The organism is Rhizobium johnstonii 3841 (assembly GCF_000009265.1).
GTDB lineage: Bacteria > Pseudomonadota > Alphaproteobacteria > Rhizobiales > Rhizobiaceae > Rhizobium > Rhizobium acaciae.
Genome location: NC_008384.1, coordinates 1 through 230,686, shown reverse-complemented (window position 1 = coordinate 230,686; position 230,686 = coordinate 1). Strand labels below are relative to the sequence as shown.

General features: G+C 60.5%; 215 protein-coding genes and 6 pseudogenes (1 of these 221 cut by a window edge). 120 read left to right on the top strand and 101 right to left on the bottom strand.

Annotated elements, in window-relative coordinates; genetic code table 11:
* Both RL_RS30865 and RL_RS30860 read left to right on the top strand, forming a co-directional pair.
* Positions 1-624 carry the 3' portion of a hypothetical protein gene (locus tag RL_RS30865; RefSeq protein ID WP_027689955.1) on the top strand. 192 nt of this gene lie to the left of the window's left edge, so 624 of the gene's 816 nt are visible here — the last part of the coding sequence; its start codon lies beyond the left edge, outside the window; its stop codon occupies positions 622-624.
* A gap of 223 nt (positions 625-847) precedes the next feature.
* Entirely contained in the window at positions 848-1,390 is a 543-nt protein-coding gene (locus RL_RS30860) for a hypothetical protein (RefSeq protein ID WP_041936891.1), read from the top strand.
* A 6-nt stretch (positions 1,391-1,396) separates the two neighbouring features.
* Here the strand turns inward: RL_RS30860 and hutH (RL_RS30855) are convergent, their stop codons facing one another.
* The 5 genes from hutH (RL_RS30855) to RL_RS30835 form a co-directional block, all read right to left on the bottom strand.
* Complete coding sequence (hutH, locus tag RL_RS30855; protein WP_011654965.1) at positions 1,397-2,884, bottom strand: HAL/PAL/TAL family ammonia-lyase; 1,488 nt, start codon at positions 2,882-2,884, stop codon at positions 1,397-1,399.
* Positions 2,881-3,657: an ABC transporter ATP-binding protein gene (locus tag RL_RS30850; protein WP_003548676.1), complete on the bottom strand. Its 777-nt coding sequence runs from the start codon at positions 3,655-3,657 to the stop codon at positions 2,881-2,883. Before RL_RS30850 ends, hutH (RL_RS30855) begins: the two co-directional genes overlap by 4 nt.
* Before the next feature lie 28 nt (positions 3,658-3,685).
* Positions 3,686-4,390, bottom strand: a complete 705-nt coding sequence (locus tag RL_RS30845) for an ABC transporter permease (RefSeq protein WP_011654964.1) — start codon at positions 4,388-4,390, stop codon at positions 3,686-3,688.
* A gap of 10 nt (positions 4,391-4,400) precedes the next feature.
* Complete coding sequence (locus RL_RS30840; RefSeq protein ID WP_011654963.1) at positions 4,401-5,126, bottom strand: ABC transporter permease; 726 nt, start codon at positions 5,124-5,126, stop codon at positions 4,401-4,403.
* Between the two features lie 218 nt (positions 5,127-5,344).
* Positions 5,345-6,187 carry a transporter substrate-binding domain-containing protein gene (locus RL_RS30835; protein ID WP_011654962.1) on the bottom strand — a complete coding sequence of 281 codons (843 nt, stop codon included), beginning with the start codon at positions 6,185-6,187 and terminating at the stop codon, positions 5,345-5,347.
* 196 nt (positions 6,188-6,383) lie between these two features.
* On the opposite strand from RL_RS30835, the gene hutC (RL_RS30830) reads away from it, so the two are divergent.
* Both hutC (RL_RS30830) and RL_RS30825 read left to right on the top strand, forming a co-directional pair.
* Entirely contained in the window at positions 6,384-7,139 is a 756-nt protein-coding gene (gene hutC / locus RL_RS30830; protein WP_011654961.1) for a histidine utilization repressor, read from the top strand.
* A 312-nt stretch (positions 7,140-7,451) separates the two neighbouring features.
* Complete coding sequence (locus RL_RS30825) at positions 7,452-8,528, top strand: nucleotidyltransferase family protein (RefSeq protein WP_011654960.1); 1,077 nt, start codon at positions 7,452-7,454, stop codon at positions 8,526-8,528.
* Between the two features lie 277 nt (positions 8,529-8,805).
* On the opposite strand, the gene hutC (RL_RS30820) is transcribed toward RL_RS30825, so the two are convergent.
* The gene (hutC, locus tag RL_RS30820; RefSeq protein WP_011654959.1) at positions 8,806-9,525 is read right to left on the bottom strand and encodes a histidine utilization repressor; all 720 of its coding nucleotides are present in this window, start codon (positions 9,523-9,525) and stop codon (positions 8,806-8,808) included.
* 121 nt (positions 9,526-9,646) lie between these two features.
* Positions 9,647-10,993: a formimidoylglutamate deiminase gene (locus RL_RS30815; protein WP_011654958.1), complete on the bottom strand. Its 1,347-nt coding sequence runs from the start codon at positions 10,991-10,993 to the stop codon at positions 9,647-9,649.
* Between the two features lie 122 nt (positions 10,994-11,115).
* On the opposite strand from RL_RS30815, the gene hutI reads away from it, so the two are divergent.
* From hutI to RL_RS30785, 6 genes are all read left to right on the top strand, one after another.
* Positions 11,116-12,378, top strand: coding sequence for an imidazolonepropionase (gene hutI / locus RL_RS30810; protein ID WP_011654957.1), 1,263 nt, complete (start codon positions 11,116-11,118; stop codon positions 12,376-12,378).
* A complete protein-coding gene (gene hutH / locus RL_RS30805; protein ID WP_011654956.1) occupies positions 12,375-13,910 on the top strand; it encodes a histidine ammonia-lyase in 1,536 nt (511 codons plus the stop codon). Before hutI ends, hutH (RL_RS30805) begins: the two co-directional genes overlap by 4 nt.
* Position 13,911: 1 nt before the next feature.
* Positions 13,912-14,733: an N-formylglutamate deformylase gene (hutG, locus tag RL_RS30800; RefSeq protein WP_011654955.1), complete on the top strand. Its 822-nt coding sequence runs from the start codon at positions 13,912-13,914 to the stop codon at positions 14,731-14,733.
* Positions 14,734-14,757: 24 nt separating this feature from the next.
* A complete protein-coding gene (hutU, locus tag RL_RS30795; RefSeq protein WP_003548647.1) occupies positions 14,758-16,431 on the top strand; it encodes a urocanate hydratase in 1,674 nt (557 codons plus the stop codon).
* Positions 16,432-16,436: 5 nt separating this feature from the next.
* On the top strand, positions 16,437-17,012 hold the full coding sequence (locus tag RL_RS30790) for a HutD/Ves family protein (RefSeq protein WP_011654954.1): 576 nt from the start codon (positions 16,437-16,439) through the stop codon (positions 17,010-17,012).
* Between the two features lie 175 nt (positions 17,013-17,187).
* On the top strand, positions 17,188-17,817 hold the full coding sequence (locus RL_RS30785) for a J domain-containing protein (protein WP_026160345.1): 630 nt from the start codon (positions 17,188-17,190) through the stop codon (positions 17,815-17,817).
* A gap of 20 nt (positions 17,818-17,837) precedes the next feature.
* Here RL_RS30785 and RL_RS30780 read toward each other — a convergent pair whose 3' ends face one another.
* From RL_RS30780 to RL_RS39490, 5 genes and pseudogenes are all read right to left on the bottom strand, one after another.
* Positions 17,838-18,539: a DUF899 family protein gene (locus RL_RS30780; protein WP_011654952.1), complete on the bottom strand. Its 702-nt coding sequence runs from the start codon at positions 18,537-18,539 to the stop codon at positions 17,838-17,840.
* A 130-nt stretch (positions 18,540-18,669) separates the two neighbouring features.
* On the bottom strand, positions 18,670-18,867 hold the full coding sequence (locus RL_RS40895) for a hypothetical protein (protein ID WP_041936890.1): 198 nt from the start codon (positions 18,865-18,867) through the stop codon (positions 18,670-18,672).
* Positions 18,868-18,941: 74 nt separating this feature from the next.
* On the bottom strand, positions 18,942-19,616 hold the full coding sequence (locus tag RL_RS30770) for an RES family NAD+ phosphorylase (protein ID WP_011654951.1): 675 nt from the start codon (positions 19,614-19,616) through the stop codon (positions 18,942-18,944).
* Positions 19,616-20,326 carry a hypothetical protein gene (locus RL_RS30765; protein WP_041936889.1) on the bottom strand — a complete coding sequence of 237 codons (711 nt, stop codon included), beginning with the start codon at positions 20,324-20,326 and terminating at the stop codon, positions 19,616-19,618. The genes RL_RS30770 and RL_RS30765 overlap by 1 nt, the downstream gene beginning before the upstream one ends.
* 304 nt (positions 20,327-20,630) lie before the next feature.
* Positions 20,631-20,747: pseudogene (locus RL_RS39490) on the bottom strand (ATP-dependent DNA ligase); the annotation flags it as partial.
* A gap of 133 nt (positions 20,748-20,880) precedes the next feature.
* On the opposite strand from RL_RS39490, the gene RL_RS30755 reads away from it, so the two are divergent.
* The 4 genes from RL_RS30755 to RL_RS30740 are packed head-to-tail and all read left to right on the top strand — an operon-like array spanning position 20,881 to position 22,092.
* Entirely contained in the window at positions 20,881-21,294 is a 414-nt protein-coding gene (locus RL_RS30755) for a hypothetical protein (protein ID WP_011654949.1), read from the top strand.
* Complete coding sequence (locus RL_RS30750) at positions 21,294-21,512, top strand: hypothetical protein (protein ID WP_041936887.1); 219 nt, start codon at positions 21,294-21,296, stop codon at positions 21,510-21,512. The genes RL_RS30755 and RL_RS30750 overlap by 1 nt, the downstream gene beginning before the upstream one ends.
* A gap of 14 nt (positions 21,513-21,526) precedes the next feature.
* Positions 21,527-21,841 (top strand): hypothetical protein, encoded by a 315-nt coding sequence (locus RL_RS30745; protein ID WP_011654948.1) that lies wholly within the window; start codon positions 21,527-21,529, stop codon positions 21,839-21,841.
* Between the two features lie 23 nt (positions 21,842-21,864).
* Positions 21,865-22,092 (top strand): hypothetical protein, encoded by a 228-nt coding sequence (locus RL_RS30740; protein ID WP_041936964.1) that lies wholly within the window; start codon positions 21,865-21,867, stop codon positions 22,090-22,092.
* Between the two features lie 274 nt (positions 22,093-22,366).
* On the opposite strand, the gene RL_RS30735 is transcribed toward RL_RS30740, so the two are convergent.
* Positions 22,367-22,627: a DUF982 domain-containing protein gene (locus RL_RS30735; protein WP_003548612.1), complete on the bottom strand. Its 261-nt coding sequence runs from the start codon at positions 22,625-22,627 to the stop codon at positions 22,367-22,369.
* Positions 22,628-23,262: 635 nt separating this feature from the next.
* Between RL_RS30735 and RL_RS39950 the strand changes: the two genes are divergently transcribed.
* From RL_RS39950 to RL_RS30715, 3 genes are all read left to right on the top strand, one after another.
* Positions 23,263-23,475, top strand: a complete 213-nt coding sequence (locus tag RL_RS39950; RefSeq protein ID WP_156925179.1) for a hypothetical protein — start codon at positions 23,263-23,265, stop codon at positions 23,473-23,475.
* 339 nt (positions 23,476-23,814) lie between these two features.
* Positions 23,815-24,153, top strand: a complete 339-nt coding sequence (locus RL_RS30720; protein WP_011654946.1) for a helix-turn-helix transcriptional regulator — start codon at positions 23,815-23,817, stop codon at positions 24,151-24,153.
* A complete protein-coding gene (locus tag RL_RS30715) occupies positions 24,143-25,423 on the top strand; it encodes a type II toxin-antitoxin system HipA family toxin (RefSeq protein WP_041936884.1) in 1,281 nt (426 codons plus the stop codon). The genes RL_RS30720 and RL_RS30715 overlap by 11 nt, the downstream gene beginning before the upstream one ends.
* Positions 25,424-25,493: 70 nt before the next feature.
* On the opposite strand, the gene RL_RS30710 is transcribed toward RL_RS30715, so the two are convergent.
* Positions 25,494-26,243 carry a sulfite exporter TauE/SafE family protein gene (locus RL_RS30710; RefSeq protein WP_041936883.1) on the bottom strand — a complete coding sequence of 250 codons (750 nt, stop codon included), beginning with the start codon at positions 26,241-26,243 and terminating at the stop codon, positions 25,494-25,496.
* A gap of 148 nt (positions 26,244-26,391) precedes the next feature.
* Positions 26,392-26,706 (bottom strand): EamA family transporter, encoded by a 315-nt coding sequence (locus RL_RS30705; RefSeq protein ID WP_011654943.1) that lies wholly within the window; start codon positions 26,704-26,706, stop codon positions 26,392-26,394.
* 1,189 nt (positions 26,707-27,895) lie between these two features.
* Between RL_RS30705 and RL_RS30695 the strand changes: the two genes are divergently transcribed.
* The 3 genes from RL_RS30695 (at position 27,896) to RL_RS30685 (ending at position 31,753) form a co-directional block, all read left to right on the top strand.
* Positions 27,896-29,122: a DUF3422 domain-containing protein gene (locus RL_RS30695; protein ID WP_011654939.1), complete on the top strand. Its 1,227-nt coding sequence runs from the start codon at positions 27,896-27,898 to the stop codon at positions 29,120-29,122.
* A 227-nt stretch (positions 29,123-29,349) separates the two neighbouring features.
* Positions 29,350-30,774: an adenylate/guanylate cyclase domain-containing protein gene (locus RL_RS30690; RefSeq protein WP_041936882.1), complete on the top strand. Its 1,425-nt coding sequence runs from the start codon at positions 29,350-29,352 to the stop codon at positions 30,772-30,774.
* An 85-nt stretch (positions 30,775-30,859) separates the two neighbouring features.
* A complete protein-coding gene (locus RL_RS30685; RefSeq protein WP_011654937.1) occupies positions 30,860-31,753 on the top strand; it encodes a LysR family transcriptional regulator in 894 nt (297 codons plus the stop codon).
* A gap of 14 nt (positions 31,754-31,767) precedes the next feature.
* Here the strand turns inward: RL_RS30685 and RL_RS30680 are convergent, their stop codons facing one another.
* From RL_RS30680 to RL_RS30650, 8 genes are all read right to left on the bottom strand, one after another.
* Entirely contained in the window at positions 31,768-32,469 is a 702-nt protein-coding gene (locus tag RL_RS30680; protein WP_041936881.1) for a DUF4405 domain-containing protein, read from the bottom strand.
* A gap of 26 nt (positions 32,470-32,495) precedes the next feature.
* Positions 32,496-32,969: a cytochrome P460 family protein gene (locus RL_RS30675; protein WP_011654935.1), complete on the bottom strand. Its 474-nt coding sequence runs from the start codon at positions 32,967-32,969 to the stop codon at positions 32,496-32,498.
* A 223-nt stretch (positions 32,970-33,192) separates the two neighbouring features.
* Positions 33,193-33,303: a hypothetical protein gene (locus RL_RS38580; RefSeq protein ID WP_233939089.1), complete on the bottom strand. Its 111-nt coding sequence runs from the start codon at positions 33,301-33,303 to the stop codon at positions 33,193-33,195.
* 328 nt (positions 33,304-33,631) lie between these two features.
* Positions 33,632-34,624: a Bug family tripartite tricarboxylate transporter substrate binding protein gene (locus RL_RS30670; RefSeq protein ID WP_011654933.1), complete on the bottom strand. Its 993-nt coding sequence runs from the start codon at positions 34,622-34,624 to the stop codon at positions 33,632-33,634.
* A gap of 84 nt (positions 34,625-34,708) precedes the next feature.
* A complete protein-coding gene (locus tag RL_RS30665) occupies positions 34,709-36,124 on the bottom strand; it encodes an MmgE/PrpD family protein (RefSeq protein ID WP_011654932.1) in 1,416 nt (471 codons plus the stop codon).
* Between the two features lie 36 nt (positions 36,125-36,160).
* Positions 36,161-37,063 carry an SMP-30/gluconolactonase/LRE family protein gene (locus RL_RS30660; RefSeq protein WP_011654931.1) on the bottom strand — a complete coding sequence of 301 codons (903 nt, stop codon included), beginning with the start codon at positions 37,061-37,063 and terminating at the stop codon, positions 36,161-36,163.
* Positions 37,064-37,095: 32 nt separating this feature from the next.
* On the bottom strand, positions 37,096-37,851 hold the full coding sequence (locus tag RL_RS30655) for an SDR family NAD(P)-dependent oxidoreductase (protein WP_011654930.1): 756 nt from the start codon (positions 37,849-37,851) through the stop codon (positions 37,096-37,098).
* A gap of 176 nt (positions 37,852-38,027) precedes the next feature.
* Entirely contained in the window at positions 38,028-38,804 is a 777-nt protein-coding gene (locus RL_RS30650) for an IclR family transcriptional regulator (RefSeq protein WP_041936962.1), read from the bottom strand.
* Between the two features lie 359 nt (positions 38,805-39,163).
* On the opposite strand from RL_RS30650, the gene RL_RS30645 reads away from it, so the two are divergent.
* From RL_RS30645 to RL_RS30625, 5 genes are all read left to right on the top strand, one after another.
* Positions 39,164-40,144 carry a Bug family tripartite tricarboxylate transporter substrate binding protein gene (locus tag RL_RS30645; protein ID WP_011654928.1) on the top strand — a complete coding sequence of 327 codons (981 nt, stop codon included), beginning with the start codon at positions 39,164-39,166 and terminating at the stop codon, positions 40,142-40,144.
* A 141-nt stretch (positions 40,145-40,285) separates the two neighbouring features.
* Positions 40,286-41,767 carry an aldehyde dehydrogenase gene (locus RL_RS30640; protein WP_011654927.1) on the top strand — a complete coding sequence of 494 codons (1,482 nt, stop codon included), beginning with the start codon at positions 40,286-40,288 and terminating at the stop codon, positions 41,765-41,767.
* A 66-nt stretch (positions 41,768-41,833) separates the two neighbouring features.
* Complete coding sequence (locus tag RL_RS30635) at positions 41,834-42,595, top strand: SDR family NAD(P)-dependent oxidoreductase (protein ID WP_011654926.1); 762 nt, start codon at positions 41,834-41,836, stop codon at positions 42,593-42,595.
* Positions 42,596-42,618: 23 nt separating this feature from the next.
* Positions 42,619-43,107: a tripartite tricarboxylate transporter TctB family protein gene (locus RL_RS30630; protein ID WP_011654925.1), complete on the top strand. Its 489-nt coding sequence runs from the start codon at positions 42,619-42,621 to the stop codon at positions 43,105-43,107.
* A gap of 11 nt (positions 43,108-43,118) precedes the next feature.
* Positions 43,119-44,612, top strand: coding sequence for a tripartite tricarboxylate transporter permease (locus RL_RS30625; RefSeq protein WP_011654924.1), 1,494 nt, complete (start codon positions 43,119-43,121; stop codon positions 44,610-44,612).
* A 58-nt stretch (positions 44,613-44,670) separates the two neighbouring features.
* Here RL_RS30625 and RL_RS30620 read toward each other — a convergent pair whose 3' ends face one another.
* Both RL_RS30620 and RL_RS30615 read right to left on the bottom strand, forming a co-directional pair.
* Positions 44,671-45,378, bottom strand: coding sequence for a RibD family protein (locus RL_RS30620; RefSeq protein WP_011654923.1), 708 nt, complete (start codon positions 45,376-45,378; stop codon positions 44,671-44,673).
* Between the two features lie 274 nt (positions 45,379-45,652).
* Positions 45,653-46,678 (bottom strand): zinc-dependent alcohol dehydrogenase family protein, encoded by a 1,026-nt coding sequence (locus tag RL_RS30615; protein ID WP_011654922.1) that lies wholly within the window; start codon positions 46,676-46,678, stop codon positions 45,653-45,655.
* A 472-nt stretch (positions 46,679-47,150) separates the two neighbouring features.
* On the opposite strand from RL_RS30615, the gene RL_RS30610 reads away from it, so the two are divergent.
* From RL_RS30610 to RL_RS30595, 4 genes are all read left to right on the top strand, one after another.
* The gene (locus RL_RS30610; RefSeq protein ID WP_011654921.1) at positions 47,151-48,173 is read left to right on the top strand and encodes a sugar ABC transporter substrate-binding protein; all 1,023 of its coding nucleotides are present in this window, start codon (positions 47,151-47,153) and stop codon (positions 48,171-48,173) included.
* A 52-nt stretch (positions 48,174-48,225) separates the two neighbouring features.
* Positions 48,226-49,728 carry a sugar ABC transporter ATP-binding protein gene (locus tag RL_RS30605; RefSeq protein WP_049778474.1) on the top strand — a complete coding sequence of 501 codons (1,503 nt, stop codon included), beginning with the start codon at positions 48,226-48,228 and terminating at the stop codon, positions 49,726-49,728.
* 30 nt (positions 49,729-49,758) lie between these two features.
* Complete coding sequence (locus RL_RS30600) at positions 49,759-50,976, top strand: ABC transporter permease (RefSeq protein ID WP_011654919.1); 1,218 nt, start codon at positions 49,759-49,761, stop codon at positions 50,974-50,976.
* Positions 50,977-51,043: 67 nt separating this feature from the next.
* Positions 51,044-51,829: a glucose 1-dehydrogenase gene (locus tag RL_RS30595; RefSeq protein ID WP_011654918.1), complete on the top strand. Its 786-nt coding sequence runs from the start codon at positions 51,044-51,046 to the stop codon at positions 51,827-51,829.
* Between the two features lie 19 nt (positions 51,830-51,848).
* Here the strand turns inward: RL_RS30595 and RL_RS30590 are convergent, their stop codons facing one another.
* The gene (locus tag RL_RS30590) at positions 51,849-53,234 is read right to left on the bottom strand and encodes an MmgE/PrpD family protein (RefSeq protein ID WP_011654917.1); all 1,386 of its coding nucleotides are present in this window, start codon (positions 53,232-53,234) and stop codon (positions 51,849-51,851) included.
* Positions 53,235-53,430: 196 nt separating this feature from the next.
* Between RL_RS30590 and RL_RS30585 the strand changes: the two genes are divergently transcribed.
* The 5 genes from RL_RS30585 to RL_RS30565 all read left to right on the top strand — a co-directional run bounded on the left by RL_RS30585 (position 53,431) and on the right by RL_RS30565 (position 58,578).
* A complete protein-coding gene (locus tag RL_RS30585; RefSeq protein ID WP_041936961.1) occupies positions 53,431-54,174 on the top strand; it encodes an SDR family oxidoreductase in 744 nt (247 codons plus the stop codon).
* A gap of 25 nt (positions 54,175-54,199) precedes the next feature.
* Complete coding sequence (locus RL_RS30580) at positions 54,200-55,024, top strand: SMP-30/gluconolactonase/LRE family protein (protein WP_011654915.1); 825 nt, start codon at positions 54,200-54,202, stop codon at positions 55,022-55,024.
* Between the two features lie 106 nt (positions 55,025-55,130).
* Positions 55,131-56,069: an NAD(P)-dependent oxidoreductase gene (locus tag RL_RS30575; RefSeq protein WP_011654914.1), complete on the top strand. Its 939-nt coding sequence runs from the start codon at positions 55,131-55,133 to the stop codon at positions 56,067-56,069.
* A gap of 29 nt (positions 56,070-56,098) precedes the next feature.
* Positions 56,099-57,583, top strand: a complete 1,485-nt coding sequence (locus RL_RS30570) for an NAD-dependent succinate-semialdehyde dehydrogenase (RefSeq protein ID WP_233938955.1) — start codon at positions 56,099-56,101, stop codon at positions 57,581-57,583.
* 56 nt (positions 57,584-57,639) lie between these two features.
* The gene (locus RL_RS30565) at positions 57,640-58,578 is read left to right on the top strand and encodes a LysR family transcriptional regulator (RefSeq protein ID WP_011654912.1); all 939 of its coding nucleotides are present in this window, start codon (positions 57,640-57,642) and stop codon (positions 58,576-58,578) included.
* Positions 58,579-58,707: 129 nt separating this feature from the next.
* On the opposite strand, the gene RL_RS30560 is transcribed toward RL_RS30565, so the two are convergent.
* Together RL_RS30560 and RL_RS30555 are read right to left on the bottom strand one after the other, a co-directional pair.
* Positions 58,708-59,163, bottom strand: a complete 456-nt coding sequence (locus RL_RS30560) for a cyclophilin-like fold protein (RefSeq protein WP_011654911.1) — start codon at positions 59,161-59,163, stop codon at positions 58,708-58,710.
* Positions 59,160-60,362, bottom strand: coding sequence for an MFS transporter (locus RL_RS30555; RefSeq protein ID WP_011654910.1), 1,203 nt, complete (start codon positions 60,360-60,362; stop codon positions 59,160-59,162). The genes RL_RS30560 and RL_RS30555 overlap by 4 nt, the downstream gene beginning before the upstream one ends.
* A 242-nt stretch (positions 60,363-60,604) precedes the next feature.
* Between RL_RS30555 and RL_RS40890 the strand changes: the two are divergent.
* Positions 60,605-60,694, top strand: a pseudogene (locus tag RL_RS40890) (LysR family transcriptional regulator); the annotation flags it as partial.
* A gap of 74 nt (positions 60,695-60,768) precedes the next feature.
* Here the strand turns inward: RL_RS40890 and RL_RS30550 are convergent.
* Positions 60,769-61,608 carry a hypothetical protein gene (locus RL_RS30550; RefSeq protein WP_011654909.1) on the bottom strand — a complete coding sequence of 280 codons (840 nt, stop codon included), beginning with the start codon at positions 61,606-61,608 and terminating at the stop codon, positions 60,769-60,771.
* Positions 61,609-61,843: 235 nt separating this feature from the next.
* Here RL_RS30550 and RL_RS30545 point away from each other — a divergent pair, with 235 nt between their 5' ends.
* From RL_RS30545 to RL_RS30505, 9 genes are all read left to right on the top strand, one after another.
* Positions 61,844-62,632, top strand: coding sequence for an HpcH/HpaI aldolase family protein (locus tag RL_RS30545; protein WP_032997390.1), 789 nt, complete (start codon positions 61,844-61,846; stop codon positions 62,630-62,632).
* A 105-nt stretch (positions 62,633-62,737) separates the two neighbouring features.
* Entirely contained in the window at positions 62,738-63,562 is an 825-nt protein-coding gene (locus RL_RS30540) for an SDR family NAD(P)-dependent oxidoreductase (protein ID WP_033184593.1), read from the top strand.
* A gap of 25 nt (positions 63,563-63,587) precedes the next feature.
* Positions 63,588-65,039 (top strand): aldehyde dehydrogenase family protein, encoded by a 1,452-nt coding sequence (locus RL_RS30535; RefSeq protein ID WP_041936878.1) that lies wholly within the window; start codon positions 63,588-63,590, stop codon positions 65,037-65,039.
* A complete protein-coding gene (locus tag RL_RS30530; protein WP_011654905.1) occupies positions 65,036-66,127 on the top strand; it encodes a tartrate dehydrogenase in 1,092 nt (363 codons plus the stop codon). Before RL_RS30535 ends, RL_RS30530 begins: the two co-directional genes overlap by 4 nt.
* 25 nt (positions 66,128-66,152) lie before the next feature.
* Entirely contained in the window at positions 66,153-67,052 is a 900-nt protein-coding gene (gene ltnD / locus RL_RS30525) for an L-threonate dehydrogenase (protein WP_011654904.1), read from the top strand.
* Positions 67,053-67,076: 24 nt separating this feature from the next.
* Entirely contained in the window at positions 67,077-68,345 is a 1,269-nt protein-coding gene (gene otnK / locus RL_RS30520; protein WP_011654903.1) for a 3-oxo-tetronate kinase, read from the top strand.
* Complete coding sequence (locus RL_RS30515; protein WP_011654902.1) at positions 68,342-68,992, top strand: aldolase; 651 nt, start codon at positions 68,342-68,344, stop codon at positions 68,990-68,992. The genes otnK and RL_RS30515 overlap by 4 nt, the downstream gene beginning before the upstream one ends.
* Positions 68,989-69,750: a hydroxypyruvate isomerase family protein gene (locus RL_RS30510; RefSeq protein WP_041936877.1), complete on the top strand. Its 762-nt coding sequence runs from the start codon at positions 68,989-68,991 to the stop codon at positions 69,748-69,750. Before RL_RS30515 ends, RL_RS30510 begins: the two co-directional genes overlap by 4 nt.
* A gap of 26 nt (positions 69,751-69,776) precedes the next feature.
* Positions 69,777-70,691 (top strand): NAD(P)-dependent oxidoreductase, encoded by a 915-nt coding sequence (locus RL_RS30505; RefSeq protein WP_011654900.1) that lies wholly within the window; start codon positions 69,777-69,779, stop codon positions 70,689-70,691.
* A gap of 301 nt (positions 70,692-70,992) precedes the next feature.
* On the opposite strand, the gene RL_RS30500 is transcribed toward RL_RS30505, so the two are convergent.
* Complete coding sequence (locus tag RL_RS30500) at positions 70,993-72,165, bottom strand: MFS transporter (RefSeq protein ID WP_011654899.1); 1,173 nt, start codon at positions 72,163-72,165, stop codon at positions 70,993-70,995.
* Positions 72,166-72,223: 58 nt separating this feature from the next.
* The gene (gene irrA, locus RL_RS30495) at positions 72,224-72,640 is read right to left on the bottom strand and encodes an iron response transcriptional regulator IrrA (RefSeq protein ID WP_026238542.1); all 417 of its coding nucleotides are present in this window, start codon (positions 72,638-72,640) and stop codon (positions 72,224-72,226) included.
* A 374-nt stretch (positions 72,641-73,014) separates the two neighbouring features.
* Here irrA and RL_RS30490 point away from each other — a divergent pair, with 374 nt between their 5' ends.
* The 4 genes and pseudogenes from RL_RS30490 (at position 73,015) to RL_RS30465 (ending at position 77,535) form a co-directional block, all read left to right on the top strand.
* Positions 73,015-74,103: an alpha/beta hydrolase gene (locus tag RL_RS30490; RefSeq protein WP_011654897.1), complete on the top strand. Its 1,089-nt coding sequence runs from the start codon at positions 73,015-73,017 to the stop codon at positions 74,101-74,103.
* A 989-nt stretch (positions 74,104-75,092) separates the two neighbouring features.
* Positions 75,093-76,282 (top strand): IS3-like element ISRle4 family transposase gene (locus RL_RS30475; protein WP_122330883.1). Its coding sequence is split into 2 segments (ribosomal slippage): positions 75,093-75,342 and positions 75,342-76,282, totalling 1,191 coding nucleotides; the frame shifts between segments, so codons are not numbered across the junction.
* Between the two features lie 90 nt (positions 76,283-76,372).
* Entirely contained in the window at positions 76,373-76,975 is a 603-nt protein-coding gene (locus tag RL_RS30470) for a hypothetical protein (protein WP_041936959.1), read from the top strand.
* 244 nt (positions 76,976-77,219) lie between these two features.
* A pseudogene (locus RL_RS30465) lies at positions 77,220-77,535 on the top strand (BrnA antitoxin family protein).
* A 127-nt stretch (positions 77,536-77,662) separates the two neighbouring features.
* Here the strand turns inward: RL_RS30465 and RL_RS30460 are convergent.
* The 13 genes and pseudogenes from RL_RS30460 to RL_RS30405 all read right to left on the bottom strand — a co-directional run.
* Positions 77,663-77,875, bottom strand: a pseudogene (locus RL_RS30460) (LysR family transcriptional regulator); the annotation flags it as partial.
* A gap of 166 nt (positions 77,876-78,041) precedes the next feature.
* Positions 78,042-79,127, bottom strand: coding sequence for a Gfo/Idh/MocA family protein (locus RL_RS30455; RefSeq protein WP_041936875.1), 1,086 nt, complete (start codon positions 79,125-79,127; stop codon positions 78,042-78,044).
* A 97-nt stretch (positions 79,128-79,224) separates the two neighbouring features.
* Positions 79,225-79,662, bottom strand: coding sequence for a DsrE family protein (locus RL_RS30450; protein WP_041936874.1), 438 nt, complete (start codon positions 79,660-79,662; stop codon positions 79,225-79,227).
* A 123-nt stretch (positions 79,663-79,785) separates the two neighbouring features.
* Positions 79,786-80,751, bottom strand: a complete 966-nt coding sequence (locus tag RL_RS30445; RefSeq protein WP_011654891.1) for an MBL fold metallo-hydrolase — start codon at positions 80,749-80,751, stop codon at positions 79,786-79,788.
* Positions 80,752-80,849: 98 nt separating this feature from the next.
* A complete protein-coding gene (locus RL_RS30440) occupies positions 80,850-81,674 on the bottom strand; it encodes an alpha/beta fold hydrolase (RefSeq protein WP_041936958.1) in 825 nt (274 codons plus the stop codon).
* A 251-nt stretch (positions 81,675-81,925) separates the two neighbouring features.
* On the bottom strand, positions 81,926-82,225 hold the full coding sequence (locus RL_RS30435) for a tautomerase family protein (protein WP_011654889.1): 300 nt from the start codon (positions 82,223-82,225) through the stop codon (positions 81,926-81,928).
* 33 nt (positions 82,226-82,258) lie between these two features.
* Complete coding sequence (locus RL_RS30430; protein ID WP_011654888.1) at positions 82,259-83,263, bottom strand: zinc-dependent alcohol dehydrogenase family protein; 1,005 nt, start codon at positions 83,261-83,263, stop codon at positions 82,259-82,261.
* A gap of 127 nt (positions 83,264-83,390) precedes the next feature.
* On the bottom strand, positions 83,391-86,258 hold the full coding sequence (locus RL_RS30425; protein WP_011654887.1) for an ATP-binding protein: 2,868 nt from the start codon (positions 86,256-86,258) through the stop codon (positions 83,391-83,393).
* Positions 86,259-86,479: 221 nt separating this feature from the next.
* Complete coding sequence (locus RL_RS30420; protein WP_011654886.1) at positions 86,480-87,448, bottom strand: SDR family NAD(P)-dependent oxidoreductase; 969 nt, start codon at positions 87,446-87,448, stop codon at positions 86,480-86,482.
* 565 nt (positions 87,449-88,013) lie between these two features.
* The gene (locus tag RL_RS41065; RefSeq protein ID WP_018485444.1) at positions 88,014-88,142 is read right to left on the bottom strand and encodes a hypothetical protein; all 129 of its coding nucleotides are present in this window, start codon (positions 88,140-88,142) and stop codon (positions 88,014-88,016) included.
* A gap of 2 nt (positions 88,143-88,144) precedes the next feature.
* Positions 88,145-88,306, bottom strand: coding sequence for a helix-turn-helix domain-containing protein (locus RL_RS38570; protein WP_244432410.1), 162 nt, complete (start codon positions 88,304-88,306; stop codon positions 88,145-88,147).
* A 43-nt stretch (positions 88,307-88,349) separates the two neighbouring features.
* The gene (locus RL_RS39785; protein WP_018485445.1) at positions 88,350-88,565 is read right to left on the bottom strand and encodes a hypothetical protein; all 216 of its coding nucleotides are present in this window, start codon (positions 88,563-88,565) and stop codon (positions 88,350-88,352) included.
* A 481-nt stretch (positions 88,566-89,046) separates the two neighbouring features.
* Complete coding sequence (locus tag RL_RS30405; protein ID WP_122330922.1) at positions 89,047-89,325, bottom strand: hypothetical protein; 279 nt, start codon at positions 89,323-89,325, stop codon at positions 89,047-89,049.
* A 1,096-nt stretch (positions 89,326-90,421) separates the two neighbouring features.
* On the opposite strand from RL_RS30405, the gene RL_RS30400 reads away from it, so the two are divergent.
* From RL_RS30400 to RL_RS30345, 11 genes are all read left to right on the top strand, one after another.
* Positions 90,422-91,396 (top strand): CobW family GTP-binding protein, encoded by a 975-nt coding sequence (locus RL_RS30400; RefSeq protein ID WP_041936872.1) that lies wholly within the window; start codon positions 90,422-90,424, stop codon positions 91,394-91,396.
* 33 nt (positions 91,397-91,429) lie between these two features.
* Entirely contained in the window at positions 91,430-91,930 is a 501-nt protein-coding gene (locus tag RL_RS30395) for a DUF1097 domain-containing protein (protein WP_011654880.1), read from the top strand.
* A gap of 29 nt (positions 91,931-91,959) precedes the next feature.
* On the top strand, positions 91,960-92,700 hold the full coding sequence (nthB, locus tag RL_RS30390; RefSeq protein ID WP_011654879.1) for a nitrile hydratase subunit beta: 741 nt from the start codon (positions 91,960-91,962) through the stop codon (positions 92,698-92,700).
* Between the two features lie 28 nt (positions 92,701-92,728).
* Complete coding sequence (gene nthA / locus RL_RS30385; protein ID WP_011654878.1) at positions 92,729-93,346, top strand: nitrile hydratase subunit alpha; 618 nt, start codon at positions 92,729-92,731, stop codon at positions 93,344-93,346.
* Positions 93,347-93,356: 10 nt separating this feature from the next.
* Positions 93,357-93,683 (top strand): nitrile hydratase accessory protein, encoded by a 327-nt coding sequence (locus RL_RS30380; protein WP_011654877.1) that lies wholly within the window; start codon positions 93,357-93,359, stop codon positions 93,681-93,683.
* Positions 93,684-93,740: 57 nt separating this feature from the next.
* Positions 93,741-93,929: a CbtB domain-containing protein gene (locus tag RL_RS30375; protein WP_041936871.1), complete on the top strand. Its 189-nt coding sequence runs from the start codon at positions 93,741-93,743 to the stop codon at positions 93,927-93,929.
* Positions 93,930-93,940: 11 nt separating this feature from the next.
* Complete coding sequence (locus RL_RS30370; RefSeq protein ID WP_011654875.1) at positions 93,941-94,666, top strand: CbtA family protein; 726 nt, start codon at positions 93,941-93,943, stop codon at positions 94,664-94,666.
* 316 nt (positions 94,667-94,982) lie between these two features.
* The gene (locus RL_RS30360; protein WP_041936870.1) at positions 94,983-96,053 is read left to right on the top strand and encodes a GlxA family transcriptional regulator; all 1,071 of its coding nucleotides are present in this window, start codon (positions 94,983-94,985) and stop codon (positions 96,051-96,053) included.
* 177 nt (positions 96,054-96,230) lie between these two features.
* A complete protein-coding gene (locus RL_RS30355; protein ID WP_011654872.1) occupies positions 96,231-96,431 on the top strand; it encodes a hypothetical protein in 201 nt (66 codons plus the stop codon).
* A 20-nt stretch (positions 96,432-96,451) separates the two neighbouring features.
* Positions 96,452-96,742: a CopG family transcriptional regulator gene (locus RL_RS30350; protein ID WP_041936957.1), complete on the top strand. Its 291-nt coding sequence runs from the start codon at positions 96,452-96,454 to the stop codon at positions 96,740-96,742.
* Positions 96,743-97,048, top strand: coding sequence for a hypothetical protein (locus tag RL_RS30345; RefSeq protein ID WP_011654870.1), 306 nt, complete (start codon positions 96,743-96,745; stop codon positions 97,046-97,048).
* A gap of 10 nt (positions 97,049-97,058) precedes the next feature.
* Here RL_RS30345 and ligD read toward each other — a convergent pair whose 3' ends face one another.
* The 6 genes from ligD to RL_RS30315 all read right to left on the bottom strand — a co-directional run bounded on the left by ligD (position 97,059) and on the right by RL_RS30315 (position 104,160).
* The gene (ligD, locus tag RL_RS30340; RefSeq protein WP_011654869.1) at positions 97,059-98,099 is read right to left on the bottom strand and encodes a non-homologous end-joining DNA ligase; all 1,041 of its coding nucleotides are present in this window, start codon (positions 98,097-98,099) and stop codon (positions 97,059-97,061) included.
* A 1,683-nt stretch (positions 98,100-99,782) separates the two neighbouring features.
* Positions 99,783-100,259 carry a hypothetical protein gene (locus tag RL_RS30335; protein WP_011654866.1) on the bottom strand — a complete coding sequence of 159 codons (477 nt, stop codon included), beginning with the start codon at positions 100,257-100,259 and terminating at the stop codon, positions 99,783-99,785.
* Between the two features lie 160 nt (positions 100,260-100,419).
* Entirely contained in the window at positions 100,420-102,126 is a 1,707-nt protein-coding gene (locus tag RL_RS30330) for an adenylate/guanylate cyclase domain-containing protein (protein ID WP_041936869.1), read from the bottom strand.
* 40 nt (positions 102,127-102,166) lie between these two features.
* The gene (locus tag RL_RS30325) at positions 102,167-103,165 is read right to left on the bottom strand and encodes an ABC transporter substrate-binding protein (RefSeq protein ID WP_041936868.1); all 999 of its coding nucleotides are present in this window, start codon (positions 103,163-103,165) and stop codon (positions 102,167-102,169) included.
* A gap of 427 nt (positions 103,166-103,592) precedes the next feature.
* Positions 103,593-103,829 (bottom strand): hypothetical protein, encoded by a 237-nt coding sequence (locus tag RL_RS30320; protein WP_011654862.1) that lies wholly within the window; start codon positions 103,827-103,829, stop codon positions 103,593-103,595.
* Positions 103,830-103,977: 148 nt separating this feature from the next.
* Entirely contained in the window at positions 103,978-104,160 is a 183-nt protein-coding gene (locus RL_RS30315; protein WP_011654861.1) for a DUF3606 domain-containing protein, read from the bottom strand.
* A gap of 71 nt (positions 104,161-104,231) precedes the next feature.
* On the opposite strand from RL_RS30315, the gene RL_RS39780 reads away from it, so the two are divergent.
* The 4 genes and pseudogenes from RL_RS39780 to RL_RS30300 all read left to right on the top strand — a co-directional run bounded on the left by RL_RS39780 (position 104,232) and on the right by RL_RS30300 (position 106,492).
* Positions 104,232-104,435 (top strand): hypothetical protein, encoded by a 204-nt coding sequence (locus RL_RS39780; RefSeq protein WP_129557819.1) that lies wholly within the window; start codon positions 104,232-104,234, stop codon positions 104,433-104,435.
* A 61-nt stretch (positions 104,436-104,496) separates the two neighbouring features.
* The gene (locus RL_RS30310; protein WP_011654860.1) at positions 104,497-105,405 is read left to right on the top strand and encodes a Ku protein; all 909 of its coding nucleotides are present in this window, start codon (positions 104,497-104,499) and stop codon (positions 105,403-105,405) included.
* A gap of 11 nt (positions 105,406-105,416) precedes the next feature.
* Complete coding sequence (locus tag RL_RS30305; RefSeq protein WP_011654859.1) at positions 105,417-106,229, top strand: Ku protein; 813 nt, start codon at positions 105,417-105,419, stop codon at positions 106,227-106,229.
* A gap of 4 nt (positions 106,230-106,233) precedes the next feature.
* Positions 106,234-106,492, top strand: a pseudogene (locus tag RL_RS30300) (hypothetical protein).
* A gap of 738 nt (positions 106,493-107,230) precedes the next feature.
* On the opposite strand, the gene RL_RS30295 reads toward RL_RS30300, so the two are convergent.
* Positions 107,231-108,121, bottom strand: a complete 891-nt coding sequence (locus tag RL_RS30295) for a LysR family transcriptional regulator (RefSeq protein ID WP_011654857.1) — start codon at positions 108,119-108,121, stop codon at positions 107,231-107,233.
* A 318-nt stretch (positions 108,122-108,439) separates the two neighbouring features.
* Between RL_RS30295 and RL_RS30290 the strand changes: the two genes are divergently transcribed.
* From RL_RS30290 to RL_RS30280, 4 genes and pseudogenes are all read left to right on the top strand, one after another.
* Positions 108,440-108,736: an Arc family DNA-binding protein gene (locus RL_RS30290; protein ID WP_348645720.1), complete on the top strand. Its 297-nt coding sequence runs from the start codon at positions 108,440-108,442 to the stop codon at positions 108,734-108,736.
* A gap of 209 nt (positions 108,737-108,945) precedes the next feature.
* Positions 108,946-109,149, top strand: a pseudogene (locus tag RL_RS41200) (DUF6538 domain-containing protein); the annotation flags it as partial.
* Positions 109,150-109,188: 39 nt separating this feature from the next.
* Positions 109,189-109,410, top strand: a complete 222-nt coding sequence (locus RL_RS40365) for a hypothetical protein (RefSeq protein ID WP_193784112.1) — start codon at positions 109,189-109,191, stop codon at positions 109,408-109,410.
* A gap of 246 nt (positions 109,411-109,656) precedes the next feature.
* Positions 109,657-110,436 (top strand): HNH endonuclease, encoded by a 780-nt coding sequence (locus RL_RS30280; protein WP_011654854.1) that lies wholly within the window; start codon positions 109,657-109,659, stop codon positions 110,434-110,436.
* A 24-nt stretch (positions 110,437-110,460) separates the two neighbouring features.
* Here the strand turns inward: RL_RS30280 and RL_RS30275 are convergent, their stop codons facing one another.
* The 6 genes from RL_RS30275 to RL_RS30250 all read right to left on the bottom strand — a co-directional run bounded on the left by RL_RS30275 (position 110,461) and on the right by RL_RS30250 (position 119,743).
* Positions 110,461-113,655 carry a type I restriction endonuclease subunit R gene (locus RL_RS30275; RefSeq protein ID WP_011654853.1) on the bottom strand — a complete coding sequence of 1,065 codons (3,195 nt, stop codon included), beginning with the start codon at positions 113,653-113,655 and terminating at the stop codon, positions 110,461-110,463.
* A gap of 38 nt (positions 113,656-113,693) precedes the next feature.
* Entirely contained in the window at positions 113,694-114,959 is a 1,266-nt protein-coding gene (locus RL_RS30270) for an FRG domain-containing protein (RefSeq protein WP_011654852.1), read from the bottom strand.
* Positions 114,959-116,296 carry a restriction endonuclease subunit S gene (locus tag RL_RS38535; RefSeq protein ID WP_011654851.1) on the bottom strand — a complete coding sequence of 446 codons (1,338 nt, stop codon included), beginning with the start codon at positions 116,294-116,296 and terminating at the stop codon, positions 114,959-114,961. The genes RL_RS30270 and RL_RS38535 overlap by 1 nt, the downstream gene beginning before the upstream one ends.
* Positions 116,289-117,848 (bottom strand): type I restriction-modification system subunit M, encoded by a 1,560-nt coding sequence (locus RL_RS30260; RefSeq protein WP_011654850.1) that lies wholly within the window; start codon positions 117,846-117,848, stop codon positions 116,289-116,291. Before RL_RS30260 ends, RL_RS38535 begins: the two co-directional genes overlap by 8 nt.
* A gap of 167 nt (positions 117,849-118,015) precedes the next feature.
* On the bottom strand, positions 118,016-119,089 hold the full coding sequence (locus RL_RS30255; protein ID WP_011654849.1) for a DUF4917 family protein: 1,074 nt from the start codon (positions 119,087-119,089) through the stop codon (positions 118,016-118,018).
* An 84-nt stretch (positions 119,090-119,173) separates the two neighbouring features.
* Positions 119,174-119,743 (bottom strand): hypothetical protein, encoded by a 570-nt coding sequence (locus RL_RS30250; RefSeq protein ID WP_128402489.1) that lies wholly within the window; start codon positions 119,741-119,743, stop codon positions 119,174-119,176.
* A 124-nt stretch (positions 119,744-119,867) separates the two neighbouring features.
* On the opposite strand from RL_RS30250, the gene RL_RS30245 reads away from it, so the two are divergent.
* Positions 119,868-121,733 (top strand): DUF262 domain-containing protein, encoded by a 1,866-nt coding sequence (locus RL_RS30245; protein ID WP_011654848.1) that lies wholly within the window; start codon positions 119,868-119,870, stop codon positions 121,731-121,733.
* 153 nt (positions 121,734-121,886) lie between these two features.
* The gene (locus tag RL_RS30240) at positions 121,887-122,507 is read left to right on the top strand and encodes a hypothetical protein (protein WP_011654847.1); all 621 of its coding nucleotides are present in this window, start codon (positions 121,887-121,889) and stop codon (positions 122,505-122,507) included.
* A 192-nt stretch (positions 122,508-122,699) separates the two neighbouring features.
* Here RL_RS30240 and RL_RS30235 read toward each other — a convergent pair whose 3' ends face one another.
* Together RL_RS30235 and RL_RS30230 are read right to left on the bottom strand one after the other, a co-directional pair.
* Positions 122,700-122,981, bottom strand: a complete 282-nt coding sequence (locus RL_RS30235; RefSeq protein ID WP_041936864.1) for a hypothetical protein — start codon at positions 122,979-122,981, stop codon at positions 122,700-122,702.
* Positions 122,982-123,804: 823 nt separating this feature from the next.
* Positions 123,805-123,987, bottom strand: a complete 183-nt coding sequence (locus RL_RS30230; RefSeq protein ID WP_041936863.1) for a hypothetical protein — start codon at positions 123,985-123,987, stop codon at positions 123,805-123,807.
* Positions 123,988-124,057: 70 nt separating this feature from the next.
* Between RL_RS30230 and RL_RS30225 the strand changes: the two genes are divergently transcribed.
* Entirely contained in the window at positions 124,058-124,699 is a 642-nt protein-coding gene (locus RL_RS30225; RefSeq protein ID WP_011654846.1) for an alpha/beta hydrolase family protein, read from the top strand.
* Between the two features lie 39 nt (positions 124,700-124,738).
* On the opposite strand, the gene RL_RS30220 is transcribed toward RL_RS30225, so the two are convergent.
* Genes RL_RS30220 through pcaQ form a run of 3 tightly spaced genes read right to left on the bottom strand, consistent with a single transcriptional unit; the run spans position 124,739 to position 126,906 of the window.
* The gene (locus tag RL_RS30220) at positions 124,739-125,410 is read right to left on the bottom strand and encodes an RES family NAD+ phosphorylase (protein ID WP_011654845.1); all 672 of its coding nucleotides are present in this window, start codon (positions 125,408-125,410) and stop codon (positions 124,739-124,741) included.
* The gene (locus RL_RS30215) at positions 125,407-125,928 is read right to left on the bottom strand and encodes an MbcA/ParS/Xre antitoxin family protein (RefSeq protein ID WP_041936862.1); all 522 of its coding nucleotides are present in this window, start codon (positions 125,926-125,928) and stop codon (positions 125,407-125,409) included. Before RL_RS30215 ends, RL_RS30220 begins: the two co-directional genes overlap by 4 nt.
* 57 nt (positions 125,929-125,985) lie before the next feature.
* Positions 125,986-126,906, bottom strand: a complete 921-nt coding sequence (pcaQ, locus tag RL_RS30210; protein ID WP_011654843.1) for a pca operon transcription factor PcaQ — start codon at positions 126,904-126,906, stop codon at positions 125,986-125,988.
* Positions 126,907-127,001: 95 nt separating this feature from the next.
* Between pcaQ and pcaD the strand changes: the two genes are divergently transcribed.
* The 6 genes from pcaD to RL_RS30180 all read left to right on the top strand — a co-directional run bounded on the left by pcaD (position 127,002) and on the right by RL_RS30180 (position 131,645).
* Positions 127,002-127,811, top strand: coding sequence for a 3-oxoadipate enol-lactonase (gene pcaD, locus RL_RS30205; protein ID WP_011654842.1), 810 nt, complete (start codon positions 127,002-127,004; stop codon positions 127,809-127,811).
* Entirely contained in the window at positions 127,808-128,212 is a 405-nt protein-coding gene (gene pcaC, locus RL_RS30200) for a 4-carboxymuconolactone decarboxylase (protein WP_011654841.1), read from the top strand. The genes pcaD and pcaC overlap by 4 nt, the downstream gene beginning before the upstream one ends.
* 9 nt (positions 128,213-128,221) lie before the next feature.
* The gene (pcaH, locus tag RL_RS30195; RefSeq protein ID WP_011654840.1) at positions 128,222-128,971 is read left to right on the top strand and encodes a protocatechuate 3,4-dioxygenase subunit beta; all 750 of its coding nucleotides are present in this window, start codon (positions 128,222-128,224) and stop codon (positions 128,969-128,971) included.
* A 2-nt stretch (positions 128,972-128,973) separates the two neighbouring features.
* On the top strand, positions 128,974-129,585 hold the full coding sequence (gene pcaG, locus RL_RS30190) for a protocatechuate 3,4-dioxygenase subunit alpha (RefSeq protein ID WP_011654839.1): 612 nt from the start codon (positions 128,974-128,976) through the stop codon (positions 129,583-129,585).
* A gap of 177 nt (positions 129,586-129,762) precedes the next feature.
* On the top strand, positions 129,763-130,809 hold the full coding sequence (locus RL_RS30185) for a 3-carboxy-cis,cis-muconate cycloisomerase (protein WP_011654838.1): 1,047 nt from the start codon (positions 129,763-129,765) through the stop codon (positions 130,807-130,809).
* Between the two features lie 68 nt (positions 130,810-130,877).
* Positions 130,878-131,645, top strand: coding sequence for an SDR family oxidoreductase (locus RL_RS30180; protein ID WP_041936953.1), 768 nt, complete (start codon positions 130,878-130,880; stop codon positions 131,643-131,645).
* A 72-nt stretch (positions 131,646-131,717) separates the two neighbouring features.
* Here the strand turns inward: RL_RS30180 and RL_RS30175 are convergent, their stop codons facing one another.
* On the bottom strand, positions 131,718-132,761 hold the full coding sequence (locus tag RL_RS30175) for a saccharopine dehydrogenase family protein (protein WP_041936861.1): 1,044 nt from the start codon (positions 132,759-132,761) through the stop codon (positions 131,718-131,720).
* Between the two features lie 100 nt (positions 132,762-132,861).
* Here RL_RS30175 and RL_RS30170 point away from each other — a divergent pair, with 100 nt between their 5' ends.
* Positions 132,862-133,458: a TetR/AcrR family transcriptional regulator gene (locus RL_RS30170; protein ID WP_011654835.1), complete on the top strand. Its 597-nt coding sequence runs from the start codon at positions 132,862-132,864 to the stop codon at positions 133,456-133,458.
* Positions 133,459-133,563: 105 nt separating this feature from the next.
* Here RL_RS30170 and RL_RS30165 read toward each other — a convergent pair whose 3' ends face one another.
* The 7 genes from RL_RS30165 to RL_RS30135 all read right to left on the bottom strand — a co-directional run bounded on the left by RL_RS30165 (position 133,564) and on the right by RL_RS30135 (position 139,186).
* Positions 133,564-134,394, bottom strand: a complete 831-nt coding sequence (locus RL_RS30165; protein WP_011654834.1) for a shikimate dehydrogenase family protein — start codon at positions 134,392-134,394, stop codon at positions 133,564-133,566.
* Between the two features lie 4 nt (positions 134,395-134,398).
* Positions 134,399-135,466, bottom strand: coding sequence for a Gfo/Idh/MocA family protein (locus tag RL_RS30160; RefSeq protein WP_011654833.1), 1,068 nt, complete (start codon positions 135,464-135,466; stop codon positions 134,399-134,401).
* 44 nt (positions 135,467-135,510) lie between these two features.
* Positions 135,511-136,275: an amino acid ABC transporter ATP-binding protein gene (locus RL_RS30155; RefSeq protein ID WP_011654832.1), complete on the bottom strand. Its 765-nt coding sequence runs from the start codon at positions 136,273-136,275 to the stop codon at positions 135,511-135,513.
* A gap of 53 nt (positions 136,276-136,328) precedes the next feature.
* On the bottom strand, positions 136,329-136,970 hold the full coding sequence (locus RL_RS30150) for an amino acid ABC transporter permease (protein ID WP_011654831.1): 642 nt from the start codon (positions 136,968-136,970) through the stop codon (positions 136,329-136,331).
* Positions 136,971-136,980: 10 nt separating this feature from the next.
* Positions 136,981-137,649: an amino acid ABC transporter permease gene (locus RL_RS30145; RefSeq protein WP_011654830.1), complete on the bottom strand. Its 669-nt coding sequence runs from the start codon at positions 137,647-137,649 to the stop codon at positions 136,981-136,983.
* Between the two features lie 31 nt (positions 137,650-137,680).
* Positions 137,681-138,124: a type II 3-dehydroquinate dehydratase gene (locus RL_RS30140; protein WP_011654829.1), complete on the bottom strand. Its 444-nt coding sequence runs from the start codon at positions 138,122-138,124 to the stop codon at positions 137,681-137,683.
* 231 nt (positions 138,125-138,355) lie between these two features.
* A complete protein-coding gene (locus tag RL_RS30135) occupies positions 138,356-139,186 on the bottom strand; it encodes a transporter substrate-binding domain-containing protein (RefSeq protein ID WP_011654828.1) in 831 nt (276 codons plus the stop codon).
* A 248-nt stretch (positions 139,187-139,434) separates the two neighbouring features.
* On the opposite strand from RL_RS30135, the gene RL_RS30130 reads away from it, so the two are divergent.
* Positions 139,435-141,330, top strand: a complete 1,896-nt coding sequence (locus RL_RS30130) for a bifunctional sugar phosphate isomerase/epimerase/4-hydroxyphenylpyruvate dioxygenase family protein (RefSeq protein WP_011654827.1) — start codon at positions 139,435-139,437, stop codon at positions 141,328-141,330.
* Positions 141,331-141,439: 109 nt separating this feature from the next.
* On the opposite strand, the gene RL_RS30125 is transcribed toward RL_RS30130, so the two are convergent.
* Positions 141,440-142,114, bottom strand: coding sequence for a GntR family transcriptional regulator (locus RL_RS30125; RefSeq protein WP_011654826.1), 675 nt, complete (start codon positions 142,112-142,114; stop codon positions 141,440-141,442).
* 73 nt (positions 142,115-142,187) lie between these two features.
* The gene (locus tag RL_RS30120) at positions 142,188-142,856 is read right to left on the bottom strand and encodes a GntR family transcriptional regulator (protein ID WP_011654825.1); all 669 of its coding nucleotides are present in this window, start codon (positions 142,854-142,856) and stop codon (positions 142,188-142,190) included.
* 500 nt (positions 142,857-143,356) lie between these two features.
* On the opposite strand from RL_RS30120, the gene RL_RS30115 reads away from it, so the two are divergent.
* The 3 genes from RL_RS30115 (at position 143,357) to RL_RS30105 (ending at position 145,609) form a co-directional block, all read left to right on the top strand.
* Entirely contained in the window at positions 143,357-144,187 is an 831-nt protein-coding gene (locus tag RL_RS30115) for an MBL fold metallo-hydrolase (protein ID WP_011654824.1), read from the top strand.
* A 154-nt stretch (positions 144,188-144,341) separates the two neighbouring features.
* Positions 144,342-144,716 (top strand): GFA family protein, encoded by a 375-nt coding sequence (locus RL_RS30110; protein ID WP_011654823.1) that lies wholly within the window; start codon positions 144,342-144,344, stop codon positions 144,714-144,716.
* A gap of 23 nt (positions 144,717-144,739) precedes the next feature.
* Complete coding sequence (locus RL_RS30105) at positions 144,740-145,609, top strand: alpha/beta fold hydrolase (RefSeq protein WP_041936952.1); 870 nt, start codon at positions 144,740-144,742, stop codon at positions 145,607-145,609.
* A gap of 11 nt (positions 145,610-145,620) precedes the next feature.
* Here RL_RS30105 and RL_RS30100 read toward each other — a convergent pair whose 3' ends face one another.
* Together RL_RS30100 and RL_RS30095 are read right to left on the bottom strand one after the other, a co-directional pair.
* Positions 145,621-146,373, bottom strand: coding sequence for a polysaccharide deacetylase family protein (locus tag RL_RS30100; protein ID WP_011654821.1), 753 nt, complete (start codon positions 146,371-146,373; stop codon positions 145,621-145,623).
* On the bottom strand, positions 146,373-147,461 hold the full coding sequence (locus RL_RS30095) for a glycosyltransferase family 4 protein (protein ID WP_011654820.1): 1,089 nt from the start codon (positions 147,459-147,461) through the stop codon (positions 146,373-146,375). The genes RL_RS30100 and RL_RS30095 overlap by 1 nt, the downstream gene beginning before the upstream one ends.
* A 179-nt stretch (positions 147,462-147,640) precedes the next feature.
* Between RL_RS30095 and RL_RS30090 the strand changes: the two genes are divergently transcribed.
* The 4 genes from RL_RS30090 to RL_RS30075 all read left to right on the top strand — a co-directional run bounded on the left by RL_RS30090 (position 147,641) and on the right by RL_RS30075 (position 151,801).
* Positions 147,641-149,359 carry an adenylate/guanylate cyclase domain-containing protein gene (locus RL_RS30090; protein ID WP_011654819.1) on the top strand — a complete coding sequence of 573 codons (1,719 nt, stop codon included), beginning with the start codon at positions 147,641-147,643 and terminating at the stop codon, positions 149,357-149,359.
* Entirely contained in the window at positions 149,359-150,237 is an 879-nt protein-coding gene (locus RL_RS30085; protein WP_011654818.1) for an FkbM family methyltransferase, read from the top strand. Before RL_RS30090 ends, RL_RS30085 begins: the two co-directional genes overlap by 1 nt.
* A gap of 458 nt (positions 150,238-150,695) precedes the next feature.
* Positions 150,696-151,109: an MbcA/ParS/Xre antitoxin family protein gene (locus RL_RS30080; RefSeq protein WP_011654817.1), complete on the top strand. Its 414-nt coding sequence runs from the start codon at positions 150,696-150,698 to the stop codon at positions 151,107-151,109.
* Positions 151,103-151,801 carry an RES family NAD+ phosphorylase gene (locus RL_RS30075; RefSeq protein ID WP_011654816.1) on the top strand — a complete coding sequence of 233 codons (699 nt, stop codon included), beginning with the start codon at positions 151,103-151,105 and terminating at the stop codon, positions 151,799-151,801. Before RL_RS30080 ends, RL_RS30075 begins: the two co-directional genes overlap by 7 nt.
* 53 nt (positions 151,802-151,854) lie before the next feature.
* On the opposite strand, the gene RL_RS30070 is transcribed toward RL_RS30075, so the two are convergent.
* Positions 151,855-152,760 carry an NAD(P)/FAD-dependent oxidoreductase gene (locus RL_RS30070; RefSeq protein WP_011654815.1) on the bottom strand — a complete coding sequence of 302 codons (906 nt, stop codon included), beginning with the start codon at positions 152,758-152,760 and terminating at the stop codon, positions 151,855-151,857.
* 131 nt (positions 152,761-152,891) lie between these two features.
* On the opposite strand from RL_RS30070, the gene RL_RS30065 reads away from it, so the two are divergent.
* Both RL_RS30065 and RL_RS30060 read left to right on the top strand, forming a co-directional pair.
* The gene (locus tag RL_RS30065; RefSeq protein ID WP_011654814.1) at positions 152,892-153,347 is read left to right on the top strand and encodes an Rrf2 family transcriptional regulator; all 456 of its coding nucleotides are present in this window, start codon (positions 152,892-152,894) and stop codon (positions 153,345-153,347) included.
* A 345-nt stretch (positions 153,348-153,692) separates the two neighbouring features.
* Complete coding sequence (locus RL_RS30060; RefSeq protein WP_011654813.1) at positions 153,693-155,483, top strand: ABC transporter ATP-binding protein; 1,791 nt, start codon at positions 153,693-153,695, stop codon at positions 155,481-155,483.
* 68 nt (positions 155,484-155,551) lie between these two features.
* On the opposite strand, the gene RL_RS30055 is transcribed toward RL_RS30060, so the two are convergent.
* Complete coding sequence (locus RL_RS30055) at positions 155,552-156,031, bottom strand: class I SAM-dependent methyltransferase (RefSeq protein WP_011654812.1); 480 nt, start codon at positions 156,029-156,031, stop codon at positions 155,552-155,554.
* A 173-nt stretch (positions 156,032-156,204) separates the two neighbouring features.
* Here RL_RS30055 and RL_RS30050 point away from each other — a divergent pair, with 173 nt between their 5' ends.
* A complete protein-coding gene (locus tag RL_RS30050; protein WP_041936860.1) occupies positions 156,205-157,431 on the top strand; it encodes a DUF3095 domain-containing protein in 1,227 nt (408 codons plus the stop codon).
* Positions 157,432-157,502: 71 nt separating this feature from the next.
* Here the strand turns inward: RL_RS30050 and RL_RS40885 are convergent, their stop codons facing one another.
* The gene (locus RL_RS40885; RefSeq protein ID WP_326913089.1) at positions 157,503-157,670 is read right to left on the bottom strand and encodes a tudor domain-containing protein; all 168 of its coding nucleotides are present in this window, start codon (positions 157,668-157,670) and stop codon (positions 157,503-157,505) included.
* A gap of 376 nt (positions 157,671-158,046) precedes the next feature.
* Positions 158,047-159,384, bottom strand: coding sequence for a nucleotide sugar dehydrogenase (locus RL_RS30040; RefSeq protein WP_011654809.1), 1,338 nt, complete (start codon positions 159,382-159,384; stop codon positions 158,047-158,049).
* Positions 159,385-159,840: 456 nt separating this feature from the next.
* Between RL_RS30040 and RL_RS30035 the strand changes: the two genes are divergently transcribed.
* From RL_RS30035 to RL_RS29990, 10 genes are all read left to right on the top strand, one after another.
* Positions 159,841-161,184 (top strand): adenylate/guanylate cyclase domain-containing protein, encoded by a 1,344-nt coding sequence (locus RL_RS30035; protein WP_041936859.1) that lies wholly within the window; start codon positions 159,841-159,843, stop codon positions 161,182-161,184.
* Between the two features lie 154 nt (positions 161,185-161,338).
* The gene (locus RL_RS30030; RefSeq protein WP_011654807.1) at positions 161,339-163,228 is read left to right on the top strand and encodes an ABC transporter ATP-binding protein; all 1,890 of its coding nucleotides are present in this window, start codon (positions 161,339-161,341) and stop codon (positions 163,226-163,228) included.
* Positions 163,228-165,135, top strand: coding sequence for an ABC transporter substrate-binding protein (locus RL_RS30025; protein ID WP_011654806.1), 1,908 nt, complete (start codon positions 163,228-163,230; stop codon positions 165,133-165,135). Before RL_RS30030 ends, RL_RS30025 begins: the two co-directional genes overlap by 1 nt.
* A gap of 3 nt (positions 165,136-165,138) precedes the next feature.
* Positions 165,139-166,137 (top strand): ABC transporter permease, encoded by a 999-nt coding sequence (locus RL_RS30020; RefSeq protein ID WP_003548391.1) that lies wholly within the window; start codon positions 165,139-165,141, stop codon positions 166,135-166,137.
* On the top strand, positions 166,137-167,309 hold the full coding sequence (locus tag RL_RS30015; protein WP_011654805.1) for an ABC transporter permease: 1,173 nt from the start codon (positions 166,137-166,139) through the stop codon (positions 167,307-167,309). Before RL_RS30020 ends, RL_RS30015 begins: the two co-directional genes overlap by 1 nt.
* Before the next feature lie 96 nt (positions 167,310-167,405).
* Complete coding sequence (locus RL_RS30010) at positions 167,406-168,614, top strand: glycosyltransferase family protein (RefSeq protein WP_011654804.1); 1,209 nt, start codon at positions 167,406-167,408, stop codon at positions 168,612-168,614.
* 9 nt (positions 168,615-168,623) lie between these two features.
* Positions 168,624-169,871 (top strand): glycosyltransferase, encoded by a 1,248-nt coding sequence (locus RL_RS30005; protein ID WP_011654803.1) that lies wholly within the window; start codon positions 168,624-168,626, stop codon positions 169,869-169,871.
* On the top strand, positions 169,853-171,013 hold the full coding sequence (locus RL_RS30000) for a glycosyltransferase family protein (RefSeq protein WP_173364460.1): 1,161 nt from the start codon (positions 169,853-169,855) through the stop codon (positions 171,011-171,013). The genes RL_RS30005 and RL_RS30000 overlap by 19 nt, the downstream gene beginning before the upstream one ends.
* 182 nt (positions 171,014-171,195) lie before the next feature.
* Positions 171,196-173,910 (top strand): ABC transporter transmembrane domain-containing protein, encoded by a 2,715-nt coding sequence (locus tag RL_RS29995; protein ID WP_011654801.1) that lies wholly within the window; start codon positions 171,196-171,198, stop codon positions 173,908-173,910.
* Between the two features lie 102 nt (positions 173,911-174,012).
* Positions 174,013-174,480 (top strand): cyclic nucleotide-binding domain-containing protein, encoded by a 468-nt coding sequence (locus tag RL_RS29990; RefSeq protein ID WP_003548379.1) that lies wholly within the window; start codon positions 174,013-174,015, stop codon positions 174,478-174,480.
* Positions 174,481-174,488: 8 nt separating this feature from the next.
* Here the strand turns inward: RL_RS29990 and RL_RS29985 are convergent, their stop codons facing one another.
* The 3 genes from RL_RS29985 to RL_RS29975 all read right to left on the bottom strand — a co-directional run bounded on the left by RL_RS29985 (position 174,489) and on the right by RL_RS29975 (position 176,723).
* Positions 174,489-174,779, bottom strand: coding sequence for a type II toxin-antitoxin system RelE/ParE family toxin (locus RL_RS29985; protein ID WP_011654800.1), 291 nt, complete (start codon positions 174,777-174,779; stop codon positions 174,489-174,491).
* Positions 174,776-175,240 carry a hypothetical protein gene (locus tag RL_RS29980; protein WP_003548376.1) on the bottom strand — a complete coding sequence of 155 codons (465 nt, stop codon included), beginning with the start codon at positions 175,238-175,240 and terminating at the stop codon, positions 174,776-174,778. The genes RL_RS29985 and RL_RS29980 overlap by 4 nt, the downstream gene beginning before the upstream one ends.
* Before the next feature lie 151 nt (positions 175,241-175,391).
* Positions 175,392-176,723: an MFS transporter gene (locus RL_RS29975; protein WP_011654799.1), complete on the bottom strand. Its 1,332-nt coding sequence runs from the start codon at positions 176,721-176,723 to the stop codon at positions 175,392-175,394.
* A 379-nt stretch (positions 176,724-177,102) separates the two neighbouring features.
* Here RL_RS29975 and cyoA point away from each other — a divergent pair, with 379 nt between their 5' ends.
* Genes cyoA through RL_RS29950 form a run of 5 tightly spaced genes read left to right on the top strand, consistent with a single transcriptional unit; the run spans position 177,103 to position 182,145 of the window.
* Positions 177,103-178,287, top strand: a complete 1,185-nt coding sequence (cyoA, locus tag RL_RS29970) for a ubiquinol oxidase subunit II (RefSeq protein WP_011654798.1) — start codon at positions 177,103-177,105, stop codon at positions 178,285-178,287.
* 42 nt (positions 178,288-178,329) lie between these two features.
* Complete coding sequence (gene cyoB, locus RL_RS29965) at positions 178,330-180,333, top strand: cytochrome o ubiquinol oxidase subunit I (RefSeq protein ID WP_003548372.1); 2,004 nt, start codon at positions 178,330-178,332, stop codon at positions 180,331-180,333.
* Between the two features lie 5 nt (positions 180,334-180,338).
* Positions 180,339-180,959 carry a cytochrome o ubiquinol oxidase subunit III gene (gene cyoC / locus RL_RS29960; protein WP_003548370.1) on the top strand — a complete coding sequence of 207 codons (621 nt, stop codon included), beginning with the start codon at positions 180,339-180,341 and terminating at the stop codon, positions 180,957-180,959.
* Positions 180,956-181,357 (top strand): cytochrome o ubiquinol oxidase subunit IV, encoded by a 402-nt coding sequence (gene cyoD, locus RL_RS29955; protein ID WP_003548367.1) that lies wholly within the window; start codon positions 180,956-180,958, stop codon positions 181,355-181,357. The genes cyoC and cyoD overlap by 4 nt, the downstream gene beginning before the upstream one ends.
* Positions 181,354-182,145, top strand: a complete 792-nt coding sequence (locus RL_RS29950) for an SURF1 family protein (protein ID WP_011654796.1) — start codon at positions 181,354-181,356, stop codon at positions 182,143-182,145. The genes cyoD and RL_RS29950 overlap by 4 nt, the downstream gene beginning before the upstream one ends.
* A gap of 6 nt (positions 182,146-182,151) precedes the next feature.
* Here RL_RS29950 and RL_RS29945 read toward each other — a convergent pair whose 3' ends face one another.
* The 3 genes from RL_RS29945 to RL_RS29935 form a co-directional block, all read right to left on the bottom strand.
* A complete protein-coding gene (locus RL_RS29945) occupies positions 182,152-184,080 on the bottom strand; it encodes a hybrid sensor histidine kinase/response regulator (protein WP_011654795.1) in 1,929 nt (642 codons plus the stop codon).
* Positions 184,081-184,148: 68 nt separating this feature from the next.
* Positions 184,149-185,555, bottom strand: a complete 1,407-nt coding sequence (locus RL_RS29940; protein WP_011654794.1) for an FAD/NAD(P)-binding protein — start codon at positions 185,553-185,555, stop codon at positions 184,149-184,151.
* 350 nt (positions 185,556-185,905) lie between these two features.
* On the bottom strand, positions 185,906-186,523 hold the full coding sequence (locus RL_RS29935; RefSeq protein ID WP_011654793.1) for a flavodoxin family protein: 618 nt from the start codon (positions 186,521-186,523) through the stop codon (positions 185,906-185,908).
* A gap of 123 nt (positions 186,524-186,646) precedes the next feature.
* Here RL_RS29935 and RL_RS29930 point away from each other — a divergent pair, with 123 nt between their 5' ends.
* From RL_RS29930 to RL_RS29900, 7 genes are all read left to right on the top strand, one after another.
* Positions 186,647-188,608, top strand: coding sequence for an ABC transporter ATP-binding protein (locus RL_RS29930; RefSeq protein WP_011654792.1), 1,962 nt, complete (start codon positions 186,647-186,649; stop codon positions 188,606-188,608).
* Between the two features lie 92 nt (positions 188,609-188,700).
* Entirely contained in the window at positions 188,701-190,599 is a 1,899-nt protein-coding gene (locus RL_RS29925; RefSeq protein WP_003548354.1) for an ABC transporter ATP-binding protein, read from the top strand.
* A 169-nt stretch (positions 190,600-190,768) separates the two neighbouring features.
* Positions 190,769-191,065 carry a hypothetical protein gene (locus tag RL_RS29920; protein ID WP_003548352.1) on the top strand — a complete coding sequence of 99 codons (297 nt, stop codon included), beginning with the start codon at positions 190,769-190,771 and terminating at the stop codon, positions 191,063-191,065.
* A 214-nt stretch (positions 191,066-191,279) separates the two neighbouring features.
* Complete coding sequence (locus RL_RS29915; protein WP_041936857.1) at positions 191,280-192,320, top strand: LacI family DNA-binding transcriptional regulator; 1,041 nt, start codon at positions 191,280-191,282, stop codon at positions 192,318-192,320.
* A gap of 131 nt (positions 192,321-192,451) precedes the next feature.
* Positions 192,452-193,501 (top strand): LacI family DNA-binding transcriptional regulator, encoded by a 1,050-nt coding sequence (locus tag RL_RS29910; RefSeq protein ID WP_011654789.1) that lies wholly within the window; start codon positions 192,452-192,454, stop codon positions 193,499-193,501.
* Between the two features lie 270 nt (positions 193,502-193,771).
* Positions 193,772-194,098: a ferredoxin gene (fdxA, locus tag RL_RS29905; RefSeq protein ID WP_011654788.1), complete on the top strand. Its 327-nt coding sequence runs from the start codon at positions 193,772-193,774 to the stop codon at positions 194,096-194,098.
* Between the two features lie 35 nt (positions 194,099-194,133).
* On the top strand, positions 194,134-195,024 hold the full coding sequence (locus RL_RS29900; RefSeq protein WP_041936950.1) for a dihydrodipicolinate synthase family protein: 891 nt from the start codon (positions 194,134-194,136) through the stop codon (positions 195,022-195,024).
* A 117-nt stretch (positions 195,025-195,141) separates the two neighbouring features.
* On the opposite strand, the gene RL_RS29895 is transcribed toward RL_RS29900, so the two are convergent.
* The 10 genes from RL_RS29895 to RL_RS29850 form a co-directional block, all read right to left on the bottom strand.
* On the bottom strand, positions 195,142-196,530 hold the full coding sequence (locus tag RL_RS29895) for an amidohydrolase family protein (RefSeq protein ID WP_011654786.1): 1,389 nt from the start codon (positions 196,528-196,530) through the stop codon (positions 195,142-195,144).
* Positions 196,531-196,534: 4 nt separating this feature from the next.
* Positions 196,535-197,458, bottom strand: a complete 924-nt coding sequence (locus RL_RS29890) for a LysR family transcriptional regulator (protein ID WP_003548341.1) — start codon at positions 197,456-197,458, stop codon at positions 196,535-196,537.
* Between the two features lie 35 nt (positions 197,459-197,493).
* Entirely contained in the window at positions 197,494-198,270 is a 777-nt protein-coding gene (locus RL_RS29885; protein ID WP_003548339.1) for an enoyl-CoA hydratase-related protein, read from the bottom strand.
* Entirely contained in the window at positions 198,267-199,424 is a 1,158-nt protein-coding gene (locus tag RL_RS29880) for a CaiB/BaiF CoA transferase family protein (RefSeq protein WP_003548337.1), read from the bottom strand. Before RL_RS29880 ends, RL_RS29885 begins: the two co-directional genes overlap by 4 nt.
* Complete coding sequence (locus RL_RS29875) at positions 199,421-200,779, bottom strand: FAD-dependent oxidoreductase (RefSeq protein WP_003548335.1); 1,359 nt, start codon at positions 200,777-200,779, stop codon at positions 199,421-199,423. Before RL_RS29875 ends, RL_RS29880 begins: the two co-directional genes overlap by 4 nt.
* A gap of 26 nt (positions 200,780-200,805) precedes the next feature.
* On the bottom strand, positions 200,806-201,642 hold the full coding sequence (locus RL_RS29870) for an ABC transporter permease (protein ID WP_041936856.1): 837 nt from the start codon (positions 201,640-201,642) through the stop codon (positions 200,806-200,808).
* Complete coding sequence (locus tag RL_RS29865) at positions 201,639-202,451, bottom strand: ABC transporter ATP-binding protein (RefSeq protein ID WP_011654783.1); 813 nt, start codon at positions 202,449-202,451, stop codon at positions 201,639-201,641. Before RL_RS29865 ends, RL_RS29870 begins: the two co-directional genes overlap by 4 nt.
* Positions 202,452-202,457: 6 nt before the next feature.
* Positions 202,458-203,492: an ABC transporter substrate-binding protein gene (locus RL_RS29860; protein WP_011654782.1), complete on the bottom strand. Its 1,035-nt coding sequence runs from the start codon at positions 203,490-203,492 to the stop codon at positions 202,458-202,460.
* Positions 203,493-203,919: 427 nt separating this feature from the next.
* A complete protein-coding gene (locus RL_RS29855; RefSeq protein ID WP_011654781.1) occupies positions 203,920-205,212 on the bottom strand; it encodes an MFS transporter in 1,293 nt (430 codons plus the stop codon).
* Between the two features lie 135 nt (positions 205,213-205,347).
* Complete coding sequence (locus RL_RS29850) at positions 205,348-206,547, bottom strand: multidrug effflux MFS transporter (RefSeq protein WP_011654780.1); 1,200 nt, start codon at positions 206,545-206,547, stop codon at positions 205,348-205,350.
* A 172-nt stretch (positions 206,548-206,719) separates the two neighbouring features.
* Between RL_RS29850 and RL_RS29845 the strand changes: the two genes are divergently transcribed.
* Positions 206,720-207,460, top strand: a complete 741-nt coding sequence (locus RL_RS29845; RefSeq protein WP_011654779.1) for a TetR/AcrR family transcriptional regulator — start codon at positions 206,720-206,722, stop codon at positions 207,458-207,460.
* Between the two features lie 14 nt (positions 207,461-207,474).
* Here RL_RS29845 and RL_RS29840 read toward each other — a convergent pair whose 3' ends face one another.
* The gene (locus RL_RS29840; protein WP_026265589.1) at positions 207,475-207,915 is read right to left on the bottom strand and encodes a response regulator; all 441 of its coding nucleotides are present in this window, start codon (positions 207,913-207,915) and stop codon (positions 207,475-207,477) included.
* Between the two features lie 282 nt (positions 207,916-208,197).
* Between RL_RS29840 and RL_RS29835 the strand changes: the two genes are divergently transcribed.
* Positions 208,198-208,737 (top strand): L,D-transpeptidase family protein, encoded by a 540-nt coding sequence (locus RL_RS29835; RefSeq protein WP_041936949.1) that lies wholly within the window; start codon positions 208,198-208,200, stop codon positions 208,735-208,737.
* Positions 208,738-208,803: 66 nt separating this feature from the next.
* Here the strand turns inward: RL_RS29835 and msrA are convergent, their stop codons facing one another.
* Positions 208,804-209,508: a peptide-methionine (S)-S-oxide reductase MsrA gene (msrA, locus tag RL_RS29830; RefSeq protein ID WP_041936855.1), complete on the bottom strand. Its 705-nt coding sequence runs from the start codon at positions 209,506-209,508 to the stop codon at positions 208,804-208,806.
* Between the two features lie 198 nt (positions 209,509-209,706).
* On the opposite strand from msrA, the gene RL_RS29825 reads away from it, so the two are divergent.
* The 5 genes from RL_RS29825 to cueR all read left to right on the top strand — a co-directional run bounded on the left by RL_RS29825 (position 209,707) and on the right by cueR (position 223,030).
* Positions 209,707-215,175, top strand: coding sequence for an alpha-2-macroglobulin family protein (locus tag RL_RS29825; RefSeq protein ID WP_011654775.1), 5,469 nt, complete (start codon positions 209,707-209,709; stop codon positions 215,173-215,175).
* A complete protein-coding gene (gene pbpC / locus RL_RS29820) occupies positions 215,172-217,250 on the top strand; it encodes a penicillin-binding protein 1C (RefSeq protein ID WP_011654774.1) in 2,079 nt (692 codons plus the stop codon). The genes RL_RS29825 and pbpC overlap by 4 nt, the downstream gene beginning before the upstream one ends.
* A 138-nt stretch (positions 217,251-217,388) precedes the next feature.
* Positions 217,389-219,998 (top strand): malto-oligosyltrehalose synthase, encoded by a 2,610-nt coding sequence (gene treY, locus RL_RS29815; RefSeq protein ID WP_011654773.1) that lies wholly within the window; start codon positions 217,389-217,391, stop codon positions 219,996-219,998.
* Positions 219,999-220,105: 107 nt separating this feature from the next.
* Positions 220,106-222,631, top strand: a complete 2,526-nt coding sequence (locus tag RL_RS29810; protein ID WP_011654772.1) for a heavy metal translocating P-type ATPase — start codon at positions 220,106-220,108, stop codon at positions 222,629-222,631.
* Between the two features lie 9 nt (positions 222,632-222,640).
* On the top strand, positions 222,641-223,030 hold the full coding sequence (gene cueR / locus RL_RS29805; protein ID WP_011654771.1) for a Cu(I)-responsive transcriptional regulator: 390 nt from the start codon (positions 222,641-222,643) through the stop codon (positions 223,028-223,030).
* Positions 223,031-223,073: 43 nt separating this feature from the next.
* Here the strand turns inward: cueR and RL_RS29800 are convergent, their stop codons facing one another.
* On the bottom strand, positions 223,074-223,382 hold the full coding sequence (locus tag RL_RS29800) for a hypothetical protein (RefSeq protein WP_011654770.1): 309 nt from the start codon (positions 223,380-223,382) through the stop codon (positions 223,074-223,076).
* A 176-nt stretch (positions 223,383-223,558) separates the two neighbouring features.
* Here RL_RS29800 and RL_RS29795 point away from each other — a divergent pair, with 176 nt between their 5' ends.
* The 3 genes from RL_RS29795 to RL_RS29785 are packed head-to-tail and all read left to right on the top strand — an operon-like array spanning position 223,559 to position 225,583.
* Positions 223,559-224,098 (top strand): sigma-70 family RNA polymerase sigma factor, encoded by a 540-nt coding sequence (locus tag RL_RS29795; RefSeq protein WP_003548300.1) that lies wholly within the window; start codon positions 223,559-223,561, stop codon positions 224,096-224,098.
* Positions 224,085-224,852: an anti-sigma factor family protein gene (locus RL_RS29790; protein ID WP_011654769.1), complete on the top strand. Its 768-nt coding sequence runs from the start codon at positions 224,085-224,087 to the stop codon at positions 224,850-224,852. Before RL_RS29795 ends, RL_RS29790 begins: the two co-directional genes overlap by 14 nt.
* Before the next feature lie 20 nt (positions 224,853-224,872).
* Entirely contained in the window at positions 224,873-225,583 is a 711-nt protein-coding gene (locus RL_RS29785) for a Bax inhibitor-1/YccA family protein (RefSeq protein ID WP_011654768.1), read from the top strand.
* A 222-nt stretch (positions 225,584-225,805) separates the two neighbouring features.
* Here the strand turns inward: RL_RS29785 and RL_RS29780 are convergent, their stop codons facing one another.
* The 4 genes from RL_RS29780 to repA all read right to left on the bottom strand — a co-directional run bounded on the left by RL_RS29780 (position 225,806) and on the right by repA (position 230,677).
* Positions 225,806-226,939 carry an RHE_PE00001 family protein gene (locus RL_RS29780; protein WP_011654767.1) on the bottom strand — a complete coding sequence of 378 codons (1,134 nt, stop codon included), beginning with the start codon at positions 226,937-226,939 and terminating at the stop codon, positions 225,806-225,808.
* Positions 226,940-227,119: 180 nt separating this feature from the next.
* Positions 227,120-228,334: a plasmid replication protein RepC gene (gene repC, locus RL_RS29775; RefSeq protein WP_011654766.1), complete on the bottom strand. Its 1,215-nt coding sequence runs from the start codon at positions 228,332-228,334 to the stop codon at positions 227,120-227,122.
* Between the two features lie 154 nt (positions 228,335-228,488).
* Positions 228,489-229,484 (bottom strand): plasmid partitioning protein RepB, encoded by a 996-nt coding sequence (repB, locus tag RL_RS29770; RefSeq protein ID WP_011654765.1) that lies wholly within the window; start codon positions 229,482-229,484, stop codon positions 228,489-228,491.
* Positions 229,481-230,677, bottom strand: a complete 1,197-nt coding sequence (gene repA / locus RL_RS29765; protein ID WP_028741930.1) for a plasmid partitioning protein RepA — start codon at positions 230,675-230,677, stop codon at positions 229,481-229,483. The genes repB and repA overlap by 4 nt, the downstream gene beginning before the upstream one ends.
* Positions 230,678-230,686 lie beyond the last annotated feature (9 nt).

Sequence of the window (230,686 nt, the reverse complement as noted above, 5' to 3'; positions counted from 1 at the left end):
AAGGCGACGCTGAACATTCAACCGGTCATTCCCTTCAAGATAAACGAGGACTGGAACGTCATCTCGCGCACCATCCTGCCAGTCACATGGCAGAACGACATTGCCGGACCGTCGGGAACGCAGTTCGGTCTGGGCGACACCACGCAAAGCTTCTTCTTCTCGCCGTCCAAGCCGACCGAGAGCGGCATCGTCTGGGGCGTCGGCCCCGTGTTCCTGCTGCCGACGGCGACGGACGAGCTCCTCGGAAGCGGCAAGTGGGGTGCGGGTCCGACAGCGGTCGTCCTTAAGCAGGACGGCCCCTGGACTTACGGCTTTCTCGGCAACCACATCTGGTCCTTCGCTGGTCAAAGCGACCGGGAGGATGTGAGTTCGACGTTCCTCCAGCCGTTCCTCTCCTACACGACCAAGGACGCCTGGACGTTCTCGCTGAATACGGAGTCGACATATAACTGGGAAACGAACGACTGGTCGGTTCCGATCAACTTCGCAGTCGCCAAGCTGATCACCATCGATAAGCAGCCAATCAGCCTGACGGCGGGCATACGATATTGGGCGGCGGCTCCAGACAATGGCCCGGAAGGACTCGGCTTCCGCGTCGCGGTAACGTTCCTCTTTCCGAAGTGAACTGCAGCCGACGGCACGCTCCGCCAAAACGTCTTCGGGGCTCGGATCTCCCAATCTTCGTAGAATATGGGCTTGCCTGGCAGCCATCGCGAAACTTGCTCCAGCAGTTCAAACTGCTACAGCGTCCTTTGCGTGCCTGAAAAGACGCGCAGCGCCGTAGTAGCAAAAGCTCAACCTTCTTTTGCTATTGCTGGAGCCGATTGCGTTGGAGACGATTTCGGCGATGAAAATTCCGACAGTGATGGTTCTGATGGCGGCCCTCCTGCAGCCGGTCTCAGCCTTCGGCGAGACCGAATGGATAGGCGGCGCGAGACAATGGTCGGTCGGCATTGCCAACGAGAGCCCGCATCCCTATTGCCGCCTGCTGTGGGACAGCGAGATCGGCAAGACCATGGAATTCCGCCAGAGCGCGACCGAGACGTTCTGGCTGGTCGCAAAGAACACATGGGACATTCCGGCCGGCACCAAGACCGAGGTGACGCTGACCGATCGTACGGTGACGAAAGTCATCGCTGCCGATTTCTTCGACAAGAACACGCTTCGCCTCTGGGGTCCGGCCAGCAAGGGGAGCGCCGGGCTGAAGAAGATCATCAAGAATTCCTTTGCCGGAATGCCTGACGTGCAGATCACCTTTGCCGGCGACGAAGGCGACTGGACGCTGCCGCTCTCGCGGGTGGAGCAGCTCTACCCGACCTTCGTTCAGTGCCTCAAACGTCTCGAGGCAGGCGAAAAGCCAAAGCAGAATTCCGAAACCCAGCCGTTCTGAGGCCGATCATAGCGGCGGCGCAGTCTCGCGGATCAGGCTGCAGACAGCCTCGATATCGCCGTTGAGCGGCCGTTCGTCGCCATAATGGGAAACCTGTTCCCGCACTGCCTTATAGACCAGCTCCGTGCCTGCCGCCCGCGGCGCCGTCGCCACCAGGAAATCATGCGCCTGGGCAGCAGCCATCAATTCGATCGCCAGGATATATTCGGCATTGTCGATGACGGCGAGCAACTTGCCGGCCGCAGCCGTCGGATGCGCGAGAAAATCTTCCTGCAGGCCGGAGGTCAGACCGCCGTCCATGGCCGCTGGTGCGGCAAGGCGGCGGTTCTCGTTGCTGAGTGCGGCGGCGGTATATTGGGCGATCATGAATCCGGAATGGCTGCCGGCGTCGCTGGCCAGAAAGGGCGGCAGACCGCTCACCAGCGGATTGACCAGCCGGTCCATGCGCCGTTCGCTGATTGCGCCGATCTGTGCGAGCGCAATCGCCAGACTATCGGCCGCCTGCCCGAGCGCCGGGGCAACCGCATGGGCCTCGGAAGAGACGATCGGCTGTTCCAGCGTGCCTGAGACAGCAGGATTGTCGGTCACCGAGGCAAGCTCCTGATCGACGGCGCGGGCGGAATTGTCGAAGACATCGCGGGCGGCGCCATGCGCATGCGGCACCGAACGAAGGCTGAGCGCATCCTGCGTGCGCCGGCCGAAGGCGGCTGCGACAAGGCCGCTGCCCTGAAGCCGCGCGCGTAGCGTCGCTCCGACTTTCTCAATTCCAGCCGATGGGCGCAGCGCCAGCACGGCCGCGTCGAAGGCGGCGATCTGGCAGCCCGCCGCTTCCAGCGTCAGGGCTGCGATCGCATCGGCCCAGTCGAGCAGCCGCTCGGCGCGTGACAGTGCCACTGCGGTCAGGCCGGTGGCGCAGGCGGTGCCGTTGACAAGGCTCAAGCCCTCCTTGGCGCCGAGCACCAGCGGTTCGAGCCCGATCGCAGCAAGCGCCTCGCGGCCGCTCATGCGCCGGCCGGCCAGGTGAGCGCTGCCTTCGCCGATCAGAACAAGCGCAATATGGGCATTGTGGACGAGATAACCGGCAGAGCCCTTGGACGGCACGTCGGGAATGCAATCATGTTCCAGCAGGGCCGCAAGATGCTCGACGATCTCGCGCCGCACGCCGGAATGGCCATGGGCGAAATTGGCGATCCCGGCGGCGATGATGGCGCGCACTTCGCGGGCAGCCAGCAATGGCCCGACGCCGCAGGCATGGCTGAGCACGATGCTGCGCGACAACAGGCTCTGCGAGGCCCGATCGACCACCGTATCCGCCAGTGCCCCGACGCCGGTATTGACGCCATAGGCGCGCACCCCCGTCTCGACGATGCGCGCAACGATGCGGCTTGCCTGCTCGACGCGCCCCCAGGCGGCGGGCGACAGCGCCAGCGTTTCCCCTACCCCGACGCGCGCGACATCGCGCCAGGTGAGCCCCGCATCGATGGTGATCGTCATTGACCGCTTCCGAAATGGCCGATGAACTGGCGGAAAGCCGGTGTCGCGCCGCCGGTAAACATTTCGTCCGGCTTGCCGCTACTTTCGATTAGCCCTTCGCGCATGAAGACGACGCGGTTCGAGACGTTGCGGGCAAAGCTCATCTCATGGGTGACGACGAGCATGGTCATGCCTTCCTCGGCAAGCGCGCGCATGACGCGCAGCACCTCGCCGACAAGCTCCGGATCGAGCGCCGAGGTCGGCTCGTCGAACAGCATCACCTTCGGCTTCATCGCCAGCGCGCGGGCAATCGCCGCACGCTGCTGCTGGCCGCCGGAAAGATGGGCCGGATAGGCGTGGCGCTTATCGGCGATGCCGACCTTTTCAAGCAGCGCTTCGGCCTCGGCGATGCAGTCGGCGCGCGGCCGCTTCAGCACATGGATCGGGCCCTCGATGACGTTCTGCAGGATCGTCATGTGGGACCAGAGATTGAAGGACTGGAACACCATGCCGAGCTCGGAGCGGATATGGTCCACCTGCTTCTGGCTGGCCGGCTTGCTTCGCCCGCCCTTGTGCACCATGCGGACCTCCTCGCCGTCGACCCAGATCTCGCCGTCGCTGGCGGTTTCGAGCATATTGATGCAGCGCAGAAAGGTCGACTTGCCGGAGCCGGAGGCGCCGAGCAGCGAAATCACGTCGCCGTCTTCCGCATCGAGGGAAATGCCGCGCAAGACCTCGTGCGTACCGAAGCTCTTGCGGATATTGCGGACCGATAGTCGGGTTACGCCTGGCATGGGTGCTCCAATCGGGTCAAAAAGCCGCTCACGCCTTCAGCGCCTGCGGGGCCGCGCGGCGGTGTCGGGACAGCGAATATTCCAGCAGAGCCATGCCCTGCAGGATGATGAAGTTGAGGACGAGATAGATGATCGCCGCGCAGAGAAAGACTTCCATCGTTCGGTAGGTCTGCGAGATCAGCCGCTGGGCGACGCCGGTCACTTCCCAGACGGTGACGAGGCTTGCGAGCGCCGTCGACTTCATCATCAGCACGATCTCGGTGGAATAGGCCGGCAGCGCGTGGCGGAAGGCGATCGGCGCCAGAATACGGCGGACCAGCAGGAAGCCGGACATGCCGATCGAGCGCGCCGCTTCGATCTCCTTCGGCGAGACGGCGCGAATGCCGCCACGGAAGATCTCCGCCGTGTAGCCGGCGGTGCAAAGCGCCAGCGACAGCACGGCGCAGACCATCGGCTCGCGCAGGAACGGCCAGAGGAAGGAATAGCGGATGAAGCCGAACTGGCCGAGGCCGTAGAATACCAGGAACATCTGGATCAGCAGCGGCGAGCCGCGGAAGATGAAGATGTAACCCTTGGCGAAGCTCGTAAGCACCGGATTGCCGCTGGTCCGCATCCAGACGATGACGAGCGCCAGCAGGCCACCTGTGATGATCGACAGCGAAAACAGGATGAGCGTCGTCGGTACGGCCTTGAGCAGGGTGACCAGGGTCGAGGCGATGAAGGTAAAATCCATTGTCGCCTCCTTACGCCTGGCCCATGGCGGATGCCGGCATGCTGCGGTTGGCGCGGCGCTCCGCGCCGTTGAAGACGCGGTCCGAAAGGCTGGTCAGGAGTAGATATAGGCAGCCGCCGGCGATGAAGAACAGGAAATATTGCCGGGTCGAGCCTGCCGCCACCTGGCTGGTTCGCATCAGCTCGGCAAGCCCGGTGACGGAGATCAGCGCAGAATCCTTGAGACTGAGCTGCCACACGTTACCGAGGCCGGGAATGGCGAGGCGAAACACCTGCGGCATGATGATGCGGCGAAGGCGCATGCCGCGATGCATGCCGATCGCCGAGGCGGCTTCGAGCTCGCCCTTGGAGATGGCAAGGAAGGCGCCGCGGAACACCTCCGCCTGATAGGAGCCGGAGATGATGCCGACGGCAAGCGCGCCTGCGATAAAGGAGGGCAAGCCGAGGAAACCCTCGTAACCCATTGCCTTGCCGATCGCGGTGACGGCCGAGGAGCCGCCGAAATAGATGAGATAGATGATCAGCAGTTCGGGCACGCCACGAAACACGGTCGTATAGACGTTGCCGAGCGTGACGAGGATAATATTTCCGGAGAGTTTCGCCGCCGCGACGATCGCGCCAAGCACCGCGCCGATCGCCAGCGCTGTGGCCGTGACGGCCAGCGTCATCAAGGTGGCGGCAATGAGCAGCGCGCCCCATCCGGTCGAGCCGAAGCCGAGCAGTTCCAAGCTTGCCATATCGTCCGTTCCCCGTCCGTGGCAGTGTTTTGCGGATTGACACCAGAGCATGATGCCGAAAAGTGTCAGCGGTTTTCGGACGACATCATGCTCTAACTCTCTTATTGAGAACAGGATTCAGATTTTAGGCCGACCCGGCCTAAAATCATCCTGTTCGAGCATGCTGTCTCCGGCGATAAAGCCGGAGACAGGTGTATGCGGCCGAAAGGCCGAAACGCTTACTGCAGCGGGCTGACGTCCATCTTGAACCACTTCATCGACAGGGTCTTGACCGTGCCGTCGGCGAGTGCGGATTTGATCGCCTCGTTGAACTTGTCGCGCAGGTCGGTATCGGCCTTGCGCAGGCCGAGACCTTCACCCTCGCCCCAGATCGAGCCGGCGATCTCTGGGCCGGTGAAGGCGAGCGTGTCGTTGGCGGCCTTGAACGCGTTGGCGAAATAGACGGCGTCATCGAAGCCGAGGTCGATACGGCCGTTCTGCAGGTCGAGGTCGCGATCGGCGCCGGTCTTGTATTCGCGGATCTCGGCAATGTCGCCGAAATTGTCATAGACGAACTTGGCGTAGACGGTGGCCGCCTGGATGCCGATCGTCTTGCCCTTGAAGACTTCCTTCAGCGCGTCGATCTCCTTCACGCCGGTCTGGCCGGGCGTCATCTTGATCGTGGCGCCGGTGCCGGCGGCGTTCGCCATCGGGCTGTCCTTGGCGGCGGCGAAGGCGGCGGGCGTGGCGGCATAGGGAATGGTGAAGTCGATGATCTTCTTGCGCTCTTCGGTAATCGACAGCGCATCCATGATAACGTCGAACTTGCCGGCGTTGAGCGCCGGGATCATGCCGTCCCAGTCGGAGGCAACCAGCGTGCACTCGATCTTGGCGCGTTCGCACAGCACCTTGGCGAGTTCCGGCTCGAAGCCGCCGAGCGTGCCGTCGGCATTGGTGAGGTTCCAGGGCGCATAGGCGCCTTCGAGAGTAATCGTCGCCTTCGTCCAGTCCTTGGAAAAGGCAGGCGCGGCGAAAGCGGAAAAAGCCGCCACGCCACAAAGCAGGATTGCGCTGAATTTCATTTGTGAATTCTCCTCTGGAGTTGAAACAGACCTTGCAGCACCACGGCCGATCTTCGCCGGCTTGCCCTTTCATGTCCTATTTTTCTCAAAGGATCGATTGGGAGGTTGTATATGGTACCATATGAGATATTTTGTGATATGCAAGAGGGAAAGTCGAATTATGTGGCGAATTCCATTCGTGCAAAAGGAATAGGCAATGAAGCGTCCCGGCGAGATGAAGCGCGAACTGGCGGAAAATGACAGCACGCCGCTCTATGCCGGCGTCAAGCAGGTGATCCTCGACCGCATCCAGAGCGGCGAGTGGCCGCCGAAATACCGGGTGCCCTCGGAAAACGAGCTGGTCGTCGAACTCGGCGTCAGCAAGATGACTGCCAACCGGGCGCTGCGCGAACTTGCCAACGAGGGCGAACTCATCCGCATCCAGGGCGTCGGCTCCTTCGTTGCCGAGCGCAAGGGGTATTCGGCACTGTTCGAAGTCCGCAACATCGCCGAGGAAATCGCCGAACGCGGCCATGTCCATGAAGCCGCTGTCGTCGTTCTCGCCCAGGAAACCGCCTCTCCCGAGGTTGCCGACGCGCTCGAATTGCCGATTGGTGCCGCGGTTTTCCACTCGCTGATCGTCCACAGCGAAAACGGCGTTCCCGTGCAGATCGAGGACCGCTTCGTCCATCCGGAAGCCGCCCCGGAATATCTTGCCCAGGATTTTTCGACGCTGACGCCCAACGCCTATCTGACGGCCGCAGCGCCGCTCAGCGGCTCCGAGCATGTCGTCGAGGCGGCGATGCCGCAGGCCTGGGAATGCAAGCTCTTGACCATCATGAAGACCGAACCGTGCCTGACGATCCGCCGGCGCACATGGTCGGCAAAACAGGTGGTCTCAACCGCCCGTCTCGTCTATCCCGGCCACCGCTACCGGCTGGAAGCGCGCAGCGGCAAGATGTTCGAGGAATGAAAACACCCGCTATGTTGTATATGGGACTTCGTAGGCTACGCCATCGCCAGGAGTGAGGTTGTGATCAGCAGAGGCTCGCATTGCTCGGCTGAGGAAACCGCCCATAGCATCAGGCGGCCCGTTATAAGGTTTTGGCAGAGACTTATAACTTGACTACAGGAACGGGAGTTATAAGGTCTTGGCAGAGACTTATAACAGCCTGCGAAAATGAGCGGAGGCGACTTTTTTAAAAAGAGGCAAGAACACATGGACAAGGCGTGGGCCGAGTCTGTCGCCGAGAGAACCGCCGCACGCCAGAAGGAAGAAACGCCAATGCTGAAAGAGATCGACATCAGCTATCGGACGATGTTCGCGGAACTAACGCAGCGGACGCTCGATGCGCAATTTGCGGCAGACTTCCCCATGGAGGGCTGGTTCGTAACCGTCACAGTGAAGGACCGCGATTACTGGTATTTCGATCTCCCTACTCCCGAGGGAAAGGACAAGCGAAGCTATGTCGGTCCCCACACCGACGAGGCAATCACGGCGCGGGTGAAGACTCACAAGGAGATCAAGGACAACATGCGTGAGCGAAGGCGGATGGTTAGTACTCTGCGCCGTGCTGGCCTTCCGGGTCCCGATCCCTTCGCGGGCGACGTGACGAAGGCGCTTGCTGACGCCGGTTTGTTCCGTCTCCGTGCAGTCCTGATCGGGTCGGTGGCTTTCAGCACCTATGCGGGGATGCTAGGGGTCCGACTGCCATCGTCGGCAATGCAGACCGGCGATGCGGATTTCGCGCAGGACTTCGCGATTTCAGCCGGGGTCGAAGACAGTTTGCCGCCCGTGCTAGAGGTCCTGCGGTCGATCGATCCCGAGTTTCGACCGGTACCGCACCAGGCGGACAAAGCGAAGGTGGTGGCATTCCAAAATGCCAAGGGCTATCGGGTGGAGTTCCTTACGGGAAACCGGGGATCGGACGAATACACGGGCAAGCCGTCTCCTATGCCCGCCCTTGGTGGCGCGTCGGCGGAAAACCTGCGGTTCCTGGATTACCTGATCTATGAACCTGTCCGCACGGTGCTTCTCTTCCGCGAAGGCGTAAACGTCCTCGTTCCCGCTCCCGAGAGATATGCTGTCCACAAGCTCATCGTGTCCTCAAGAAGGGGCACAGACACTCTAGGCCGCGTAAAGGCGGACAAAGACTTGACGCAGGCCTCGTTGCTCTTCCAAGCCCTCGTGGAGACGCGCCACGACAGCGAGCTGGCGGATGCTTGGGAGGAAGCATGGGATCGCGGGGATGCCTGGAAAGAGGGCATCGTCAACGGCCTATCGAGACTGCCCAAGAACGGGGTGAAAGCCCTCGAAAAGGTTCTCGGCCCCGAGGCGGTGGAAGACCTGGTGAAAAGGTAATCGGAAAGATGGCCGTAGAAAACAGTCCATATGACCCCGGACCTTGCCAGCGTTGCGGCAAGCCGTCGGAAGTCGCCTAAAAGGTCGGCCAGCAAGCTGTGAAGGGCGAGGTCAAGTATCTGCCGGATCGGCGGCCATGCCTCGCCTGCTGCGATCGCATGGCGGACGATGACGCGGCCCTCATGCCCAGCAGTTCCGTCAGCCAGCCATGGGCGGGATTTCGACAGATCCAGCAGGTTCGTCACCGGGGCACCAGCCGGTTGGATCGGGCTCTTTATTACGATGCCGGCGTGAAACGCGCCACCAGCGCGTGACGATCGCCCGGATAGGTGAAGCGCACATGCGTCACCGGGCCGGCATTGCTCCAGGTGCGGCGTTCGACCACGAGGCAGGCGATATTCCGCGCTATATCGAGAGCCGCCGCCAGCTCGGCACCCGCTGAGACGGCATGGATCCGGTGTTCGGCCGTACTCCACGGCACCTGGTTCAGCAGCCAGGGGCCTGGCGCCATCGTCAGGAAATCGGCATCGGCTGCTTCAGGAACCGTCGCAAGACTGATCAGCCGCTCCTCCAGACAAAATGGCCGCGCGCCGGCATTGTGGATGCAGACGACCTCGACGACCGAGGAGGCCACCGGCAGTTCCAGACGGCGGCTGTCGTCCGCCTTGGCCTTGCGGCTCACCTTCTTCAAAACCGCATAGGAATAGGGCAGGTTGAGCGACTGCACCTCGGCCTTGATGTCGTGGATTTCGAGAATGGCCGATTGCGCCTGCGGCTGGGTGACGAAGCTGCCGGACTTCTTGCGGCGCTCGATAAGGCCGGCCTTGGCAAGCTGGGTCAGCACCTTGTTCACCGTCATGCGCGAGCAGTCATACTGCGTGGCGAGATCGACCTCGAAGGGAATGCGGTGCCCCGGCGGCCAATCGCCCGAGACGATACGGCCCTCGATGTCGCCGAGGATGCGCTGATGCAGGGTGGGATCCCTGCTTTGGTTCATCGCCACGTTCCGATTGGTCTCCCACTATCTCTTTGTTTTTACGCAATTCCGGACGAAAAACCACTACACGTTTTTGCTGGAACTGCTCTAATTCGAATGTCCGGACAGGAAAAGCTCTTTTTCAGGCGGTCAGCAATTCGCCCATGACAGCGAGGAATCGCCGGTCGATCGCGTCGCGCCTGAGATGGCGTCCGCCCTCCACCTGCTTGCGGCCGCGCGCCCAGACGCAATCGACGGAAATGCCGCCGGCAAACAACCAGTGATCGAGGATCTGGTCGCCTGCGAGATAAGGAACGGCCGTCGTATCGAGCGAAACGATATCGGCGTGATGGCCCTCGACAAGACCCGCCGGAGCTTTCAATGCGGCACCGCCGCCGGCAAGCGCATGTGTGAACAGCGAAAGCGCCGTCGAACCGCCGGGTGCTGCGACGACGTTGCGGGCGCGAAGCGCCAGGCGCTGCGAATATTCGAGCTGGCGCAGTTCCTCCGGCACGGAGATCAGCACGTTGGAATCCGAACCGATGCCGTAACGCCCGCCCTCTTCGAGAAAGAGCGGTGCGGCAAAGGCGCCGTCGCCGAGATTGGCTTCGGTGATCGGGCAGAGGCCGGCGACAGCGCCGCTTTTCGCCATCCGCCGCGTTTCGTCCTCGGTCATGTGCGTCGCATGGATCAGGCACCAGCGCTCATCCACGGGCGCATGATCGAGCAGCCATTCTACCGGCCGCGCGCCGGACCAGGCGATGCAGTCCTCGACCTCCTTCACCTGCTCGGCGACATGGATATGGATGGGACCGTCGCCGGCCATCGGCACCAGCCTTGTGAGCTCGTCCGGCGTTGCGGCGCGCAGGCTGTGCGGCGCCAGCCCGAGCTCGGCGCCGTCGAGCCGGCCGGTCACCGCCCGGCATCCCTCCATCAGCCTTTCGAAGCTTTCGAGCGAATTGATGAAGCGCCGCTGGCCGTCGATGGGGGCGGCACCGCCGAAGCCAGAATGGGCATAGAAGACCGGCAGCAGCGTCAGGCCGATACCGGCCTCTTCGCTTGCCGCACCGATGCGTTCGGCAAGCTCGGCGATATTGGCGTAAGCGCTGCCATCCCTGTCGTGGTGGAGATAGTGGAACTCGCCGACACGGGAAAAACCGGCCTCCAGCATCTCTGTATAGAGCTTGGCGGCGACCGCCTCGACATGCTCCGGCGTCATCGCCAGGGCAAACTTGTACATGACAGTGCGCCAGCTCCAGAAGCTGTCATTGGCCGGGCCGCGCACTTCGGCAAGGCCGGCCATCGCCCGCTGGAAGGCATGGCTGTGCAGGTTCGCCATGGCGGGAACGAGGAGAGCGTGGCGTTCATCGCCGGGCTCGGGAGCAGTGCCGATTTCGACCCGCGCGATGCGCCCGGCCTTAAGCGTCAGCCGCACGTCCTTCTGCCAGCCCTGCGGCGTCAGCGCCGTGCCTGCGTGAAGCGTGGTCATGACCTTCCCTCTCCTCTTGCCGTGCCGCCGATCTTTCTTTTCCAGAAAAGCGCACAAAATTTCTCTTGTCACCTGTCGATTATGTATATACATGTTTTGGCATAAGGAAAGGCGCAAAGCTGATGACCGGGAACATTTTTTCAGAGGAAGTCTCGCCCGCAGAAGCCCGCCCAGTGCTGTGGCGCAATGCGCGGCTGGCCACGCTGGCGCCTGGCAAGGAAGGGCTCGGCATCGTCGAAAAAGGCGCCGTGCTGATCGAAAACGGCCGCATCGCCTTTGCCGGCGCCGAAAGCGAGCTGCCGGCATCGGCCATCGAACATTCCGACATCGTCGATCTCGAAGGCCGCTGGGTAACGCCCGGTCTCGTCGACTGCCACACCCATATCGTTCACGGCGGCAACCGCGCCCGCGAGTTCGAAATGCGCCTTGCAGGCGCGACCTATGAGGAGGTCGCCCGCGCCGGCGGCGGCATCGTCTCCTCGGTGAAGGCGACCAATGCGCTGTCGGTCGAGGAGCTTGTCGCCCAGGCCCTGCCGCGGCTCGACACGCTGCTTGCCGAAGGCGTCACCACGATCGAGATCAAGTCCGGTTACGGGCTGAACCGGACCGGTGAAGTGAAGATGCTGCAGAGCGCCCGCCTGCTCGGCCATGTGCGCCCGGTCCGCGTCGCCACCAGCTATCTCGGCGCCCATGCGACGCCTGTGGAATATAAGGGTCGCAACGGCGATTATCTCGATGATGTCGTCCTGCCCGGTCTCGACGACATGCATGGCCTCGGTCTTGCCGATGCCGTCGACGGCTTCTGCGAGGGCATCGCTTTTTCCACGGCCGAGATCGCCCGCGTCTTCGACAAGGCCAAAACACTCGGCCTGCCGGTCAAGCTGCATGCCGAGCAGCTCTCCAATCTCGGCGGCGCCAAGCTCGCCGCGTCCTATGGCGCACTTTCGGCCGATCATCTCGAATATCTCGACGAAGATGGCGTTGCGGCGATGGCCGCAGCCGGCACCGTCGCCGTGCTGCTGCCCGGCGCCTTCTACGCCATCCATGAAAAGCAGAAGCCGCCGGTGGAGGCGCTGCGGCGGGCAGGCGTGCCGATCGCGATCGCCACCGATTGCAATCCCGGCACCTCGCCGCTCACCTCGATGTTGCTCACCATGAACATGTCGGCCACGCTTTTCGGCCTCACCGTCGAGGAATGCATCGCCGGCGCCACCCGCGAAGGCGCCCGCGCGCTCGGCCTGCTCGACAAGACGGGAACGCTCGAACCCGGCAAATCCGCCGATCTCGCCGTCTGGAATATCGAAAGCCTCGCCGAGCTCGTCTACCGCATCGGCTTCAACCCGCTTCACGCACGCGTCTTCAAGGGCGAAAGGAATGGCCGATGACCATCACGCTCCACCCGGGCTCCGTCTCGCTCAAGGATCTGGAAATCATCTACTGGACCGGTGTGCCGGCAAGGCTCGATCCGGCCTTCGATGCGGGGATCGCCAAGGCCGCTGCCCGCATCGCCGAGATCGCCGCCGGCAATGCGCCGGTCTATGGCATCAATACCGGCTTCGGCAAACTCGCCTCGATCAAGATCGACAGCGCCGATGTGACCACTTTGCAGCGCAATCTCATCCTGTCGCATTGCTGCGGCGTCGGCGCGCCGCTGCCTGAGAATATCGTGCGGCTGATCATGGCGCTGAAGCTGGTCTCGCTCGGACGCGGCGCCTCCGGCGTGCGGCTGGAGTTGGTGCGGCTGATCGAAGCCATGCTGGAAAAGGGCGTCATTCCGCTGATCCCGGAAAAGGGCTCGGTCGGCGCCTCCGGCGATCTGGCGCCCCTCGCCCATATGGCGGCGGTGATGATGGGCGAGGCCGAAGCCTTCTTCGCCGGCGAACGCCTCTCGGGCGCGCGAGCCCTCGAAAGGGCCGGCCTCAAACCGGTGGTGCTCGCCGCCAAAGAGGGTCTCGCTCTCATCAACGGCACCCAGACCTCGACGGCGCTGGCGCTCGCCGGCCTCTTTCGCGCCCATCGCGCCGCGCAGGCGGCGCTGATCACCGGCGCCATGTCCACCGATGCCGCCATGGGCTCTTCGGCGCCCTTCCATCCGGATATTCACACATTGCGTGGCCATAAGGGCCAGATCGACACGGCGGCGGCACTTCGCGCCCTGCTCGAAAACTCCATCATTCGCCAGAGCCACATTGAGGGCGACGAGCGTGTGCAGGATCCCTATTGCATCCGCTGCCAGCCGCAGGTCGACGGCGCCTGCCTCGATCTGCTGCGCTCGGTCGCCCGCACCCTCGAAATCGAAGCCAACGCGGTCACCGACAATCCGCTGGTGCTGTCGGACAATTCCGTCGTCTCCGGCGGCAATTTCCACGCCGAACCCGTCGCGTTTGCCGCCGACCAGATCGCGCTCGCCGTCTGCGAGATCGGCGCGATCTCGCAGCGCCGCATCGCGCTGCTTGTCGATCCGACCCTCTCCTACGGCCTGCCGGCCTTCCTCGCCAAGAAGCCGGGCTTGAATTCCGGCCTGATGATCGCCGAGGTCACGTCTGCGGCGCTGATGTCGGAGAACAAGCAGATGGCGCACCCCGCCTCGGTCGATTCGACGCCGACATCGGCCAACCAGGAAGACCATGTCTCCATGGCCTGCCATGGTGCCCGCCGCCTGCTCGGCATGACCGAGAACCTGTTCGGCATCATCGGCATCGAGGCGCTGACCGCCGCCCAAGGCGTCGAACTGCGCGCGCCGCTGTCGACGAGCCCGGAGCTTGGCAAGGCGATCGCCACTATCCGCACCAAGGTCCCGAGCCTCGACGTCGACCGCTACATGGCAAACGACCTCGCCGCCGCCGCGGAACTGGTGGCGACGGGCACGCTGAACGCCTCGGTTTCATCTGGCATATTGCCGGTATTGGAGGGTTGAGATGATGGTGACTGAAAAAGTCTCCTCCCAATGCGAAATTCGCCGAGGCACCTCCCCCATCATCCTCGGCTTTCCCCATACCGGCACCGAGGTGCCGCCCGAGATCGCCGACCGGCTCAACGACAATGGCAGGATGCTGGCCGACACCGACTGGCACATTCACCAGCTCTATGATGGCCTGCTCGACAATGTCACCACCGTGCGCGCCACCTTCCACCGCTACGTGATCGACGCCAACCGCGATCCGGCCGGCGTCAGCCTCTACCCCGGCCAGAACACCACCGGCCTCGTTCCCCAGACGGATTTCGACGGCAAGGCGATCTGGAAGGAAGGCGCCGCACCCAATGACGCCGACATCGCGGCGCGGCTGCGCGACTTTCATGCTCCCTATCATGCCGCACTTGCCGCCGAGATCGAGCGCGTGAGAGCAATCCACGGCGTCGCGATCCTCTACGACTGCCACTCGATCCGCTCCCACATTCCCTTCCTGTTCGAAGGCAAGCTGCCGGATTTCAATATCGGCACCGATATGGGCAAGACCTGCGACAGCGCCATCGAGCAGGCGACGCTCACCGTCGTCGAAGCCGCCAAGGGTTACGACGGCGTGCTCAACGGCCGCTTCAAGGGCGGCTGGACGACACGCCACTATGGTCGCCCCGAAACTGGTGTGCACGCGATCCAGATGGAGCTCGCGCAATCGACGCATCTCCAGACCGAGGCGGCGCCCTTTGCCTACGACGCCGCCAAGGCGGACAGACTTCGCGTTCATCTCAAGAACATTCTGGTGCGCATCGAACAGATTGCGCCAGGCCTGAAACGATAACGATCTCTCGACAGGGGAACCGCCATGAACAATCCACGCCACAATATCCGCGAAGTCCGCGCGCCCCGCGGCAACGACCTCAATGCCAAGAGCTGGATGACCGAAGCGCCGCTGCGCATGCTGATGAACAATCTCGACCCCGATGTCGCCGAAAATCCGAACGAGCTCGTCGTTTATGGCGGCATCGGCCGCGCCGCCCGCACCTGGGAGGATTTCGACCGCATCGTCGCGACGCTGAAGACGCTGACGGAAGAAGAAACGCTGGTGGTGCAATCCGGCAAGCCGGTCGGCGTGTTCCGCACTCACAAGGATGCGCCGCGGGTGCTGATCGCCAATTCCAACCTCGTGCCGCATTGGGCGACCTGGGATCATTTCAACGAGCTGGATAAGAAGGGCCTTGCCATGTACGGCCAGATGACGGCCGGCTCGTGGATCTATATCGGCACCCAGGGCATCGTGCAGGGCACCTACGAGACCTTCGTCGAGGCCGGCCGCCAGCACTACGGCGGCAATCTCAAGGGCAAATGGATCCTGACCGGCGGGCTCGGCGGCATGGGCGGCGCCCAGCCGCTCGCCGCCGTCATGGCCGGCGCCTGCTGCCTTGCCGTCGAATGCAATCCCGACTCGATCGATTTCCGCCTGCGTACCCGCTATGTCGACGCCAAGGCCGAGACGCTCGACGAAGCACTTGAGATGATCGACCGCTGGACCAAGGCCGGCGAGGCGAAATCCGTCGGCCTGCTCGGTAATGCCGCCGAAATCCTGCCGGAGATGGTCCGCCGCGGCATCCGCCCCGATATCGTCACCGACCAGACCTCGGCCCACGACCCGATCAACGGCTACCTGCCGAAGGGCTGGACGATGGGTGAGTGGAAGGCAAAGCGCGAAAGCGATCCGAAGGCTGTGGAAAAAGCCGCACGCGCCTCGATGCGCGAGCATGTCGAGGCGATGATCGCCTTCTGGAACGCCGGCGTGCCGACCCTCGATTATGGCAACAATATCCGCCAGGTCGCCAAGGACGAAGGCCTCGAAAACGCCTTCGCCTTTCCGGGCTTCGTGCCGGCCTATATCCGCCCGCTGTTTTGCCGCGGCATCGGCCCCTTCCGCTGGGCGGCCCTTTCCGGCGATCCGGAGGATATCTACAAGACCGATGCCAAGGTGAAGGAGCTGTTGCCTGACAACAAGCATCTGCATCATTGGCTCGACATGGCCAGGGAGCGCATCGCCTTCCAGGGCCTGCCGGCACGCATCTGCTGGGTGGGATTGGGCGACCGTCACAAGCTCGGCCTCGCCTTCAACGAAATGGTGAGAACAGGCGAACTCTCCGCCCCGATCGTCATCGGGCGCGACCATCTGGACTCCGGCTCCGTCGCCTCGCCGAACCGCGAGACCGAAGCGATGAAGGACGGCTCCGACGCCGTATCCGACTGGCCGCTGCTCAACGCCCTGCTCAACACGGCGTCGGGTGCGACCTGGGTGTCGCTGCATCACGGCGGCGGCGTCGGCATGGGCTTCTCGCAGCATTCCGGCATGGTCATTTGCGCCGATGGCACGGACGATGCCGCAAGACGCCTCGAGCGCGTGCTCTGGAACGACCCGGCGACCGGCGTCATGCGCCACGCCGATGCCGGCTACGAGATCGCCATCGACTGCGCCAAGGAAAAGGGCCTGCGCCTGCCCGGCATTCTCGGGAACTGAACCCGGTGAGGATCCTGCGCGCCGGCGATCACAAACGCATGCCCTGGAAAAACGGCAAGGGAGAGACGGTGGAGATCGCCGTCTTTCCACCGGACGCTTCGATCAACGACTTCGACTGGCGCATCAGCATGGCGACGGTCGCAGAAGACGGCCCGTTTTCGATCTTCCCCGGTATCGACCGCACGCTGGCGATCCTTGATGGCAACGGCATGGTGCTCGATGTGGAAGGCAGTTCGCCCGTGCTGCTGACAACGGCAAGCGATCCGCTGGCCTTCCCGGCGGATATCCCTGTCGCCGCCAGGCTCGAGGACGGAGCGATCACCGATCTCAACGTCATGACGCGCCGTGACGGGCTCGCCCATACGCTGATCCGCATCGACGTCGATGGCAGCAAGACCGTGCCGCTTTCGCCCGCGACATGCCTGTTGCTTTGCCATCGCGGCGCACTCTCATTCCGGCGGGACGGCGAGACCGGCGCGCTTGCGGCCGGCGATGCGCTGCTGGTCGAGGCCACGACTGCTACCGCGCTGGAAATCGATGGCGAAGCCAGATGTTATCTCGCTTCGATCACCACAGGCTGATCTTCGAACAACGAATTGAAAACATTAAGCAATCGAGGATTTGGCGAAGAATGTGCATAAACCATCGCCATCTCGGGCCATGGACGTCATTCCTCGTTTCGGTCTAAACTTTGCCCTTCTGATGCAGAAGAAGACCTAGACTGCCCGCGACGTGCCGGGGAGCAAGGGAGCAGGCGTGACGGATCCATACGATATTCTCGGCGTTGAACGCGATGCGGACGAGGCGCAACTGAAGGCCGCCTATCGGCGCCTGGCGAAGGTTGCCCACCCTGATTCAGGTGGTGATTCGGAAGCCTTTGCCAATCTGCAGAAAGCCTATGGGCTGCTTCTCGATCCGGTCCGGCGCAAGGTCTACGACGATACCGGCTATGACGTCGAATTCGCCGATGCGGCCGAATTGCAGGCGCTCGTGATGATCGAGAAACTCGTCACCGACGCGGTGCTCGACGAACGCGCACCCGGAAGTTTCGATCCCGTCGCCGTCATGCAGGACAGCCTTTCCGAAGAACTGCGAAAGGCACGTTTCAGCAAGAGCGAGTTGGAGCGCCACGCCTCGCGAATCGGCCTGCATCTGGAGCGGCTCGAAAAACAATCCGGCCGCGACGTGCTTGCCCACATGTTCCGCGCCCGCATCGAAGCGATCTCCAAGGCGGTCTCGGAAACCGAGGCGAAGATCAAGGCGACGGAACGCGCCGCCGACATGATCTCCGGCTATGTCTACGACATCGATCCGCCGCCGCTGCCGGATGACGCGGTCACCAGCATCGAATGGGCCGAGCCCTCAAGAAACCGCTCCACCGGCTGACGGCGGACGACGCCACCTTCTCAATAGGACAGCTTCGGATACCAGTCCGCCGGCCGGCCTTCAGGCGTCGAATCGATGACGGTCCAGAGCGGCATCAGGTCTGGTGCGCCGCGCGGATCCTCGCCGGGGTCGGCCGTCACCTCGCCCATCTCCTGGCTCCAGAAATGGCGGATGCTGCCGTCGCGGCGCGTGAAGACGTTGAAGGCAGCGTCATCGCCGCCACCCCTGCCGATCGCGTGATAATCGCGGCTATAGTCGCCCGTCGTGTCGGAATAAAGCGGCAGGTGGTGCCAGCCGCGTTCCTTCTTGAAGGCGAGCAGCCTGCCGATCGGCGAAAGTGCGACGACGGCCAAGGCCGCGCGCTGCTGGATGTCGGGCACCTCGCCGTCCCAGGCCGACAGCAACGAGGTGCACATCGGGCATGGACGCTCGCGTTCCGGGCCGAACATGTAGCTGTAGACGATCAGCGTCTCCTTGTCGGCGAAGAGTTCGCTGAAGGATATCGGCCCATCGCTGCCTTCGAAGCGGTAGTCTTTCGTGACCTCGCCGCCTGGCGGCAACGCCCGGCGCTGTACCGCCACGCGCTCGATGTGCCGACGCAATTCGATCTCTTCGGCCAGCAGCGCGTCGCGGGCAATGCGATATTCCTCACTCTCATTGGGAAACCGGACGCCGTTCTTGGCCGCAAGCACAGCGGCGGGGACCAGATGCTGATTATCCATGACAATAGCTCCTTCTGTTGCCTGAGAACGTGCTGAAGCCACGACCGCGGTGCCAGCACATCATGACAAGGACGATCGGCTGAGGCGAAAATCGACAGAGCCGACGGAAAATATTCGCTCCTTGGCCGGCTCAGCGCCCGGATCGCCAAAGCCAAAGCAGATCAAGATCGAGCGTTCCGAAATGCGGGCCATCGAACCAGCTGATGGTCAGCATCGGGCCCTTCCGAGGGGACGCCGCCGGTTGCACTGCCATCCGCCGTTCCAGGTTGCTGTTGACGTTGACGTTGACGTTGACGTTGACGTTGGCAGCGATCATGCGTTGGAACATGCAATAGGGTCTATTGGTACAAAGGTGTCATAGGCGGAAAATCTCCGCAATAAGGGAGCAACTGCCACATCGCCCTAAACGTCCTGATACTCAATCGACAGGCTACTCGCCAAGGAACGAATATCAGCATCGCAGGCAGCCTCCGCCACGGGTCGGCTCGAGACTGGGTCAAGAACGCCGGCTGGCACACGATCGCCGAATACCACGATGGCAAAGTCCGGGCCAAATTGGGCCGAGCTGTAATAGATGCCCTGAGCTTTTGGACAGGTCGCATGGATGCTCTCCGCCCAGGCTCGCGTCGCAGGATACGTGCTTCGCGGCCCGGCCAGGAGGGCATTCTGGTTGACGCCGATCTTGCGCTGTCCGGTATTGGTGAGGTCAACGAGATTGAGGGCCGCCGTAGTTCTGACGATGCTGTGACCGTAAGCCTTGAAATCGGCGGGAAAGACGATCTGGAAGGTCGGCAGCCCTGTCTTCGGATCGATGGGCAGCGTATCGGGGCAACGCAGGATGATCTCGCAAGAGGCGCACTCGAATGTCTGCGCCGCGTAGATAGTCGGAATGATGGCCCCACTCACATCGTGAATGGGCGAAAAACGGGCATCGCCTGCAGCCGTGGGATTGAACTGCTCAGCCTTGAACACCAAAGGATGAATGCGATGCAGTTCTGTGCCCTTGTCGAGCGGGACATAGGCTTCCTTCCCGACCCGCATCGTGGACGGATCGGGAATCGTCAGATCGAAGCGCATCAACCATGCTCCGCGGGCACGACCTCGCGTTTGAATGCCTCAATCACTTCTGCGTCTTCCGCACCAAGTTTTTCGGCAGGTGCGGTCTCGAAATCGAGATGCGGCCGCGTCAGCCAGTGTAGCAGGCGAAAATCGCTCCATGTCTCTGGTTTCAGCGCAATCAATTTTGCCATAGTCGGAAAGATGCGGCGTCCCTCGACGTCGAACTGAAACAACGGGTAAGAGACACGGCCGTCGATCGTGAAGCGCAGGATTTCTCGCTTTTCCTCCTTGCGCTTCATCGTTGCGGAAGGATTCGTTCCCGACAGGCCGAGCAACTCGCATGCTTGCGGCTGATCGACCATCGAGGTGCTGGCGAGAATCTTTTCCTGCAGCCGCGCGCGGTTGAGCGCTTTTTGCAATTCGGAGTCTGTGCCTTTCGCCAGGCTTTCGCGAAGCATGACCCGATAAGCGTCGACCACCTTGCCGATTTCACCGGAGAAACGGTTGCTGAACACATCGACAAAGGCTGCTTCCATGGCTTCTCGAAGGGCACGTGGCACCTTTTCCCGGATCTGCTTAGGCTTGGCCTGTGCCGTGATCGCCACATCGGATTCGACTATCGCACGCCATTTGTCGATGTCGGCTGGATCGGCATCGATCGAGACGTTAACATGAATCGAACCTGCCGTCAGAGCGGATACAGTAATGTCGCGAGACGTATAGAGCATGTGCCTGTCCACTCGCGGTTCATGCGGCTTCCTTCGATTCTCAGAGTGGCGCAAAGGTGTCGCAACCATCAGGGTTGTCCTATTCTTGATACCTATTTTCCTTCATATAGCAAATATATCGCGACATTGCGAGTCTCATCGCACTCGCATTCTGCGAGCCGTTCGCCTCGCGCGCACCGTTCGGCCGCGGCCGGTCCGGTCCGTAGGCCTGGATGACCATGTCGAACGCGGCCTGCTGCCTTTCCAGCGATACGATCTGGACCCGCAGCTCCTCGATAACGGTGTCGATCTCGGCCCGCTTCCTGGGATCCAAGGGGAGATTGGGCTGGGCGGGATCGCGGCGCCGACGGGGCCGGCCGCGGACGGGCGCATCGCTTTCGTGCAGCAACGGCTTCGAAGACTTGCGTGGCGGCTTTGTCATCGCACCATGACATCAGCGGCGCCTAAAAAAGCAATTGACCCAGATTGATTATTGACTCGTCTCCCGATGCGAACATAATAAGAACATCGGCGAGGGCGGCCGCCAATCTGAGAATAATATATGGAGAACGGATATGCGAGAGCAGCCGATCAGCGAAGCTGTGCCCCTACGCTGGTATAGCGACCTTCTTGAGGATGCTGATTTTTATCGTGGCCAAGAGCACGAGATCAGCAAAGAAAGGGCTATCCCCGCGCTCGTGAAAGCGGTTGCGGGTAGTAAGGAAGTTCGGTTCTTCGTCGTCCATCTACTCGATCCCGATACGCTCAAGCGAGCACTTATCGAGATCGTGCTCGATCCCATGGCTGGCGAGGCGGTAGGTGTCGCAAGCACGGAGACCGATGTCGTTGGATGGGTGGATGACGATGGTCTGAAGCAACCGGTTTTGCGGGACGTTTGGACCGACCCGATTAGATTTCGATCCGCACCGGACTTCGAATTGGCGCTCGACCACTACCTTGCCATTCTGCAGGAGCGAGGAGATTTGTGATGCTCGCACCTGTTGTGGAAGAAGCGTTGCCGGCTGATGGGCTGCCTGCCGAGCGGGATATCGAAGCTGTCCTCGCCTATCACGATGCAGACGCGCGAGCAGCGATCGGCACGCTCCTCGAGGATGTCCGTCACCTCCGCCGGCAGCTTGCGCTGACCGAAGGCGCCATGAGCCGTGGCATGACGCGCGGCTGGCGACCGGGCTACGATCGAGACTGATGGACGCGAAGCTCATGCTTGACCATCCCAAACCAAAGACCGTGTCTTTCGAAGCGGCTTTCAGGGATTGGTGGTGGTCACAACCGCAGTCTTTCAGGGATAGCATCGGTCTGTCTGCTGCGCGCGCTTGTTTTCGAGGAGGTTACACAGCAGGCAAGCAAACGACCGAACGGCGCTTCGTGTTCAAGGCCGGACGCCTGCGCATCACCGTCTGGGCAACCGGCGTCGTGGAAGCCAAGAAGAAGGCCGAAGCCGAGGCTGATTTCCGTGCGACCAAAAAGGGGTGGCCGATCCCGAAAGCGGGCTGGCAACTCCAGGAGGAAAGATGAGCGACACCGACAGACGGCCGCTGATGGAAGCGCCGCAAATGTATGTCCACTATTGCGAAGAAAAGGAATGTGAGGAGTGGGGCGGCTGGGGCAACAGCCCCTCCCCGGCCGTGGCGACCCGCTGGTGGTGCTTCGAGCATTTCCCATACAAATCATACGAGCAGGAACAGGCACTCAGGCGGAAGCTAGCGGCGGCCGAGCGTGGAGATATCGTTCAACGATTGCTGGGCGGATCATCTGCGCGTCTTTAACCGTCGGCGACGGCGACACGGTGAAATGCAACGGGCAGAACATGCGGTTGCTGGGGGAAGGTGTTCCCTTCGTCTCTGGCATCGACACGCCGGAGATAGGATCGCACGCGAGGTGCAAGAAGGAACGGAAGCTGGCACTTGTCGCCAGAGAGAGGCTAAGGAACTGCTGGCCGAGCGCGGCCTGAAAATGATGTTCAGCGGCATGGACCTGCGCATGCGGCGGAACGAGAGGGCCGTGTCACGAAGCAGCCCGCATTTCACCGGCGGCGGAAACTCAGTGAACGGTGATCACCGAAATGCCAGCTTCGTCGGCGGCACGGATAAGCGCTGCTCGCGCGTCCTGAGCCGGAATTTCCCCATGAATTGCATTTCGGCATGCCCTGATCGCTATGAGATATTCTTCTCCATCGTCGATCGGCCAACTGGCCGTCAGCATCTCGGCAGCCTGAAAAAGGGTCGCGACAAGCTTGTATTTTTCCGACCCGCTTACGACGAGCATCAGAGGGGCAAACTCTGCGGATGTGTGCCATTTCATGACTTTAGGTCTCCCACGGTAAATATATTAGTAACCGTGCAAGAACTGTTCCATAATCTTCGCTGGCATGCCGAAGCTCGTTTCGCAGGCCGCATCATGAAAAGGAGACCATTTCTTAAAGGCGCTTCAGTCGCCTCAGCATCGCCAGCGTCAGCTTGGGCACCTGGTGGCAGGGAAACGCTCGCCAGCCTCATTACCCGCCATGCTGATGCCACCAAGGCCGCCGACATGTTCGCGAGGAAGTCGAATGCCGCGAATTATTCCGGAACGCCGACATCATCGATGCTTCATCCCAGAATGACTGCGATTGCCTGGCGGACCAGCACCAGCGCTGCTACGTCGCCACGTTTCACCATCATCAAAACCGGCACTGATATCTCGATCGGCGAGCCAGGCATGGAGCCGCCGATACCATATTGCTTGCAGGATCCTCGGATCGTCTTGTTCGTCTCTCCGCAAGAGCGCAGGCTTTTTTGATGTTTCTACCCTTGCCCTTCCTGATCAAAGAGTCGGCCATGGCCCGAGACCGTCGGCGGCGATCAGTTCGCTGCTCGAGAAAAGCATCTCGTTCACGGCACCGCCTCTTGAATAATCGGAAGGACACGCGAGTTTTCCCGGTCAGCAGGGAGGAAATCATGTCCGTACCGAACGAGCCTATCGTTCCGCCGCCAGCGCCGCCGATCGGCAATCCCGAACCTGAGCGAGATCCTGGGGAGACGCCGCCGCCTGATGGCCCCGAGCCAGACGACGGCGACGATCCGATGACGCAAGCTCACGCCCAGGAGGCCCAACGGAGCCCGACTTGGGGACTGCTGTGCCGCGGCGTTCAAGTGCATGCTGCTGACTGAGATCATGCGACGTTTTCTTTCTGATGGGAGTGAGCTCCCGTCCTTGGGCAGATCCGCTTGATAATTGCTGGTCCATGCTAAATCGCCCGCCATCCAGCCTGCGAACTGGGATGACCACAACGGCTTCATCCCCTCGGGACGGGACCCTACTCGTAATAATCAACTCAATACTTATAAACAGGAGTGGCTTATAAATAGGCCGTAAAACGGCGTTATGGTCTATTAATAGCCCGAACTGGCTTTTTTGGTTTGACTATTAGGCAAATATTCAAGACACTATGATCTATAAATAGGCCACAAAGACATTTTGTGGTTCATTAATGGATCAATGGTGATTTCATGCCCAAGCCCGTATCACGCGCTTACTCACATTATAGCCGAGACGCCCTGCTAGCGTTCAGCCAGTTAATCAGGCGCGCCCGGATCGAGCGCAAACTCACCACGCAGGAGCTGGCGGACCGCGCCGGCATCTCCCGCGGCCTGTTGCAGCGGATCGAAAAGGGCGACCCTGCCTGCGCCATCGGAGCCTTCTTCGAGGTGGCCGCCATTGTGGGGGTGCGCCTGTTCAACGCCGACCATGCAACGCTTGCAACAGCGATATCGGCAAACAACGCGACGCTTGCGCTTCTTCCGAAGTCCGTTCGCCCGTCCTCCAGGCAGGTGAAGGATGACTTCTAAGGCTGAGAACAACGAAGCTTTCGTCTGGGTATGGCTACCCGGAAGCACTGAGCCAGTCGTCGCCGGTCGTCTTGAGCGTAGCGGCAGCCAGTTGATCTTCAACTACGGCCGCAGCTATCTGGGCCGCAACGACGCTATTTCCCTTTACGAGCCTGAGCTGCCCCTCCAGGCCGGGGCATTACCGTTGCCTGCAGGGCTTTCCATGCCCAGCTCATTGCGGGATGCCGCGCCCGATGCCTGGGGCCGCCGCGTCATCATCAACCGTCAGCTGGGCCGAAAGGGCAATGAGATCGATCCCGCCGATCTTGACGAACTGACCTACCTGCTGGAGTCCGGCTCGGATCGCATCGGGGCGCTCGATTTTCAGAGGTCAGCGACGAAGTACGTGGCCCGTCAGGCCACCACGGCGTCGCTCGCCCTTCTTGCCGACGCGGCGCGCCACGTCGAAGAGGGCGTACCCCTCCCGGCCGATCTGGACGTTGCGTTAATGCACGGCAGCTCCATTGGGGGCGCACGACCCAAAGCCATGATCGAGGAGGGCGATTCTAAGTATATTGTCAAATTCTCCTCACAGAGCGACGTCTACAGCGTCGTCAAAGCCGAATTCATCGCTATGCGACTTGCAGCCCTGGCCGGTATCAATGCGGCACCGGTTCGCATGGAGAAGGCGGGAACCAAGGAAGTCCTGCTCATCCGCCGGTTCGACCGCGACAAGGTGGCTGGCGGGTGGCATCGCCGGGCCATGGTCTCTGCACTGACGCTGCAGGGCCTTGATGAAATGATGGCGCGCTATGCCAGCTACGAAGAGCTGGCCTCGATTATCCGTCACCGGTTCGACGCACCCAAAGCGACCTTGCGCGAACTCTACGCCCGGCTGGTCTTCAATATCCTGTGCGGCAATACGGACGACCACGCCCGCAACCACGCTGCATTCTGGAACGGTCAACGCCTTGTGCTGACTCCCGCTTTTGACATCTGCCCGCAGGCGCGGAATGGCAGGGAGGCAACGCAGGCCATGCTTGTCGTTGAGGAGCAGCGCGTAAGCCAAATAGCTCTCTGCATTGAAGCTGCACCCGTATTCCTGTTATCGGCCGGGGATGCCGAGGCCATTGCCGCCCGGCAAATCGCCACCATCCGCGATCATTGGGATGCCACGTGCACGGAAGCCCGGCTTTCACCTGTAGACAAGAAACTGTTCTGGCGACGCCAGTTCCTCAATCCCTACGCCTTCGAGGGCGCGCCCGCCGCGTTGCGGGCGCTAGTTGAGTGATCGAGCAGCCCGGATCGCGGCTCCTTCAATTGGATATTGACTGAGAGCCTCAGCGGTGCCGGACCTCCGTTCAAAGGTAAGCTCGCGAAAAGAACACCGCGGTCGTCAAAAAGGCGACCGCGAGGGTTAGCAACCGGACGACCGATGATGGCAGACGACGTCCAATATGCGCTCCGATCCATCCGCCGATAACGGCTCCGATGGTCATGGGAATGCACTCCTGCCATACGATTGCCCCGGCAAGTACGAAGACGACGACGGCGACCGCGTTGGCAGCGGTTACCATCACCATTCTTGTCGGATTCAGGCTCTTGATGTCCCCGCCCCCGAGCGCGCTCCACGCCGCAAGCATCATGAGACCCACCGCGCCGCCAAAATAGCCGCCATAAAGACCGAGAAAGAACTGAACCGTTGCGAACGCCAGAACACTCGGACGTGCCTGCGTCTGCAACTGGGCGCTGAGCCTCGGACCTGCAGCGAGCATCAATGTCGCCACCAGCAAAAGCCATGGCAGGATACCATCGAAAATCCTCGATGGGGTTAGCAGCAATAGAATGCTTCCGGCCACACCACCCGTCACCGTCACGATAGCAATGGGCATCACATTGACGCCGCACACACTCCTAACCCCGTCACGATAGACCCACGAGCTCGCCATACCGCCGGGAAACAAGGCTAAGGTGCTTGTCGCGTTTGCGGCTACCGACGGCACTCCGACCGATATCAGCGCAGGCAGGGATACGAACGACCCGCCGCCCGCCAACGCATTCATGCTGCCTGCCAACAGGCCAGCAAGGAAAAGAAGCATGATATCGTCCATGTTCAGGTCGCCTTGGCACCCAAGCCTGAGTCCGGCCGAGCCTCTTGTCCAATACCGCGGTCACATCGCCGCACGACGTTGTGCATCCAGAAGAGTCCGCCCCACGACCACGATCCGCCGTCGTCAAGGAAACGCAAGTGAGAGCCATTCATCCGATCACCATGAGCGTAACCGATGCTATTCCGAGGAGGACGCCAACCCCCTGATGCCAGCCGAGCCGCTCGTCGAAAACCAAAACGGCGATCGCGTTGATGGCGATGAGCTGCGCAACCGACGACAACGAAATAGCAAGGGAAAGCCCACTTGTCCGCATGAGAGCGATCATCGAAAGATTGCCTAATGTGTAGAGAACAAGCGCGGTGGCGAGCACCCAAAGGTTCGAGTTGCTCACATATGCGCGCGAAGCGGTCGCCCCCGCCAGGAATAGGCAAACGGCTATGAAGAGGATGGCGGCAACACGCATCGATAAACTCCTGCTGATGCGTTTTGTCTAACGCCGGGCGACCCGTCAGTCCATCAGTGACTATCCTCCGTCCTCGATATCGACGTAGGGCCTAATTGGCGATCAGTCGACTCTACGCCCAGCTCGATGCCTTTCGAGGCGCGGGCTTTCCGAGTGCGTCCTTCAACCAGCACTCTGGCTTTCAAAACATGCCAAACGCCTTGCACGAATTGCCCCGGACATAAGCCGTGAAGCACCTGAGACAGTACCCGGAAGATCCTGCCCGAGTAGCTTGTGAAATCGGACATTATGACGTCAGTCGCCTTGTTGGAGGAGCAGGGGCTCCTCCGCATGTGTACCTTTCCCACCGCCTACTGACTAGCTCAACGAAGCCTCGCTCAAGGCAAAGCCGGCGAAGATTTCCCGGATTGGCGGCACGAAGACGCTCCGAGCCGCATGGTCTTTTCAGAGCCGGGACGCTCTGCCCAGTTGTTGTTCTTCTCGCGTATTTTTTCTGGGACGTGTTCAGCGAGAGCGCTGCCCTTCGGCGGCTGGGGACGACGGCAAAGAACTATCGTTATGCTGAGAGAGCCCACCTGATCGGACTACGTCTCGCGATTTATCAATGACAAAGTAATTCAACCTATGAAGTTGCCCGATGTCGTTGGTCCATTGGTTGGCACTGGAATTGCAACGCTGGTTGCATGTTGGCTGTCTTTTCGCACCCGCTCATGGTCTCGCCGCCAGAGTGACAAGCCAACCACTTGTTGTCTTTTCGGCGCATGCCGTCCGACTGGTACGGGTCGTGGGACCAGGCAATAGCCGCAGGTTATACCCGCGGCTTGAGCACTATGTCTCGTCCGTGGGCAATCAACTATATCGATAGACGCCGACCGATCTTCGAGGGCCTGGGCGGTTCTCCGCCCTCTCGGACAAGCGGAATTGGCTATCGGGGTAGCCACCGTGTTGGCCGCCTGTTCAAGCCCGACTCCAGACCCAACCTACTGTCGGTGAAGCGAGGAAAAGTGCCCCCTACACATCGCAAAGACCATACAGTCGTCAATCTCGTCGAGCGGTACAAGCCGTTGGGGATCATGGCAGTCCGCGCTGCGACTGAGATCAAACCGCAAGTGCCAACACAACACGACCGCCGAACGTCGGCTGAGCAACAAGTTCCAAACCTGTTGCTGGACCACTTTCAAGGAAGCGATTGACGACCACCACCCATGGGGGAACGAAGGTGAGTGCTTCGAAGAATTTTAATGCTGAACTACACGCCCGTCCCTCAATTTACTTCAGCGGGCCTTCGCTGGTTGAGCACGTTGCCGTGATGCCCGCTTCCACGAAAATTCCGGGAATCGCCGAAGTCCGGCCGAAGAGCCTATCTGCTAACGATGGAACACGAGTGCAAGTCGAGCATCACACGGAATTCACGACAGTCACGAAGGTCACGCCGCTCAAGTTGCCACTGCAGGAATGGCCACAAGACACTAATTTCCCGAGGGATTTTGACGTTTCGACTCCGCCGTTTCGACTAATCTGTAGGGTATCCGTTCTAGTCCTTGACGCCCCACCTGAAGATATTTCTCCCGTCCTCAAACAGTACGGGTTTGGCGACACGGCGGCATCTGCCATCGGCGGCGGCGCGGCGCAGGTCTGTTCGGACTTCCTTGTTGGACCCGGTGGGAGCAGCCGCATTCTATTGTTCAACGGCGAACTTAACGCCTATCGCCTGGGACGAATGGTTAGGCGGATCTGCGAAATCGAGACCTATCGATCGATGTCGCTTTTGGGCTTACCGGAAGCTCGACGCCTCGCGCCGGCGCTGAAGGGCTTCGATGAGACGCTGACCGACCTCACGAACCGTCATCTGAACACTCCAGTGGAGGAGCACGAGAAGCTTCTCGACGAGATTTCTACGTTATCCGCACACGTGATCTCCGCAACCGCGGAGACACGAAATCGCTTCGGAGCGACGGCGGCTTACGCCACCATCGTTGAAGAACGCATAGCTGAGCTGCGCGAATCCCATGTCCCCGGCTTCCAGCGGTTTGGCGTCTTCGTTGCGAGAAGGTTCAAGCCGGCTGTTCGTACGTGTTCGGCGACAGCATTGCGGCTGGAACAGCTCTCTCACGCAACGATGCACCTTCTCGACTTGCTTCAAACCCGTATCCAGGTTGGAATCGAGTACCAGAACACGGTCCAGATACGCGCAATGGCAGAACGCGCCGCCGTCCAACTGAAAATCCAGCGCGCAGTGGAAGGGTTTTCGATCATAGCGATTAGCTACTACTTGCTGAGCTTACTGAAGATGACCGCCGAGACGCTGGATCATGCAGGCTTACACCTTGGGCCCTACACGATGCTGGTTTCCATTCCAGTCGTGATCGCGGCAGTCGCGCTGGCAGTGTTTCGGGTGAGGCACGCTCTCAAGTAGCCTGACCCCGCGAACAGTGCCGCCAATTCATGAGCCAACCGAATAACAACTAGCGGAAAACCCGCCTAATGCGGGTGCTATGTCGTTCCTATATCCGTGTCGTCACGATCCAAAAAAGGGGCGGACGGTCACCCCCGACAAACGTCCACTACTGGATGCCCGCGCTTTTGTATCTGAACCCTGAACTACGGCGACACACGAACGATCATCGAGGAGCCCCCTTCCACATGGCGAGATTTCGCAATACGCTGGCCGCCCTTTCGCGTGCGTGGGCCCCACGGCGGAATGAAGTCAACCCCACTCTCCAGATCAGCGAGCCGACGGCTCAATACATCGAAGACGAACTGAGCCGCGAAGAGCTGCGCGGCCTCACCACCATCTTCTGGGGTAGATCGACGGTCCTCGCCATCCTTTCTCTGTGGGCTCTAACCCTGCCCTTCGAGCGCTCAAGCGGCTATCTTTCCGCGCTGCTGGCCTTCGGCGTTCTCGGCGCACTACCCCGCCTCCTTGTGAAGCACGGGCTCCAGCGGAAAATCATCCTAGCCCTGTTTGTCCTACTCGATGTCTCGGTTCTGACGTTTCTACTGATCGTGCCTCCACCGTTCTACGTCGACGACTGGACGCCCCAGATCAATCTGCGCCTGCCAAATTTCCTCTACGTCGGCATCTACCTTGTCAGTATGGCCCTCAGCTACTCGCCGTGGCTGGTGCTGCTTTCGGGTTTAATGGCAGCAATGACCTGGAGCATCGGCTTCGCGTGGGTCGCAACACTTCCAACGTCAGTGCTTTCCAGTTCGAGAAAGACCCTTGATACCGGCATGTCGTCAGAGGCCGTGATCGCGAGCTTTCTCGATCGCAATACCGTCAGCCTCACGATTTGGTACAACCAGGTCCTGTTCATTTTTCTGGTGACAGTGATGCTAACCGTGACCGTCTGGCGATCTCGGCAGTTGGTTAGAAAGCAGGTAGCGGCCGAGAGGGAGCGCTCCAATTTGGCGAGATACTTCTCACCTAATATCGTTGGCGCACTTTCCAACGATCTTTCCGACCTCGACCAGTCCAACACCCAGCACGCAGCCGTCCTATTTGCAGACATGGTTGGTTTCACGGCGATCTCCGAAAAGTCTTCGCCAAATGAGATCATGGTGCTGCTTAGGGCGTTTCACAGCCGTCTTGCGAAAGTGACCTTTCAACATGGAGGCACCGTCGACAAATATATCGGTGACTCGATCATGGTTCACTTCGGCACTCCCGAGCCGCGAGACGACGATCCTGTCCGGGCGTTGGCTTGCGCGGAGGCAATGATCGGCGAGATCGAGAACTGGAACGAGGAACGGACGGCCGAAGGTCTTGAGCCGATCCAGATCGGCATCGGCCTGCACTATGGGGAAGTCGTTGTCGGCAACACCGGTCACACCCGCCGGCTGGAATACACGGTGCTCGGCGACACAGTTAATGTCGCAAGCAGACTTGAGCGTCTTACGAGGGGAACGCCCTCCCATGTGATGGTGAGCAACGACCTCGTGTCGGCGGTCAACTCCCGCGGGGTGGACGCAACAGACGTGATGCCCGGCCTGTACCCTGACACCTCGCGTCGCGTTCGTGGCCGAACTGCTCCAATTGCTGTATGGTGTCGCGCGGCAACAACATGACCATCACGCATGCGTGAAATGTTCAGTGGAGATTTTCAGAAAGAACGGGGTATAATCCTCTTTCCAATATGAGAAGGCTTCATGAATGGCTCGCGAGTCTATAGGTGATTTGAATGCGTTTGCGTTGGTCGCACGGGAGCGAAGTTTTACCCGGGCAGCAGCGAAAGTCGGGGTATCGCAGTCGGCGCTCAGCCACACCATCAGACAACTTGAAGCCAGACTCGGCGTACGCTTGCTGACCCGCACAACTCGAGCCGTTTCGCTCACGGAGGCTGGAGAGCGGCTACTCGACGGCATCGGACCTCATCTGGATGAGATCGACGCCCAGGTTGAGGCCTTGAGTGCTCTTCGTGACAAACCAGCTGGCACCATCCGACTTTCGGCAGCCGACTATGCCATCACCCATGTCCTCTGGCCAAAGCTGAGGAAATTCCTGCCCCAGTATCCCGACATCAAGGTCGAACTAATCCTCGACAACGGCCTGACGGACATTGTTAACGAGCGATACGATGCTGGCGTTCGTATGGGAGAGCATCTTGCGAAAGATATGATCTCCGCGCGGATCGGACCGGACTTCAGCTTGGCGGTTGTTGGTTCGCCCTCCTACTTCAAGGAGCATGGCATTCCGTCGCACCCAAAGGACCTAGTGGGGCACACCTGCATCAACTTCCGGCTTCCAAGCTCGGGCGGTCTCTACGTCTGGGAGTTCGAGGAAAACGGGCAGGAAATCAAGATACGGGTGGATGGGCAGCTCGCATTCAATAACATTTTCAACGCGCTTGAGGCTGCGCTTGACGGCTTCGGTATGGCTTACATCCCGCTGGAGATCGTGCAGCCTCTCGTTAATGAGCGAAAGCTTGAGCACGTTCTTCAAGAGTTTTCACCCCCGTGGGACGGCTACTACCTCTACTATCCAAGCCGTCGCCAATCCTCTCCGGCATTCGCGGCATTGCTCGATGCATTGCGGCATCGAGCTTGACGCCCATCGTCCATCTAAGCTCCCCTGATAGAGGGCGAGTTCCTTAGGCCCGCCCATCTCCAAATTGCCATGAGCGAATGGGTGATAATCGCGGGCACAGTGAAAACCGCGAGCCAGTGTCCGAAGAACGGTGCGACGGAAGCAGTAAAATCCCAGAAATCCAGACTGTAATTGAACGTCAGCTTCGTCCACACACCAAGGGTCTGAAAGCTTGCGAGCCCTTGCAGAAGGAAGGCAGCCCCCAGCGCGAGAAATATGGCCCGCAGTACGGGGTTCGCGGATCTGAGACCCAAGAGGTTCAGCAGGCTGGCCCGCAAACGCTCCCAATGGAGCCCCACGTGGATACCGGTAACGATCATGACCCAATAGGCCGAGAACCAATGTATTTCTCTTAGGTAGATGGAACCCGGGATAGGCAGCCAGGCAAAGACCGACTTGGATATGACCACGCTCGTGATCAGCAAACCCGCCATGTTCACAATCAGGCTAATATGCAAGACGACGCGGACCACTCGCCTGGCGTCGTACTTGCCACGCGTCAGGTTCCTGAACCAGGCCCGATTGACGTAGATGTGCCAACAGAGCAAGCCAAAGAGCACGGTGCCGAAGACCTCATGGGGAACGTTATCCAGCCACCAGTAGGCGAGCGAGAAAAGCAACAACACGAGCATCAGCGACGGCAGCATCACTCGCAGCAAAAGGAAGCTTTTTACCATGGGGATTAAAGCGCCTCTGTGCGTGATCACTTAAACGAAAGCGCGTCTGTGAAGGTGAACATGAACTGGCGATCCTCGCGCGAGCGGTGGCACGAGTAGCACTGCGCTACATTTTCGTCGGCCTTGATGGACTTGTCAGGCCAGAACCATTGGTAAGCCCAGTCCGAAGAGCCTACGCCCATCTTCTGCGCGACGAGGTAGCGGTGCAGCACGTCACTCTGGTAGTCGACCAGAACCATGTGCGTCCCTGCTGCTACTGGCTGACCAGCCTTAATCGCGGCGAGAGCCTCAGGGTTTGTGAGCATGTGTTCACGCGTCACGCCACGCCGCACCGTCGTATAGTGCACAAGCTGGTCCAAAGGGGGAAATGTGACGGCGTTTTCCGCTGCGGTAGCTGGCGTGATTTCATTGATGGCGGGGCCAGAAAAATAGCCTGCCGCGAAAACAACTGAACCGACGGCGACAGCACAGGCCAAGCCCGCAAAGGTCTTACGTGGCATTCAATAAATCCTTTCGTTGTCGGTCCTCCCCACCGAACGAGATCAAGACGTCAATACCGCTTGCTCCGGTGCGATCCGGAGACGGTCAGACAACAGATAGCAAAGACAACAGGCCAGGATCAGAGCCCGCAACCGTTTGACGTTATGAGGTTATTTCATCAATCGGCAGATGATTTCGGACAGCTCGCGGGAGACGGAGAGCGAACAGATTACTTTCGAACGCTCATCGAATAAGCCAGCCGCCGTCCGCCGTATAAACTGACCCGTGGACAAAACTCGCCTCATCGCCGGCGAGGAAGATTGCAACGTTCGCGATCCCAGATGCTTTTGCCATCCTGCCGGCAGGCGCTTGCCGAATTCGCTGCATGACCGTCGAGTCGGGATCGGCGTCCAACCCGGCGGTAACGCCACCGCGAACCGCAACGCAATCGCGCGCCCAATTCCCGACGCTGCACCTGTCACCACAGCCCGCTTTCCGTGCAGTCGCTGTCGCTGTCGATAATGGACAGGGGCTTCAAGCGATCCTACCTCCATACGATCCTCTTCCTGAAATGACCGTTAGCTGGCAAGCGCCGCGGGATGCATATCGCATTCGTTCGAAGTCCAAGTGGAATAAAGACAGTTGGCGTGTCCGCGGCATTGCCCGACACGCCATTCAAAGGTCAGCCGTCGAGCTTGATGTTCAACGAACGGATCAGGGGTTGCCAGGTGGCTTTGTCGCTCTCCCATCGACGAGACATGCTTTCGGGATCGCTTGGAGGCATATCAAGGCCCAGCTCAGCGTACCGGGTCTTCACCAACGGGTCCTGCAACGCCTTGCGAAGTGCCTCGGACAAAGTTGCGACCACGTCGTCTGGCGTGGCCTTAGGCACGATCAGCGAGTGCCACGCCCCTGCGGAGAAGCCCGGCACGCCCTGCTCAGCCATCGTCGGAACATCCGGAAGTACCGTGAGACGTCTTTCAGAGAAAACCGCAATCGCCCGGATTTTCCCATCCTTGATCTGAGAATTGGCCGTCGTGTAATCGATCACGATACTGTCAACGATACCGGCCAAGACGTCGTTCAGCGCGGGGGCCATGCCCTTATACGCAACGTGTTTGAGATGCACGTTCGCGTCGCGGGCAAGACGCTCCATCGCAAGGTGCAGCGGCGTCCCGATACCGGGGCTGGCGTAGAGAAGCGGCTCCGGCGCGCCCTTTGCCTTTTCCAGGTATTCCGCGGCCGTTTTGATCGGCGAGCTGCTGGGAACGCAAAGCAACAGGTTGATGCCGGCGTACATGCCCACTGGCCTGAAGTCGCGGTCAGGGTCGTACTGGATTTTGGGATAGACCACCGGATTGATGATCAGCGTCCCATTATCGGCGCTTCCCACGGTATAGCCGTCCGCGGGGGAGCTGGCCAATGCCGCCGCCCCAACGGAGCTGCCCGCACCTGGGCGATTGTCGACGACGATCGGCTTCCCCAGCGCTTCTGACATCGGATGGCCAACCAGGCGAGCGACGGTGTCCGTAGCGCCACCCGGTGGAAAGCCGACGATCCACTTGACGGGTTTGTCTGGATAAGCGGCCCATGCTGGGCCCGACACAGCAAGGGTTGCGGCCGTTGCTGCTCCGGTCATCAAGAACCGGCGTCGTGTAATTTCAAAGCTTGGCATGCTACTCTCCTCCCATTGAGATACATGGCTGTTTCGACATCCGGGGACGTGTCCGCCGCCCCCGGGAGAAACCCGTGTCGCGGGCTATGCGGACTTTCGGTGTGCGACATCGATGTTGGAAACGGCAGCCGCGACGATCTCCCTGACGTCAGGAATGCTTTCGAGCGCCTTCAGCGAGTTGCAAAGTTCGGCAATCCTGTCGGTCGACAGCGGCGAGACTGCGGCTCGCGCGCACGAACCAAACTTCTGGAAGAGTTCCTCCCAGGTCATCGGCAATTCGACCGAACCCGGCACTCTCGACCCCAGACGGGAGACATGGGTCCCGTCTCCGAGAACCACTTCGATCTTTCCGTCGGGCAGTTTTGAGGTCCAGTTATAGCTGCTGTCCGGCACCGGAACGACTTTCCGTGCCAACGCGAGAACAGTTTGGTCTTTCAGCGCTTCGCTCGTGAAGTCCCCGACGTCCATCTGCCCCTTCACCAGTGCAAGGGCGACAAGGAAAGGAAGGCTGAACTTCGCGTCGACAAGCGTGTTCGGAACCTGCCGCTCCGCCAGTGGGGAACACATCCTCTGCTGGAAGTCGCCGACATAGACTTTCACCTCTGCAACCTGATCCAAGTCGACGCTGTTTTCCTTCATCAACTCGATTGCCGCGTGAATGTAGGTATGAGCGTTCCCGACGGCCGGCCAATATTTGTAGGTCATCCCTCCACTGAGGAATTCCTTGCCAAGGTTGGCGACCATCTTTTCGCGATCGTATTCGCCCTTGAAATAGACCTTGAAGACGCCGGCTTCGCCCTCAAACAGATTGCGTATGCCGGTCATTCCCCGTGCCGCAAGCCTGACGGCGTTCACGCTGGCTTGTGAGCTGAACCCGGCATACATGCCTCTGAGGTCGCTCCCGAGCCCGAAAATCTGCTCCATCGTGCCGCTGGACTGCAGGCTGGCGATCCCGAGCGCATTGGCGAGCTGTGTCGGGTCGAGCTTGAAGATCGAGCCGCCCGCCGCGGTCGCCGAGAAGCAGCCGACGACAGTCGAGAGGTTCCAGTCCATATGCCAGCCGACATTGCAGCGAAGGCGAATAAAAATCTCCTGGCCGATGGCGACTGCGGTAATCAGTTCTTCCCCGGTCACACCCTCGCGCAGTTCCGTCAATGCGAGCACCGTCGGAATGATCGAGCTGTCGGCGTGCGCTCCCCATGGCGTCTGACTGTCAAAGTCGAGGCCGTGCGCGAGCGCGCCATTGGCGAAAGCCGCAGCACCCGCCGGAACGCGGTCGCCGTATCCCAGAATGGTCGCCTCGCCCTTGCCGCCGCTCTCCTGCACCAGTTCGACAATGGGTCTGACCGCAGGTTCCATGCCACTCGCAGCAAGCATCACCCCGATCGTATCCAGGACACTTTTCTTCGCGGCTTCGACCGCTGCCGGCGGCAGATCGGCGAACCTGGTGTTTGCCGCGAATTCGGCAAGCTCCTGTGAAAGGTCGGCAGTGATGGTCATTTCAAAGTCATCCTCGTTTTGATTTCAAGTTGCCGGTCAGCCGGCGAACCGGGTCTCGGGAAGTCCTTTGACCCCGAGACCATGAATGGCGAACAGGCCCCCGGCCCCGTGTTCCTTAGGCGGGATGCCGCGCATCGGGCGTCCCATGCTGGTGAAATAAAGAATGTCCAGGTCGGGGCCGCCGAACATGATGCTCGTCACGTTGCGCACCGGCACGTCGACTACCCGGTCGATGATCCCATCCGGCCTGTATCGGACGATCCGGCCCCCAAGGACCTTTGCGTTCCAAATGAAGCCGTCGGTGTCGACGGTCGCGCCGTCCACCGTGCTTGCGTAGCCCGCGTCGGATACAAAGAGACGCTTGTCGCTGACGACACCCGTTTCAAGATCGTAGTTGTACGCCCAGATGGCCTTGTGCTCGGAGTCACCGCAGTAGAACGTCCGGCTGTCCGGGCTCCAGCACGGTGCATTGAAGCAGATGAACCCCGTGTCCACCTGAGTTACGCGAAGGTCGGGGTCCAGGCGGTACAGCGACCCGTTCCCGGAGGGGTTTCTGGGTATGGTCACATCAAGCGGATGGAAGTCGTAGCCCATGCACCCCGCGAAAAACCTGCCTCGTCGATCGACCTTGCCGTCGTTGAACCTGTAGTCGGGTTGGTCGGCCAGCGGATTTCCAACGTACTCGATCCGCTGGGAATTGAACTCGTAGAGGGCGAACCCGCTTGCCAGCGCCAGCACAGCGCCTCCGTTTTCACGGAGGGCCATGGAACCGATGTACGTCGGCACATAGAAAGTGCGAACGTCGCTTCCGTCTTCACGGCAGGACCATATCTCCCCTGCCGTGCTGTCCACCCAGTACAAGCGCTGTTCGCGGACGTCCCAAACCGGGCCTTCGCCGAGATTGTTTTTGCAGTCCACTAAAAGTCGAATATCGGCCAACGCATCCTCCCTCGTTGGTCAGCACCAACAGATCAAAGGCAAGCGGTCTGGCCTCCGTCGACCGCGACAATCGCGCCGGTCATGAAGCTTGCATCCTTGGTCAGAAGGAAGACGATGACAGCCGCAATTTCCTCGGGCTCTCCCATTCTGCCGATCGGATGCTTGGCATTGACCCGCTCCACGGCAGCCGGGTCCTGCAGCATGTATTCGGTGAACGGTGTTTTAGTCATGCCCGGCGCTACCGCGTTCACGCGAATGCCAAGCGGCCCGAGTTCAGGCGACATCGATTTCGTGATGCCGGACACCGCGAACTTGGAGGCCACGTAAGGTAGCCTGTTCGCAACGCCCATCACACCCGCGCCAGAGGAGATGTTCACGATCGCGCGGTCGCCGGTATCGTCTTTCACCGCTTGCACGAAGGCTTGGCAGAGGTTGATCGTGCCCTCGAGGTTAACCGCCATGACGCGACCGAAGCTCTCCGGTTTGACGTCCACGATGCTGCCGACGCCCTTGATGCCAGCACAATTGACCAGGCCGTGTAGAGCCCCGTGGCGTTTGCGCACATCCGCAACCGTCTCGATGGACGCAGAATGGTCGCAGACATCCAGTGCGAGACCTTCCACTCTCGTCCGGTCGCCGATCTCCTGGACAACCTTAGAGACGCCCTCCTCCGTGACGTCAACGGCAATCACGGTCGCGCCTTCGGCATGCAGCCGCTTAACGGTAGCCGCGCCAATGCCGCTGCCCGCTCCCGTCACCAAGACTACTTTGCCCTCAAATCTCTGCATGCCTACTCCTCCACGGCGGCCAACCCCTGTCGGGGAAAGCTCGCATAATTTTGTATATAAAATAGGCTTTCATATGTTGAAGACGCCGTCAACATTTTATTTGCGCAATAGAGTTTCAAATACAAAAGGGCCCGGCGATCTGCCGAGCCCTCCAAAAGTGCCTTGTTCGAGGAAGACTACCGGTCGACGGCTGCTCCCGCGCCCATCCTTTTCGAGAGGTCCCGACAGGTCTCAACGAGCGCGTTACGCGCCTCGGGCACAGGCACGTGCGATGCGCTGTTTAGCCGGTGTATGAATGGCGTGGTAATCGCGGCGACAGCCTTGCCGGTGTAGTCGAAAATAGGTGCGGACAAGTTCGTCACACCGGCGAGCGTAAGTGACGGGCCCTCGCAATAACCCACATCGCGCACCCCGGGAAGATCGGCCAGAAACCTGTCCCGGCGCTCTCCGGCTTCCGTTCCGGCCAAAGTGAGCAGGTGCTCCAAAGCCGCGTCATCCATGAACGCAGCCAGCACGCGGCCTGATGCCGAATCGAAAATCGGGATTTGCGCTCCGAGCCGAACGGAGTTCAGGTTGTTGTCGGGGCAGTCCACCTGGGCGACGACCAACAGCCGCCCACCCTGCAGGATACACAGGTGGATGGATTGGTTGATCCGGTTTGCCAGCTTCTGCATCGCGTCGCCTGCAATCGCGGTCAGCCGGCGGATCGGAGGATGGCGGTGGGCGACTTCGAACAACTTTGTTGTCAACTGGTAGCGGTCATCTCCGCTAAGCTCGACGTAGCCCCGCTGGCTGAGCACCACAAGCATGCGGAAGATTTCGGACGTCGTTCGGCCGAGCATCTTTCCGATCTCGACCTGGGTAAGCCCATCGCTGGCGGATGCCAGTAGCTCCAAAATGTCGAGGCCTTTCGTGAGCGCCGGCGCACGATATTTCTCGTCTTCGGCGGACATGTCGGTCACTGTCACTTCATCCTCGATCAGCTGCGCGTTTCAACCACATTCCATCAGATAGCGATTTCATCGGCTCACGATAAGCGTCTAAATGGCAAGCGCGCCACCCCAAAAATACACCATCCCGTAGGACCGCAAAGCTCAGACGTGGTGGGGGATTCGACACGGTCACCCCGGCCCCCACCATATAACACACGCTTATAACCTTTGGCGGTAGATCGGGTTTTCGGCTTTACAGAGTCGGCTCGACGGGTTCGATTAAGCGCGTCGCAGGCCACTATCGGCAGTTTGCGCTGGAGCCCGACGGGAGGTCGGGCGGTGCTGATCGCGGCATGGATGTTTACCAGGGGGAGAATTCCATGATTACGAGACGAAACGTTTTGCTCGGTACGACTGCAGCTATTTCAGCAGGACTGTTGACGCGGGTATCGGATGCCCGCGCAGCCGAGTGGCCGGTACGACCTATCACCATCAACATCGGGAACGCGCCTGGCGGGGATGACGACACGCTCAGCCGCTTCCTGGCGCAGACAGCGAGCGAGGAACTCGGACAGCCTGTTGTTATCGAAAATCGTGCAGGCGGCTCAACTACTGTGGCAGGAAATGCTGTCGCCGGAGCCAAGCCAGACGGATACAATATCCTCTGCCTGATCACTGCCGGACTGGTTCAGACCGTCCTCAGAGATAACCTCCAGTACGGCCTCGATGACTTTGTACCGATTGTCGAAATCGGCGGTTACCCACTGGCGCTCATCGTCTCAGCCAAGGCGGGAATCACGAGTATCGACGAGTTGATGGCTGTGGCCAAGTCACCGGATGGCGTGACATTTGCCAGCGGTGGCGTAGGCACCGTGGGTCACCTGACATCCACGATGTTCCTCAAGGAGGCCGGGGGCAAAGGCGTCCACGTCTCCTACAAGAACAATCCCGAGGGCATTCAGGCTCTCGCAGGCGGCTTCACCCAGATGATCTTCGCGTCGGCTCGAGAGGCCGCGTTGCTCAAGGATGATCCCAACGTACGGGTCTTGGCAGTCACGTCTCCTGCCCGAACCGCCAATATGCCCAACGTCCCAACGACGGCGGAGATCGGCTACCCGCAGATCAACGCGCGCGTCTGGTACAGCTATGCCGCCCCAAAGGGGGTTCCCGACGAGGTGGTGACGAAGTTCTCCGCAGCGATCGTGAAGGGCGTCAAAGACCCCAAGTTCCAGGAGCGCTTCACGCCGCTGTCTTTCCAGACCGACATCAAGACCGGCGACGAACTCAAGGCTTTCCTGAAGGCCGAGCAGGACAAATTTCGCAAGGTCATTACGGAAAACAACATTCGACTGAACAACTGAGCTAGCGGCAATGGCCGCCAGCAAATGAACGGCCGACGGGTGCGGACCGCTGTGCAATCGCCGATGGGACCCGTTTTCGCTGCGGGCTCCCATCGGCGAAACGCAATTCGCTGCCCAGCAAGACGAATTCAAGGAGTGAAGATGCGCAGCTACCAACTTTTCATTGACGGGCAGTTCACCGACGGAGAACGCGGAGAGCATATCGAAACTCTCGACCCCTATCATGGCAAGCCGTGGGCTGAATTGGCTCGAGCGACGCGGGGAGACGTGGACCGCGCGGTAAAGGCGGCCCGCGAAGCGCTCGACAACGGCCCCTGGTCAAAGCTGACAGCGACTGCACGCGGCAGGATCATGCGGAAAATCGGCGATCTCATCACGCGGGATGCCGATCGGATTGCCGAGATCGAAGCTCGGGACAACGGCAAATTGCTCGCCGAAGTCCGTGGCCAGCTTAACGGCGTGGCCGAGTGCTGGTACTACTACGCTGGTCTCGCCGACAAAATCGAAGGCGCATGGATACCTGTCGAGAAGCCAGACACCATGGCGTTCACGATGCGCGAACCCATCGGCGTGGTAGCCGCCCTAACCGCCTGGAATTCACCGATCTGGTTTGCCACCGTAAAATGCGCGCCTGCCCTGGCGGCCGGCTGCACCGTCGTCGTGAAGCCGTCCGAATTCGCCTCGGCCAGCACGCTGGAGCTTGCAGCGATCGTCAAGGAAGCCGGGATGCCAGACGGGGCGTTCAACGTTGTCACGGGCTATGGACATGATGCAGGCGCGGCACTTGTCGAACATCCCGATGTCGCGATGATAACCTTCACGGGCTCCGATTTGACCGGAGCAAAAATCTACGAGACCGCTGCCAAGCAGATGAAGCGAGTCGCGCTTGAGCTGGGCGGCAAGTCACCCAACATCGTATTCGAAGACGCTGATCTCGACCTGGCTGCGGCGGGCGTCGTGTCCGGGATCTTCGGTGCAGCTGGACAGATGTGCACGGCCGGCTCCCGCCTATTGGTCCAGAAGTCGATCAAGGACGTTTTCACGACCAAACTCGTGGATCTCGCTCGGTACATCAGGATGGGCGATCCGATGGACCCGAACACCAACGTCGGTCCGATTTCGACACCTCCGCAGTTTCAAAAAGTCCTGGATTACATAGAGATCGCCCGCAAAGACGGCGCGCGATGCATCCTCGGCGGCAGCAGAGCCACCGGTGCGGACCTGAGTGCTGGCCAGTTCGTGGAGCCGACCATCTTCTCCGACGTCACCAACGACATGAGGATCGCACAGGAGGAGGTCTTCGGCCCGGTCCTGTCCATCATCGAGTTCGATACCGAAGAAGATGCCACAAGAATCGGCAACGACATCGCCTATGGCCTCGTCGCTGGCGTGTGGACGCAGAACATCGGCCGCGCGATGCGCATGACGAAGGCCCTCAAGGTAGGAACCGTCTGGGTGAATACCTACCGTGCCTACAGCTTCATGATGCCGTTCGGCGGAACCAAGAAATCCGGCCTTGGGCGAGAGAGCGGGATCGAGGCGATCAACGAATATCTCGAGACCAAGAGCGTCTTCCTGTCCACGGCGACCGAAGGCCCAACCAATCCCTTCATCATGCGGTGATGGTCCCTTTCCACGCGCGAGGCGCAGACTGCACCAAGCGAATTTAATACAAGAAAGTAAACCGCAATGAGCGCATCACCCCTTTCAACCTCGGTACATACCACAGGCCTATCCGTAAGACTGGCCGGCCGAAGGATTATTGTCACGGGAGCTGCCTCGGGTATCGGCCGCACCACAGCCGCGCTCTTTGCGGCGGAAGGCGCGAAAGTCACTCTCTTCGACCGAAACACCGGCGCGGTTCAAAAGGTCGCCGAGGAGATTGCTGCCGGCTTCTGCAGCGTCGATATCACAAATGAACCTGACGTTGCACGGGCCGTCGAAAAGGCCGCGTCCGAGATGGGTGGCATCGATGGACTGATCAATGCGGCAGGTATCATGTCCAAGGGGCTTGCTACCGAGGTGCCGGCCGACGATTGGCGTCGGATCATCGAAGTCAATCTGACCGGCACATACATCGTCGCGCGCTGCTGCATTCCGTTCCTGCAGTTGCACGAGCACTCAACGATCGTGAACATCGCCTCGGCTCAGGGACTTCTGCCGAACGCACCCGGCCACACGGCCTACGCGGCATCCAAGGGCGGCGTGGTAAACCTGACCCGCGCGCTTGCTGCGGAACTCGCGCCGAAGATCAGGGTCAACAGCATCGCACCCGGTATGGTGGACACGCCAATGGCGGATGGCTACCGCGCCAATGTGGGCAACTACGCGCTCAAGCGGTTGGCCGACCCAGAAGAAATTGCGCGAGCGCTTCTGTTCCTTACGTCATCGGAATCCTCCTACGTCACGGGCGCAGCGCTAGCGGTCGATGGCGGCCGTTCCTTCCACTGAAAACAAAACCGGGGAACACTCAAATGCAAAACGATCAACCAGCTCCGTCTCCACGCCGTCCGCTGGGAGCGAAAGATGTGACGGCCGGGGTGTTCCTGGTCGCCGTCGCTCTAGCCGGGCTCTACTATAATCAGGACTACGAAATCGGTTCGGCCGCCCAAATGGGGGCCGGCTACATGCCGATGCTTGTCTTCGGTTTGCTGGGCCTGCTCGGCGCAGCGGTCGCCATTCTCGGCATCAAAGGCGAGCACGATCCCCTGGAGAGTTGGGCTTGGAGGGAGATGGTCCTGATCCTTGGCGCGATGGCGGCATTCGGCGTCCTGATCGAGCGTGTCGGGATGGCCGTCTCGGTCGCCGTCGTCGTCGTGATCAGTGGCCTCGCTGACAGGCAGCAGACCATCCGGGGGATCGCCGGCCTGACTGTGGCGCTCGTTGCGATCTGTTGGGCAGTATTCACTCTCGGACTTGGCTTGAACGTGTCGTTCCTGCCTCCCGCCCTCACCCAGTTCTGAGCGAGACAGCCATGATCGAGAACCTCGCCCTCGGCCTTTCGGTCGCGATGACTTTTCACAATCTCGGCTTCGCCTTCATCGGTTGCATGATCGGAACGGCAATTGGGGTCCTTCCCGGTATCGGTCCGCTCGCGACCATCGCCCTTCTTCTCCCGCTGACCTTCGCGTTGGACCCGATTACAGCGCTGATCATGCTTTCCGGCATCTACTACGGCGCTCAGTACGGCGGGTCCACTTCGGCGATCCTCTTGAACCTGCCCGGCGAAGTCACGGCTGTCGTGACGACACTGGAGGGTCACAAGATGGCGAAACGTGGCCGAGCCGGCGCGGCCTTGGCCACAGCGGCGATAGGATCGTTTTTCGCTGGAACCGTGGCAACGCTGGTAGTCGCCGCTTCCGGCCCCCTACTGACGGACCTCGCGCTCTCTTTTGGCCCGGCAGAGTATTTCTCACTTATCCTCCTTGGCCTGATCATCGCAACAGTGCTCGCCCAAGGTAGCATCTTCAAGTCGATCGCCATGCTCGTGCTCGGGGTGGCGCTCGGCCTCGTCGGCACAGACGTCCAGAGCGGCCAGGTCCGGTTCTCGTTCGGCTTCTTCGAACTTTTCGAGGGCATCGACTTCGTAGCCGTGGCAATGGGGATATTCGGTGTCGCCGAAATCATCCGCAATCTTGAACACCCGGAAAACCGGAGCGGGACGGTCGCCAAGGTGGGAAGCTTGATGCTGACCAAGGAAGAGTTCAAGCGGGCAACGCCGTCGGTGATCCGCGGCACTATCGTGGGATCAATTCTTGGCATCCTCCCCGGTGGCGGATTGGCACTGTCAACCTTTGCCTCATACATGCTCGAGAGGAAGGTCTCGAAATACGGCCACGAGTTCGGCACCGGAGCAATCGAGGGTGTCGCCGGCCCTGAAAGCGCGAACAACGCTGCTTCGCAGACCTCGTTCATTCCGATGCTCACCCTCGGCATCCCGGCAAATGCAGTCATGGCTCTCATGATCGGCGGCCTGATGATCCACGGTATTCAGCCCGGACCTGGCGTGATCCAGGCCCAGCCCGCTTTGTTCTGGGGTCTGATTGTCAGCATGTGGATCGGGAACCTGATGTTGCTCGTGATCAATCTGCCATTGATCGGGATGTGGGTGTCGCTCCTGAGGCTTCCATACAAGTACCTGTATCCGGCGATCCTCGTGTTCTGCGCCATCGGCGTCTACTCGGTAAACTATTCGCCGTTCAATGTGTTCGAGACGGTCCTGTTCGGCTTTCTGGGATACCTGTTCTTCAAGCTCGCGCTCGAGCCAGCACCTCTGCTGATCGGCTTCGTGTTGGGACCGATGCTGGAAGAGTATCTGAGGCGGGCCATGGTCGTATCCCGCGGCAGCGCTTGGGTCTTCGTAGAGCGTCCTGTCAGCGCCGTGCTCCTCGCGATCGCGGCCCTCGCTCTCGGCGCAATGCTTCTTCCTTCGATCCGCCGGAAGAAGGATCAAGCGCTCGAAGAGTAGCAACACTTACCCTCGATCAATCAGAAGCACGGAACTCACCGGGATATCCAGCGCAAAGCTACGAATTTGACGGCTTGCTTGCTGCATAGCGAAGGTTGACCATCCCGTGACCGAGCTGCTGGCAATCAATCAAGGAGAGTTCCACCTTGCCAGCCAGGCCATCGGTGCCGAGCTCCACCACGCTGTCGGTGCCGGACCGTGCTTCCAAGGCCGGCGCAACGATGAAGTTGAGTTCATCCACCAATCCGCTCGCCAGCAATGCACCGTTGGTCGCCGCGCCGCCTTCAAGCACGATCCGTTCGATACCGAACTCCCGATTTACGACAGCCAGCAATTCCCCGACGTCAAAATCGGAGGTCTCGGCGACCACGTACGAAACGCCGTCTGCCGCCAGCTCGGCGAGATAGCTGTCAGGGACATCTTTCCCGAGTAGCGCAATGATGTGATCGCCAAAGAGGTCCGCACCCTTGTAGTGAACAGCGCCCGATCGATCGATCGCGATCCCAAAGCTCTTGGCATCGCGGTTTGCGAAATTGGTGGGCCTAGCAACCATGTGCGGACCTTCAGGCGCGTGGGGAGCACCTTTCGCCATCTCCGCCATAGTCACGCGGCCGACCATCCACGCTTGGCATTGGAGTTCCTCGCGCACCTTGTCGCAAATTTTCGAGAAGTCGTAACGATCACCGTCCGGCGACTTCGTCCATCGGCTTGGATGAAGGCTTCCATCCGGTGACGTCAGCATCAAGCATGCAATAAAAGGTTTCACGAGCGATACCTGCTTCTCCGATTTCGATCCGACAGATTGGGAGTTCAGCGTCTGCCAGCCTCAGATGGCGCAATAGGTCAGTGCCACGCGAGCCTCTCGCTCGGTGGTCTCTTTTGGTGATCCAATTTTCATTGAGTTCTATCCAGAGTTCGCACGGAAGTGCCCGCGGCGAGAGCGGCGCTCTGCACACCGCTCTCGAGATTGAAGATTGTCCGTTGCAAGTAGAGGCTTGCAAGATCGCGACGTAGGCGCGAAGCCGGGTGTGACAGCGCCCTTAATCGAACACGAACACGCCCTTGCCGATTTTCCGCTGCTCGAAGAGAGCGTAGGCCTCGACGGCCTGATCAAGCTGGAACTCGTGTGTAAAGAGCGCGTCCACGTCGATGCCGCGTTCGGCGACGAAGCCCGCGCACTCATCCTGAAGGTTCTTGTTGAAGGTGAGCGAGCCCACGAGGTTTTTCTGATTAGTGATGAGTTCGTTGCACTCAAACTGCATCGAGCCATGGACACCTACGAGGCAGGTAGTTCCCCACCGCTTGATAGCCTGAAGGGCCTGCTGGCGCGCCACCGAGTTGGAACTACATTCGATCGCTTTGTCTGCTCCCAGGCCACCTTTCGTGAGGTCGCGTATTGCCTTCACGGGATCATCTTTCATCGGGTTTATGACGAAGTCCGCCCCGAAATCTTTGGCCATTTGCAGGCGTTCTTCACCGACGTCGAGGGAGATGACGCGTGCACCGAAGGCCTTGGCGAAGACAGTGCAGCTTAGGCCCACCGGCCCCTGTCCGAAGATCGCGATCGTCTCGTCCGCAAGCAAATTGACCCTTTTCAAAGCGGCGTAAGCCGTGCCGCTGCCACATCCAACGGCTGCTCCCGCGTTGAACGAAAGCTGCTCCGGAAGCTTGATGATCGTGTGAGCTGGCACTTTCATGAAAGGAGCGTGCGCGCCATGGCCATTCCCGCCGAACGCGATCCGGGTGTTGTCGCAATTCTGCATCCAACCGGTGCGGCAGTTCGGGCACGTGCGGCATCCGTCATAGTGGTATACCATGACCCGATCACCAACCCGCGCTTCCCATGGACGAACGGCGGAACCAACCTCTTCGACGATGCCGCAGGGCTCATGCCCTTCGATGACGATTTGATCCTCACGCCTCTTGGGCTCGTTGAGGTGGTTCAGGTCGCTGCCGCACATTCCCGACGCCTTGATCCTTACGACAACCTCATCAGGACCAGGAACGGGATCAGGATAGTCCCGAAACTCCATCTTTCCCTCGCCTAGAAACACGAGACCCTTCATAATCTTTCCTCCACCTCAATGGTTCGGGCCTGGCCCGCCCATTTACCCCGCTGCGCGCTTGGAACGCAGTTGCTGCTCGCAAATCTCGCGCATCAGCACAATAACGATAAGGGGCGAAAGCGGCTCAGGCCGCGTGGCTTATAGCTCGGGATTATAACCCGTCATAGCGCTGAGGCTGCAGTCTAGTCTCTATCAGAGAAGCGCTAAGCCAATGCTTTAGGGCCTATCCGGCGCGATCTGCCGTTATAACCTTACATTATACCACCTTGGTCGCCCCACTGTTTTGAGCAGTTCTAGCGTGTTACCCAATTTAATCAGGAGGCACGAGACGCCGGCCATTTGGGAGCAAAGGCCGCGCTCGCAAAGCCCAACAGATTACTTGGCAATACTAGCTGTTTGGCCAGGTGGAAATACCGGAGACCGATGCCGGAGACCCACGTCTTCAGACGCTGGGATCGGAGGAGCAACATGCATGAGGGAGGTTTCCATGCACGCTACGCAGAATAGATACCGCACACACTCCAGGTCCGTATCAGGCTCGATTTTCCGGTCGTCAGCTTTGACGCTAACAGCCCTGCTCTTCGCCGGTTCCGCAATGGCGAAAGACCTGACCTTCGGCTACGTTCCGGCGAGCCTCGAATATCCCTACAACGTCATGACGGCCAAGGGCTTCGAGGAGGCAGCCAAAGAAAAGGGCGTTAAAACAGTCGTCATTGACCCGCGCGGCAGCGTAGAAAAGCAGGGGAACTCCCTCGACGATCTGCTATCTCAGAAGGTCGATGCAATTGGTTTCCTCCCGCTCGACTCCGTCGTCGCGGAAGGGTTTGTTGACAAGGTCAGCGACGCAAAGGTGCCAATCGTAGCGATCGCTTTACAGGTCGGCGATTCAGCGAAGCGTCAACTGAAAGACCCCTACCCAGGCCTATCGGCCCTGGTTGCAACGGACAACTATCAGTCCGGAGTTGTTGCTGGCGAGATGGCAGCTGGTGTGTTGCCAAAGGACAAGACAGCTAAAATTGGCATCGTCATGGGTGATCCGGCCTACACGATCGTCAAGCTCGATACCGACGGTTTCAAAGCCGCACTGGACAAGGCTGGGGCGAAATACACCATCGTTGCCGAGCAGCCGACGAACTGGACACCCGATGAAGGCGAAGCCGTTTGCCAGAACTTCCTGACGGCTCATCCTGACATCGACTTGATTTACAGCCATGCCGACGACATGGCGATCGGATGTGCACGCGCAATCGATGCATCAGCCTCGAAGCCGAAACTAATAGCGACCGGCGGTGGATCTAAACTCGGCCACGACGCAATCCTTGCCGGGGAAATGTATGGCTCGGTCTGCACGAGACCTCAACTTCTCGGCAAGCTGATGTTTGATGCCCTCTACGAGGCTGCGACAAAGCCGGAAACTCCCAAAGGTCGCTTCGTGACTTACGACATGCCTCCGATCACGAAGGAAACCATCGACTCCTGCCCTGAGCAGTGGTGAAATCTTTCGATTGATGAATGGGAGGTGTCCTTTGCAACACGATAACCCGATCATGCAATTACGTGGTGTTGTTAAGGGATTTCCCAATGGCACACTCGCCCTGCGCGGTGTCGATCTCGACATCGAGCAGGGCAAAGTCCACGGCCTGCTTGGCGCGAACGGCGCTGGCAAATCCACGCTGATCAAAATCCTGTCGGGCGCGTATTGGGCCACGCTGGGCGACATCATCTGGCGAGGTGAGCCAGTGAAATGGGATAGCCCCAAGGCAGCCAACGACATGGGGGTTGCCACCGTTCACCAACACATTCCCTTGGTCCCGACACTCTCCGTTATCGAGAATATCTTCCTCGGCAACCGCGGTCTCTGGCGTCTCTCCACGGGCATCCGCCGGGAATACGAGACTCTGTGCGAACGCATTGGCTATCGTCTCGATCCCGATGCGCTGGTGGGTGATCTCTCCATCGGCGAGCGCCAAATGGTGTCCATCATGACAGCTGTGGGGACCGGAGCCGAATTGATCGTCATGGATGAGCCTACGGCCTCCTTGGCAGCGGACGAGCGTGAGCTGGTTTACGCCACCGTACGGCGGCTCTCAAAGGGGGAAAACAAAGCGATCTTGTTCGTCAGCCACTTCTTGGATGAAGTGATGGCGCTGACTGACCAAGTTACTGTCTTGCGAGACGGAACGGCCGTCCTGCGTGCCAACACTGCGGATCTGGACGAAGACCGCATCGCCGAGGCTATTGTCGGAAAGCAGATTGTCGCCCTCGAGCGACAAGCGCAGGAACGGACACCAACCGCTGGAACAGCACGTCTGCAGGTGCAGAACCTGGCCTCCAAGGGTCGCTTTGGCCCTATTTCGTTGGATGTCGCTCGTGGAGAGGTCTTAGGCGTTGCCGGGCTTCTGGGCTCTGGCCGGAGCGAATTCCTGCATGCCATCTATGGCTCCGACCGCGATGCGACCGGCAAGGTATTGCTGGATGGAGTGGCGGTTGCGCGAAATACCGGAGCAGCCGTCAAGGCTGGGATGGGTATGGTACCGGAAGACAGAATGGCCCAGGGCTTGGTTCCGGAATTCGAGATCTGGCGAAACACAACGTTGCCGGCCCTTGGCGGTGTCTCCGTCTTGAACACAATGCCCATCGAAGAACGCGAGCGAGAACGCGGTTGGGAAGCAATCCGCACGCTGTCGATCAAGGCAAGCTCGCCGGACATACTCGTGAAGGATCTGAGCGGCGGCAACGCCCAGAAGGTTACCATCGCCAAGTGGCTCTATAGCAACGTGAAGCTATTCCTGCTTGACGAGCCCACGGCCGGCATCGACATCGGAGCAAAGACTGACATCCTGCGCCTTGTACGCAAACTGGCCAGCGAAGGTCAGTCAGTCATCATAGTCTCTTCCGAATTCGAAGAGCTGCTCGCGGTCTCGGATCGCATCATCGTTCTGCGGGACGGTCAATGCGTAGCGGTTCGCAGTGCCCATGAAACATCCGAACACGAATTGCTTCTGCTTGCCGGCGGGCAGGCTGCTTCCGTTGAAGCGGCCGTCCACTAACCGGCATCGTTGAGAAAGCGAGAGAACGCCATGAATACGATTACCCAAAGCCCGGTCGAGAAAATCCCGGACGCTCCCCAAATCAACTACGCTTCGCCGGCCACCAACTGGCGTCGCCTGTTCGGTCTGAGAGAGCGTGGCGTCTATTACGCCCTGCTGCTGTTGATTGCCGTGATAACGCTACTCACAAGTTACCTCGGTCAGTCAAACTACCTCAGTGTTTTGAACCTCTCGAACGTGGTCTATCAGTCATCGTTGATGGCCATCATGGCGGTCGCTATGACCGTCGTGCTCATCAGCGGAAACTTCGACCTCTCTGTCGCTTCGGTCGCGGCGCTAGCTGCCGTGATCCTGATCGGCAATGCCGACGCGATTGGTTTCATTCCAGCTGCGGCCCTTGCTATGGCAGTGGCTATGGCAATCGGCCTGATCAATGGATCGATCGTCCAGTTCCTGGGCATTAACGCCTTCATCGTCACCCTGGGCACGATGACTGCCGTACGCGGTCTCGTTCTGATCTACACAGACGGTCGCTCGCTGTCTGCGTCGGACCCCGACGTCATCGCAACAATGAAGGCCTTCGAGGGCGGTCGCCACGATGGTTTCTGGCTGATTGTCGCGGGCGGCGTCTTACTGCTGGCTTTGGGAGCTATCGGCCTGGCGAGGACGCTGAGCAACAAAGCCCCAATGCGCCCCTCCTCTATCGGGATGACGATTGGCGGCATCGCGCTTCTTCTGCTCGCTTGGGCGTCGGGCGGTGAGCTGACTCTGCGCAATCCGGTAATCTACCTCGCCATCTTCACCACGATTGTCTGGTTCACGTTGACCTTCACAATGGTGGGACGCCGCGTATACGCCGTCGGCGGCAACTCTGAAGCAGCCAGGCTTTCCGGCATCAATGTGCTTCTCTACAAGCTGATGGCCTTCGTCTTCTGCAGCGGCGCAGCAGGGTTCGCCGGCATCCTTTTCGCCAGCCGGCTGCGCTCCATCAATCCCGCCGGCCTCCAAGGCGCTGAGCTTACAGTTATAGCGGCAGCCATCCTCGGTGGGACGTCCCTGTTCGGCGGCGCGGGCAGCGTGATCAAAACCCTTGCGGGCGCGCTCCTCCTGTTCTCCCTCACGAATGGCTTCAACATCCTGAACCTTGGCGCGAACTGGCAGGGCCTGATCGAGGGCATTGTCGTGGTCGTAGCCGCCGCGATCTACACGGTCGGTGGGAACAAGTCGAAGTCAAAGACCGGCGGCTGACCTGACATATGTTCAGACCGCCCGGTTCACTGACGGACGGTCTTTTCTTCAATATCTGAACACTGGAGTGCATTTCGTGACCGATATTCCAAGAGTAGACTACGCCGGCAAGGTTGCCTTCGTGACCGGAGCCGGAAGCGGCGTCGGAAGGGCTACGGCTCTGGCATTCGCCAAGGCTGGCGCTTCGGTTGCCGCCGTCGATATCAACGAAGTCGGCCTCAATGAGACCGCTGCCATCATCCGTGACGCAGGCGGAAAAGTCCTCCCGATCACATGCGATGTCACCAAGGGTGATCAGGTGAAGGGCGCGATCAACAAGACGGTGGAGACGTTTGGGCGACTGGACGCGGCCCACAACAACGCCGGTATCGAACAGCCGGCGCAGCCGATCGGCGACATTTCAGAGGAGCTTTGGGACCGCGTCATCGAGGTGAACCTAAAGAGCGTGTTCCTCTGCATGAAGTACCAGATCGAAATCATGCTGAAGCAAGGCAGCGGGGCCATCGTGAACACTGCGTCGGGTGCGGGTGTCCTCGCTATCAGAAACCAATCCAGCTACTGCGCATCGAAGTTTGGCGTGGTCGCGGCTAGCAAGGTGGCAGCACTAGAGTATGCCGACAAAGGCATCCGAGTGAACGCCATTTGCCCTGGCATCATCGATACCCCCATGATCTCCCGTTACACCAATGACACGGACGAAGGCCGCGCCTTTATGATTGCCCAGGAGCCTATAGGTCGAATGGGTCGTCCCGAGGAAATCGCCGGTACGGTGCTTTGGCTTTGCTCCGAGGCGGGCGGGTTTGTAACGGGTCACGCCATGATCGTTGACGGCGGTCAGACAGCAGGCATCTGAAGCGCGACGGGAACGCTGGTCAGGCGAGGCACCTGACCAGTTCGGTTGCATCATCGAGCGTTTCCAATCGTTCGGCGAGGGCCACGGCTCTCGCCGAAACTGCTTCCGGGACCGGATTTTTCGCAACGGACGCGCATTCGAAAAACTTCACACAGACATCCTCCCAGCTCATGGGATTGTCCGCGTTGCCGGGAACACGACGCCCTTCCTCGATCCACCGCCCGCCGTCACGAGTGGTTATTTCCACGCGACCTGGCGGCAACTCAAGCTTCCAATCCAGCGTGGAATCTCGCACCAACGTCATCTTCTGGCCGACAGACAGCACCATCTTGTCGTTGAGCGCCGCTTCCGTGAAGTCGGTAACGCTCATTCCCCTCCGCACGACGGCTACCGAGACCAAATACGGAAGGCTGAACTTGGCGTCGGCGAGAGTTGCGGGCGCGCGCCGCTCATCAAGCGGCTGACACATCAGATCGTGATAATCGCCGACGTGCAGGCGGATTTCAGCAATTTCATCCGGCTGTATGTTGTTGCGGGTCACGATGTCGATGGCGGCCTTCATGTGGCTGTGCGCAGTGCCGACACATGGCCAACGCTTGTACAGCGTTCCACTCCCGAGGAATTCCCGCCCGAGGTCGGCAACTATCTTTTCGCGATCGTAGCGGCCGCCGAAATAGGTATTCAAGAAGCCGTATTGCCCCTCGAAGGCCTTGTCGATGCCCGTAACGCCCTTCTCGGCCATCATCGCGGCAAGGACAGCTCCCTTGGCCGAAAACCCCGCATACATTCCACGCAGGTCACTTCCCCTGCCCGCTACCATCTCCATGATCCCTGAAGACTGCATGGTCGCGATCCCCATAGCGGCTGCCGTCTGCGAGGGTGACAGACCCATCACGCGACTGGCGGATGCTGCCGCCGCAAAGACCGCCAACACAGTCGATAGGTTCCAGTCTTTGTTCCATCCGACATTGCACCTGAGCCGGGCGAAGATGTCCTGGCCAGCGGCCACCGCGGCGATCAGATCTTTCCCATGCACTCCACCTTGCCGCTCCGCGACAGCGAACACGGCCGGCACAATCGAGCTGGCGGTATGTTGTCCCCACGGCGTTTGGTCATCGTAGTCGAGGCAATGAGCCAGGGCACCGTTCGCCATGGCCGACATGAGGGCCGGAGCTTTCCCTCCGAACCCGAGGACCGTGCAGTCTGGCCGCCCTCCGGTTTCGGCGACGATTTCCGCGACTGCCTGAACTGCCGGTTCCATACCGCTGGCGGCAAGGATGACGCCAAGCGTGTCCAGGATGCTCTTTTTCGCCGCCCAACGTGCGCATTCATCGAGTCGATCGTAGTCGACCTCGGCAGCGTGAGTACCGAAGATATGGACAAGATCGCGCGTTTCATCAGTCATTGTCGAAAACCCTATTCCTAGTCAGTGAGCTGATGTTGCACGAACCGAAACTGATCTCATCACCAACCTGCATCAACGAGGTCCCCCAAACGCGATGATATAACTTTAAGTTATATCCTCCTGGTCGCTAGCGACATTGGTGGTTCTCAATTCGGCTCCAAAGTGGAAAGTTCTAAGAATGAACATGGAGGAGAATATGCCGTCACTAAATGGCAAGACCGTATTGATCACAGGCGCACTGGGAACGATCGGTAGATCTTTGGTCGAACGCTATGGCCAGGAAGGAGCGCGGGTCATCGCGTCCGATCTTCCGGGGGCGGAAAACGCTGATGAAACGGTTCGCGGTCTGGCGCAGGAAGCCCGCTATTTCGGCGCGGATCTGAACCAACTCTCCGATCTCGAATCCGCGGTCACGAAGCTTGCCGACGACGTCGGCGGCATCGATATCCTGGTGAACAACGCGGCATTCGTGGTCAACAAACCCCACGAGGAGTTCTCCATAGAAGAATATGAGGAGGAGGTCCGCGTCAACTCTACTGCCGCCTTCGTGCTGGCAAGAGCCTGCAGCAAGCACATGAAGCAGAAGATGTACGGCAAGATCATTAATCTGACTTCTCTGACCCTCAACGGAAACTGGGAGGGATTCGTACCGTACGTCGCCTCCAAGGGCGCGATGTTCGGGCTGGTGAAGTCGATGGCGCGGGAACTTGGCAAGTACAACATCACCGTGAACGGCATCTCCCCTGGCGCGGTCGTCTCGGACGCCGAATGGAGGCATTTCGGCGAGAAACGAGAAGCCTATCATCAGTGGATTCTTGAGCGTCAGAGTATCAAGCGTAGGATCGAGCCGGACGATATCGCCAACCTCGCCGTGTTCTTATCCAGCCCGCAGGCGGACCTTATTAGCGGACAGGACGTACACTGCGACGGCGGCTGGTAAGCCATCGGCACTGGGAGGAGATGCAATGGGAGAGGAACACCCGCGCTTGCTCGCGGACGGCTTTCTATTTCTGGAGGCCCCAAAGTGGCATGATGGCCGCCTGTGGCTGTCCGACGTGTTCGACCACAAAGTCCACGCTCTGGACGCCAGTGGCAAGCGCAGCGAATATCTGGAGATACCGAACAGGCCATCGGGGCTGGGGTTCATGTCTGATGGGTCCCTGGTGATTGTGTCGGCCATGGATCGCAAGCTTCTGCGTTTCGATGGATCGGCGATCAGCGAGTACGCCGATCTTTCAGCTCATACGAAGTGGTGGCTGAACGACTTCGCGATAGACGCTTCGGATCGCATCTACATCGGAGACTTCGGCTACGACTTCGTCGCCAATGATCCGCCCTGCTCTACGACGCTCCATCGAGTGGACAGCGACGGGTCAATCTCGGTGGCAGCGAGCGATGTGGATTTCCCGAACGGCTCCGTTGTCATCGATGGCGGGCGCACTCTTGTAGTTGCCGAGACCTGGAAAGCCCGCATCAGCGCGTTCGACATCGATACGCAAGGAAACCTGAGCAACCGTCGCATTTTTGCCGATCTCGATGGCCGCCAACCGGATGGGCTCTGCGCTGACGCGGACGGTGGCGTCTGGGCCGGCATATACAACACCGGCGAGTTTGTCCGGGTGCTCGACGGGGGCCGGATCACCAACACCTTCAAGTTCGATGGCTCTGCAATATCGTGCACACTCGGAGCAAAGAGCGGCCGCCGTCTTTTCATGACGGCGTTCTTGGGCTCCGAGGCTGATATGGCTGCAGGTCTGCGCAAAAGCGCGGTTTTCTATGCCGATCTTTGAAGTGCCGCACAGGTATAACCTAAAGCTATACCCACGCCCCCGAACGCGTTGCGACCCGTCTCTTCGGCCGATAGCCTGACGTCAACTCAACCAAATCGAAGCTGCCATGACTGTAAAATCCATCCTGTCATTCCCGCCGCTCGCCGGCATGACCTACCCGAGTCTCGATCAATCGGACCTGATCCGGATCGTGACCGGCCCTGAAGGCGTCGCCGAGGTGTCCGAGGCAGATAGATCGGCGGTGCGGGTTCTGATGACGAGCGCCACAAGAGGATGCAGCGCAGAGCTTGCCGATAAGCTGCCCAATCTGGGCTTCGTGGTTTCGCAGGGAGCTGGAAGTGACAAGATCGACATTCCGGGCCTTGAAAAGCGCGGCGTGCGGGTTCGTTGCGTTGGCGAGGCGTTGACCGACGACGTCGCTGATCTTGCCATGACGTTGACCATCATGCTCTGCCGCGATCTCGTCCGGGCGGATGCCTTTGCGCGGGGCGGCGAGTGGGAACGCGGTAGATTTGATGTCGGCGATAGCCCGGTCGGCATGACGATCGGCATCGGCGGGCTGAGCGGCCGCATTGGTCAAGCGATCGCAGCGCGTGCCTCTGCCTCGAAAATGAAGATCGCGGGATTGCAAAGGGGATCGAACGAGGGTCTCGGCGCATCCCTTTACGACGGATGGGAGGCACTGGCCGAAGCGAGTGACGTCCTCGTCCTGGCCGTTCCCGGCACAGCGGACCTCAAGCACGTGATCGGAGCGCGAGAGCTTGCAGCGCTTGGGCCGAAAGGACGGCTCATAAATGTCGGCCGCGGTAACCTCGTCGACACAGAAGCGCTCATCGTCGCTCTGGAGACCAAGGCGATCGCTGGTGCAGCGCTTGACGTTCTCGATACAGAACCAGTGATCCCTCCCCGGCTGGCGGCTTTGCCCAATGTGATCCTGACACCGCACATCGGCGGACAGACTTGGGGGCAGCGCTCTCGAGGTGCCCGGATCGCCGAGGATGAGGTCCTCGCATTTCTTGCGACCACACACTCGCTGCAGAACTAACCTGCCTACATCAATCAGAGGCGAGATCGATGCCGATCGATTTCCAAAGGACCGACGAAATGACTGACAAACAGCAATACACTTACCCGAAGATTGGGCTCCTGATTGATGGAGAATGGATTTACGACCGCGAGGCGCTCTGCGACGTGGAAAACCCCAGTGACGAGTCGATCCTCGGCCAAGTGCCCAAGGCGACGGCACGGGATCTGCAGAACGCACTGGAATCGTCAGCGCGCGGATTCGAGACGTGGCGTAAGACACCTCCAACGGTCAGGGCAGCGGTGATGCGGCGCGCCGCGGCGCTTGTTCGTGAACGTGCAAAAGACATCGCCCCAATCTTCACGGCTGAATCGGGGCGGACCTACGCTGAGGTCTTGGCCGAAATCGAGCGGTCCGCGACGTTCCTGGACTGGGACTCCGAAGAAATCCGCCGCCTGTACGGCCGGATAGTGCCAACCGATCCGCCCATCCAGCAATTTGTGGTCCGCGAACCTGTTGGTCCAGTCGCAGCCTTTACGCCGTGGAACGTTCCGATGAGCGCTCCCTCCCGTAAGATCAGCGCGTCGCTGGCCGCCGGCTGCTCGATCATCCTCAAACCCGCCGAAGAAACCCCAGCAACGGCGTGCCTGTTCGCTCAGTGCTTCCTCGACGCCGGCCTTCCAAAGGGCGTTCTGAACGTCGTATTCGGCGAACCCGACGAGGTGTCGCGCACGCTGGTCCTCTCGCCCATCACCAGGCTTGTTACGCTCACCGGTTCGATCAACGTGGGCAAGCACCTTACAAGACTGGCAGTCGAAACAATGAAGCCGGTCCTTATGGAGCTTGGCGGTCATGCGCCTGTTATCGTCGATGAGAACACCAATGCCGACGAGATCGCCCAGTTGGCCGTGAACTGGAAGTTCAGGATGGCCGGGCAGTTTTGCTCCGCCCCCTCTCGTTTCCTGATCCATCGCTCGCGGTACGAGGATTTCGTCTCAAGCATCTCTGAGAAGGCAAGCAAGCTGAAGGTCGGCGATGGCTTTACCGAAGGTGTGCAGATGGGTCCGCTCGCCAATCGACGGCGTTTGGCCGCCATGGCTGACCTCGTTGAGGATGCGGTTTCCCATGGGGCGAGAGTCACAACCGGCGGCAAGCGTGTCGGGAACCGTGGATGGTTCTATGAGCCCACGGTTCTGGCGGACGTGCCACTCGACGCCCGGGTCATGAGCGAGGAACCCTTCGGTCCGATCGCTCCGTGCATGGCGGTGGATTCCATGGACGAAGCCCTGAAGATCAGCAACAGCCTCAGCATGGGGCTTGCCGCTTTCGTGTTCACCAACGACATGGAGCGCGCCGACTATCTGTCGCGGGAGCTTCAGGTTGGATCGGTCGCCCTCAACGTCTTCACCAGTCCGGGGGGCGACGCGCCCTTCGGCGGCGTTCGCGAAAGTGGTATTGGCCGCGAGGGCGGAACGGAAATGTACCACAGCTATACGGTTGCGAAGACGATCGCGGAGCGTCGGGTAAAAGTTTGATTTTCAAGCTCAAAGGCTTAGACTCATCTTCGAACCAATGGAGGTGAGTTCTAGCGATGGCGCTTGAGATCGATCCCAAAAAGCTTCTCTATTTTGCCGCCGTCATCGAGCAAGGCAGCTTGAATCGCGCGGCGCGCCAGTTGAGCGTGTCGCAGCCGGCCTTGTCGACATCGATGGACCGCCTGGAGGCCGAGCTTGGGATGCAACTTCTCGAGCGCGGCCCTAAAGGCATTGTCGCGACAAGGAAAGGCGACATCCTTTACTGTCATGCGCGTCTTATCAGGGAAGAGATTCAGCTCGCGGAACGGGACCTTTTGAACGCGGACGATTGTCGGAGCGAGTCCATTCGCATCGGCAGCCTACCAAGCCTTGCCAGCAAAATCGTGCCGATGGCGCTCAGCAAATGGCGCGAGACCCACGAGGGCGGCCATCTCGAGGTCGTCGAAAACGCTCAAGTCGATCTTCTCACGGGTCTTCTTCGTCGCGATTTTGATTTCGTGATCGGGTTCACAAAGGTCTTCGATATGCTCGACGGCCTACGTCAGAGGGTCCTCTTCCGCGACACCCTGCGTGTGATCGCTGGAATAAACCATCCGCTGCGGGAATTGGAAACGCTTACCTGGGGCGACCTGGTGAAATATCCGTGGATCAGCCCAACGTCACGCAGGACACACACGGTCTTGGATCACATCATGCGGACCATGGACGCTCCCCTTCCCCAGATTACGGTCTGCGGATCGGTGTCCTTGCTCAAGTCATTGGTGGCAGAGACCGAGCACTTGGCCCTGTTGCCGGCCCATGCTGTCCGCGAGGAGGTCGCCGAGCAAAGGCTCTACGAACTGCCTTTCTTCGATCCCACGCTCAATAGAGATATCGCGGTCTTTTTCCGTGAGGGTTACGTCATGGATCAGCCACGGAAAGACCTTGTCGCGTGTGTGACCGAGGTCGGCATGGAGCTTTGCAGGGACAAGAAGTTGGACGAAGTTCCAGCTTAACGCCATCATGCGCAACCGCCCCTCCCCAACCGAAACCGAGTGAGCTTCAGCGTCCCGTCTGCGGGTTCTGTAGCGGAGCCGTTTGGCCTTGATGCTGAAAGTTGAGCTATCGTTGGCTCGACAAAAAGTTTAGGCACGTTCGATGCGGACCGAGAAATTTCCTCGAATGCGCAGCGGATCAAAGCCATCCTCGAACCGACCGAGACGGATCAGGCCATCCCATTTGTAGCCGCCATAGAAAAGCGCCAGATTTCCCCACGGCTTGAAATAGCAGAGGTCTCCGGGTCGCTCGTTATCAAAAGGCCCACTTCCCTCGTCGGTTAGCTTTCTGGGTAGCCGAACGATTTTTTCGTTATGACTGTAGTCCTCGATTGTGAGGTCCAAAGGCAACATCGATGCGAAGTCCCCCGCGGACGGACTGTCGTTGAGTGTGGCGGTCATTGTGGAGTCGCCAAAGGTAAATCTCACCCGTACAGCAGTCGAACTGTTTCCGTTGACCTGGGCAGGTTGTTGGCCGAGTCCAGCATTTGGTACGATCATGGCGGCACCTATCCCGAGAAGAATGTTTCTGCGATGAGTAATCATGGCTTAACCGTTGCACGCCATACGAGGACCGCAAACATAGACGACCCAACGAGAGTGAGCGCAGCGAACAGAAAAGTAGTTTGCCAGCCCGCTCCATCAAACAGCACCCCACCCAACGAAGCGCCGAACGTGATGGCGAGCTGGATTGTCGCAACCTGAAGGCCGCCGCCGGCCTCCGCGTCATCAGGCATCGCTCTGGTAAGCCATGTCCCCCAACCAACAGGTACCGCCGTCCCCAAGAGTCCCCAGCCTACAAGAAGAATTGCTGTGATCGGAACTGAGGTGCCGAAAGCCACCAGACCTACGGCGACTGCTGCCATGGCAATCGGAACTACGCTCAGAACGCTGAATAGCCGGGTCTGCAGCAAACCACTGATCAAGTAGGTCCCCGCAACGCCCGCCAATCCCATCAGCAGGAGGAGAAGAGAAAGGGTCGACACAGATACCGCCGTCACAGTCTCTAGAAAGGGTCGGAGATACGTGAACAGCGCGAACTGTCCGGCGAACAGCAGGGTAATGGACGCCATCCCGAGAGCCACCTGTTTACGCCGGAGCAATCTGATGACGTGTGGCGGCCCCTCTCTCTTCCGTGGCGGGAGGGACGGAAGGCTGAGCCATTGCCAAACAAGCGAAAGCAACGCGAGCGGGACAACTGCAAAGAACGCGCCACGCCACCCGACATAGCTCCCCAGCATGCTCCCCAAAGGCGCTGAGATCGTTGCCGCGATGGCATTGCCAGCGTTGAGCGTGGCCAGCGCTTTGGGAACCGAGTCGGCAGGGACTAGGCGCATGACTATGGCGGTGGACATGGACCAGAAACCGCCGATGGCGACGCCCAGAAGAGCGCGTCCGACCATCAAAACTGAGTAGTATTGCGCAAAGGTGACGACCAGCCCCGAGATCACAAGGATTAGCGACAGCGATACCAACACGAGGCGTCGGTCGATCCTGCGGGTGAAGTTCGACACGAAGAGGCTGGTGACAACCGCGAAGATGCCGGAGACCGATATCGCCTGACCAGCCCGACCGTCGGTGATCCCGAGGTCGCCAGCTATAGGTGACAGCAGGCTGACTGGCATAAACTCAGAAGCGATCAGCACCGCGACGCAGAGGGCCATTGCGAAAACCGCACCCCATGCCGCAGGAGCTGCTTGGGACTCGGGATGGATGCTGGATTGGATTACAGATTGATGTGTCATTCCTCAAAGGTAAGCCAGGCGACGTTATTTGATTACCCGCTGCAATTCGCTTGTACTTATCAATGACAGTCATCAATCGGCGTCATCGCTAGGCAAGTTGTGGGGTGAAAGTTGAACGAGGCGGTGTCTAGAACACCGGCCAAGATCAGAGAAGGGACCGAAAAAGACGGTGGCCCTGAAGTTGGCAGCGCCAGAGTCTATGGTCGCGGGTCACATCGAAGTGGAGAACTGACCCAAGTGCTTGGTGTCCATTGTTCGAGGAATACGACCTCTACTATCCCAACGGCAGGCAGAAGAATCCTGCGCTTTCGCTGACGGCGGATGCCCTGCGGTCCGGGGTCGGACAGGACCAATGCGCCAAACACAATAATGCCGGCGTGACGGGTCACGCCGGCATTTTGAGTTATCAGAACTTTGGCAGCGTAACCGAGAAGAACAGGGAATCTTCGTTCGCCTTGATGTCAACCGGAGCGTCGGACGGCACCAGTTCAATGGCCGTCTTATCGCCATAGGTCTTTCCGTTGACGGTGATATTGCCCTTGCTCATGAAAAGCACTTCGATCTGAGACCGGGTGCCCGTGTTGAACGTTGCGCCGCCGTCGACCTTCACGAAACCGATCTTGGTATCGCGTTCGGTGAACGTGCCCAGGAGCTTCCTGGATACGCCGGACGTACCGGTCTCGATCCAATCGTACGAATCCGGGTCCATCATGACGACATCGTCGTAGCGAGGCTTGGCAAGAACCATCTTCTTACCCATGGCTTCTTCGTAGCAAGCCGTCGCGCCGTCCACGTTGTGCTTCTGACCCTTGTCGTCGATCCAGGTGAAGATGCCGTCCTTGAACTCGCCCTTGGCCTTGAGGGCCTCATTCGCTTCTTCCCGACGCGGCGTGCTGAGGAAGCCTTCTCCGCTCGCGCCACCGAACTGGATCACCATCATTTCGAGGCCTTCCGGACGATCCTGCGGCCCGTAGTGGACGCTTTCCGGGAAGTACGCGACGGAGCCTTCGCCCATGATCTTGTGCGGCGACGCCGGATACTTGCCCTTTAGGACATAACGGATTTGATCGAAGTTGTGGCGATGGCGTGGGGTACCCCAACCGCCGGAGCCCGTGAGGCCTACGTTGAGCAGGTAGTTGTTCGGAGAGCCATCCTCTCCTTGCAGCAGGAACTTCTGATCGAGCTTGCCTACGCGCATCGATCCGACTGCGCCGCCCTCTGCACTAGCTACATCTGAAATACGCATCTTTCACTCCTCTCTTGTCTTCGGTGAAAACCGTCCGGTTGACTCCAGATAATAGAAAAGTGGGTCGCTCCGTAATCCTCCCCAAAATCGAGCTATAACATCTTGTTATTACTCTGGGCCCTCGCCCCGCCGGCGCTCTTGATCGCGGTCATGGTTGCCTGCACAACCTTAGCACAGCCAAACGGCACGAATGATGAAGTCAGAACGCGAGACCCTCGCGAGTTTGGAATTCCATATGCATCCGATCGAAACGCCTATCAAAAACCTGATGAAGACACGCATGAACGCCGGCGAGGTAGCCGTTGGCATGATCGTGCGCATCGTCCGCGGCGTCGAGATCGCAGCGATTGCCCGTAGCGCGGGCTTCGACTGCCTCTATATCGACCTGGAGCACAACAGTTTCTCGCTCGAGACCGTCAGCCAGATCAGTATCACGGCGGCCGCACTTGGGGTGACGCCGCTTGTTCGTGTAGCCGGGCACAACAAGGCCGACATCAGCCGCACCCTCGAAACAGGTGCGCAGGGCGTGATCGTCCCTCACGTGGAAACCCGGGCTCAAGCGGAAGACATCGTCGAAGCGGCATTGTTCGCGCCCAAGGGTGATCGATCGCTCCTCGCGACCAACGCCCATACGCTTTTCCGCGGGGGACCAGCTGCCGAAACCATGGCGAAGATGAATGAAGCGACCTTGGTCGTTGGGATGATCGAGTCCGTAAACGCCGTTGAGAATGCGGCGGACATCGCGTCGGTGGACGGCATGGACATGCTTCTCGTGGGCACCAACGACCTCTGCAACTCGTTGGGCATTCCCGGCCAGCTCGATAGCCCGAGAGTCATGGAGGCCTACAAGCACGTCCTTGAGGTCTGCAGTGCGAAGGGCAAGCACCTGGGAGTGGGCGGGCTCAACACGCGTCCTGAAATCGCGAAGGAAATCCTCCGCATGGGCGCGCGGTATGTCTCGACGGGCAGTGACACAGGCTTCCTGACGAACACGGCGATAGCAACGGCCGCTTCGTTTCGCTGAGCCCAACAAGAACATAGCCGTCCAGTTGGCGGCCTGAGGAATCACATCTCGATCCATTGGACCGCAAAGCGAAAGTCCAGTTGGAAAGTCTATCGGAGGACTATCGTGAACATTGGAACCGCCTCGAACAACGTTGCTTCCGCTCTCCTGGCCGAAGCTCGAGATTTCAGCGTTAAAGACCGGGTCGTCCTCGTGACTGGTTCCGGCCAAGGTATCGGCCGCGAACTCGCCCGACAGTTCGCCGCTGCGGGAGCGATAGCTGTCATCGCCGACCTCAGCATAACCAACTCCGAAAACGTCGCGAAAGAGATCTCGGAGGCCGGCGGCAGGTCGTTGGCGTTGTCGGTGGACGTCTCCCAGAAGGACTCAGTCGATGCGATGGTCGCTGCGGTTAAGAAGGAATTCGGCCGCATCGATGTCCTGGTCAACAACGCTTCCCTCTTCTCTGCACTCGTAAAACGCCCGTTCGATGAAATACCGGCTTCGGAATGGCAGAAGGTAATGGACGTCAATGTGAACGGCGTCTTCTTCTGTGCTGCCGCTGCAGCGCCCGGAATGCGGGACCGCGGATTTGGTCGCATCATCAACATCTCTTCCGCCTCCGTCCACCGGGGAACGAAGAACTACCTGCATTACGTGACGTCGAAGTCGGCGCTCATCGGGATGACCAACTCGCTCGCCCGTGAGCTTGGGCCGTTTGGCGTCACCGCTAACTGCATTCGTCCCGGCACCGTCGCGACCGAGGTGGCAGAGCGCAAGGCCGGCCTGACTCAGGAAATCCTTCAGCGAAACATCGATCTCCAATGCATACCACGCACCATCGTCCCCTCGGACCTGGTTGGTATCACGATGTTCCTCGCCTCGCCGGCTGCGTCCTTCATCACCGGGCAGACGATCGCTTGCGACGGTGGTTACACACATAGCTTCTGATCGGTCGATCAAGCGGAGTAAGTTGATGAGACATTACGGAAACCTTTACATCGATGGCCGCTGGCAAGAGCCCGCCAAGGCCGGCCAGAAGCTGTTGACAGACCCGTACACGGAGACACCGTTTGCTTCCGTTACCACGGGCGGCATGGCGGCCGACGTGGACAAGGCCGCTTTGGCAGCCCGCCGGGCCTTTGAGACCTTCTCGAGGACATCGCTGGAAGAGCGGGCAGCACTGATCGACCGCATCATCGCGGCCTACGAAGAGCGTGTCGATGAGTTCGCCGACGTGATGGCGCAGGAAGTGGGTATTCCTGTCAGCGCACGGGCGCAGGCAACCGGTCCCATCGGCCATATGAAGGTCGCGCGCGACCTCCTGCGGACATATCATTTCGAAAGCCGCCTCGGGGACACGATCATCCGTCGCGAGCCGATCGGGGTTTGCGCCCTGATCTCGCCCTGGAATTGGCCCGTCCAAACGCCGGTGATCAAAGCAATCTACGGCATCGCTGCCGGCTGCACCCTGCTTCTGAAGCCTTCAGACGCATCGCCCATCAGTTCGGTCATCCTTGCCGAGGTCTTCGAGAAAGCCGGCGTACCCGCTGGCGTCTTCAATCTGATCATCGGTAGGGGCAGCGAAGTTGGCGCAGCGATGTCGACCCATCCCGAGGTCGATATGATCTCGTTCACAGGCTCGACATCTGCCGGTGCGCGTGTTGGCGAGGCCGCTGCCCAGACGATCAAGCGTGTGTCGCTGGAGCTTGGCGGCAAATCGGCGAACATCGTCCTCGAGGACGCCGACTTGGAGAAAGCCGCCCGGTGGAACATCCAGCGCTGCTTCTTCAACGCAGGCCAATCGTGCCATGCTCCCAGCCGGATGCTTGTTCACGAAAGCCAGATCGACGAAGTCTCCAACTACCTGGTCGACGAGGTTTCGAAGTACAAGCTGGGCGATCCTCGTGATCCGGCCACGACCATGGGTCCCGTGGTCAATAAGTCTCAGTACGATAGCATCCAGCGCTATATCCAGATCGGTATCGACGAAGGTGCCCGCCTCGCTTGCGGCGGTACCGGGAAACCCGAGGGCCGTAACCAGGGTTATTTCGTCAAGCCGACGGTGTTCACCCACGTCACCCCGGAGATGACTATCGCCAAGGAAGAAATTTTTGGTCCGGTGCTTGCTGTCATCCCCTACTCTTCCGAGGAACAGGCCTTGGAGATCGCGAACGACAGCCCCTACGGCTTGGGCGGCTACGTCTTCGCCGGCGACAGAAAAAAGGGATACGAGTTCTCTGCCGGCCTTCGTGCAGGACGCATCTGCTTTAATGGAGCTGCCACCAATTCGGTCACGCCGATGGGCGGCTACAAGCAGTCCGGCATCGGCCGGTCCATGGGCACCGTCGGCCTCGAGGAATACCTTGAGACGAAATCCGTCTACGGGTTTGAGGAGGAGGCAACTTCGTTGCCAGAATTCGCATGACATCCCCATCCGGAGATCGCACACACAAAATCGCCGCGATACCCGCCGATGGTATCGGGCCGGAAGTCATCGGTGCGGGTCTCGAAGTTCTGCATGCCCTTCAGCAGCGCTCAGATGGATTGCGCTTCGAGATCACGCAATTCGACTGGGGTTCCGACTACTACCGCGAGCACGGCAAGATGATGCCGGAAGACGGTCTCGCGCAGCTGCGGAAGCATGATGCGATATATTTCGGCGCTGTTGGCGCACCCGACATTGCAGACCACATCACCCTGTGGGGCCTGCGGCTTCCGATCTGCCAGGGCTTTGATCAATACGCGAATGTCCGCCCGACGCGGATTCTCCCGGGGATACCGACTCCTCTACGCGACAGAGGGGTCGGTGACCTCGACTGGGTTATCGTCCGCGAGAACTCGGAAGGCGAGTACTCCGGCCACGGCGGCCGCGCACACCGAGGCTTGCCAGAGGAAGTGGCTACCGAGGTAGCCATCTTCACCCGTGTGGGCGTCACCCGCATCATGCGCTTTGCATTCCGCATTGCTCAATCACGACCGCGAAAGCTGCTTACCGTGGTCACGAAATCCAACGCGCAGCGCTTCGGACTGGTGCTGTGGGACGAGATCGCGGCTGAGGTGTCCACGGAATTCCCCGACGTCAAATGGGACAAGGTTCTTGTCGACGCCATGACAGTCCGCATGACCCTTCATCCGGAAAGCCTCGACACGATTGTCGCCACAAACCTCCACGCCGATATCCTGTCGGATTTGGCCGGCGCACTCGCCGGCAGCCTCGGTGTGGCTCCGACGGCCAACATAGACCCCGAACGGCGCTTTCCCTCGATGTTCGAGCCCATCCACGGATCGGCCTTCGACATCACCGGAAAAGGCATCGCAAATCCGATCGCCTCGTTTTGGACCGCATGCCAGATGCTCGACCATCTGGGCGAAGCCGAAGCTTCGGCCCGCCTTATGAAGGCCATCGAGACGGTGTGCTCGGCTGGGATTTCAACGCCTGACGTGGGCGGGACAGCGACTACCCGCGAAGTTACAGACGCAGTGATCAAGGCAATCTTTGGATCCAACGCCTGATCGTTGGAACGTATGGAGCAGTAAAATGAAAGTTGGCGTTTTCGGACTGGGCTCGATGGGATTCGGGATGGCTTCCTCCCTCGTTCAGGCAGGCCATGAAGTCTTCGGTGCAGACGTGAACCCCGAGGCTGTAAAGCGCCTTCGCGGCGCCGGGGGCTCTGAGAGCGATCTCAATGCGGCCGCGGGTGAACTCGATGCAGTCGTCGTTGTCGTTCTGAATTCAGCACAGACCGAAGAAGTGCTGTTCGGCAAGGATGGCGTTGTCTCGAAGCTTTCGCCCGGTGCCGTCGTGATCATGTGCGTCACCGTTGCCCCCGACTATGCGAGAAGAGCGGCCGAGCGCTCTTCGGAACGAGGCATTCACTTTCTCGACGCGCCGATCTCGGGCGGTTCCGTCAAAGCCGCCAACGGCAAACTTTCGATAATGGCTTCCGGTACTTCCGAGGCGTTCTCGTGCGCCCGCCCCGCCCTGGATGCGCTTGCGGAGACGGTCTTCGAGCTGGGTGATGCCGCTGGCGTAGGTTCGGCCATGAAGACAGTCAACCAGATGCTCGCCGGCACGCACATCGCGGCAATGGCCGAGGCCATTACTTTTGGCATTACGCAGGGCATCGATCCCGAGACATTCCTCAAGGTTATTCCGCAATGCGCCGGTACAAGCTGGATGCTGGAAAACCGCGCCCCGCACGTAGCATCCGGCGACTATGCGCCTCATTCGGCTGTCGACATCTGGCCCAAGGACCTTGGCATTGTCCTCGACGTCGCGAGAGCGTCGAAGTTCGCAGCTCCACTCACTGCCGCGGCGCTCCAGCAATTCGTTGCTGCCTCGGGCATGGGACTTGGTCGTGAAGATGATGCCGCAGTGGCCAAAGTTTATGCACGCAACGCCGGCATCGAGCTTCCCGGCGTGAAGCCCGGGTCGTGAGCTAATCCGGTAGGGACAGACAATATGGCAACGTTCTTTGGCGCAATCGCCGATGACTTCACCGGCGCGACCGATCTGGCTGGATTGCTTGCTCGATCAGGCGTTTCGGTTTCCCTTAGGATTGGTGTGCCGGCCGAACCGCCGCAGAACACCGCCCCCCTGGAGATCATCGCCCTCAAGTGCCGCACCAGCCCCGTCGATGAAGCGGTGCAAGAAACACAGGCAGCTCTCCAATGGCTGAAGGACGCTGGTGCTCAGCGCTTCTTCTGGAAATATTGCTCTACTTTCGACTCGACAGCTAAGGGCAACATCGGTCCCGTGGCCGAGGCCCTTATGGTATCGCTCGGCGTCAGCCAGACCATTTATTGCCCTGCGTTTCCGGAGAACGGCCGCGCCATCTTCATGGGAAATCTGTTCGTGGGTGATCAGCCTCTTTCCGAAAGCGCGATGAAGGATCATCCCCTCACGCCGATGCGGGACTCCAACCTTGCCCGCCTTCTCGCGCCGCAGGTCACGAAGCCCGTCGGTTTGGCAAACCGCCTGTCTGTCGCCAAAGGCCCTGCTTCCCTAAACGACCGACTGTCGAAGCTTGCCTCGGAGGGCGTTGCCCACGTCGTTGTCGACGCGGTCGCCAACGATGACCTCTATATCATCGCGGAAGCTTGCCAGGACATGGTTCTTCTGACGGGAGGCAGCGCCGTAGCAATGCCCCTGCCCGAGCTGTGGGCAAAACAAGGTCGGATCGAGAGATCGGCGGCATCCGGTTCCCGCTCGTTCGATCCCGGTCCCGCTATTGTGCTGTCCGGCAGTTGCTCTGCGATGACCAACCGCCAAGTCGCCGAGTTCTTGTCGAAGGGCGGACCCAGCTTCAGACTCGATCCCCTGGAGATCGCCGAGACCGGCAATGCAAAGGTGCTTAACTGGTTGGCTGCGCAGAATTCTTCCGTCACCCCCCTGATCTACGCAACCGCGGCACCTGACGCGGTCCGTGCTGCGCAGGAACGATTGGGCGTAGATCGTGCTGGCTCTCTTATTGAGCAAACCTTGGCGGCATGTGCGGAGGAAGCTCGAGATAGCGGCTACCGCAGGTTTGTTGTTGCGGGTGGCGAGACCTCTGGCTCGGTGACAAAGGCTTTGAGTGTGAGCCGCCTCAACATCGGGGCTGAGATCGCACCTGGCGTTCCGTGGTGTTTCGCGACCTCGCAGAAAGCCAGGATCGCGGTCACTCTCAAATCCGGTAACTTTGGTAGCGAGGAATTCTTCTCGAGGGCCTTGGAGGTTCTCGATCAATGACGGAAGAAGCTCGCCTACGCGAACAAATCTGCAATCTTGCAAAGTCACTTTTCGACCGAGGGCTCACGCACGGATCGACGGGCAACATATCGGCGCGCATCTCGGACGGCGGTCTTTTGGTATCTCCCACGGGGACAAGTTTCGGTCGCCTCGATCCGTCGCGCCTAAGCCGCTTTGATAACGACGGACGGCACGTTGAAGGCGACAAACCCACCAAGGAAATGCCTCTCCACTCCGCATTCTACGACACCCGAAGCCAAGCGGGCGCTGTTGTTCACCTGCACTCCTGCCATGCAGTCGCCTGGTCGATGATGCCGGATATCAACGAAGACGACTTTCTCCCGCCTCTCACGCCATACGCGATCATGCAGCTCGGCCGCGTCAAACTGCTGCCCTTTTTCCGACCGGGCGACCCCGCGATGGGTGAAGCCGTCCGCGGGCTGGCGGGAAAGCGTACTGCCGTGATGCTTGCCAATCATGGGCCGGTCGTCGCCGGGAAAGACGTGGAGGCGGCCTGCAATGCGATCGAGGAGCTGGAGGCCACAGCGCGGCTCGCGATGCTGACCTGCGGATGCCGCCCCCGCCAGCTCAAGGCGGAAGAGATTCTCGACGTCGTGACAACATTCAATGTGGAGTGGGAAGCATGAAATTCTCCGCGAACCTGGGCTTCCTTTGGAATGATCGTCCGCTGCCCGATGCTATCAGGGTTGCTAAGGATGCAGGCTTCGATGCGGTGGAGTGCCATTGGCCGTATGCGGATCTTGCCTCGGAGGTCAAAGCGGCCTTGGAGCAGACCGGGCTCAAGATGCTCGGTTTGAACACCTCGCGCGGCAGTGTTTCAGATGGTGAAAACGGATTGTCCGCCCTTCCTGGGCGCGAAGAGGAAGCGCGCGCTGCAATCGACCAGGCCGTTCAATACGCGACCGAGATTTCAGCCGGCGCGATCCATGTCATGGCCGGAAATTCGAGCGGCCCCCGCGCGCGTTCAGCGTTCATCGAGAACCTCGCATACGCCTGTGAGAAAGCGGGATCGAACATCACGATCTTGATCGAACCCCTCAACCACTACAATGCACCGGGGTACTTTCTCAGCACGGTCGAGCAGGCAGCAGACATCATCCGCGAGGCAGCGCGACCGAACCTCAAAATGATGTTCGACTTCTATCACGTCCAGATCATGGGTGGTGACGTCACGCGCCGTTTCGAGGCGAACCTGCCCGTGATCGGCCATGTGCAGATTGCCTCCGTGCCCGATCGTGGAAGCCCCGACCATGGCGAGCTTGACTATTCGTTCACGCTGCGCCGCGTTCGCGAACTCGGTTGGGCGCGGCCGATTGGTGCCGAATACCTGCCGGCCAACGGGCCGGTGCCCGATCTCGCCTGGCTTGCATCATTCGAAGACTGACAGAGAAATTCGGAGAGGAGATTTCCATGAGCAACAAACCAGTCATCGGCTTTATCGGCGTTGGCATGATGGGACACGGGATGGCGAAGAATATTCGCATCAAGGGCTATGAGCTTTGGTTCCTTGATCAACGCCCCATGCCCACGCTTCTGGAGATCGGCGCTAAGAGCGCTGCCAGCCCCAAGGACATGGCCGAGAAGTGCGACATCATTCACATATGCCTGCAGAACTCGGGTCAGGTTGAAAAGGTCGTCAAAGCTAGCGACGGTATCATTGCCGGCGCACGTCCTGGACTGGTCGTGATCGACACTTCGACCTCCGACCCCTCGTCCACCCTGCTGCTCGCACAGGAGCTTCAGGCGGCTGGCGCTACCTTGATCGACGCCTCACTCGGCCGCACGCCCAAGGAGGCTGAAGAAGGCACTCTCGACGCGATGGTCGCAGGCGACGACGAAGTTTTCGAGCGTGTGAAGCCTGTCATCGAATGCTGGGCCGGTCGGATCGTCCGGGTAGGTGCCGTGGGGAACGGCCACAAGATGAAGTTGCTGATGAACTTCATCGGAATGAGCTACGGTGCTCTCTATGCCGAAGCGGTTGTCCTCGGAGCAAAAATTGGCATTTCGCCACAGGCGATACGCGATGTCATCACGGGTAGCCGGATGGACAGCGGCTTCTTCGGCACCTTCATGAAATACGTCGTCGAACGTGACCGCGATGCCCACAGGTTCATGATCTCATACGCGGCGAAAGACCTTCGCTACGTCAACAACATGGCTGCCGACTCCAAGGTGACCAGCGTGATGGCGTCTGCTGCGGTCCAGTACTACACGCACGCCGAGGCTATCGGACACGGCGACGACTTCGTGCCTATGCTCAGTGACCTGGTTGGGAAGCTGAACGGCGTGGACATGGAGGAAGAAGTTCGCAAGGGAGCGCGGTAACGCACGCAGGGATTCGACCGCCATTTAACCAAAAGCTGGCCGCTATCTCAGTGGCCCGCTTTTTATCGTCGTGCCTGCGGCCAATACTCATTGCACCCAGAAAACAGGGCGTAGTGTATTTTCTGGCGATAAATAGCGACTTTTCCATTTTTCCGTCCGCGTTGTATCGCCCTGGCTGTATTAGCCGAGGCCAAACAATGCGTTAGAGGGATCGGTTAACAAGATGTTCTGCCACTAGGATAGTCGATCTTCGTCGTCCCCAATACCGAGAAACTGTCGAAGGCAGGGCATTCCTTTGGGCTCAGTTGCAGGCTTGTCCACGCCTGATGATAAACAGTGCCACGAACGTTGATAGCGACACGAGACCACCCGTTGTCACGAAGATGGTCGGCAGCCCGGCGACATCACCAACCAACCCCAGCGCCGGCCCGCTGAACGCAAGCGCGACATCAAGACAGGCTGAATACAGTCCCATGGCCATACCGCGACTTTGCGAGGGGGCGGCCCGGACGACGGCGATGCCAAACCCCGGGAAAACGAGGGAATAGCCGAAGCCTACCAAGGCGGCTCCCGCCAGGGCGACGATCGGCTGGGAGGCGAGTCCCATCGTCACAAGACCGATCGCTTCTACGATGGCAAACACGAGTGCGGTAAACGGACCGCCAAGCCTGTCGGGGAGATGTCCAAGCAAGATACGACTTGCGACCAACGCCGTCGCGAAGGACGTCACGGCAAGCCACCCGTCTGCCCACTGGCGGTCAACGAATAACAGACTGGAGAATGCAAGGATGCTTCCGTAACCGAGACTGGCGAATGCAGAACCGAGCCCCGGGAGCCAAACGGCTCTGATGACGCTAAGCCTGGAGGCGGACGGCGAAGAGCGGCCTGACACGGACTCAAGCGGTGCAACCATCGCAGCCATCAACAGAGGCAACAAGATTGTCGCCGCCGCGATCGCTGCAAAGCCTTGCACTGCAAACAAGGCGCTTCCGATGGGCGCACCCGCTGCGAGCGCTCCAAACATTGCAGTGCCGATCCACGCAATCACCTTCCCTGAATGCTGTGATCCGACGGTGGCCAGGCCCCAAGCCACTGACCCGGTAATGATAAGACTCTCCCCGGCACCAAGCACACCGCGCCCGGCGACAAGGATCGCGGCAGACAAGACAGGTTGACTGATGGTGATCAAGGAAGCGAGATACAGTGCGCCGGCGGCAGCCGCCAAGGACAGTCCCAAGATGACCGCCTTTTTCGGCCCCTTACGATCCGCAAAATCGCCGGCCCACAATCTCGTCATCAGGGACGCACAGAATTGGCTGCCAGTTATCAGCCCGATCACGAACGTGCCGAAGCCCAAGTCACTACTGACGTGGATCGGAAGCACGGTTATCCCCATACCGGCTATGAGGAAGCCCACGAAAACGACCGCCATTTTAGGCGCGAGTGTAACGAGGACATTGGCTCGCGCTGTCAATGTTCATGCTCCAAGCTCAAGGAGTATAAGACGACATGAGCCATCGTCCCGAACATGCTCATCGGCCTGAAATCGGACGTACCCGGATTACAACGTCGATATTGGCTATCTCAAATCCTTCCGGCGGCTCGGGAATGTTGGCTATCGAGATGCTGCTGGCATCGATGTCCCGGATTTCGCCGTCGCCCTCGACATAAAAATGGTGGTGATCCGAAATGTTGGTGTCGAACCAGGTGCGCGCGCCTTCGACTGCGAGCACTCGAACCAGCCCGGCTACGGTGAAATCGTTCAGGGCATTGTAGACCGTAGCGACCGACAGACTGATCCCATGCGCAAGCACTTCCGCATGAAGCTCCTCGGCTGTGACGTGGCGATGGCCGCCGGCAAAGAGGAGGTTGAACAAAGCAATGCGTTGCTCGGTCGGCCTCAGTCCCACCGCACGCAGGTCTCTGGCAACCGAAGATGTGCGTTCCATGCTGTTCACCCAAGTTCCACTTTGTGATCCTCCCACCTATATCCTCGCTGTAGCTCGCCCGGCTACATCGACCTTAACTGCCCTATAACGCAGCGTTATTGCCTCATGATTGAGGCCCAACAGGTAGGCCTTTCATCAAACCTTCCGTATCAAGCGTGATCGGGAAGTCGGCTGGACCAGCTTGTGATTGAGTGTAGGGCCGCATCAGCGGCCCTTCTCGCGAGGCAACAGCGCCAAGCGCCAAAGCTCGCTTCGACGACACGCCGCCGCATTGATGAAAATTCCTCATAATAACGAGCGAAACGCCCGACCTAATCGCAAGGCATGGTGTCCATTACATCTCGGTCAGACAGCCACAACAACTGGAGATCGACATGAACACATCCAACGAAACCGTCAATCATGAGGAACCCGACGCCGGACGCCGCACTTTGCTGAAGATGACCGGCGTCGGGGTCGCAGCGCTTGGCGTCGCATCGGTCGCCGGCGCACCCGCGTTCGCACAGGGAAATGCAGAATGGGACAAGGTCTTCCCGAAGAGCAGTAAGGTCGACCACGAGAAGGTGAGCTTCCAGAACCGCTATGGCATCACCCTGGTCGGCGATCTCTATCTGCCGAAAAACCGTAGCACCGGTACTCTGCCGGCCATTGTGGTCGGCGGCCCGTTTGGCGCGGTGAAGGAGCAATCCTCAGGCCTCTACGCTCAGACCATGGCGGAACGTGGTTTCATCACGATCGCGTTCGATCCGTCCTATACGGGCGAAAGCAGCGGCGAGCCGCGGAATGTCGCATCCCCGGACATCAACACCGAGGACTTCAGCGCTGCGGTGGACTTCATCGGACTACGCCCTGAAGTGGACCGCGAGCGGATCGGTGTGATTGGCGTTTGCGGTTGGGGCGGCATGGCGTTGAACGCCGTCGCCGTGGACAAGCGCGTCAAGGCCGTCGTTGCCAGCACCATGTATGACATGACGCGCGTCATGTCCAAGGGCTACAACGACAGTGTAACTCTAGAACAGCGTACACAAGCGCTGGAGCAAATGAGCAGCCAGCGTTGGGCGGACGCCGAAAAAGGAACTCCGGCCTATCAGACGCCTTACAATGTACTCAAGGGTGGCGAAGCGCAGTTCCTGGTCGATTATCACGACTATTACAGCAAGCCGCGCGGGTACCATAAGCGCGCGGTCAACTCGGGCAACGCCTGGACGCAGACCACCCCGCTGTCGTTCATGAACATGCCGATCCTGACTTACATCAAAGAAATCTCGCCGCGCCCGGTCCTGTTCATTCACGGTGAGAAGGCTCACTCTCTGTACTTTGCGGAAACCGCTTATGCCGCGGCCGCGGAGCCTAAGGAATTGGTGATTATCCCGGGAGCGAACCACACCGACCTCTATGACAAGGTTGACGTCATCCCGTTTGATAAGCTTCAGCAGTTCTTCGACCAGCACCTTAGCGTCTAACATCTGGCGAATGCGATCGTGCTACCGGATGGGCGTCACTGCTCTCATCCGGTAGCTTGGCAGCAGCCTGATTGCCCTAACATTCGTTGCAGTGGCCTTGTCAGTCACCTTGGGCGGCAGGAACGATCAGCTCCGTTGATTGCGGACATGCGATGGCTCACTCAGCATCGTGCCCGCGTCGCTGTCAAATCGCCCCTTGGCGCCACAGGATCAATCATCCACCCCGGAACACACCCTTTGCGGACTTCTCGGGACCCGTTAAACGTACCGCTGGAACAGCGAGGGCGCGATGGTCAGGGGCAGAAAGCCGAAACGAGGCGATATCGTTAGGATCGACATTGGAAACGGAAAGCAATTTCACGCCGTCGCCCTAACACATCCGCTATTCGCCTTTCTCGACGGTGTTTTCGAACGTGAAGAACCGGTTCAAGACGTGCGAGATCTGCGGTTCTCTTCAAGTTATGGGTGATGGACAGTGCGGCGGAGTCCGGGCGATGGCCCGTCCTCGGAAAGGTTGACCTACCCACAGTCTCCGCGTTGGACGGCGCAATGTTTTTCAAGCAAGACCGGATTTCAGGCCAAATATCAGCGTATGATGCCATCGCGAATGCCGAGTCCCGGCTCAGCTTTGAAGAGGCAGACCGCCTAGAATGCGCGGCTGTTTGGAGTCCCGAGCATGTCGAAGATAGACTTCGTGATCATCTGAACGGCATCCCGAACAAGTGGTGGGCATCAATGCGGCCCCGAAAATAGCGACGATCTACTTGTGGGAACGCCCGGTGGTGGCGCGAAGCGCCGACCGCCTCATGGCGGCAGTCTTCGAAACGCCAAACATCGTGGTCAAGGTGCGAGCGAGATGGCGCTTACGAAGAATACCTATTTACCGGTGCACGAACTGGATGAAGACGGCGATATGGATGGGAAGTGACCTTGCCCCGTTGAAATAATCCATTTTGAAGTAAGCTCTGGCCCATTGAGAGGACCAGAGGATGAAGCGCAATCGTTTCACGGACGAACAGATCATCGGCATATTGAAGGAGCACGAGGCAGGCACGCCGGTCTCGGAGCTTTGCCGCAAGCATGGCGTCAGCGATGCTAGCATCTATAAATGGAAGGCCAAGTTCGGCGGCATGGAGGTGTCCGAGGCCAAGCGGCTGAAGACGCTTGAGGACGAGAACACGAAGCTGAAACGGCTTCTGGCGGATGCGATGCTCGACAATGCTGCCTTGAAAGACCTTTTGGGAAAGAAGTGGTGACGCCCGCGGCCAAGCGGAACGCTGTCGCGCATCTGATGAGCCATCATGAGATGAGCGAACGGCGGGCGTGTAAAGCCATTGGTTTTTGCCGAATGACGGTCCGTTACGAGACCAGGCGCGACAATGATCATGAGCTTCGCGAGCGAATGAAGGCGTTGGCGCATGAACGTCGCCGCTTCGGATATCGGCGCATTCATGTGCTGCTCCGGCGGGAGGGTCACCTCGTGAACCACAAGAGGCTCTTCCGGCTCTATCGGGAGGAGAAACTGACGGTGCGCAAGCGCGGCGGTCGCAAGCGAGCGATAGGCACGCGAGCGCCGATGCTGGTGCCGATGGTGGCCAATGATCGTTGGTCGCTGGACTTCGTGTCGGATCAGTTCACCGATGGGCGCAGATTGCGGATTCTGACCGTCGTCGATGATTGCACGAGGGAGTGCCTGGCGCTCGTCGCCGATACATCGCTTTCCGGTCTTCGCGTCGCACGGGAGCTTGACCGGATTATCGAGGAGCGCGGCAAGCCGAGGATGATCGTCAGCGACAACGGCAGCGAGTTCACCAGCAACGCGATCCTGCAATGGGCGGACCGGACCAAGGTTGACTGGCATTACATTGCGCCTGGCAGGCCTATCCAGAACGCTTTTATCGAAAGCTTCAACGGGCGGCTGCGAGACGAGTTCTTGAATGAAACTCTGTTCTCGTCGCTTGCTCACGCCCGGTCTGCGCTTTCAAACTGGCGTAGCGATTACAACGATCAACGCCCTCATTCAGGCCTTGGCTGGCTGACACCGGCCGAATTCGCTCAGACACTCAACCCGCGACGTGATGCGGTGCTGCGCAGCCGAAATGGCTCCGCACCGCAACCCGCCGCTACCGAACCAACAACAGCAACCAAAAACCGCTGGAGCGAACTCAAAACTGGATAAAACTTGGGGGCAAGGTCAGAAGGCATGCGCAAGATAGTGGAATTTCGCCCAAGCGCCACGGTAGCGGATTTGGACGAGGGAATATCCGGAATGTCGATCTTGCTGAGAAGTTTGTCGCTGTTGGTTGGAATCACATTGGCGGCGCCTGCCTCTGGCAACTGCTTGAGCGCTAAAGAAACCAAATACGGCGTGCTGCTTACAAGAGAAGCGCCTTTCTATTCCGTGCTCTACAAGCCGGACGGTTCGGGTCTCACCGAACAACGGCTGATGGAGCGCAACCGTTCACTGCAGCCGGTGTCGGCTGTATATTTGCACCCCTTGCTCGTCGAAAAGAGAGTTAGTCCCAGCGGGACGCATGAGCTGAAATACGCGAATGCGATTGCGTTAGACGATCTACCACAGAAGAAGAACTGGCAATCCGAGACGACACTTTTCATCAATGGCAAAAAATCCGTTTCGGGCGCCACTATTATTAGGTTCGACGGCTGGGGAGAGGAAACGATTGCTTCTTGTTCCTACAGGGTTTGGGCCATTAATAGCCGTCTCGAACTGACGGGATTGCCTCCGATTATTTTTGAACAATACTATTCCCCCGAGCTTCGTGTCGTTCTTCGTTCGGTAAGGCTGGGCCCCTCCAACCAGCCGTTGAGCGAGGTTCGATTTGATCGGTTCCAAATTGGCTGGGGCAACTGATTGATCGTGGCCGAGCCTGCTAACTGACTTAAAAAGCGGGAATGTTACACCGGAACGCGATTGACATCGGGAGGTAAGCAGAACGAAATTGAAGCGACCGCTGCGCCGGGCCCTGGCACCCTCTCCCGCCTTCACCCTCAGCAACTCCAACAGCCACCGCGCGCGCCACGCCGAGAACTTGGAGCGCTTCGCTCGGCATCACACTCACCCTCCATTAAAGCCAGCCGTAAGGAAAGGACCACCTATGACCCGCATCGCAGATAGAGTTATGAAAATCTGCGACGCTGAAGAAGCGAACTTGCAGAGGCAAATCGCCAGCGATCCCGACGCTCCAGAGGGGACGGATGAACAATTGGCCAAGGCCAAACCCTTTGCGGAAGCCCTTCCCGAGTTGGCCGAGTCCACCAGGAAGAACCTGGGCGGCCGCCTAAGTCCGATAATCCTAAAAGGTCGCCGTGAGCATTCGGCTCGATCCAGAAGTCATTGATACTTTCAAAGCCGAAGGCGAAGGCTGGCAAAGCCGGATAAATGAGACGCTGCGGAAGGCGGTAGGGCTATAGCACTCCGCGGCTCCGTTTATCACTGCCCCACAAATGCAGACTTGTAGTTGAAAAATACTCGACTGTGATGCCAGCGCATACTCTATTGCGCATGTTCCGCTCAGTGTGCACCACCCGTGGTGCCGCCTCACCTGCCCGCCCGTGCCAGCGACCGTGCGATATCGACGATGTTGTCGCGCGAAGCGGTCGGGTCCTCTTTGTTCCAGGCAACACCAAGCCCGATCCGGAAGTCGATGCCCCTGACCGCCTTCAGCTCCAAGGCCCGGTTCGGCAGGCCCTCGGTCCATTCCGGCGCAAAGCCGATGCCAAGGCCGGCCGAGACCAGCGACACCAGCGAATATAGCAAAGGCCAGCTTTGTCTCAAACCAGGCGCCCCAAGTGCTTAACTGAGCCATACAGTCTTTTGGCGGCAGGCGATTCCAATGATCGCCTTACACCAAGATCTCCAGGGTGCCTTCCTGTCCGCGAGCTCTGACGGGGCGTCCAGCACCAACGCGCGCATCTTCTCAGATATCGCGGGAAACCCCTCCGCTCTTCTCGACCGCATTGATCAGCCGATGCAGTTTGACGGCGCTTTCGAACGTCGGCCTTTGGTGTGTACCGAACAAAATGTCGGAGGCAAGGAGTTCGTACAGTTTCTTGACGTTGCCAGTCAGGACATTGTCATCTGGCCCGAAGTCGCCTGGGACGAGGATAGGATGGAGGTTCTCGCCAGCTTGCGCACCAGAGAGGTTGAAGCCGCCAAGGCCCACGTAGCCAACTGGGCTGGTCAGGAGCAAGTCACCCTTGCTTCCGTTGATCTCCAGGTGGAAATTGGTCGCGCGCGACAGCCCGCCACGAAAATGGCTGGTTACCAACGCGCCGGATCCAAGTCTGCCAGTAAAGGCGATCTGGTCCGCGACGGCGAGGGGAACAACCTCCCGGCTTTCGACTATCCTTGTCGTCGCGCGTCGAGTGACGAGCGTCCCCGAGGCGCTGAGGAAGTCATCGTCCAGCGCGAACGCAAGGGCATCCATCGTGTGCGCGAACGGCACGTGCACCATGCTCGCGCCATTGGAAGGATCCAGCGTATACCGGAAGGCATCCTCGAGTTCCTCTCCCCAGGTGATCCCGGAGCCGATCACGGAGGCGGAAAGAACCTCACCGACAAACCCGTCGGCGACAAGCTTCCTCATGTGCCCGATGGTCGGGTTTGCCCGGGTCTGAAGACCGATCATCGTGTAGACCCCCTTGGCGGCGGAAAGCTCATTCATAGCTTCCGCATCCCGGAGGTTCATGCCGAGAGGCCACTCGCAGAATACCGATTTCCCCGCCTCGAGGGCGGCGGTCACGAGCTGGAGGTGTTCCGGCACCCTGACTGTAACGACGACGAGGTCGACATCGGGATGGTTCACGAGTTCCTCCGTCGATGAGACAGCGTGGTCAAAGCCGAACTTCTGTGCCGCTGCTCGTGCGACTTCGACCCGGTTATGGCTTAACGCCGAAAGCCGAAACTGCGGCAGGTCCCGAAGCGCGGGAACATGGGCGGTCGATGCCCAACCACGGTCGGGGTGTACCCCGATGATGCCAACTCTTATTGCTGTTTGGGCCATTGGATGCGCTCCCGAATGGTATAATGGAGTACGAGCTTTGTGATCCGCCACTGTCCGTCCGTCAGCTCCCACGTTTCGCGGATAGGGAACCCAAAGGTCACTCGGTGATCTTGACGAAGCCCTGCTGCACGAGCTGTATTGTTCGCGCCATGGCGTCGAGATTGATCTTGATGCGGGGCAGAAGATCCGCGTTGCCCCAGCCGTTCACCTTTGCAGTCGCGCCGCAAAGCTCGACATTCACGCCTATATCGATAAGGTCCGCGACCAGTTTCTTGTACGGGTTGCCTGTGGCGATGTTGCGCGACGAATTGTAGGCCGCATCGTCAAGCGTGACGTGGCCCGCGTTGGTATGGAACACCACGACCACTTCAGACGTCGCTTTCCAGTTTGCGATGTCCGTCGTGATCAATTGCAGATGGAACAGAGCCGCGGGCAAGTCGCCCTCGAACTCCAGACCTCCGATGCTGTGCACCGACTTCACCTCTTGCAGTTCAACCGGGATATCGATGAACAGAACGCTTTGCGTTTTCGACATAATCGTCTCCATTGAGTGGATTGGGTCTGTGAACAAGCCCAGGACGCCACTCGAGACGTCCCGGAGGCGCGCCAGGGGTACCTGAGGAGGAGCGCGCCGGGAAAGTTTGGATGAAGCTCGAAGCTAGACGCCGGCGTAGACGAGCTTCGTGAAGAACGCTGGATCAATCACGAACTGACCCCACTTCGCATCGAACGCCGCCGTGGGCTTTGCCTCGACCACCTCGTCGAGCGAGCGTCCCTGGCGTTTCAGTTTTGCCACGTTCTCGCGGATTGCGACCAGCATGTCGCGGAAGTCACCCAACTCGGCGCGGTTGCTCACCGGATTTCCATGACCCGGAATGATGATGGTCTTATCGGTGGACGCGGCGAGGTTCGCCTCCGATGCAGCGATCATTCCGTCGATGCTGCCGCCCGTCGAGTGATCGATGAACGGATAAATGCCATTCCAGTAGGTGTCCCCGACGTGAAGGACGTCCGCCTCGCGGAACATGACTGAGATGTCGCCGTCGGTATGGGCCGGACCATAGTATTTGAGGACGGCGGTTTCGCCGTTCAGCTTGAGCGTGTGCTCCCTGGAAAAGACATGCTGCGGCTCTCCGCTTTTCGCGACCGGGAGGAAATTGTAGTCCCAGTCTTCCACGCGCTGTACCTGCGACAGGTACCTGCGGGTGTTTTCATGCGCTATGATATCTGCCCCTTGGGACCCGATCCAGGCATTCCCGTCTGCGTGGTCGAAATGCCAGTGGGTATTGATCAGGTGGGTGACGGGGGCTGGCGAGATTTCCGCGAGCGCCTTGCTCATCTGCTTGCGGGACACACTGATGCCCGCGTCCACCATAACGAGGCCGTCCTTGCCGCTCAGTACCGCGACGTTGCCGCCGGAACCTTCGAGAATGGTAATGCCGTTTCTCAGCTTGTGGGTGGCGATGGCGGATTTGGCGGCGCTGTCCTTTATGAGGCTGACGAGGCCGCGTGCCTCGGCGTAAGCGTCGCGGGGGCTCAACCACCCTCCGGTGGCGGCAAATCCCGCCACCCCAATACAGCAAAGGCAAAATCCACGGCGGGAGAGCATGTGTTCGGATTTCATGACATACCTTTCCGCAGCCGGTCTCGAGCGAACCGACGGCTTCGAACTGAAGTTGGGGAGGTCGAAGGACAGGCCTCGCGGGGCGGCCCGCCCGGCGGTCAGCCCTTGATGAAGGCCAATAGGTCAGTGTTGATCACGTCGGCGTGCGTCGTGAACATCCCATGCGGGTAGCCGTCGTAGACCTTTAGCTTCCCGTTCTTGAGCAACTTCACCGACAGCTCCGCGGAGTCGCCGATGGGAACCACCTGGTCGTCGGTGCCGTGCATTACGAGGACCGGGACGTCGATGACCTTCAGGTCTTCCGTGAAATCGGTCTCGGAGAAGACCTTGATGCACTCGTAATGCGCGTTCGCGCCGCCCATCATGCCCTGACGCCACCAGTTTCGTATGGTGCCTTCGGAGACGGTCGCGCCGGGGCGGTTGAAGCCATAAAACGGCCCGCTCGCGATATCGAGGTAAAGCTGCGCTCGGTTGGCGGCCAAAGCCGCGCGGTAGCCGTCGAAGACCTCGATCGGAAGTCCGCCTGGATTCTTATCGGACTTGACCATGACCGGAGGGATGGCGGAAATGAGGACCGCTTTCGCGACCCGGCCCCTGCCGTGTCTGGCGACATACCTGGTGACTTCGCCGCCGCCCGTCGAATGGCCGATGTGAACGGCGTCGTGGAGGTCGAGAGCCTCGGCCAGGGCCGCGACGTCGGCTGCGTAGGTATCCATGTCGTTGCCGCCGGACGTCTGGCTCGAGCGGCCATGGCCCCTGCGGTCGTGGGCGATGACCCGGAACCCCTTGCCGAGGAAAAACAGCATCTGGTTGTCCCAATCGTCGGCGCTGAGTGGCCAGCCATGGTGGAATACGATCGGCTGACCGGAACCCCAGTCCTTGTAGAAAATCTGCGCACCGTCTTTCGTCGTGATGCTGCTCATGATCTCACTCCCGGTTTCGATGTTTGCATTGATCGGATTTGAAGAGGCCGTGGCTGCAAATGCCTGAATCGGCAGGGCGGCGAGTGTCGTGGCGGCCGTTCCCAGTAAGACCTCCCGTCTCGTCACAGCAGGTATCGGAAAATGTTCTCTCGAAGTCATGGTCCTGTCCCTTTTTCGGCCGGGTGGCTCTGCGCGAGCGAAGGTCTTCCGTCCGGCTTCCTGTGTTCGCCCAGGCTCAAATTGCAGGGCGGTCAGCCAACGACTGGCGCGGCCGCGGCCCACTCTTTGCGCGTGGTCGGATTACCGTCGATCGTCTCGACGATGTCTTTGGATTTGGAAAGAGTGGTCAACAAAGACTTCGGCCCCTCGAACGGCCTGCCGCCGATGTGCCAGCCATCCGTGTGCAGTTCCTCGATCAGTACCCAGACGACCTCGCGGAAGGCCTCCGAGCCTTCGAACTTGACCATGACATCGGTCAGCGCCTTGGCCATGGCGTGCTTTTCCTCTGGCGTGAAGACGCCGTCGACGAGCTTTACGTTTACGAATGGCATAGCTTTTTTCCTTGGCTGGGGTGAGACGCCCTCCTAGGCGGCGACGTCGATGACGATCTTTCCGTTGGCGGTGCGGTTTTCGACTTCGGCATAGGCTTCGCCGATAGTCTCGAAGCTATAGCGGCGCGGGTCGAGGAGAGGAGTGATCTTTCCGGCTTCGGCAAGGCGTTTTGCCTCGCGCAGGATCGCCCCGTGATGCGCGCGGCCTTCTCCGGTCAGGATCGGCAGAAGCGTGAACACGCCCGAGTAGCTTGCGGCCCGGAAGGAGAGCGGCCCGAGCGAATGGGTGCCCCATCCGAGGCAACTGACGACGTGGCCGAACCTGCTCACGGCATTGAACGCAGCATCAATCCCTGCCCCGCCGACGGTATCATAGACGACATCGAAGCCGCGCCCGCCCGTGTGGTCCTTCACGTACTCCTCGACGGTAGTCTGATGGCGGTCGATCGCGGTCGCGCACAGCTCTTCGATCTGCCTCTGCTTCGAGGCCTTGTCCACAGCGAAGACCTCGGCTCCGAAAGCGCGTGCGATCTGGATTGCTATATGACCGACGCCGCCCGCACCGATTACAAGTACCTTTTGCCGTGCTTGCACCGCGGCGCGATCAACCAACCCTTCCCAGGCGGTTATGAATACCAGGGGCAGAGCTGCTGCCTCGCGCATGGTGAGGTTGATTGGCTTAGGGGCCAACAGATCGGCATCGACCGAGACGAAAGTCGCCAATGAACCCTGCAGGCCGCCAACGCCGCCAGTCAAACCAAAAACCTCGTCCTGCGGCTTGAATGCCGTGACGCCAGGACCCACTGCCTCGACGACCCCGGCTAAGTCCATTCCAAGGATGGCGGGTAACGGGTGGCGGGCGTGCGGAGCCTGTCCGCTCTTGATCTTGAGATCGAGCGGGTTGACGCTGCTTGCCTTGACGCGGACGAGAACCTCCCCCGCCGCGGGAGCCGGGCAGACCATCCGGGTCCGAACAAGGTCCGAGTTCGTTTCGGTGAGGACGAGCGCGTCCATTTCGGTAGGAGTGGTGGTCTTCATCGGTATGCCTTTTATGCTGCACTGCCGACAATCCGGCGACGGGCAGAAGATGGCAGACCAACACGGTCACCAGCCAGTGAATCGTGGTGAATTCTTGTGACGGGCCGTGGGGGATGGCAGGTTTCGGTCAGGGATTTTCGGTCAGCATTGCCCTCGCCGTCCTCAAGTCGGCGGTATCGAAACCTTCGCTGAAACGGTCGTAGACCGCGGCCAAAAGCTCTCGAGCCCCAATCCTGTCGCCCCGCCCGCGAGACGAACGAGCCAGACTCATGACTCCTCTGAGCTCCAGGGAAAGCGCGTCCTGCTGTCGCGCAAGCTCGATGGACTGGAGATAGAACCGCTCGGCGATGTCGCCGTCTCCGCGCTGAAAAAAGATGTCGCCCTTCAGACGATAGAGCTCCGTGATGTACCAGAGTTCGTCCTTCTCTTCGCTCGAACCAATGGCCGCATCCACGAGTGCGCGCGCTTCGGCGTGCTCGCCAAGCGAGGCGAGGCCCTCGGCCAGGGAGCAGACAAATCTGACGTTGTAGAGATTGAAGAGCTTGACCCGGCGCAGGTCCGCCAGTCCGTTGCGAAGAAGTGGAACGCCTCTTTCGGGAAGTCCCCGCTGGATCAGCAGAGCCGCTTTCCAGCAGCGGCCGAACACCTCCCATGGACCGAGCCCATTTAGTTTCGCCAGGTCGAGTAGTTCTGTGATCGCGGAATCAGCCGTCGCAAGGTCCCCGACATGAACGAGGATTGGGCACGACCATCTGGCCAACGCTTCGCATAGGGAGATCGCGTGACCAGAGGTACGAGCCGCTTCGACGGCGGCGGCGGCGGCGCGAACGGCCTGATCCGGGAAGCCCTGCATCCACAAGAGCTGAGCGGGCTGTATTCGGGCCGAAACGGACTGACCGAACCTGAACCTTACGGAACCACCGGGTGGAATATCCGTGAATACATCGCGCGCCAGCATGAGATCGGCATGGCGACGGGCACCTCGGAAGTCTCCCGTGCAGAAGAGCGTCATGCTCAGCATCCGGTCGCCGATGAACTTATCGAGACCGCTTTGAGCAAGCCTCACGAACCGATCCGCGTTATCGAGCGATGCTCGATATTCACCCATACCGACCTGTGCGACCCACAAGCCCCAAAGGGCTTCTGCCTGAGCGTCGATATCTCCCAAGTGTTCGGCAATCTCCAGCGCCTTGGCGAACGCCGCCGGCGCCTGGGGCGCGAATCCGACCTTGAAAGCCTGTGCGAGACCAAGCGCTCGATAAAGATGCATGACCTGACGAGCGCGCCCGTCCCGCCTTTCCCCCGGATCGACGCCGAGTAGCGCACGTTGCACACACGCCAGGCACTCATCCACCAGAGACAATTGATACCACAGCGGAACTGCGGCAACCGTCAGCGCGATGCCCATCTCGGTGTCGCCGTCATCCGAATATGCCCAATCGAGGACGTAGCGGACGTTGTTGATATGGGTGCCGTATTTGGATAGCCATTCCTCGCTCGACAGGGTCTCGATTTCTTCGTGCGAATGCTCAAGGGTCTCGCAAAGGTATTTTGCGAGGCGTTGTACGACGGGACCGACCTCCCCTTCTTCCTGCAACTTACTAAGAGCGAAAGCACGTGTCGTATCGAGCAAACGGTATCGTGCGGCCTTGCCGTGCGTGTCGACAGCGAGAAGGGATTTTGCGACGAGTTGCGCGAGTTGAACGGGGGCATCGCGCTCGTTTGCGACGGAGTCGAAAGTGACGGCGGCGGCAGCCTCGCGACTGAATTCGCCAGCGAATGCCGCGAGGGCACGCAACACCGTTTGCTCCTCCGTGGAGAGCGCCCCATAGCTCCAGTCGATCATGGCGGCCAACGTCTGGTGGCGTGGAAGAGCGGTGCGCCGTCCACCCGTCAGCAGTCGTAGACGATCATTGAGAAGCTCGGCTATTCCCCGCGTGCCGAATGCTTCAACGCGACCCGCGGCAAGCTCGATAGCCAGGGCGATACCGTCGAGCTGACGACATATATGGGTGACGATCGGCGCTTCGTCGTCATCGAACGCATACTCGCTTCCTGACGACGTCGCTCGATCAACAAAAAGGCGAATGGCTGGAAATGCCAAAGCATCGGCCGCGGTCAGGCCCGCGCCGAGCGGCGGCATATCGAGCGGCGGGAGCCTGTAGACGCTCTCGCCCTCCACCCGCAAGGCCTCGCGGCTGGTCGCCAGAACGCTGATGCCCGGCGCCTCCCGAAGCAAGGTCTCCGCTAGTCGAGCGGCGGCATCGAGTACGAGCTCGCAATTATCAAAGACCAGAAGCATATGCTTGTCACGCAGGTGCGCGCTCACGAGGGAAATCGGATCGCCAGTTATCTCCGGGAGCCGAAGCAGTGACGCCAACACCGACGGAAGTGACGAAGGATGCGACAGTGGTGCCAAGTCCACAAAGCACACGCCGTGTTGATACGATGACGATAGTTCCTCTGCCACGCGAACGCCGACAGTTGTCTTTCCGATACCGCCCGGACCGACAACCGTGACAAGACGGAATCGTTGAATTCGACCTTCCAGAATCCCGATTGCCTCCTCCCGTCCGATCGGCCGCGTCAGTTGCTTTGGAAGGTTGTTAGGCGCGGCCTCCTCGACGGGGTGGATTTTGACCTCGGAACGGGAAAGCGGAGCGATGAACCGATAACCGCGCGATGGGACGGCGGCAATGTATCGAGCGGCGGATTGGTCTTCGCCCAGTGCCTTCCGAAGCACGGCGATCTGCGCTCTGAGGTTCGACTCCTCGACTATCGTGTTCGGCCAGGCACGCGAAATCAGTTCGTCCTTTGTCACGAGCTCGCCCGGCCGCTCGGTCAGCGCGATGAGGATTTCGAGCGCCCGCGAGCCGACTGCCACCGGCTCCTGGTCTTTGACAAGGAGGTGACGCCCCGGGTACAGCCGGAATTCGCCGAAGGATGTCGCTAAATTCGGCGCAGCGGTTGCGTTAAGTAGTGCCTTCCCTTCCATTCTGATCTGCCCTGACAACGGAGCGGTGCCAGCCTGGACACCGAGTAATGCCGCGTATTCTGGTCGAACCAGTCGGGTTCGAGGATGACAGCACAATACAAACATCGCTTGAGAAATGTAGGGTAACGTCGTAGCGGGCCGTCCATCTTCCTTTAGGGGGATCAGTACATGCCGTGCCGCCGTCAAGCACCGAAAGGCACCGCGAGATACAACACTGTGCTTCACGTTATTACAATATCTAAACCCGTCAACAACGCGCTCATTCGCCACAAGATTTCGGCCCTCTCCGGGTCGATCGCATACGGCCGCACCCCGAAGGGTCTGTCGGTCTGAACGGACGCGATATCGCAGTTCTCGCAGTAGACCCCGCCTGATGAACTCAGCGCCGGGGAAGTTGCGCACCAGACCGACGTCGCCGCCCCCTGCTCCGGGGTTTTCTTATCCATCGTCGGATCAATCACGGGAGTCCCATCCGCTTCGAGCGCGCCGAAAGCGTCGAACTCGGATCGGGATAGGTGGCGAATACCGGGGGTGACAATCATTCCGGGATGGACAGAAAAGGCACGAACACCATGCCCACGGCCGCGCCTGTCGAGCGATACCGAGAAGAGGGCAGTCGCTGTCTTGGATTGGCCGTAGGCCATCCACTTGTCGTAGGGACGGCGCGCGAAATCGATATCCTCGAGATCGACATCGGACATCTGATGGCCCCGTGACGACAGGACGACCACTCTGGATGTCCCGGCGGCGAGCAATGCTGGCCATAACCGCACGGTGAGCTCATAGTGTCCAAGGTAATTGATCGAGAAATGGCCCTCTCTACCACGTTTGTCGCGGAAGAGCGGCTGCGCCATTATCCCTGCGTTTAGAACGAGAATGTCGAGCCGACCCTGGTGCTCAAGGAAAGCTTTCGCAAAGGCTTTAACCGATGCGTGATCTGCGAGGTCGAGGGGCCAAACCTCAATCCCGCCGATCCCGTTCAATGCCGTGCGGGCGGCGACGGGGTCAAGAGCGGTAACATGTACGCTCGCCCCCGACATTCGAAGCGCGCGGGCTGTCTCCAGCCCAAGACCGGACGAACCGCCAGTGACAAGAGCAACCCGCCCCGTCAGGTCCAGATTGCGAGCTACCTCCGTAGCCGACGCGGCGGCCCCGAAACCGGTCAGAAGTGGTTGTTGGACCCCTCGCATTCCGCCCCACGAGTTTAATCGCGACCGACGATCGGCGCTGGGGCACCGTACCTCTTTTCCGGGTCGCTGTCGCTGCGGTGAGGTGAAACGCAACACGGCAGTCGTTGCTCGGGCTACGTCGGCTCCCGACTTCGGCTGGATTGCCCGCTCGATGAATCTTCAATGCTCGCCAACTGCCGTCGCGAGATCTCGGCTCGGCGCCAGGGTAGAAACGAACAAAAAAAGGCCGGGTCGAACTCGCACCGACCTTCCGCATCGTCGTTCAATCACCAGCGCCAGCACATCGGTGGTCAAGAGCTAGGAACGACGCGGCGTTGCGGCCAATGCCGCGACGAATTATTGCGAGTGAGTCGGACTTCGGTCCGATGGTGGACAGCAATCTCTCTGCTAATTTCCGTTCCGCTGAGACTGCAAAACTCAGCACGAAAAGGGTGTCTGCCCCTGATCCGGAGCACCCTTTTCAAACTCGTTTTCGGGAATCCCCCTTAACCCTCAGCACCAACGTTTCGCGGGCGGCCAACCCGCAGATGCGCTTCGTAGAGCGCCTTCTGATCAAAAGCGTTGATCATCCGGCCACCTGTATGACCAAGGCGGTCACGGCCGCGATGAGGCCGGCGACTGTCACCGAAAACATCATGACGAGATTTGCCGTCTCGCAGACGCGGGAATGGGAGGGAATGAACGGGTTGTGCATGTCTATGCCGCCGCGTCGTTTTGGCGTTGCCGCATGGTCGGCGGACGCTCATGGTTGGCGGGTGGTTGAGGAGATTTACGCAGACCGGCGGCGTGGTAACGCGTCCGCCACAGCAGATGTGGCCTTGTGCCGAGAGCTGCAGCAATCGCCCGCTCACCTGCCATGTTGGGTTCCCGGAGCGTCGTTCCGGCGGTTCCACGAGGTAGCTTAATGGCATCTAATTCTCCATAGAAAAAGCCGCTCGAAGGCGGCTGCAAATTTAATCGTGATGGTGACGAGGCGCGGGGCTATGCCCATCCGGTTCCATCGCTGATCAAAGGGGATGCCGGGGTCTTCTGGTGCCTCGGTTGGCGGCAGATTGGTTTCGTCTTCTGCGTCAGGCACGGGTGTTGGGTCGCCGGCGGGGGCGTTGGTCTTGGTCATAAAGTTTCCTTTGATTAAACGGCGAAGAGCGACAGGTCGCTCAGATCCGCGTCTTCGTAAGTGCTGCGGGCCCGTGACCCCTTGGCGGCGACAAGCTCGATGATTGGCATAGGATGAAATTTCCAATTCGAGGTTATACCGAAGAAGCGACCCACGCTGGTCCAAGCCTTTTTACGGGAAATTGACGACCGGCCGGGGGTGTGCGACTTTGGTGTGAAACGTGAGGGTCCGACAATGGTCGACATAGTCAGAGAAGGCTCTTTTAGAGATGGTTTCGAAGTTGGCTACAGAACCGTACGCGGGACAGCCGTAGCCCTTCCTAGTATTCCGGAACAACCTGCCACTCGCGGTAACAGCACACCGTTTCTGATGGGAGTGCGCAGAGGCATTGAGGGTGCCTTGGGTAAGGATATCGACGACTCGTCGCAGGACTAACGCCCAAAGCCACCCTCGCTCTTGATCGCCTTCCGGCTGGAGTTGACTAACGACGCCGCTTCCCGCGCCGTTTTGTTGGCGGTCCAAACTCTTTCAGCGCCCACGGCTCCCCCTGCTCAGGGTGGCGCGGTATTTCTAAAAAGGCGTCACCCAATCGCCGCCAAGCTGATTCAGCATCCTCCATCGATGGACAGTGGTAGGCATCCGTCTCGATTCCGAGATCGGCCAGTTCGTCGAAGAAATCGTGGCCGCTGGAGAACACGAAAAACCACTGGTCGAGCCCATCGGTCGAGCGCCGCTTGCCGGCCCTTCGTCTGACTGGCATATCAGCGCCTCGATCCGTAATCGGCCGTACGCGGGGAGCGTGGCGCGTCCGGACCATCCACGCCATCTAGGGCGAGCTCGCGCAGCAGTCGAGCGAAGGCGATGCGCGCGTTCTGCATGATGCCGACTTCAGGTCTCTCTTTTGGTTGGCCGAAACGGTCCGTGAACGTCTGGCCTCGTCATGGCTGCCTGAACAAGAACGTGATGCTGGGGCTGGTCGAGATCCTTGAACAGATTGAGGACGCGCCGAAGCGAATCCTTTGATCTTTCCCGCCGGCTATTGCGCGCACTTCTGCAGCACACGCGTCGGGCAACTGATTGATCATGGCCGAGCTTGCTAACTGACTTAAAAAGCGGAATGTCACGCCAGAACGCGATTAAGAACGGCGGCCGCGGCCCCTCGGCACACGCTCCGGCCTCAGTCTGCTCCGCAGCCCATGACGCATGGCCAAGAGAGCGGAAAAAGGCCGCCGGCCAATCGCGTCTCTTGAGCTGCTGCCGCGCTGTCATCGTCAAGCGCCTCCGCTCGCGATCAGCGCATCCCGTGCGGCACGAAAGGCATCCTGCAGCGCCTTTTGACCTTCGAGCCCCTCAAAGGCGTAGCGAACAGATGTCCCCGCTGGCAACGTGGGCAACGCCCTTTGATACCAGTTAAAGCGGGAACTGTCGTTTCGTCGTATTCCGTTTTCATCTCCGGATTCCCTCGATCGCGCGGTCAAAGGCGGTTAACTGCCCCACGCGGAGTCCGCTCGTCTCACTGTGTCGATTGGTTTTGCCAGCGCGTCCTCAATTTTGAGCGCTCGGCTCAGCCTACCAAGGCACGAACATCTCCAAGGGGATGCCCTGTATGTAATTTAGGCACGCTGATTATTTCATCAGCAAACCGCTAAAAGCGGCTTTTTTTGGCAGCTTTTGCGATTCCTTTGGCCGAAATTGAAACCCTTGCCGCATTGCGCAATTTCGCAAGTTTACCTGTAATGCCGGTCAAGCGATCGGGACAACTCGCCCTTCGTAACACCGAAAACTGCATAGCGATCCCTCTGCTGACCTGCAATCGCGGGAGTGGCGAAGCTGTGCCTGACACGGAGACGGCAGCCATGTCGAAGTTAAAAACCACCATACTCACGGGCTTCCTCGGAGCCGGAAAGACGACGCTACTCAATAAGATTCTTTCGTCCGAGAGCACCGAGCGTGTTGCGGTTATCGTCAACGAATATGGAGAAGTGGGCATCGACGGCCAACTTGTCGTGCAGACGAACGATCAGATCGTGGAACTGAACAACGGATGCATTTGCTGCACCGTCCGCGACGACCTCATCGCGGCGATTAGAGCCCTGCTTCAGTCGGGCCGCCAGATCGATCGTTTCATCATCGAGACGTCGGGACTAGCCGATCCGGCCCCCGTCATCCAGTCGTTCATCCTCGACGACGTCCTGTCCGCCCGATTGGAACTGGACGCCATCGTCACCGTAGTCGACGCCCGACACATAGAAGGACAACTCGCGCAAGAAGAAGCAGTCGAACAGATCAGCTTTGCCGACGTCCTGCTGCTGAATAAGATCGATCTCGTCGACGAGGATCATCTTCTACAAGTCGAACGGGATCTGAGGCGACGAAATCCCCTGGCCCGGATCATCCCGACCAAGGATTGCGGCGTCGCATTTGAAGATGTCGTCGGCCTCGGCGCGTTCGACTTGAAGAACGTGCTCGCGATCGATCCGCAGATCCTGGAAGAACAGGAGCACGAGCACGATCAAACTATCGGATGCGTAGCTTTCCGCGAGCAAGAGCCTCTCGATCCGGTGGCGCTCAACGACTGGCTGACCCGCCTGGTGCAGGACATCGGAGCCGACCTGTTTCGGATGAAAGGCGTGCTCAGCTTCGCCGGAGAAGCCAGGCGATATGTCTTGCATGGCATCCACATGACCTTGGAAGGCCGGCCGGGAAAGGTCTGGCAACCGTCGGAGGTTCGCTCAAGCGACATCGTCTTCATCGGTCGCAACCTTGACGAGGAGATGCTGCGAGCGGGCTTCGAGCGCTGCATCGTCCAACCCCAAGCCCTGGCGTCCTGACCCATTCCACGCTTTCACACAAGGAGACACGACATGCCCCCTCTCGTTGCAGCAATGATCAGCCTTGGCGTCCTGGGCGCCATAGACACCTACATCACCGCGACCGTCTTTCCTGTTCCGGTATGGGTGACGTTTATCGCCTGGGCGTCTTTTTATGCCTGCGGCGGCGGGCAGCAGGGCCTGGTCAAGAGCGTCGTGTCCAACTGGACCGGTATCATCATCGCGTCGCTAACACTGTTGGTGATCCAATATGGACCGCAGCATCCGATCTTTGTCGCCTTACTCGTCGGTCTCGGCACCTCGGCCATGGTGATGGTGTCCTCCATCAAGATACTGAACTTCCCGCCGGCCATCGTATTCGGCTTCGCGTCCTTGGTCGGCACGACGGCCGCCACCAATACGTCTGTCGTCACGTCAGGAATGAACCATCCAACCCTCGTCGCCATGGCCGCAATGCTGCTGGGCGGCGCCTTCGGTCTTCTGTCGGAAATCGGCACGTCGCTACTTTCCACCAAGAAGCCCGCCACCGCGTAGCCACACCAATCGCTCAAGAGGAAATTTCGATGAAGCTCCAACACTACCTCGGCGGCCTTGAAGGCCTAGGCCCGGTCAGCACGGAAACGCGCGTCTTCGTGGAAACATGGGAGACCCGCATCTTCGGTATCCACACCGCAATGATGGCCCTGTCCTCTCAACTCCCGCTTCCCGCGACGCCGTCTGCATTCTCGACCATCTGGACCTGGGCGGACCTGCGCAAGGGTGCGGAATCTCTCAACCCGTTCGACTACTTCAAATACCGATACTACGAGAAGTGGCTTGGCGGCATTTCCGGCTACTTCATCGACAATGGCTACATCACCGCCGAGGAACTCGATGCCCTGACTGAGGAATACTACGCTGATCCCTCGATGCCCGTGCCGACGGCCGGCGACCAGGCGATCGACGATCGGGTCGTTCAATATCTCGTCGAAGGCGACAGCCCCAAGCGTGAGGCGGACGTATCCTTCGATTTCACCGTTGGCGACCTCGTCTCGATCAGGAATGTCCCATCGGTCGAACATACCCGGCTTCCTGGCTTTCTTCGGGGTAAGACGGGAACCGTCGAGACTGTCTACGACGGCGCCTACGTCTACCTCTGTGACACGGGAACGGACGGGATCGGCGCGGCGATGCCGGTCTACTGCATTCGTTTCGAGCCGGAGGAACTCTGGCCCACCAACGCCGAGACGAATTTCAGCCTCTACGCGGATCTCTACGCCCACTACGTGGAATCCCCACGCGCCGTCGCCGCCGAAGCCGCCTGACGCCGCAAACCAATAGGAGAACACTCAGATGACCGACCGCTTCAAATACCGCGAAGATCGCGAAGCCTACAGTGCCGCGCGCGTTAAAGCTCTCGAGGCCCTCCTGATCAAGAAAGGCGTCATCACGAACAAGACCGTCGATACCATCTTGGACTTCTTCGAAACGAAGATGGGACCGTTTAACGGCGCCAAGATCGTCGCCCGCGCATGGCTCGACCCCGCCTTCAAGGACCGCCTGGTGGCCAATACCCCAGCAGCGATTGCCGAACTCGATCTTCCGGAAGGGATGGCGGGCGCGGAGGGCGAACATATGCGCGCAGTCGCCAATTCTGCAGACGTCCACAACCTCATCATTTGCACGCTCTGCTCCTGCTACCCTTGGCCAGTCCTGGGGCTGCCGCCGTACTGGTATAAGGATCCGACATTCCGCAGCCGTGCAGCTCGCGAGCCGCGCGCGGTCTTAAACGAGTTTGGTCTGCCCGTGCCGGAGGCCATCGAGATCAAAGTCTGGGATTCCAGCGCGCAGATCCGCTGGTTCGTTATCCCGGAACGCCCGCCAGGCACCGAGGGGCTGACGGAGACGGAGCTTGAGGCTCTCGTAACCCCCGAAGCCATGATGGGCGTCGCCATCGCCAAGGCCGCTTGAGGCGGATGCGATGTTGACCCAGTTCGAACATTTCGCGGTTACGGAAATGATGGGCAAGACCGACAACCCTCCCCGAGCCAATGGTGCCCTCTGCTTCGGTTCCCAATGGGAGCGATCCTCGTTCGGAATGGCGCTTGCCCTCGCAAAGAGCGGCGCCTTCGAATGGGACGATTTCCGAGACGAACTGATCGCGACGATCAAGAATTGGGAAGATGCGCATCCCGTCGATCGCTCGAGCTGGAATTACTACGACCAGTTCCTGACAGCCCTTGAGAAGGCCGTCGTGAAGGCTGGGGTCGTCGACCCCGAAGAGATCGTGGCCGCTCTGGCGGCCTGATCTCAGTCAAATCTTGCCAAAATTGGCTCTCTACTCAAACACTTGAAAGGTATCAGGATGTCAATCTCAGCCTCCACAGCCCTCGCGGCGCCAAACCTCACGACGTCGGCCGCGAAAATCCTCCAGGCTGCGACGGCGGTCTTCTTCGGTCTTTTGATCGTGGGATTCGTCGGGTTCTCGCACATCGAAATCGTTCACAACGCAGCGCATGACACCCGTCACGCCAACGCGTTTCCCTGCCACTGAGGTTTAATCTCATGTCGCTGTTTCGCTCGATCGTATTCACGGCGGCCCTTACGGGCGTCATCGTCGGCGGCGCCGTCAGCGCCGCCCAATTCGCTGGAACCAGCCAGCTGATCGCCAAGGCCGAGGTATATGAGAAGGCGGGCGGAGCCACGGAAACACCGGAAGTCGTCTCACCTATGACGACAGCGCACGTCCCCGAAGCCGGTCACGATCACGACGAAGCAGGCTGGGAGCCGTCAGACGGACTGGAGCGGATGGCCTTCACAGTGGCAGCAAACATGCTGACTGCGATCGGCTACGCCCTGGTTCTGTGCGGACTTATCGCAATGCGTGGGAAGCCCGTCACCTGGCGCGACGGCTTGCTGTGGGGATTGGCCGGTTTCGCCTGCGTCATGCTCGCGCCTTTAATAGGTCTGCCGCCCGAGTTACCCGGAACGCCTTCCGCGCCCCTGGCCGACCGTCAGCTCTGGTGGATCGGAACCGCGTTGGCTACAGCAGTCGGTATCGGTCTAATTGCTTTCCAACGAAAGCCATGGGCGGCAGCCGTCGCCATTGCAGTCATCGCGGCCCCTCACCTGATCGGCGCTCCGGTCGCACCGGAAGGAATGCACCCGCTGGCCCCGGAGTCCCTTGAGCATCAGTTCGTAGCTGCTGCGGTGATGACGAGCCTCGTCTTCTGGGCTCTCCTCGGGTCCGTGAGCGGGGCGCTCTACCGTCGATTTGAAGGTACCGCATGAACTCGAGCCCGCTTTGGAGCGCAGACCTCGACGCGTTGCGGTTCACAGCCGGTAACGGCGGGAACTGCCTCGTTCATCGAAGGGCGTTTCGCGCCGTCCTCCGGAAGTCTCCGCTCATGGAGGACTGTATCGCTTTCTACGAGGTGAACCAGGCGACCTTCCAAGGGGCTGCGACGAAGAAGATCGAAGAACATTGCATAGGCGACGGTCAGAATTTCCACCTCAACAGCAGGCAGATCAGGCGCGGGCTAGCCATGACAGGACTGGCAGAAATCTTGCATGACCAGACATTGGACGGGCAACTAGGAGCGTAGTCATGCGGATTGTCATCCTCGCGCCGCCAGGCGTGCAGTCACTGGACATCGTCGGCCCTGCTGAAGTTTTCTGGGAGGCTGCGCGAAGGCTGGGCGACATGAGCGCCTACGATATACAGGTCATGTCAACCGGAGCACGCTCGATCGCCGGAACCGGTCAGTTGAGGTTCATGGCGGATCGCTCCATCTTCGACGAAGATGAAGAGATCGACACGCTGCTGGTTGCCGGAGATCCTGCTTTTCTCGAGATCGATCCAGAAGTCACGGCATGGCTTCGGCGCCGGGTTCCAGGCGTGCGGCGGTTCGGCTCGATCTGCACCGGGGTTTTCCTGCTTGCCGAAGCCGGGCTTCTCGATGGAAAGCGGGTGACGACACACTGGGAATGCGCGGCGAAGTTTAGCCGCGAGTATCCGGCGATCAATCTCGACGCCGATGCCATCTACGTACGGGACGGGTCGCTTATCACCGCCGCCGGTGTCACCGCCGGCATCGATCTCGCCCTTTCGCTTGTTGAAGAGGATCACGGCAAGGACGTAGCAATGATCGTCGCCCGTTACATGGTCATGTTCATGAAAAGACCTGGCGGCCAATCGCAGTTCAGCGCGCACCTTGTCGGGCAGATGTCCGAGACGACGTTGATACAGAAGGCTCAGGAGTTCGTGCTCGCAAATCTGAACGGCAACCTCGACGTCGAGAGCTTGGCTCAAGAGATTGGAATGAGCATCCGGAATTTCGCACGCGTCTTTCGCAAGGAGCTTGGAATCACGCCGGCCGATTTCGTCGCGGCCGCTCGGACGGACGCCGCACGGCGGCTGCTCGAGGACACCGTCCATCCGCTACAGAGGATCGCCACCATCTGCGGGTTCGCAGACGTCAACGCGATGAGGCGGGTCTTTACCAAGACGATCGGCGTGAGCCCGAACGATTATCGAAGCCGTTTCCAGGTATCATCCAAAACCATTGCCCAGCCGGCCCCTGACCGGCGCCCTGCTCGACAAACGATAGCCATGGACGTCGCACTAGCAATCTCGCATCCTCAAGAGACATCAACGAGCGCAAGCCGACACACTTGAAGCGAGCGCGCCCTCGTCCGGTCCCGTCCGTGCCGATCGAGCTCAAATGCGCGGTTGATATTCACGCCGCCGTTGAACATCGACAGGAACCCTTCTGCTTAAGGAGGTTAAGCCCGCAGGCGGCTGCCGCTTCATCGCGATGAATTCGGCCTTCAAGGCAAGCGCGAGATAAAGGCTTTGAAGTTCCTTTCCGTCAAAGGTCCAAACGTCAAAATCCATTTCCGCGACATGAGGGACTGCGGCCTTGAAACTGGCGATAGGCTCAAGATCAGAGGCTTTCTTGAGACATTCCCGCAGGAGAAGTATCCCGACCGCACCGGCTATTATATGCTCACCGAGGCTGGGCTCGATGCTTGGCAGCAACAAGCGGCAAGGTGATGACGTGGCTGGAGGCGCACATGAAAACACCTGATACCGCTGCTCTGCTTGAGGACGCCGCCGACCGGATTGCGGACGTCTCCCGGCCTGACTTACAAATCCTGCTTCGTCGGGCCGCGCTCCTATTGCGCAATTCAGGATCGATCGCCTTCGAAGATGATATGGAAGAAGCTCTGCGAGATCTATCCGGCGAGCTCGGCATGACGCGCAACGACACGATCAGGTTTATCGTTCGGGAGTGGATGGAGAAGAACACCTATCTGCCGGTGCACGAACTGGATGAAGATGGCGATACCGATGGGGAAGCTTGATTGAGTGAAGATCGAATTCAGTTGTGGTTCGCGTTCTGCTTTGTCGGAAGCATTTGTGCTTACAGCTGGTATTGGTACATCAGGTCGCTCATCTTTTACCTCAGAAACGGCTTCGATTTCAGCAAAGATTTCGGCCCGAAGCTCCATCGATCTGAGTTCCCAGATCATGATCAGGACTGGGCGGCGCCGAGACAGAAGTTCCTAATCGACTGGCCTTTTTGGGTGCTGACGACGTCGTTCGTTCTGCTCGGCATCGTGTTGGCTCTGACGGGAGTTCTTAAGCCTTGTATCGATTGCGCACTGTAGCGGGCAGCCCTTACACAATCTCATAAACGGCCGCATTGTCCTGCACCTCACGCAGCCCCTTATATGACGCGTGCCGCAGCTTACCGTCGTCTGTCCACGCCCGATACTCGATCTCAGCAATCAGCTTTGGCTTTACGAATATTGCTCTTTTGCGATCGACCGTCGCAGCCGGCGTGGATGTGATGAGGCCATCGAGCATCTCACGAAGCTCATAGGCGTTGCGCTCGTTGAAGCCAGTCCCGACCCCGCCAACGTAGACTAGCTCCTTGCCCTTGCGCGCGGCGAGCAGAAGCCGACCGATCCCGGCACGCGCGACTGTGGATCGCTCGTAGCCGACGATCACAAAACTGTCGCTCTGGATGCACTTGATCTTAACCCAGTCGCCGAGCCGGCCGGAGCGATAGAGCGCGTCACGGCGCTTGGCGATGATGCCTTCCAAACCATGTTCGCAAGCGCTTGCCAGCATCTGATCGCCGTCGGCCTCGATCTCCTCGGAAAGCCGGATATCTCCCTGCTCGCCGGCCGGCACCAGATCCTCGAGCAGATGCCGGCGCATATCGAGTTCGGAGTTCCTGAGGTCGTGACCGTCGAAATAGAGCAGATCGAAAGCCATGAAGATGGCGTCGCTTGAACTCTTCTTGCCACCCCGGCCGCCGAGCGACTGTTGCAGCAGGCCGAAATCCGACCGGCCTTTCTCGTCGAGAACCACAGCCTCGCCGTCGAGGATTGCAGAACCGACAGGAAGCCACATGGCCGCGAGTTTGATCGCCGGAAAACGATCCGTCCAATCATGGCCGCCGCGCGTCAGAATGCGAATGCCCGTCGGCTCGACATGAACGGAAAGGCGATAGCCATCCCATTTCACTTCGAAAGCCCATTGCGGCCCTTTGGGCGGCTTCGGCTTAAGGAGAGCGAGGCAAGGATCGATGCGATCCGGCATGGGGTCGAGGAGGAGGTTCGGCTGGGCAGGATTTCGCGGCTTGCGCGGCCGGGATCGAACCGGCTTGTCAGCATCCTCCAGGAGCGGTTTTGGTTTTGGCGGCTTAGTCATGCCGCCATCCCATCAGCAATGTCTTAAAAAGCAATTGCCTAAAACGTGTTATTGACTTCGGCTAAGAGATAAGGGGTCTGAGTAGCAACGGAGCAGATAACCTACATAAGGATTTCACGCGTCATGCCCATCGGGGATTGACGGATCGCGCAGCGGTCGGAGTTCCCCGCGTGCGACAAATCCGGCAGTGTGAATGCGTATCGACCGAGCATGTTGATATGTTTGAGCCCGAGGGGCGACAGTTTATCGGCTATAGGTTTCTGCACGGGTATTTATGATGGGGGCCCTTCTAACGGCTTTGCGATCGGCTCCACTCCACGCATTAAACCCGGGTTTGTTGGAGCGGAAGCGGCGGCTGGAATCGATCCATTTCTGTCATTCGGAGCCAGTTCGTGGATTCCCGAAAGCTGCCGCTTATCACAACAGAGCGATGCCAACTTTGCGCTACCGGCGCTCTTCCGGGCCCGACAGCCCCTGCGGCGAGGCAGGTTTTCCGCTTATGAGCCTTAAGTGCAGTCCCGGGAGGCATGCCGGAGGGTCGAGGAGTATTGTGAAAAACTGCTGGAATTACATGGCCGGCCGCAAGGCCGATAAAAAATCTGTCGGGAGGGAACAATTTGGCTCCGCCGATCGTAGGGAGTCGGGTCGTGCAGAGATTTGATATGGCAGCCACCCTACACTTCAATGTGCGGCCCACCGCAATCCCAACTAGCCTCGTCTTACCTAAGGCGGGGCTTTTTTTGGTGAATATCTACGCGCTAACTGCCAGGAGATCGGGAAGACGTTGCTCAAGGAAGGTTTTGCGCGGTCGTGGGGCCTGAAACGGAGGAGCGACTGGTGTGATTGCGCAAATGCCCTTCATCTGAGGTTCAGGCTGGATCCCCGAAACTAGTCCAACAGCCCCGGCCACAGATCTATGGACATCTAGATGTTTCCAGCGCTGGCCTCCCTTTCCGACCATGATATTGATGTTGTGGTCGATGCCGTGACGGAATGGTGTTCTCAGCATCATTGCGACATTCAGAGCTGTCGCGGGCAATTTGCCCTCGCTGTGGCTGTCGATGCGGTCCAAAGTTCAGCGAACTATGACACTTTGCTCCAGCATCTCTCCGAGAAATTCTTATCTCGGGTGTAGATGACCGCCCAACGCACAGGAGAAGCGATGCTTGGGGTTAGCAATGATCGCTGAACGGCCGACGAAACAATACTCAGCATAGCTGTAATTTGAAGTCACTTTATCCTTCAGAGCGAAACCGTACGATATTGCTTAAATTCTGAGCGGGCCTGTGGAAAGAAAGTATTATTTATTGCTCACATAAGAAGCATATGCAAAGTAGTTGTAGCAACGCCACAATGCATTCCTGCCTAGAAACCCCCCCCTACCTAAGCCCCGCTCTTGCGAGGATTTTCTTTCCCTAGGCACGTTTAAGCTCCGCAAGATTGGTACTAGAGCGCACCGGGAACCCGCCTGGCCTTTCGTTGTTAGACGGGTTGGAACGCAATGGTGTGTTCCTCTAAGGCCCGTCAACTGTCCCGCCTCGGCGGGGCTTTTTGATCACAGAGGTCTCCCCTTCGTGTCACGGCCAGCCTAATATCTGGGCGCTTTTCTGGCGAGCCCTGCAGTCCATACTGCTGGCCGCCGCTCTCATGCCGAAAGTCTGGAGATCATGACGAGGCAGGATTTCAAGCGCTCGCCCCGGTGCCCGGCTCATCGCGAGTCAAATTGTCCCCTTCGATCTTCGCATAGAACTGAGATTCATGTGTCCATTCCGTCTCTGCCTCTTCCAACTCCTCCGGGGAAAGATGGTAGATAACGAGCTTTTCGAGCACTTCGTCCACGTCCCGGGCCATGCCGAGAAGGTCCATGGACTTGCCCATATGGCCGCGCTCTCCGAACGTATCGAAGCACATGCCAGAGACCATATCTCGAAGGGCGAGAACCTTCTTCGTCGTCTCCGCCAAGAAGTGTGGTTCATCTCCAAAATCGAGTGAATCAGACACGGCCTGCGCTCGACGGGACAGAGCTTCTGATCGAGACCTCGAACCGTCTTCCTCGAAAACGTCATAGCACTGTCTGCTGACGTGCTCCGCGTAGACCGCGAATTTCATGACATCGCCTGGCGAGATTTTCTGATCGTTTCTGTACCAAATGGTGGGCATGCCAAATCCTCCACGCTGGAATAGGAATATCAGGTTGCCGCAGAAATGTTCCTACTTTGTTCTTTTTGGTGAAGGAGTCAAGGTCGCTTTTTCTTCAGGACCGTCAGCCCACTGTCGAGGTCGGCGTTGGCGGCAAGCATGCACCGTTTGATCTTCCGATTCATGCTCCGACCTTCCAAGCAGGTATTTGCTCGTCGAAACCTTTGAGCTGCCGCGGGCCGAGAGCGACCAATAAGATTTCTCCACCCACGGATTGCGCCACGACGTGATCGACGAGGATTTGGCGATCAGCGGCGGACGAACAGAGTCGCGATGCCAGGTTCACGACGTGTCCGATCGCGGTGTAGTCAACCCGGGCTTCGTAACCAATTCGGCCGACTGTAGCCCATCCCATCGCCAGTCCTATGCCGAAGCCGACCGCGTGGCCGCGCAGACGCCATTCGGCGATCAGGCGCTGGATGGCATCCTGCATGTCGATGGCCATCTCAACAGCACGAAGCGCCGGATCCGCGCACGGTACCGGGGCGTTGACGAGCACCATCAAACCGTCCGCCGCGAAGTTGGTCAGCGTGGCCCCGTAGCGCGTGATGATCGCGCCGAGCGCCTCATAGTACTCGCGCAAGACATGCATGATCTCCTCAGGTTCGGCGTGCGCTGAAAAAGCGGTGAAGCCACGTAAATCGCAGAACACAGCGACCACTTCTGCACGCTGTCCGGCGAGCACGCTCTCGTCCCCGGAAGTTTCGACGAGTTCCGCGACCTGCGGCGCTAGAAAACGCTTCAGCCGCGCGATCCGCTCCGAACGATCCCGCGACACGGCGAGTTCTTGCGCCATTTCATTGAACCGCTCCGCCAGCCGTTCGAATTCGTCTCCCGTGGCGATTTCGATCCGGTGCTCGAATTGTCCAGCACCGATTTTTTCGGTACCCTCCTCCAGCAGGCGGATTGGCCCGGTCATCCGCCTGGCAAGCCAGTAGGCAAGCGCCGATGCGAAGCTGGCAGCGGCGAGCAGCAGGCCGCCAGTCCGCCACAATGACGCATACAGCGGTGCGAAAGCCTCGGCCTGCGCCTGCTCCACGAACACGGTCCAGCCGGGATTGGGGATCGCTGTCATGGCGGTCACGACTGGTTCGTTCTCGGCGTTGCTGGCCGTGGTCGCCTCTCCCCCCGCGGCGGCGAGCTCGTCCCGCAATCTGGTATGAGCCGCCGCCGTCTTCTCGTCCGTTCCCTGCAATACCTTGCTGATGTCGGGGTGGGCAATGAGCCGGCCGGCCCGGTCGAGAACAAACGCCCGGCCACGACTGCCGACGCGAATTTCCGAAACCACCGTCCAGACAAGCTTCAGGTTGATCTCGGCGACGACGATGCCACCTGCCTTACGCTTTCCGGCCATGGCAATGGTCATGAACGGTTCGGAGCCGCCTCGAAAAGTGACTGGACCGAACCATGAGCCATTCGAACGAACTCCCACGACAGCAGGATCGCCAGAGCGATCCCATCCGCCTCCCATCCTGTTCAAGTCGATACGGGAGACATGCAGCCGTTCGAGGCCGACATCGTCAATAAGGGTGATGCTGACGATCGCCGGCGCTTGGCGCATCACCCGCAGTGCATCGAGCCGATGCTGTCCCTCGGCATCAGCGGTCCAGTCTTGCTGCACCGTCCAACCCAGTTGATCCTTGACGCCGTCGAGAAAGCTCTGAATTTTATATGCGGCCGATGTGGCCTCCACCCGCAATAGAGCGCTGAGCATTGAACGCTGCTCGCGATAGCCGAACCACGCATCGCCGATGCCGCTAACGGCCAGCGGAACAATGACCGCAGCGAAGAAGGCGAGGAAGTACTTCCGGAACAGCGATCGGCGCATCGGGGCGGCTTGAGGCTGGACCGAACGTCGCACATCATCCTCACTCGATGACTTCATCAGCCATCAGCAAAACGGTCTGCGGTAGCTCGATGCCGAGCGCATTGGCCGTCTTCAGATTGACCGACAAGTCGAACTTCGTCGGCTGCTCGATCGGCAACTCCCCTGGCTTGGTGCCTTTCAAAATGCGATCGACATAATAGGCGAGCCGATGTTGCATTACCGCATAGTCCGCCGAATATGCCATCAGGCAACCGTCCGTGACGTACCACGAGCCCCAAGCCATGATCGGCAGGCGATGCTTGATCCCCAAGGCGGCGATCCTCGACGACTGGTCGGCCAGCATGAGGTCGGGAAGCACCAAGGCAGCTTGAGCGCCATCGGCCTTCATGCGCGAGAACGCGGCATCGAGTTCGCCCGGCTCGCTGACTTGCTGGAGGCTCAAAGCCACTCCGAGGTGGCCGGCAGCTTGCTTGGTGTCCGTTTCGAAGGGGAGATATGACACCACCGGGTTCGCCAGCACGCCGACCGTGGCAAGCCCCGGCATTGCCTCCATCAAAAGTTGCAGCCGTTTGGCGGCGAGTTCGGTGGCGTAATAGGTGACGCCGGTGAGGTTGCCCCCAGGTTTCGCGAGGCTGATCGCCAAGCCCGCCGCAACTGGGTCGCCGCTGATGATGGTCACGATGGGGATTGCTTCAGTCGCCCTTTGGACGGCATGCGCCGCCGGCTGAGACGACGTCACGATCACATCCACGCGGAGCTGCACCAGGTCCCTCGCCGCAGCCGCAAGGTGATGGTCCTGCTTACTCGCGCTCCGGCACTCGAAGCTGAGTTCGTTCATCGTGTAGCCCAGATCGTGAAGCCCTCGCATGAAGATTCCGAACTCACTGGTTTCGCTCGCATACGGCATACCGCAAGGCAACCAGGCGAGAAGGCCGATTCGCGGCGTCTTGGCCGACGTCTGCTGCGCGTCGGCGATGGCAGGAAAGCTTATCGCCAGCGCGACTGCAAGTCCGATGTAGGGACGTCGTTTCGGGTTCATCCGAATACCCCTTGCGGATCCACGGCACATCGCGGGTGAGCCGATGGGATCAGGCAAATTGCTGCAAACTCACCTTTCGAAGCGCCCTTTCTCCTGAAGGAACGACCGACGAACAAGCCGAGATATTCAGTGGACGAAAGTATAGTCGATGTTGCCGCGGATTGGTAGCACGGGCAGCGTAGTTGGCAGTTGCTGGAATTTCGTAAGATGACCGGTTATGCCCCCGTAGCGATCCAGAGAGACCGGAACAAGGTAGCTATTGGACGCCACGTCACACACGTGGATGTCCCTGGCCAATTGTGTTTCCCTGGGCCGGTTCCTCGGAAAGATTCCGCCTCCTGACTCAAATCCAAACGACTGAAAGAAGACGCGGGCGGATCACATGCAGTGCGAATTCGTCGAGTTCAGCCCGATCGGATTTTGCCTGTCAATGTACTGAACTCGAAGATGGCGCGTTCACGCGCGTGGCGGCCAGCCCGACGTAAGTGCCGATCAGAACGGTCGCCATCTCCTCTACCGAGCGACAGCCCTCGTTGTAGAGTTCGATGGCGGCATCACACAAAAACGAGGACGCTTGATCGTCCCACTCCACCTCGTAGTACCGATACCATTCACGGACCGCCTTCGACATCAGCTGGTGGTCGTTCTCAATACACTTGGACATGCGTTACCCCAGACATGGAGGCGGCAGGCTTGCGGTGGCTATGACTGTTCGTTACGAGACAGCGGCGTCGCCCTGATCCCAGATTAGGAAAGCCAGGACACCCACGGGACCTGCCACAACCGTGGACAGAGCAACGTCGTTCGACCGCCTAACGGCGGTCAATCTCGGCCTCGACCTTCTTCCTTGAGTTTCCAGCGCTCTTCACGGCCTTCTTGACGGCATCTTTCGAGACGCCCTCCTTGTTTGCTTCGTACTTAACCTCGTGATCCTGGCCGCCGGCCACGCGGGCTCGATCCTGTGCGCTGCCTCGGGATGTCGGTGTCTGTGCCATCGGGCTTCTCCTGCGAATGAACGTCCGCAGTAGAAACTCATAACGATTCCGGTGGTTCCGGGAGATAGTGGGTGATGATGCTGCGCTTGAAGCGGCTGCGGAATTCCCTAGGCGATGCCCGCCATTGTGCTGGAAGGAAGGTGGTTGCTGTGGCTCTCGAACTGAACAAATCTCCACCGCTTTCCACTACTGTCGGGCGCAATTCGGCCAGCGAAGACGGTGGAATCAATTTGGGAGAGAAATTCCGTAAAGTATTGAAAAATGATTCGTTTTGAGTCGGAACGAATCACCCTGACACGTCTTTGAGTCGCGTATTAATGATTCGGAGTATTTGTCATGCCGTCAGGACAGCGTGCGCAGTGGAAAGGGTTTCTGAAGTTCGGCGAGGTAAGCTGCGGCGTCGCTCTCTACACGGCAGCCTCGACTAGCGAGCGCATCACCTTCAACACCATCAACAAGGCCACGGGCAACCGCGTCAACCGCATCTTCATAGACAGCGAGACCGAGGATCCGGTGCCGAAGGAAGCCCAGACCAAGGGCTTCGAGATCGAGAACGGCCAGTACATCGTCATCGATCCCGAGGAAGTTTCCGCCGCGATCCCTGAGAGCAACAAGACGCTCGAGATTGAGGCGTTCATCCCCTGCTCCGACGTCGACGACGTCTACTTTGACAAGCCGTACTACCTCACGCCCGACAAGATGGGCGGAGACGCGTTCGCGGCTCTCCGCGATGCGATGAAGAAGTCAATGGTCGCGGCCATCGCCCGCACAGTACTATTCCGTCGAATGCGTACGGTACTGATACGGCCGCACGGCAAGGGCCTGATCGCCAGCACGCTCAACTACGACTACGAGGTTCGTTCCTCCGAAAAGGCTTTCGAGGAGATGCCCAAGCTCAAGATCCAGGGCGAGATGCTCGATCTGGCCAAGCACATCATCAGCACCAAGAAGGGCGAGTTCGATCCGGCGACCTTCGATGACCGCTACGAAGCCGCCCTTGCGGACCTGGTGAAGGCGAAGATTGAAGGCAAGTCGCTTCCGAAGCCGAAGAAGGTGCAGGTCTCGAAGCCCAACGATCTGCTGGCCGCGCTCCGCGAGAGCGCAGGCATGATGAAGGCCGCTGCGGACAAACCGAAACGCACTGCCGCCAATGCCAACAATGGCGCTGGGAGGCAGCGCGCCGCGCGCGGGGCGGCAGTGAAGTCCGCCGCTTCAAAGGCTGCCCCGCAGCGCAAAGCCAGCTAGGGAGATAGACGATGGCTCCGAAATATTACTGGAAAGGCTATCTCAAACTCTCCCTGGTCACCTGCCCCGTGGCTATGACCCCGGCCACGAGCGAAAGCGAGAAGGTTCGCTTCCATACACTCAACAAGGAGACGGGCAACCGCGTCGTCTCCCGGTATATCGATTCCGTCACGGGCAAGCCCGTCAAGGACGAGAACGAAGCCAAGGGCTACGCTCGCGGCGAGAACGACTACGTTATCCTCACCGAGGACGATCTGGATGCCGTTGCGCTCGATACGGTGAAGACGATCGACATCGACAAGTTCGTCCCGGCCGACAGCATCGAGTGGATCTACCTTGAGAAGCCACATTACCTGATGCCGGACGACGCCGTCGGCAACGAGGCCTTTGCGGTGATCAGGGATGCCATGAAGGCCGACAAGGTTTTCGGCGTTTCGAAGCTCGTGATGGGACGCCGAGAGCGGGCGGTCGTCCTGGAGCCGCGCGGCGAAGGCATCGTGCTCTGGACGCTGCGTTTCGGCGACGAGGTTCGACCGGAGGAGAATTATTTCGAAGAGATCGACGAGCAGGCAGATCCGGATCTCATTCCCCTTGTGCAGCAGCTTATCAAGAAGAAGAGTGCGCGGTGGTCACCCAACATGGTCAGCGACCCAATCCAGGAGAGCCTGCTCAAGCTCATCGCTGAGAAGAAGAAGGCGCTGAAGCCGAAAAAGGCGGCGAAGGGGAAGGCGGCCGAAGTCGCTCCGAAGTCGAATGTGGTCAGCATCATGGACGCGCTCCGGAAGAGCGTCGAGGCAGATCTCAAAGGTAGGAAGTCAGGGTAGTCAGATGCACTTGCTGGAAACGAAGATTGTTCACGACACAACCGGATGGCGGGTGGACTTTGTCGGCGACGACGGGGAAGCCGTGTCGATCAAGGTCGCAGACGGTCACGCTGCAAGCGAAGACGAGGCCATTGAGCGTGCGAAAGAGGTCATGGTTCAGTTGACGGCATATGGCACGCGCCGGCCGGAGCATCAACCCGTACGATGCCGCCAGCAATGGAAACTTTGACGACGACGAGCCCTTGCTGGATACGTGGCACTGATCCGCCCTGAGGAAACCCCAGCCTCTCAGGCAAAAAAAGGCCGGGCGAAACCGCACCGACCTTCCTCCTCGTCGCCTTCTTACCAGTGCCACTACATCCGTGGTCAAAAGCATTTCAGCGATGCAGCCTTGCGAGCAAAGAATTTCAGTGCTCACGGATCCTGAATAAGAAACCAACCTGACCCCGCGGCATGGTCAATCTTGGGCAGCGGGCCAGTCGTTCGAAGGTTCGTCGACCTCGTCGCCGGGATAGCCAGTGGGATCCGGGTCGCGGTCGTACACAGCTCTCAGAGAGTCGAGTTCCCGGCGAGTTCTGGTCCCACGCCCTCAATCGCACTAAAGAACGTCCCGATCAGCGTTACGCCCGAGTCCCGAACGTGCTAATGTCACAGCACGCACACGCTCGAAAACCTCACCTTCCCCGTTCACTATCGCGAACCCAGCTCCCCACCCTCCGGCGTTACGCCTTGCATCTTCGCAACCATTCCCCTCGAAGCGACCGGGCGCGCTCTATGATAAGTCGATTGGTTTCGGCAGCCTTACTGTTGCGCGGCGATTGAAGGCTTTCATGCGCTCGAACGATACTAAGATCGAGGAGTCGATCTATCTCGCAGCAGATGACGCAGGGGCATGATCAGCGAGGCAGTTGCGCCAGAACCGCCTGACGTCCCATTATTCGCCTGATCCCCTGCCCCCGGCAAGCCGTTCCGCTTGGGGTGTACCCGTGGCGCGCCTCACCTCACCTGCCCGGCCGTGCCAACGACCTCGCGATATCGACGATGTCATCGCGCGAGGCGGTTGGGTCCTCCTTGTTCCAGGCGACACCGAGCCCGATCCGGAAGTCGATGCCTCTGACCGCCTTCAGTTCGAAGGCCCGGTTCGGCAGGCCCTCGGTCCATTCCGGCGCAAAGCCGATGCCGAGCCCGGCCGAGACCAGCGACACAAGCGAATAGGTGTCGTCGCAGCTATAGGCGATGTTGCGGGTCAGATCGTATTCCTCGAACTTCTCGTTGAAGTATCGCTCGGTGTAGGAGAGGTTCTTGCGATTGAAGGCGATGATCTTTTCCCCGCGCAGATCGTCGATGGCGATCTCCGCCCGCTCCGCCAGCCGGTTCGTCCTCGCCACCGCCAGCAGATAGCGCTCATGGGCGATCGAGGAAAAGCGCAACGAGCCGATGTTTTCCACCGGCCTGATGAAGCCGAGATTGATCTGGCCGTTTTCCAGGCCGCGGATGATGTCGCCGGTATTGCCGCTTGAAATATGGATGCGGATATCCGGGTACTTGCGGGCGATCTTTGCCAGAAACGCCGGCAGCACGCCGGTGGTGGCCGGATAGACGGTGCCGATCCTGATCTGCCGGATCGCCTTGCCCGCCACCGCCCTGGTTATCTCGGCGGAAAGATCGACCTCGCTCAGGATCCCGACGCAGCGCTCGTAGAAGATCTCCCCTGCCCTGGTCAGCTCCACCCGCCTGGTCGAGCGGATGAACAGCGCGCAGCCGAGTTCCCGCTCCAGCGCCTGCACATGATTGGAAAGCGCCGGCTGGGCGATGCGCACCTTGGCTGCCGCCCGGCCGAAATGTAGTTCCTCGGCCACCGCGACGAAGTAGGAGAGCTGACGTAGTTCCACGGGAGCTACTTTCTGATCAATTCGAAAAAATGTGCGTTGCCGCTCGCTTTAATTTGCGTGCGGCCTCTTCAACAAGTTATGATCCTGCTGGAGTTATGGACTCATTAGATTCGTGGGGTAGACTGCGTTATTTACGCGGCTACCGATCGGAACCGGCCTAAATGAACGCTGTCAGGTATCTCAGATTGCACGTCCACTCCTCGCTCAATGATCCGCCGTCTTGCAACCTTCTCTTATTGGAGCAGAACAGCAAATTCTTTATGACTACCGCAAGCAAAGCCAATGACGCACCGTGCGTCATCGATTGGATAACACACCGTGCGTCATCTTCGCAAGGAAAAAGTGCTGAGGGGCGCGATGACTCGAGGTGACCCACATTTTCGGTTGCGAATCCCGGAAGATTTGAAACGGGAAATCGAGACTGCCGCACGCGCTAACTCACGGACCATCACATCTGAGGTTGTTTATCGCCTTGAACAGTCGTTCGGCCGAAGTTCAACTTTCCAGGGAGGTCTGGTAGAGGAGATTGAGGCTATTCGAGTGAGGCTGGCCTACGTGCAAGACCTGCTTCAAAAGCAGGAATTGAGCAGCCGCAGCCATAACCAGGATGCCTAATTCAACGCTGTAAGCAGCCGTATACTCCTGCGCGGGAGAACTTGCATCGCGTCCCTAGATAAGGCTTGGAATCCAGGTTCCCCAGCCAATTCTCCTGAAAAGCCCTTAATTCCTTGATTTTCCAGTCGTGCCGTAATCGTTTTGGCATCATTGGCGACCTAATGCCCAGACCTGATGCCCAAAGGTGATGCCCACGACGCTTGAGCGCGGTGGACAAGCCCTGGGCAAAAGACAGGGCATTCGTCACGGCCGTGCGCCACGAGGTCGAGAATCTGATCCGCCGCGGAAACATTTTCTATTGGCGAGCACGCGTCCCGGCCGCCTTTATCCACTGTCGGCCAGGCAGCCGACTTTCACTCAGCCTTCTTTGTTCAGACCATAGAAAGGCTCAGATCATTGGCCGCAAGCTCAACACGCGGCTGGCCGAATTGAAGAAACATTCGAAGAACATGATGACGACCAGGCAGCAGCTACAATCTTTGTTCGAACACGAGCGGGACAAGGAACTCGAAAGGCTCGACGACATCTGCACGATGGCCAAGCGCAATGGACGCGGTGGCGATGTCGTCGAGATGGAACTCGATCTCGAGGTTGGCTGGGCCTGTCAGCTTCTGGCGAAGTTCGGAACCCGCGTGGAGCTTTCCCTGGAGGACGGATGCGCTGGCCTCGCCTAAAGCTGCCCTAATCACCGCTCACGTACCACTCGACACCACTTCTCACGATCGCCCTGACCTGGTAGCCAAAAGTGACCGCCGAAGTGTTCTGCGAGGGAGGCGCGTGCTACGACCAAGGTCGATCCGACCTATGACGATCTTCCGGCGCAACGGTATCATTTCCCACGCACCTATCTGCGCCAGGTCGAGGCCGCGCGGGGAGACTGGATCGTCTACTACGAGCCGCGGCGGCCAAGCGGCGACCTCATGAAGACGGGCGGCAGGCAGGCGTATTTCGCAACGGCCAGGATTACCGATATCATTGAGGACCCGTCAAAGCCCGACCACTTCTATGCGTTGATCGACGACTTTCTGCCCTTCGACCACGTCGTCCCCTTCAAGGAAGGGGACCACTATTATGAGAGCGGGCTGCGAAAGGACGACGGCTCGACCAACAAAGGAGCGTTCGGTCGCGCTGTCGGAAACATTTCCGACGCCGAATATGACCTGATCCTCGCAGCCGGCTTCGCGCATGTGCTCGCCAAGCGGGATCGCGAAAGACCGGCGCCCGATCCGGTCGAGGAGGCGCTCATCGGATTTGGAGAAAATCCGCAGATGCCCTTCGAGATCGACAGCGTCGATCGCCGGATCGTATCCCAAGTGCTACAGCGTCCATTTCGGGATCGGGCCTTTTCGGTCGCCATTAAGTCGGCCTACCAGGACACCTGCGCCGTCACCGGCCTGAAGCTGATCAATGGCGGCGGACGCTCCGAAGTTCAGGCCGCCCATATTCGTCCGGTCGCAGATCGCAGGCCGGATAGCGTTCGCAACGGCCTCGCACTTTCCGGAACCGTGCATTGGATGTTCGATCGCGGCCTGATCTCCGTCGACGACGACTACACCCTGCTGATTGCGAGTGGCGGCGTTCCCGATACCATCACGCGGCTCATCAATCCGGAGCGACGCCTGCTTGTGCCGACACGCGCGGACGAGCGGCCGCATTCGCAGTTTCTGCAATACCACCGCGAGAAGGTGTTCAAGGGTTGAGGAGGCGGAAATGATTTCCGCTGATTACCTGTTGTTGCTGACCGAAATCTCTTTCAGGAGCAGCTCTGCCTGGGCCAGCACCGTCTGGACAGCCTCCTGCTCCAAGTCCGGCGGATAGCCGAACCGCTTTAAAATCCGCTTCACCAGAATCCGCATTTTCGCTCGGGCACTTGCCTTGTGCTGCCAGTCGACCGTGACCGAGCCACGCATCTGCTCCACGAGCTCATGGGCAATGACACGAAGTTGCTCGCTGCCCATTGCCTCAACCGCGCTGTCATTGCCCGCCAAGGCATCGTAGAAGGCAATTTCCTCCGGGGTCAGCCCCATCTCTTCGCCACGGGCGGAGGCGGCCTGCATCTCCTTTGCCAAGGCAATCAGTTCCTGGATCATCTCGACGGTGGAAATGGCATTGGCATGGTAGCGGGCAACCGCTTCCTCCAGCCGACGTGAAAAGGTTTTGGCCTCGACCACGTTGGATTTCGAGCGGCTCTTGATCTCGCCATTCAGCAGTTTTTTCAGCGCCTCTAGGGCAAGGTTCTTTTTCTCCATCTTCTGGATGTCGGCGAGGAATTGGTCGGAAAGAACGGAGATATCGGGACTATCGAGGCCCGCAGCTTTGAGGATGTCGACGATCTCGGCATTGGCCACAGCCTGATTGAGAAGCTGCTCGACGGCCAATGACTTTGCCCTATCGGAGATCTTGCCGGTGGCCGTGGTCTTGACGAGCGCGGCTCTAACAGCCTGGAAGAAACCCACCTCATCCCTGATCTCGGCGGCGTCATCACTAGCAGAGGCAAGCGCATAGGCCTTGCTGAGTTCCAGAACGGCATCCTGATATCGCCGGTGGGCCCGTTTCTTGGCCTCCTGACTGTCGACTTTCGCGGCCTCCGCCTGCTGCCACTTCAGAATCCAATCGATGCCGTCGGCGAGTGCTCTCAGCCGCTCGAACGGTTTTCCCGAAATGCCCAGACTGTAATCGTGGCCGGCGAACATGCCGCGGACGATTTCGTATTTTTCCAAGAGGAGCGCGACGGCCTGTTCCTCATCGATCCCCGTTTTGTCACGGTCGGACTGGGAATACTGGGCAAGTGCCTTTTTCAGGTTGGTGGCGATGCCGATGTAATCGACGACCAGACCGCCCGGCTTTTCCTTGAACACGCGATTGACGCGGGCGATCGCCTGCATCAGCCCGTGGCCCCGCATCGGCTTGTCGACATACATCGTGTGCATGCAGGGCGCATCGAACCCCGTCAGCCACATGTCGCGCACGATGACGAGCTTTAGCGGGTCCTCGACCTTCCTTGCCCGCTTGGCGAGATCGTCGCGCCGCCGCTTGTTGCCAATATGCGGTTGCCAGTCGAGCGGATCGGAGGCCGAGCCGGTCATGACGATCTTGATGGCGCCTTTGTCATCGTCATCGGAGTGCCATTCGGGACGAAGGGCGACGATCTCTTCGTAGAGATCAACGCAGATGCGGCGGCTCATGCACACGACCATGGCCTTGCCGGGCAGACCCTCTATCCGCCTTTGCAGATGCGCGACGAGATCTGCTGCAATTTGCTTGAGGCGCTTTTCCGCGCCCACCAGACGTTCAACCGTGGTCCACTGGGCTTTCTGCTTTTCCTGCTCGGTCAGCGCCTCATCTTCAAGCATCGCTTCGATGGCGGCGTCGATCTTCGGCTTTTCATCCTCATTCAGCTCAATCCGGGCAAGCCGGCTTTCATAGTATATCGGCACCGTTGCGCCATCTTCAACGGCGCGGCTGATGTCGTATATGTCGATGTATTCGCCGAAGATGGCCGGCGTGTTCACATCCGTCGCCTCGATCGGCGTACCCGTGAAACCCATGAAGGAGGCATTCGGCAGCGCCTGACGGATATGGTGGGCATAGCCATAACGGCGCTCACCAGTCTCCCGGTTCAGCTTGGCGTCAAAGCCGTACTGGCTGCGGTGCGCTTCATCCGCCATGACGATAACGTTTCGGCGCTCGGTCAGAACCGGAAACACCTCCTCGCCCTTTTCGGGTGTGAACTTTTGCACCGTGGTGAAAATCACGCCGCCGGAAGCGCGGTTCAGCAGCTTACGCAGATCGTCGCGACTGTCGGCCTGTTCCGGCGTCTGGCGGATGAGGTCCTTGCACAGACTGAAGGTGCCGAAGAGTTGGTCATCCAGATCGTTGCGGTCAGTCAGGACGATCAGGGTAGGGTTTTCCAGCTCACGGGATCGCACGATCAGCCCGCCGAGAAAGGCCATCAGCAGGCTCTTGCCGGAGCCTTGTGTGTGCCAGATCACGCCGATCTTCCGGTCGCCCTCCGGCTTCACCGCCTCGATGGCGCTGGTGATGGCTTTGCGGGCGCCGTGGAACTGATGGTAACCGGCAATGATCTTAAAAGGACCTTCACCGCGATCGCCAAACACTGTGAAGTCCCGGATCAGCGCCAGGAAGCGTTCTTTATTGAAAACACCGCGCAGCAGCGTATCCATCTCATATGGACCGTGGGGCGTGAAGTCGCCATCCGCCCCGGTGACCGACCGCCAGGGCATGAAACGTTCTTCGTCTGCCGTTAGCGACCCGATCCGCGCGAGCATGCCATCGGACGCCACCAAGACGGCGTTGGTGCGGAAGAGAGAGGGGATCTGCTCCTTGTAGGTCTGAAGTTGCTGGTACGCCTGATCGATGGTGGCGGTCTTGCTCGCGGCATTCTTCAACTCGATGATGCCGAGCGGCAGACCGTTGACGAAAACCATCACGTCAGGCCGCCGCGTATGTTTGCCCTCGGCGAGGGTGAACTGGTTGGTGACGAGAAATTCGTTCTTCTCCGGATGTTCGAAGTCAATCAGCCAGACCTTGTCGCCTTTCACCTCGCCATCGCCGATGCCGAATTCCACATCGACGCCTTCGGTGATCAGCCGATGAATGCGGCGGTTCTCTTCGACCAAGGATGGCGTCTCCGTGATCGAGAGTTGCCGGATCGCCTGTTCGCAGGCATCTGCCGGGATGTCGGGGTTCAAGCGCTCGACGGCAGCGGCAAGCATATCCGACAACAGCACATCTCCATAAGCGAGACGTGCTGGCGCAGAGCCATCCGGAGAGATCACCTGCGAAGGCTGGTAGAGATAACCAAGCGCCTGAAATGTCGCGAGAACGACTTCTTCAACCAGTCCTTCGGAGAAGCCGCCGCCGCTACTGACGCTCTGCACAAAATTGTAGTCGATCATCCCCTCACCCCTGCTCTCAAACCTACAACCCTCTACCGCTAAATTGAGGAATAGAAATTCATGATTTCCCTCAGCACCTGATCACGCCGGTCCTCAGGAATCCCAATTGCTGCCATGATTTGCCGAAGCCTTGTTCGAACCCTTGCACTTTTCGACGGAGATTTTTTCCAGTCTATTGAGGCTTCATTCTCAAAGCGAGAGTCGAGCTTTTCTGCCGCATTCTGCCGCATGGTCGGATCATATTCTGGCAAAAGCTGATCCAAGATATTTTTGACATGGCTAACACGGTCGGCGTCGCTCTCGACTGGAGCCTGATTGATTGAAGCGATCGCATACGCCGTTTTGTGCTGCTCCCGCTCCCGGCTCTCTCGCTTCTCTTCCTCAAGTAGCCTTTCCAGCCAGTCATTGCAGTAAAGGGAGGCCCCTTGGGCGTCGGGAAAGAGGCTGCCGTTGTGAATATTCATCTTTCGCAGCATATCCAGGCATCCGAAGCGGTCGACGTTCGGAATATGAATCTTGCAGATGAATTGTTTGATCTGACTAGCGAGATCATCCGAGACCTCGTATTCTCGCACGCGTTCCTCGGTTGATGCATCAACGCCTTCGAGAGTGCGAGTAACCGGCTCCGATACAATAATCTCTTCATCCATAAGGCGATCAATGATGAAGGCCGCAAGATTGTCCTCGCCACTTGGCGTCAGAGTGAAGAGACCAGCCTGATTCACCAGACGTGTGTTGTTATGCCCCCGTGGCTCACGGAACAGCCTGTCCTCCGCAAACTCATCTTTTAGAGCTGTCATGTTGATGCAGAATACCGCCCTGGATGGATTCACTTCTGGATCGTCAACGCGATTGAAGGCAAAATAAAGGGCTACAAACGGCGAGCGCGTCCAGTCGAGCAGAGGGGTGTAAAGCCCATGATGCTGTCCAATAGCCCATTTTTCGATTTCCGCATGGTCGTCGTCAAACATGCTGAGGTCATATCCACGCCCGCGCATCGACAACTCGAACTGTTCGAGCAACCATTGGCGTTTCGCAACCGGAATTGCACCACCGTTAAACTGGCGAGCAAGGGTAGAAGCCAGGGGCCAGTCACAACCGCGTTGACCACGATATATCATTTCCCTGGATGCCCGACGATGATCCGGATCGCGCATTACGTCGATGAACTTTTCCCAGCTTTCAACCCGGCAAGAAGGAACCAGTCCATCAATGCTCGACGTGTCTTGTTGGAAGCGGGGCCACTGAGGCAGGGAATCCAGATGCCGACGGAGAGCGTCTGGGTCTCTTTGCTGTGGAAGCATTAGTGGCTCGCCTCAATTACGCCCTCAGCACCTGACAGGCGGATTTCGCCTGACATGAGTTTCGGTAGGAGAAGGTCGCGGGTCGCCGCGAGGGTACGGTTTTCGAAGAGCCTGCTCACGAGCAAATCTACAAGGGGTGTTATCACTGCCTCGAAAGCCGTCTCTACCGGCCCCGGCGCGACGGCTATCTCCAGGCGTTTCATGTCCTCTTTGGTAACGTGCCCGAGCCCCGTCGTCTGCTTGTTACGGGCCAACTCGGCAAACTGCGGCATCAAAGCTTTGAGCAGGACATAAAGTGCTGCTTTTGAGCGGACGCCATTTTCACGCACCGCGAAAATATGTTGGTTGAGCCATGCGTTTCCACCAATCCAAACGAAAGCGTCAATCGACGTATCCGGATTGCCTGACCACGAGAACAGCAGCTCTCCGTCAGAGATCCGATATCTTTCCCCCAATGCTGTGTTCGTGAACTTAGTGCCGCTTGTGACACCATTTTTGAGTTCGGCGATCTTCACGACTGGAAGTGCGTCTGGAGCATCGCTGAAATGCATGTTCTTGAACGCGGCACCGTTGATCCAATTCGCTTGCTCCAGAAGCGATTTGCTTTCCCACCCTTCCGGTAGACTGTCATCACCGAGCGTGGCGGGGAAGAGATCGGCAAGGGCTTGCGCCCGCTCAGTGTCCTGCACGAGGCCGCCCATGATGGTGATCGGATCGGTTGCGCCGTCCTGCTTGCGGCGAGTGGGGCCGAATTCCACGAACCAGTCGCGGAAGATCGCTTGCGCGATCGCCTCCAGCGTCTCGTTCATCTTCCGGTTCAGCTCGATCTTGTCGTCGAGGGAGCCGAGCATTCCAATAATCTGTTCCCGCCCTTGCCGTGCAGGATATGGTATCGGAAACTTTGTCAGATCCTTGAGATTGAAAGTAGCCTGAACCGTCGTGTTCGCGTGCTGTCGGATGTATTGCTGTGCTTCAGGGCTCTGAAGAGCGTAAAATATCCAAAGTGCATGATGACGGTCTTTGGTGGGAATGAGGCCAACAGCACGGGCCAAATTCCAACCCGAGATTTCAGGTCCCGCAATAGCTACTTGGCCGATTGATCCGACCAAGGAGATTAGGACGTCGTATGGTTGGGGCCTCGAGCGGCTGTACTGTGCTTCAACATTTGGAGCGACGCAGAGGCGTTCAGTCAGATCGAGCCGATGACCTCTGAAGTTGTTAACCCGAACGATTGGAACACCAATATCGTCTGGTTTTCCAGGCTGAACAATTCCGTAGGTAATGGATCGCTTCGGTGGGCACAGATCAGCAAGAGCGACAAAAGGTATTTCAGGCATTTGGTAAATCCGCCGCCAGTGCTGCCTCGATCGCTTTCTCCAGCCTCCGTCCCTCCTCGAACTGGGCCATCAAGGTCTCCCTCAACCCTTCAAACTTCTCCGCAAACGACACCCCGTCATCCTCGGCATCCGCCGCTCCCACATAGCGCCCCGGCGTTAGCACATGGCCATGGCCGCGCACTTCCTCAAGGCTGGCCGACTTGCAGAAACCCGGCTCGTCCGCATAATCCGCCCAACCGTTGTTCACTCGCGTTTCCGGTTTCGAGCGCCAGCGATGATAAGCGCCGGTGATCTTCTCGATATCGTCTGCCGTGAATTCGCGACGCACGCGGTCCACCATGAAGCCGAGTTTGCGGGCGTCGATGAAGAGGATTTCGCCGCGCCGGTCACGGTGACCATTGGCGCTCTTGTCGCGAGCCAGAATCCAGAGACAGGCGGGGATCTGCGTGGAATAGAAGAGCTGACCCGGCAGGGCCACCATGCAATCCACCTGATCCCTCTCGATCATCGCCTTGCGGATCTCGCCTTCGCCGGACTGCTGGGAGGACATGGAGCCATTGGCCAGCACCACGCCCGCCGTGCCGCGCGGGGCAAGATGGTGGATGATGTGCTGCAGCCAGCCGAAATTGGCATTGCCATTCGGCGGCTTGCCGAACTTCCAGCGGGTGTCTTCCGCCAGCCGCTCGCCGCCCCAATCGGAAATGTTGAAGGGCGGGTTGGCGAGGATGAAATCGGCCTTTAGGTCCGGCAGTTCATCGCGGTGGAAACTGCCCTCGTTGTTCCAGCGAATATCGGCATCAATGCCTTGGACGGCAAGGTTCATCTTGGCCAGACGCCAGGTGGTGTGGTTGATCTCCTGGCCATAGACGGCAATATCATTGCGCCGTCCGCCATGCTCCTCGATGAAGTTCTCCGACTGCACGAACATGCCGCCAGAACCGCAGCAGGGATCGTAGACGCGGCCCTTGTAGGGCTCCAGCATCTCGACCAGAGTGCGCACCACGGAACGCGGCGTGAAGAATTCGCCTCCCCGCTTTCCTTCCGATCCGGCGAAACCGGAAAGGAAATATTCGTAGACACGACCCAGAAGATCCTTCGCCGTATCTTTACTGTCATGAAGGCCGATATTGGAGAAAAGATCGATCAACTCGCCGAGCATGGTCTTGTTGAGCGTAGGACGCGCGTAGTTCTTCGGAAGAACGCCCTTCAGCCCCTCATTCGACGGAAAACGCTCGATTGCCTCCATCGCCTCGTCGATCAGCTTGCCGATTTCCGGCCGCTTGGCGTTGGCCTGCAGAAAAGGCCACCGCGCCTCCGTCGGCACCCAGAAGACATTCTCCGCGAGATACTCCTCCGGGTCTTCAGCATCGGCATATTCGTCTGCCGTCAGCCTGGCGTGAAGCCCCTCGAAGGCATCGGATATGTATTTCAGGAAAATAAGGCCAAGCGCTACATGCTTGTATTCCGAGGGCTCCAGATTGCCCCGAAGCTTGTCCGCAGCCTTGAAAAGCTCGGCCGTGAAGCCGAGGTCGCCATTATTGTCTTTCGCCACGAAGGCATTCTCCCCAAATCATTTTGAGGCGACAGTAGGATGAGCAGCTTCAGCATGTAAAGGCTGAAGCTCCATCCTGGATTGCAATAGGGCGAGGTTAGCCCGCTTTCTCCAAATGGCGCCGGAAATTATTTCCGGTACGCGATAGGCGGGCGGAGTGGCGCCCGCTATGGATAGGTCCACGGGTTCGCCGTAGCAGCGTCATAGAATGCGACTTCAAGCGGAAACCTATCGTGACGCATGGCGGCCAGCCTATTTGCTTTGGCAATGATCTGTTGGTTTCCGGGTGCGGCCGGATCTCCAAAAAGACTGACATACAGTTTGCTGAAACGCCCGGTTCCGAACCGCCGCAAAATATGATCGTCGTTGTCAGCCAGCGAGTGACCCAACACGAAGAAACAATGCTTTCCCTGCTGGGCGTTCGCAGTAAGTTGCTTGAAGCCTTGGTAGAGATAGGCGTTGTGCCGGATTTTTGCTTTCTTCTGCGCGCTGGATCCCTCGGTCACGAACAACGGATACTTGTTGTCGTTGATCGCTCGGCGCGCCTGGTCAATCAGTCGATCGTTGGTCCTAACCCATGTGTATTTTTGGAGCTCGGTGCCGGCGTCAAAGAGATGTAGCGCGCCGTGCAGAAAATGAACCTTCGCACTATGAGCGCTCACTTCGCCTTGCCACACGACATAGTCGGCCGAGGGATCATCTTCATCGTTTCCAAAACCATCATTGGTGGCGAGATCAACGGGGTTTAAAAATGGGTTGTCCTCATGCATCAACGTCCAATACAAAAGCAGGTCATAGTTCAGCGTAAAAACCTGCCCGTCGTTCTGTCGTCCCAGAAACATGCTTAGAAAACGACGGCACGCCCAAAACTTGTCGTTCGAAATATCCGAGGGAACATCTGGGTGATTTCCCGCGATAGCGGAAAGCAAAATTTCCTTCAGAGCATTGGCGTCGGCCTGCATCTTTGCGGCAGCGTCAACGTGACCAGGCGAATAGATGCTTGTCAAAAGTGCGCCGGCTTCGAGGTTTTTAATCGCAACTTCGAAGTCCTGAGTCTTGAGGACTTCGAAAACCTTGACGAGCTCGGGATTTTTGGAAAAGTCTGCAGCGCTGAAAAGCGAACCATAGTGGAAAATGTCAGGGCAGCACGCGATGCTGAACCCGTTGCCAAGCAACAGATGTCGTTTTGAAAGTTGGCGGGAGTCGCTAATTGCTTCTGCAAAGCTTAGAAGATCGACCACTGCAATACCCCAACATTTTGAGACTTTAGATCAGCGTCAGATAGCAGGACAATGCAATATGTCCTCCGACTAGAGCTTGATTATTCAAGCCTTTTTCAACGCGCCGATTGCATCATTAGTAGCCCGAACATAGTCCTCAACCGTTTCTTGAGGCAAATCGAACTCGTATACACGCCGCGCGTATTTGCAACTCTTATAGAGTTCTTCTAGGGCAGCTCCCAACTCATCCGATATAAGTCCTGCGCCATTCAGGACTAGAGCCGTGCGATGCATGCTGCGCAAGTCGATATCCACGCCGTGACGGGTCGCTAGATTGGTCAAGGCTCGTTGGACCCGGTCCCACTGCGTCAAGATGGCGGCGCGCGGGTCATCTTCGATCAGTTCCTTCATAATGTCGTCGATAGGAACAGCCGTCTCCGTTGCCACATCTAGCTCATGCGACTCTGCGAGTTGTTCGACGGCTTCAGAGACGCCAGTTATGGCTGCCTGTCGGAACTTGATCGACTTGTCCCCCATATTCAGGTTCTCAACTCTGCCGATGAGTTCGACGATCTGCTTCCTCAACAAAGCGACGATGCTGAAAATTGCCACCGGCCATGCAACGGCACCTAGGAGCGTTGCAACTGCATTGATCAGAGCGGCGGTCTCGGTCATATCCTGCATCCATACAGCGAAAATCAACGACGACTTCCATCCGCCATTGCACCAAGCATGTAGTTGTATCTATTACTCTACGCAACTTATTTTCTTAGTTACCTTTGCCGCTTTCGGAGGAAACATGGACGTCCACAAGTCATCCCTTCTCGCCGTGTTCGACGCAAAGCAACGACTCGAGGTGCCGCTCTTTCAGAGGCAGTACGTTTGGAGTGAAGAGCATCAGTGGCTTCCATTGTGGGAGGACATCCAACGAAAGTTCACCGAGGCCTTGGATGGACGAAAAGATGCGCCGGTTCATTTTCTCGGCGCAATGGTCCTCGACCAGAAGCAGACGCCAACGGGCCATGTGGTTGTCCGGCAGGTAATCGATGGACAGCAACGACTGACCACGCTGCAGATTTTCCTAGCAGCATATCGCGATTTCTGCCGAAGCGAAGGTTGTGAAGAACTGGCCAAGGAATGCGACAAGTTTCTCTTCAACACGGGCATGATGGCAGACGCCGACGTCGATCGGTTCAAGGTCTGGCCCACGCAGCTCGATCGCAAGCAATTCACCGACGTGATTGGCTCGGGGTCCCGAGAGGACGTTCTCAAGCGCAATCCGCTTCACAAAAGACCGTATGCGCGCCAACCAGATCCGAGACCTCGGATGGTTGAGGCTTACCTGTTTTTCTATGAACAGTTGAAAGGCTTCTTCCTTGGTGGAGACGGGGATCTTCCACTCGCGGAAACGTTCCCTCTGTCGGCCCGTGTCGACGAGTGTTTCCAAACGCTTAGAAGTGGTTTGATGGTGGTCGTGATCGACCTACAGAAAGATGATGATCCGCAGGTGATCTTCGAAACCCTCAACGCCCGCGGCGAACCTCTACTTCCCGCGGATCTGTTGCGGAACTACATCTTCTTCCGCGCGGGCCGGGAAGGTTTGGACGTCGAGGCCGTTTATAAGCAGTATTGGGCCGGGTTTGACGAAGAGTTCTGGCGCGAGGAAGTCAAGCAAGGCCGCCTCACTCGCCCACGTAGCGATCTTTTCATGCAGCATTTTCTTGCCAGCCATCAGGGCCGTGATATCCCCATTAAGCACCTGTATGTCGAATACCGGCATTGGATTGAAGCACAAAAACCGTTCCCGACTATCCAAGGGGAACTCGCGACACTTTCTAAGCAAGGAGCAGATTTCCGCCGCATCATCGATCCGCAGGCAGGCGACAAAATTGCTGACTTATGCCGGTTCATGGACGCCTTTGACATTAGGACAGCCTATCCATTTTTGCTGGCTCTTTTGAGCGCCAATGTTGACGACGAAGAGTGGGGACGGATCTCTGCCATCCTTGAGTCGTATCTACTACGCCGCGCCGTCTGCGATTTGGGCACTAAAAACTACAACAGGATATTTCTCTCCCTGACACGAAACCTACGCAGAGATGGGTTCACGTCGACGGCCCTTCGGAGTGCATTGCTTGACCAAGCTGGCGACTCTGGTCTTTGGCCGGATGATGCGGCGTTCAAGGAATCATGGCTTACCAAACCTCTCTACGGATCGCTGAACAGTCCGAAGCTCGTTCATATTTTTGGTCGGATCAACCAAACCTTCATGTCGTCCAAATCTGAGGCACTGTCGTTCGCACAACAGCCAACTGTCGAGCATATAATGCCGCAGGATTGGATAGCCCACTGGCCTCTGCCAGACGGCACGAAGGGACTTTCGTTTTTCGATCTATATTCTGCTCAAGCAAACGATCCACGCGCCGAGGCGACGCGCAAACGCGGGACTGCTCTCCAGACGCTCGGGAACCTGACTATCCTGAGCTCTTCGCTGAATTCCGCCCAGAAGAACTATGGCTGGCCTGAAAAGAAGCCAGAAATGATGAAGCACTCACTTTTGCCCTTGAACCAGCAGTTGTTTGAAGTTGAGCACTGGGACGAAGTTGCAATCAAAGTTAGAGCCGAGAGCTTGTTCGGACGCGCCATCGAAATCTGGCGACAATGATCGGTAAACAATTTGCTATCTGCCGCAATTCGGAGAGCAAGGTGTCAATGTTACGCGCCGGCCGTTCTTCGTCTAATAGGCCTCGGCTTTGACGGCAGACTGGCGATATCGAGTTCTGGTGACAGCTAGCAAATCCGAAGTGAGGGGCGCTAAATGAGGACAATTGCATCGCTTGATCATCAGTCGCGGTGGAGCGTCTTGCGGAGATTGGGGAATTCAACCATCGCCAAGGCTACTATCGCGGTGCCGCTGGTTGGCTATCTCCTGCTCTTTAACGGGGAGATCGTGAAGTTTCTCAGCCTACATACCGATTTTTGCCGGCCGGCCAGTTGCGGCCCGTCGCTGCGGCTCCTTTTGCTGTATCTAGGCTGCTGTTTGATCGCGGTAGGTGCGGCGCTGTACGGCCTGAAATGTCCGGCGTTGATCAAGAAGTACGATTCGGCGGCCGCCTTCTTCGAGGCTGAGAAGGTTTACTTCTGCCAGCCTCGAAATCTCGACTATCTGTTGAAATTGATCAAGTTAGGGACCGAGGCCGAGCCGCTCGCTCGCAACTCGTCCAACTTCAACTACGATGGGGAAGGACGCAATGTCGATCCGAATAGCTTGGCGGATCCGATGGGAGAGCTCTATCGGCTCCTCAATGTCTCGCATCCGGAGATCAGGTTGATCGCACTAATATCATATTGCGTCGGCATCTTGATACTTCTGGTCCCCACCGCGATGACGTTCGTTGAAGTGATTGTCGCCTTCGATTGGGGGCGAACTGCATTGTAGCTTTCGATCGTATTTAACCCCGCGCTATCCACCAGTGCCGGATGCGCCAGCGGGGCGTTCATAGTTGGTAAGCTCCTGATCGCACCCGAATGATACGAGCCCGGACTGCGTCTCAAGCGACGGATGATCCGGCCAATCAAACGTGATCGCCCGCCGCCTGGCCTCGGCTTGGATAACGCGCGCAGGCCCGCCTCACTTTTTGCGGTTGGCGTAGTCACGCTCCAGCATTTCGACAACTTTGACTAATGCCATGGACAGCCGCTCGTCCCAGCCGTCGGAATTCTTAGAGACAGCGGCAATGATCCTTTCACGAAAGCTGGCAGCAGTCCCGAAGTCCAGCGCATTAAGCTCAAGATAGGCGGCTGTTTCGGTTTCGATGGTGTGGGCAACCATATCGGCATCATCGTCCCAGCCATCGATTGCCGACTGCCTGATGGCGTTGGCAATATCACTGGGTATCTTCTTGCTCTTCATCGGCCACCTCCTCGGCAGACGGACATCTCTGCATGCCTCCAGCAGAAGGAGTCACCGATTTCTTCGCGTCTATTTCCCCTATCGGCATTTGATAACATTGCGGTGCCGACAGTCCCTACCTTTCCTCTCGAAATCATCCTCACGCCCACGACTGGCCCGACGCTCCCTGCTATTTTCGGTGATCGCTACGATAACTGAATGGCATGACTTGAACGACAGAAATGCGGGCGCGAAGCAGCGGTGGTCGCCAGTTCGGTAGCTTCGGCGCTCGGCACGGAAATTATTTCCGCTCCACACCCATATTGACTGAGGTCCAAAGCCAGGGCACAAAGGTGGTATCCACGGTCGCTCGCGATGGGAAAACAGAGGGAATTTAAAGGTTTTTCTCATAAGCCTCTGAAGTCATGTGAGAATCCGGGTTCCCCAGCCAATTCTTATTTCGTTAGTTGCGACGGGGCGGCTCAAGTGGCCAGCCTGCGGGACAGCTACCTGCATCAATTTTCCCAGATCATCGTCACGTTATCGCGGGAAAAAAAGCATGGATCGCGTCTTTGCTCCTGGAAGCTCTTCATTTCCGTTGACGGATCCCGCTGTGACTAATTTTCAAAGCGGGTGCACGTTGCGGCCACGAGTGCGATGGCTGGATAGCAAAAAGGGCGCTCGACCCTTGTGGGGAGCGCCCTTATCCTGTCGGACAACGAACAGTTCGACGACGTCGATACCGCGCGCATCCATTTTTCAGGCAGGACCGGTATATGGACCCTTCCCGCCGGCGTTTCAAGAGGCGGTTCAGGGGTTCTACACGATAATTTACGGTAGTCGATCAGGAAGCGACCCCGGTGATCGGATTGACCACAGGTCGTTCACTTTTGTCCCTGACCCCAGCCGGCTGCACCACCGGCGGCGCCATCGACTCTGCGTCGGCAGGTTCCGGCTTTTCAAGAACGGCGCCGACATCCTTGGGTCGCTGCTGCTCAGGCTTTACGTTTTGATCATTCGTCGACATTGTCGGTCTCCTTTCCAGGAAGAAGCCGCGGCCGGCGACATGGTTCCGGCGATGGGATGGAGGATTGCTGATGCTTGACCGGTTTCTTCTGCAGGGGCCCGAGGATGCGCGCTTCACGATCCTTCTTGCGCATGGCGCCGGCGCGCCGATGGATTCGGCATCGATGACAGCAGCGGCAAATGCACTCGCCGGCGTTGGCTTCCGTGTGGCCCGTTTCGAATTCGCCTACATGGCCGCCCGCCGCACCTCCGAGGGCCGCAAGCCGCCGCCGCGGGCCGAAACGCTTAATCCCGAATACGAGGCGGCGATTGCCGAGCTCGGCGCCAGCGGCCCTCTGATTATCGGCGGCAAGTCGATGGGCGGCCGGGTCGCCAGCATGGTCGCCGACGATCTCAATCGTCGCGGCAAGATCGCCGGCCTGCTCTGCCTCGGATATCCCTTCCATCCGCCACGCCAGCCGCAGAAGCTGCGCACCGGCCATCTCACGGGGCTGACGACGCCCACCCTGATCTGCCAGGGAACGCGCGACGAATTCGGCACGCGGGACGAGGTGCCGGGCTACGATCTGTCCGACAGGATCGAGATCCTCTGGCTTGAGGATGGCGACCACGATCTCAAGCCGCGCAAGACGATCTCTGGTTTCTCCAGTGCCGATCATCTCGCCACGATGGCGAAGGCGGCGATGGCATGGGCCGAACGACTGCCGGCTTGAGTGTCACCATATCGCCGGCGCCGGCTCGCGGCTGCTCCGTCAGGCAGCAAGCTTCCTGACATCGATGCGCCGGTCGGTGGCGGACACGGTGATTTCGAAGTGGTCGGCCTGCACCACGCCCTGAATATTGCGCGGCCGGTGGGCGACGATCGCAACTCCACCTCTCAGCCGGACACTGTCATAGAGGATACCGGCGCCGCCGCTCGAGCGCACCTCTTCCCCCAGCACCTGCGACGCCGCATAGCTCGTGCCGTCATAGACATCAGGCCGTAGCGTCTGCTCTCCACGAATGTCGAGGTAATCGCCAATCAGAGCAGCCGAATAGCTTCGATAGGTGCGCGCCATCGTCGCCACCCCACGTGCGAGCGCTTCGCGCCTGAGATGATGGCCGACCTCGGCGGCGGCTGTGCGGGGATCGTCGGCTGCATACCAGGCGCCGAGATCGGGGCCGTTGAAGCGCATTCCTCCCGGCGCGACATGCAGGAATGCCGCCATGACGATGCTGGCATTGGCAACGCCGTAAACCCATTGGTCCTCGGGGAGACGTTGGATGCGGTCGGCGACGAGGCGGTCGTTGGTCCAGCCGACGAGCTCCATCACGGCTTCGAGGTCGGCCGCCCGCGTTACCGTCTCGAAAAGCCCGATCGGGGGAAATTGCGACGGGATCAGCCGGTACGACGGACGCGGCGCCTCGGCAAAACGGTCACTCACCGGAAGACGATGTCCGCATCTTCGTAGGGTGTGAAGGCTTCGTCGAGCATATTCGGCTGCATGTAGAGACCGCCGCGGGCGCCGTCGAGAAACCGGCGGACGGTCATCAACCCGTCCTGGGTCCCGTTTGTCACGATATCAAGCGGCGGATGCCCGCCGAAAACCGGCGCCTGGTGCGGTGCGCGCAGCCAGGCGACGCCGGCGCGTTCATCGGAAAACAGCACGCCGAGCGCCTGATGGATGCCGAGCACGGCCGAGATGCGGGTCAGCGTATCGACATCGAGCGTGAAAGCACCGTGCTCGCGCGCCTGTTTGGCCCAATTGTGATAGGTCGACCGGGAGGGATAGCCGAGCATGAGCAGACGCTGCTCCTCGCTCAGCCCCCAGAGATCGGCGATCGCCAGAAAGGTTCGCAGGGCCGGCGCGCTCAGCCTCTTGCGGTTGGCCGGAGCAAACCGCTCCATTTCCAGCCGCTGTGGCCCCTGGTCTTCCCGTTGCTCCCGTCGCGAATGCTGCATGAAAGCCTCCTGTCTTGAATTAGACTTAGTCCAAATCTGGGCATTCATCAAGCAAATTTAAAGGGCCGCCTCGCCCGCCGCCTCGCGGATCGTCTGCATCAGGATCGATTGCGGCAGCGACGGCACGGCATCGGCGCGCACCGTCAACCCGACCGGCCCCTTGGTCTCGCCGGTATCGACAGGTAGTAGTGCCAGCCGCCCGTCGGCGACATCGCCGGCCACGACGCCGTTGGAAATGATCCAGATCGCGTCACTTGCCCGCAGGAATGCGCGGCCGAACGAATCCGACACCGTCTCGATCTGGTTCGGCAGGCTGGAGACGCCGTTGGCGATGAGGAAATTTTCAACAACCGGCCGGATGATCGAACCGCGCGTCGGCATCAGCACCGTGTAGTTGCCAAAGCCGGCAAACAGCGATTGCCGGCCGTCGAGCAGCGGATGGCCGGCGCGCACGGCAAACACCACCTGCTCGGAATAAAGATGTTCGAACGAAAAGCCGGCCATCATCTCGGCGCCGGCCAGACGTCCGACGACAAGGTCGAGATCACCCACGCGAAGCTGCTCCAAGAGCACCGCGTTCTCGCCGGTGACGATCTTCACCCGGCTCCAGGTCTTTTCCTTGAGGAAGAGTTCCATCGCCCGCGGCATGATGCGCGATGACACCGTCGGCAGCGCGCCGATCCGGATCGGCGGCGCATCGGAAAACTGCTCCTGCGAGACGGAATCGAGGCCCTGGCGCAGCGCCGTCAGCGCCGCACCTGCATGCCGCAGGAAGACCTCGCCGTAGCGGGTGATCTTGATGCCGCGGCCGTCGCGCTCGAAGACATCGACACCCAGCACCTGTTCGAGTTCGCGGATCGTCTTGGTGACCGCCGGCTGGCTGACATGCAGCAATTCGGCGGCCTTCATGACGCTCTTCTGCCGCGCCACCTCGACAAAGGTTTGCAGATGGCGGAACTTGACCCGGCTGTCGATCATCGCTCGCATAACTCCACGGTTATCGAAACGCCAATAAATATCATTTTACTTAACCGGATCAACCAGTCAATTTCACCATTCAGGAGGAGAATGACGTGCAATTCGCCCGCATAAACGACGTGACGATCCATTATCAGATCATTGGCGCGCCTGCCGACAGGCCGGTGATCGTCTTTATCAACTCGCTGGGTACGGATTTCCGCATCTGGCGCGACGTCGTGGTGCGGCTTGCCGGTGAATTTGCCATCGTGCTTTACGACAAGCGCGGCCACGGCCTTTCCGATGTCGGCCAGCTCCCCTCATCGATCGAGGACCATGCGACGGATCTCGCCGGCCTTCTCGATCTGCTGTCGGTCAAGGATGCCGTCATCTGCGGCCTGTCGGTCGGCGGCCTCATCGCCCAGTCGCTCTATCACCGCCGGCCGGACCTGGTCCGCGCGCTCATCCTCTGCGACACCGCCCACAAGATCGGCACGGCGGAGAGCTGGAACGCCCGCATCGCCGCCGTCGAGCAAAACGGCATCGCCAGCATCGTCGACGCGGTCATGGAGCGTTGGTTCACGCCCGCCTTCCGCCGGCCCGAGAGCACCGCCTATGCCGGCTATTGCAACATGCTGACGCGCCAGCCCGTCGAGGGCTATGTCGCTGCCTGCGCCGCGATCCGTGATGCCGATTTCACCGAGGTCGCAAAGACGATCACCGTCCCGACGATCTGCATCGTTGGCGACCAGGACGGCTCGACGCCACCCGATCTCGTGCTTTCGACCGCGAAGCTGATCTCCGGCGCTCGCTACGAAGTGATCCGCGATTGCGCGCACATTCCCTGCATCGAGCAGCCGGAGGCGCTGACGGCGATCATCCGCGCCTTCCTCACATCCATTCCGCCTGGAGAAGTCAGCCCATGAATGAAACCGCGTCCCCTTCCGAGCGCTATCGCCAGGGCATGGCGACCCGCCGCGCCGTGCTTGGCGACGCCCATGTCGACCGCGCCGCCACTACTGCGACGGAGTTCGACCGCCCCTTCCAGGAACTGATCACCGAAGCCGCCTGGGGCCATGTCTGGTCGCGCCCGGCGCTGACGAAGCGCGAGCGCTCGATCATCACGATCGCTCTGCTTGCCGCGCTTGGCCAGGACGACGAGGTCGCCATGCATGTGCGCGCCACTGCCAATACGGGGGCGACCCGCGAGGATATCTGCGAGGCGCTGCTACATGTGGCGATTTATGCCGGCGTTCCCGCCGCCAATCACGCGATCAAGATTGCAAAGCAGGCTTTTGAACAGATGGACGCCGAAAAGGCGGCCTGAGGGAGGAACATGTCCGAACGACCGAACCGCAAGCCCGAGACCGGCGGCTTCTTCGCCCGCGACCGCGCCTGGCATGCGCCGGCGCTGACGCCGGGCTACAAGACCTCCGTGCTGCGCGCGCCGCAGCGCGCGCTGCTGTCGCTCGATGGCACGATTTCCGAGACCACCGGTCCGGTCTTCGGCCATTCGATGATCGGCGAACTCGACAACGACCTGATCCTGAATTACGCGCAGCCCGGCGAAAGTGCCATCGGCGAACGCATCATCGTCCATGGCCGTGTGCTCGACGAGCGCGCCAGGCCGGTTGCCGGCGCCTTGGTCGAGTTCTGGCAGGCCAATGCCGGCGGCCGCTATCGCCACAAGAAGGAAACCTATCTGGCGGCGATCGACCCGAATTTCGGCGGCTGCGGCCGCGCCATCACCGACGAGGACGGCCATTATCACTTCCGCACCGTCCGCCCCGGCGCCTATCCCTGGCCGAACGGCATCAACGATTGGCGTCCCGCCCATATCCATTTCTCGATCTTCGGACATGGCTTTGCCCAGCGCCTGATCACCCAGATGTATTTCGAGGGCGATCCGATGATCTGGAAATGTCCGATCGTCGGCACGATCCCCGACAAGGCGGCGATCGAGCAGCTGATCGCGCCGCTCGACTGGGGCAACACCATCCCGATGGATTCACGCGCCTATAAATTCGATATCGTGCTGCGCGGCCGCCGGTCGACGATGTTCGAAAACAAATTGGAGGGCAACTGACCATGCAGCAGCTCGGCTATCTCAAGGAAACCCCGTCGCAGACGGCAGGCCCCTATGTGCATATCGGCCTGACGCCGAATTTCTGCGACATCTCGGGCGTCTACGACAGCGATCTCGGCGTCGCGATGGTCAACGACAAGACGCTCGGCGAGCGTATCACCGTCACCGGCCGGATCTTCGACGGTGCCGGCGCCTTGGTGCGCGATGCGGTCATCGAGATCTGGCAGGCCGACAGCGCCGGCCTCTACAACAGCCCGTCGGAAATGCGCGGTGCTGCCGATCCCAATTTCACCGGCTGGGGCCGCTGCCCGACCCGCGCCGAGGACGGCGTCTACAGCTTCGAGACGGTCAAGCCCGGCCGTGTCCCCTTCAAGGATGGCCGCAGACAAGCCCCGCACATCACCTTCTGGATCGTCGCCCGCGGCATCAATATCGGCCTGCATACACGCATGTATTTTCCGGAGGAGACGGAGGCCAACGCCGCCGACCCGCTGCTTTTGCGCATCGAACATCGCGAGCGCGTCGCAACGATGGTCGCCACCCGCGACGGCGTAACCTGTCATTTCGACATCCACCTGCAGGGTCCAAAGGAAACGGTGTTTCTCGATATTTAAGGGCCGGCGTCGCGATCGGCTTGCTGGGGCGGCTAAGTGCAGGTAGCGTCCCCTATGGGACGTGCCCTGCGAGATCATCTGCCCATGGGCCCCGGAGCAGCCTCGAGTCCCTTCTCCCCGCCGGGGAGAGGTGGGGGCAGCCGGACGAGGGGGCCACCACCACAAACCGAGACGATCATGACCGCATCGCCCTTCGACCATCCTTTCCTTTCCGGCCTGCTCGGCGACAACGAAATCGCGCCCTATTTCTCTGCCGAGGCGGATATCCGGGCCATGCTCTCCTTCGAGGCCGCGCTCGCCAAGGCTGAAGCCGCTCATGGCCTGATCCCTGCCGAAGCCGCAAGGCGCATCGCTGAAACTTGCGCTGCCTTCTCGCCCGAAGTCTCCAATCTTCGATCGGCAACGGCAAGGGACGGCGTCGTCGTTCCCGATCTCATCAAGCAGCTGCGCGCTAGTGTCGGCGAGGAAGCGGCAAAAAGCCTGCATTTCGGCGCCACCAGCCAGGATATCATCGATACCAGCCTGATGATCCGCCTGAAGGCCGTCGTCTTTCTGTTTGCCGGCCGGCTTTCCACCATCGCCGCGGGGCTCCATGCGCTGGACGGCCAGTTCGGCCGGAACAAGCTGATCGGCCATACCCGCATGCAGGCGGCGATCCCGATTACCGTCTCCGACCGCCTCCGTGCGTGGCGGGAGCCGCTGGCGACCTATCGCGACCGCCTGACCGAGCAGGGTTTTCCCGTTCAGTTCGGGGGCGCGGCCGGCACGCTGGACAAGCTCGGGTCGCAGGCCGCGACAATCCGTGCCTCCCTCGCCCAGGAACTCGGCCTCACCGATGCACCACAATGGCAGAGCGGGCGTCTGCCGATCGCCGATATTGCCGGGCTGTTCGCGTCGATATCGGGCAGTCTCGGCAAGATGGGCCAGGATATCGCGCTGCTTGCCCAGGCCGGCGATGAAATCGAAATCTCAGGTGGCGGCACCTCGTCGGCCATGGCGCACAAACAGAATCCCGTTTCCGCCGAAGTCCTCATCTCGCTCGCGCGCTTCAACGCCACTCTTCTATCGGGCATCCACCAGTCCCTTGTGCACGAACAGGAACGCTCCGGCGCTGCCTGGACGCTCGAATGGCTGCTGCTGCCGCAAATGACGATGGCAACCGCCGCCAGCCTGCGACTGGCGAAGGAGCTGACGGGGAATATCAAGAGGCTTGGAACGACCTGATTCAGCGCCTTTGCATCTCATGCCGGAAACCGGCTATGCAGAGTGCAAATGAAATCAGGAGCAGCCTCGTGACCTTCCCCCTTTTCGATCTCTCCGGCCGCCGCGCCCTCGTCACCGGCTCCAGCCAGGGCATCGGCCGCGCATTGGCGGTCGGGCTTGCCGAGCATGGCGCTTCGATCATCATCAACGGCCGCAACGCGCAGAAGGCGGAGGCCGCCGCCGAGGATATCCGTCGCAGCCATCGCCATGCCGTCAGTGCCGCCTTCGACGTCACCGACGCGGAGGCCAGCCGCACCGCCATCGACTATATCGAGGCGGAGATCGGCCCGATCGACATCCTCGTCAACAATGCCGGCATGCAGTTCCGCGCACCGCTGGAGAACTTTCCGGTCGACAAATGGGACGAGATCTTCAAGACCAATGTCTCCAGCCTGTTCTATGTCAGCCAGCCGGTCGCCCAGGCGATGATTGCGCGCGGCCGCGGCAAGATCATCAACATCGCCTCCGTCCAGGCCGAACTCGCCCGTCCCGGCATCGCGCCCTATACCGCGACAAAGGGCGCGGTGAAGAACCTGACGCGCGGCATGGCGACCGACTGGGCGAAATACGGCTTGCAGATCAATGCGATCGCACCCGGCTATTTCCGCACGCCGCTCAACCAGGCGCTCGTCGACGATCCGAAGTTTTCCGGCTGGCTTGAAAACCGCACGCCGGCCGGCCGCTGGGGCGAGGTCAAGGAGCTCGTCGGCGCCGCCGTCTTCCTGGCCTCGGATGCCTCCTCCTTCGTCAACGGCCATATGTTGACCGTCGACGGCGGCATCACCGCCTCGCTCTAGAGCGGGATCGTTTTAGATCCGAAAGTCTCCCAAGCCATCGTGAGGGACTTTCTGAAAGTCTGGCGGTCCGAACTAAGTTTCCGATATCTCGACCGACAGATCCGGGCCGAGCGCCTGCAGGAAGCTGGCGGCATTGAAAATCTCTGCCGGCGGTTTTGCGCCGATATCGCGGATTTCGCCTGACAGGATGCGCTGAACCGCTTCGCAGATGATCGGCGCCGAAACGGCGTAGATGTCTTGTCCCTGCGCGATGATCCGACGGCGCACGCCTTCTTGCGTGACAATCACTTCTACGGCAAAGCGCTGCGCTGAACGCCCGAATTCGTCGACCGCCTGCGGCGGAGGCGTCGACGGATCGCGGACATCCCGCAGAGCGACTGTGCTCAAGAAGGTGTGCAGTTCCTTCGTCCGGACGTGCCGCGCGATCAGCGGCACTTCCGAAAAGGGAATCTCGACGAAAGTCTGCTGGCCGAACGGGGCCGGTAAAGTCGAAATCCTTTCAGCAGGCGGTTGATGCACCGGCTCCAGCTGCCCACCGCTGACGGCCAGGCGCCGCACAGTGTTTCTTTCTCCGGTAACGCGTGTGCCTCTCGTCGGGAGCCAGCTGTCGAGCGCAATTCGAATTTCGATGTCGTCGGCGTGCTCCCACTCGTCCATGACGGCTGTCACGAGCAGGTCGGCCAAGCCGCCATAGAAACCCATGGCCGGGATGACGACTACGCCCGCTTCCCGGGCCGCAACCTCGTGCCTCTCGAACGTGGCCTGCACGCTCGGTTGCTCGGCCGTCACGTCGAGATAATGGATCCCCGCTCGCAATGCGGCACGCACCACTGCGTCGGCGGTGTCCATGAACGGGCCGGCGCAGTTGATGATTGCCGCCGCCCCGGCTAGCGCCCTGTCCAGTTCCTCGTCATCCTCGACCGATGCTTCGCGGCATTCAATGCCGCGCTCCATAAAGCCCGCAGCCGCCAGCCGCTCGGCGTTCCGTCCAATCGCGATGGGCTTGAGACCGCGCCGCAAAAGTTCGGCTACGACAAAACGACCGGTATGGCCGTTCGCTCCCAAGACCGCGACAGATTGGGGCGTCTTCATGATGTCAGCTTCGTAGATGGTCATTGTTCTCTCCCGCGCTACAGACCTGTCTGTACCTAAAACATACAGGTCTGTAGCGTGTCAATCGATTTTCTGCTACTGTGGCGAAAATGGAGATATACGAATGACAAAAACCTCGGCAAACGCCCCTGCACCCGTCACCAAGGAGGTGCGGGACAGAATTCTCGAGACGGCATCAGAACTCTTTTACCGGCGCGGCGTGCGCGCTGTCGGTGTCGATCTTGTGGTCGAAAAATCCGGCGTCGCCAAAACCAGCCTCTACCGCCATTTCGGCACGAAGGACGACCTCGTCGCCGCCTTCCTCAAGCGCGAAGACCTGGACTTCTGGAGCACATGGGATCGCGTGACGGAACAGCATCCGGACGATGCCGAGGCCGAGCTCGATGCACATTTTGAGTGGATCGGCGAACGGGTCGGGCGGGGAAATTACCGGGGCTGCCCGCAGATCAACACCGCGGCCGAGTTCCCTGAGGTAGATCACCCCGCCCGGAAGGTCGCCGAAGCCCACATGCGCGAGATGCGGCGTCGTCTCAAGACTATCGCCGAGGCTCTGGCGGTTGCCGCGCCCGATCGCCTCGCCGGTCAACTCGCGGTTCTGATCAACGGTGCCTTTGTCAGCATGCAGCTCTTTGAACCCGGCGAGGCAACCGGATTGCTCCGCGATGCATCGCATGCCCTGATCGCCGCCAGCCGTAGCTGATCACATCGGAAAAGCGCATCCAGATTTTGGCTGAAGCGAGTTTGACGAGACCAAGGTCGTCCCAAAACCGCTCACACCTTACGGCATCTTGCTCTAAATTCGGCATCATCCGAGTTTGGCGATCGCCCGCAGATTGTCGGCCGTCGTCGTCGGGAATTCGAAGAATTCGAGATAGGCGGGGATCTGTTCGAACAACATGTCCGTCCCAACCTGAAATGCACAGCCGCGCGCCCGCACGGCCTCGAGAAAAGGGGTTATCTCCTTCGTCATCACGACTTCGCCGACGAAGGTCGATGGCGAGATGCGGTCGATATCGATCGGCAGCGGGTCGCCCCGTCGCATGCCGAGAGGTGTCGCATTGACGACGATGTCGAAACCATCAGGATCGGCGGATCCGACTGTCACTTGAAGCTGCGGATAAAATTTCTTCAGCCTGTCCAGCAGCGCGGTCGCGGTCGTCTCGTTGGCGTCGAAGATGGCGAGATGCTCCACGCCCGCCTGTGCCAAGGACGCCGCGATCGCCGAGCCGACGCCGCCGGCGCCCGCGATGAGCGCATGGGCTCCTTCAACCTTTTTACCCTTGCGCAACACGCCGCGAACGAAGCCCTCGCCATCGAACATGTCACCGATCAGCCTGCCGTCCGACCCGAGACGCACTGCGTTGCACGAGCCGGCGACTTTCGCGTTGGTCGACGTTTCGTCGAGCAGCGCCATCGTCGAAATCTTGTGCGGCATCGTAATCAGAGCACCGTGGATATTGGATAGCCGGAACAGAAGCTTCAGAAACGCCGGATAGTCCTCCGGCCTGCAGCCCATCGGCACGACGACGGCATCAATTCCGTTCTTCTCGAAGTACGGATTGTAGATCAGCGGCGCCTTGAAGGACTCCGTCGGATAGCCGAGGTGCGCGATGAGTTTGGTCGTCCCGGTGATCATATGGTCAGACTTTCTGGGGATCGGAAGAGGCGCTGGCGTTAGAGAGGTGGATCATCTGTCCCCAGCGCGCCGATCTCTTGATCGCTTCGACGACCCTTAGAGTGGCGAGGCCCTCCCGGCCACTCACCAGAGGCGTGGCATCGCCACGAATGACGTCGCAAAAATGTCTGAGCTGAACGCAAAGGGGATCGGCTGCTGCGTAAGGCACGCGCTCCTGGGCAAGCTGCTCCAGCCAATCGGGCTTCGAGGGGCTCGTCCAAAGCGTCGGATCGGGAATTCCGAGCGAACTCCTGGTGCCACCGATCTGGTAGCAGAATTGATCGTAACGGGGAAAAGCGGGGTTCTCCCCGGTGGTCGTCTCCCAGCTCCAGGGCGCGGCCACGGCATCACTGCCGTTGAGGGTTGCAAGCACCCCGCTTGCGAAACGCAGCGTGACGACGGCCGTATCCTCGACGGCATGGTTCCGCACCGCGTGCGATTCCATCGCATGGACGGCTTCGACCTCGCCGAGGAGATATCGGAAGAGATCGACATCGTGGATCAGGTTGACGAAGACCGGGCCGGCGCCCGCTTCGCGCCGCCAGGGGATATCGAAATAGTCGTCGGGCTTTGCGACCCAGAACGTGCCGTGCACCGCGATGATCCGGCCAAGCCTTCCGCCGTCGACGATCTGCTTGACCGCCTGGATCATCGGATTGTGACGCCTGTGATGGCCGACCAGCAGCGGTATGCCCGCCTTCTCGCCGGCTGCGACCAATGCCGCGGCGGCATCGACGTCGTCGGCGATCGGTTTCTCGATCAGAACGGGGATACCGGCGGCGACGATCTCCAGGCCGTTCTCGACGTGAAGCTGGTTCGGCGTTGCCACGATCGCACCGTCAGGCCTGTCCTCGACGCGAATGTCCGAAAAGCTCCGGTACCATCGGGCGCCGACAGTCCCGGCAAAGTCGCGACCGGCGTCGGAAGGATCGATCACCGCCGAGAGAACGGTTCCGGGCTCGGACATGACACGCTCGACGTGGCGCCTGCCGATGAGGCCGGCTCCCATGACTGCAATCTCTAGCGGCTTCATTGCCGGCTCCCATAATTTGCCAGAGGCATCGACCTTGAGACGCCTTACTTCCGCAGGATTTCTCCGAGGAATTTCCTGGTTCGCTCATGCTGTGGGTTTGTGAAGAACTCGGCCGGCGGGGCTTCCTCGACGATCGCGCCGCTGGCCATGAAGATCACGCGATCGGCGACCTGGCGGGCAAATCCCATTTCGTGCGTGACGCAGATCATCGTCATGCCCTCGTCGGCCAGCGCGATCATCGTATCCAGCACCTCCTTGACCATCTCCGGGTCAAGCGCCGACGTCGGCTCATCGAACAGCATCACTTTCGGCCGCATGCAAAGCGCGCGGGCGATGGCGACACGCTGCTGCTGGCCGCCCGAAAGCTGCACCGGATATTTGTCGGCCTGCTCCAGGATCTTGACCCGCTCGAGCAGCCCGCGTGCCCGTTCCTCGGCCTCCGCCCTGCTGACGCCAACTGCCTTCATCGGTGCCAGCATGCAGTTCTGCAGCACGGTCAGATGCGGAAACAGATTGAACTGCTGGAAGACCATGCCGACCTCGCGACGGATCGCATCAATGGTCTTGGCCTGATTGCCGAGAAGAATCCCGCCGACGCGGATTTCACCTCTTTCGTAGGTCTCGAGATGGTTGATGCAGCGAATGAGCGTCGACTTGCCGCTGCCGGAAGGCCCGCACAAGACGATCCTCTCGCCGCTGCGAACCGATATGTTGATGTCGCGCAGGGCCTGAAAAGCGCCATACCACTTCTCCACACGCTCCATGGTGATCATGGTTTCTGCGCCTTGAGCAGGACTGGGACTGGTCATCGGTAGAACTCCATATTGGCGGGCTGGACCGCGTCGAGGACGAGGAATGCGGATCAACGCGCGGAGGCGGCAAACTTTCGTTCGAGGCGAGCGCCAAGAATCGTCAGTGGGCAGCACATCAGGAAATAGAGAATGCCGACGATGCCGAAGACCGTCAGCGGTTGGAAGATCTGGTTGGAGATGATGTTGCCGGCCCGCGTCAGCTCGGTGAAGCCGACGATCGATGCAAGCGAGGTGCCCTTGATCAACTGCACGAGGAAACCGATCGTGGCTGGCAGCGAAATGCGCAGCGCCTGCGGCAGGATGACATCCTTCATGCGCGAGATGTATCTGAGGCTGAGAGCCTTTGCCGCTTCCGTCTGGCCGCGCGGAACCGCTTCGATCGATCCGCGCCAGATCTCGCCGAGATAGGCGCTCGCATGCAGCGTCAGGCCGATGGCGACGGCCACCCAGGAATCGAGCATCAGCCCTACCAGCGCCAGGCCGTAATAGACGACGAAAAGCTGCATCAGCAGCGGCGTTCCCTGGAAGACGGCGATATAGCCGGCCGTGACGCGTTCCAGCAGCGGTATGCCCGAGGCACGGGCAAGGGCGACGCCGAGCCCTGCGATACCGCCGCAGACAAAGCCGACGGCGGACAGGAGCACGGTCCATTTCAGGCCGATCAGGAGGAAGACGAATTCTTCGTGACCCATGGAATTCCTCCTACTTGACCGGATATTTGAAGTAGCGCGCCGAAAACTGCGCGAAGATGCGCATCATCAGCCAGGAGATCACGAAATAGAAAACCGTGACGGTGAAGTAGACCTCGAAGCTGCGGAAGCTCTCCGACTCGATGCGCTGCGAAACGGACGTCAGCTCGTAGGCCGAAATCGCCGATGCAATGCTGGTGGTCAGCGTCAACAGGACGAACTGGCTGGTCAAGGACGGATAGATCGCCCGCAATGCCGGCTTGAGGATGATCAGCCGGAAAACCTGAGCCTTGTGCAGACCAAGCGCCAGACCCGCTTCCATCTGTCCCTTCGGGATCGACTGGACGCCGCCACGAATGATCTCGATCGCGTAGGCGCCGCCGTTGATGCCGAGCGCGATAATCGCCGTCGGTGTCGGATCCAGCCTGATGCCTGTCAGCGGAAGCGCGAAGTAGATGAAGAAGATCTGCACCAGAAACGGTGTGTTGCGGATCAATTCGACGAAGGCGATGACCAGCCATCGCGCCGGCTTCAGCGCAGAGTCGCGCAAGGCGACGCCGCCAATTCCGATGACGATCGCCAGCAACATCCCACAAATGGCAAGCAAGAATGTCCCGAGGCAGCCAAGCAGAAGGCTCGGCAGGCCATCTATGACCGGGGTGAAATCCAACTTATAATTCATGGCGATCCTTCTGGTCCGTCTTCCTGAAAATTCAGTCCCGCTTGACCATTCCAGCCATCGCCTGGACAGCGAGTTCGTAGCCGTCGGCTCCAAAGCCGATCATGATGGCCGTGGCAACGCGCGAGATCAGCGAATTGTGGTAGATGCTTTCGCGCGCATGGACATTGGAGATGTGCAGTTCGATCTTCGGCGGGTCGAACATCTTCAACGCATCGAGAAGAGCGATCGACGTGAACGTATAGCCGGCAGGATTGATGATGATGCCGCAGGCGTCGGTCCGGGCCTGGTGCACGCTCTCGACCAGTTCGCCCTCGAAATTGGTCTGCCGAAACTCGACGTCGAATCCCAAGGACTTTGCCTTGGTCACGCATCGTTTCCCGATGTCGGCCAGCGTCGTGGTTCCATAGATCGCCGGTTCGCGCTGACCGAGAAGATTGAGGTTCGGCCCGTTGAGCACAAAGATTGGTTTGTTCATGATCGCGCTCCTGGATGCGGGCAGAGCCTTAAGCATGGCGGTTGCGTTGCCGGGCATTGCTTGCCCGGCTTTGTTTTGTGAGGGATTGCCTCTTTGAGGACATCATCCTCGGCCTTGTGCCGGGGATCTGCCGCCGTAGATGCCCGGGACGAGCCCGAGCATGACGGAAGAGTGGTTGGCGGGCCCTGTCATCGGCCGGAAGGCCGGGCCTCGTCCGCCTTTGACGTTCGCTCAGTTCGCCGCGAACGGAATGCCTTCCAGCGTTTCCGGGAATTCCGGGACTGGAACCTTCATCCACTTGTCGTAGACTGCCTTGAGTTCGCCGTTTGCCTTGATCTTGTCGATGAAGGTGTTGAGCGCCGCATTGATTTCCTTTTCGCCGAGACGCGTGCAAGCACCGTTGTAGAGCTTCTGGAATTCAAGCTTGTTTTCGAATTCGCCCGGACGGGCCTTCTCCACCCGGTCCATGTAGAAGATGTTGCCACCAAGCGTCTCCACCTGGCCGGACACCAGCGCCTGGACGCTCGCCGCGTCTCCATCATAGCGCCGGATCGTCGTGCTCGGCGGTGCGTTCTTGGTGACCTGCGTATCCTGGGCCGCACCCTTGGCGACGCCGACCGTGAACTTGGCCATGTCGTCATTGGTCTTGATCTCAGCCGATTTCGGACCAATCAGAACGATGGCATTGGCGACATAGGGCTTGCTGAACTGCACGGCCTTTGCACGATCCGGCAGCATCGCCATCGTTGCGAAGAGAACGTCGACGCGGCCGGCCGTCAGTGCTGGAATGCGGTTGTTGACTTCAAGCGGCACGAACTCGACCGCAACACCCAGTTCCTTGGCAAACAGCGTTGCGATGTCGGCATCGAGGCCGTCCTGTTTGCCGCCGCTGGTCACAAAGCCCCAGGGCGGGTTGTCACCCTGAATTCCGACGATGATCTTGCCGCGAGCCTTGATTTCATCAGGCGTGATGGCGGCGGCCGGTTGCGCCAGGGTGACGGCAGCCACCAGGGCCGCGGCTCCGAGCATCGCGTTTCGGCGCGTCAGCATAGATTTGAACATGTGATTCCTCCTCCTTTAGCGGTCATTCGACCGGACAGCCACCTCACCTTTTGACTGTGTGAGCAATGATTGCCAGAGACGAGCGCTCAAATCAACAGAGTTTTTCAAAATCATATGAGAATTTATAATAAGACACGCTATTTGAATTCCTCACGACATTTGCCATAATAGTAGCGAGCGATTTTTCGGGACGCATCGTGGCGTTCGGCGCTCGCTTAATCTCGCACGGATATCGGAAGGGCTTTGACATGAGGACCTCGATTGCGACTGTAACGATCAGCGGCGAACTCCCTGAGAAGCTCGAGGCGATCGCCCGGGCGGGCTTCGACGGCGTCGAGATCTTCGAAAATGACTTCCTCGCCTTCGACGGAAGCCCGGCCGATGTCGGAAAACTCGTCCGCGACCATGGCCTGGAGATCACCCTGTTTCAGCCATTCCGTGATTTCGAGGGCATGCCGGAGCCGCTGCGAAGCCGCACGTTTGACCGCGCGGAACGGAAGTTCGACGTGATGCAGCAGCTCGGAACGGATCTGGTGCTCGTCTGCTCCAATGTCTCGCCGGCAGCCATCGGCGGCATCGACCGGGCGGCGGCGGACTTTCACGAACTTGGCGAGCGTGCCGCCCGGCGTGGACTGAGAGTGGGCTACGAGGCGCTTGCCTGGGGTCGCCATATCAGCGACCACCGCGACGCCTGGGAGATCGTCCGTCGCGCCGATCATCCGAATGTCGGTCTTATCCTCGACAGCTTCCACACCTTGTCGCGCAAGATCGACGTCAATTCGATCCGCTCGATTCCCAAGGAGAAGATCTTCATCGTCCAGCTTGCCGATGCCCCTGATATCGACATGGACCTGCTCTACTGGAGCCGCCACTTCCGCAACATGCCGGGTGAAGGCGACCTTCCCGTCACGGCGTTCACCGAAGCCGTCGCGGCGACAGGTTATGACGGCTATTTCTCCCTGGAGATCTTCAACGACCAGTTTCGAGGCGGTTTGTCGCGTGCCATTGCGGCCGACGGCCACCGCTCTCTGATTTATCTTGGCGATCAGGTACGACGCAATCTCGGCACCGGCAGCATGACCGGAGCGGCGATGCCGGAAAGGCCTTCCGTCAAGGGCGTCGGCTTCGTCGAGTTTGCCACGGACGAGGAAGACGAAGTCGAGCTGGTTGCATTGCTGCGCACCCTCGGATTCAAAAAGACGGCGGTCCACCGCACGAAAAAGGTCTCCCTCTTCGAGCAGGGCGAGATCCGCATCCTCGTCAATGTCGATCAGGCAGGATTCGCCAACGCCGCCTACGCCGTTCACGGTACTTTTGCCTATGCCATGGCCCTGATCGTCGACGATGCCGCCAAAGCATATGAGCGCGCGCTCGCCTTGGATGCCGAGCCGTTCACCCAGCCTGTCGCGGACGGTGAGCTCAAGCTGCCCGCCATTCGGGGTGTCGGGGGCGGGATCGTCTACCTCATCGACGACAAGAGCGCATTGGGGCGCTTTTCCGAAATCGACTTTCAGCCGGTCACCGACGACAGCGACGCGCCATCAGCAAGCCTTTTGCGCATTGATCACGTCGCCCAGACGGTCGGCTACGATGAAATGCTCACCTGGCTTCTGTTCTACACGTCCATTTTCGAGACGCGGAAGACGCCGATGGTCGATATCATCGATCCGGCCGGGGTGGTGCGCAGTCAAGTCGTCGAGAACGACACCGGGGCGCTGCGCATTACCATGAACGGCGCCGAGAATCGCCGCACCCTGGCGGGACATTTCATGGCCGAGAAATTCGGGGCCGGCATCCAGCATCTGGCGTTTGTGACCGAGGACATCTTTGCAACCGCAGAAAGCCTTCGTGTCTGCGGTTTCAGATCACTGCACATTTCGCCGAACTACTACGACGACGTCGAAGCACGCTTCGGCCTCGATCCTGCATTGACCGAGCGGCTGAAGGCGGAAAACATCCTTTATGACCGCGACGAGCACGGCGAATATTTCCAGCTCTATAGCGGAACCTACGGAGAGGGTTTCTTTTTCGAGATCGTCGAGCGCCGCGGCTACCGCGGCTATGGCGCCCCGAACGCGATTTTCCGGATCGCCGCTCTGAAGAAACAGATGCGTCCGGAAGGAATTCCGAAAGATGCCTCTTGAGCTAAGGTTTAGGAGCGGCTCAGCTTTTCATGAAAGCGCAGAGCCGCTCTAACCTTTTGTTTTGCGCATTCCGGACGGAAAACCGCGTCGCACTTTTCCTGGAATTGCCCTAAGTAATCCGGCCGCTCTTCAGCACATGTTCCACGCCGCTTTGAACGTGCCGCCTGACGACGTCGGTCGCGCCGGCGACGTCGCGCCGAATGGAAAGTTCAAACAAAAGCCTGTGGTCATCGACGACGGGCTTGCCGCGAAAACTCTCGGCCAGCATATGGTAGCGGAGAAAGCGGTCGAAGACGGATGACAATGTCGCCATCAGCGTCGCCGAATTGCAGGCCGAGACGATCGCCTGATGGAACTCCCAATCGTATCGGACCCAGTCGACGGTCCTCGAGACGTCGCCGGCAAGGAGCTTGCGTTCCGCGGCGGCCAGCCGGTGATGGGCGGCGACGATGCGCCCCTCCCATTCGAGATTTCCCGCAGCGAAGGCAAGGCCGATCGCGTGCGTTTCCAGAACGATCCTGAGGTCGGCGAGCTCGAGGAGTTCGCGGCGAGAAGCAGGGCTGACTTCAAAACCGCGCTGCCCCTCGGCGACGACGAGGTTTTCCGTGGTCAGGCGGCTCAGGATTTCGCGCAGCGATGAAATGCCGATGGAGTAGCGCTCCTTTGCCTGCTCCAGCTTGATCTTGGCCCCCGGCGGCAATGTGCCCGATATGATGTCCTCGCGAATCTGCCGGAAGACGACATCGCTTACTGTTTCCGCCGGGTCGTGGACTTGCTTGAGCATGGCTTTTCCTGGTTTCGCCGAAATGCAATTTACGTCGGGACCTGAAGCTCGAAGAGAAACGTCCGAACCATTTCTATCTCAACGTCCCTCTTGCCAGCGCATGTTCAACCCCGCCTTGAATATGCAGGACAAGCACCCGCTTGGCCGTTTCTGCGTCCCGTCGCAATGCCGCGTCCAAAAGCTGCTGATGTTCATTGGCTGCGACATCGCCTCGATAGGACAAGGCAACCATCTGGTATCTCAGATATCTGTCGAAGATCACCGAATGCGTCTCCATCAGTAGTTTCGACCCGCAGGCGGATATCAGGGCTTGGTGGAACTCCCAATCGTAGCGCTTCCAGTCCTCAGCCCTGCTGGTGTCGCCGGATGCCATCACCTGTTCCATCCGCGCCAATTTGTAGTGCGCCGATACCAGTGGAGCCTCCCACTCCACGTCGCCATGCACGAACGACTGCTCCAGCGCATGTGTTTCCAGGAGAAGCCTCAGCGCCGCCGTCTCCTTGAGGTCTGAAACGGACACCGGGGAAACTTCGAAACCTTTCTGCCCCTCGGCGAGGACAAGCCCCTCGGAGGAGAGCCGGTTCAGCACTTCCCGAAGTGTGCTGATGCTGGTCTCGTAAGACTCCTTCAGGCTTTCCAGCTTCAACTTTTGTCCGGGAGGCAGCCGGCCAAAAATGATGTCGGCCCGAATGCGCCTGTAGCTGCTCTCGGCGATGGTCTCGTTGATAACCGGCTGCAACATGGCGAGTCTCTTATATTTCCTGTATCGTCGGATATATCGCTTTTTGCCATTCCCAATCAAGGAAACATTCGCGGAATAGGAAGCACAATTTTCTCATATGATGGCGGTTTCCCCGGAGAACCGGGCGAGCAGGGCTGACGACAATACACGCGCCACATCTCGTTTAGGCCAGGCTCTTCGGCGCGGCTTTCCGTGCCGCTTTTAAAGCTTGATTTTCGGCTCAACAGGGCGGCAATTGTTTTTTCAATCGCGCGCAACCATCTAATAGGGCATGACTTACGGGAAAATGTCCCCTGCCCTCAGCAGCCTGTTTACCGAAAACCAACCATACCGGGTTGCTTTCCGAGCCGAAAGCCGATTGCTTAGGAAAATCTACTTCTTCTTCCGCTAGCGGGTAGGAGAATACAAAGGGGAACAGACAAACCCGTGGAATTCTGCTGCTTCGCATAGAGACGAACTATGACTACGATGGCGATGCGGGAAGGCCGGTTTGAAGAACGATGACGACAGATTTGTTTCAAATAAAATTTTGGGGCGTCCGCGGCAGTATTCCCGTGTCAGGCCCCGAGTTCGATCGCTACGGCGGTAACACTTCCTGCATCGAAATTCGCTGCGGAAAACATCGGATGATCTTCGACGCGGGTTCGGGCCTGCGCGAGGCCGGGCTGTCTATGCTCGCCGACGGCGTCAGCGACGTCGACCTGTTCTTCAGCCACTGCCATTACGACCACATCATCGGCCTGCCCTTCTTCAAGGCGATCTATTATCCTTCGATCAACGTCAACATCTGGTCGGGCCATCTCGATGGCAAGATGAGCACGCGGGAAATGGTCGAGCAGTTCATCAGCCCGCCCTGGTTTCCCGTCAAGACCGACATCTGTCAGGCGACGATGAACTTCCGCGATTTCCATGCCGGTCAGGTGCTGACCCCGCACGCGGGCATCGAGATCAAGACCTTCATGCTGAACCATCCGGGCGGCGCCATCGGCTACCGCATCGAATGGCAGGGCCGTTCGGTCGCTCTCGTCTATGACATCGAGCATAATCCCGGCAGCTATGATCCGGTCTCGCTGGAGATGATGCGGGACGCCGACCTCGTCGTCTACGACTGCACCTACAACGAAGACGAGATGCAGCGCTTCAAGGGCTTCGGCCATTCGACCTGGCAGCATGGCACCGAGCTTGCGAAAATGGCGGGTACCAAGCGCTTCGCGCTGTTCCATCACGCCCCTTCCCGCACGGACGAACAGCTGGCGGAGATGGAAGCGCAGGCGCAGGCCGCCTTCCCCGAATCCTTTGCCGCCCGCGACAATCAGATCGTGGTGATCTAGCAGGTCCGCTGAAGCCGCCTTCATCTTCCAGTCCGAAGCTCTTCGACAGAGAGCCTGTCAATCGAACTGAGCAGCCCTGCGACGCCACGACGGAACAGATGCTGGGCCGGACCGTTTTCCCCGCAGCGCAAAATCAACGAAACAGGGATTCGTCATGACCGTGCTTTCCGGAAAGTGTCTCTGCGGGCAGGTGCGCATTTCTGTCCGGGGCGAGCCCTTACGCGTTGGGATCTGTCATTGCACGGACTGCAGGCAGGAAAGCGGTTCGGCCTTTACCTTCTATGGGATCTGGCCCGCCGGCCAATTCGAACATTCAGGGGAAACTGGCGCGTTCCAAGGTCGGCATTTCTGCACCGGTTGCGGTTCGCGCTTGTTTTCCGCCGATGACCGGGAGGCGGAAATCAAGCTTGGCATCCTCTCCGAGGCGCCGACGCCTCTGGTACCGAGCTACGAACTCTGGGTCAAACGGCGCGAACCGTGGCTGCGACCGGTGGAAGGCGCCAAGCAGTATGACGAAGACCGAAAGTGAAGAACGGTTCCGAGGAGCTCCCGATGGTCACTCTCGTCCGACATCGCTGGATGACGGTTGCAGGCGTCGAGACTTTTTACCGCGAGGCCGGCCGGGAAGATGCGCCGGTCTTGTTGCTGCCGCACGGATATCCCTGCTCATCCTATGAATTTCGCAATCTCATGCCGCGCCTTGCCGACCGTTGGCGCCTGATTGCGCCGGATTTCCCGGGTGCGGGCTATAGCGGCACGCCTGATGATTTCGACTACAGCTTCGATGGATATGCCGCCTGGCTGAAGGCCTTCGTCGATGCGATGCATGTCGATCGGTTTGTCCTCTACCTCCACGACTTCGGGTCTCCTATCGGTGCGCGATTGGCAATCAAAGACCCTCGGCGCATCGTGGCGCTGATCATCCAGAATGGCGATATCCCCTATGAAGATGCCCTCGGACCGAAATATGCGGATATCGAGGCGACATGGACGCTTCCGAGATCGGAGATGAGGAAGGTGCTGGCGGAGGCAATCAGCGAGGAGAATTTCAAGGAGGAATTCCTCAACGATCTGCCGCCTGCTTTGGCCGATACGATCCCGCCCGATCTCTGGAAGCTGCATTGGTCGCTGATCACGCCGCGGCGCAAGGAAATCGCCATGGACCTCATCGCCGGGCTGAAGGAGAACCGGGCCTGGTTTCCGGAACACCGCAAATACCTCAGCGAATACCGGCCGCCGACCTTGATCGTCTGGGGTCCGAACGACCACTACATGCCGGAAAAGTCGGCTCGGGCCTATCTGCGCGATCTGCCGGATGCCGAACTCCATCTGCTCGGCGGCGGCCACTGGCTGCTCGAGACGCATCTCGATGACGTCGTAGCACTCATACGCGAGTTCCTCGGACGCGTTCACGCCGCCTGATCGGGCAATGTCTAAGGCCCTAGCAGTTCCGACGCCGGCGACCAGCGGACCCCGGGATGCCGGCCCGTCACTGCAAACAAGGCCGACAGGAAGTCCCACGCGGCTGCATCATGCACCAGATGGTGGGTGAGCACGCCGACAGGCTCGTCGCTGCCGGCAAACCGGTGGCGAAGCTCGGCCACCAGCTCGGCCACCAGGTCCGCCTCGCTTCGTCCGCCGCGCGTGCCATGCCAGTCGATGATATCGACATGGGCGTTGAGGAGCGGCATCGGGCCGTCCTGCTTTGCCCGCCCGTAGACCGAAAGGGCTGCAAATCCGAGCGCCGGCAACGCCGGGATGAGGGCCGCGTCGATCCGGTTCCACGGCGGCACCAGCACCGGCAGGAAGCGGGCCGGATGCAGCCGCTCCAGCAGCCGGAACCCTTCACCCAACTCGCCGAGCACGACATCTGCCGGCCGGTCGCCGCCGAGTTCCTGCTTCTTCGCCTCCGGCCCCGCATGGTTCGTATGAGACCAGCCATGCACCGCGACAGCGACGGCTGCTTCCTCCGCCAGCCGCGCGGCCAATGCCTCGCCGGTCAGGCCGGGAATGACGGCGAGTGTCAGCGGAACCTCGCTTTGATCCGCCAGCGTCATCAACGTCTCCAGCGCCTGCGTCGGCTCGACGGCGTCGTCATCGCGCAGCCAGAACCGCGCCACGCGGCCGGCAGCCTGCCAGCGGTCAAGCTCGCGGCGCAGGGGGTCCCAGGCTATCCCGTCGGTCATCACGTCACTCCTGTTGCTGCGCTGTCGCGCAAAATTCCGTTCAATATCTGCGCCGCCGTCGCAAGCGAGCGTTCGCCGAGCACGAAGCGCCGCGCCGCCTGTCCCATGGCGTCACGCCTCTGCCTGTCGTCAAGCAAGGCAGCCACGGCCTCGGCATAGGCAGCGACATCGCCATCCGGCGTCAGCAGGCCGGTCACGCCAGCCTCGACAACCGCTGGCACGCCTGCCGTTTCCTGCGCGACAACGGGCAGGCCGGCGGCCTGGGCCTCCAGATAGGCAAGGCCATAGGCCTCACCGCATCCGGGCCAGACATAGACGCCGCCGCGCCCGAGCAGTTCGGCGATCTCGACGGCATTGCGCTCGCCCAGCCATTCGATGCGGCCGGGAAGGCCAGCAAACAGCGCCTGCACCTCTTGGCGCATCGGACCATCGCCGATGACGGCAAGCCTCCACGGCCGGTCTTCGATCAGCCGCAATGCTTTCGCAAGCATCGCATAACTGTCCATCTTGTCGCCGGCCCGCATCATCGCGACCGTCATCAGCCGGCGCGGATCGGGCGCCGGCGACATCTTCTCGAACAGCACCGTGTCGATGAAGGGTTTCAGCCGGGCAAGGCGCGCCTGCGGAAAGGCGGCGGCAAGCCCAGCCTGGTCACGCTCGGTGAAGCTGATATTGACCGCCGCCCGCATGATCGCCTCGCCCACCAGCTTCTGTGATGTTGCCCAGCCGGTTCGGTCGCGTTTTGCCGCATAGGAGGCTTCGGCGGTGACATAGGGAATGGCGAATTCGGCGGATATCGCCGGCCCGAAGGGATCCGGCGATTTATAATAGGGGTGATAGCAGAACCAGAGCTCCGGCCGCGGTCCGACCTTCCATCTCAGCCGCAGCCGCTCCAGCTCGGCGCCGATTACGGGTTCGAGCGCGGCTGCCGCCTCCGGTGTCGAGACATGGGTGCGGAATTCGGAAGCGACGTCGACCTGATGCCCGCCAAGCTCCAGCGCCCGGATCAGCAGCCGCGCCATCAGCCGGTCGCCCGACGGCACCGGATGGTTCGGCGATTTCATCGGCGCGTAGAAAGCCACCCGCATTTGCACACCTCAGGTAAGACACACTGTTTACAACTTTCGCGCCTGTCGGGAAAATTCCGCTATTGTCCCTTTGCCGAAAACTTGCGCATAAGCATATGGAATGTGATCGCGATCGAAGCAATTCCGCCTCTTTCCCAATCTCTATGGGCCTGCGGTTACATCGACAAGAACGGGAATGAATGACGACGGTCTCGGCCACAGGGATTTTTTCGGAACGTACGATCAGAAGGGCGAGGCTCGGTTCCGGCCTCGTCATTTTCATCTTCGTCGTGCTGCATTTGTCGAACCATGCGATTGGCCTGATCTCCGTCGCCGCCGCCGATAAAGCCGCCCATCTCTTTCTGGCGATCTGGCGCAATCCTCTGGGGACCGCCATCTTCTATTCGTCGGTGCTCATCCATATCGCGCTGGTGCTGCGCGCCATCTATATGCGCCGCAGCCTCGTCATGCCGAAGGGAGAAATGGCGCAGATCGTGCTCGGCCTGATGATCCCGCTGCTTCTCCTCGATCATGTCATCGGCACGCGCATCGCCCACGAGTTCTATGGCTATATCGACGACTACGAAACGGTCGTCGGTTCGCTGTGGATCAGGTCTCCGGCGAACGGCGCGCGGCAGGCGCTCGCCGTCGTCGCCGTCTGGATCCACGGCTGCATCGGTATCCATTTCTGGCTTCGCTACCGCTCCTGGTACCCGGACTTCGCACCGCTCATGCTGGCGCTCGCCATCCTCGTGCCGGTGCTCGCGCTGCTCGGCTTCGTCGAAATGGGCCGGACGCTCGCCGACCCTTCCTACCAGCAGTCAATGACGGTCAGCGCTTACAAGGAGGGCGTCAACACCCGTTACGCCTCGAACCCGGAAGTTCACCGTCAGGTCGCCATGATCCGCGCCGGGCTCTACGGCGCCTTCTCGGCCTCGCTGCTCATCGTCGTCGTCGCCCGCGCCCGGCGCAAGCTGAAGGAGCGGCTTGACCAGGTCGCCGTGAATTATCCGGGCGGCGAGGTGATCCGTGTGCCGCGCGGCTTCTCGGTGCTGGAGGCAAGCCGGCTCGGCGGCCTGCCGCATTATGCCGTCTGCGGCGGCAAGGGCCAGTGCTCCACCTGCCGCGTGCAGATCCTTGGCGATTACGAAAGCCTGCCTGCCCCCGACAAGATGGAACAGACGACGCTGAGGCGCATCAATGCCGGCCCGGATGTCCGGCTCGCCTGCCAGCTTCGCCCGAACCGCAACGTTGCCGTCGCGCCGCTTCTCGTGCCGGCGATCGAGGCAGCCCTTCCTGCCAACAGCCAGGAGACGAGCCCCGGGCGCGAGCGCGAGATCGCCGTGCTCTTCGTCGATATCCGCCATTTCACCACGCTGACGGAAACCCGCCTGCCCTTCGATGTCGTCTTCCTGCTGAACCGCTATTTCGCCATCATCGGCAAGGCAGTGGAGCAGTCGGGCGGACGGCTCGACAAGTTCATCGGCGACGGCGCCATGGCGCTCTTCGGGCTCAACACCGCACCGGAGGAAGCCTGCCGCCAGGCGCTCAACGCGGCAGCAGCGATCGTCGCCGAGATCGAGAAACTCGCCGCCGAGCTGGCCGACGAACTGGCGCTGCCGCTGCGCATCGCGATCGGCATTCACACCGGCCCGGCCGTCGTCGGCACGATGGGATACGGCCGGGTGCGCAGCATGACGGCGATCGGCGATACCGTGAATGTCGCGAGCCGGTTGGAAAGCGCTGCAAAGGAGTTCGAAGCGGCGATCGTCATCTCCGAACCGGTGGCGAACCTTTCGGGTGCTAATCTTTCCGGCATCGAAAGCCGTGAAATCAGTGTGCGCGGCCGGGCCCTGCCCTTGAAAGTCTACGTCATTCCGAGAGAGAAAGCGGCAGAACCGCTTGAAGGAAAAGCCTGATGCCCGACAAGCCCTGGCTGACCGCCAAATACTGGAGCCGCCGGCTGCACAAGGCGCGCAATGCCGCCGCTTCGCGCTTCTTCGACACCCGCTTCGGCCGCCGCCTGCTGATCGAGAATATCGGCTCGCGCGTCATCTCGATGACGGTCGATGCCGGCGACCACCTGATGACCTTCTCTCCCGCCGACTACATCGGCCGCAAGGTCTTCCGGAAGGGCCATTTCGAGCGCGAGGCCGTCGACCGGCTGATCGTCATCCTGCGCGAGCGCGGCCTCTTGCGAAAGGACGCCACGCTGCTCGAGATCGGCGGCAATATCGGCACCCAGACCGTCTATTTCGCCCTCAGCGACACCTACATCAAGATCGTCAGCATCGAGCCCGACCCGCGCAATTTCCCGCTGCTTGCCCTCAATATTCGCCAGAATCGGCTGGAGGAGAAGGTCCGCCTCGTCAATTGCGCCGCCGGCGAGCACGAAGGCGAGATCGACTTTTTCCTCAACCTCGACAATCACGGCAAGAGCAGCGCTATCCGCCAAAGCCCGACAGACAGGAAGATCAGCGTGCCGGTGAAGCCGGTTTCAGAGATCCTTGCCGGACTTTCGGTCGACCCGGCCGCAATCGGCCTCGTCTGGATGGATATCGAGGGCTACGAGCCGGTCGCCTGCCGCTCGATGCAGCCGCTGCTTGCCCGCCGCGTGCCGCTCCACATGGAGTTCACGCCGCTCTTCTACGGCCCGGAAGGAACCAAAGCCTTCATATCGATGCTGTCCGGCTTCTACGAGGACTGCCTCGTCCTCTTCGAGGACCGCGAGGAGGAGATGAAGGTTCGCGACCTGCCGGTCGATTTCGATCAGTACAACGTGCTGTTCCTGCCTTGAAGTGGATCACAATCTTTCAGAGTCGCTTGCCGCGCTTTAGGTCATCGATTTTGCGCATTTTCATAATCGCGAAGTCCAAGTAACGCTTTTGCGCGACCCGCCCTGGATTTTTGATCGCGAAATGCACACGATATTTGGTCTCGCCAGGCGTTCCACGCGGAAAACTTGCTCAAAGGGTGCCCGGCCAGCGACTGGATACGAAAGCATCCTAACGACCATATTTTGATCAGCAGCGGATGGTCACGCCCCGGCGTCAATAGTGATCCATCCGAGCGCCTGGTGACACCCACCTCATCACGCGCCGCATTCACAACCAGCCTCTTGAGGCCATGAGATGAAGCGAACGCTTGAGCGTTCGGCCAGTCTTTTTGCTGGCCATTTGATGCGGTCGTTTAAGGAGAATTGGACTTGCCAATTGGCAGTAATATGCTATCTTTCTGCCAACAAGAGAGGATGCCATGCTGCTTCAACCTGTTGCTTCGACTCCCTTTAACAGAACATCGGCTGAAATCACCGATGCGGAAGCAGGGGCGCTCGCCCGCACGACGGTAAACCTCTTCAACGCCTGGAAGCTCACGGAGGCCCAGGCTTGCACCTTGCTCGGAGGTTTGTCAGCCCGCACATGGGCACGGTGGAAAGAAGGCAAGGTGGGACGTGTCGATCGGGACCTGAAAATGCGGATGGCTCACCTGATGGGTATCCACAAGGGGCTGCGACATCTGTTTAAGGACACATCAAGGGGATATGAGTGGATCAAAGCACCTAATACGGCCTTTGGCGGCAAGTCGGCGCTGGACGTGATGCTTCAGGGCGAGCTTTCTGATCTTGCCGTGATGCGTGAATGGCTCGATGCGGAGCGGAGCGCATGGTAAGTGGCCTTGCTGTCCGCTCCCACGTACAGTGGCCTAAAACCTACCGCATCATTAGATCGATCTACCCGCCAATCGATTTGTTCGAGGACATCGCCGACCCCCGCGACTGGGAGGCCCTTGTGGCCGTCGAGGCGAAAACGAATCCGCGCATTCGATTTGAGGTGGGCGATCTTGGAAAGGTGCCCGCGAACCGTCGCGTTTCGGGCACCGGCGCTAGTTATGTAATGGCCCCATTCGTCCATTGCTCAACGGGGCGGCCGGGACGCTTCACGGACGGAAGCTATGGTATCTACTATGCAGGCGACAGTGAAGAAGTCGCTGTCGCCGAAACGATCCATCACCATCAGAAGTTCATGAGCTCAACGCCCCAGCGTCCGGGGTGGACATCGGACTTTCGTGTCCTGGTGGGCAGCGTGGACCGAGGACTAGACGACGTGAACGCGGTGCCTGGCGCCCTGCATCCGGACGATTACACCGCTTCCCAGATTGCGGGACGCGGACTTCGTGCAGCGGGAAGCGATGGTCTCTTGTGGAACAGCGTTCGAATGCCCGGTCAACGTTGTATCGGCATTTTCTGGCCGGACGCCATAACCATTCCTGTTCAAGGGCGGCATTACTGCTATCACTGGAACGGCATGCGGGTCGATTTCGTGCGTCAGTACGACACCGGGGCGGTACTGGCGGTAACTTAAGCGGTGGCTTGTGGCAATTGCCCCAGCGGCCCGCTTAACGTGATGTTTGCGCCCTATGCGACCGACTGCATGACAAGCGATTGATGGCATTGCACGCCGGCGAGCACGCCTGAGGCGGAGGCGAGCGTGGCATTGTGCATGGCGCTTGCCGCATCGCCGGCGGCAAAGACACCCTTGACGGTGGTTTCCTTGTTATCGGCGATCCGAATGATTGGCCCGAACGGGCCGTCGTCGAAGGCGCAGCCGAGCTGTTCGGCAATCGGGCTCGCCATCGCCGTTTTCGGCGCGACAAACACGGCATCGAGCGGCACGACGCGGCCATCGGCGAGGCGAACGGCCTCAAGCTTCGGACCGTCGCCCAACAATTCGACGATAGGGCTGCGCTCGATCCGGACGCCACGGGCCGTCAACTTTACCAACTGCTCTTCATCGGGCTCGAACAGCGCCTGGGTGAAAAAGGTCGTCGCGCCCCAGTCCGGGATCATCATGGCCGAATGGGCCGAATGCGGATGGTTTGCGAGAACGCCGAGCTTGCCGCCGCCGACCTCAAAACCGTGGCAATAGGGGCAGTGCAGCGCGGAGCGGCCCCATCGCTCCTTGAGGCCGGGGATTTCGGGCAGCGTGTCGCTGACGCCGGTTGCGAGCACGATGCGCGCGGCTCGTTCTTCGCTGCCGTCTTCGGTGCCGACGATGAAGGCATCACCATCGCTGTGCGCGCGGATGACTTTCCCCTCGCGGATGGTGATGGTCGGATAAAGCGAAAGCTGCCGTTTTCCCTCCCGCATGATCGCCGCCGGCGTCTGGCCGTCCTGGCCGAGGAACCCGTGCGAGGCTTCAGAAAAACGATTGCGCGGCGCACCGGCATCGACGAGCAGAACCCGCCGCCGTGCCCGGGCCAGCTGCATCGCTGCCGAAAGGCCGGCGAAGTTTCCGCCGATGATGATGGCTTCGAACGACATGGAACTCTTCCTTGATATTGAACTCATGACTCAACATAAGTTACATGAACCAACGGCGTCAAGCATCATGTTACTTGTCTTGTTACGATCCCTTTGCGATAATGACCCGTCCGATCGACAGGAAGAGAGCCATGCGCAATGACAGCCGCCTTTCACGCATGCTGCACGTGCTGATCCACATGGATAAGCACCAGCATTCGGCGACCTCCGACATGATTGCAAAGATGCTGAACACCAATCCCGTCGTCGTCCGCCGCACCATGGCCGGCCTTCGCGAACAGGGCTACGTCCGCTCCGAAAAGGGCCATGGCGGCGGCTGGACGCTGGTGCGTCCCTTGTCCGACATCACCCTGCTCGACGTCTATAACGCCATCGGCGAACCGCATCTCTTCGCCATCGGCCCGGCCGACGACCAGCCGCAATGCCTGGTGGAACAGGCGGTGAATGTCGCCCTCGGCGACGCGATGAAAGAAGCCCAGGCCCTGCTCCTGCGGCGGTTGGACAGCGTGACGCTGGACAAAATCGCGGCCGACTTCGAGGCGAAACTGACCGCACGCCCGGCCACATCCTATTCCTGCGCCTCCTGAGCGGTCGCAAGCTCACAAGGTGTGTCGTTTCCGCATCACTTTCCGTAAGGTTGCAAATATCCGCTTGGCAATATCGAATTGCTTCGGTACAAAACGCTCACCGCTTTAGTTCGAACATAAGGGAGGCGTTGCATGACACCAGCAATCATCGAAACCTTCCCGTGCGGAATGTCCCGACACTAGGTCATTTCCATTCGCGGCCCGCCTTAAGCGCGCCCGACATGCGGTTTTCCCTTAATTCATAGCCCGATTGATCTGACGCGATCATTTCGTCTCCCGCTTGGGCTGTGCCATCCAACTCTCGATTTTGAGGACCGGTCGCCGACACGGCGCCGAGCGATTAAAATGACTCGCAAGAAGCTCGATTTCCGCGCCGATGCCTATCGCCATGTGCTCGGCTTTGTTTTCCATCATTGGCGCCATCGGCCTGTATTGGTGGGCATTATCATCGTGCTGGTCATTGCCAGCACGCTGGCCGAAGTCATGGTGCCGGTTTTTTCCGGCCAGATCGTCGATGCCATTGCCGGCAGCAATGCGGCTGACCGGGCGCTGCGCGCCTTTGTCGTCGTCGTGGCTCTCGGCCTGACCAGCGTGGCGCTGCGCTGGTTCATCTTCAACGGCATCATCCGGCTGACGCTGCGCACCATGGCGGATGTGACGAATAACGGTTTCCACAAGGTGCAGCGGTTCTCGACCGACTGGCACGCCAACAGCTTTGCCGGTTCGACGGTGCGCAAGATCACCCGCGGCATGTGGGCACTCGACCAGCTCAATGACCTGCTGCTGGTCGCCCTTTTGCCGTCCATCGTCATGCTGGTTGGCGCCAGTATCGTGCTCGGCAGCTACTGGCCAATCATGGGCCTGATCGTGGCTGCGGGCTCGCTGATCTATATCGGCGTGACCGTGGCGCTTTCCATGGGCTTCGTGTCGCCGGCGGCAAGGCTTGCCAATGCCTGGGACACCAAACTTGGCGGCGCACTGGCGGATGCCATCAGCTGCAACTCGGTGGTCAAGGCCTTCGGCGCTGAAAGCCGCGAAGAGGTACGACTGGGCCACGTGCTCGCCAAATGGGACAGCCGCACGCGGCGGACATGGAAGCGCGGCACATTGAGCGGCACGATCCAGGGCTTCCTGATGGTTTCGATGCAGGCAGGTATCTTGGGAACGGGCTTGATCATGTGGCGGCAGGGGCTGGCGACGCCTGGCGACATCACCTTCGTGCTGGCCATGTTCTTCGTCCTGCAAGGCTATCTGCGCAATGTCGGCCAGGACATCCGCAATCTGCAGCGGGCCGTCAACGACATGGAGGAACTGGTGCTGCTCGACAAGATGCCGCTCGGCATCGAGGACAAGCCGAACGCCACGCCGATCGAGATTGGCGAGGGCGAGATCGTCTTCGATCGCATCACCTTCCAGTATGGCGCGCATCCCACACCGCTTTATGAGGATTTCTCGGTCACCATCAAACCGGGTGAGCGCGTCGGCCTGGTCGGACATTCGGGCTCGGGCAAGACGACCTTCGTCAAGCTCATCCAACGCCTCTATGACGTCAACTCGGGCGAAATCCGCATCGACGGACAGGATATCGCGGCGGTCAAGCAATCCAGCCTGCGCGGCCAGATCGCCATCGTGCAGCAGGAGCCCATTCTGTTCCACCGCACGCTGGCCGAAAACATCGCCTATAGCCGGCCGAACGCCTCGCGGCGCCAGATCGAGCAGGCGGCGAAACAGGCGAGTGCCCACGACTTCATCATGGACCTTCCCAAGGGCTATGAGACGATGGTGGGGGAACGCGGCGTCAAGCTGTCGGGCGGCGAGCGGCAGCGTGTGGCCATTGCCCGGGCCTTCCTGGCGGATGCACCGGTGCTGATCCTGGACGAGGCGACGTCGAGCCTCGACAGCGAGAGCGAGGTGCAGATCCAGCAGGCCATGGAACGCCTGATGAACGGCCGCACGACGCTGGTCATCGCCCACCGGCTGTCCACGGTAAGGGCGCTGGACCGGCTGCTGGTCTTCGACAAGGGAAAGATCGTCGAGGAAGGCGATCACCAGGCGCTGATCAGGCTCAATAACGGTATCTATCGCCGGCTGTTCGAACGGCAGGCGCTGGAACTGACCAAGGGTCTGGTGGCGTGAAGCGAAACACGACAGCGCCGCGCGTCTTTTCGAGAGCCGCGGCGCTGTAGCACTTTGAATTGCTGATGCTACGTCCTGCGATACAGGAAATAGCGGCCTTCCTTGATGCCGTCTGGCAGCGGCAGCGCCATCAGCTCGGGATGCTCCAGCGGCAGCCCGCTGACGGCGATGCCGTTATGGGCGAGCACGCCGGCCATCAGCTGCGGCAGCCAGGTCAGCGTCACCGCGTCGATCTCGTCATGACCGGTGCCGATATCGGCATGGGCAAGGGCCGCGCCGATGCCGACGAAGGCCTGGCCGGACTCGCGGATATTGCCGGTCACCATGTCTTGCGCCTCCGGTGTCGAGGCCGAATAGGAACGGACTTCCCAGTCGAAAGCGACGATGCGCCTGCCGGGAAAGTTCTCGCGCAGGTGATCGTAGGTGCGGCCGTTGCCGAGGCCGAACTCCAGCACCGGGCCTGGCGTTTCCCCCACCAGATCGATGATCGAGTTCAAGATGTCGCGTTGAGCCGTCAACCGGCGAATGAAGCTGTCGAGGCGGCTCATCTAATCTATATCCGTCATGAAATCGTCGGCGGTCCTGGAGGAATTCCAGCAAAAGTGCGAGAGCGGTTTTGCGTCCGGAATTGCGTAAAAACAAAAAGATAGCGCATTTCCGTACGTCCGAAAAAGCACGAAATGCTCTAACACATGAAACCTTGCCAAGTCGATCGCCGTAAATGGGAATTGGCGTTGCAGTGGCGACATGGGTCTGTGCTAAGCTGGACGATATGAAAACCGTGACCGACGAAGATTTCTTTGCCGAAGTGCCGCTCTTCAGCGAATTCGAGGGCGTGACCGACGCCGCCAATTACCGGCCGCTGCCGGACGGATGGGTGCTGGCGCTGGCCGACATCGTCGGCTCGACGCCGGCGATCGCTGCCGGCCGCTACAAGGACGTCAACATGGCGGGCGCCAGCGTCATTTCGGCGGTGCTGAATTCCGTCGACAAGGGCGATTATCCCTTCGTCTTCGGCGGCGACGGCGCGCTGATCGCGCTTCCGGGCTCGCTGGAAAAGGCAGCGCGCGACGCCCTTGCCGCCGTGCAGGTCTGGGTCGAGGAGGATCTGGGCCTGACGCTGCGCATCGCCATCGTGCCGGTCGCCGACACCCGCGCCGAGGGCCTCGACGTCCGCGTCGCGCGTTACTCCGCAAGCCCTTATGTCACCTATGCGATGTTCTGGGGCGGCGGCACCAGCTGGGCAGAAAGACAGATGAAGCTCGGCCGCTACGGCATCGATCGCGCGGCCCCGGGAACGCGCCCCGATCTCACCGGCCTTTCCTGCCGCTGGAGCCCGATCGACGCCAGGCACGGCGAGATCGTCTCGATCATCGCGGTTCCGGGCGAAGGCCGGCCGGGACAGGAATTCCGCGACCTCGTCAACGGCATCGTCGCCATCACCACCGAGCAGAACCGGGACAGCCACCCGGTACCGGCGGATGGTCCGAACCTTGCCTTCTCGCTGCACGGCATCAACCGCGAAGCCAAGGCCACCGCGCCGGCTGGCCGGCGATTGCGGCAGAAGCTCATCATCTTCACGCAGCTTGCCATCACCGTCGTGTGCTTCAAGCTCGGCATTCCGCTCGGCCGCTTCGACGCCCGCCGCTACAAGCGCGACGTCGCCGGCAATTCCGATTTCCGCAAGTTCGATGACGGGCTGAAGATGACGATCGACGTCGACGCCGAACATCTGAAACGGATCGAGACGCTACTGGAAGCGGCACGCGCCAAGGGCATTGTCAGCTACGGCCTGCATCGGCAGGCCTCGGCGCTGATGACCTGCTTCGTGCCGACGCCGATCTCGCGCGATCACATGCATTTCATCGACGGCGCGGCCGGCGGTTATGCGGTGGCCGCAAGCCGGATGACCGGCAAGGTGCTTGCGACAGCGCCGCATCAAACGTGATCGTCGGAGGAAAAACAAACCCGTCGCTTTGACGGCGACGGGCTGATCTCGCATTGGTTCAGGCAAAGACTTTATCGGGAACGGCAGCGACCGGTTCTTGTGGTTTCCTTGTCGCCGTCATCGTAGGCAATACCAATCTTCTCGCCGCCAAGCGAGGTGATCTTGCCTGCATACCAATCGCCGGCACCCTTGTAGTTGCACTCGACCTTCATGCCGATGACCCAGTCGTAAGGACGCACGTCGCTCAAGGAAACAGTTTCCTTATCGCCGTCATCATATCGGATCGATCGTGACCTTCCCGCCCGAGGCACTGTCGATAACGCCAGGGAACCAATAACCGGCCCCCTTGTAGTTTCCGAGAACCCAGTCGCCTTTCGTCTGCGCAGATGCAACAGAAGCGCAGGAGCACATGACACCGATTGCGATAGCCGCAGCAACAAAACTCTTCAAGATCGTCCTCCCTTAGAACTCACCCAATCCGCCCCCGAAATGGTTGTGGCAAGGTCAGCAGCTTAAAGCGCAGGGATGAAACCTGCCTTAACAACAAAAAGCTGCGCGGATCAGCATAAGAGGCCGTAGCACGTCGAGTTGCTGCATGATGCAGCAACGTTTCCGTCATGCCTTGATGACGTGATCGGCCGAAAGGCCGAGCCGGTTGAAGACGTTGCGGGTGTCGACGATCAGCGTGGCACTTTTTGCGAGCGCCGCATAATCCACCCTGTCGTGATCGGTCGCGACCAGCACAGCATCGTAGCCGGCAATGGCATCCGGCGTCAGCGCCACCGATTTGCGGCCCTTCAGCGCCTGGTATTCGCGCGTCGGCGGGATCTCGGCGACGAAGGGATCATGGTAATCCGCGTGTCCGCCACGCTCCTCGATGATCTCGATCAGCCGCAGCGACGGGCTCTCGCGGATATCGGCGACGTTCTTCTTGTAGGCAAGCCCGAGCACCAGCACCCTGCTGCGGCTCAGCGCCTTGCCGGCGCGAATGTCGAGCGCTTCGGCGAGCTTGCCGACGACATAACGCGGCATTGCCGAATTGATCTCGCCGGCGAGCTCGATGAAACGGGTCGGGAGCTCGTATTCGCGCGATTTCCAGGTGAGGTAGAAAGGATCGATCGGGATGCAATGGCCGCCAAGGCCGGGGCCGGGATAGAAGGGCATGTAGCCGAAGGGCTTGGTCTTGGCCGCGTCGATCACTTCCCAGACGTCGATGCCCATCGCCGCGTAGACGGTCTTCAGCTCGTTGACGAGGGCGATGTTGACCGAGCGGAAGATGTTTTCGGTGAGCTTCACGGCCTCGGCCGTCGCATTCGACGAGACCGGAACGACCGATGATACCGCCGCACCATAGAAGGCCTTCATCAGCGCCAGCGCCTCGGGCCCGTCGCCGGCGACGACCTTCGGAATGGTGGCGGTATGATAATGCTGGTTGCCGGGATCCTCGCGCTCCGGCGAGAAGCCGACGAAAAAGTCCGAGCGGGATTTCAGCCCGGTGCCTTCGAGAATGACCTTCACCACGTCGTCGGTCGTGCCGGGATAGGTGGTCGATTCCAGCACGACGAGCTGACCGGGGCGCAAATGTGCGGCGATCGAGCGCGACGTCGCCTCGACGAAGGAAAGATCGGGATCGCGATGCTTGGTGAGCGGCGTCGGCACGCAGATGATGATGACGTCGCACTCGCCAAGGCCGGCGAAATCGGTTGTCGCCTTGAAGCGGCCCGCATCGATCTCGGCCGACAGCGCCTCGTCGCTCACCGCGTCGATATAGGAGCGGCGGGCATCGAGAGCCACCATCTTGGAGGCATCGATGTCGAAGCCGGTGACCGCAAAGCCGCTGCGCGCCACCGCCATCGCCAGCGGCAGGCCGACATAACCGAGGCCGATGATGCCGGCACGGGCCGCGCGGGTTTCGATCTTCTGCAAAAGCGTATCGAAGGGGGAGATGGCCAAGGCGGGATCTTTCGAACGGGAACAGGGAAAGCTGATCTAATGCATGCTCCAGGCAAATTAAACCCAGGCCCCGTCTCTCCGCGAACGACAGGAGCTGAAAAACAGAGCCGCGACCCCCTTGCGATGCTTATCGGGTGTGGCCGACCGGGTGTGGCCGAAATGACTCAGGCCGCTCCCTTCGCTGCAACTTGAGCGCACAAAAAAATGCGCATCCCATTGTTTCGCATTTGCAGCATCCCTATTTTGACTTTTGATAATGAACCACCGCGAAAGGACTACCCGTCCGATCCCGCCATGGGGGAACTGAGGGGCGCCGCTGCCGGGCTTTCGGCAGATCGTTGACACAATAATACCGCTCGTACATCCTGATTTCCTTGTGACCTGCGCATGAAAATGTGCCGGCCGAGGGACTTTTGGCTCTTGGGGATGGCGTGCCTTATGAGGATCATACCGAGAATGAGCACGATCGAATCCAGCGTGTCCTCCATCCTTTTGGACCGGGTCGCTGAATGGCTGACGAACTCTTCGCTGGCCGGAGACGAGCTTGAAAACATCGTGCGCGGTTTCTGCGAAAGGTTGACTGCCGCGGGTCTGCCACTTGCGCGCGTGCATCTTTCTTTTTCGATGCTGCACCCGCTTTACGATGCGCTGAGCTTCACCTGGCGGCGCGCCAGCGGCGTTACCATCGAGGGCTTCCGCATGCCCGCCGGGCAGAAGCCGGACCGCTTCCTGCAGAGCCCATATTATTACCTGCTCGACAACAATCTGCAGCACATCCGCCGCCGGCTGATGCAGGATGGGCCGAACGAATTCCCGATTTTCGAGGACCTGCGCAAGGATAGCATCACCGACTATCTCGCCTTCGTGCAGCCCTTCGGCGACGGCTCGGTGCAGGGCATGATGGGTTCCTGGTCAACGGACCATCACACCGGCTTTTCCGACGACATGATCGACGCGCTGCTCAGGATGCAGAACCATCTGGCGGTCGCCGCCAAGATGGCGGTGCTCGGCAAGCTCGCCAACAACATGCTGACCACCTATCTCGGCGGCGACGCCGGCAAGCGGGTGCTGAACGGCCAGATCCGCCGCGGCGACGGCGAGACGATCCGCGCAGCCCTCGTCATGGGCGACATGCGCGAATCCACCGTCTATGCCGAAAAGGAAGGCCGGCAGGCCTATATCGACACGCTGAACCAGTTCTTCGACGCGATCGCCGCCCCGTTCAACCGCAATGGCGGCGAGATCCTGAGTTTCCTCGGCGACGGCTTTCTCGCCGTCTATCCTTGCGGGCGCCATAAGGACCCATCGAAAATTGCCTGCGAGGCGGCTCTTTCGGCCGTCCATCAGGCGCAGGCACGGGTCGCCGAGCTCAACAGGGACCGCGAGCAGAAGGGCATGACCAGGGTCGGCTACGGCATCGGCCTGCATGTCGGCAACGTCATGTTCGGCAATGTCGGCCTCAAGGACCGCCTGACCTTCTCCGCCTTCGGCTCGGCGGTCAACGAGGTGCAACGCCTGCAGATCCTGACCAAGAAATACGGCCGCGAGGTCGTCGCCAGCCAGGCCTTCGCCGGTTACTGCGGCGGCGAATGGACGACGCTCGGCGAGGAGAAGCTGCGCGGCATCCGCCAGAAGGTGACCGTGCTGCAGCCGCGTGCGCCGGCACCCGCAATCAACGTCGACGAGAGCTTCCGCGAGGCCGTGCAGAACGGACTGTCGGAAGCCGAGCAGGTCATTCTCCTGCATCGCGACGCCAAGAAACATGTCGAGCGCAGCAGCATGGAGAAGTTCATCCAGTAACAGCCTGCAACCCCTGTGATAATTCGCGCGTCTCGCCCGGGGAACTTCGGCGGGACGTGGGGGTTTTTCTATGATTGTCATCAACTGGACACCCCGTTTGCGGTACGCTAGTGTGGCTTAACGGGAACATAGAAGACTGGGGAATTTCATTGGTATGGCGTCTGCAGCGGATCTGTTGCGTATTGAAAATCTCGACGTCTCCTTCTCGGTTTTCGGTGACCGGCTACGCGTCGTAAAACAAGCCAATCTTCGCATTCTTCCGGGCAAGGTCACCGCTCTCGTCGGTGAATCCGGCTCGGGAAAATCGGTGATCAGCCAGTCGATCATGGGCATCCTGCCCAATCCGGCCAAGGCCTCGGGCAGCATCCTGTTCACCGATCCGCTCGACGGCAGCACGACCGATATCCTGTCCTTTCCGCGCGACAGCGAGGAAATGCGCGACCTGCGCGGCCGCCGCATGGCGACGATCTTCCAGGAGCCGATGACCTCGCTCTCGCCGCTGCATACGATCGGCAATCAGATCAGCGAAGTGCTGCTGATCCATACCGAAGCCGACAAGCAGGAAGCCCGTGAAAAGACCGAGGAGATGCTCGGCCTGGTCGGCTTTTCCAACCCACATCGCACCTACGACATGTATCCGTTCGAACTGTCCGGCGGCATGCGCCAGCGCGCGATGATCGCCATGGCGCTGATCTGCAAGCCGGCGCTGTTGATCGCCGACGAGCCGACGACGGCGCTCGACGTGACGATCCAGGCGCAGATCCTCGAACTGCTGCGCGAGCTGCAGGCCAAGCTCGGCATGGCGATGCTGCTGATCACCCACGATCTCGGCATCGTCGCCAACATGGCCGACGAGGTGGTCGTCATCTATCATGGCGAGATCATGGAGGCCGGGCCGGTCGAGGATATCTTCCGCAATCCGCAGCATCCCTATCTCAAGGGCCTGATGGCCGCCGTTCCGCATTTCGACATGAAACCCGGCGAGCGGCTGAAAGCGCTGCGCGAGGTGACGGTCAATCTCGAGTCCCTCGTCGGCAAGAAGAAGCCGCTCCAGGCAGAGGCGCCAGGCATCCTGCTGTCCGTCGCCAATCTCTCGAAGACCTACAAGACGCGCAAGCGCAGTTTCTTCGGCAAGCACGAAGCCACCGTCCTGCGCGCCGTCGACGACGTCAGCTTCGACATCCGCCGCGGCGAATGTCTCGGCCTGGTCGGCGAGTCCGGCTGCGGCAAGACGACGCTCAGCAAGATCCTGATGCGCGCCATCACGCCGGACAGCGGCGCGGTGGTGTTCAACGACGGCAAGGAGGTCGTCGACGTCCTCTCCGTCAAAGGCGCCGAACTGCAGGACATGCGGACCAAGATCCAGATGGTGTTCCAGGATCCGGTCTCCTCGCTTTCGCCGCGCATGACGGTGCGCAACATCTTAAGTGAACCGCTCGAGATCCATGACCGCGGCGACAGTGACGAGCGCAAGCGCAAGGTCGAAGGATTGATGGCGGCAATCGGCCTCGACAAACGTTATCTCAGCCGTTACCCGCACAGTTTTTCGGGCGGCCAGCGCCAGCGCATCGGCATCGCGCGCGCACTCGCGCTCGGCCCGAAGCTCGTCATCCTCGACGAGCCGGTCTCGGCACTTGACGTCTCCGTGCAGGCGCAGATCCTCAACCTGTTGAAGGACCTGCAGAAGGAACTGGGGCTTACCTACCTGTTCATTTCGCACAATCTCGCCGTCGTGGATTATATGGCCGACCGCATCGCGGTGATGTGCAAGGGCCGCATCGTCGAGATTGCGCCGCGCGAGATCATCCTGCGCGATCCGGTGCACCCCTATACGAAATCGCTGCTCGCCGCCGTCCCCTTCCCCGATCTCGACCGGCCGCTCGATTTCAAGGCGCTCAGGGAAAACGGCGCCGCCGACAAGCAGAACTGGGGCACGACCTTCACCGCCGAACACGACGACGCTTCCGAACTTGCCTATGCCGACCTCGGCGACGGCCATCTGGTGCGCGCCCGCAAAGGCGCCGATGCCAAGGAGTTGCGCTGATGGTGACGCGTCGCACGTTTCTCGGTGGCCTTGTGGGTGCTGCGATCGCACCCGCGGTGCTTCGCGCCGGGCAGGTCGGCGAGCCGGAATTCCTGAAGGAACGGCTGACATCAGGCAGCCTGCCGCCGATGGCCGAGCGCATTCCCGTCCGCCCGCGCATCGTCAACCTGAAGGAGATGGGGCTCGAACCCGGTGCCTATGGCGGCACGGTGCGCACCATCATCGGCAGCCAGCGCGACATCCGTTTCATGACGATCTACGGCTATGCCCGCCTGGTCGGCTACAACAAGCACCTGCAGTTCCAGCCGGATATCCTGGCCGGTTTCCAGTCCGAAGACGACACGGTCTTCACCTTCACGCTGCGCGAGGGCCATAAATGGTCCGACGGCCAGCCGTTCACGGCCGACGATTTCCGCTACTGGTGGGAAGACGTCATCCTGAACGACAAGCTGACGCCGGGCGGCGGCGCGCTGGAGCTTCGCCCGCACGGCAGCCTGCCGCGCTTCGAGATGCTCGATCCGCTGACCGTGCGCTACAGCTGGGAAAAACCCAACCCGATGTTCCTGCCGACGCTGGCAGGCCCGCAGCCGCTCGTCATCTTCGGCCCTGGTCATTATCTCAAGCAGTTCCACAAGAAATTCCAGCCCGACCAGGCGAAGATGGACGAGCTGATGAAGACCTACCGCGTCAAGAAATGGCAGGATCTGCACATCAAGATGGCGCGCTCCTACCGTCCGGAAAATCCGAACCTGCCGACGCTCGATCCCTGGCGCAATACGACGCCGCTGCCGTCCGAGCAGTTCGTCTTCGAGCGCAACCCGTTCTTCCACCGCATCGACGAGAACGGCAGGCAGCTTCCCTATCTCGACCGTTTCATCCTCAACGTCTCCTCCTCGTCGATCATCGCCGCCAAGGCGGGTGCAGGCGAAGCCGACCTGCAGGTGACCGGCATCGATTTCAACGACTACACCTTCCTGAAGGAGGCCGAGAAGCGCTTCCCGGTGAAGGTCAATCTCTGGAAGCTCGCGCGCGGCTCGCGCATCACGTTGCTGCCGAACCTCAACTGTGCCGACGAGGTGTGGCGCGGCCTGTTCCGCGACGTGCGCCTGCGCCGGGCGCTGTCGCTGGCGATCGACCGGCACGAGATCAACATGGTCGCCTTCTACGGTCTCGGCACGCCAAGCGCCGATACGGTCCTGCCCGACAGTCCGCTCTTCAAGCAGGAATATGCCGACGCCTTCGTGAAGTTTGATCCCGACGAGGCCAACCGGCTGCTCGACGAGCTCGGCTTGACCAAACGCGACGACGACGGCATCCGGCTGCTGCCGGACGGGCGGCGCGCCGAGATCACCGTCGAGACGGCCGGCGAAAGCAATCTCGACACCGACGTGCTGGAACTGGTGCACGATCACTGGGCCAATATCGGCCTGGCGCTTTATACCCGCACCTCGCAGCGCGACGTCTTTCGCAACCGCGCCATGAGCGGCTCGATCATGATGTCGATCTGGTACGGCCTCGACAATGGCGTGCCGACGGCCGACATGTCGCCTTCAGGCCTTGCGCCGACGCTCGACGATCAGCTGCAATGGCCGCTCTGGGGCATGCATTACCTCTCCGCCGGCCAGGAGGGCGTCGCACCAGACCTGCCGGAGGCCGCCGAAATGGTCGACCTGCTCAGCCAATGGGGCTCGACCGCGAAATTCGAGGAGCGCCAGGTGATCTGGCACAAGATGCTGTCGCTCTATACGCAGCAGGTGTTCTCGATCGGTCTCATCAACAGCACGCTGCAGCCGATCCTTCGCGCCGCCAAGCTGCAGAACCTGCCGGAGAAAGCGCTCTACGGCTTCGATCCCACCTCCTATCTCGGCGTCTACATGCCGGATGCATTCTGGTACAAGGAGGCCTGAGGCGTGCTCAGATACATTCTCTGGCGCATCGCCGCCATGGTGCCGACGCTCTTCGTCATTTCGGCGCTGGTCTTCACCATCATCGAGCTGCCGCCGGGCGACTTCTTCGAGAGCCAGATCGCCGAGCTGCGTGCCTCCGGCGAGACCGCCAATCTCCAGGAAATCGAGGAGATGCGCCAGCAATACGGCTTCGACAAGCCGGAGATCGTGCGCTATTTCTACTGGGTCGGCGGCATGCTGCACGGCGATTTCGGCTATTCCTTCGAATACCAGCTGCCGGTCTCCGACGTGGTCGGCGATCGTCTGTGGCTGACGATGCTCGTCTCCTTCACGACGATCCTGCTCACCTGGCTGATCGCCTTTCCGATCGGCATCTATTCGGCCACCCACCAGTACAGCTGGGGTGATTACGGGCTGACGTTCCTCGGCCTGCTCGGCATCGCCATTCCGAACTTCATGCTGGCGTTGATCCTGATGTATTTCGCCAATATCTGGTTCGGCATCTCGATCGGCCACCTGATGGACCAGCAATATATCTCGGCGCCGATGAGCTGGGAGAAGGCGCGGTCGATCCTCTCTCACCTGTGGATCCCGGTCATCATCGTCGGCACGGCCGGCACGGCCGGCATGATCCGGCGGCTGCGCGCCAATCTGCTCGACGAGATGCAGAAGCAGTATGTCGTCACCGCCCGCGCCAAGGGCCTGCCGCCGCTCAAGGCGCTGGTCAAATATCCGCTGCGCATGGCGCTCAACTTCTTCGTCGCCGATATCGGCTCGATCCTGCCGTCGATCATCTCGGGCGCCGAGATCGTCGCGATCGTGCTGTCGCTGGAGACGACGGGGCCGATGCTCATCAAGGCGCTACAGAGCCAGGACATGTACCTCGCCGGCTCCTTCCTGATGTTCCTGGCCTTCCTCAACGTCATCGGCGTGCTGATCTCCGACATCGCGCTCGGCTTCCTCGATCCCCGCATCCGTCTGCAAGGCAGGAGCACCAAATAATGTCGCCCCTTCCCGCACCCGGCGCGCCGCTTCCCCATTACGTCTCGACCGCTCCTTTCGATCCGCAGGCGACCGAAAGCATGACGGCGGCGCAATCGCGCATCCATCTCGCCTCGCAGAAAAAGCTGATGTGGTGGAAGTTCAAGCAGCACAAGCTGGCCTTGATCTCCGGCATCTTTCTCGCCGCCGTCTACCTGATGATCCTGATCGTCGAGTTCCTGGCGCCCTACGGCCTGCACACGCGCAATGTCGATTTCATCCATGCGCCGCCGCAGCCCATCCACTTCTTCGACAAGGGCAGCTTCGTCGGTCCCTTCGTCTACGGCCGCAGCATGACGCTCGATATCGATACTCTGCACCGCGTCTATACGGACAAGACGAACGACGTGCAGCCGATCCGTTTCTTCTGCCGCGGCGATGCCTATAAATTCTGGGGGGTTGTCGCGTCGAACTATCATCTCGTCTGTCCGGCGATCGGCGGGCAGATGTTCCTGCTCGGCACCGACCGGCTCGGCCGTGACGTGCTTTCGCGCATCCTCTACGGCGCGCGGATATCGCTGACCATCGGTCTGATCGGCATTTCGATCAGCTTCGTGCTCGGCATCGTCATCGGCGGTCTTGCCGGTTATCGCGGCGGCATTTTCGATCTCATCGTCCAGCGCCTGATCGAAGTGCTGCAATCGCTGCCGAGCCTGCCGCTGTGGATGGCGCTGGCCGCCATCATGCCGGTGACCTGGAGCCCGATCGTCATCTATTTCGGCATCACCGTCATCCTCGGCATCATCGACTGGACGGGGCTGGCGCGTGCCGTGCGCTCCAAGCTCCTGGCGCTGCGCGAGGAGGATTATGTCCAGGCCGCACAGCTGATGGGCGCCAGCACGCCGCGCATCATCGGCCGGCATCTGGTGCCGGGCTTCATGTCGCATCTCATTGCTTCGGCGACGATTTCAATCCCCGGCATGATCCTTGGAGAGACTGCGCTCTCCTTCCTCGGCCTCGGCCTTCGTCCGCCGATCACCAGCTGGGGCATCCTGCTGACCGAGGCAAAAAGCGTCAGCGTCATCGCCTTCTATCCATGGCTGCTCTATCCGATCATTCCTGTTGTTCTCGTCATTTTGGCGTTCAACTTTCTGGGAGACGGCTTGCGTGATGCGGCAGATCCCTACAAATAGCAGGAAACGCGGCGGCCCATCACGGCACCGCCCCCACCTCTTGGCCTCCGGACGGTGGGGGTACTAACTATGTTGCTGACCCCAGAAGGGATGCCCATGTCCAGACGTCTCGAAGATGCGCGCATCCTCATGTACAGCCACGACACTTTCGGTCTCGGCCATCTGCGCCGCTGTCGCGCGATCGCCCATGCGCTGGTCGAGGATTATCGCGGCCTCAACATCCTGATCATTTCGGGTGCCACGATCGCCGGCGCCTTCGACTACCGCGCCCGCGTCGACTTCGTGAAGATCCCGAGCGTCATCAAGCTGCGCAACGGCGAATATACGTCGCTTGCCAGCCATATCGACCTGCACGAAACGCTGAAGATGCGCGAAGCGAGCATTCGCCACACGGCCGAGACCTTCCAGCCCGATATCTTCATCGTCGACAAGGAACCGATGGGACTGAAGGGCGAGATCGAGGATACGCTCGCCTATCTCAAGGCACGCGGCACCGTTCTGGTGCTGGGGCTTCGCGAGATCATGGATGCGCCGCACCTGCTCGAGGCCGAGTGGAAGAAAAACAGCATCATGCAGAAGATCGACCAATATTACGATAGCGTCTGGGTCTACGGTCCGCCGGATTTCTACGATCCGCTGATCGGCCTCGACGTGCCGGCCAGCCTGCGCCGGAAGATGGATTTCGTCGGCTTCCTGCAGCGCAGCGTCTCCAGGGGCAAGACCTCGATCAACGCCCGCAAGGACAATTACATCCTCGTCACCACAGGCGGCGGCGGCGACGGCTCCGATCTCGTCCACGACGTCATGAATGCCTATGAGGCCGATCCGACGCTGACGCAGAAGGCGCTCGTGGTGCTCGGGCCCTATATGCCGGCCGCCGAGCGGGCCAAGCTGGTGCAGAAGGGGGAAGCCATTCCCTATATCGAGGTGATCGAGTTCGACAATCACATGGAAGAGCTGATCGACAGCGCCACCGGCGTCGTCGCCATGGGCGGCTACAACACCTATTGCGAGATCCTTTCCTTCGACAAGCCGGCGCTCATCGTGCCGCGCGTCAAGCCACGCGAGGAACAACTGCTGCGCGCCAAGCGGGCGAGCGAACTCGGCCTCGTCGACATGCTGCTGCCGGAGCAGTCGGCCGATCCGACCATCATGGCCGAGGCGCTGAAGCGCCTGCCCTTGCGCCAGCCGCCATCAAAGAGCGGCGCCAATATGCGTCTCGAAGGCCTGGACCATATCTCGCAGACCGTCGGCCGGTGGATCGACAGCCGCGGCAGCCACCTTTCCCTCGTCGGCGCGGAATAGGGCAAAGCCTTGCCGCCACGCCGCAAGATCCTCGTCGTGCTGAAGGGCTATCCCCGCCTTTCGGAAACCTTCATCGCCCAGGAGCTGCTCGGCCTCGAAAAGGCCGGCTTCGACCTCACGCTGATTTCGATGCGCCGGCCGACCGACAAGAAGCGCCATCCGGTGCATGACGAGATCAGGGCGCGTGTCGTCTACCTGCCGGAATATCTGCACGAGGAGCCGATCCGCGTGCTGAAAGGCCTCATCGCCGGGTTCTCCAAACCCGGCTTCAAGGCGCTGATGAAACGCTTCCTCGCCGATCTCAAGCGCGACCTCTCCCGCAACCGCTTCCGCCGTCTCGGCCAGGCGCTGGTGCTGGGGCGCGAATGGCCGGACGAGGGCGAATGGCTGCATGCCCATTTCATCCACACGCCGGCCTCGGTGACGGAATATGCGAGCATCCTCACGGGCACGCCCTGGACCTGTTCGGCGCATGCCAAGGATATCTGGACGTCGCCCGACTGGGAGCTGAAGGAGAAACTCGCCAGCGCCCGCTGGACCGTCACCTGCACCAGGACGGGCTACGAACACATGCGCACGCTGACGTCACGCAAGGAGGCCGTGCACCTGAGTTACCACGGTCTCGATCTCGCCCGCTTCGGCCATTTTGCCGGGGAGCGTTCGAACCGGACCGGCAGCGATCCCGACGATCCGGCCTTCATCCTCAGCGTCGGCCGCGCCGTCGAGAAGAAGGGCTACGACGTGCTGCTGCGGGCGCTGGCGCTGCTGCCTGCCGACCTTCACTGGCGCATGGACCATATCGGCGGCGGCGAGGAGCTTGCGAAACTGAAGGCGCTGGCGACCGAACTCGGCATCTCCGCCCGCATCGTCTGGAAGGGCGCCATGGCGCAGGAAGACGTGCTCGACCATTACCGCCGCGCCGACCTCTTCGCGCTCGCCTGCCGCATCGCCGCCAACGGCGACCGCGACGGCTTGCCGAACGTCCTGGTCGAAGCCTCCAGCCAGCGGCTCGTCTGCCTCTCGACCGACGTATCCGGCGTGCCGGAACTCTTGAAGAACGGTGAAAACGGCCTCGTCGTACCGCCGGAGGACCCGGCGCTGCTGGCCGGAGCGCTGGAGGCGGCGATCCGCGACCCGGCACTGCGCAAGCGCCTCGGCGACGCCGCCGAAAGCCAGGTGCGCGAACATTTCGACTATCACTCCAGCATCAGACAGCTCACCGGCCTCTTCGAGGCCGAATGGCAGAAAGCGTCATGACGGCACCGCGCATTTTCTTCTACGTCCAGCATCTGCTCGGCATCGGCCACATAGCCCGCGCCAGCCGCATCGCCAATGCGCTGGTGAAGAACGGTTTTGACGTGACTGTCGTGACCGGCGGCCTGCCGGTGCCGGGCTTTCCGGGCGAAGGCATAAAGACCGTGGCCCTGCCGGCGGTCGTCGCCAGCAATGCCGGTTTCTCCGGCCTTGCCGATGCCGATGGCCGGCCAGCGGGCGAGGATTTCCTCAATGCCCGCCGCCAGCTGCTGCTCGATGCCTTTCATGCCGCAAGGCCCGATGTCGTCATCATCGAAGCCTTCCCCTTCGGCCGGCGACAGATGCGCTTCGAACTCCTGCCCTTGCTCGAGGCGATCGAAAAGGCCGAACCCCGGCCGAAACTCTTGAGCTCGGTGCGCGACATCCTGCAGGAAAACCGCAAGGCCGGCCGCGACGCGGAGACGGTCACGCTGGTCAAGGAGCATTTCGATGCCGTGCTCGTCCACGGCGATCCCGGTTTCGTCAGGCTTGAGGATACCTTCCCACTGACATCAGAGATCGCCGACAGGCTGGTTTATACCGGCCTCGTCGCACCACCGCCGGCGCCGGAACCGACCGAGACATTCGACATCATCGCATCGGCGGGCGGCGGCGCGGTCGGTGCTGCGCTGATCGGCGCGGCGAAAGAGGCGGCAGCGCTGCTGCCGGACGATCTTCGCTGGCTGCTGGTCGCCGGCCCGAACCTGCCGGAGGCCGATTTCGCAGCACTATCAGAGGATGCGGCCCCGAACGTGACGCTGGTGCGCTTCCGAAAGGACTTTCCCTCGCTCCTGCGTGGCGCCAGGGTATCGATCTCGCAGGCAGGCTACAACACGGTCGGCGATCTCCTGCGCACCGAATGCCGGGCGATCCTTATCCCCTTCGTCGCCGGCGGCGAGACCGAACAGACGGTGCGCGCCGAACGGCTGCAGGCGCTCGGCCTCGCCGATATTCTGCCGGAAAACGGACTGACGTCGGGCCATGTGAAAGAGGCGGTCGAAAAGGCGCTCGCCGCACAGCCACGGGGGCCGGTCTTGCTCGACCTCGACGGGGCGGAGAAAACCGCCCTCATCATTCGCTCCATGATTGCCGAATCCCTCGCCTAATCCAAAATTCCTGTGGTATAAGAAATGTTCCGGCGAGAATCGGCACTATTGCAGCCGGTCGCTTCGCCTTGTTTTCATTGCGATATCGGCGGTCCGGCTGCATGACCCTCTTCTCAAAATTTCTCCCCGTCCCGGCGCCCGGATCGCGCCCCCGGGATTTCCCAGCAAGCTGACGGTTAGCCATGGAAAAAAGCCTCGCCCGCTACATCTGGAAGAACACGCGGCTGCAGCAGCTGTGGATTCTGGCTGTCGTCGCCGCCTCTATGGTGCCCTATTTCCTGTCCTTCGACCTGCCGAAGCAGATCGTCAACGGACCGATCCAGGGAGACGGGTTCGAAGGTCCGGGCGCAAGGCAGACCTTCATGCATATTGCCTACGACATTCCGCTGATCGGCCATGTCGAATTCTTTCAAGGGTTGCAGCTCAACCGCTTCCAGATGTTGATGGCGCTCAGCCTGGTTTTTCTAGCGCTGGTGGTTCTGAACGGCCTCTTCAAGTTCTATATCAACACCTATAAGGGCCGGCTCGGCGAACGCATGCTGCGCCGTATCCGCTTCGAGCTCATCGACCGGGTGCTGCGGTTTCCGCCCATCCATTTCAAGCGGGTGAAATCGGCCGAAATCGCCACGATGATCAAGGACGAGGTGGAGCCGATGGGCGGCTTCACCGGTGATGCCTTCGTCTCTCCAGCCCTTCTCGGCGGTCAGGCGATCACGGCGCTCGCCTTCATCATCGTGCAGAATTTCTGGCTCGGCATGATCGCCGCCGGCATCGTCGGCGTGCAGGCAATCGTCATTCCCCGCATGCGCAAGCGGCTGCTGGATCTCGGCCGCCAGCGGCAGCTGACGGCGCGCGAGCTCTCCGGCCGCGTCGGCGAAATCGTCGACGGCATCGGCACGATCCACGGCAACGATACATCGAACCTCGAGCGCGCCGACATCGCCTCGCGGCTCGGCCGGATCTTCTCGATCCGCTACGACCTTTACCAGTGGAAGTTCCTGGTGAAGTTCATCAACAACTTCCTCGCCCAGGTCACGCCTTTCCTGTTTTACGCGATCGGCGGCTACCTGGCGCTGCAGGGCCGGCTCGACATCGGCCAGCTCGTCGCCGTCATATCAGCCTATAAAGATCTGCCCGGTCCGCTGAAGGAACTGATCGACTGGGACCAGATGCGCCAGGACGTGCAGGTGAAGTACCAGCAGGTCTATGAGCAGTTCAATATCGAGCCGCTGATCGACAGCCGTATCCAGGAACTGGCCACCGCCCCGGTCGGCGCGCTGACGGGCGCGTTCGTCGTCACCAACCTGTCGCTCTCCGACGACAGCGGCGCCCGCCTCGTCGACCACGTGTCCGTCGAGATCAAGCCGAACGAGACGGTGGCGATCGTCGGGCCGAACGGCAGCGGCGCGGAAGCTTTCGCCGAAGCGCTCGGCCGCATGGTCTGGCCGGACTCCGGCCGCATCACCATCGACGGCCGTGATCTCCTCGACATGCCGGAATCGATCACCGGCCGGCGGATCTCCTATGCCTCGTCCGACACCTTCTTCTTCCACGGCACGCTCGCCAGCAATCTGCTCTACGGCCTGAAACATGCGCCGATGACCGATCCCGTCTACGACGAGCGGGAAGCGCTGGAGTATAAATGGCATTCCGCCGAGGCGGAGAAGGCCGGCAATCCGACGCTCGACCTCAACAGCGACTGGGTGGACTACAAGGCCGCCGGCGCAAGCGGCCCCGAGGACATTCTGAAAGCGATCCGCCCGGTGCTCGACGCCGTCCTGATCTCGCAGGACATCCTCGATCTGGCGCTGCGCTCGACTGTCAACACCGACGTGCATGTGGCGCTCGGCGACCATGTCGTCGCGCTACGCGCCTCGCTGCGCGACCGGCTGCGCGACGAGGGGCTCGACACGATCGTCGTGCCTTTCGATTTCGACGCCTACAATGCCCAGGCGACGGTTGGCGAGAACCTGCTCTTCGGCACGATGAAGCGGCCTTTGATGACCAACCGCAGGCTTGCTGCGCATCCTTATTTCCAGCAGCTCTTCCGTGAGACCGGCCTCAGCACCGATCTCTACGCCATGGGCCTCGAGATCGCCGAGAACGCGGTGGAACTCTTCCACGACCTGCCGCCGGACCATCCTTTCTTCCAGCAACTGACCTTCATGACGGCGGACGACATCCCGACCTACCAGGCGCTGCTGCAGAAGCTGCAAAGCCGCCGCTTCGAGGACGCGACACCCCAGGAGCGTTCGGCCATCATCCGGCTGAGTTTTGCCTATATCGAGCCGCGCCACCGCTTCGGCTTGCTAACGAACGAGCTCATGGACAAGATCGTCAGCGCCCGCAAGCAGTTCCACGAGCGAATTCCGGCCGATCTCGCCGAACTGATCGAGCGCTACGACGCCGAGCGTTTCACGCCGTCGGCAAGCCTGATGGACAATGTGCTCTTCGGCCGTATCGCCTATCAGCAAGCCGATGCCTCCGACCGCATCCGAGGCATCATGGGCGAGCTCTTCGATGCGCTCGACCTTTATGACGACGTGCTGTCGATCGGCCTCGAATTCGACGTCGGCTCCGGCGGCAAGCGGCTGACCATGGTGCAGCGGCAGAAGCTGAACCTGGCCCGCGCGCTGTTGAAGCGCTCGGACTATTTCATCTTCAACCGGCCACTGTCGGCGCTCGACCAGCGCGTTCAGGATCGGATCACCCGCAACATCATCGAAGGCCTGCACGAAGAAGGCCATCGGCCGGCGATCATCTGGGTGCTCTCCAATGCCCGGCAGGCCGAGATGTTCGACCGAATCCTGCTCTTTGACCGCGGCGGGTTGGCGGAAGCCGGAAACTATCCCGAACTTTCCGAGAAAAACGGGATGTTCAAGGAACTGTTATCGTAATATTCTATAGGGGCGGCGATGGTGGGTGTTCCCGATAGGGAACGCCTCGGAATTTGAAGACGCCTGGTCCTGCGGACCCTGCGTCAGGGGATTGGAACGCTCATGCTGTTGAGAGACGAAGTCGAAATGCTGCGAAGGGTGCCGATCTTTTCGAGGATCGCACCAGCAAAGCTCAAGCTTTTGGCATTTACCTCCGATCGCATGACCTACAAAGTCGGGCAAAATCTCTTCCATCAAGGCGATGTCGGTGATGCCGCCTACGTCATTCTCTCGGGTACCGCCGACATCATCGTCGCCTCGCCGGCTGGCGAGATCAAGGTCGCCGACGTCGAACCCAATGCCATCGTCGGCGAAATCGCCATCCTTTGCGATGTCTCGCGCACAGCAACGGTACGCGCCACCTCGCCGCTCGAGGTGCTGCGCATCAGCAAGGAGCACTTCCTGAAGCTGCTCAGCGATTTCCCGGAGATGGCCGTGGAAATCATGCGGGTGCTAGCCGACCGCCTGAACCACACCACTGCCGAGCTGATAGCGGCGCGTGCGCCGAAACAGCCGCAGATGGCGCAGTAAAACTGCATTCAGCGTTTTGGCGGCCATTGTTGGGCACCATGAAGAAGGCGCAAAATCTCCACCCTCTGTGCTTTTCTGTCGATGCGATAGATCAGCAGGAATGCAGTGCGCGGAATGACCAATTCCCGCGTCCCGCCAAGACGGCCACCGCGTCCTGCTTCGGGGTGATCGGCGAGCATCTTGGCCTGATGTCGGATAACATCGTCCAATGCGATTGCAGCTTTTGGGTTTTGGGCAAAGATGTGCCGGATCTGACCTTCCCGATCCAGAAGAGCCTGCTGCAGCCATTTGACGATCAAGAAGCCTTTTCTCCTGATTCCAGCTGCGCGAGCAATTCAGCCCGAAGCTTGTCCATTCGCTCTTCGGCATCCTGCGCACTTATCCAGACCGCGTTCGGACCATCGGCCTCCTGGATCGCTTCCTCGACCTGTTCGCGGAACCACTTGTCGTATTCCGCCGCCTCATGGGTACGACGCAGAGCTGCGGCCCGATCCGGCCGCGGTGCCGTCTCGGAAACGTAATCGGCCGCATCGACATCGAACTGCGAGATGCCGACATCCTTGAGGTAAGAAACCAAGGTCTCCATGCGCTTGAACACGCGCACCTGCCGGCTGCGTTGGGCGGCGAGCGGGCGCTCGGCCTTGCCGTAGCGGATGACGACGGACCAGCCACCGGTCTTGCCGACGACATGGGCCGCCTCGACCGCCCCCGCCTCGACAAGGCGGGAAAGGGTCGAATGATCGATGGTTTCCGCAGTCATGGCATATCCTCGTTCAGGCCGACAAGGATATGCATTTAATTATAGATTGCAATGCATTCAATAATTGGAATTGCGCAGCCCGAAAACAAAAGCCTGCATGGTTTCCCATGCAGGCCCGTTTGTGTGTGTGTGTGTGTGTGTGCGGGTCCGTCTATTCGCGCTGCTCCAGCGCTCTGCTGAAGGCGAGTGCTGCCAGCGTGCAGATGGCGCCGGACAGCAGGTAGTAGCCGACGAAGGTCAGGCCGAAGCGGCTGGAGAGGCTGAGCGCCACCAGCGGCGCGAAACCCGCGCCGATCAACCAGGCCAGATCCGAGGTGAAGGCTGCACCCGTATAGCGGTAGCCGCGGCCGAAGCGGGATGAGATCGAGCCCGTCGCCTGGCCGAAGGAAAGGCCGAGCACGCCGAAGCCGATGATGACGAAAGCGTCATGGCCGCTGTTGCCGGATGCGATCAGGCTCGGCCCGATAAAGCTGAAGACGGCGATGATGACGGCGCAGATGGCAAGCTGGGCGCGCCGGCCGATACGGTCGGCGATCAGGCCCGAGGCGATGATCGTGAGGATACCGACCGCGGCGCCGATCACCTGCACCACCATGAAGGCGCCGATCGGCTGGTTGCCGTAAAGGCTCATCCAGCCGAGCGGGAAAATGGTGACGAGGTGGAACATGGCAAAACTCGCGAGCGGCACGAAGGCGCCGATCAGGATGTCGCGGCCGTGCACGCGCAGCACGTCGAGGATGGGGGCCGCTTCCAGCTCGTGCTGCTCCAGCAGAGTGCCGAACTCCTTGGTCATGACCAGCCGCAAACGCGCAAACAGCGCCACGACGTTGATCGCGAAGGCGACGAAGAAGGGATAACGCCAGCCCCAGGAGAGGAAATCCTCACTGGAAAGATTGGCGACGAAATAACCGAACAGGGTACTGGCCAGCGCAAAACCGATCGGCGCGCCGAGCTGCGGGATCATCGCATACCAGCCGCGGTGCTTGGCCGGCGCGTTGAGCGCGAGCAGCGAGGCAAGGCCGTCCCAGGCGCCGCCGAGCGCGAAGCCCTGGCCGAGACGGAAAAGCGCCAGCAACGCGATCGACCAGACGCCGATCTCGTTGTAACCCGGCAGGAAGGCGATCGAGGCGGTGGAGCCGCCAAGCAGGAAAAGCGCGATCGTCAGCTTGGTGCCGCGACCGTACAGCCTATCGATCGTCATGAAGACGACGGAGCCGACGGGGCGGGCCAGGAAGGCAAGCGAGAAGATGGCGAAGGAATAGAGCGTGCCCGTCAGCCTGTCCGGCGCGAAGGGGAAGACCAGCTGTGGAAAGACCAGAACCGAGGCAAGGCCATAGACGAAGAAATCGAAGAATTCCGACATGCGGCCGATCACCACGCCGATGGCGATACTACCCGGCGAAACCGGCTTGTCGTCGTGAATGCGCCGCGCGTCGCGTTCCAGCGACGACGATGACGGTCCGTAATGCGATGTTGTAGCCATGAAACGCCTCCCTCGTTGAGGCGCTTTCGGCAAGGCGCCTCAACCTGATCTTGATCAAACCTGCAGGCTTATCAAGTCCGTAAGACGCAAATAGTTCATCATCACGGCTCAAAATGAGGCGTAGACGGAAAAAATAGCGTGATCCGGAGCGCGATTTTTCCCGGGGACGCTGGCTTGGCCGGCCCTTGCGGATATATTGGAACAAAACATGCGCTGGCGAAAGAATCCTTCTTGATTTCATCAGGATTCCAAAGCTGTAGTGCACCATCATTTGTGCCGCAGTGCGGCATGATTGCTGCACTGCGACCAAACACCTCATGTCGCTATCGGGTTCAGTGCGTTAGTCGCGGAACGAACGAAACAACAAGAGCTTAGAGACGTGCTAAAACTGGTGAAGTTTTCCCGCCTTCTATCCGTCTTGCCGCTGCTTTTCCTGGCAGGATGCAACATGGTGGTCATGGCGCCCTCCGGCGACATCGCCGCGCAACAGCGCGATCTCATCGTCATCTCGACGGTGCTGATGCTTTTGATCATCATCCCGGTGATCTTCCTGACGCTGTTCTTCGCCTGGCGCTACCGCCGCTCCAATACGGCCGCCACCTACGCGCCGGAATGGCACCATTCGACCCGCCTCGAAATCGTGATCTGGGCAGCGCCGCTTGCGATCATCATCGCGCTCGGCGCCGTGACCTGGATTTCCACCCATAAGCTCGATCCCTATCGCCCGCTCGACCGCCTCGATGCGGAGCGCGCCATTCCGGCCAATACCAAGCCGCTGATCGTCGAGGTCGTGGCGCTCGACTGGAAGTGGCTGTTCTTCTATCCCGAACTCGGCATTGCCACCGTCAACGAACTCGCTGCCCCAGTCGACGTGCCGATCAATTTCAAGATCACCGCCTCCTCGGTGATGAACTCCTTCTATATCCCGGCGCTAGCCGGCCAGATCTATGCGATGCCCGGCATGGAGACGAAGCTGCACGCCGTCATCAACAAGCAAGGCGAATATGAGGGCTTCTCCGCCAATTACAGCGGAAGCGGCTTCTCGCACATGCGCTTCAAGTTCCACGGCCTCGACCAGGCGGGCTTTGACGCCTGGGTGGCGCAGGTCAAGCAGCAGGGCACGATGCTCAACCGCGACGCCTATCTCAAGCTCGAGAAGCCGAGCGAGAAGGAACCGGTGCGTTATTATGCCGGCGCCGATGCCGACCTTTACAACGCCATCCTCAACATGTGCGCCGCTCCGGGCAAGATGTGCATGAACGAGATGATGCATATCGACATGATGGGCGGCGGCGGCAAGGAAAGTGCCGAGAACCGCGAGAAGCTGCGATACGACGACCGTCATGCCGACGAAGGCATCGTGGCGCCCGCCGCCACCGTGCCGGCGACCGGGGCTCCGGCCCGCAGCGAGCCCGCCGAGCGGACCGACGGCAACAGCATGCAGCACGACATGCCCGGCATGCCTAGCACGCCCGGAATGGACATGCAGCATGAGGGTCACTCCATGCCCGGCATGAGCAATGGCGCCGATCCGGCGCCGGCGCAGCTCAACAACAACAATTAACCTGGCGCTTTGCGTCGCAAGACATAATGAACGGGTTGTTCCATGTTTTCCAATCCTGACCTCCTGAAGTTCGTCTTCGGCCGGTTGACCCTCGATGCCATCCCCTATCACGAGCCGATCCTGGTCGTGACCTTCATCGGCGTCGTCATCGGCGCCATCGCGGTGCTCGGCATCATCACCTATTTCAAGTTCTGGGGCCCGCTCTGGCGCGACTGGATCTGCAGCGTCGATCACAAGAAGATCGGCATCATGTATGTGATCCTGGCCGTCATCATGCTGTTGCGCGGCTTCTCCGATGCGATCCTGATGCGCATCCAGCAGGCGATCGCCTTCAACGGCTCGGAGGGCTATCTGCCGCCGCACCATTACGACCAGGTCTTCACCGCCCACGGCGTCATCATGATCTTCTTCGTGGCGATGCCCTTCGTCACCGGTCTGATGAACTTCGTGGTGCCCCTGCAGATCGGCGCGCGCGACGTCTCCTTCCCCTTCCTCAACAACTTCTCGTTCTGGATGACCACCGCCGGCGCGATCATCATCATGCTGTCGCTGTTCATCGGCGAATTCGCCCAGACCGGCTGGCTTGCCTACCCGCCGCTGTCGGGCGCAGCCTACAGTCCGGGCGTCGGCGTCGACTATTATATCTGGGGCCTGCAGGTGGCCGGTGTGGGAACGACGCTTTCGGGCATCAATCTGATCGCCACCATCGTCAAGATGCGTGCGCCGGGCATGACCTTCATGAAGATGCCGGTCTTCACCTGGACGGCGCTTTGCACCAACGTGCTGATCGTCGCCTCCTTCCCGATCCTGACGGCGACACTCGCGCTTCTGTCGCTCGACCGCTATGCCGGCACGAACTTCTTCACCAACGACCTCGGCGGCAATCCGATGATGTACATCAACCTCATCTGGATCTGGGGTCATCCGGAGGTCTATATCCTCGTGCTGCCGGCCTTCGGCATCTTCTCGGAAGTCGTCGCCACCTTCTCCGGCAAGCGTCTCTTCGGCTACGCCTCCATGGTCTACGCGACCTGCGTGATCATGATCCTCTCCTACATCGTCTGGCTGCACCACTTCTTCACGATGGGCTCGGGCGCCAGCGTCAATTCCTTCTTCGGCATCACCACGATGATCATCTCGATCCCGACCGGGGCGAAGATTTTCAACTGGCTCTTCACCATGTATCGTGGCCGCATCCGCTTTGAGGTGCCGATGCTGTGGACGGTCGGCTTCATGGTCACCTTCGTCATCGGCGGCATGACCGGCGTCATGCTTGCCGTGCCGCCGGCCGACTTCGTGCTGCACAATTCGCTGTTCCTCATCGCCCACTTCCACAACGTCATCATCGGCGGCGTTCTCTTCGGCATGTTCGCCGGCGTGAACTACTGGTTCCCGAAGGCCTTCGGCTTCAAGCTCGATCCCTTCTGGGGCAAGATGAGCTTCTGGTTCTGGCAGATCGGCTTCTGGTTCGCCTTCATGCCGCTCTATGTGCTCGGCCTGATGGGTGTCACCCGCCGCGTCAGCCAGTTCGAGGATCCGTCGCTGCAGATCTGGTTCATCATCGCCGCCTTCGGCGTCGGCCTGATCGCGCTTGGCATCGCCGCCTTCCTGATCCAGATCGTCGTCAGCTTCATGAAACGCGAGGAATTGCGCGACGACAGCGGCGACCCGTGGGACGGCCGCACGCTGGAATGGTCGACATCCTCGCCGCCGCCGGATTACAACTTCGCCTTCACGCCGGTGGTGCACGATCATGACAGCTGGTACGACATGAAGAACCGCGGTTATGCACGCCCGCTGGAAGGCTTCCGGCCGATCCATATGCCGAAGAATACCGGCACCGGCGCGATACTCTCGGCCATCAGCGTCGCCCTCGCCTTCGGGCTGATCTGGTATATGTGGTGGCTGGTCGTCGTCTCCTTCGTCGCCATGCTGGTGGTCGCGATCGGCCATACCTTCAACTACGGACGCGATTTCCACATCCCCGCCGAAGAGGTGACCGAAACGGAAGGCAAGCGCACCGCGTTGCTTGCCGAGCAGGTGTGATGACCATGAGCGATCAGACTATCGACACGGCCGAAAAGCCTGAATTCTACCTGACGGAAGACCATCATCCGGAAAACAGCACCAATCTCGGCTTCTGGCTCTACCTGATGAGCGACTGCCTGATCTTCGCCGTGCTGTTTGCAACGCACGGCGTGCTCGGCCGCAATTATGCCGCAGGCCCCTCGCCCGCCGATCTCTTCGATCTGCCGATCGTTGCCCTGAACACCTCGATGCTGCTCTTCTCCTCGATCACCTACGGCTTCGCCATGCTGCAGATGGAGCGCAACGCAAAGGCGGAAACGCTGTTCTGGCTTGGCGTGACCGGCTTGTTCGGCGCGGCCTTCATCGGGCTCGAACTCTACGAGTTCGTCCACCTGATCCATGAAGGCGCCGGGCCGACGCGCAGCGCCTTCCTCTCCTCCTTCTTCACGCTCGTCGGCACTCACGGGCTGCATGTCACCTTCGGCATCATCTGGCTGATCACCCTGATGGTGCAGGTGTCGATGCACGGGCTGATCGAGGCCAACCGCCGCCGCCTGATGTGCCTGTCGATGTTCTGGCACTTCCTCGACGTCGTCTGGATCGGCGTCTTTTCCTTCGTCTATCTGCTGGGAGTTCTCGGATGATTTCGCAAGCACCCGCACATGAGGATGCCCACGAGGCTCACCACGGCCACAGCCACGGCCATCAGGCCGGCCATGGCACGTTCCGCAGCTACATGACGGGCTTCGTGCTCTCCGTCATCCTGACCGCCATTCCCTTCTGGCTGGTCATGTCAGGCGTCTTCGCGAGCCCCGTGCTGACGGCGGTGCTGGTGATGGGCCTAGGCGCGATCCAGATCGTCGTCCATATGGTGTTCTTCCTGCACATGAATACCAGGAGCGAGGGTGGGTGGACGATCATGGCGCTGATCTTCACGCTCATCATCGTCGCCATTGCGCTCTCCGGTTCGCTCTGGGTCATGCATCATCTCAACACCAACATGATGCCGATGAGCCCCGAGATGATGAAGAACATGCCGTGACCGTCACGAAGGGCCGGCGGCAGCGTCACCCGCAGGCTCCCTCGGAAAAATCGGCTGGACGGCATTATCGGGTAAAACGCGCGATCTTCACCGTCTGTCTGGTGCTGCTTGCCGCGGCACTTTCCGCACTCGGCACCTGGCAGGTCGAGCGCCTTGCCTGGAAACGCGATCTCGTCGCCCGCGTCGACCAGCGTGTGCATGCGCCACCCGTGCCGGCGCCTGCACAAGCCGACTGGAAAAAGGTCAATGCCACCGATGACGAATATCGGCGGGTGACCGCGGTCGGAACGCTGGCGAACGACAAGGAAACGCTGGTCTATGCCTCGACCGCGCTCGGTCCGGGTTATTGGGTGATGGCGCCGCTGACGCTTGCCGACGGGACATCAATCCTCGTCAATCGCGGCTTCGTGCCGACCGACAGGCGCGACCCGGCCACGCGGCGCGAGGGGCAACCATCAGGCCCGGTGGAGATCACCGGGCTGATGCGGATGACGGAGCCGAAGGGATCGCTGCTGCAATCGAACGACGTCGCTGCCGACCGCTGGTATTCGCGCGATGTCGCGGCGATCGCTGAAAAGCGCGGAGTCGGTGCGCCAGCGCCCTATTTCATCGATGCCGATGCCACGGCCAACCCGGGCGGTCTGCCCGTCGGCGGCCTCACGATCATCGCCTTCCCCAACAACCATCTCCTCTACGCGATCACCTGGTACGGGCTGGCGGCGATGGTGCTGGCCTTGCTCGTCTTCATTCTTCGCGGCGAGAGGGCAACTCGCAGGATGCGGCGGTGATCACCCCTATGACGCGATCCGGCTGATCGCCTCGGCGAGCTGCGCCTGCGAAAAGGGCTTGCCCAGGCGGGGCAGGTCGACGATGCCGGCGCCTTCGGGAATCTCGGCGTAACCGGTCGCGAGGATGATCGGCATGTCGGGCCATTCGCTGCGGATCGCCTGGGCGAGCTGCGCGCCGGTCATGCGCGGCATGGCATGGTCGCAGATCACCAGGTCGACCTGCTCTTTGCGCAGGATGTCGAGCGCCTCCGGACCCGCCATCGCCTCGAACACGGTATGGCCGAGATCCTCCAGCATCAGCGTCGTGTTCATCAGGACCAGACCATCGTCATCGACGGCGACGATGCGCAGCCGAGGCGTCGCATTTTCCTCCTGCCGCGGCCGGTCGGCAGCGGCCTCGGTCGTCTGTTCGACACTTGCGACCGGGAACCACAATTCGACTGTCGTGCCTTCGCCGAGGCTGCTCTTCATCATCAGGCGTCCGCCAGACTGGGACGCAAGGCCCTGCACCATGGACAGGCCGAGGCCGGTGCCCTTGCCGACACCCTTGGTGGTGAAGAACGGCGTGATGGCCTGCTCCAGCGTCTTGGCATCCATGCCCTCGCCTTCGTCGATCACCGCGATGCGGACATAGCGGCCGGGCGGCAGCGGAATTTTGCCTGACGGCAGCGATTCTTCGGAAGCGCGAAGCACGATCCGGCCGCCGGACGGCATGGCGTCGCGGGCGTTGACGACGAGGTTCAGGATCGCCATCTCCAGCTGGTTCGGATCGGTCAGGATCGTCGGCAGCCTGACGGGGAAAGAGGTCTCGATCGCGGTGAGGGGGCCGAGCGAACGGCTCAGCATATCCATCATGCCACGGACCAGGCCGGAGACGTCGATCGGCTCCACGTGCAGTTCCTGCCGGCGGGAAAAGGCCAGCATGCGCTGCGTCAGCGCGGCACCCCGCTGGGCGCCCTGCATGGCGTTGTCGACCAGCGATGTCAGCGAGAGATCCTGCGGCATGCGTTTCTTCAGGATTTCGAGACTGCCGAGCACTGCCATCAGCAGATTGTTGAAATCATGGGCGATACCGCCGGTCAATTGACCGATCGCCTCCATCTTCTGCGACTGGAAGAGCTCTTCGCGCGCCTGCTCCAGTGCCCGCTGGGTCTCCATCTTCTCGGTGATATCTCGGGTGATCTTGGCGAAACCGAGCACATTGCCTTCCTCGTCCCGAATGGCGTCGATGACGATGCTGGCCCAAAAACGGGTGCCGTCCTTGCGGACGCGCCAGCCTTCCCTCTCGAACCGGCCCTCGGCGCGGGCGATGCCGAGCGCGGTTTCCGGCAGGCCGGCTTCGCGGTCTTCGGCTGTATAGAAGGTCGAGAAATGCGTGCCGATAATTTCTTGCGGCCGATAGCCCTTGATCCGCTCGGCGCCGAAATTCCAACTGCTGACATTGCCCGTGGGATCGAGCATGTAGATCGCATAGTCGGAGACGCCCTGGACCAGCCGGCGGAATTGTTCCTCGCTCTGGCGGATCGCCTGTTCAGCTGCTCGGCGTTCGGTCAGGTCGCGGGTGATCTTGGCATAGCCGATGAGCTCGCCAGAAGGACGACGGATCGGATCGATGATCACATGCGCCCAGAAGCGGCTGCCATCCTTGCGCTGGCGCCAGCCTTCTCCCTCGAAGCGACCGTGCTCCGCCGCCGTGGCCAGCGCGCGCGCAGGTAGTCCCGCGGCGCGGTCCTCTTCCAAGTAGAAACGGGAAAAATGCTCGCCGAGAATTTCTGGAGGCTTGTAACCCTTGAAGCGCTGGGCGCCGCTATTCCAGCTGGTGACGATGCCCTCGGGGCTCAGCATATAGATAGCGTAGTCGGTGATGGCATCGACCAGAAGGCGAAAGCGTCCCTCCTCGTCAAGAGACGTGTCATGTCGATTCAGCACTTCCATCGGCCCCTCGGAGTCACCAGCGCTTTATAACGCAGCAGGGGGTGGATGGTTCCGAAACGGCCCGAATTTCAGACGGCCTTGACCTGCGAGTAGAACCGCTCGCTGACACGCTCGGCAGCGGCATAGGCCTGCGAAACGATCTCCGGCACCAGATCGATATCGGGCAGGCTGCCGAGACCGAGCGGGCCGACGGCAAAGAGCCCCGCGACCGTCGAACCGTCCTCGAGGAAGGGCTCGCCGCGCGCATTGACCGCCAGCCCGAGCGACAGCTCGTCCGGCATGGCGAGGCCGGCGGAAAGCAGGCTCTGCATCAAGGGCGCGGAAAGATCAGGCGCCTGGCAGCGGCAATCGATGATGCGCTCGGCATGGATGACCTCTTCGGCAGTGGAACCGGCCGGCGTGAAGAACAGGCCGCTCAGGCCCCGGCGGCCCGCCCGGCCGCGGCGCAGCACCGTGCGGCCTTCGGCGAGTTCGCGTCTCAGGCGCAGGTGCATGGCTTCTGGCAGGCGGTTGCGATGGCTGTCATAGATCGCCCTGAGATGGCGGTTGAACTGATGCTTGTCACGCGCCGGCAGCGAGCGCCAGAGCGAGCGGGCATGTTTTCTGAGGCCGTTCATCACTGATTGCCAGCTTCGCCCGGATTCCTCGGCCTCGCGACAGGCTTCACGGATGAAGCGGACGATCTCCGGCAGGCTCTGGGGCAGCGTTTCGGCGGGGAAGACCGGATCGGCGGAATTCGGCGTATGGCTCTGGGGCAGGAAGCCGCGCCTTGAAACGATCGTCACCTGGCCGGCATAACCGGAATCGCGCAGCTGCAGCAGCTGGTCGACGACGCGGATGCCGCTGCCGAGCAGCACCGCATGCGGCCGCGCGACGAGGCGCTGGGCCCTGATCGGCGAAACGTCCTCACCGCCGGCATCTGGCGCCGTCAGGCCGTAACCGGTGGCGAGGATGACGGTATCGAACAGCGGATTGGCGGGATTGGCGCTTTCAAGCAGGAAGCGGTGGCCATGGCTTCTGCGGATCGCCACGACCGGATCATTGCAAACCTGGACGGTGATGTCCCTGCGCGCGGCGAGCGCTTCCGAAAAGCGCTGGTAGACATAATCGCTGAAGATTTCCTTCGGCACGAAGATCTGCCGGAATCCGGGAATCGCGGCCGGCACGGCGGCGCGGAAGGCGGCATTGCTGCAGAGCCAGTCGTTGAAATCGTCGTTGTCGCCGACCGAGACCGAGAGATCGCGGACGCGGGTGTTGAGGATCGTCGAGGAGCGGGCCGAGGCCAGCGCCTGGCCACCGCTGACCGAGGAATTTGGATCGAACAGCTGCAGATGGAAGGGCGCGCGCACCGTCTTCATCAATGCGATGGCCGTCATCATGCCGGAAAAGCCGCGCCCGACGATCGCAATGCGCGGCACCGCCGATATCTGCGCCGCCGCATTGGCTCTGGCGGAAAAAAGTCCCTGAACCGTCATCGCAACTCCTTTGCGGCTTCATCCGCACCCTGGGTCGATCGAGGTTTCAACGCATAAAACAGTGGCTCACGCGTTGATGAGGTTCATGCGGCCATTCAAGACACCTGCCGCGGCATCGGGGTCCGAACCAGCGGCCCCGCCAGAGAACTAGGGAAGCAATCACGCTCGTCCATAGTCTATCAAACTGGTAGTGTATGAAAGCGCTAAATGGCGCAGGTGGCAAGAGGTTTGTTGCCACATCTCTTCAAGCTATTGAAATAAAACATAATTTAGACGTATTCGAGGAAGCTTGGTCGACCTGTACTCCCCGAACCGCGGATTGATCTTGAAATGTCGGGTCGGCAGCGACCTCAGCCGCCCTCGCCCGGATATTGCTTTGCCTTCAGCAGGCCGGCCAGATGCACCGTGTTGCGTGCCAGCATGTCGACGGCTTTGGTCACGACCTTCGGCACCTTGTCGAGATCGACGAAATTGGTGGAACCCATTGCCTCGCCAACCCAATAGGCGACCGCATTGGCCGGGATGGTGAAGCCGACGTCGTTCAGCGCCTGGAAGAGCTCGGCCGACACATGGTGGGCGCCGTCCTCATTGCCGACGACGGCAACGGCCGCGACCCTGCCATAGGAGACCATGCGGCCTTCATCGTCGGTCTCCTCGAGGAAGGCGTCCATCCGCTCCAGCGCCCGTTTGCAGACACTGGATGGCTGACCGAGCCAGATCGGCGTCGCCATCAGCAGGATATCGGCGGAGAGCACCTTGGCGCGAATATCGGGCCAGTCATCGCCGGCGCCTTCGTCGGAGGTGACGCCCGGCTTGACGGCGAAATCGGCGAGCCGAAGCACTTCGGTCACGACGCCGTGCGCGGACATCGCCTTGTCGATCAGTCCGATCATCCGGTCGGTCGAGGACGCGTCCTTAGCGTTGCTGGTCTTCAGCGTGGCGTTGAGGGCAAGGGCTTTGAGTGGCATGGGTCTCTCCGGCACCGGTCGACGGTTGGCGTTCGCCTGCTGCAATCCGTTCGCGCGCAGATTGTTCCAGCCGGGGATGCGAGGGGACCTCACGTAAAAATAACCAACTGGTGAATTCTTTACTTGAACCCCCAATTGGAATCGGCAAAAGTGAAGGTGCTATCAATCCCTTCATGGATTTGCCGTCTTTTCGGGCCAGCGTCCGACCACACATCTATTGGAAAAAATACCGTGAGCAGCGATGCGTTAATACGCGCGACGAAGCCTTCGGCTTCGATGGCGCTTGCAACTGCGGCAGGCTGGGGCCGAGGCCTCTTCACCTTGGTGCGTATCACCATGATGGCCTTCCGCCACCCCTGGCAATCCGGCTTTGCGATCGGCGCCACGCTTGTGGCCTCCACCTTCCAGCTGATGATCCCGCGCCTTCTCGGCCAGGCCGTCGACCACACGCAGATGGCGATGAGCGGCGGTGCGGCGGGCCAGGCGGCACAGGACGCGCTTTTGACCACGGCGCTGCTGCTGCTCGGTGCCAGCGTGCTGCGCGGCCTCTTCACCATGGTGCAGAACTATTACAGCGAAGCCGTCGGCCATCACATCGGCTACGAGTTGCGGCTGGCCTGCTACGAGAAGATCCAGCGGCTCTCCTTCAGCTTTCATGACACCGTGCATTCCGGCGACCTGATCACCGTCGGCCTGCTCGATCTCGAAGGCGTGCGCATGTATTTCTCCACGGCACTCGTCCGGATGATCCTGCTGTCGATCCTGATCGGCATCGGCGCCTATATGCTGCTGTCGACCGATATCGTGCTCGGCCTCCTGGCGCTGAGTTTCGTGCCCTTCGTCGGCTGGCGCTCGTCGGTGACGCAGCTCAAGCTACGCGCCACCTGGCTCGACCTGCAGGAGCGGCTTTCGGTGCTGACCCGCATCATGGAGGAAAATCTCGGCGGCATTCGCGTCGTGCGCGCCTTTGCCGCTCACGAACACGAGATTTCGAAATTCGAGGCGGCATCGAAGAGCGCGCTGGCGCTCGCGCATCAGCGCGTCGGCATCCGCGTTACCAATACCAGCGCCATGACCTTCTCCTTCTTCGCGGCGATGGGCCTGGTGCTCTGGGTCGGCGGCGGCAAGGTGATGTCGGGCGAGATCACCGTCGGCACGCTGGCCTCGTTCCTGACCTTCATGACCATCCTGCAGATGCCGGTGCGCCAGCTCGGCCTGATGGTCAATGCCTTTGCCCGCGCCTCCACCTGCGGCTCGCGGCTCTTCGCCCTGCTCGACCTCGACATCGCGATCAAGGATGCGCCGGATGCCAAGGAATTGGCGTTGACGGACGGCGTGCTGCGCTTCGAGAATGTCAGCTTCGCCTATCCGGGTTCCGAAAAACGCATCGTGCTCGACGATGTCTCCTTCGAAGCCAGGCGCGGCCAGACGATCGGCATTGTCGGGCCTCCCGGCAGCGGCAAGTCGACGATCGCCCATCTCATTCCCCGCTTCTACGACGTCAGCGGCGGCAAGATCACGATCGACGGCCAGGACATCCGCAAGGCGACGCTGCAATCGCTGCGCCGGGCGGTTGCCGTCGTGCAGCAGGACTCCTTCCTGTTCACGACGACGATCGAGAACAACATCGCCTATGGCGACCCGTGGGCGAAGGAAGGCCGCATCGAACGCGCCAGTGAAAGCGCCCAGCTGCACAATTACGTGCTCGGCCTGCCAATAGGGTACGGCACGGTCGTCGGTGAGCGCGGCGTTTCGCTGTCCGGCGGCCAGCGCCAGCGTCTTTCGATCGCCCGTGCGCTGATGCTGAAACCGGCGGTGATGGTGTTCGACGATTCGACGGCGGCAATCGATGCCGCCACCGAGCAGCGCATCCGCGGCGCCATGCGCCGCTATGCGGCCGACCGCGTGACGATCGTCGTCGCCCACCGCCTGAGCTCGCTGATGCATGCCGACCAGATCCTGTTCGTCGAGGACGGCCGGATCGTCGAGCGCGGAACGCATGAAGCGCTGCTTTCGCTCGGTGGGCGCTACAAGGCGCTCTACGACCTGCAAGTGCGGCCGGGCGACGAGGTCTTGAGCGCCTAACAATGGAATTCCCTTCTTCTGCCCCCGGGGAGAAGAGCGGACAAGCAATGACTATGCAGGCCACCGGACGTGATGGCCGCGGGAGGAATGGCATGGCCGAGGAACTGGAAACCGAGCGTCCCGACGTTCGCGAGGATGGACGCCGCCCGCCGCGGGCGGTGGTCGGTTCGCACCGGGTCGAGGAAGAGATGTTCGGCAAGGCCTTCGACGGCAACATCGTCAAGCGCATCTGGGTTTTCGTTCACCCCTATCGCCGCCAGGTCCTGTGGTCGGTCGTCGCCGTTCTGACCTTCACGATGATGCAGCTTACCATCCCGCTGATCATCCGCTATGCCATCGACCACGGCATGTCGCCGGGCGGCAACCATTCAGCCCTGGTCTGGTCGATCGTCGCCTTCACCGTCGCCATATCAATCAACTATGCGGCAAGCTACGCGCAGGAGACGCTGGTCGGCGGCGTGGCCGAGGACGTGCTCTTCGATATCCGCAAGGCAATGTTTTCGCATCTCCAGCGCGTCTCGCTGTCCTTCATGGACAAGACCGAAGTGGGACGGCTGATGTCGCGCCTGCAGGGCGACGTCAACTCGATGCAGGAATTCCTCGAAACCTCGGTGCTGTCGGTCGGCGACATCGTGCTGCTCTTCGGCATCGTCTTCGTGATGCTCTATCTCGATTTCAAACTGGGGCTGCTGACGCTCTCGGTGCTGCCGGTGCTGTTCATCGTCCGGCTATTCTGGCTGCCGCTGGCGCGCAAATCCTTCATGGCCGCGCACGAGACCAATTCAGTTGCCGCCGGCGCACTCGCCGAAGCGATCCACGGCGTACGCGCCGTCCAGAGCATGGACAGGCAGGGCGTCAACTTCACGCTCTACGACGACAAGGCGCGCGCCAACCTCGAGACACATCTCACGGCGGCGCGCTACGCGCAGGTGATGGTGCCGATCGTCGACAGCCTGACCGGCGTGGCGATGGCGCTCGTCATCGTCGTCGGCGGCGCCCGCGTTCTCAATCAGGCACTCGATGTCGGCGTGCTCGTCGCCTTCCTGTTCTACATCCAGCGCTTCTTCGACCCGATCCGTTCGCTGACCCTGCAATATTCGGTGATGCAGCGCGCCATGGCGTCCGGCCAGCGGCTGACCGAAGTGCTCGACGTGCCTGTCGACATCAAGGACGCGCCCGATGCCAAGGCCTTGTCGCGCGACATGGACGGATCGGTGGAATTCAAGGACGTCGTGTTCGGCTACAATCCGAAACATCCGGTGCTGAAGCACGTCAGCTTCAAGGTCAATCCCGGTGAGACGGTGGCGCTGGTCGGGCCGACGGGGTCCGGCAAATCGAGCTGCATGTCGCTGATCCATCGCTTCTACGACGTGCAGCAGGGCCAGGTACTGGTCGGCGGCGACGATGTGCGTGATCTGACGCAGGATTCGCTCGGAGCGCAGATCGCCATGGTGCTGCAGGAACCCTTCCTCTTCACCGGCACCGTCTTCGAAAACATCCGCTACCACAAGCTGGAAGCGACGCGCGAACAGGTGATCGAGGCCGCCAAGGCGGTCGGCGCACATGACTTCGTGATGCGCCTGCCTGATGGTTACGACAGCGTTCTCGGGGAGCGCGGCGGCAACCTTTCGCTCGGCCAGCGCCAGCTTTTGAGCTTTGCCCGCGCCCTGGTGGCGGACGCGAAGATCCTCGTGCTCGACGAGGCGACGGCCAATATCGACAGCTATACCGAGATGCTGATCCAGAAAGCGCTGGTGAAGCTGCTCGAAAACCGCACCGGCCTCGTCATCGCCCATCGCCTCGCGACGATCCGTGAGGCGGACCGCATCATCGTGCTGCAGAACGGCGAAATCATCGAAAGCGGCGACCACCGCCAGCTGATGAAGAACGGCAAGCTCTATTCCAAGCTCTACAATCTGAACTACTCCTCCTTCGACGACATTCCCGAAGACGTGCTGGAAGAGACGACGGCAGCGGAGTCGGCGACCTAACGCATCGTGCGAGGATTGAAAGTGCTGAAGCGACCTTTGTGCGTCCGTGAGGACGCACGGCGCTCTATCTCAGGCATGCATTAATGCCTGTCGCAAAGTTTGAACGAACAAACGCCTTGCTGCCGCATTTATTTCCTATCGGGGGACGAGTGCCACTGAGGAGAATGTTATGAAGAGAGTTATTAGCAGCCTGTTGATCGCAACGGCCCTTGTTGGATCGGCCATTCAGCCCGCTGCCGCGCGTGATCGCCATCACCACGATGACACGGGCCGGGCCATCGCTGGCGGCGTTGCCGCAGGCGTCGTCGGCGGTCTGATCGGTGGCGCGATCGCCAATAGCGGGCCTCGCTACGTCGATGGTCCGCGTTATGTCGAACCCGCGCCGAGATGCTGGTATGAGGACCGCGATGTCCGCAACCGCTACGACGGCGGCTATCATGTCGAAACCGTGCGGGTCTGCGAATAGCGGGCAGACCTCGCCTTCCATTGGCGGCGCGGATCTGGTCATTCGTCGTCGCCGCTGATTTTCGCCCATCAACCGAGGCTGCATCCAGCAGCCTCGGTTTTTCTTTGCCTGGGCCAATGCAGTTTGGTTCGCAGTCCCTCCCAAAAGCAAAAAATTCTGACTGCCTCGACCGCCTGTCATCCGGCTGTTAGGAACGACCAATAGCTGAAAGCCGATGAATGATGGTCCAGTGAACGGCAGCAAGACGCCAAAGAAAGAACGCATGCGCTTCGTCAGCGCCGAGCAGGTGGCGCAATTGGCGGGCGTTTCGCGCTCCGCCGTCTCGCGCACCTTCACGCCGGGCACCAGCGTGGCGCCTGCAACGCGCGAAAAGGTGCTGCAGGCGGCGCAAGAACTCGGCTACCATGTCAACGACCTGGCGCGCGGCGTGCTTGCCAATCAGAGCCGCCTGGTCGGCATCGTCGCGACCCGGCCGGAAGTGGGTTTTCGCGCACATCTGGCCGCAGCGCTTGCCAAATGCCTGATCAAACGCGGCAGCATCCCGATTCTCATCAACACTGGCCAGACGGAAGACGAGCTGCTTGCTGCCCAGAAGATGCTGATCGGCCACCGCGCCGAGGCGATCATCATCCTGTCCGGCTCGCCACCGGCGAGTTTCTTCGAACTCGCGCAGCGAAATGGCCAGCCGCTGGTGGTGATCGGCCGTTCGGAACCCGACGCCGACCATGTGCGCGCCGGCAACTCCGAGGCCTCCCGCAAGGCGGCGACGGCCTTTTACGAAAGCGGCAGACGGCGGCTGGCGGTCATCGGCTCCAACACCGGAACGCCGTCCATCATCGAGCGCGAAAGCGCCTTCCTGTCGACAGCCGGTTCGCTCGGTGTCTCCGTCGTCGTCGGACGCGGCGGCGATTCCGACTATGACGGCGGCGTCACTGCCGCACGCGCGCTCTTTTCGCAGACAATAAAGCCCGACGCTGTTTTCTGCGCCAACGACCAGATCGCTTTCGGACTGATGGATGTCGTGCGCCTGGAAACGCGGCTGCGCATCCCCGAGGATGTCGCCGTCATCGGCTTCGACGACGTGCCGGAATCCTCCTGGCTGAGCTACCGGCTGACCACCTTCCGCCAGGATCCGCTAACCATGGCGCAGCGCGCCGTCGCGCTGATGGAGCGGCGGCTTGAAAACCCGGGCTTGGCTCCAGGTTACGAACGCGTCATTCCCGAGCTCGTCATCCGCCAGAGCTTCAGACCCTGACCTCTCCCCCGCCTTTTCGCAGGCTCCATCCTGTGGCAAGAAGGGCTGACGGTTTTGTTTGACGCATGTCGTTATCCCAAAACCGCTGCACAGTTTTGGACGACATGCATTGGGGAGGAAGATCGCCGCAGATGAAGGGAATCCGCCAGCTCGCCGAGCATCTCGACATTTCGATCGGAACGGTGTCCCGTGCGCTGAACGGCAAGCCCGACGTCAACGACGAAACGCGCCGGCGCGTGCTCGCCGCCGCCGAGGAGCTCGGTTATGTCGCCAACCAATCCGGCCGCAGCCTTCGCCAGGGCATGACCAACGTCATCGGGCTGATGCTCGAAGTGAGCCGCGAGACGATCGAAAACAGCGACGACTTCTTCCTTGGCGTCACCGACGGGCTGCAGAGCGTCTTTTCCCGTCACAAGCTTGATCTCGTCATGCTGCCCTGCCCCGATGACGAGGACCCGCATGAATATCTGAAGCGCATGGTGGCGCGCCGGCTTGTCGACGCGCTGATCCTCTCGGCGACACGACGAACCGATAGGCGCATCGAGCTTCTGGAAAAGGCCCGCATCCCCTTCGTGGCGCTCGGGCGCAGCGCGTCGGGCGGCAGCTACACCTGGATGGACCTCGATTTCGAGGGCGTGGCGGCGCGCGGCGTCGACCGCCTGGTCGCCAAAGGCCACCGGCGGATCGCGGTAGCTGCCCCCTCCTCCGACATCAATCTTGGCTATCTCTTCGTCGACGCCTACCGCCAGGCGCTGCAACGGCACGGTATTGCCTTCGACCCAGCTCTCGTCATCCGGGTCAAGTCGAGCGAACAGGGCGGCTATCAGGCCGGCCACGAATTGCTGATGATCGAAGAGCGGCCGACGGCGATCATCCTGATCCACGAACTGATGGCGATCGGGCTTTACCGCCGGCTTGCCGAGGCCGGCATCGTGCCAGGGCGCGACCTCGCCGTCGTCGGTTTCCGCGAGGAGCCGCGCACGCATTTCCTGCAGCCGACGCTGACCTCCTTCCGCATGTCGCTGCGCGATCTCGGCGCGCAGCTCGGCGAAACCCTGCTCGCCACCATGCCGGCCTATGCCGATCACTATCCGCAAGGCGCCCGAAACAGGATCTGGCCGCTGGAACTCGTTCCCGGCGAAAGCGACGCTTTCACGCTCAATCAAAAAAATAGAGCATGATATCGTCGGAAAACCGTCAGGCATGATCAGCACTGGCGCTACTTACCAATCGCAATGATGTATCGCATCCTGCTACCTACGCCGGATACTTAGCCATCACCCCCAGTTGCGGCTTGCTGCAAAGGCGACTCCGGCTTCGGCGCGTGCGGTGCCTCTGGTCGCAAGGCTGTCGCGTTGCCTTTTCGGCAATCAAAACATCGAAAATCAGCGCTTTTTCGCAACGCCGTCCTTTGCCATATTCGTCTCAAGTGAAGAGTGAGGTACCGCCGGATGGCCTATGTCATTACCGATCCCTGTATCGACGTCAAGGATGGCGATTGCACGGTCGCCTGTCCCGTGGACTGCATCTACGAAGGCGGACGGATGTTCTACATACACCCAGGCGAATGCATCAATTGCGGCCTGTGCCTGTCGGTCTGTCCGGTCGATGCCATTTCATGGGACGAGGAAATTCCACAAAGCCGAGTTCAGTTCAAAGCCGTCAATCAGGACTTCTTCGGCCCCGACGTCACCAACTGGGGCTCGCCCGGCGGATGGGACAAAAACCATACGACCAATCGCGATCACCCGCTCGTCGCCGCCTATGAAAGAGCCTGATGAAGACAGGCCTCTCGATCGAGAACGGAATCGACATGACAGCAGCAAAGATCGGTGGCGTCGTCGCGGCCGTACCTACCCCCTTCACCGAAAACAGAACCGTCGATGTGGATGCTTTCCTTGAGCACGGCCGCTGGTGCCTGGCGGAAGGATGCGATCTTCTCAATGTGCTGGGAACGACGGGCGAGGCTAACGCGCTCTCCTCCTTGCAAAGAAGCGCGCTCATGGCCGCCGCCGCAAAGGGCCTCGATGGCGGCAGGATGATGGTGGGCACCGGAACGCCCGATCTTGAAACGACGATCGCCTTGACACGGCAGGCTTACGAGCTGGGTTATGCCGCCGCGCTCCTCCTGCCGCCTTACTACTACAAGCCGGTCCAGGATGAGGGGCTTTTTGCCTGGTTCGCCGAAGTCATTCGAGAGACAGCCGAAACGCCTATCAGCCTGTATCTCTACAACTTCCCGCAGTTGACAGGGATCGAGTTCTCACCCGCCCTGGCAGCAAAACTCATCCAAATGTTTCCCGAGCGCATCCGCGGCGCAAAGGATAGTTCAGGCAATCTGGACTATGCCCGTAGGCTCGCACGAATTCCCGGCTTTGCCGTCTTCCCGAGCAACGAGGCAGCTCTTGCCGAGGCGGAAAAGGATAATTTCGCCGGCTGTATTTCGGCAACCGTCAATATCGACCCGCAATCCTCGGCACGGCTTTGGAAGAAGCAGAGCGATCAGGCGACCCTCGATAGGGTCAGAAACATCAGGCAGGCGATCGCCGCTCACCCGCTCATTCCGGCGGTCAAATATCTCGTCGGCAAGCGGAGGGGCCATGCGGTATGGGGCAATGTATTGCCACCGAACCTGAAAATCGCTGAAGCGGCAAGCCTGGACGCGCTGGACACGATCGCCGCCGAGTTGACGAGCGCAGGCTAAAGCATGTCGCGCAAAAGTGTGCAGCGGTTTTGCGCTAACGATATGCGTAAAAACAAGGACCTAAAGCGCGAGGAGCGAATCTGAAAGATCGCGACGCCCTTTAGATACCCGACCTTCTCACCACCGCGAGTAGTAGCTGCGGATTGCAGCCGACAGACTCCCGGCAAGCTGCCGTTCGCGCCGAAGGCGGGGCAAATCGGCCCTTGCCTGCTCGCGCAGTTCCCGCCGCGCTGCATCAAAATCGACGGTGGTCAAGCGACCGTCCCTCATGATTTCGCGCCCGCCGAGGAATAGCCCCTTGGCCTGGGCTGATGTCATGCGGGTCAACAGCACCTCGGCCTCATCGATATCGTCAAACAGGCTGTCAGCCGTCAGCGCATCATAATCGATCACCACGAAATCCTGGCCGGCCGGTGCGTTGAGCACCTTGGCGCCAATGTGAATGGCGGCATCGAAAATCCGGTCGGCGGTGAACCGGCGATTGAGCTCGCGTCCGCCATGCAGCAGGTGGATAAGCCGCATTTCGCGCCAGAGATCCTGATCGTCGTCAAAGCCTGACCCGTCGAGGCCAATGGCAAGAGCCGGCCCTTTCTCTGCCACGAGCGAAATCGGCGCAACGCCGGAGCGCAGCCGCAGATTGGCCGAGGGATTGCTGACGAGTTGCACACCCCTTTCCGCCAGAAGCTCGCATTCCGCCGGCTGCAACTGCACGCCATGGGCAACCGCCAGCCGCGGCGACAGGAAACCGATCTCATCGAGGTAGTGGACGACACCCTGCGGAAAACGGCGATCCAGCCATAGTCGCTGCCGGGGGCTTTCCAGAAGATGCATGTGGATGCGCCGGCCGTTGGCCGCTGATGCTTCGGCGATCGCCTCAAGCAGGGCGTTGGAACACCATTGTGGACCGACCGGCCCGTATTGAACATCGACCATCGGATTGGAATTTTCCGCCGCCACCGCGTCGACGGCGGCGATCTGTTCCGCGACCGGCGCATAGGCCGGGATGCTCGGCGACAGAGCCTGCCAGTCGTCCTCGCTCAGCAATGGCTTCAACTTCTCCGGCCCGCCGCCATAGGCCCAAGGGTCGAAATCGAGCAGCGGGCAGGACAATCCCAGGCGAATGCCGACTTCCCCCGCGGCACGGATGACGGCGGCGGCTTCATCACCGAGCCGGTTGATATTCAGCGAATTGTGGCAATGCATCGTCGCGCCCACACCGGTTTGCGCCAGGCGCGCGAACGCCACCAACGCTTCCAGATAGGCATCGGTTCGCGGTCGCAGGCGCATGCCCGGAATCCAGACCTCAAGAGCTTCGTCGACGACGCCGAAGTCGAGCGTACGGATACCATATCCGTGGTCATGGGCGTTGACGGGTGACGGCATCACCAGATCGCCCGGGCCGAGCGCGGCAAGCACGCTTCGCGCGACGGGAAACCGTGCGGCGCCATCAAAACGTTCCGCAGGCTGATGGCCAGGGCGAAGCAGCAACTGGGCTGATGGGGTCATCTTCTTACCTCTGGATCACAGTCTGGATTTTGTCGCTGAACTTCTTCAGCTCGACGCTCATCGACTCGATCACCACCTCGGTTGCGTGGGTAAGCTGGCGATGACGCGGCACGACGATGCCGACCTGCAGATCGTGCAATCGCGAACCGGCAATCGGCAAAGCGACGACTTCTCCGGCCTCAAGCTCTTCGAGAAGGCCAAGCGGCGTGAAGAAGGCGACCCCCTCACCAGACAGGATCAGCGGCTTCAGCATCATCTGATTGTTGGTCGCCACCACCGTACGGCCGACACGGTTGAGCGCACCGAGCTCGACGGCGATCATCGAGCTCATGACCTCATTGTCGAGCTGCAGCAGCAGCTTGAACTGCGCGCATTCCTGCAGCGTGACGGATTTCTGCCGCGCCAGTGGATGATTACGCGATACCATCGCCATCAGCGGCATCGGAACGCCATAGACCAGCTTGATGTCATGCGGCCGGGCAAGATCGAAGGTGACGCCGATATCGGCGTCACCGTCGGCCAGGAAATGAAAAATGCTGGTGTAATTGTCGTAGCGAATGCGAAAATCGACCGCCGGATGCCGCCGGTGGAAGCCCATGACGAATTCCGGCAGGAACTGGATGGCGAGACTATCGAGGGAGGCAATATGGACTCGGCCGGCGCACTTGCCCTGAAGGTCGCCGAGATCGGATTTCATGATCTCGTATTTCAGCAGCGTGTCCTTGGCATGCTTCAGCACGATCTCGCCGGCCGCCGTCAATCGCAGGCCGTCGGAGAAACGTTCAAACAGCGGTGCTCCAAGCTCGTCCTCCAGCTTCTTGATCTGCCGGCTGACGGCCGAGGTCGCCACATGCAGTTCGTCCGATGCCTTGCGGATCGACCCTGAACGCGCGACTTCAGCGAAATATTTCAAGATACTAGCGTGCATGAGAGCCCCTCGATATGCCGGAAGCTATACCATGCTCATCGTCCCCGCCAAACGGGCGCCCGTTTCTGCTGGAAGGCGGCGACGCCCTCCAGCGCATCCTCGCTTTGCAGCGCCTTGACCAGCGCCGGCGTCCGCAAGGCCTGTGCCTCTGCGGGGCTCAGATGGCCGGTCCGGTTCACAGTCTGCTTGATCGCGCGCAGCGACAGCGGCGCGCAGGCAACGATATCGGCAACCCAGCGATCGACGGCCGCATCCAGCTCGATCGCCGGAACCACCTCGTTGACAACCCCGAACCCCGCCATCTCGGCGGCGCTGAACTGCCGGCCGGTCAGCATGACGGCCATCGCCCGGTTGAAGGCGATCTTTCGTTGCAAGAGCACCATGCCGCCATCCAGCGGCATGCGCCCAACGCGGGCTTCCGGCAGGCCGAAACGAGCCGTTTGCGCGGCAATGACGATGTCGCAACCGAGCACCATCTCGAAGCCGCCACCGAGTGCAAAGCCGTTGACGCGGGCGATGACAGGCACATCGAGAGACCGGCGAAACGCCAGCCCGCCGAAGCCGTTCACCCGGCTCGCCGCCCAATAATCGAGGCCTGAGCTACCGCTCCCGCCCTTCAGATCGGCGCCGGCGCAAAAGGCTCTTTCCCCGGCTCCGGTCAGGACGACGCAGCTGATGTCGTCTCGCGCTTCGATCTCGCGCCAGATCGTCTCCAGCTCCTGCTCCGTCGCGGCATCCACCGCATTCATGCGCTCGGGACGGTCCAGGGTGACGCGGGCGACACGATCTGCGACGGAAAACCCGACACTCATGCCGCATTTCCCTGCAGCCTGCCGAGAGAACCGAGGATCTCGTCATTGTGCTGGCCGAGCTGCGGCGGCGAAATGCGCACCGCGACCTCAGCCGCCGACATGTCGATCGGCGAGCCGATGAGGCGGATCGGGCCGGCTGCCGTCTCGCCGGCCTCCAGGATCATCTTGTTGATGATCGTCTGCTCGTCCTTCAGCGCTTCCGGCAGGGAGCGGACAGGCGCGCAGAGGATGTCGACGTCCTCCAGGCGCTGCAGCCAATGGGCCGTGGTGTTTTTCGCGAAATTGTCGTGGAAGATCGTTTGTAGCTCCGGCCGCCGCGCCATCTGCGCGTCGAAATCCTTGTAATGCGGGTACTGCGACAGATCCTCGATCTCAAGCGCGTTGCAGATGTCCTGAAGCGGGTTCTGCTTGAACGCGCCGACCATGACGATGGCACCGTCAGTGGTTTCGAACACGCCTGTCAGCGGGAAAGCGCCCCAATTGAGATCCTTCTGGCGCATCAGATGGGTCGTACCTTCCTGCATCTGCATGGCGAGCATGGAGTTATAAAGGCTGACGGCGACCTGCTGGCCTTCGCCGGTCTTGTCGCGCTGCAGGAGCGCCAGGAGGATGCCCTGAACCAGATGCATGCCGGCGGAATAATCGGCAAGCGGCGTGGCATAGATCGAAGTCGGGTGGCTGCTGTCCGACTTGCGGCGCATGACGCCCGATACGGCCTGCGCCAGCACGTCCTGTCCACCCTTGTGCTGGTAGGGGCCGGTCAGGCCGAAGCCGGTGCCAACCGCATAAATCAGTTTCTTGTTGATCTTCTTCAGGTCCTCGAAGCCGAAGCCCATTCGCTCCATGACGCCGGGACGGAAGTTGTTGACGACGACGTCGGCCGTCTCGAGCAATGTAAGCACGGTTTCGCGCGCCTCGGGCTGCTTCAGGTCGAGTGCCAGGCTCTTCTTGTTGCGGTTCAACGAGCAGAAGACCGGGTTGTTCAGGCCATCCGGATCGGAGCCGAGCGACCAACGGGAGAGATCACCGATACGGACCTTTTCGATCTTGATGACTTCGGCGCCATAATCGGCCAGCACCTGCGTGCAGGAGGGCCCGAGCATGACTTGAGTGAAATCGATGACGCGAATGCCGTCGAGGGGGAGAATGGTCATTCTGCGGCCTCCAGATAGGTAGCGTTTTCGGATGGTACGTCGCCGGGATCGGCCCCCTGCGCCCGCATCTGTTTCTGAATTGCCTTGATGTCGGCCTTGCGCACGGTCGTGCCTGCATTGAGTGCGACGACAGCGGCAACGCCTGCTGCCTCACCCATGGCCATGCAAGGCGGAATTTCGCGGCTGGATTTCTGCGCCTGCGGCGTTGCCGAGTAATGACGGCCAGCGACGATCAACTGATCGATCTCCTTCGGCAGCATTGCCCGGTAAGGCGTGTAGTAGTCGCGGCCACGGCAGACCGTGTCGGCGAAGTGCCGCCGGCTCATGACATCGTCCTTCGTCACGACATAGTCGCCTTCCAACTGCCGTGTCTGGCGCACGCCGGTCTGCGGCGCGAAATCGACGACATAGGCACTTTCGAAGCCCGGCATTTTCTCTCGCGCGAAGTCCAGCAGTCGAGCGATACGCGCGCGGCCTTCCAATTCTGCCCGCGTCAAGTCCTCGACCTTGAGGCCGCTCAGCTTCGGCATATGCGGGCAGTTGAGCCAGACGACGCCCGGCAGTGGCGTCTTCAGCCACCAGAAAGACCAGCAACCGCCGATGAGACGCTTGGCTTCGTGATCCACCAGCTTGAAGGCTTCCGGATCTTCACGCTCGAACCGCTCGGCCGCATCCGTGTCGATACCGCCCCAACGCGAAACCGTCGTCAGGATAAAATTGGATTCGATATGCGAGGCACCGGCACTGGCGGCGACATCAAGATCGCCCGTGGTATCGATGACCACATCACCGAGGATTGCTTCCATGCCCGCCTTGGTCTGGCAGATCACACCCTTGATCGTCCTGTCCTCGACGATTGCGGAGGAGAACCAGCTATGGGTTCTGAGCTTGACGCCAGCAAGAGCCAGAATGTCGTAGGAGGCACGCTTGAAGGCGTCGGGGTCGAAGGCTGCGGAAAAGCATATCGGATGCGGCATGGACGGCGTGTGAAAGTCGAACAGTCCCCAGCGCGCCCAGCGCTGCCAGGCTTCCGGCGTATCGCGGAATTCGATCAGACGGTCGCGGTCGGTCGGCGTGACGCACAGACCCCAGAGCTTCATGCGCTCGATCATTTCCATGCAGATGCCGCGCACGGTGATTTCGAGTTCGTTGATCATATCGTCGAGCACGAGCACCATGCCGCCGGCGGCGAGGCCGCCGACATAGGGATAGCGCTCCAGCAAGGTCACGCTCGCGCCGTTGCGGGCCGCCGACACTGCCGCCGAGATCCCGGCTGGGCCGCCACCGACCACGACGACGTCGGAGCGATCGACCACTTTGATGTCGCGCGCAGGCTGATGGATTGTCTCAATCATTGTCGTTTTCTCCTGGTTGCGCGTGCTCAATGCGATCCGGCCGGCTTCCAGCGCACGACCTTCGCCTCGACGACCGAGACCAGGGCGAAGAGGACCACCGCCAGAAGGGCTGCGATCACAACGGTCGCGTAGAGAAGCGGCGAGCGGAAATTATAGGTGGCCTCGATGATCAGGGCGCCGAGACCGAAACTCGAACCGATCCATTCTGCGACGATCGCCCCCATGACGCTGCTGGTTGCGGCGATCTTCAAGGCGGCGAACAGGAAGGGCAACGAGCTCGGAAACCGCACTTTCCAGAGGATCTCCGAATTGGTGGCGGACAGAACCCGCATCAGGTCGAGCATGGCGGGACTTGCCGCCCGCAGCCCCTGGACCATGTTGACCAGCGTCGGAAAGAAGCAGATCAGACCGGCGATGATGATCTTTGGCGCCAGTCCATTGCCGAAGATCAGCACGAGGATCGGCGCAAGTGCGATGATCGGGATCGCCTTGATGAAGACGGCGATCGGGTAAAATGCCTTTTCCGCCGTCGTGCTATGCACGAACCAGACCGCCAGCAGGATGGCGACGAGGTTTCCGAACAGAAAGCCGAGGGTGGCTTCGAGCAGCGTCGGCAGGAAATTCCGCCACAGCGTTGCGGCATTGTCGCGAAAGGCGAGCACGACGTCGGCCGGGCTCGGCGCCATGAAGGTCGGGATCTTGAAGATCCAGATCACCACTTGCCAGAGCACGACGAGGCCGAGTCCAGCCAGGATCGCCGGCAGATTTCTCGACAGGGTGCCTATGGTGGCGTCGAGGATCGCGACCTTGCGCGGGGTGGATGCGGGCGCGGAACGCGCTTCGGAAGAGACCACGTTGCTCATAGGCATTCCTCCAGCAGAGCGCGCAGATGCGCCGTCACCTGAATGAATTCCATCGTGTCTCTCATGGCGAGCGAACGCGGATAGGGAAGGTCGACCTTCATGAACTCCTTCACACGGCCGGGATGCGCCTGAAGCATCAGCACATGCTGGCCAAGGAAGGCTGCTTCGGGGATGGAGTGAGTGACAAAGAGGATCGTCGTGCCCGTCTCCTGCCAGAGCCGCAGCAATTCCTCGTTCAGCTTGTCGCGGGTGATTTCGTCGAGCGCGCCGAACGGCTCGTCCATTAGCAGAATGCGCGGCCGCGTGACCAGCGCCCGCGCGATTGCGACGCGCTGGCGCATACCGCCGGAAAGCTCATGCGGCAGGGCGTTCTCACGTCCCTTGAGGCCAACCATCGCCAACAGTTCCGCCGGATCGGCAAAAGAGCCGGCAGCGTGTTTGCCGACTTCGATCGGCAGGCGGACATTGTCGATGACGCTACGCCAAGGCAACAAAGTGGCGTCCTGGAACACGAACGCGAAATCGCGGCCCTCCCGTGCCTCGCGCGGCGAGCGCCCGAGCACCGAGACCGAACCGCCGTTGATGTGCACGAGATCGGCGATACAGCGAAGCAGGGTCGATTTTCCACAACCTGAAGGGCCGAGCATCGTCACGAACGCCCCCTCGGGAATATTCACCGACACGTTGGAAAGAGCGGTGATCTCGTTGTCCTTATCGCCAAAACGGATGTCCAGATTGGCGACGGATACGGCGAGCGGCGATCCGGCTGGCAGCGGATCTGGCCGTTTGACGGTGGCGGCGACAGTCATGGCCGTTCACCCGACCTGCTTGCGGATATCGGCCGTCGCATCGAGTATGGCGAAGCTCGCAACGTCATCGATGGTCGGAACCGTCCCGGTGAACTGCTTGAGGTCGGCATAGGCCTTGATCTGAGCTGCCCAGTTTTCCCTGTTCATCGCACCCCAGCCGAATTGCTTGGTGCTGTCGCCGAAGGAGAATTTCGCGATTGGGCCGACGGCTTTTAGTTCGCTTGCCTTATCAAGGTTGGGATAGGTCTCGATCAGCATGTCGACCGCCTCTTCCGGATGGTCGCGGACATAGCCCCAGCCCTTTGCGGCTGCCGTGGTGAAGCGCACCAGCACGTCGGCATGTTTGTCGAGCTGTTCGTCGGTGGTGTAGTACACATTGGCATAGAGCTGCAGCCCGGCGTCCCAGAGCATCATGTCGACGCGGTCGTCACCCAGGACCGAAAGGGCATTGGTGTTGGTGACCCAGCCGGTGACGGCGTCGGCCTGACCGGTCAAAAGCTGGTTCATGTCCGATCCCATATTGACCATCGTCACCTGATCCTCGGCGATGCCGTTCTTGGCAAGTAGGGCGCGAAGCAGGATAAAGGCCGTCGGCTGCGTGGCGATCGTCTTGCCGATCATGTCCTTCGGCTCGCGGATCGGCGCTTTCTTCAGCGAAAAATAGGTGAAGGGATGTTTCTGATAGCCGGCGAGGAAGGCTTTGACGGGGATGCCGGCGGAGCGCGCCAGCATCACCGACGGGCTGGACGAGATTTGGCCAAGCGTCGATTGCCCCGCCGCGACACCGGCAACGCCATCGACATTCGGGCCGCCGGGAACGATCTCCAGCGCGACGCCCTGCTCCTCGAAGAACCCCTTCTTCTGCGCAGCAACTTCACCGATTACGCCGTTGGAAGCCAGCCAGCCCAGCTGCATTTTCACCTGGGCAACGTCCTGGGCCAGGCCCGCGCGCACGCCGATCAGGGTCTGTGCTGCGGCCAGGCCGCCCACCGTTGCGACATTGGATATGAAGCGACGGCGGTTCATCATGAAATGAGACATAATAGTTCCCCTATTTGTTCCCCCGGTCCGACTTTAATCGTCGTGTACCGAAGCTCATTTGCCGAGTGCCTGGGGAGGATGGGGAATTTTGGCGTTCTAATAAAGAACAATTATTCGCTATATGAATTGCCAAAAAGGCAACACTACCGGATAGAACCTGCGGGGACACTACCGATCGAAGGTGAGAACGCCGTTCGGATTGGAGGTATCGGACGTCACGGTTGTACTGGGTTGTGCCAATGAATCCAATAATTAAACGCCAAGCTATTGATGTTGCATCGAAACATTCGTTTCACGCCGGCGATGCGCAACCACGAGATCATATGTTGGCGGATTGTTTTACGCCTTCCAGGACGAAATCATTGAATAGTCCACTGACAAATCTGGGCAATTGAGCAAGAGAGTATCGATAAAGGAAACATTGTGCCTAAACCCGGCTCGGAGCGGCCGAATGCTCCCTGTGCGACAGCTGACGCGTGACGACGAAGACCAGCAGGGCTCCGGCAGCAAGGCAGGCGGCCAGGAAGAACATCGGCGCGATCGTGCTGCCGCTCGCTTCCTTGATCCAGGGCACGACGTTCTGGGCGACGAAACCGCCGAGATTTCCGACCGAATTGATGGCGGCAAGGCCCGCCGCAGCCCCCGCGCCCTTGAGGAAACGGGAAGGCAGGCTCCAGAACACCGGCTGAGGCGCGAAGATCCCGGCGGCTGCGACGCAGAGGAAGGCGAATTGCAGAGTGTGGTTCGGGATCAGCGCCGAGAGCAGCAGGCAGGCGGCGCCGATGAAAGCCGGAATGACGATGTAGGGCGTCTTCGATTGCGCCTTGTCGGCCATGGCAGGAACGACATAGAGCGCGATCGCGACCAGCACCCAGGGGATGATGTTGAGGAAACCGTTCACCGTGTTGCTGACGCCGAAAGCCTTGACGATGGTCGGCAGCCAATAGCTCAGCCCATAGGCCGAAAGCGGAAAGGCGATATAGCAGAGCGCCATCAGCAGCACGCGCGGATCGATGAGCGCCTTGAAGCCGTTTCCGGCATGCTCGCCCATGCCGGCATTTTCGGAAGTGAGCCTTCGTTCCAGCCACTGCTTCTCGTCATCATTCAGGAAGCTTGCATTTTCAGGCCGGCCGGGGAGATAGAAGAAGGTGACGATGCCGGCGATCACAGCCGGAACGCCTGTCGCCAGGAAGACCCACTCCCAGCCGGCAAAGCCGTAGAGACCGTCGAGATCGAGCAGCACGCCGCCGAGTGGCGCACCGACGGCATTGGCGATGGCGCTGAAGATCATGAACAGCCCGACCATCCTGCCGCGATAGGTCGAGGGAAACCACAGCGTCAACAGATAGAGGACGCCGGGAAAGAAGCCGGCTTCGCAAACACCGAGCAGAAAGCGCAGGATATAGAACATCGTCGCGTTCTGCGTGAAGGCGAGCGCGATGGTGACGATACCCCAGGAGACCAGGATGCGGGCGAACCAGACACGCGCGCCGAGCCTGTCGAGGAAGAGGTTGCTCGGCACCTCGAAGAGAAAATAGCCGATGAAGAAGAGCGATGCGCCGAGACCATAGGCATATTCGCTCATTCCGAGAGCATCGACCATCTGCAGCTTGGCGAAACTGACGTTCTGCCGGTCGATATAGGCGATGAGATAAAGGATGCCGAGAAACGGCATCAGCTTCCAGGTGATTTTCGAGATCAGCCGCTTCTCGTCGACCATAAGTATTCTCCGGTATTACCATGCTTGGGGATCGGGTAAATAGCGCGGCCAGCCGATATTCAATCGGGCGCGGCATTTTCGCGCAGCCGCAACCCTGATGATGTGACCGTACCCGAAGCCGGGTACGGTCTTTAGTCATTCAGCGGCGGCGACGGCGGCGCGGCGGCCGATCGTTGCCTGGGTCAGCACGAAGGCTGCGAAGGCGCAGAGTGCGATGCCGGCGGCCATCGGAACGGCGGTGCCGTCGAAGAAGACGCTCGATATGACCATGGCGACGGCGGCGATTACGAAATGCAGCGTGCCCATCAACGACGAGGCGGTGCCGGCGATCTCGCCGTGATCCTCGAGCGCGAGCACCGCGCTCGTCGGGATGACGAGGCCGAGGAAGCCGTAGCCGATAAACAGGAAGGTCGCCAGGACAGGCAGCTGGTTGAAGCCAGAGGCCATCACCACCGCCATGACGACCATGGCAAGGGCAAAAGCGCTGACCGCAATCCGCATGACGCGCACGAGGCCGAAACGCTCGCCAAGCCAGCCCGTCGCCTGCGATACCGCGAAGAAGGACACGGCATTGATCGAGAAGGCAAAACTATATTGCGTCGGCGTCAGCCCGTAATGCTGGATCAGTACGAAGGGTGAGTTGGCGAGATAGACCAGGAAGCTGGAAATGCCGAGGCCGCCGATGAAGGTCAGCGTCAGGAAGTTGCGGTCGGCAAGCAGCAGGCGGTAGGCCGCCATGGCGCTCTTTAGACCGCTGCCGCTGCGTTCGGCCGCCGAACGGGTTTCGTCAAGCTGGGTGGCGAGCAGGACGAGGCCGATGAAGGCGGCGATCGTCACGGCCCAGAATACGCCGCGCCAGCCGTAGAACTCGATGACGGCGCTGCCCGTCAGCGGCGCCAGGATCGGGGAGATGGAGAAGACCAGCATCAGCAGCGACATCAGGCGGGCGGCCTGCACGCCGGTATGCATGTCGCGGACGATGGCGCGCGGAATGACCATGCCGGCGGCACCGCCGATACCTTGAACGAAACGGAAGGCGATCAGCGTTTCGATATCGGTCGCCAGCGCACAGCCGATCGAGGCGACGGAAAAGAGGCCGATGCCGAGATAGAGCGGCAGCTTGCGGCCCCACATATCCGACAGCGGACCATAGACCAGCTGGGCGAGCGCAAAGGAGATGAAGAAGGCCAGAAGGGTAAGCTGGGTGACGTTATTATCGGCATGCAGGTCCTGGCCGATGGACGGCAGCGCAGGCAGATACATGTCGATGGCAAAGGGCCCGATGGCCGACAGAAGGCCGAGAATGAGGGCAATGCGAAAGAAGGGAGCCGTCATAATGGTGATCTTTCATAAAAGCACGGCGGAGGTACCGGATCGTCGCTCCGCCACATTGCTCTCAGGGTTGAATGATGATCGTTCGCGCGAAGACGAAGTTGGGAGCTCATATCTCCTGCGGCGAAACCAAGAGTGTCAATAAATTTGGACACAGGTGTAAAATTAGACGCCATTGTCTAAAACGTCAAGACGTCTTATCTTCGCTCTCATGAAAGATCGCATGACACCGGCAGCCCGGATGACGGGGCATACGCAGCGCGGACAATGCGCCAAGCGCATGTCGATCCTTGATTCCGCGGCCGACGTATTCTGCCGCCAGGGTTTTGCCGGCGCCAGTATCGACGAGATCGCCGCCGTCGCCTGCGTCTCGCGCCAGACGATCTACAATCACTACCGCGAGAAGGAAACGCTGTTCGTCGCCGTCGTCGAAGACGTCATGAACCGAGCCAACGCCATGCTGTTCTCGGTGCTTTCGACCTTTCCTGAACGCGCCGACGATCTGGAGGACGAGCTGACGGCCTTCGCCGTGCGCCTCAACAAGAACTGCATCTGCAACCACGACGGAAAATTCCTGCGCAAGCTGGTGCAGACCGAGGGCGAGCGATATCCGCACCTCTTCGAAAGCTGGCGCCAGCAGGGGCCGGGCAAGCTGATCACCGCACTGTCAGCACTTTTCGCGCGGCTTGCCCATAAGGGGGCGCTCGTCATCGATGATTTCGACGTCGCGGCCCGGCAGTTCGTGGCACTCGGCAATGCCGACCTGCAGATGATGATCCTTCTCGGCGCCACACCCACCGATGAAGAATTGGAAAAGGCGGCGCGCAACGCGGTCCGTACCTTTCTCAAGGCCTATGGCAGGCCGGAGGCGGAACAGGCCGGCCATCCGTCGCAACTCGCGGCCATCTCAGGCTGAGCTGGCCCTTCCGATCAGGCAAAGACCGTCATTTGTGAGGGTACGACCGCGAACATGCCGACACGGCGCGCGGCAAGATATTTCACCAGCTGTTCGACAACCGAAGGCATGACCGGCTTCTGGACCACGCCGACCGCGCCCTTGACGCCGTCAGCCACCACTTCGGGATTGCCGGTCATGAAGACGACGGCAATGCCATGTTCCTGCGCCAGCCGCCGGCCGATCTCAGGCCCGGTCGGGCCGTCGGCGAGATTGACGTCGACAAAAGCAATATCGGCAAGCGGCGCCAGCCGCAGCGCCTGTTCGCGATCATTCGCAAGGCCCGCAACCTGCATCCCCATGCCTTCCACCGTCGCCTCGAGATCGAGGGCGATCAGGAATTCATCTTCGACGATCAATACTCTCTGTTTCATGAGATCATCTCGTTGCCAGCGCCGCACGACATTGGTGGCCATGATACGTCCCCTTGGTTACGCATAACTCGAAAGAGGTATCCGCTCCGGCAGTCTATCCGATGCGAAACTCATGGCAGTAACGGGCAAGTCGACGATATGTTCCGCGGTGGAACGCCGTTTCTTGTATTTAAGATATTGTTAACGTTGACAAATTCTTAAGAATAAAGAACATGAAGAAAAAAGGCGGCACCCGATCGTGCTCAGTCTCAACTGCGCGCCTTCTGGATGGGGACGCGATAAGGCGGTATTAGCCATTCTGTGAGCTTGAAGATGAGGATCAGGTTGAGAAGCAAATTTGTCATTTTAACCGCCGTCGTCGTCAGCTTGTTCGCTTACACGAAATTGATGGCCAGGATCGGCGCAGGCTCACCACCTCCAGATGCGCCGTTGGAGCAACAGGCTGACCTCATTCGCGTTTATAAAGCCGAACGTCGCATGATCCTTCTCAAAGGGGATACCCCCATCTCAACATACCGGATTTCTCTTGGGCAGGCTGCCGATGAGGGTCCCAAGCAACGAGAAGGGGACGAGAAAACACCTGAAGGGCGTTATGAAATAGACTGGCGAAATCCCAAGTCCATGGCGCATCTGAGCCTGCACATTTCATATCCAGGCTCTGATGATCGGCGCAACGCTGACGCCGGTGGCTTTCCTCCCGGCGGCAATATCATGATCCACGGGCTTCCCAATGGCTGGGGCCTATTCGGAAACGCCCATCAACTGTGGGATTGGACGGATGGGTGTATTGCGGTCACCAACTCGGAGATGCGCGATATTTGGGCTCGCGTCCCCAACCACACGCCCATAGACATCATGCCTTGAACTGTTGCGACGAACGCATGGCATCCCTGTGTTCAGAGCCGATAATCCCAGGACCGACAAGATCGATCAGCCCTTGACCTTCATCACCAGGACCGGTTTGCCGCGGTAGTCGGCCGGAAACAGCGACTTCAGGTTCTCGATTTTCGGCAGGTCGTTGTAGACGATATAGGGATAGGTCGGATTGAGCGTCAGGAAATCCTGATGATAGGCTTCGGCCGGATAGAAGCCCGTGGTTTCAGACACTTTGGTGACGATCGGCTGCGGGAAGACATGCGCCTTGTCGAGCTGGCTGATATAATTCTCGGCGACCTTGCGCTGCTCGGGATCGGCAACGAACAGCGCCGAACGGTACTGCGTTCCCCGGTCCGGACCCTGGAAATTCAGCTGTGTCGGGTTGTGCGCCACCGAGAAGAAGATCTGCAGCAACTTGCCGTAGGTGATCTGTTTCGGATCGAACTTCACCTGCACGGCTTCGGCATGGCCTGTCGAGCCGGTGCTGACGGTTTCGTACTGAGCCGTTTTGGCATCGCCGCCGGCATAACCGGAGACGGCGCTCTCGACACCCTTCACGTGCTGGAAGACGCCCTGAACACCCCAGAAACAGCCGCCGGCGAAAATGGCGGTTTCGGTGCCTGAGCCGGCCGCCTCATCGACGGCTGGCGGCGGGATGACGACAGCATCTTCGGCCGCGCCTGCGGCACCCGTACCGAGCGAGAGAAGAGTGAACGCAAGAAGCACGACAAGGCTCCTGCGGTGGGAAGACGGGGACATGGCGCTACCTCCTGCGATCGCCCAAATCCTTGCGCATCCTTGCAAAAGCCGCAAATCACAAGGTGGTCACTCACGCCGATGTGACAGCCAGACGAAAGCGCCTGTGTGAAGATGAAACAGCGCTCAACTTGAGTTGACAATCTCGTGAGGAGTGAGGACAGTGCCGGCCGGTCAGAGCCAGCATTCCGGGGGGAACCTATGTCCGTGCGCTCGTTCTTTGCTTTCGCGACAATCGCATTTTCCATGATCGCCGTCAGTTTTCCCGCAGCCGCTGCGGATACCAAGCGCGACATCCAGACGATCAAGGACGCCGATTTTTTCGGCTTCGATCTTCGCACCGAACAGAACGTCTCGCTCGATCAGTGCAAGACCTCCTGCATCGGCGACAAGAGCTGCAAGGCCTTCACCTACAATCCCAAGGTGAAATGGTGCTTCCTCAAATCCGATTTCAAGACGATGAACGCCTTCCCCGGCGCCATCGCCGGCAAGATCGTCGAAACGGCCGGCCAGCAGGAGCGGGATATAGGTGCTGCGCCGCGCCTGACCTTCCTGAGCAACGATCTCATCCAGCAGGCCCACGACTTCAAGGACAATCTCACGCTTGCCGACGACCAGCAGGGTCAGGGCGTCGACAGCCTGACGGCCAACGCCCGCCTCGACCTCACCGCCAACAATCTGGCCGACGCGCTGAAGTCCTTCCATGGTGCGCTGTCGATCACACCTGACGACGCCGATCTCTGGCTCGAAGCCGCCCGCGCAGCAGCCTCGCTCGGCAGCGCCGAGAGCAGCACGACGGGACAGGCGGTGGTCGACGCGCTGAACGGTTACGAGCTGACGCGCACCACCGCCAAACGCGCCGAGGCGCTGGCCGTGCTCGCCACTGCGCTGGAGCGGAATGCCAACTACCGCCCGGCGCTCGACGCCTACAAGGCGAGCCTGGCACTAGTCGGCGCCAAGGATGTGCAGGCGGCCTACCTGCAGCTGAAATCGACGCAGGGCTTCCGCGTCACCGAACACACGGTCGATGCCGACAGCGCCACGCCGCGTGCCTGCGTCACCTTCTCCGAGGCGCTGGTCAAAACCACCGACTACACGCCCTTCGTGACGCTGAACGGCGAAGCGCCGAAGGCGCTGGAAACCAAGAACAAACAGATCTGCGTCGAAGGACTGACGCATGGCCAGACCTACAAGATCGGCTTCCGTACCGGCCTGCCTTCATCAGTCGACGAGGTGCTCGAAGCACCTGTCAGCATCGACGTCTATATCAAAGACCGCAGCCAGATGGTGCGTTTCACTGGCGACAGCTTCGTGCTGCCCTCGACGGCGCGCCGCGGCATCCCGATCGTTTCGGTCAACATGACCTCGGCCAACCTGAAGCTCTACCGCATCGGCGATCGTGCCATCGCGCCGCTGCTGACCAATTCGCAGTTCCTGTCCCAGCTCGACGGCTACAGCGCCCAGAACATCCAGGATCAGAACGGCGAACTCGTCTGGCAGGGCTCGATCGACATCGCCAACGAGCTCAACAAGGACATCGTCACCAGCTTCCCGGTCGACGAGGCGCTGCCCGAACGCAAGCCCGGCATCTATGTGATGACCGCAACGGCGGCAAACGGTCCGGCGCAAGAGTGGGATTCGCAGGCGACGCAATGGTTCCTGGTCTCCGATATCGGCATCACCACCTATGCCGGCACCGATGGGCTCAACGTCTTCACCCGCTCGCTCGCCTCGGCCAAGCCGATATCAGGCGTCGAACTGCAGCTACTTGCCAAGAACAATGAAGTGCTCGGCACCGCCACCACCGACGAAAACGGCCGCGCCACCTTCACCGCCGGGCTGATCCGCGGCACGGCGGCGCTGACGCCCGCCGTCATTGCCGCCAGGAACGGGACCTCGGACTACGTCTTCCTCGACATGACGCGCGCCGGCTTCGACCTTTCCGACCGTGGCGTGACCGGCCGCGCAGCACCCGGCGCGATCGACGTGCTGACCTACACCGAGCGTGGCATCTACCGCGCCGGCGAGACGGTGCATGCGCAGGCACTCGCCCGCGACACCGATGGCAACGCCATCGAGAACCTGCCGCTCACCTTCATCTTCAACCGCCCCGACGGTGTGGAAGACCGGCGGATCGTCAGCCAGACCAGCAATCTCGGCGGCTACTCCATCGATTTCCCGACCCAGGAAAACGCCATGCGCGGCACCTGGACGATGAACATCTATACCGATCCCAAGGGCAGCGCGATCGCCACCAAGAGTTTCCTCGTCGACGATTTCGTGCCCGATCGCACCGACATGGAGATCAAGACCGACGCCAAGGAAGTCGGTCCGGATACGCCGGCGACGATCACGGTTTCGGGCAAATATCTCTACGGCGCCCCGGCCGCAGGCCTGACGCTCGAAGGCGACGTCGTCGTCAAGCCGACGCGCGAGAGTGCGGCCTATAAGGGCTTCTTCTTCGGGCTTGCCGACGAAGAGGCGAGCGAGGATTCGCGTCAGCCGATCGACGGCCTGCCGGAACTCGACGAGAACGGCGAAGCCTCAACGGATCTGACCATCAGCGAGCTGCCGGCAACGACGCAACTGCTGAACGCCACCGTCTATATGCGCATGCAGGAGGCGGGCGGCCGCGCCATCGAGCGCACTTTGACCATTCCGGTGAAGAACGAGAGGGCGTCGATCGGCATCAAGCCGGAATTTTCCGACGAGTTACCGGAGAACTCGATCGCCAACTTCACGGTGATCGGCGTCAATGCCGATGGACAGAAGCAGGAGGCGAAGGGCCTGCGCTGGAAATTCTATAGCCTCAATCGCGAATATCAGTGGTATCGCGAGGGAACGGCCTGGAAATACGAGCCGGTCTACACCGCCGAGCAGGTCTCCAACGGCAGCGTCGACGCGACGATGGACGGCGGCAAGATCTCCGTGCCGGTTACCTGGGGCCGATATCGCCTCGAAGTGGAAAGCCCCGATGCCGACGGCCCGACCTCCAGCGTCGAATTCGACGCCGGCTGGTTCGTGACCTCGACTTCGACCGAAACGCCCGACGGGCTTGAGATCGCCCTCGACAAGGATAGCTACAAGATCGGCGAAACGGCCAAGCTGAAAGTCACCTCGCGCTATGGCGGCGAGCTGATGGTGACATCCGGAACCGAAAAGCTGGTTGCCGTACAGAACGCCACGATCGGCGAGACTGGCGGCGAGGTCGACATCCCCGTCACTGCTGATTGGGGTGCCGGCGCTTATGTGACCGCCACGCTCTTCCGCCCCGGCGACGCGCAGGATAGCCATATGCCGATGCGCTCGATCGGCATCAAGTGGCTGAAAGTCGATCCAGAACAGCGCGCCCTGCAGGTGACACTCGCAACATCCGAAAAGATGTTGCCGCGCGGGCCACTGAATATTGGCCTGCAGGTGGCGGGCGCCGGCGCCAACGAGGATGCCTATGTGACGGTTGCCGCCGTCGATGTCGGCATTCTCAACCTGACGCGCTACGAACCGCCGAACCCGGAGGACTGGTATTTTGGCCAGCGCCAGCTCGGCCTTGAAATCCGTGACCTCTATGGCCGCCTGATCGACGGCTCGCTGGGTGCGACCGGCAAACTCCGGACCGGCGGCGATGGCGGCGCCATCGCGCTGCAGGCAAGCCCGCCGACGCAGAAGCTCGTCGCCTTCTTCTCCGGGCCGGTCAAGCTCGACGCCGAAGGCAAGGCCAATGTCGCCTTCGACATTCCGCAATTCAACGGCACGGCGCGCGTCATGGCAGTCGCCTGGTCGAAATCAGGCGTCGGCCACGGCGTCAAGGATGTCATCATCCGCGATCCTGTCGTGGTGACCGCAAGCCTGCCGAAGTTCCTCTCCCCCGGCGACAAGGCCAATCTGCGGCTCGACATCGCCAATACCGATGCGCCGGCCGGCGACTACAAGCTGCAACTGACCGGCAATGATGCGGTTGGCATCGAGGAAGTGTCCGCCTCGCAGACGATCCGCCTCGAGGCCGGCGCGAAATCCGAACTGACGCTTTCGCTCATCGGCAAACAGCCGGGCGCCGGCAGCGTCTCGATCAACCTCTCCGACGCTTCCGGCCTTTCGCTCGACCAGACGGTCGACGTGCCGGTGCGACCGGCCTCCTTGCCGATCACCGAACGCAGGGTGCTGGCGCTGAAGCCCGGGGCAAAGCTCACCGTCGACAGGAACCTGCTCGCCGACAGCGTGCTGCCCGGCGCCTCGATCAGCGTCAACGTCACCCGTTCGGCCGCCTTCGACATCCCAGCCCTGCTGATGACGCTCGACCGCTATCCCTTCGGCTGCGCCGAGCAGACCACCAGCCGGGCGCTGCCGCTGCTCTACCTCGCCGAAGTGGCGAAGCAGGCGGGCATGGAAAGTGACGATGATGTGAAGAAGCGCGTGCAGGATGCGATCTACCGCGTGCTCTCCTATCAGGCCTCGGCCGGCAGCTTCGGTCTCTGGGGACCGGATTCGGGCGATGTCTGGCTCGATTCCTACGTCACCGACTTCCTGACGCGGGCCCGTGAAATGAAATACGACGTGCCGGAAAGGGCTTTCGTGCAGGCGCTCGAAAACCTGCAGAACACGCTGTCCTACACCACCGACATCAAGGGCCAGGGCGACCAGATCGCCTATGCCATCTACGTCCTTGCCCGCAACAAGAAGGCCGCGATCAGCGATCTGCGCTACTATGCCGATACGATGATCAACGACTTCCCGACGCCGCTCGCCAAGGCGCACATCGCCGCCGCGCTGGCGCTTTACGGCGATGCGCAGCGCTCGAAGAATATCTTCCTCGACGCGCTGCAGATGTCGGAGCAATCGATGGTGTCGCGCGTGAACCTGTCGCGCACCGACTATGGCACGATCCTGCGCGATGGTGCGGCGATCCTGGCGCTTGCTGCCGAAAGCCGGCCGGTACCACCAGTCATCCCGGAACTCGCCAAGGCGGTCGGCAAGGAATGGGAACGCAGCAAATACAAGAGCACGCAGGAAGAAACCTGGATGCTGCTTGCCGCGCGCGCCATCCAGGGCGGTGACGATGGCCTGAAGGTCGATGTCAATGGGGCCGCGCACACCGGCGCCTACATGGCACGCATGACCGGCGATGCCCTGGCTGACCATCCGCTGACGCTGACCAACCAGACCAACGACGCGGTTTCGGCTGTGGTCACCACCGTTGCCGCCCCGACCGTGCCGCTGCCGGCCGGCGGCGACGGCTTCATCATCGAGCGGACCTATTACACGCTCGACGGCGAGCAGGCGAATGTCAGCGAGGCGAAGCAGAACGAACGCTACGTCGTCGTCATCCATGTGCGCGAAACCAATGACTGGCCGTCGCGCATCGTCATCACCGACCTTCTGCCGGCCGGCTTCGAGATCGACAATCCTAACCTCGTCGACAGCGCCCAGATGACGAATTTCGATTGGATCGGCGAGATTTCCGCTGCCCATACCGAATTCCGCTACGATCGCTTCGTTGCCGCCTTCAACCGTGCAGCCGGCGACAACCGCGAATTCAACGTCGCCTATGTCGTGCGCGCCGTCACCCCCGGCACCTACGACCATCCGGCCGCAAACGTCGAGGATATGTACCGACCGGAGCTTTCGGCCCGCACGGCAACCGGCAAGATGGAGGTCGTGACGGCTCAACCATGAGGCGGTGGCACAAGTTTGCGATCGGGTCGGCTGCCGGCATCATTCTTGCCGGCGCGGCTCTCTTTGCGCTCGATGCCGCCGACAGGGCCTTTCCGCCGCCGCTCGCCGGGGCGAATGCCGTGTCGGCCGAAGTGCTGGATGCCGATGGGCAGTTGTTGCGTGCCTTTGCAACGTCGGAAGGCCGCTGGCGGCTGAAGACGACGGTCTCCGACGTCGATCCGCAATTCCTGCGCATGCTGATCGCCTATGAGGACCAGCGTTTCTACGACCACGGCGGCGTCGACCTCTGGGCGCTCGGGCGTGCCGCCATGCAACTGGTCAGCAACGGCCGCATCGTCTCCGGCGCCTCGACGCTGTCGATGCAGGTGGCGCGGTTGATCGAGCCGCGCGAAGGACGCTCGCTTTCGGCAAAGCTCTTGCAACTGGTGCGCGCCGCGCAGATCGAGCGGCGGCTGTCGAAGCAAGAGATTCTCGACCTTTATCTGACGCATGCGCCCTATGGCGGCAATCTCGAAGGCGTGCGCGCCGCAAGCCTTGCCTATTTCGGCAAGGAACCGCGCCGCCTGACGGTCGCCGAGGCGGCGCTGCTCGTCGCCCTGCCGCAATTGCCGGAACGGCGCCGGCCGGACCGCAATCTCAAGGCAGCCGAGGCCGCACGCAAGCGTGTGCTCGACCGCGTCGCGGTCGCCGAGGCCGTTGGCGACGGTGAAGCCGAACGGGCCGAGGATGTCGCGATCCCGGCCCGGCGCATGCAGTTGCCTGCACTTGCCGCCCATGTCGCCGAAGCGGCACTGCGCAAGGAGCCGACGGTTCTCAAGCATCAGACGACGTTGAAGAAACAGGTGCAGCAGGGGCTGGAGGCGGTTGCGCGGGCAGCGGCCATGAAGCTCGGGCCGAAGCTTTCGCTCGCCATGGTGATGGCGGATGCGCAGACCGGTGCGATCGTCGGCGAAGTCGGCTCGGCCGATTATTTCGACGCCAGCCGCTCCGGCTGGATCGACATGACGCGCGTCAACCGCTCGCCGGGCTCGACCCTGAAGCCCTTCATCTATGGGCTGGCCTTCGAGCAAGGCCTGGTGTCCCAGGAGACGATCATCGAAGACCGGCCAGCCGATTTCTTCGGCTACCGGCCGCGCAATTTCGACATGAGCTATCAGGGCGACGTCACCGTGCGCGAGGCGCTGCAGCTTTCGCTGAACGTGCCTGCTGTCAAGCTGCTCGATGCCGTCGGGCCGGCGCGGCTGATGGTCCGCTTCCGCCGCGCCGAGGTGCGCCCGGTCCTGCCGCCGAATGAGGCGCCGGGGCTTGCGATCGGGCTTGGCGGCGTCGGCATTACCCTGAAGGATTTGGTGCAGCTCTATACGGCGCTCGCCAATCGCGGCCAGCCGGTTAGGCTCGGCGACGGCGTCACCGGCACACCGAGCAAGCTCGACGGTGAACCGCTGCTGGAACCGGTCGCGGTCTGGAACGTCGCCGATATTCTCTCCGGCGTCATTCCCCCCGCCGGCGCGTCGCAGCGCGGCATCGCCTACAAGACCGGCACGAGCTACGGCTATCGCGACGCCTGGTCGGTCGGCTATGATGGCCGCTATGTGCTCGGCGTCTGGGTTGGACGGCCTGACAACAGCGCCGTGCCGGGGTTGACCGGCTATGGCACCGCCGCGCCCATCCTGTTTGAAGGTTTCGCCAAATCCGGCATCGCGACGACGCCGCTGCCCCGCCCGCCTGCGGGCGCCGTGCGCATCGCCCAGTCCGAGCTGCCGATCAGTCAGAGGCGTTTCGCACTCAATGCCAGCGGCCTGCTCGCCTCCGGCCGCGAGGCCGCGCCGCAGATCATCTATCCGCCCGAGGGCGCGCATGTCGATCTCGGCGCCGGGCAAGGCAACCTGTCACCGCTGATGCTGAAGCTGCAGGGCGGCCGAGCCCCCTTCCGCTGGCTTGCCAACGGCAAGCCGCTGCCCGATCTTTCCCGCCGGCGCATCCAGCAATGGCTGCCCGATGGCGGCGGCTACTCCAAACTGACCGTCATCGACTCGGCCGGACGCGCCGCAAGCGTCGGTGTTTTCATCGACTAAAACATCCGAACGCACGATCCACCCACTCCAAATGTCACAGCGACCTTTGCGCGTCTAAAAAGACGCGCCGCGCAGCAAGGGAACAAAAACCCGGCTGCAACCGTTCGGGAGGGTCTCCTTCCAACGTCAGACGGCCCCATGACACTTCCGACAGCGACCTACCGGATACAATTCCGCAACGGCATGACCTTCGATCGCGCCTGCGACCTCGTCCCCTATCTCAAGACACTCGGCATCAGCCACCTTTACGCCTCTCCGATCTTCACCGCCGTCAGCGGCTCGACCCACGGCTATGACGTCACCGACGCCAACGACATCGACCCGGCGCTTGGCGGCCGGGCGGGATTCGATCGGTTGACGGAAAGCCTCGCCTCCGCAGGCATGGGGCTGATCCTCGATATCGTCCCGAACCACATGGCGGCCTCGCCGGAAAACAGCTGGTGGCGCGACGTGCTGACATTTGGCCGGCAAAGCGCCTATTTCAGCCATTTCGACATCGACTGGAGCGAGCCGCTGACGCTGCCGCAGCTTGGCCAGGATTTCGAGGGAGCACTGGCCGACGGCGAACTGCGCATCACGCTCGACGAAACGCACGGCAATTTCGCCTTCGGTTATTTCGAGACGCTGTTGCCGCTGAACCCTACGAGTTACGGAACGATCGCAAACCGGCTCGACGATCCGGTTGCGACCAGAATGGCGGAAGCTGCGGCCGTCACCTCCGGCGAGAACTTCAACCGCGCGATGCGCGATATCCTCTTCGAGGGCGGCGATCGGGCAGTCCTCCGGCAGAAGCTCGATGACGTCTCGGCCGATCGCGATTTCGTCAGAAGCCTGCATGAGGGGCAGCATTGGCGGCTGACCCATTGGAAGGAGGCGGCACGACATCTGAGCTATCGCCGCTTTTTCGAGGTGACCGGACTGGTCGGCATCCGCGTCGAAGATCCAGCCGTGTTCGAGGACATGCATCGGCTGGTGATCGAGCTGGTGCACCATGGCAAGGTGCAGGGCCTGCGCATCGACCATGTCGACGGGCTCGCCGAACCCACGGCCTATCTCGACAGGCTGCGGGAGGCGGCCGGACCGGACACCTATATCGTCGTCGAAAAGATCCTTGGCGCCGGTGAGGTCCTGCCGGAGAGCTGGCCGGTCGCCGGCACCACGGGATATGAATTCATCGCCGCACTCAGCGAGCTGTTCATCGACGCCGGCGGTCTGCGCATATTGGACGATGCCTATCGCGGCATCGCCGGCGAGACGGGTGATCTCGAGGCGGGCCGGCGGATTACCAAGCGACTGATGGTCGAGCGCAATTTCGCCGGCGAGACCGACAGGCTCGTGTCGATCGCGGCCGGCATCTTTCCCGAGGCGAAAAGAGACGAGATCGCCACTGCGCTCAGCGAGTTGTTGATCGCCTTTCCGGTCTACCGCACCTATGGCGACGGCGGCCCGCTTTCCTGGCAGGATTCAGCGGTACTTGCGGCGACCGCCTCGAAAGCCATGGCGCAGCTCGATGACCGACGTGCATGCGACCATGTGCTGACGCTTCTCGAAGGCAAAGTCGAAGGTGACGCGGCCCACGACTTCCGTATCCGCTTCCAGCAATTGAGCGGGCCGGTGATGGCGAAGGCGACGGAAGATACGTTGTTTTACCGCTATAACAGGCTGATTGCCGCAAACGAAGTGGGCGGTGAACCGGGCAAGGCGCCTGGCGGCCCGGAGGAATTCCACCGCCGCATGGCCGAGCGGGCGCGGCTGCAGCCGCATGGGCTTTCGGCAAGCGCCACCCACGACACCAAACGCGGCGAGGATGCGCGCGCAAGGCTTTATGCCCTGAGCGAGGGCGCGGATGTTTTTGCCCAGGCGGTCGAGCGGTGGCGTGAGATGAACCGCCCGTGGCTGAAGGATCTGCCGGATGGTACAGCGCCGGAGCCGAATGTCGAATGGATGCTCTATCAGGCGCTGGCCGGCATCTGGCCGGAGGATTTCGACAGAGGACAGACCGAAGAACTCCGCGAACGCTTTACCGATTATGCGGTCAAGGCGGTGCGCGAGGCAAAACTGCGCAGCGGCTGGACGGAACAGGATGCCGCCTACGAGGAAGCGGTCACCACCTATGTCGCGGCACTGGTCTCGCCTGACAATGACGTCTTCCTCGAGGATTTCGAAAGGGTGCTGCAGCCCTTCATCGCGGCGGGTTACCTCAACAGCCTGTCGCAGACGCTGCTCAAGCTGACGGCCCCCGGCATTCCCGATATCTATCAGGGTGCGGAGGGCTTCGATTTCAGCCTCGTCGATCCCGACAACCGCCGGCCGGTCGATCATCAGCGGCTGACGGCCTGGCTAGCCGAACCCGGGCCGATCGCCAAGCTGCAGGCCGCAGCGTTGAAGCAGCGCCTCGTCGGGATCGGCCTGCAGCTGCGCCAGCGGCTGGCGGAGCTCTTTGCCAGAGGCGACTATCTGCCGCTGAAGGTGACGGGCAATCGGCGCGACCACGTGCTTGCCTTTGCCCGGGTGCATAAGGATGATTTCGCGATCATAGCGGCGCCGCGGCTGATGTTCGGCTGGCTCGATCCAGGCGTGCTCTTTGCCGGCCCGGAATTCTGGGAGGATACGGCGATCGCCGTCCCCTCCCCGCTTCACGGTCTAAAGGCCGATCTGGTGACCGGAAAGACGATCGAGCCTGGTGGCAGCATTTCGGTCGCCGCCCTGCTCGGGAGCCAGCCGGTCGGGCTGATCACGCCGATATGAGGATCAGCCGCCGCAAAAATCGAGCCCATGAAAATAGTGCTTGACCTTCCAGTCGCTGGAAGGTTGATAAGCCTATCCAAGTGCCCCTTTGGGCACAGGAGATAGTCATGGATATCAAGCACGAACACGATCACCATCACAGTCACGCCGATGGCGACGATCATTGCCATTGCGGCCATGAACAGGAGAAGGCTGCAAGCGCCATGATCCGTGATCCTGTCTGCGGCATGACCGTCGATCCGCAGGCCGGCAAACCCTCGCTCGAGCATGAGGGCCGCACCCATCATTTCTGCTCCGACGGCTGCCGGACGAAATTTGTGGCGACGCCGCAGGACTACCTGACCGCAAAGGACCCCGTCTGCGGCATGATCGTCGATCGGTCGACCGCGAAATATTTCCTGAAGCACGAAGGCGAGAAATTCTATTTCTGCTCGGCCACCTGCCAAGCGAAGTTCGAAGCCGACCCCGCAGCCTATCGCGACGGCAAGCGCCCGCCGGCGAAGCCGGCACCCAAGGGCACGCTCTATACCTGCCCGATGCACCCTGAGGTCGTCAGCGATCGTCCGGGCGACTGCCCGAAATGCGGCATGGCGCTGGAGCCGATGGGCATTCCGCCAGCTGATGAAGGCCCGAACCCGGAACTCGTCGATTTCGTCAGGCGGCTCTGGATCAGCGCCACTCTCGCCACACCGTTGCTGGCGCTGAGCATGGGGCCGATGTTCGGCCTGCCGCTCCGGGAGGCAATCGGCGAGCCGCAGGCGACCTACATCGAATTGCTGCTGGCAACGCCGGTGGTGCTCTGGGCGGCTCTGCCCTTCTTCCGCCGCGCATGGGCGTCTGTCGTCAACCGCAGCCCGAATATGTGGACGCTGATCGGTCTCGGCGTCGGCACCGCCTATGTCTACAGCGTCGTCGCCACGCTTGCGCCCGGCATCTTCCCGATGAGCTTCCATGGCCATGGCGCGGCCGTGCCTGTCTATTTCGAGGCAGCGGCCGTCATCGTCGCGCTCGTCTTCGTCGGCCAGGTGCTGGAATTGAAAGCGCGCGAACGCACCGGCTCGGCAATTCGCGCTCTTCTCGACCTTGCGCCGAAGACGGCGCGGCGCATCGATGCCGAGGGTAGCGAGAGCGACGTGCCGGTGGACGATATCCAGACCGGTGACCGGCTGCGCGTGCGCCCCGGCGAGCGGGTGCCGGTGGACGGCTCCGTCCTCGAAGGCCAGTCGACGGTCGATGAATCGATGATATCAGGTGAGCCCCTGCCGCTGGAGAAGTCGAAGGGCGACCCGCTGACCGGCGGCACGATCAACAAGAACGGCACCTTCGTCATGACCGCAGAGAAGGTCGGCGCAGACACAGTGCTGTCGCGTATCGTCGACATGGTCGCCAAGGCGCAACGCTCGCGGGCGCCGATCCAGGGCGCGGTCGACCGGGTGTCGGCCGTCTTCGTGCCGGCGGTGGTCGCAGCCGCCGTCCTTGCCTTCCTCGTCTGGGCCGCGATCGGGCCGGAGCCGCGCATGGCGAATGGTCTGCTTGCCGCCGTCGCCGTTCTGATCATCGCCTGCCCTTGTGCGCTCGGCCTTGCGACGCCGATGTCGATCATGATCGCGACGGGGCGCGGGGCGCAGGAAGGTGTGCTCATCAAGGACGCCGAAGCGCTGGAGCGCTTTTCCAAGGTCGACACGCTGATCGTCGACAAGACCGGCACGCTGACGGAGGGAAAGCCGAAGCTTACCGACATCGTCACCTTCGGCGGGGTCGAAGAAAGCCGGCTGCTGTCGCTGGCGGCAAGCCTGGAGCGCGGCTCCGAACATCCGCTGGCCGAAGCGATCGTTTCCGGCGCCGAGGAGCGCGGTGTCCCCTTCGTCGAGGTCACCGGCTTCGAGGCAAAGACCGGCAAGGGCGTTCAGGGCCGTGCCGGCGGCACGACGGTCGCGCTCGGCAATGCGGCGATGCTCGCCGATCTCGGCATCGATCCAGCGGTCCTTGCCGAGAAGACCGAAGCCCTGCGCGGCGACGGCAAGACGGTGATGTTCGTGGTGTTCGATGGCGCGCTTGCCGGTCTCGTCGCCGTTGCCGACCGCATCAAGCCGACAACGACAGCCGCCATCAAGGCGCTGCACGACAGCGGTCTGAAGATCATCATGGCGACAGGCGACAACGAGCGCACGGCACGTGCGGTGGCAAAAAGCCTCGGCATCGACGAGGTACGCGCCGACGTGCTTCCGGAAGGCAAGAAGGCGCTGATCGACGAGCTGCGGGCCAAGGGCGCCATCATCGCCATGGCCGGCGACGGCGTCAACGACGCGCCGGCGCTCGCCGCCGCCGATGTCGGCATCGCCATGGGTACCGGCGCCGACGTCGCGATGGAAAGCGCCGGCATCACATTGGTGAAGGGGGACCTGAACGGCATCGTCAGGGCGCGGCGGCTGGCGGAGGCGACGATGCGAAACATCCGCCAGAATCTCGGCTTTGCCTTCGGCTATAATGCGCTCGGCGTGCCGGTCGCGGCCGGCATGCTCTATCCGATCTTCGGGCTGCTGCTTTCGCCGATGATCGCCGCGGCAGCGATGAGCCTCTCGTCCGTCTCGGTGATATCAAATGCGCTGAGACTGCGCTTTGCAAAACTATAGGAGATGGCGATGAATATCGGCGAAGCATCGGAACGATCCGGTCTGCCTTCGAAGACCATCCGCTACTACGAGGATATCGGCCTCATCCGTCCCGACAGGGGCGGAAACGGCTATCGCGACTATGCCGCAACCGACATCCACAAACTGCGCTTCCTACAGCGCTCGCGCGGCCTCGGCTTTTCCGTCGAGGAATGCCGGCAATTGCTGGCGCTCTACGAGGACAAGGATCGGGCGAGCGTCGACGTCAAGGATATTGCTGAGACCAAGCTTGCCGAGATCGACCGCAAGATCCGCGAACTGACGGAACTGCGCCGCACGCTGGAGCATCTCGTGCATGCCTGCCACGGCAACGACAGGCCGGATTGTCCGATCCTCGAAGAGCTTTCGGACGGCGGCTGACCATTTCAGGAAAGCGAGCGCCTCGCTTCAGGCGAGACCTGCCTCAGGAAAGCTGCGGCATGTTCTGGTTGGCCGCCTGCGAGGATTGAGTCTGCTCGTCAGGACCCTCGTCTTCGCCGTCGTCCAGTACGCCGTCATCCAAGCGGTGCTTGATCGCGAGCGCATAGATCACGTCGAGAATATTGCGGTCCCTGAGATGAGGATCGGTCAGGGCGAGAAGCGAGGCCCGGACGATCTTCCTGCTGGTGGCCTTCGGACAACGCGTCTTGACGAAATCATAGAGCGCCTCGTCCGTCAGCCCTTCCATGGCGCCGTCTACGAGAGCTTCGTAGACCCGCTTCTTTTCCTTCATTCTTGATTGTCCCCCTCAAATCAGCGGCGTCATGATCTGTCATGTAATTGTCATAAACAATCGCGGATTTAAGGCGCCCGAGGGATATTTGAGATGATCCGGCGACGGTTTCGGCCCCGTATGATTTTTTTACGTCCGCCGGGAATAAAATCCGCCGCATTTCCGTATACTCAATCATGGAACGCAAAGACCGCCCCTTCGATGTCATCGGACAGCTCGCAGCGCTGAGACGCTACGCTCGCTCGCTGGTGCGCAATTCGGACGAGGCGGAGGATCTGGTGCATGATGCGCTGGTGCGCGCCTTCGAGAAGCGGAAAAGCTTCCGCAGCGGCGGCAACCTGCGCACCTGGCTGCTCTCCATCCTGCACAATGCCCATATCGACCGTCTTCGCCAGAACCGGTCGCTGACGCGCCGCCACGATGAGGCGGCTGTCGAAGCCGAACAGTCGCTGCCGGCCGGCCAGGAACATGCCGTGCGCCTGCAGCAGGTGCGCGACGCCTTCTTCGACCTGCCGGAGGAACAGCGCGAGGCGCTGCATCTCGTTGCGATCGAAGACCTTTCCTACCAGGAAGCCGCCCAGGCGCTCGGCATTCCTGTGGGTACGCTGATGTCGCGCATCTCCCGCGCCCGCGCTCACCTGCGCGAATTCGAGGAGAAGACGCCGCGGGTTTCGCATCTGAGGATCATCGGAGGGAACGGCAATGAAAGCAGTTGATCCGATCATCGATGCCGATCTCGACGCCTATGTGGATGGCGAGCTCGATGTCGCCCGTCGCATCCAGGTGGAATCCTATCTGTCCGAGAATCCGGCGATTGCCGCCAAGGTCATGGCCGACCTCAGCATGAAGGGTGAACTGCGTCTGGCGCTAGCCGGCGAAAGTGCCTTCGGCCGACCCGAGACCCGCGATGCCGCCCGCCGGCTGGAACGTGGCCTTTCCTATGGCCGCATCTTCCATTCCCTGCAGCGCATTGCCGCTGTCGGTATTCTGATTGCCGCCGGCTGGGTGGCGCACAATTCCTTCGGCGCTTTCTCGGCGACCGAGGTGGTGGCATCCGTTCCGGCACCCGCCTATGTCGAGGATGCCGTCCGTGCCTATCAGACCGCGGCACTGCGCCAATCTATGCCTCCGCAGACACCGAGCACCTATAGCGCCGACGATATTCGCGCCGCCACCGCGATCGTGATGCCCGAACTGCCTAGGGATTGGAAGGTCGCGGACGTGCAGATCTTCCCGTCCGAATTCGGCCCCAGCGTCGAGATGGCGATCGAACAATCAGATGGAAAGCAACTGTCGCTTTTCGCCGTCCGTCCGGGCGCCTTCGAGGTCAAGCCGGTCAGTCATCTCACGCTGGAAAAAGCAGAAGCCGCCTATTGGCAGATCGGCGAGGTCGCTTATGCGCTGATCGCCGACGATAGCGGCCTCAATCTCGACCAAGCGGCCGAACGGCTCGCCCGCTCACTCTATTAATTCAAACCGAGGAGATCAGCATGAACCCGATCAATCCCCGCTATGGCGCCGTCGCCGGCTCCCAGGCCCTCTTCGACGAAGGCCTGCGCCAGCATATGCTGCGCGTCTACAACTATATGGCTCTCGGCCTCGTCATAACAGGCCTCGTCGCCTTTGTCGTCGGCTCGACGCCGGCACTCTACGTCCCGATCTTCGGCTCGCCGCTGAAGTGGGTGGTGATGCTCGCGCCGCTCGCCTTCGTCTTCTTCTTCTCGTTCAAGATCCAGACGATGTCGGCCAGCACCGCTCAGATCACCTTCTGGGCCTTCTGCGCCGTGATGGGCCTGTCACTCGCTTCCGTCTTCCTGGTCTTCACCGGGATGAGCATCGCGCGGACCTTCTTCATCACCGCGACGATGTTCGGCGCCACCAGCCTCTACGGCTATGCGACGAAGCGTGACCTCTCGCGCATGGGCTCGTTCCTGATGATGGGCCTCTTCGGCGTCATCATCGCCTCTGTCGTCAACATCTTCATGGGTTCGAGCGCGCTGCAGTTTGCGATCTCGGTGATCGGCATCGTCGTCTTCGTCGGTCTCACCGCCTACGACACGCAGAACATCAAAGAACAGTATTCGGAAAACTACGATCAGGAATCGAACCAGAAGCTCGCCGTCTTCGGCGCGCTCTCGCTCTACCTGAACTTCGTCAACATCTTCCAGCTTCTGCTCAACTTCACCGGCGAGCGGGAATAGGACTGCGCTTCTGGGGGCAAAGGAAGCGCAAGAGCGCCTGGTCTGCAGTCTGTGACAGGATGGCGGACTGGGTGCTCACCTAAAGGCGACGGCCGGGTCAACGCCCGGCCGTTTTCGATTAAAGCGCATCGCGTCAAATCGGAATCATGCTACGCGCTTTAAGTCTTTGTTTTATGCATGTCGTTGTCCCAAAACCGCATGCCCACTTTTGGGCGACATGCATTAGATGATACCCCAGGCGCGATAGCGACCCCGGCCGGTAATTTCACGAATGCCGATCTCGTTGACGAGGTTCAGCGCACCGCGCGGCGTGATGCGCAGATGACGGGCGATCATCGCCGCCGAGACCATCGGCCGCGACAGGATGAAATCGGCAAGTTCCGGCAGGCTGCTGTTCGAACGGCGGCCGCGAAAGCGCAGCTCCATCTGCGTGCGTGCTAAGGACAGGCGGTCGATTTCCTTGAGGCCGGCCACGGCACCCAGATGCATCGCCTCCAGAAAGGCTTGTAGCCGCGTGACGCGATCGCGTGCCCGACGACGCTCATGGCGCACCAGCTTCAGCCCGCCGTAGAAAGAAAAGAGATGTGAGGCGACCTTGCCGCGGGCGCGTAGATGGCTTGCGACCAGAAGACCGCCGAGCCAGTGCTGACGCCGCAACGGCTCGATCCTTTCCCAGGCTTCGAAGAGGATGATAGCACCGAGAACCGGCGGCAAGCTATCGCCCAATGGCTGCACGCTTCGCCACTCCGCAAGCCGCTGTTCCTCGTCCCACTCGTCGTCACCGAGCAAGCCGAGGGGATCTTCGTTGCGCCTTGCCGGGGTAACGGCGGCCGTCTCGCTTTCCGGCGTTTTCCCGGTATGGATATCGAGCAGCTTCTGCGAGCGGGCAAGAAGCGCATCGATCTCCGCCATCTCGGCGGCGAGCGGCCCGTCCTCATCCTCGCCCTCTCCGTCGGTCTCGAGTGGAGCGGCGACGCTCTTCGCTTCCTGCGCCTTCCCCTCCCCTTCCCCGCCGGTCGCCGTCAGCGTTGCAAGGCCCGAGACGCCGAGTGCCCAGGAGGGTTCGCCGGTCCAGATGCGCCGACGTGCCCGCAGCACGGAATGGGCGATCGTCAGTTCGTGGGTGGGAGCGCGGCTATCCATATGGGCATCATGCAAAACGAGATCCTCGACATGCACGAGTTCGCCGGCCACCCAGAGCGCGCCGGCGGCGTCGAAGAAATGGCTGCGCTCGGCAAATCCCTCGCCGACCGGCGAGCGCAACACCCGCTCGTCCAGCCGCGCCACCGCATCCTCCGCCGCGGTAATGGCTGGAAGCAGGGTTTGAAGCATCGTACCGTCGATATCGTAGCGCATTGTTAAGCTTTACGGTTTTTCACAAATGGAAGCAAAATACGTGTTTCCTTCCGCCATGTATGACATGGTTAACAGTGTATTTCAACAAAACTGGAGGGAATGAAGCCGATATGCTAGCTGATCGACCGGCCGCATATGCTTCTAACCGTCTGAGCTGGCGCGAAGCTTTTTCATAGCCGCTCATCCGGTTTTCCTCGCCGTCGGACCATTTGCCCGCATCAGCGCCATCAGCATCGGTCCGAGCGAGAACTCGCCGCGCTCCGCCCGCCGCGTCAGGTCACGTAGGTAGCCGCCGGCCGAGTTGATATGTCCGCCCCTTTCCAGAATGCAGGCGATCACCGTGGCGGCGTTTTCCGGCCCCATGACATCGCAGGCCAGCTGATAGGCGCTGGGGCTGACGCCAAGCGTGGAACGGACAATGACGGCCGCGGCCATCAGATCACGCCAGCTGCCGATGCCGCCGCCCGGTCCGTAAGCGATGATCTCCGGGCAGGCCTGCAGCACCATGGCAAGGGAGAAGGATTTCGGCGGCTCGCGCCAATGCCGCGGCTCTTCCTCCGGCTTTGCGCCCTGCTTCCTTTCGAAGCTTGGTTCAAGTTCAGATATAGGGTGTGGGTTTGAATTATGTATGTGCCGACCGTTTTGGATATCATTGGCGTCTGTTTTTTCTGTTTTCGACTTCGATTCCAGCGTCTTGACGATCAATTCCCGGAAAGCTTCGAGATCGGCCAGCAGGCTTTCCATCTCGGCGGCCGACGGGCGGCGTGGCAGGCTTGCGGAAAGCAGATTGAAATGCTTCTGCATCTCGATCCATTCGCCGGCCACTTCCTCTTCCAGCGCGATCTCGATGAGCTTGGTGATGTCACGCCGGCAAAGTGTCAGGCGCTCCCTCAGGCGCTTCCATTCGAGCTTGGCGGCCATCACTTGAGCCGCCTGCGCCTCGATCTCGCGAGCGCGCACCAGGAGCGGCGCCAGGCTGAAGCCAAATGCCTCTCCAAGTCCACCCTCGCCGTTGCGCCGGGCAAAACGTTTCCCGTTCGGGCTATCCCGCCGGATGATCAGGCCCGCTTCCACCAGCATCGCCAGATTCCGCCGCAACGTCGTGCCAGCCATGCCATGCGTGCGCAGCGACAGCTGCTCGTTTGACGGAAAGACGACGAAGCCGTTGGCCTCGGCAATCTCGTTCTTCGGGTAGAAGGTCAACAGCGCATTGAGAACAGCCAGGGCACGATCCGATACGCCGACCATGTCCTTTGCTTCGCAGAGCGCGCGAAAAATCTTCCACTTGTCGACCGATGCGTCCGGATCGACCTTGCTGGCGCTTTCCTGGCTTGCCAGCATGCCAAGCGTCATCGATCGCCGCCCAAAGGGCGTCGATACATATTGAGGCTCCATGTCCCTCACCTTTTCTCAAGGCAAAAGAAAACTACCACCCAAAAGGATGCCGAAGATGCTTGACAGTGATTCGAGGAAGTGCGATTCTCAGATTGTCCAGATATGAGAAAGGCTTCCGCGACGGCAACGTTCGGAGGCTTTTTTCTTTTGCGGTCTATTCTCCTGCTTGCAACCTGCCGGCCCGATAGGCTTCGTAAAGCTCGTCGAGACGGCGTGAAATGTAAGCGCCGAAATCCGGCGCGTCGCCGGTCTTCAACGCGATCGTGAAGGAATTGCCGGCGCTCTTGATTCGGCCGGCGATCTTGCCGCCGCTCTTCGGCTTCCAGTCAAATTCCGTGGTTTCGGGCTTTGCCTCTTTCCTGGCGAGCTCGGCGACCAAAAGCTCGAAACGGCGGTCGCTCTCTTCCGCCAGGAAACTTCCCGAGGCAATGAGCTTGGCAAGCCGGGCGGCCGTCATCCCATTCCAGTCCTGGGCAAGCGCCATCCACCGGCGTCGCCCGATGCCGGGTGCGGCTCCGATCGACCTGACGATCTCGGCGGGAATAGCTTTTGCAACGGATATCAGCTTCGATAGCTCCGTCTTGTCCGTCGACAGCGCTTTCATGATGACCGGGCGCTCAAAACCCTTGAGCTCGAGATTGAGGGCAAAGACCGCGCGCTCGATATAGGAAAGGTTCCGGCGCGCCGAATTCTCGATACCCTGCGCGATGACGACATCGGTATCGTCAAGCTTGCGGACGATCGCCTGCACCTTGAGGCCGAGCAGCTTGACAGCCTGCAGACGGCGATGGCCATAGGCGACCTGGTAGCGGTCCTCATCATTGGGATGACGGCGAACGAGGATCGGCACTTCCTGGCCGTTCTCGGCAATCGACTGCACCAGCTCGTCTTCCCTATCGAGGGGCTGGTCGGCAAGGCGGTCGCGGACGAAGGAGGAATCGATCAGATCAGGATCGAGTTCGACGACGCGTTCACCGGAGAGCAAAGCCTCCTGCATCGCCCTGCTCTCTTCCTCCATGCGGCCAAGGGTCAGCGCCATCGTCCGAACCGGACCGGCCGATCCGCGCGAAGAGGACTCCTCGTAGTTGGCCGCGGCCAACTCCTGCGCCGTATCGTCGAAAAGACCTTTCAGGCGATCGCGTCTGCTCATGCTCGACCCCAGGCTTTGTGAATACCGGCGAGAACCTCGCCGTTGGCGGCATTGACCGATTCCAGCGCCCGGTCATAGGTCGAGCGGCGCACCTGCCCCTTCTCGATCTCGTAAAGCGTCTGCTTGGTCAAGCCGACATCGGCGATCGCCGTCGATTTGAGAATGGTCGCCGTCAATACGTCGTCGCTGAAGAGGCTGCGCAGCAGCGCGACGATCTGCGACTGCGGCGCATCGAAGGGTTCGTGACGCGTGACGACATATTTGATGAAATCGTGCTGCAGATCGCCGCCGGCCTTGCGCACCACGGAAAGCAGATCCGACGTCATCAGCAGGAACTGCGACATGGAGGCGACATCGACCATTTGCGGATGGATGGTAATGAGCAGCGATGTGGCGGCACAAACGGCGCCAAGCGTCAGATAACCAAGCTGCGGCGGGCAGTCGATTACCACGATGTCGTAATCGGCTTCGACCTCGGCAATGGCAACGCCGACGCGACGGAAGAACAGCTCGCCGGGTCGCTGCCGGTCGTTCAATGCCCGTGGCGTCTCATGCTCGAACTCCATCAGTTCGAGATTGCCCGGCACCAGATCCAATCCGTCGAAATAGGTCTTGCGGACGATCTCCTTCAGCGGCTTGCGGCCCTCATCGTAGCGAATTGCGCCGTAGAGCGTATCGCCCTCGGAAAGATCGAATTCGGGCTGAACGCCGAGCATGGAGGAGAGCGAAGCCTGCGGATCGAGATCGATCGCAAGCACCCGGTAACCTGCCAGCGCCAGATACTGCGCCAGATAGAGCGTTGTCGTGGTCTTGGCCGAGCCGCCCTTGAAATTGGTGACGGCAACAGTCTGGAGCTTTTCGCCAGGGCGACGCCACGGCTGATAGGAAAGCGCGTCCTTCGGCTTGAGCTTGGCCATATAATGGCGCAATTCGTTGATCTGGCCGAGCGTGTAGGAACGCCGGCCATTCTGGGCAAGATCCGGCTGCGGTCCCTTGCCATCTAGTGAAAGCTGGCGAAGATAGCCGTCCGACACGCCGATCATCTGGGCCGCCTCGCCGGAGGAGAATGTCCGCAGCGTCTTTTGCGAGAGCGGCGGGAACAGCTTGTCGCGGAGGAGCTTCAGTTGCCGCGAAAGCTGGTTCGCATGCCGCTCGATCCGTACATCTGTCGTCGATACGCTAATGTTGTCCAAAACACCCAA

Coding starts and splice junctions, on each gene's coding strand:
- RL_RS30860 (WP_041936891.1), top strand. CDS start 848: ATGAAAATTCCGACAGTGATGGTTCTGATGGCGGCCCTCCTGCAGCCG.
- hutH (WP_011654965.1), bottom strand. CDS start 2,884: ATGACGATCACCATCGATGCGGGGCTCACCTGGCGCGATGTCGCGCGC.
- RL_RS30850 (WP_003548676.1), bottom strand. CDS start 3,657: ATGCCAGGCGTAACCCGACTATCGGTCCGCAATATCCGCAAGAGCTTC.
- RL_RS30845 (WP_011654964.1), bottom strand. CDS start 4,390: ATGGATTTTACCTTCATCGCCTCGACCCTGGTCACCCTGCTCAAGGCC.
- RL_RS30840 (WP_011654963.1), bottom strand. CDS start 5,126: ATGGCAAGCTTGGAACTGCTCGGCTTCGGCTCGACCGGATGGGGCGCG.
- RL_RS30835 (WP_011654962.1), bottom strand. CDS start 6,187: ATGAAATTCAGCGCAATCCTGCTTTGTGGCGTGGCGGCTTTTTCCGCT.
- hutC (WP_011654961.1), top strand. CDS start 6,384: ATGAAGCGTCCCGGCGAGATGAAGCGCGAACTGGCGGAAAATGACAGC.
- RL_RS30825 (WP_011654960.1), top strand. CDS start 7,452: ATGCTGAAAGAGATCGACATCAGCTATCGGACGATGTTCGCGGAACTA.
- hutC (WP_011654959.1), bottom strand. CDS start 9,525: ATGAACCAAAGCAGGGATCCCACCCTGCATCAGCGCATCCTCGGCGAC.
- RL_RS30815 (WP_011654958.1), bottom strand. CDS start 10,993: ATGACCACGCTTCACGCAGGCACGGCGCTGACGCCGCAGGGCTGGCAG.
- hutI (WP_011654957.1), top strand. CDS start 11,116: ATGACCGGGAACATTTTTTCAGAGGAAGTCTCGCCCGCAGAAGCCCGC.
- hutH (WP_011654956.1), top strand. CDS start 12,375: ATGACCATCACGCTCCACCCGGGCTCCGTCTCGCTCAAGGATCTGGAA.
- hutG (WP_011654955.1), top strand. CDS start 13,912: ATGATGGTGACTGAAAAAGTCTCCTCCCAATGCGAAATTCGCCGAGGC.
- hutU (WP_003548647.1), top strand. CDS start 14,758: ATGAACAATCCACGCCACAATATCCGCGAAGTCCGCGCGCCCCGCGGC.
- RL_RS30780 (WP_011654952.1), bottom strand. CDS start 18,539: ATGGATAATCAGCATCTGGTCCCCGCCGCTGTGCTTGCGGCCAAGAAC.
- RL_RS40895 (WP_041936890.1), bottom strand. CDS start 18,867: ATGTTCCAACGCATGATCGCTGCCAACGTCAACGTCAACGTCAACGTC.
- RL_RS30770 (WP_011654951.1), bottom strand. CDS start 19,616: ATGCGCTTCGATCTGACGATTCCCGATCCGTCCACGATGCGGGTCGGG.
- RL_RS30765 (WP_041936889.1), bottom strand. CDS start 20,326: ATGCTCTATACGTCTCGCGACATTACTGTATCCGCTCTGACGGCAGGT.
- RL_RS30755 (WP_011654949.1), top strand. CDS start 20,881: ATGCGAGAGCAGCCGATCAGCGAAGCTGTGCCCCTACGCTGGTATAGC.
- RL_RS30750 (WP_041936887.1), top strand. CDS start 21,294: ATGCTCGCACCTGTTGTGGAAGAAGCGTTGCCGGCTGATGGGCTGCCT.
- RL_RS30745 (WP_011654948.1), top strand. CDS start 21,527: ATGCTTGACCATCCCAAACCAAAGACCGTGTCTTTCGAAGCGGCTTTC.
- RL_RS30740 (WP_041936964.1), top strand. CDS start 21,865: ATGGAAGCGCCGCAAATGTATGTCCACTATTGCGAAGAAAAGGAATGT.
- RL_RS30735 (WP_003548612.1), bottom strand. CDS start 22,627: ATGAAATGGCACACATCCGCAGAGTTTGCCCCTCTGATGCTCGTCGTA.
- RL_RS39950 (WP_156925179.1), top strand. CDS start 23,263: ATGTCCGTACCGAACGAGCCTATCGTTCCGCCGCCAGCGCCGCCGATC.
- RL_RS30720 (WP_011654946.1), top strand. CDS start 23,815: ATGCCCAAGCCCGTATCACGCGCTTACTCACATTATAGCCGAGACGCC.
- RL_RS30715 (WP_041936884.1), top strand. CDS start 24,143: ATGACTTCTAAGGCTGAGAACAACGAAGCTTTCGTCTGGGTATGGCTA.
- RL_RS30710 (WP_041936883.1), bottom strand. CDS start 26,243: ATGGACGATATCATGCTTCTTTTCCTTGCTGGCCTGTTGGCAGGCAGC.
- RL_RS30705 (WP_011654943.1), bottom strand. CDS start 26,706: ATGCGTGTTGCCGCCATCCTCTTCATAGCCGTTTGCCTATTCCTGGCG.
- RL_RS30690 (WP_041936882.1), top strand. CDS start 29,350: ATGGCGAGATTTCGCAATACGCTGGCCGCCCTTTCGCGTGCGTGGGCC.
- RL_RS30685 (WP_011654937.1), top strand. CDS start 30,860: ATGGCTCGCGAGTCTATAGGTGATTTGAATGCGTTTGCGTTGGTCGCA.
- RL_RS30680 (WP_041936881.1), bottom strand. CDS start 32,469: ATGGTAAAAAGCTTCCTTTTGCTGCGAGTGATGCTGCCGTCGCTGATG.
- RL_RS30675 (WP_011654935.1), bottom strand. CDS start 32,969: ATGCCACGTAAGACCTTTGCGGGCTTGGCCTGTGCTGTCGCCGTCGGT.
- RL_RS38580 (WP_233939089.1), bottom strand. CDS start 33,303: ATGGCAAAAGCATCTGGGATCGCGAACGTTGCAATCTTCCTCGCCGGC.
- RL_RS30670 (WP_011654933.1), bottom strand. CDS start 34,624: ATGCCAAGCTTTGAAATTACACGACGCCGGTTCTTGATGACCGGAGCA.
- RL_RS30665 (WP_011654932.1), bottom strand. CDS start 36,124: ATGACCATCACTGCCGACCTTTCACAGGAGCTTGCCGAATTCGCGGCA.
- RL_RS30655 (WP_011654930.1), bottom strand. CDS start 37,851: ATGCAGAGATTTGAGGGCAAAGTAGTCTTGGTGACGGGAGCGGGCAGC.
- RL_RS30650 (WP_041936962.1), bottom strand. CDS start 38,804: ATGTCCGCCGAAGACGAGAAATATCGTGCGCCGGCGCTCACGAAAGGC.
- RL_RS30645 (WP_011654928.1), top strand. CDS start 39,164: ATGATTACGAGACGAAACGTTTTGCTCGGTACGACTGCAGCTATTTCA.
- RL_RS30640 (WP_011654927.1), top strand. CDS start 40,286: ATGCGCAGCTACCAACTTTTCATTGACGGGCAGTTCACCGACGGAGAA.
- RL_RS30635 (WP_011654926.1), top strand. CDS start 41,834: ATGAGCGCATCACCCCTTTCAACCTCGGTACATACCACAGGCCTATCC.
- RL_RS30630 (WP_011654925.1), top strand. CDS start 42,619: ATGCAAAACGATCAACCAGCTCCGTCTCCACGCCGTCCGCTGGGAGCG.
- RL_RS30625 (WP_011654924.1), top strand. CDS start 43,119: ATGATCGAGAACCTCGCCCTCGGCCTTTCGGTCGCGATGACTTTTCAC.
- RL_RS30615 (WP_011654922.1), bottom strand. CDS start 46,678: ATGAAGGGTCTCGTGTTTCTAGGCGAGGGAAAGATGGAGTTTCGGGAC.
- RL_RS30610 (WP_011654921.1), top strand. CDS start 47,151: ATGAGGGAGGTTTCCATGCACGCTACGCAGAATAGATACCGCACACAC.
- RL_RS30605 (WP_049778474.1), top strand. CDS start 48,226: ATGCAATTACGTGGTGTTGTTAAGGGATTTCCCAATGGCACACTCGCC.
- RL_RS30600 (WP_011654919.1), top strand. CDS start 49,759: ATGAATACGATTACCCAAAGCCCGGTCGAGAAAATCCCGGACGCTCCC.
- RL_RS30590 (WP_011654917.1), bottom strand. CDS start 53,234: ATGACTGATGAAACGCGCGATCTTGTCCATATCTTCGGTACTCACGCT.
- RL_RS30585 (WP_041936961.1), top strand. CDS start 53,431: ATGCCGTCACTAAATGGCAAGACCGTATTGATCACAGGCGCACTGGGA.
- RL_RS30580 (WP_011654915.1), top strand. CDS start 54,200: ATGGGAGAGGAACACCCGCGCTTGCTCGCGGACGGCTTTCTATTTCTG.
- RL_RS30575 (WP_011654914.1), top strand. CDS start 55,131: ATGACTGTAAAATCCATCCTGTCATTCCCGCCGCTCGCCGGCATGACC.
- RL_RS30570 (WP_233938955.1), top strand. CDS start 56,099: ATGCCGATCGATTTCCAAAGGACCGACGAAATGACTGACAAACAGCAA.
- RL_RS30565 (WP_011654912.1), top strand. CDS start 57,640: ATGGCGCTTGAGATCGATCCCAAAAAGCTTCTCTATTTTGCCGCCGTC.
- RL_RS30560 (WP_011654911.1), bottom strand. CDS start 59,163: ATGATTACTCATCGCAGAAACATTCTTCTCGGGATAGGTGCCGCCATG.
- RL_RS30555 (WP_011654910.1), bottom strand. CDS start 60,362: ATGACACATCAATCTGTAATCCAATCCAGCATCCATCCCGAGTCCCAA.
- RL_RS30550 (WP_011654909.1), bottom strand. CDS start 61,608: ATGCGTATTTCAGATGTAGCTAGTGCAGAGGGCGGCGCAGTCGGATCG.
- RL_RS30545 (WP_032997390.1), top strand. CDS start 61,844: ATGCATCCGATCGAAACGCCTATCAAAAACCTGATGAAGACACGCATG.
- RL_RS30535 (WP_041936878.1), top strand. CDS start 63,588: ATGAGACATTACGGAAACCTTTACATCGATGGCCGCTGGCAAGAGCCC.
- RL_RS30530 (WP_011654905.1), top strand. CDS start 65,036: ATGACATCCCCATCCGGAGATCGCACACACAAAATCGCCGCGATACCC.
- ltnD (WP_011654904.1), top strand. CDS start 66,153: ATGAAAGTTGGCGTTTTCGGACTGGGCTCGATGGGATTCGGGATGGCT.
- otnK (WP_011654903.1), top strand. CDS start 67,077: ATGGCAACGTTCTTTGGCGCAATCGCCGATGACTTCACCGGCGCGACC.
- RL_RS30515 (WP_011654902.1), top strand. CDS start 68,342: ATGACGGAAGAAGCTCGCCTACGCGAACAAATCTGCAATCTTGCAAAG.
- RL_RS30510 (WP_041936877.1), top strand. CDS start 68,989: ATGAAATTCTCCGCGAACCTGGGCTTCCTTTGGAATGATCGTCCGCTG.
- RL_RS30505 (WP_011654900.1), top strand. CDS start 69,777: ATGAGCAACAAACCAGTCATCGGCTTTATCGGCGTTGGCATGATGGGA.
- irrA (WP_026238542.1), bottom strand. CDS start 72,640: ATGGAACGCACATCTTCGGTTGCCAGAGACCTGCGTGCGGTGGGACTG.
- RL_RS30490 (WP_011654897.1), top strand. CDS start 73,015: ATGAACACATCCAACGAAACCGTCAATCATGAGGAACCCGACGCCGGA.
- RL_RS30470 (WP_041936959.1), top strand. CDS start 76,373: ATGTCGATCTTGCTGAGAAGTTTGTCGCTGTTGGTTGGAATCACATTG.
- RL_RS30455 (WP_041936875.1), bottom strand. CDS start 79,127: ATGGCCCAAACAGCAATAAGAGTTGGCATCATCGGGGTACACCCCGAC.
- RL_RS30450 (WP_041936874.1), bottom strand. CDS start 79,662: ATGTCGAAAACGCAAAGCGTTCTGTTCATCGATATCCCGGTTGAACTG.
- RL_RS30445 (WP_011654891.1), bottom strand. CDS start 80,751: ATGAAATCCGAACACATGCTCTCCCGCCGTGGATTTTGCCTTTGCTGT.
- RL_RS30440 (WP_041936958.1), bottom strand. CDS start 81,674: ATGAGCAGCATCACGACGAAAGACGGTGCGCAGATTTTCTACAAGGAC.
- RL_RS30435 (WP_011654889.1), bottom strand. CDS start 82,225: ATGCCATTCGTAAACGTAAAGCTCGTCGACGGCGTCTTCACGCCAGAG.
- RL_RS30430 (WP_011654888.1), bottom strand. CDS start 83,263: ATGAAGACCACCACTCCTACCGAAATGGACGCGCTCGTCCTCACCGAA.
- RL_RS30425 (WP_011654887.1), bottom strand. CDS start 86,258: ATGGAAGGGAAGGCACTACTTAACGCAACCGCTGCGCCGAATTTAGCG.
- RL_RS30420 (WP_011654886.1), bottom strand. CDS start 87,448: ATGCGAGGGGTCCAACAACCACTTCTGACCGGTTTCGGGGCCGCCGCG.
- RL_RS41065 (WP_018485444.1), bottom strand. CDS start 88,142: ATGCACAACCCGTTCATTCCCTCCCATTCCCGCGTCTGCGAGACGGCA.
- RL_RS38570 (WP_244432410.1), bottom strand. CDS start 88,306: ATGGCAGGTGAGCGGGCGATTGCTGCAGCTCTCGGCACAAGGCCACAT.
- RL_RS39785 (WP_018485445.1), bottom strand. CDS start 88,565: ATGACCAAGACCAACGCCCCCGCCGGCGACCCAACACCCGTGCCTGAC.
- RL_RS30405 (WP_122330922.1), bottom strand. CDS start 89,325: ATGCCAGTCAGACGAAGGGCCGGCAAGCGGCGCTCGACCGATGGGCTC.
- RL_RS30400 (WP_041936872.1), top strand. CDS start 90,422: ATGTCGAAGTTAAAAACCACCATACTCACGGGCTTCCTCGGAGCCGGA.
- RL_RS30395 (WP_011654880.1), top strand. CDS start 91,430: ATGCCCCCTCTCGTTGCAGCAATGATCAGCCTTGGCGTCCTGGGCGCC.
- nthB (WP_011654879.1), top strand. CDS start 91,960: ATGAAGCTCCAACACTACCTCGGCGGCCTTGAAGGCCTAGGCCCGGTC.
- nthA (WP_011654878.1), top strand. CDS start 92,729: ATGACCGACCGCTTCAAATACCGCGAAGATCGCGAAGCCTACAGTGCC.
- RL_RS30380 (WP_011654877.1), top strand. CDS start 93,357: ATGTTGACCCAGTTCGAACATTTCGCGGTTACGGAAATGATGGGCAAG.
- RL_RS30375 (WP_041936871.1), top strand. CDS start 93,741: ATGTCAATCTCAGCCTCCACAGCCCTCGCGGCGCCAAACCTCACGACG.
- RL_RS30370 (WP_011654875.1), top strand. CDS start 93,941: ATGTCGCTGTTTCGCTCGATCGTATTCACGGCGGCCCTTACGGGCGTC.
- RL_RS30360 (WP_041936870.1), top strand. CDS start 94,983: ATGCGGATTGTCATCCTCGCGCCGCCAGGCGTGCAGTCACTGGACATC.
- RL_RS30350 (WP_041936957.1), top strand. CDS start 96,452: ATGAAAACACCTGATACCGCTGCTCTGCTTGAGGACGCCGCCGACCGG.
- ligD (WP_011654869.1), bottom strand. CDS start 98,099: ATGACTAAGCCGCCAAAACCAAAACCGCTCCTGGAGGATGCTGACAAG.
- RL_RS30335 (WP_011654866.1), bottom strand. CDS start 100,259: ATGCCCACCATTTGGTACAGAAACGATCAGAAAATCTCGCCAGGCGAT.
- RL_RS30330 (WP_041936869.1), bottom strand. CDS start 102,126: ATGCGCCGATCGCTGTTCCGGAAGTACTTCCTCGCCTTCTTCGCTGCG.
- RL_RS30325 (WP_041936868.1), bottom strand. CDS start 103,165: ATGAACCCGAAACGACGTCCCTACATCGGACTTGCAGTCGCGCTGGCG.
- RL_RS30320 (WP_011654862.1), bottom strand. CDS start 103,829: ATGTCCAAGTGTATTGAGAACGACCACCAGCTGATGTCGAAGGCGGTC.
- RL_RS30315 (WP_011654861.1), bottom strand. CDS start 104,160: ATGGCACAGACACCGACATCCCGAGGCAGCGCACAGGATCGAGCCCGC.
- RL_RS30310 (WP_011654860.1), top strand. CDS start 104,497: ATGCCGTCAGGACAGCGTGCGCAGTGGAAAGGGTTTCTGAAGTTCGGC.
- RL_RS30305 (WP_011654859.1), top strand. CDS start 105,417: ATGGCTCCGAAATATTACTGGAAAGGCTATCTCAAACTCTCCCTGGTC.
- RL_RS40365 (WP_193784112.1), top strand. CDS start 109,189: ATGACGACCAGGCAGCAGCTACAATCTTTGTTCGAACACGAGCGGGAC.
- RL_RS30280 (WP_011654854.1), top strand. CDS start 109,657: ATGAAGACGGGCGGCAGGCAGGCGTATTTCGCAACGGCCAGGATTACC.
- RL_RS30275 (WP_011654853.1), bottom strand. CDS start 113,655: ATGATCGACTACAATTTTGTGCAGAGCGTCAGTAGCGGCGGCGGCTTC.
- RL_RS30270 (WP_011654852.1), bottom strand. CDS start 114,959: ATGCTTCCACAGCAAAGAGACCCAGACGCTCTCCGTCGGCATCTGGAT.
- RL_RS38535 (WP_011654851.1), bottom strand. CDS start 116,296: ATGCCTGAAATACCTTTTGTCGCTCTTGCTGATCTGTGCCCACCGAAG.
- RL_RS30250 (WP_128402489.1), bottom strand. CDS start 119,743: ATGACCGAGACCGCCGCTCTGATCAATGCAGTTGCAACGCTCCTAGGT.
- RL_RS30245 (WP_011654848.1), top strand. CDS start 119,868: ATGGACGTCCACAAGTCATCCCTTCTCGCCGTGTTCGACGCAAAGCAA.
- RL_RS30240 (WP_011654847.1), top strand. CDS start 121,887: ATGAGGACAATTGCATCGCTTGATCATCAGTCGCGGTGGAGCGTCTTG.
- RL_RS30235 (WP_041936864.1), bottom strand. CDS start 122,981: ATGAAGAGCAAGAAGATACCCAGTGATATTGCCAACGCCATCAGGCAG.
- RL_RS30230 (WP_041936863.1), bottom strand. CDS start 123,987: ATGTCGACGAATGATCAAAACGTAAAGCCTGAGCAGCAGCGACCCAAG.
- RL_RS30225 (WP_011654846.1), top strand. CDS start 124,058: ATGCTTGACCGGTTTCTTCTGCAGGGGCCCGAGGATGCGCGCTTCACG.
- RL_RS30215 (WP_041936862.1), bottom strand. CDS start 125,928: ATGCAGCATTCGCGACGGGAGCAACGGGAAGACCAGGGGCCACAGCGG.
- pcaQ (WP_011654843.1), bottom strand. CDS start 126,906: ATGATCGACAGCCGGGTCAAGTTCCGCCATCTGCAAACCTTTGTCGAG.
- pcaC (WP_011654841.1), top strand. CDS start 127,808: ATGAATGAAACCGCGTCCCCTTCCGAGCGCTATCGCCAGGGCATGGCG.
- pcaH (WP_011654840.1), top strand. CDS start 128,222: ATGTCCGAACGACCGAACCGCAAGCCCGAGACCGGCGGCTTCTTCGCC.
- pcaG (WP_011654839.1), top strand. CDS start 128,974: ATGCAGCAGCTCGGCTATCTCAAGGAAACCCCGTCGCAGACGGCAGGC.
- RL_RS30185 (WP_011654838.1), top strand. CDS start 129,763: ATGACCGCATCGCCCTTCGACCATCCTTTCCTTTCCGGCCTGCTCGGC.
- RL_RS30175 (WP_041936861.1), bottom strand. CDS start 132,761: ATGACCATCTACGAAGCTGACATCATGAAGACGCCCCAATCTGTCGCG.
- RL_RS30170 (WP_011654835.1), top strand. CDS start 132,862: ATGACAAAAACCTCGGCAAACGCCCCTGCACCCGTCACCAAGGAGGTG.
- RL_RS30165 (WP_011654834.1), bottom strand. CDS start 134,394: ATGATCACCGGGACGACCAAACTCATCGCGCACCTCGGCTATCCGACG.
- RL_RS30160 (WP_011654833.1), bottom strand. CDS start 135,466: ATGAAGCCGCTAGAGATTGCAGTCATGGGAGCCGGCCTCATCGGCAGG.
- RL_RS30155 (WP_011654832.1), bottom strand. CDS start 136,275: ATGACCAGTCCCAGTCCTGCTCAAGGCGCAGAAACCATGATCACCATG.
- RL_RS30150 (WP_011654831.1), bottom strand. CDS start 136,970: ATGGGTCACGAAGAATTCGTCTTCCTCCTGATCGGCCTGAAATGGACC.
- RL_RS30145 (WP_011654830.1), bottom strand. CDS start 137,649: ATGAATTATAAGTTGGATTTCACCCCGGTCATAGATGGCCTGCCGAGC.
- RL_RS30140 (WP_011654829.1), bottom strand. CDS start 138,124: ATGAACAAACCAATCTTTGTGCTCAACGGGCCGAACCTCAATCTTCTC.
- RL_RS30135 (WP_011654828.1), bottom strand. CDS start 139,186: ATGTTCAAATCTATGCTGACGCGCCGAAACGCGATGCTCGGAGCCGCG.
- RL_RS30130 (WP_011654827.1), top strand. CDS start 139,435: ATGAGGACCTCGATTGCGACTGTAACGATCAGCGGCGAACTCCCTGAG.
- RL_RS30125 (WP_011654826.1), bottom strand. CDS start 142,114: ATGCTCAAGCAAGTCCACGACCCGGCGGAAACAGTAAGCGATGTCGTC.
- RL_RS30120 (WP_011654825.1), bottom strand. CDS start 142,856: ATGTTGCAGCCGGTTATCAACGAGACCATCGCCGAGAGCAGCTACAGG.
- RL_RS30115 (WP_011654824.1), top strand. CDS start 143,357: ATGACGACAGATTTGTTTCAAATAAAATTTTGGGGCGTCCGCGGCAGT.
- RL_RS30110 (WP_011654823.1), top strand. CDS start 144,342: ATGACCGTGCTTTCCGGAAAGTGTCTCTGCGGGCAGGTGCGCATTTCT.
- RL_RS30105 (WP_041936952.1), top strand. CDS start 144,740: ATGGTCACTCTCGTCCGACATCGCTGGATGACGGTTGCAGGCGTCGAG.
- RL_RS30100 (WP_011654821.1), bottom strand. CDS start 146,373: ATGACCGACGGGATAGCCTGGGACCCCCTGCGCCGCGAGCTTGACCGC.
- RL_RS30095 (WP_011654820.1), bottom strand. CDS start 147,461: ATGCGGGTGGCTTTCTACGCGCCGATGAAATCGCCGAACCATCCGGTG.
- RL_RS30090 (WP_011654819.1), top strand. CDS start 147,641: ATGACGACGGTCTCGGCCACAGGGATTTTTTCGGAACGTACGATCAGA.
- RL_RS30085 (WP_011654818.1), top strand. CDS start 149,359: ATGCCCGACAAGCCCTGGCTGACCGCCAAATACTGGAGCCGCCGGCTG.
- RL_RS30080 (WP_011654817.1), top strand. CDS start 150,696: ATGCTGCTTCAACCTGTTGCTTCGACTCCCTTTAACAGAACATCGGCT.
- RL_RS30075 (WP_011654816.1), top strand. CDS start 151,103: ATGGTAAGTGGCCTTGCTGTCCGCTCCCACGTACAGTGGCCTAAAACC.
- RL_RS30070 (WP_011654815.1), bottom strand. CDS start 152,760: ATGTCGTTCGAAGCCATCATCATCGGCGGAAACTTCGCCGGCCTTTCG.
- RL_RS30065 (WP_011654814.1), top strand. CDS start 152,892: ATGCGCAATGACAGCCGCCTTTCACGCATGCTGCACGTGCTGATCCAC.
- RL_RS30060 (WP_011654813.1), top strand. CDS start 153,693: ATGACTCGCAAGAAGCTCGATTTCCGCGCCGATGCCTATCGCCATGTG.
- RL_RS30055 (WP_011654812.1), bottom strand. CDS start 156,031: ATGAGCCGCCTCGACAGCTTCATTCGCCGGTTGACGGCTCAACGCGAC.
- RL_RS30050 (WP_041936860.1), top strand. CDS start 156,205: ATGGGAATTGGCGTTGCAGTGGCGACATGGGTCTGTGCTAAGCTGGAC.
- RL_RS30035 (WP_041936859.1), top strand. CDS start 159,841: ATGAGCACGATCGAATCCAGCGTGTCCTCCATCCTTTTGGACCGGGTC.
- RL_RS30030 (WP_011654807.1), top strand. CDS start 161,339: ATGGCGTCTGCAGCGGATCTGTTGCGTATTGAAAATCTCGACGTCTCC.
- RL_RS30025 (WP_011654806.1), top strand. CDS start 163,228: ATGGTGACGCGTCGCACGTTTCTCGGTGGCCTTGTGGGTGCTGCGATC.
- RL_RS30015 (WP_011654805.1), top strand. CDS start 166,137: ATGTCGCCCCTTCCCGCACCCGGCGCGCCGCTTCCCCATTACGTCTCG.
- RL_RS30010 (WP_011654804.1), top strand. CDS start 167,406: ATGTCCAGACGTCTCGAAGATGCGCGCATCCTCATGTACAGCCACGAC.
- RL_RS30000 (WP_173364460.1), top strand. CDS start 169,853: ATGGCAGAAAGCGTCATGACGGCACCGCGCATTTTCTTCTACGTCCAG.
- RL_RS29995 (WP_011654801.1), top strand. CDS start 171,196: ATGGAAAAAAGCCTCGCCCGCTACATCTGGAAGAACACGCGGCTGCAG.
- RL_RS29990 (WP_003548379.1), top strand. CDS start 174,013: ATGCTGTTGAGAGACGAAGTCGAAATGCTGCGAAGGGTGCCGATCTTT.
- RL_RS29980 (WP_003548376.1), bottom strand. CDS start 175,240: ATGACTGCGGAAACCATCGATCATTCGACCCTTTCCCGCCTTGTCGAG.
- RL_RS29975 (WP_011654799.1), bottom strand. CDS start 176,723: ATGGCTACAACATCGCATTACGGACCGTCATCGTCGTCGCTGGAACGC.
- cyoB (WP_003548372.1), top strand. CDS start 178,330: ATGTTTTCCAATCCTGACCTCCTGAAGTTCGTCTTCGGCCGGTTGACC.
- cyoC (WP_003548370.1), top strand. CDS start 180,339: ATGAGCGATCAGACTATCGACACGGCCGAAAAGCCTGAATTCTACCTG.
- cyoD (WP_003548367.1), top strand. CDS start 180,956: ATGATTTCGCAAGCACCCGCACATGAGGATGCCCACGAGGCTCACCAC.
- RL_RS29945 (WP_011654795.1), bottom strand. CDS start 184,080: ATGGAAGTGCTGAATCGACATGACACGTCTCTTGACGAGGAGGGACGC.
- RL_RS29940 (WP_011654794.1), bottom strand. CDS start 185,555: ATGACGGTTCAGGGACTTTTTTCCGCCAGAGCCAATGCGGCGGCGCAG.
- RL_RS29935 (WP_011654793.1), bottom strand. CDS start 186,523: ATGCCACTCAAAGCCCTTGCCCTCAACGCCACGCTGAAGACCAGCAAC.
- RL_RS29925 (WP_003548354.1), top strand. CDS start 188,701: ATGGCCGAGGAACTGGAAACCGAGCGTCCCGACGTTCGCGAGGATGGA.
- RL_RS29920 (WP_003548352.1), top strand. CDS start 190,769: ATGAAGAGAGTTATTAGCAGCCTGTTGATCGCAACGGCCCTTGTTGGA.
- RL_RS29915 (WP_041936857.1), top strand. CDS start 191,280: ATGAATGATGGTCCAGTGAACGGCAGCAAGACGCCAAAGAAAGAACGC.
- RL_RS29910 (WP_011654789.1), top strand. CDS start 192,452: ATGAAGGGAATCCGCCAGCTCGCCGAGCATCTCGACATTTCGATCGGA.
- fdxA (WP_011654788.1), top strand. CDS start 193,772: ATGGCCTATGTCATTACCGATCCCTGTATCGACGTCAAGGATGGCGAT.
- RL_RS29900 (WP_041936950.1), top strand. CDS start 194,134: ATGACAGCAGCAAAGATCGGTGGCGTCGTCGCGGCCGTACCTACCCCC.
- RL_RS29895 (WP_011654786.1), bottom strand. CDS start 196,530: ATGACCCCATCAGCCCAGTTGCTGCTTCGCCCTGGCCATCAGCCTGCG.
- RL_RS29890 (WP_003548341.1), bottom strand. CDS start 197,458: ATGCACGCTAGTATCTTGAAATATTTCGCTGAAGTCGCGCGTTCAGGG.
- RL_RS29885 (WP_003548339.1), bottom strand. CDS start 198,270: ATGAGTGTCGGGTTTTCCGTCGCAGATCGTGTCGCCCGCGTCACCCTG.
- RL_RS29880 (WP_003548337.1), bottom strand. CDS start 199,424: ATGACCATTCTCCCCCTCGACGGCATTCGCGTCATCGATTTCACTCAA.
- RL_RS29875 (WP_003548335.1), bottom strand. CDS start 200,779: ATGATTGAGACAATCCATCAGCCTGCGCGCGACATCAAAGTGGTCGAT.
- RL_RS29870 (WP_041936856.1), bottom strand. CDS start 201,642: ATGAGCAACGTGGTCTCTTCCGAAGCGCGTTCCGCGCCCGCATCCACC.
- RL_RS29865 (WP_011654783.1), bottom strand. CDS start 202,451: ATGACTGTCGCCGCCACCGTCAAACGGCCAGATCCGCTGCCAGCCGGA.
- RL_RS29860 (WP_011654782.1), bottom strand. CDS start 203,492: ATGTCTCATTTCATGATGAACCGCCGTCGCTTCATATCCAATGTCGCA.
- RL_RS29855 (WP_011654781.1), bottom strand. CDS start 205,212: ATGGTCGACGAGAAGCGGCTGATCTCGAAAATCACCTGGAAGCTGATG.
- RL_RS29850 (WP_011654780.1), bottom strand. CDS start 206,547: ATGACGGCTCCCTTCTTTCGCATTGCCCTCATTCTCGGCCTTCTGTCG.
- RL_RS29840 (WP_026265589.1), bottom strand. CDS start 207,915: ATGGCCACCAATGTCGTGCGGCGCTGGCAACGAGATGATCTCATGAAA.
- msrA (WP_041936855.1), bottom strand. CDS start 209,508: ATGTCCCCGTCTTCCCACCGCAGGAGCCTTGTCGTGCTTCTTGCGTTC.
- RL_RS29825 (WP_011654775.1), top strand. CDS start 209,707: ATGTCCGTGCGCTCGTTCTTTGCTTTCGCGACAATCGCATTTTCCATG.
- pbpC (WP_011654774.1), top strand. CDS start 215,172: ATGAGGCGGTGGCACAAGTTTGCGATCGGGTCGGCTGCCGGCATCATT.
- treY (WP_011654773.1), top strand. CDS start 217,389: ATGACACTTCCGACAGCGACCTACCGGATACAATTCCGCAACGGCATG.
- RL_RS29810 (WP_011654772.1), top strand. CDS start 220,106: ATGGATATCAAGCACGAACACGATCACCATCACAGTCACGCCGATGGC.
- cueR (WP_011654771.1), top strand. CDS start 222,641: ATGAATATCGGCGAAGCATCGGAACGATCCGGTCTGCCTTCGAAGACC.
- RL_RS29800 (WP_011654770.1), bottom strand. CDS start 223,382: ATGAAGGAAAAGAAGCGGGTCTACGAAGCTCTCGTAGACGGCGCCATG.
- RL_RS29795 (WP_003548300.1), top strand. CDS start 223,559: ATGGAACGCAAAGACCGCCCCTTCGATGTCATCGGACAGCTCGCAGCG.
- RL_RS29790 (WP_011654769.1), top strand. CDS start 224,085: ATGAAAGCAGTTGATCCGATCATCGATGCCGATCTCGACGCCTATGTG.
- RL_RS29785 (WP_011654768.1), top strand. CDS start 224,873: ATGAACCCGATCAATCCCCGCTATGGCGCCGTCGCCGGCTCCCAGGCC.
- RL_RS29780 (WP_011654767.1), bottom strand. CDS start 226,939: ATGCGCTACGATATCGACGGTACGATGCTTCAAACCCTGCTTCCAGCC.
- repC (WP_011654766.1), bottom strand. CDS start 228,334: ATGGAGCCTCAATATGTATCGACGCCCTTTGGGCGGCGATCGATGACG.
- repB (WP_011654765.1), bottom strand. CDS start 229,484: ATGAGCAGACGCGATCGCCTGAAAGGTCTTTTCGACGATACGGCGCAG.